At 59.1% G+C, this 230686-nt stretch carries 207 protein-coding genes, 6 tRNA genes and 3 pseudogenes (2 of these 216 cut by a window edge); 74 read left to right on the top strand and 142 right to left on the bottom strand.

Features of this window, described 5'->3' with window-relative positions; translation table 11 throughout:
* Positions 1-809, top strand: the 3' portion of a protein-coding gene (locus Q4B98_RS02660; protein ID WP_303195233.1) for a DUF349 domain-containing protein. It extends 490 nt beyond the left edge of the window; only the last 809 of its 1299 coding nucleotides appear in the window; its start codon lies off the left edge, out of view; its stop codon occupies positions 807-809.
* 63 nt (positions 810-872) lie between these two features.
* On the opposite strand, the gene Q4B98_RS02655 is transcribed toward Q4B98_RS02660, so the two are convergent.
* The 17 genes from Q4B98_RS02655 to dnaE form a co-directional block, all read right to left on the bottom strand.
* Positions 873-3194, bottom strand: a complete 2322-nt coding sequence (locus tag Q4B98_RS02655) for a bifunctional (p)ppGpp synthetase/guanosine-3',5'-bis(diphosphate) 3'-pyrophosphohydrolase (protein WP_303195232.1) — start codon at positions 3192-3194, stop codon at positions 873-875.
* A gap of 132 nt (positions 3195-3326) precedes the next feature.
* Positions 3327-4421, bottom strand: coding sequence for a TrkA family potassium uptake protein (locus Q4B98_RS02650; RefSeq protein ID WP_303195230.1), 1095 nt, complete (start codon positions 4419-4421; stop codon positions 3327-3329).
* A 2-nt stretch (positions 4422-4423) separates the two neighbouring features.
* Positions 4424-4957, bottom strand: a complete 534-nt coding sequence (locus Q4B98_RS02645; RefSeq protein ID WP_303195229.1) for an adenine phosphoribosyltransferase — start codon at positions 4955-4957, stop codon at positions 4424-4426.
* A complete protein-coding gene (gene secF, locus Q4B98_RS02640; protein ID WP_303195227.1) occupies positions 4954-6111 on the bottom strand; it encodes a protein translocase subunit SecF in 1158 nt (385 codons plus the stop codon). The genes Q4B98_RS02645 and secF overlap by 4 nt, the downstream gene beginning before the upstream one ends.
* A gap of 1 nt (position 6112) precedes the next feature.
* Positions 6113-7750 carry a protein translocase subunit SecD gene (gene secD, locus Q4B98_RS02635; protein WP_303195635.1) on the bottom strand — a complete coding sequence of 546 codons (1638 nt, stop codon included), beginning with the start codon at positions 7748-7750 and terminating at the stop codon, positions 6113-6115.
* 99 nt (positions 7751-7849) lie between these two features.
* Positions 7850-8317, bottom strand: coding sequence for a preprotein translocase subunit YajC (gene yajC / locus Q4B98_RS02630; RefSeq protein ID WP_303195226.1), 468 nt, complete (start codon positions 8315-8317; stop codon positions 7850-7852).
* Positions 8318-8341: 24 nt separating this feature from the next.
* Positions 8342-9364 carry a Holliday junction branch migration DNA helicase RuvB gene (gene ruvB / locus Q4B98_RS02625; RefSeq protein ID WP_303195225.1) on the bottom strand — a complete coding sequence of 341 codons (1023 nt, stop codon included), beginning with the start codon at positions 9362-9364 and terminating at the stop codon, positions 8342-8344.
* A gap of 53 nt (positions 9365-9417) precedes the next feature.
* On the bottom strand, positions 9418-10023 hold the full coding sequence (gene ruvA, locus Q4B98_RS02620) for a Holliday junction branch migration protein RuvA (protein ID WP_303195223.1): 606 nt from the start codon (positions 10021-10023) through the stop codon (positions 9418-9420).
* Entirely contained in the window at positions 10020-10565 is a 546-nt protein-coding gene (ruvC, locus tag Q4B98_RS02615; protein ID WP_303195634.1) for a crossover junction endodeoxyribonuclease RuvC, read from the bottom strand. The genes ruvA and ruvC overlap by 4 nt, the downstream gene beginning before the upstream one ends.
* A 35-nt stretch (positions 10566-10600) precedes the next feature.
* On the bottom strand, positions 10601-11395 hold the full coding sequence (locus Q4B98_RS02610; protein WP_303195222.1) for a YebC/PmpR family DNA-binding transcriptional regulator: 795 nt from the start codon (positions 11393-11395) through the stop codon (positions 10601-10603).
* 150 nt (positions 11396-11545) lie between these two features.
* Positions 11546-12313: a bifunctional 1-(5-phosphoribosyl)-5-((5-phosphoribosylamino)methylideneamino)imidazole-4-carboxamide isomerase/phosphoribosylanthranilate isomerase PriA gene (gene priA, locus Q4B98_RS02605; protein WP_303195221.1), complete on the bottom strand. Its 768-nt coding sequence runs from the start codon at positions 12311-12313 to the stop codon at positions 11546-11548.
* A 13-nt stretch (positions 12314-12326) separates the two neighbouring features.
* Positions 12327-12947, bottom strand: coding sequence for an imidazole glycerol phosphate synthase subunit HisH (hisH, locus tag Q4B98_RS02600; RefSeq protein ID WP_303195219.1), 621 nt, complete (start codon positions 12945-12947; stop codon positions 12327-12329).
* On the bottom strand, positions 12940-13560 hold the full coding sequence (gene hisB, locus Q4B98_RS02595; RefSeq protein WP_303195217.1) for an imidazoleglycerol-phosphate dehydratase HisB: 621 nt from the start codon (positions 13558-13560) through the stop codon (positions 12940-12942). Before hisB ends, hisH begins: the two co-directional genes overlap by 8 nt.
* Complete coding sequence (locus tag Q4B98_RS02590) at positions 13560-14687, bottom strand: histidinol-phosphate transaminase (RefSeq protein ID WP_303195633.1); 1128 nt, start codon at positions 14685-14687, stop codon at positions 13560-13562. The genes hisB and Q4B98_RS02590 overlap by 1 nt, the downstream gene beginning before the upstream one ends.
* 32 nt (positions 14688-14719) lie before the next feature.
* Positions 14720-16039 carry a histidinol dehydrogenase gene (gene hisD, locus Q4B98_RS02585; RefSeq protein ID WP_303195215.1) on the bottom strand — a complete coding sequence of 440 codons (1320 nt, stop codon included), beginning with the start codon at positions 16037-16039 and terminating at the stop codon, positions 14720-14722.
* A gap of 4 nt (positions 16040-16043) precedes the next feature.
* Positions 16044-16598 carry a hypothetical protein gene (locus Q4B98_RS02580; protein ID WP_303195213.1) on the bottom strand — a complete coding sequence of 185 codons (555 nt, stop codon included), beginning with the start codon at positions 16596-16598 and terminating at the stop codon, positions 16044-16046.
* The gene (dnaE, locus tag Q4B98_RS02575) at positions 16595-20167 is read right to left on the bottom strand and encodes a DNA polymerase III subunit alpha (RefSeq protein WP_303195212.1); all 3573 of its coding nucleotides are present in this window, start codon (positions 20165-20167) and stop codon (positions 16595-16597) included. The genes Q4B98_RS02580 and dnaE overlap by 4 nt, the downstream gene beginning before the upstream one ends.
* Positions 20168-20597: 430 nt before the next feature.
* Between dnaE and Q4B98_RS02570 the strand changes: the two genes are divergently transcribed.
* Both Q4B98_RS02570 and Q4B98_RS02565 read left to right on the top strand, forming a co-directional pair.
* The gene (locus Q4B98_RS02570; RefSeq protein WP_303195210.1) at positions 20598-21470 is read left to right on the top strand and encodes a MurR/RpiR family transcriptional regulator; all 873 of its coding nucleotides are present in this window, start codon (positions 20598-20600) and stop codon (positions 21468-21470) included.
* Between the two features lie 23 nt (positions 21471-21493).
* Positions 21494-22153, top strand: coding sequence for an HdeD family acid-resistance protein (locus Q4B98_RS02565; protein WP_303195209.1), 660 nt, complete (start codon positions 21494-21496; stop codon positions 22151-22153).
* Positions 22154-22300: 147 nt separating this feature from the next.
* On the opposite strand, the gene Q4B98_RS02560 is transcribed toward Q4B98_RS02565, so the two are convergent.
* The 9 genes from Q4B98_RS02560 to hisI all read right to left on the bottom strand — a co-directional run bounded on the left by Q4B98_RS02560 (position 22301) and on the right by hisI (position 29290).
* Positions 22301-22588 carry a hypothetical protein gene (locus tag Q4B98_RS02560; protein ID WP_303195207.1) on the bottom strand — a complete coding sequence of 96 codons (288 nt, stop codon included), beginning with the start codon at positions 22586-22588 and terminating at the stop codon, positions 22301-22303.
* A 78-nt stretch (positions 22589-22666) separates the two neighbouring features.
* Positions 22667-23506: a prolipoprotein diacylglyceryl transferase gene (lgt, locus tag Q4B98_RS02555; protein WP_303195631.1), complete on the bottom strand. Its 840-nt coding sequence runs from the start codon at positions 23504-23506 to the stop codon at positions 22667-22669.
* Positions 23503-24336, bottom strand: coding sequence for a tryptophan synthase subunit alpha (trpA, locus tag Q4B98_RS02550; protein WP_303195205.1), 834 nt, complete (start codon positions 24334-24336; stop codon positions 23503-23505). Before trpA ends, lgt begins: the two co-directional genes overlap by 4 nt.
* Positions 24333-25589 carry a tryptophan synthase subunit beta gene (trpB, locus tag Q4B98_RS02545; protein ID WP_303195203.1) on the bottom strand — a complete coding sequence of 419 codons (1257 nt, stop codon included), beginning with the start codon at positions 25587-25589 and terminating at the stop codon, positions 24333-24335. Before trpB ends, trpA begins: the two co-directional genes overlap by 4 nt.
* A 31-nt stretch (positions 25590-25620) precedes the next feature.
* Entirely contained in the window at positions 25621-26421 is an 801-nt protein-coding gene (gene trpC / locus Q4B98_RS02540; protein ID WP_303195202.1) for an indole-3-glycerol phosphate synthase TrpC, read from the bottom strand.
* A complete protein-coding gene (locus Q4B98_RS02535; protein WP_303195201.1) occupies positions 26422-26637 on the bottom strand; it encodes an HGxxPAAW family protein in 216 nt (71 codons plus the stop codon).
* A gap of 123 nt (positions 26638-26760) precedes the next feature.
* Positions 26761-27369, bottom strand: a complete 609-nt coding sequence (locus Q4B98_RS02530) for a Trp biosynthesis-associated membrane protein (RefSeq protein WP_303195629.1) — start codon at positions 27367-27369, stop codon at positions 26761-26763.
* 47 nt (positions 27370-27416) lie between these two features.
* Positions 27417-28916: an anthranilate synthase component I gene (locus Q4B98_RS02525; protein ID WP_303195200.1), complete on the bottom strand. Its 1500-nt coding sequence runs from the start codon at positions 28914-28916 to the stop codon at positions 27417-27419.
* Positions 28916-29290, bottom strand: a complete 375-nt coding sequence (gene hisI / locus Q4B98_RS02520) for a phosphoribosyl-AMP cyclohydrolase (protein ID WP_303195627.1) — start codon at positions 29288-29290, stop codon at positions 28916-28918. The genes Q4B98_RS02525 and hisI overlap by 1 nt, the downstream gene beginning before the upstream one ends.
* A gap of 89 nt (positions 29291-29379) precedes the next feature.
* Here hisI and Q4B98_RS02515 point away from each other — a divergent pair, with 89 nt between their 5' ends.
* Positions 29380-30015, top strand: a complete 636-nt coding sequence (locus Q4B98_RS02515; protein WP_303195199.1) for a TIGR03085 family metal-binding protein — start codon at positions 29380-29382, stop codon at positions 30013-30015.
* Positions 30016-30112: 97 nt separating this feature from the next.
* Here the strand turns inward: Q4B98_RS02515 and gatB are convergent, their stop codons facing one another.
* From gatB to gatC, 3 genes are read right to left on the bottom strand one after another with little or no spacing between them, the layout of a single operon-like run.
* The gene (gatB, locus tag Q4B98_RS02510; RefSeq protein WP_303195197.1) at positions 30113-31606 is read right to left on the bottom strand and encodes an Asp-tRNA(Asn)/Glu-tRNA(Gln) amidotransferase subunit GatB; all 1494 of its coding nucleotides are present in this window, start codon (positions 31604-31606) and stop codon (positions 30113-30115) included.
* Positions 31603-33111, bottom strand: a complete 1509-nt coding sequence (gene gatA / locus Q4B98_RS02505; RefSeq protein ID WP_303195194.1) for an Asp-tRNA(Asn)/Glu-tRNA(Gln) amidotransferase subunit GatA — start codon at positions 33109-33111, stop codon at positions 31603-31605. Before gatA ends, gatB begins: the two co-directional genes overlap by 4 nt.
* The gene (gene gatC / locus Q4B98_RS02500; protein WP_303195625.1) at positions 33108-33431 is read right to left on the bottom strand and encodes an Asp-tRNA(Asn)/Glu-tRNA(Gln) amidotransferase subunit GatC; all 324 of its coding nucleotides are present in this window, start codon (positions 33429-33431) and stop codon (positions 33108-33110) included. Before gatC ends, gatA begins: the two co-directional genes overlap by 4 nt.
* A 142-nt stretch (positions 33432-33573) precedes the next feature.
* On the opposite strand from gatC, the gene Q4B98_RS02495 reads away from it, so the two are divergent.
* A complete protein-coding gene (locus Q4B98_RS02495) occupies positions 33574-34185 on the top strand; it encodes an amino acid-binding protein (protein ID WP_303195192.1) in 612 nt (203 codons plus the stop codon).
* 6 nt (positions 34186-34191) lie between these two features.
* The gene (locus tag Q4B98_RS02490) at positions 34192-34704 is read left to right on the top strand and encodes a VTT domain-containing protein (RefSeq protein WP_303195190.1); all 513 of its coding nucleotides are present in this window, start codon (positions 34192-34194) and stop codon (positions 34702-34704) included.
* Positions 34705-34741: 37 nt separating this feature from the next.
* On the opposite strand, the gene Q4B98_RS02485 is transcribed toward Q4B98_RS02490, so the two are convergent.
* The 4 genes from Q4B98_RS02485 to Q4B98_RS02470 form a co-directional block, all read right to left on the bottom strand.
* Positions 34742-34954: a hypothetical protein gene (locus tag Q4B98_RS02485; protein ID WP_303195189.1), complete on the bottom strand. Its 213-nt coding sequence runs from the start codon at positions 34952-34954 to the stop codon at positions 34742-34744.
* Positions 34955-34972: 18 nt separating this feature from the next.
* Positions 34973-35992 (bottom strand): methionine synthase, encoded by a 1020-nt coding sequence (locus Q4B98_RS02480; protein ID WP_303195187.1) that lies wholly within the window; start codon positions 35990-35992, stop codon positions 34973-34975.
* Positions 35989-37089: a tRNA 2-thiouridine(34) synthase MnmA gene (gene mnmA / locus Q4B98_RS02475; protein WP_303195185.1), complete on the bottom strand. Its 1101-nt coding sequence runs from the start codon at positions 37087-37089 to the stop codon at positions 35989-35991. The genes Q4B98_RS02480 and mnmA overlap by 4 nt, the downstream gene beginning before the upstream one ends.
* 76 nt (positions 37090-37165) lie before the next feature.
* Entirely contained in the window at positions 37166-38311 is a 1146-nt protein-coding gene (locus Q4B98_RS02470) for a cysteine desulfurase family protein (RefSeq protein WP_368492279.1), read from the bottom strand.
* Between the two features lie 157 nt (positions 38312-38468).
* Between Q4B98_RS02470 and glgX the strand changes: the two genes are divergently transcribed.
* The 6 genes from glgX to Q4B98_RS02440 all read left to right on the top strand — a co-directional run bounded on the left by glgX (position 38469) and on the right by Q4B98_RS02440 (position 48546).
* On the top strand, positions 38469-40556 hold the full coding sequence (gene glgX / locus Q4B98_RS02465; RefSeq protein ID WP_303195184.1) for a glycogen debranching protein GlgX: 2088 nt from the start codon (positions 38469-38471) through the stop codon (positions 40554-40556).
* Positions 40557-40773: 217 nt separating this feature from the next.
* Complete coding sequence (locus tag Q4B98_RS02460) at positions 40774-42981, top strand: alpha-1,4-glucan--maltose-1-phosphate maltosyltransferase (RefSeq protein WP_303195183.1); 2208 nt, start codon at positions 40774-40776, stop codon at positions 42979-42981.
* Positions 42982-43046: 65 nt separating this feature from the next.
* A complete protein-coding gene (locus Q4B98_RS02455; protein WP_303195181.1) occupies positions 43047-44342 on the top strand; it encodes a phosphotransferase in 1296 nt (431 codons plus the stop codon).
* Between the two features lie 84 nt (positions 44343-44426).
* Positions 44427-46361, top strand: a complete 1935-nt coding sequence (gene glgB / locus Q4B98_RS02450) for a 1,4-alpha-glucan branching protein GlgB (RefSeq protein WP_303195179.1) — start codon at positions 44427-44429, stop codon at positions 46359-46361.
* Between the two features lie 21 nt (positions 46362-46382).
* A complete protein-coding gene (locus tag Q4B98_RS02445; RefSeq protein ID WP_303195177.1) occupies positions 46383-47177 on the top strand; it encodes an NUDIX hydrolase in 795 nt (264 codons plus the stop codon).
* A 433-nt stretch (positions 47178-47610) separates the two neighbouring features.
* Complete coding sequence (locus Q4B98_RS02440) at positions 47611-48546, top strand: Rib/alpha-like domain-containing protein (protein ID WP_303195175.1); 936 nt, start codon at positions 47611-47613, stop codon at positions 48544-48546.
* A 374-nt stretch (positions 48547-48920) separates the two neighbouring features.
* On the opposite strand, the gene Q4B98_RS02435 is transcribed toward Q4B98_RS02440, so the two are convergent.
* From Q4B98_RS02435 to Q4B98_RS02425, 3 genes are all read right to left on the bottom strand, one after another.
* The gene (locus Q4B98_RS02435; RefSeq protein ID WP_303195173.1) at positions 48921-51434 is read right to left on the bottom strand and encodes a glycoside hydrolase family 65 protein; all 2514 of its coding nucleotides are present in this window, start codon (positions 51432-51434) and stop codon (positions 48921-48923) included.
* The gene (locus Q4B98_RS02430) at positions 51431-52165 is read right to left on the bottom strand and encodes an HAD family phosphatase (RefSeq protein ID WP_303195172.1); all 735 of its coding nucleotides are present in this window, start codon (positions 52163-52165) and stop codon (positions 51431-51433) included. The genes Q4B98_RS02435 and Q4B98_RS02430 overlap by 4 nt, the downstream gene beginning before the upstream one ends.
* 118 nt (positions 52166-52283) lie before the next feature.
* Positions 52284-53222: a tetratricopeptide repeat protein gene (locus tag Q4B98_RS02425; protein ID WP_303195171.1), complete on the bottom strand. Its 939-nt coding sequence runs from the start codon at positions 53220-53222 to the stop codon at positions 52284-52286.
* Positions 53223-53353: 131 nt separating this feature from the next.
* Between Q4B98_RS02425 and pgm the strand changes: the two genes are divergently transcribed.
* Positions 53354-54985: a phosphoglucomutase (alpha-D-glucose-1,6-bisphosphate-dependent) gene (pgm, locus tag Q4B98_RS02420; RefSeq protein ID WP_303195169.1), complete on the top strand. Its 1632-nt coding sequence runs from the start codon at positions 53354-53356 to the stop codon at positions 54983-54985.
* Positions 54986-55090: 105 nt separating this feature from the next.
* On the opposite strand, the gene Q4B98_RS02415 is transcribed toward pgm, so the two are convergent.
* The gene (locus Q4B98_RS02415; RefSeq protein ID WP_303195167.1) at positions 55091-55618 is read right to left on the bottom strand and encodes a PH domain-containing protein; all 528 of its coding nucleotides are present in this window, start codon (positions 55616-55618) and stop codon (positions 55091-55093) included.
* Between the two features lie 2 nt (positions 55619-55620).
* Positions 55621-55773, bottom strand: coding sequence for a hypothetical protein (locus Q4B98_RS02410; RefSeq protein ID WP_303195165.1), 153 nt, complete (start codon positions 55771-55773; stop codon positions 55621-55623).
* Between the two features lie 224 nt (positions 55774-55997).
* Here Q4B98_RS02410 and mce point away from each other — a divergent pair, with 224 nt between their 5' ends.
* Positions 55998-56456, top strand: a complete 459-nt coding sequence (mce, locus tag Q4B98_RS02405; protein WP_303195163.1) for a methylmalonyl-CoA epimerase — start codon at positions 55998-56000, stop codon at positions 56454-56456.
* Between the two features lie 133 nt (positions 56457-56589).
* Positions 56590-57933 carry a DivIVA domain-containing protein gene (locus Q4B98_RS02400; protein WP_303195161.1) on the top strand — a complete coding sequence of 448 codons (1344 nt, stop codon included), beginning with the start codon at positions 56590-56592 and terminating at the stop codon, positions 57931-57933.
* Positions 57934-58017: 84 nt separating this feature from the next.
* Here the strand turns inward: Q4B98_RS02400 and nucS are convergent, their stop codons facing one another.
* The gene (gene nucS / locus Q4B98_RS02395) at positions 58018-58725 is read right to left on the bottom strand and encodes an endonuclease NucS (protein ID WP_303195623.1); all 708 of its coding nucleotides are present in this window, start codon (positions 58723-58725) and stop codon (positions 58018-58020) included.
* A gap of 90 nt (positions 58726-58815) precedes the next feature.
* On the opposite strand from nucS, the gene Q4B98_RS02390 reads away from it, so the two are divergent.
* Together Q4B98_RS02390 and Q4B98_RS02385 are read left to right on the top strand one after the other, a co-directional pair.
* Positions 58816-59106 (top strand): hypothetical protein, encoded by a 291-nt coding sequence (locus tag Q4B98_RS02390; protein WP_303195160.1) that lies wholly within the window; start codon positions 58816-58818, stop codon positions 59104-59106.
* Entirely contained in the window at positions 59103-59921 is an 819-nt protein-coding gene (locus tag Q4B98_RS02385) for an alpha/beta fold hydrolase (protein ID WP_303195158.1), read from the top strand. Before Q4B98_RS02390 ends, Q4B98_RS02385 begins: the two co-directional genes overlap by 4 nt.
* 3 nt (positions 59922-59924) lie before the next feature.
* Here Q4B98_RS02385 and Q4B98_RS02380 read toward each other — a convergent pair whose 3' ends face one another.
* The gene (locus Q4B98_RS02380) at positions 59925-60428 is read right to left on the bottom strand and encodes a peptidylprolyl isomerase (protein WP_303195622.1); all 504 of its coding nucleotides are present in this window, start codon (positions 60426-60428) and stop codon (positions 59925-59927) included.
* Between the two features lie 422 nt (positions 60429-60850).
* Here Q4B98_RS02380 and Q4B98_RS02375 point away from each other — a divergent pair, with 422 nt between their 5' ends.
* The 5 genes from Q4B98_RS02375 to Q4B98_RS02355 are packed head-to-tail and all read left to right on the top strand — an operon-like array spanning position 60851 to position 66786.
* Positions 60851-61870, top strand: coding sequence for a PAC2 family protein (locus tag Q4B98_RS02375; RefSeq protein WP_303195156.1), 1020 nt, complete (start codon positions 60851-60853; stop codon positions 61868-61870).
* A gap of 29 nt (positions 61871-61899) precedes the next feature.
* A complete protein-coding gene (locus tag Q4B98_RS02370) occupies positions 61900-63432 on the top strand; it encodes an Hsp70 family protein (RefSeq protein ID WP_303195154.1) in 1533 nt (510 codons plus the stop codon).
* Positions 63429-65183, top strand: coding sequence for an FUSC family protein (locus Q4B98_RS02365; RefSeq protein ID WP_303195152.1), 1755 nt, complete (start codon positions 63429-63431; stop codon positions 65181-65183). The genes Q4B98_RS02370 and Q4B98_RS02365 overlap by 4 nt, the downstream gene beginning before the upstream one ends.
* Entirely contained in the window at positions 65180-65830 is a 651-nt protein-coding gene (locus Q4B98_RS02360; RefSeq protein WP_303195150.1) for a YigZ family protein, read from the top strand. The genes Q4B98_RS02365 and Q4B98_RS02360 overlap by 4 nt, the downstream gene beginning before the upstream one ends.
* Before the next feature lie 44 nt (positions 65831-65874).
* A complete protein-coding gene (locus tag Q4B98_RS02355) occupies positions 65875-66786 on the top strand; it encodes a diacylglycerol kinase family protein (RefSeq protein ID WP_303195148.1) in 912 nt (303 codons plus the stop codon).
* A 10-nt stretch (positions 66787-66796) separates the two neighbouring features.
* On the opposite strand, the gene Q4B98_RS02350 is transcribed toward Q4B98_RS02355, so the two are convergent.
* From Q4B98_RS02350 to Q4B98_RS02340, 3 genes are read right to left on the bottom strand one after another with little or no spacing between them, the layout of a single operon-like run.
* Positions 66797-67471 (bottom strand): 5'-methylthioadenosine/adenosylhomocysteine nucleosidase, encoded by a 675-nt coding sequence (locus Q4B98_RS02350; protein ID WP_303195620.1) that lies wholly within the window; start codon positions 67469-67471, stop codon positions 66797-66799.
* A 55-nt stretch (positions 67472-67526) separates the two neighbouring features.
* Positions 67527-68147 (bottom strand): L-threonylcarbamoyladenylate synthase, encoded by a 621-nt coding sequence (locus tag Q4B98_RS02345; protein WP_303195146.1) that lies wholly within the window; start codon positions 68145-68147, stop codon positions 67527-67529.
* A gap of 37 nt (positions 68148-68184) precedes the next feature.
* Entirely contained in the window at positions 68185-68505 is a 321-nt protein-coding gene (locus tag Q4B98_RS02340; RefSeq protein ID WP_303195618.1) for a hypothetical protein, read from the bottom strand.
* Positions 68506-68774: 269 nt separating this feature from the next.
* Between Q4B98_RS02340 and Q4B98_RS02335 the strand changes: the two genes are divergently transcribed.
* Positions 68775-69977 carry a pyrophosphate--fructose-6-phosphate 1-phosphotransferase gene (locus tag Q4B98_RS02335; RefSeq protein WP_303195144.1) on the top strand — a complete coding sequence of 401 codons (1203 nt, stop codon included), beginning with the start codon at positions 68775-68777 and terminating at the stop codon, positions 69975-69977.
* Positions 69978-70052: 75 nt separating this feature from the next.
* Here Q4B98_RS02335 and Q4B98_RS02330 read toward each other — a convergent pair whose 3' ends face one another.
* From Q4B98_RS02330 to Q4B98_RS02260, 15 genes are all read right to left on the bottom strand, one after another.
* Complete coding sequence (locus tag Q4B98_RS02330; RefSeq protein ID WP_303195617.1) at positions 70053-71303, bottom strand: YhjD/YihY/BrkB family envelope integrity protein; 1251 nt, start codon at positions 71301-71303, stop codon at positions 70053-70055.
* Between the two features lie 134 nt (positions 71304-71437).
* Positions 71438-72025 carry a MerR family transcriptional regulator gene (locus Q4B98_RS02325; protein WP_303195142.1) on the bottom strand — a complete coding sequence of 196 codons (588 nt, stop codon included), beginning with the start codon at positions 72023-72025 and terminating at the stop codon, positions 71438-71440.
* Positions 72026-72208: 183 nt separating this feature from the next.
* The gene (locus Q4B98_RS02320) at positions 72209-72688 is read right to left on the bottom strand and encodes a bifunctional nuclease family protein (RefSeq protein ID WP_303195140.1); all 480 of its coding nucleotides are present in this window, start codon (positions 72686-72688) and stop codon (positions 72209-72211) included.
* A 63-nt stretch (positions 72689-72751) separates the two neighbouring features.
* Complete coding sequence (locus Q4B98_RS02315; RefSeq protein ID WP_303195139.1) at positions 72752-73462, bottom strand: MerR family transcriptional regulator; 711 nt, start codon at positions 73460-73462, stop codon at positions 72752-72754.
* A complete protein-coding gene (locus tag Q4B98_RS02310; protein WP_303195137.1) occupies positions 73462-74004 on the bottom strand; it encodes an FHA domain-containing protein in 543 nt (180 codons plus the stop codon). The genes Q4B98_RS02315 and Q4B98_RS02310 overlap by 1 nt, the downstream gene beginning before the upstream one ends.
* A 46-nt stretch (positions 74005-74050) precedes the next feature.
* Positions 74051-74443 carry a glycine cleavage system protein H gene (locus Q4B98_RS02305; protein ID WP_303195135.1) on the bottom strand — a complete coding sequence of 131 codons (393 nt, stop codon included), beginning with the start codon at positions 74441-74443 and terminating at the stop codon, positions 74051-74053.
* Positions 74444-74505: 62 nt separating this feature from the next.
* The gene (locus Q4B98_RS02300) at positions 74506-75258 is read right to left on the bottom strand and encodes a DUF881 domain-containing protein (RefSeq protein WP_303195134.1); all 753 of its coding nucleotides are present in this window, start codon (positions 75256-75258) and stop codon (positions 74506-74508) included.
* Positions 75251-75583 carry a small basic family protein gene (locus Q4B98_RS02295; protein ID WP_303195133.1) on the bottom strand — a complete coding sequence of 111 codons (333 nt, stop codon included), beginning with the start codon at positions 75581-75583 and terminating at the stop codon, positions 75251-75253. Before Q4B98_RS02295 ends, Q4B98_RS02300 begins: the two co-directional genes overlap by 8 nt.
* A gap of 42 nt (positions 75584-75625) precedes the next feature.
* The gene (locus Q4B98_RS02290; RefSeq protein ID WP_303195615.1) at positions 75626-76369 is read right to left on the bottom strand and encodes a DUF881 domain-containing protein; all 744 of its coding nucleotides are present in this window, start codon (positions 76367-76369) and stop codon (positions 75626-75628) included.
* 20 nt (positions 76370-76389) lie between these two features.
* On the bottom strand, positions 76390-77058 hold the full coding sequence (locus Q4B98_RS02285) for a CDP-alcohol phosphatidyltransferase family protein (RefSeq protein ID WP_303195132.1): 669 nt from the start codon (positions 77056-77058) through the stop codon (positions 76390-76392).
* 45 nt (positions 77059-77103) lie between these two features.
* Complete coding sequence (gene pgsA, locus Q4B98_RS02280) at positions 77104-77727, bottom strand: phosphatidylinositol phosphate synthase (RefSeq protein WP_303195130.1); 624 nt, start codon at positions 77725-77727, stop codon at positions 77104-77106.
* Positions 77720-78280 (bottom strand): HIT domain-containing protein, encoded by a 561-nt coding sequence (locus Q4B98_RS02275; RefSeq protein WP_303195128.1) that lies wholly within the window; start codon positions 78278-78280, stop codon positions 77720-77722. The genes pgsA (Q4B98_RS02280) and Q4B98_RS02275 overlap by 8 nt, the downstream gene beginning before the upstream one ends.
* Positions 78273-80342, bottom strand: coding sequence for a threonine--tRNA ligase (thrS, locus tag Q4B98_RS02270; RefSeq protein WP_303195127.1), 2070 nt, complete (start codon positions 80340-80342; stop codon positions 78273-78275). The genes Q4B98_RS02275 and thrS overlap by 8 nt, the downstream gene beginning before the upstream one ends.
* Before the next feature lie 207 nt (positions 80343-80549).
* The gene (locus Q4B98_RS02265) at positions 80550-81614 is read right to left on the bottom strand and encodes an NAD(P)-dependent alcohol dehydrogenase (protein WP_303195125.1); all 1065 of its coding nucleotides are present in this window, start codon (positions 81612-81614) and stop codon (positions 80550-80552) included.
* Positions 81615-81792: 178 nt separating this feature from the next.
* Positions 81793-81867, bottom strand: a tRNA-Val gene (locus tag Q4B98_RS02260).
* 506 nt (positions 81868-82373) lie between these two features.
* Between Q4B98_RS02260 and Q4B98_RS02255 the strand changes: the two genes are divergently transcribed.
* The 4 genes from Q4B98_RS02255 to Q4B98_RS02240 all read left to right on the top strand — a co-directional run bounded on the left by Q4B98_RS02255 (position 82374) and on the right by Q4B98_RS02240 (position 83617).
* Positions 82374-82446: transfer RNA gene (locus tag Q4B98_RS02255), tRNA-Gly, on the top strand.
* 28 nt (positions 82447-82474) lie between these two features.
* A tRNA-Cys gene (locus tag Q4B98_RS02250) sits at positions 82475-82545 on the top strand.
* A gap of 1 nt (position 82546) precedes the next feature.
* Positions 82547-82621 (top strand) — tRNA-Val (locus tag Q4B98_RS02245).
* Positions 82622-82858: 237 nt separating this feature from the next.
* Entirely contained in the window at positions 82859-83617 is a 759-nt protein-coding gene (locus Q4B98_RS02240; protein ID WP_303195124.1) for a sirohydrochlorin chelatase, read from the top strand.
* 90 nt (positions 83618-83707) lie between these two features.
* Here the strand turns inward: Q4B98_RS02240 and Q4B98_RS02235 are convergent, their stop codons facing one another.
* Positions 83708-84562, bottom strand: coding sequence for a PPK2 family polyphosphate kinase (locus Q4B98_RS02235; protein ID WP_303195123.1), 855 nt, complete (start codon positions 84560-84562; stop codon positions 83708-83710).
* A gap of 132 nt (positions 84563-84694) precedes the next feature.
* On the opposite strand from Q4B98_RS02235, the gene msrB reads away from it, so the two are divergent.
* The 7 genes from msrB (at position 84695) to Q4B98_RS02200 (ending at position 90725) form a co-directional block, all read left to right on the top strand.
* The gene (msrB, locus tag Q4B98_RS02230; RefSeq protein ID WP_303195121.1) at positions 84695-85159 is read left to right on the top strand and encodes a peptide-methionine (R)-S-oxide reductase MsrB; all 465 of its coding nucleotides are present in this window, start codon (positions 84695-84697) and stop codon (positions 85157-85159) included.
* Between the two features lie 884 nt (positions 85160-86043).
* Positions 86044-86226, top strand: coding sequence for a hypothetical protein (locus Q4B98_RS02225; RefSeq protein ID WP_303195119.1), 183 nt, complete (start codon positions 86044-86046; stop codon positions 86224-86226).
* Positions 86227-86287: 61 nt separating this feature from the next.
* Complete coding sequence (locus Q4B98_RS02220) at positions 86288-87199, top strand: ABC transporter ATP-binding protein (RefSeq protein ID WP_303195118.1); 912 nt, start codon at positions 86288-86290, stop codon at positions 87197-87199.
* Entirely contained in the window at positions 87196-87936 is a 741-nt protein-coding gene (locus tag Q4B98_RS02215; protein ID WP_303195117.1) for a hypothetical protein, read from the top strand. The genes Q4B98_RS02220 and Q4B98_RS02215 overlap by 4 nt, the downstream gene beginning before the upstream one ends.
* Positions 87933-88649 carry an ABC transporter permease gene (locus Q4B98_RS02210; protein WP_303195116.1) on the top strand — a complete coding sequence of 239 codons (717 nt, stop codon included), beginning with the start codon at positions 87933-87935 and terminating at the stop codon, positions 88647-88649. The genes Q4B98_RS02215 and Q4B98_RS02210 overlap by 4 nt, the downstream gene beginning before the upstream one ends.
* Before the next feature lie 277 nt (positions 88650-88926).
* Entirely contained in the window at positions 88927-89496 is a 570-nt protein-coding gene (locus Q4B98_RS02205) for a DUF3000 domain-containing protein (RefSeq protein WP_303195613.1), read from the top strand.
* Positions 89493-90725 (top strand): ribonuclease D, encoded by a 1233-nt coding sequence (locus Q4B98_RS02200; RefSeq protein WP_303195114.1) that lies wholly within the window; start codon positions 89493-89495, stop codon positions 90723-90725. Before Q4B98_RS02205 ends, Q4B98_RS02200 begins: the two co-directional genes overlap by 4 nt.
* 16 nt (positions 90726-90741) lie before the next feature.
* Here Q4B98_RS02200 and dxs read toward each other — a convergent pair whose 3' ends face one another.
* From dxs to Q4B98_RS02175, 5 genes are all read right to left on the bottom strand, one after another.
* The gene (gene dxs, locus Q4B98_RS02195) at positions 90742-92610 is read right to left on the bottom strand and encodes a 1-deoxy-D-xylulose-5-phosphate synthase (protein WP_303195113.1); all 1869 of its coding nucleotides are present in this window, start codon (positions 92608-92610) and stop codon (positions 90742-90744) included.
* A 165-nt stretch (positions 92611-92775) separates the two neighbouring features.
* Positions 92776-95445: an aconitate hydratase AcnA gene (gene acnA / locus Q4B98_RS02190; RefSeq protein ID WP_303195111.1), complete on the bottom strand. Its 2670-nt coding sequence runs from the start codon at positions 95443-95445 to the stop codon at positions 92776-92778.
* A gap of 161 nt (positions 95446-95606) precedes the next feature.
* The gene (locus Q4B98_RS02185) at positions 95607-95852 is read right to left on the bottom strand and encodes a DUF6767 domain-containing protein (RefSeq protein ID WP_303195680.1); all 246 of its coding nucleotides are present in this window, start codon (positions 95850-95852) and stop codon (positions 95607-95609) included.
* A 1-nt stretch (position 95853) separates the two neighbouring features.
* Complete coding sequence (locus Q4B98_RS02180; RefSeq protein ID WP_303195110.1) at positions 95854-97035, bottom strand: class I SAM-dependent RNA methyltransferase; 1182 nt, start codon at positions 97033-97035, stop codon at positions 95854-95856.
* 279 nt (positions 97036-97314) lie between these two features.
* Positions 97315-99339 (bottom strand): APC family permease, encoded by a 2025-nt coding sequence (locus tag Q4B98_RS02175; RefSeq protein WP_303195109.1) that lies wholly within the window; start codon positions 99337-99339, stop codon positions 97315-97317.
* Positions 99340-99474: 135 nt separating this feature from the next.
* Here Q4B98_RS02175 and Q4B98_RS02170 point away from each other — a divergent pair, with 135 nt between their 5' ends.
* Together Q4B98_RS02170 and Q4B98_RS02165 are read left to right on the top strand one after the other, a co-directional pair.
* A complete protein-coding gene (locus Q4B98_RS02170) occupies positions 99475-100170 on the top strand; it encodes a TrkA family potassium uptake protein (RefSeq protein WP_303195108.1) in 696 nt (231 codons plus the stop codon).
* Positions 100171-100209: 39 nt separating this feature from the next.
* Complete coding sequence (locus Q4B98_RS02165; RefSeq protein ID WP_303195107.1) at positions 100210-100869, top strand: TrkA family potassium uptake protein; 660 nt, start codon at positions 100210-100212, stop codon at positions 100867-100869.
* A 357-nt stretch (positions 100870-101226) separates the two neighbouring features.
* On the opposite strand, the gene Q4B98_RS02160 is transcribed toward Q4B98_RS02165, so the two are convergent.
* Genes Q4B98_RS02160 through Q4B98_RS02145 form a run of 4 tightly spaced genes read right to left on the bottom strand, consistent with a single transcriptional unit; the run spans position 101227 to position 103405 of the window.
* Positions 101227-101619, bottom strand: a complete 393-nt coding sequence (locus Q4B98_RS02160) for an OB-fold nucleic acid binding domain-containing protein (protein WP_303195106.1) — start codon at positions 101617-101619, stop codon at positions 101227-101229.
* Between the two features lie 2 nt (positions 101620-101621).
* Positions 101622-102353: a DUF3710 domain-containing protein gene (locus tag Q4B98_RS02155; protein WP_303195104.1), complete on the bottom strand. Its 732-nt coding sequence runs from the start codon at positions 102351-102353 to the stop codon at positions 101622-101624.
* Positions 102354-102396: 43 nt separating this feature from the next.
* A complete protein-coding gene (dut, locus tag Q4B98_RS02150) occupies positions 102397-102855 on the bottom strand; it encodes a dUTP diphosphatase (protein WP_303195102.1) in 459 nt (152 codons plus the stop codon).
* On the bottom strand, positions 102848-103405 hold the full coding sequence (locus Q4B98_RS02145) for a DUF3093 domain-containing protein (protein ID WP_303195100.1): 558 nt from the start codon (positions 103403-103405) through the stop codon (positions 102848-102850). Before Q4B98_RS02145 ends, dut begins: the two co-directional genes overlap by 8 nt.
* A 41-nt stretch (positions 103406-103446) precedes the next feature.
* Here Q4B98_RS02145 and Q4B98_RS02140 point away from each other — a divergent pair, with 41 nt between their 5' ends.
* Complete coding sequence (locus Q4B98_RS02140; protein ID WP_303195099.1) at positions 103447-103737, top strand: DUF4235 domain-containing protein; 291 nt, start codon at positions 103447-103449, stop codon at positions 103735-103737.
* Positions 103738-103838: 101 nt separating this feature from the next.
* On the opposite strand, the gene Q4B98_RS02135 is transcribed toward Q4B98_RS02140, so the two are convergent.
* Positions 103839-104135 carry a DUF4193 domain-containing protein gene (locus Q4B98_RS02135; protein ID WP_303195098.1) on the bottom strand — a complete coding sequence of 99 codons (297 nt, stop codon included), beginning with the start codon at positions 104133-104135 and terminating at the stop codon, positions 103839-103841.
* 179 nt (positions 104136-104314) lie between these two features.
* On the opposite strand from Q4B98_RS02135, the pseudogene sepH reads away from it, so the two are divergent.
* A pseudogene (gene sepH / locus Q4B98_RS02130) lies at positions 104315-105391 on the top strand (septation protein SepH); the annotation flags it as partial.
* 68 nt (positions 105392-105459) lie between these two features.
* Here the strand turns inward: sepH and Q4B98_RS02125 are convergent.
* The 3 genes from Q4B98_RS02125 to Q4B98_RS02115 are packed head-to-tail and all read right to left on the bottom strand — an operon-like array spanning position 105460 to position 107914.
* A complete protein-coding gene (locus Q4B98_RS02125; RefSeq protein WP_303195612.1) occupies positions 105460-106116 on the bottom strand; it encodes a thymidine kinase in 657 nt (218 codons plus the stop codon).
* Complete coding sequence (locus Q4B98_RS02120; protein WP_303195097.1) at positions 106113-107255, bottom strand: alkaline phosphatase family protein; 1143 nt, start codon at positions 107253-107255, stop codon at positions 106113-106115. The genes Q4B98_RS02125 and Q4B98_RS02120 overlap by 4 nt, the downstream gene beginning before the upstream one ends.
* Complete coding sequence (locus tag Q4B98_RS02115) at positions 107252-107914, bottom strand: DUF5998 family protein (protein WP_303195096.1); 663 nt, start codon at positions 107912-107914, stop codon at positions 107252-107254. The genes Q4B98_RS02120 and Q4B98_RS02115 overlap by 4 nt, the downstream gene beginning before the upstream one ends.
* On the opposite strand from Q4B98_RS02115, the gene Q4B98_RS02110 reads away from it, so the two are divergent.
* The 3 genes from Q4B98_RS02110 (at position 107895) to Q4B98_RS02100 (ending at position 112181) form a co-directional block, all read left to right on the top strand.
* The gene (locus Q4B98_RS02110; RefSeq protein ID WP_368492277.1) at positions 107895-108992 is read left to right on the top strand and encodes an App1 family protein; all 1098 of its coding nucleotides are present in this window, start codon (positions 107895-107897) and stop codon (positions 108990-108992) included. The two genes, Q4B98_RS02115 and Q4B98_RS02110, sit on opposite strands and share 20 nt — an antisense overlap.
* Positions 108993-109057: 65 nt before the next feature.
* The gene (locus tag Q4B98_RS02105) at positions 109058-111682 is read left to right on the top strand and encodes a DNA topoisomerase (ATP-hydrolyzing) subunit A (protein WP_303195095.1); all 2625 of its coding nucleotides are present in this window, start codon (positions 109058-109060) and stop codon (positions 111680-111682) included.
* Positions 111651-112181 carry a carbonic anhydrase gene (locus Q4B98_RS02100; RefSeq protein WP_303195093.1) on the top strand — a complete coding sequence of 177 codons (531 nt, stop codon included), beginning with the start codon at positions 111651-111653 and terminating at the stop codon, positions 112179-112181. Before Q4B98_RS02105 ends, Q4B98_RS02100 begins: the two co-directional genes overlap by 32 nt.
* 59 nt (positions 112182-112240) lie before the next feature.
* Here Q4B98_RS02100 and Q4B98_RS02095 read toward each other — a convergent pair whose 3' ends face one another.
* From Q4B98_RS02095 to Q4B98_RS02085, 3 genes are all read right to left on the bottom strand, one after another.
* A complete protein-coding gene (locus Q4B98_RS02095) occupies positions 112241-113566 on the bottom strand; it encodes an MFS transporter (RefSeq protein ID WP_303195092.1) in 1326 nt (441 codons plus the stop codon).
* Positions 113567-113619: 53 nt separating this feature from the next.
* Entirely contained in the window at positions 113620-114939 is a 1320-nt protein-coding gene (locus Q4B98_RS02090) for an anaerobic C4-dicarboxylate transporter family protein (RefSeq protein WP_303195609.1), read from the bottom strand.
* Between the two features lie 306 nt (positions 114940-115245).
* Positions 115246-117399, bottom strand: a complete 2154-nt coding sequence (locus Q4B98_RS02085; RefSeq protein WP_303195607.1) for a type IIA DNA topoisomerase subunit B — start codon at positions 117397-117399, stop codon at positions 115246-115248.
* Between the two features lie 127 nt (positions 117400-117526).
* Between Q4B98_RS02085 and Q4B98_RS02080 the strand changes: the two genes are divergently transcribed.
* On the top strand, positions 117527-117760 hold the full coding sequence (locus Q4B98_RS02080) for a hypothetical protein (protein WP_303195091.1): 234 nt from the start codon (positions 117527-117529) through the stop codon (positions 117758-117760).
* Positions 117761-117825: 65 nt separating this feature from the next.
* On the opposite strand, the gene Q4B98_RS02075 is transcribed toward Q4B98_RS02080, so the two are convergent.
* Together Q4B98_RS02075 and Q4B98_RS02070 are read right to left on the bottom strand one after the other, a co-directional pair.
* Positions 117826-118407: a GNAT family N-acetyltransferase gene (locus Q4B98_RS02075; RefSeq protein WP_303195089.1), complete on the bottom strand. Its 582-nt coding sequence runs from the start codon at positions 118405-118407 to the stop codon at positions 117826-117828.
* A gap of 83 nt (positions 118408-118490) precedes the next feature.
* Entirely contained in the window at positions 118491-118931 is a 441-nt protein-coding gene (locus tag Q4B98_RS02070) for a GNAT family N-acetyltransferase (RefSeq protein ID WP_368492295.1), read from the bottom strand.
* 249 nt (positions 118932-119180) lie between these two features.
* Here Q4B98_RS02070 and Q4B98_RS02065 point away from each other — a divergent pair.
* Positions 119181-120128, top strand: a pseudogene (locus Q4B98_RS02065) (hypothetical protein); the annotation flags it as partial.
* Positions 120129-120195: 67 nt separating this feature from the next.
* Here the strand turns inward: Q4B98_RS02065 and Q4B98_RS02060 are convergent.
* Positions 120196-121869 (bottom strand): RNA polymerase sigma factor, encoded by a 1674-nt coding sequence (locus Q4B98_RS02060; protein ID WP_303195088.1) that lies wholly within the window; start codon positions 121867-121869, stop codon positions 120196-120198.
* Between the two features lie 330 nt (positions 121870-122199).
* Between Q4B98_RS02060 and Q4B98_RS02055 the strand changes: the two genes are divergently transcribed.
* The 4 genes from Q4B98_RS02055 to Q4B98_RS02040 all read left to right on the top strand — a co-directional run bounded on the left by Q4B98_RS02055 (position 122200) and on the right by Q4B98_RS02040 (position 128629).
* On the top strand, positions 122200-123138 hold the full coding sequence (locus Q4B98_RS02055) for an RNA polymerase sigma factor RpoD/SigA (protein WP_303195086.1): 939 nt from the start codon (positions 122200-122202) through the stop codon (positions 123136-123138).
* A gap of 309 nt (positions 123139-123447) precedes the next feature.
* Positions 123448-126543 (top strand): type I restriction endonuclease subunit R, encoded by a 3096-nt coding sequence (locus tag Q4B98_RS02050; RefSeq protein ID WP_303195084.1) that lies wholly within the window; start codon positions 123448-123450, stop codon positions 126541-126543.
* A 9-nt stretch (positions 126544-126552) separates the two neighbouring features.
* Complete coding sequence (locus tag Q4B98_RS02045) at positions 126553-128064, top strand: class I SAM-dependent DNA methyltransferase (RefSeq protein WP_303195082.1); 1512 nt, start codon at positions 126553-126555, stop codon at positions 128062-128064.
* Positions 128054-128629 (top strand): restriction endonuclease subunit S, encoded by a 576-nt coding sequence (locus Q4B98_RS02040; protein WP_303195080.1) that lies wholly within the window; start codon positions 128054-128056, stop codon positions 128627-128629. Before Q4B98_RS02045 ends, Q4B98_RS02040 begins: the two co-directional genes overlap by 11 nt.
* On the opposite strand, the gene Q4B98_RS02035 is transcribed toward Q4B98_RS02040, so the two are convergent.
* The 10 genes from Q4B98_RS02035 to Q4B98_RS01990 all read right to left on the bottom strand — a co-directional run bounded on the left by Q4B98_RS02035 (position 128598) and on the right by Q4B98_RS01990 (position 145200).
* Entirely contained in the window at positions 128598-129800 is a 1203-nt protein-coding gene (locus Q4B98_RS02035; protein WP_303195078.1) for a restriction endonuclease subunit S, read from the bottom strand. The genes Q4B98_RS02040 and Q4B98_RS02035 overlap by 32 nt on opposite strands.
* Complete coding sequence (gene xerA, locus Q4B98_RS02030) at positions 129797-131503, bottom strand: site-specific tyrosine recombinase/integron integrase (RefSeq protein ID WP_303195076.1); 1707 nt, start codon at positions 131501-131503, stop codon at positions 129797-129799. The genes Q4B98_RS02035 and xerA overlap by 4 nt, the downstream gene beginning before the upstream one ends.
* Positions 131504-131678: 175 nt before the next feature.
* On the bottom strand, positions 131679-132569 hold the full coding sequence (locus tag Q4B98_RS02025) for an acyl-CoA thioesterase II (protein ID WP_303195074.1): 891 nt from the start codon (positions 132567-132569) through the stop codon (positions 131679-131681).
* 54 nt (positions 132570-132623) lie between these two features.
* Positions 132624-134798 carry a 1,3-beta-galactosyl-N-acetylhexosamine phosphorylase gene (gene gnpA / locus Q4B98_RS02020; protein ID WP_303195072.1) on the bottom strand — a complete coding sequence of 725 codons (2175 nt, stop codon included), beginning with the start codon at positions 134796-134798 and terminating at the stop codon, positions 132624-132626.
* 96 nt (positions 134799-134894) lie between these two features.
* Positions 134895-138986, bottom strand: coding sequence for an ATP-dependent RNA helicase HrpA (gene hrpA / locus Q4B98_RS02015; RefSeq protein ID WP_303195070.1), 4092 nt, complete (start codon positions 138984-138986; stop codon positions 134895-134897).
* Positions 138987-139131: 145 nt separating this feature from the next.
* On the bottom strand, positions 139132-139986 hold the full coding sequence (locus tag Q4B98_RS02010; protein ID WP_303195068.1) for a universal stress protein: 855 nt from the start codon (positions 139984-139986) through the stop codon (positions 139132-139134).
* 84 nt (positions 139987-140070) lie between these two features.
* Positions 140071-141003 (bottom strand): YbjN domain-containing protein, encoded by a 933-nt coding sequence (locus Q4B98_RS02005; RefSeq protein WP_303195066.1) that lies wholly within the window; start codon positions 141001-141003, stop codon positions 140071-140073.
* Positions 141004-141207: 204 nt separating this feature from the next.
* The gene (locus tag Q4B98_RS02000) at positions 141208-144063 is read right to left on the bottom strand and encodes a vitamin B12-dependent ribonucleotide reductase (protein WP_303195064.1); all 2856 of its coding nucleotides are present in this window, start codon (positions 144061-144063) and stop codon (positions 141208-141210) included.
* Between the two features lie 81 nt (positions 144064-144144).
* A complete protein-coding gene (gene nrdR, locus Q4B98_RS01995; protein ID WP_303195062.1) occupies positions 144145-144651 on the bottom strand; it encodes a transcriptional regulator NrdR in 507 nt (168 codons plus the stop codon).
* A gap of 198 nt (positions 144652-144849) precedes the next feature.
* Positions 144850-145200 carry a hypothetical protein gene (locus tag Q4B98_RS01990; protein WP_303195060.1) on the bottom strand — a complete coding sequence of 117 codons (351 nt, stop codon included), beginning with the start codon at positions 145198-145200 and terminating at the stop codon, positions 144850-144852.
* Between the two features lie 269 nt (positions 145201-145469).
* Between Q4B98_RS01990 and Q4B98_RS01985 the strand changes: the two genes are divergently transcribed.
* Positions 145470-146150: a LexA family transcriptional regulator gene (locus Q4B98_RS01985; RefSeq protein ID WP_303195057.1), complete on the top strand. Its 681-nt coding sequence runs from the start codon at positions 145470-145472 to the stop codon at positions 146148-146150.
* A gap of 4 nt (positions 146151-146154) precedes the next feature.
* Here the strand turns inward: Q4B98_RS01985 and Q4B98_RS01980 are convergent, their stop codons facing one another.
* From Q4B98_RS01980 to miaA, 4 genes are all read right to left on the bottom strand, one after another.
* Positions 146155-148197 (bottom strand): ATP-dependent DNA helicase, encoded by a 2043-nt coding sequence (locus Q4B98_RS01980; RefSeq protein ID WP_303195055.1) that lies wholly within the window; start codon positions 148195-148197, stop codon positions 146155-146157.
* Entirely contained in the window at positions 148187-149710 is a 1524-nt protein-coding gene (hflX, locus tag Q4B98_RS01975) for a GTPase HflX (RefSeq protein WP_303195604.1), read from the bottom strand. The genes Q4B98_RS01980 and hflX overlap by 11 nt, the downstream gene beginning before the upstream one ends.
* Positions 149711-149771: 61 nt before the next feature.
* Positions 149772-150596, bottom strand: coding sequence for a diaminopimelate epimerase (dapF, locus tag Q4B98_RS01970; protein WP_303195053.1), 825 nt, complete (start codon positions 150594-150596; stop codon positions 149772-149774).
* A 4-nt stretch (positions 150597-150600) separates the two neighbouring features.
* On the bottom strand, positions 150601-151560 hold the full coding sequence (miaA, locus tag Q4B98_RS01965) for a tRNA (adenosine(37)-N6)-dimethylallyltransferase MiaA (RefSeq protein WP_303195602.1): 960 nt from the start codon (positions 151558-151560) through the stop codon (positions 150601-150603).
* Positions 151561-151677: 117 nt separating this feature from the next.
* Here miaA and Q4B98_RS01960 point away from each other — a divergent pair, with 117 nt between their 5' ends.
* Positions 151678-151878 carry an antitoxin gene (locus Q4B98_RS01960; protein ID WP_303195052.1) on the top strand — a complete coding sequence of 67 codons (201 nt, stop codon included), beginning with the start codon at positions 151678-151680 and terminating at the stop codon, positions 151876-151878.
* Positions 151879-152237: 359 nt separating this feature from the next.
* Here Q4B98_RS01960 and Q4B98_RS01955 read toward each other — a convergent pair whose 3' ends face one another.
* Both Q4B98_RS01955 and Q4B98_RS01950 read right to left on the bottom strand, forming a co-directional pair.
* On the bottom strand, positions 152238-152669 hold the full coding sequence (locus Q4B98_RS01955) for a hypothetical protein (RefSeq protein ID WP_303195051.1): 432 nt from the start codon (positions 152667-152669) through the stop codon (positions 152238-152240).
* Positions 152670-152724: 55 nt separating this feature from the next.
* A complete protein-coding gene (locus tag Q4B98_RS01950; RefSeq protein WP_303195049.1) occupies positions 152725-154116 on the bottom strand; it encodes a glycoside hydrolase domain-containing protein in 1392 nt (463 codons plus the stop codon).
* A gap of 29 nt (positions 154117-154145) precedes the next feature.
* Here Q4B98_RS01950 and Q4B98_RS01945 point away from each other — a divergent pair, with 29 nt between their 5' ends.
* Positions 154146-155522, top strand: a complete 1377-nt coding sequence (locus Q4B98_RS01945; RefSeq protein WP_303195048.1) for a DUF2326 domain-containing protein — start codon at positions 154146-154148, stop codon at positions 155520-155522.
* Positions 155519-155725, top strand: coding sequence for a helix-turn-helix transcriptional regulator (locus Q4B98_RS01940; protein ID WP_303195046.1), 207 nt, complete (start codon positions 155519-155521; stop codon positions 155723-155725). Before Q4B98_RS01945 ends, Q4B98_RS01940 begins: the two co-directional genes overlap by 4 nt.
* Before the next feature lie 70 nt (positions 155726-155795).
* Here the strand turns inward: Q4B98_RS01940 and miaB are convergent, their stop codons facing one another.
* The 3 genes from miaB to Q4B98_RS01925 all read right to left on the bottom strand — a co-directional run bounded on the left by miaB (position 155796) and on the right by Q4B98_RS01925 (position 159372).
* Positions 155796-157280, bottom strand: coding sequence for a tRNA (N6-isopentenyl adenosine(37)-C2)-methylthiotransferase MiaB (miaB, locus tag Q4B98_RS01935; protein WP_303195044.1), 1485 nt, complete (start codon positions 157278-157280; stop codon positions 155796-155798).
* Between the two features lie 324 nt (positions 157281-157604).
* Complete coding sequence (locus Q4B98_RS01930) at positions 157605-158276, bottom strand: response regulator transcription factor (protein ID WP_303195042.1); 672 nt, start codon at positions 158274-158276, stop codon at positions 157605-157607.
* On the bottom strand, positions 158266-159372 hold the full coding sequence (locus tag Q4B98_RS01925) for a sensor histidine kinase (RefSeq protein WP_303195040.1): 1107 nt from the start codon (positions 159370-159372) through the stop codon (positions 158266-158268). The genes Q4B98_RS01930 and Q4B98_RS01925 overlap by 11 nt, the downstream gene beginning before the upstream one ends.
* Positions 159373-160753: 1381 nt before the next feature.
* Between Q4B98_RS01925 and Q4B98_RS01920 the strand changes: the two genes are divergently transcribed.
* Both Q4B98_RS01920 and Q4B98_RS01915 read left to right on the top strand, forming a co-directional pair.
* A complete protein-coding gene (locus Q4B98_RS01920; protein WP_303195038.1) occupies positions 160754-161707 on the top strand; it encodes a hypothetical protein in 954 nt (317 codons plus the stop codon).
* 272 nt (positions 161708-161979) lie between these two features.
* Complete coding sequence (locus tag Q4B98_RS01915; protein ID WP_303195036.1) at positions 161980-162879, top strand: aldose 1-epimerase family protein; 900 nt, start codon at positions 161980-161982, stop codon at positions 162877-162879.
* A gap of 36 nt (positions 162880-162915) precedes the next feature.
* Here the strand turns inward: Q4B98_RS01915 and rny are convergent, their stop codons facing one another.
* The 4 genes from rny to Q4B98_RS01895 all read right to left on the bottom strand — a co-directional run bounded on the left by rny (position 162916) and on the right by Q4B98_RS01895 (position 166732).
* Entirely contained in the window at positions 162916-164541 is a 1626-nt protein-coding gene (rny, locus tag Q4B98_RS01910) for a ribonuclease Y (protein ID WP_303195034.1), read from the bottom strand.
* Between the two features lie 99 nt (positions 164542-164640).
* Positions 164641-165192 carry a recombination regulator RecX gene (gene recX / locus Q4B98_RS01905; protein ID WP_303195601.1) on the bottom strand — a complete coding sequence of 184 codons (552 nt, stop codon included), beginning with the start codon at positions 165190-165192 and terminating at the stop codon, positions 164641-164643.
* Complete coding sequence (recA, locus tag Q4B98_RS01900; RefSeq protein ID WP_303195032.1) at positions 165189-166235, bottom strand: recombinase RecA; 1047 nt, start codon at positions 166233-166235, stop codon at positions 165189-165191. Before recA ends, recX begins: the two co-directional genes overlap by 4 nt.
* A gap of 302 nt (positions 166236-166537) precedes the next feature.
* Positions 166538-166732, bottom strand: a complete 195-nt coding sequence (locus Q4B98_RS01895; RefSeq protein ID WP_303195030.1) for a DUF3046 domain-containing protein — start codon at positions 166730-166732, stop codon at positions 166538-166540.
* 149 nt (positions 166733-166881) lie between these two features.
* Between Q4B98_RS01895 and Q4B98_RS01890 the strand changes: the two genes are divergently transcribed.
* Entirely contained in the window at positions 166882-167640 is a 759-nt protein-coding gene (locus Q4B98_RS01890; RefSeq protein ID WP_303195600.1) for a DeoR/GlpR family DNA-binding transcription regulator, read from the top strand.
* A gap of 119 nt (positions 167641-167759) precedes the next feature.
* Here the strand turns inward: Q4B98_RS01890 and Q4B98_RS01885 are convergent, their stop codons facing one another.
* The 4 genes from Q4B98_RS01885 to rimO form a co-directional block, all read right to left on the bottom strand.
* Positions 167760-168035 (bottom strand): helix-turn-helix domain-containing protein, encoded by a 276-nt coding sequence (locus tag Q4B98_RS01885; RefSeq protein ID WP_303195028.1) that lies wholly within the window; start codon positions 168033-168035, stop codon positions 167760-167762.
* Positions 168036-168135: 100 nt separating this feature from the next.
* Entirely contained in the window at positions 168136-168621 is a 486-nt protein-coding gene (locus tag Q4B98_RS01880; RefSeq protein WP_303195026.1) for a CinA family protein, read from the bottom strand.
* Positions 168618-169238, bottom strand: coding sequence for a CDP-diacylglycerol--glycerol-3-phosphate 3-phosphatidyltransferase (pgsA, locus tag Q4B98_RS01875; protein WP_303195598.1), 621 nt, complete (start codon positions 169236-169238; stop codon positions 168618-168620). The genes Q4B98_RS01880 and pgsA (Q4B98_RS01875) overlap by 4 nt, the downstream gene beginning before the upstream one ends.
* A gap of 120 nt (positions 169239-169358) precedes the next feature.
* Positions 169359-170774: a 30S ribosomal protein S12 methylthiotransferase RimO gene (rimO, locus tag Q4B98_RS01870; protein ID WP_303195024.1), complete on the bottom strand. Its 1416-nt coding sequence runs from the start codon at positions 170772-170774 to the stop codon at positions 169359-169361.
* Between the two features lie 83 nt (positions 170775-170857).
* On the opposite strand from rimO, the gene Q4B98_RS01865 reads away from it, so the two are divergent.
* Positions 170858-171616 carry a fructosamine kinase family protein gene (locus tag Q4B98_RS01865; RefSeq protein WP_303195597.1) on the top strand — a complete coding sequence of 253 codons (759 nt, stop codon included), beginning with the start codon at positions 170858-170860 and terminating at the stop codon, positions 171614-171616.
* A 186-nt stretch (positions 171617-171802) separates the two neighbouring features.
* On the opposite strand, the gene pyrE is transcribed toward Q4B98_RS01865, so the two are convergent.
* From pyrE to mgrA, 10 genes are all read right to left on the bottom strand, one after another.
* The gene (gene pyrE / locus Q4B98_RS01860) at positions 171803-172453 is read right to left on the bottom strand and encodes an orotate phosphoribosyltransferase (RefSeq protein WP_303195022.1); all 651 of its coding nucleotides are present in this window, start codon (positions 172451-172453) and stop codon (positions 171803-171805) included.
* 28 nt (positions 172454-172481) lie between these two features.
* Complete coding sequence (gene pyrF, locus Q4B98_RS01855) at positions 172482-173192, bottom strand: orotidine-5'-phosphate decarboxylase (protein ID WP_303195021.1); 711 nt, start codon at positions 173190-173192, stop codon at positions 172482-172484.
* A gap of 26 nt (positions 173193-173218) precedes the next feature.
* Positions 173219-174142: a dihydroorotate dehydrogenase gene (locus Q4B98_RS01850; protein WP_303195019.1), complete on the bottom strand. Its 924-nt coding sequence runs from the start codon at positions 174140-174142 to the stop codon at positions 173219-173221.
* Positions 174139-174933, bottom strand: a complete 795-nt coding sequence (locus Q4B98_RS01845) for a dihydroorotate dehydrogenase electron transfer subunit (RefSeq protein WP_303195018.1) — start codon at positions 174931-174933, stop codon at positions 174139-174141. Before Q4B98_RS01845 ends, Q4B98_RS01850 begins: the two co-directional genes overlap by 4 nt.
* Positions 174933-178139, bottom strand: a complete 3207-nt coding sequence (carB, locus tag Q4B98_RS01840; protein ID WP_303195016.1) for a carbamoyl-phosphate synthase large subunit — start codon at positions 178137-178139, stop codon at positions 174933-174935. The genes Q4B98_RS01845 and carB overlap by 1 nt, the downstream gene beginning before the upstream one ends.
* Entirely contained in the window at positions 178139-179227 is a 1089-nt protein-coding gene (locus tag Q4B98_RS01835; protein ID WP_303195014.1) for a carbamoyl phosphate synthase small subunit, read from the bottom strand. Before Q4B98_RS01835 ends, carB begins: the two co-directional genes overlap by 1 nt.
* Complete coding sequence (locus Q4B98_RS01830) at positions 179224-180561, bottom strand: dihydroorotase (RefSeq protein ID WP_303195013.1); 1338 nt, start codon at positions 180559-180561, stop codon at positions 179224-179226. Before Q4B98_RS01830 ends, Q4B98_RS01835 begins: the two co-directional genes overlap by 4 nt.
* A complete protein-coding gene (locus Q4B98_RS01825; protein ID WP_303195012.1) occupies positions 180558-181502 on the bottom strand; it encodes an aspartate carbamoyltransferase catalytic subunit in 945 nt (314 codons plus the stop codon). Before Q4B98_RS01825 ends, Q4B98_RS01830 begins: the two co-directional genes overlap by 4 nt.
* Positions 181499-182074, bottom strand: coding sequence for a bifunctional pyr operon transcriptional regulator/uracil phosphoribosyltransferase PyrR (gene pyrR, locus Q4B98_RS01820; RefSeq protein WP_303195011.1), 576 nt, complete (start codon positions 182072-182074; stop codon positions 181499-181501). The genes Q4B98_RS01825 and pyrR overlap by 4 nt, the downstream gene beginning before the upstream one ends.
* 156 nt (positions 182075-182230) lie before the next feature.
* A complete protein-coding gene (mgrA, locus tag Q4B98_RS01815) occupies positions 182231-183244 on the bottom strand; it encodes an L-glyceraldehyde 3-phosphate reductase (protein ID WP_303195009.1) in 1014 nt (337 codons plus the stop codon).
* Positions 183245-183288: 44 nt separating this feature from the next.
* Here mgrA and Q4B98_RS01810 point away from each other — a divergent pair, with 44 nt between their 5' ends.
* Positions 183289-183873, top strand: a complete 585-nt coding sequence (locus Q4B98_RS01810; RefSeq protein WP_303195007.1) for an isochorismatase family protein — start codon at positions 183289-183291, stop codon at positions 183871-183873.
* A 75-nt stretch (positions 183874-183948) separates the two neighbouring features.
* On the opposite strand, the gene Q4B98_RS01805 is transcribed toward Q4B98_RS01810, so the two are convergent.
* Together Q4B98_RS01805 and aceE are read right to left on the bottom strand one after the other, a co-directional pair.
* Positions 183949-184353, bottom strand: coding sequence for a DUF3052 domain-containing protein (locus Q4B98_RS01805; protein WP_303195005.1), 405 nt, complete (start codon positions 184351-184353; stop codon positions 183949-183951).
* 118 nt (positions 184354-184471) lie between these two features.
* Positions 184472-187225, bottom strand: coding sequence for a pyruvate dehydrogenase (acetyl-transferring), homodimeric type (gene aceE / locus Q4B98_RS01800; RefSeq protein ID WP_303195004.1), 2754 nt, complete (start codon positions 187223-187225; stop codon positions 184472-184474).
* A 305-nt stretch (positions 187226-187530) separates the two neighbouring features.
* Between aceE and Q4B98_RS01795 the strand changes: the two genes are divergently transcribed.
* Positions 187531-188703, top strand: a complete 1173-nt coding sequence (locus tag Q4B98_RS01795; protein ID WP_303195596.1) for a CdaR family transcriptional regulator — start codon at positions 187531-187533, stop codon at positions 188701-188703.
* 10 nt (positions 188704-188713) lie between these two features.
* On the opposite strand, the pseudogene Q4B98_RS01790 reads toward Q4B98_RS01795, so the two are convergent.
* Positions 188714-189072: pseudogene (locus Q4B98_RS01790) on the bottom strand (MFS transporter); the annotation flags it as partial.
* 267 nt (positions 189073-189339) lie between these two features.
* Here Q4B98_RS01790 and Q4B98_RS01785 point away from each other — a divergent pair.
* The 6 genes from Q4B98_RS01785 (at position 189340) to Q4B98_RS01760 (ending at position 194322) form a co-directional block, all read left to right on the top strand.
* Positions 189340-189705 (top strand): NifB/NifX family molybdenum-iron cluster-binding protein, encoded by a 366-nt coding sequence (locus Q4B98_RS01785; protein ID WP_303195003.1) that lies wholly within the window; start codon positions 189340-189342, stop codon positions 189703-189705.
* Entirely contained in the window at positions 189702-190631 is a 930-nt protein-coding gene (locus tag Q4B98_RS01780) for a 2-dehydropantoate 2-reductase (RefSeq protein WP_303195001.1), read from the top strand. The genes Q4B98_RS01785 and Q4B98_RS01780 overlap by 4 nt, the downstream gene beginning before the upstream one ends.
* A gap of 163 nt (positions 190632-190794) precedes the next feature.
* The gene (locus tag Q4B98_RS01775) at positions 190795-191667 is read left to right on the top strand and encodes an ACP S-malonyltransferase (protein ID WP_303195595.1); all 873 of its coding nucleotides are present in this window, start codon (positions 190795-190797) and stop codon (positions 191665-191667) included.
* Positions 191664-192671 carry a beta-ketoacyl-ACP synthase III gene (locus tag Q4B98_RS01770; RefSeq protein WP_303194999.1) on the top strand — a complete coding sequence of 336 codons (1008 nt, stop codon included), beginning with the start codon at positions 191664-191666 and terminating at the stop codon, positions 192669-192671. Before Q4B98_RS01775 ends, Q4B98_RS01770 begins: the two co-directional genes overlap by 4 nt.
* 65 nt (positions 192672-192736) lie before the next feature.
* Positions 192737-192982: an acyl carrier protein gene (locus Q4B98_RS01765; RefSeq protein ID WP_303194998.1), complete on the top strand. Its 246-nt coding sequence runs from the start codon at positions 192737-192739 to the stop codon at positions 192980-192982.
* Between the two features lie 65 nt (positions 192983-193047).
* A complete protein-coding gene (locus tag Q4B98_RS01760) occupies positions 193048-194322 on the top strand; it encodes a beta-ketoacyl synthase (protein ID WP_303194997.1) in 1275 nt (424 codons plus the stop codon).
* A 62-nt stretch (positions 194323-194384) separates the two neighbouring features.
* Here the strand turns inward: Q4B98_RS01760 and Q4B98_RS01755 are convergent, their stop codons facing one another.
* The 6 genes from Q4B98_RS01755 to Q4B98_RS01730 form a co-directional block, all read right to left on the bottom strand.
* The gene (locus Q4B98_RS01755; protein WP_303194996.1) at positions 194385-194888 is read right to left on the bottom strand and encodes a DUF3145 family protein; all 504 of its coding nucleotides are present in this window, start codon (positions 194886-194888) and stop codon (positions 194385-194387) included.
* A gap of 74 nt (positions 194889-194962) precedes the next feature.
* Positions 194963-195682 carry a YggS family pyridoxal phosphate-dependent enzyme gene (locus Q4B98_RS01750; RefSeq protein WP_303194994.1) on the bottom strand — a complete coding sequence of 240 codons (720 nt, stop codon included), beginning with the start codon at positions 195680-195682 and terminating at the stop codon, positions 194963-194965.
* A 34-nt stretch (positions 195683-195716) separates the two neighbouring features.
* A complete protein-coding gene (locus tag Q4B98_RS01745) occupies positions 195717-196679 on the bottom strand; it encodes a VWA domain-containing protein (protein WP_303194992.1) in 963 nt (320 codons plus the stop codon).
* Positions 196670-197644, bottom strand: a complete 975-nt coding sequence (locus Q4B98_RS01740; RefSeq protein WP_303194991.1) for a VWA domain-containing protein — start codon at positions 197642-197644, stop codon at positions 196670-196672. The genes Q4B98_RS01745 and Q4B98_RS01740 overlap by 10 nt, the downstream gene beginning before the upstream one ends.
* The gene (locus Q4B98_RS01735; RefSeq protein WP_303195593.1) at positions 197641-198645 is read right to left on the bottom strand and encodes a DUF58 domain-containing protein; all 1005 of its coding nucleotides are present in this window, start codon (positions 198643-198645) and stop codon (positions 197641-197643) included. Before Q4B98_RS01735 ends, Q4B98_RS01740 begins: the two co-directional genes overlap by 4 nt.
* A 48-nt stretch (positions 198646-198693) precedes the next feature.
* Positions 198694-199887, bottom strand: a complete 1194-nt coding sequence (locus Q4B98_RS01730; protein WP_303195591.1) for a MoxR family ATPase — start codon at positions 199885-199887, stop codon at positions 198694-198696.
* Between the two features lie 82 nt (positions 199888-199969).
* Here Q4B98_RS01730 and Q4B98_RS01725 point away from each other — a divergent pair, with 82 nt between their 5' ends.
* Positions 199970-200893, top strand: coding sequence for a hypothetical protein (locus tag Q4B98_RS01725; protein WP_303194989.1), 924 nt, complete (start codon positions 199970-199972; stop codon positions 200891-200893).
* On the top strand, positions 200893-201741 hold the full coding sequence (locus Q4B98_RS01720; RefSeq protein ID WP_303195590.1) for an HAD hydrolase family protein: 849 nt from the start codon (positions 200893-200895) through the stop codon (positions 201739-201741). Before Q4B98_RS01725 ends, Q4B98_RS01720 begins: the two co-directional genes overlap by 1 nt.
* Here Q4B98_RS01720 and Q4B98_RS01715 read toward each other — a convergent pair.
* Positions 201701-201774 (bottom strand) — tRNA-Ile (locus Q4B98_RS01715). The genes Q4B98_RS01720 and Q4B98_RS01715 overlap by 41 nt on opposite strands.
* Positions 201775-201918: 144 nt before the next feature.
* Here Q4B98_RS01715 and Q4B98_RS01710 point away from each other — a divergent pair.
* The gene (locus Q4B98_RS01710; RefSeq protein WP_303195588.1) at positions 201919-203199 is read left to right on the top strand and encodes an SLC13 family permease; all 1281 of its coding nucleotides are present in this window, start codon (positions 201919-201921) and stop codon (positions 203197-203199) included.
* Positions 203200-203365: 166 nt separating this feature from the next.
* Here Q4B98_RS01710 and pdxT read toward each other — a convergent pair whose 3' ends face one another.
* Positions 203366-204019: a pyridoxal 5'-phosphate synthase glutaminase subunit PdxT gene (pdxT, locus tag Q4B98_RS01705; protein WP_303194987.1), complete on the bottom strand. Its 654-nt coding sequence runs from the start codon at positions 204017-204019 to the stop codon at positions 203366-203368.
* A complete protein-coding gene (pdxS, locus tag Q4B98_RS01700) occupies positions 203970-204809 on the bottom strand; it encodes a pyridoxal 5'-phosphate synthase lyase subunit PdxS (RefSeq protein WP_303195587.1) in 840 nt (279 codons plus the stop codon). The genes pdxT and pdxS overlap by 50 nt, the downstream gene beginning before the upstream one ends.
* Positions 204810-204954: 145 nt before the next feature.
* Here pdxS and Q4B98_RS01690 point away from each other — a divergent pair, with 145 nt between their 5' ends.
* Complete coding sequence (locus Q4B98_RS01690; protein WP_368492294.1) at positions 204955-206394, top strand: PLP-dependent aminotransferase family protein; 1440 nt, start codon at positions 204955-204957, stop codon at positions 206392-206394.
* A 34-nt stretch (positions 206395-206428) separates the two neighbouring features.
* Here the strand turns inward: Q4B98_RS01690 and cysK are convergent, their stop codons facing one another.
* From cysK to otsB, 4 genes are all read right to left on the bottom strand, one after another.
* Positions 206429-207364, bottom strand: a complete 936-nt coding sequence (gene cysK / locus Q4B98_RS01685) for a cysteine synthase A (protein ID WP_303194985.1) — start codon at positions 207362-207364, stop codon at positions 206429-206431.
* A gap of 68 nt (positions 207365-207432) precedes the next feature.
* Positions 207433-207660, bottom strand: a complete 228-nt coding sequence (locus tag Q4B98_RS01680) for a sulfurtransferase TusA family protein (RefSeq protein WP_303194984.1) — start codon at positions 207658-207660, stop codon at positions 207433-207435.
* Positions 207657-208727, bottom strand: coding sequence for a YeeE/YedE family protein (locus Q4B98_RS01675; protein ID WP_303194983.1), 1071 nt, complete (start codon positions 208725-208727; stop codon positions 207657-207659). The genes Q4B98_RS01680 and Q4B98_RS01675 overlap by 4 nt, the downstream gene beginning before the upstream one ends.
* Positions 208728-209161: 434 nt before the next feature.
* On the bottom strand, positions 209162-210061 hold the full coding sequence (otsB, locus tag Q4B98_RS01670; RefSeq protein WP_303195583.1) for a trehalose-phosphatase: 900 nt from the start codon (positions 210059-210061) through the stop codon (positions 209162-209164).
* Between the two features lie 137 nt (positions 210062-210198).
* Between otsB and Q4B98_RS01665 the strand changes: the two genes are divergently transcribed.
* Both Q4B98_RS01665 and Q4B98_RS01660 read left to right on the top strand, forming a co-directional pair.
* Entirely contained in the window at positions 210199-211602 is a 1404-nt protein-coding gene (locus tag Q4B98_RS01665; RefSeq protein ID WP_303194981.1) for a trehalose-6-phosphate synthase, read from the top strand.
* Between the two features lie 42 nt (positions 211603-211644).
* Positions 211645-212625 carry an MsnO8 family LLM class oxidoreductase gene (locus Q4B98_RS01660; RefSeq protein ID WP_303194979.1) on the top strand — a complete coding sequence of 327 codons (981 nt, stop codon included), beginning with the start codon at positions 211645-211647 and terminating at the stop codon, positions 212623-212625.
* Between the two features lie 134 nt (positions 212626-212759).
* Here the strand turns inward: Q4B98_RS01660 and Q4B98_RS01655 are convergent.
* The 4 genes from Q4B98_RS01655 to dnaG form a co-directional block, all read right to left on the bottom strand.
* Positions 212760-212832 (bottom strand) — tRNA-Asn (locus Q4B98_RS01655).
* Between the two features lie 95 nt (positions 212833-212927).
* Positions 212928-213443 carry a hypothetical protein gene (locus Q4B98_RS01650; RefSeq protein ID WP_303194977.1) on the bottom strand — a complete coding sequence of 172 codons (516 nt, stop codon included), beginning with the start codon at positions 213441-213443 and terminating at the stop codon, positions 212928-212930.
* A 4-nt stretch (positions 213444-213447) separates the two neighbouring features.
* A complete protein-coding gene (locus Q4B98_RS01645) occupies positions 213448-214260 on the bottom strand; it encodes a sigma-70 family RNA polymerase sigma factor (protein WP_303194975.1) in 813 nt (270 codons plus the stop codon).
* A gap of 86 nt (positions 214261-214346) precedes the next feature.
* Positions 214347-216218, bottom strand: a complete 1872-nt coding sequence (dnaG, locus tag Q4B98_RS01640; RefSeq protein ID WP_303194974.1) for a DNA primase — start codon at positions 216216-216218, stop codon at positions 214347-214349.
* A 60-nt stretch (positions 216219-216278) separates the two neighbouring features.
* On the opposite strand from dnaG, the gene Q4B98_RS01635 reads away from it, so the two are divergent.
* Positions 216279-217037, top strand: coding sequence for an ABC transporter permease (locus Q4B98_RS01635; protein ID WP_303194973.1), 759 nt, complete (start codon positions 216279-216281; stop codon positions 217035-217037).
* Positions 217038-217051: 14 nt separating this feature from the next.
* Here Q4B98_RS01635 and Q4B98_RS01630 read toward each other — a convergent pair whose 3' ends face one another.
* Both Q4B98_RS01630 and dusB read right to left on the bottom strand, forming a co-directional pair.
* Positions 217052-218170 carry an HD domain-containing protein gene (locus tag Q4B98_RS01630; RefSeq protein ID WP_303194972.1) on the bottom strand — a complete coding sequence of 373 codons (1119 nt, stop codon included), beginning with the start codon at positions 218168-218170 and terminating at the stop codon, positions 217052-217054.
* 48 nt (positions 218171-218218) lie between these two features.
* Positions 218219-219313 (bottom strand): tRNA dihydrouridine synthase DusB, encoded by a 1095-nt coding sequence (gene dusB, locus Q4B98_RS01625; protein WP_303195581.1) that lies wholly within the window; start codon positions 219311-219313, stop codon positions 218219-218221.
* 188 nt (positions 219314-219501) lie between these two features.
* Between dusB and bluB the strand changes: the two genes are divergently transcribed.
* Positions 219502-221268 carry a 5,6-dimethylbenzimidazole synthase gene (gene bluB / locus Q4B98_RS01620; protein WP_303194970.1) on the top strand — a complete coding sequence of 589 codons (1767 nt, stop codon included), beginning with the start codon at positions 219502-219504 and terminating at the stop codon, positions 221266-221268.
* Positions 221269-221271: 3 nt separating this feature from the next.
* Here the strand turns inward: bluB and Q4B98_RS01615 are convergent, their stop codons facing one another.
* Entirely contained in the window at positions 221272-222051 is a 780-nt protein-coding gene (locus tag Q4B98_RS01615; RefSeq protein WP_303195580.1) for an NUDIX domain-containing protein, read from the bottom strand.
* 99 nt (positions 222052-222150) lie between these two features.
* Here Q4B98_RS01615 and nadA point away from each other — a divergent pair, with 99 nt between their 5' ends.
* From nadA to nadC, 3 genes are read left to right on the top strand one after another with little or no spacing between them, the layout of a single operon-like run.
* A complete protein-coding gene (nadA, locus tag Q4B98_RS01610; RefSeq protein WP_303194968.1) occupies positions 222151-223155 on the top strand; it encodes a quinolinate synthase NadA in 1005 nt (334 codons plus the stop codon).
* On the top strand, positions 223148-224728 hold the full coding sequence (gene nadB / locus Q4B98_RS01605; protein WP_303194966.1) for an L-aspartate oxidase: 1581 nt from the start codon (positions 223148-223150) through the stop codon (positions 224726-224728). The genes nadA and nadB overlap by 8 nt, the downstream gene beginning before the upstream one ends.
* Positions 224725-225615 (top strand): carboxylating nicotinate-nucleotide diphosphorylase, encoded by an 891-nt coding sequence (gene nadC, locus Q4B98_RS01600; protein WP_303194964.1) that lies wholly within the window; start codon positions 224725-224727, stop codon positions 225613-225615. The genes nadB and nadC overlap by 4 nt, the downstream gene beginning before the upstream one ends.
* A gap of 67 nt (positions 225616-225682) precedes the next feature.
* Here nadC and Q4B98_RS01595 read toward each other — a convergent pair whose 3' ends face one another.
* The 4 genes from Q4B98_RS01595 to Q4B98_RS01580 form a co-directional block, all read right to left on the bottom strand.
* Positions 225683-226441, bottom strand: coding sequence for a succinate dehydrogenase/fumarate reductase iron-sulfur subunit (locus Q4B98_RS01595; RefSeq protein WP_303194962.1), 759 nt, complete (start codon positions 226439-226441; stop codon positions 225683-225685).
* Positions 226438-228564, bottom strand: coding sequence for a fumarate reductase/succinate dehydrogenase flavoprotein subunit (locus Q4B98_RS01590; protein ID WP_303194960.1), 2127 nt, complete (start codon positions 228562-228564; stop codon positions 226438-226440). Before Q4B98_RS01590 ends, Q4B98_RS01595 begins: the two co-directional genes overlap by 4 nt.
* Positions 228561-229331 carry a succinate dehydrogenase cytochrome b subunit gene (locus Q4B98_RS01585; protein ID WP_303194958.1) on the bottom strand — a complete coding sequence of 257 codons (771 nt, stop codon included), beginning with the start codon at positions 229329-229331 and terminating at the stop codon, positions 228561-228563. Before Q4B98_RS01585 ends, Q4B98_RS01590 begins: the two co-directional genes overlap by 4 nt.
* A gap of 135 nt (positions 229332-229466) precedes the next feature.
* On the bottom strand, positions 229467-230686 hold the 3' portion of the coding sequence (locus tag Q4B98_RS01580; RefSeq protein WP_303194956.1) for a glycine--tRNA ligase. 199 nt of this gene lie beyond the right edge of the window; only the last 1220 of its 1419 coding nucleotides appear in the window; its start codon lies off the right edge, out of view — the gene reads right to left on this strand; its stop codon occupies positions 229467-229469.

Raw genomic sequence — 230686 nt, 5'->3', positions numbered from 1 at the left:
GCGGTGGCATTGGCAAGTTCCGCGATTTGCTCGAAGAGTGGCGTCATCTGCCCCGTATCGACAAAACCACCGATGATGAACTGTGGCACCGCTTCTCCGGGGCTCGCACTGCCTTCACCCGTCGTCGCAAGCAGCACATGGCCGAGCAGAATCGTTTGCGCGAAAAGGCCCGCGTGCTCAAGGAACAGATCATCAAGGAGGCTCGTCCCCTGGCCGATTCGACTGCCTGGGGAGAGACCTCCCGTCAGTTCCGCGATCTCATGAACCGTTGGAAGGCTGCCGGTTCAGCTCCGCGCGATATCGACGAGAAGCTGTGGAAGGAGTTCCGCGCCATTCAAGACAAGTTCTTCGACGCCCGCAATGCTGCTCAGAATCAGCAAGACGAGGAGTACCGCGGCAACCAAGAGGTCAAGGAGAAGCTTCTCGACGAGGCCGAAAAGGACATCCTGCCGATCACGGACATCGAGGAGGCCAAAGCCAAGTTCCGTTCCTTCTTGGAGAAGTTCAACGACGTCGGTCGGGTCCCTCGGGACGCCATGAAGCGCATCGACGCCCGCGTTCGTGACTTGGAACGACAGGTTCATTCGGCTGAAGAGGCGGAGTGGAAGCGCACTGATCCGCAGGCTCGCGAGCGTGCCCGCGCAACCGTGGATATGTTCACTGCCCAGATCGACAAGCTCAGCGCTCAGGCTGAGAAGGCTGAGAGCGCTGGTCGCACCAAGGATGCTGACAAAGTTCGCGAGTCAGTCAAGACCTACCAGACCTGGTTGGAGGAAGCTCAGAAAGCCCTCGACGAATTCAGCGCTTGATTGTCTCATGGCCTCGGTCTTCTGGACCGAGGCCATTTGTCACGTCCAGGGCTGGTCCGAACCTCACGACTTCACACGAAAGACGTCATAGACGCCCGAGATCCGCCGGATCGACTCAACCAGATGTTTGAGGTGAGTCGGGTCGGGAGCCTCAAAGGTGAGTCGAAGTCGAGCCAGATGGTTTTTGGAAGCACTCATATTGGCCGACAGGAGGCTAACCCCCTGCTCGGCGAGGACGCGCGAGGTGTCTAGCAGCAGCCCAGCACGATCGAGACCCTCGACCTGGATAGTGACCTGGTAGCCCTCTTGTTGATCTTCAGACCATGACACGGGCACGATCCGCTCAGGGTGCTCAAGGAGATTCTTGGCATTTGAGCAGTCTGTACGGTGTACCGACACACCGTCGTTGCGAGTGACAAAGCCCATGATGGGGTCCCCCGGCAGCGGGGTACAGCACCGAGCTAGTTTCACTAGCATGTCAGGGTCGCCGTCGACGATAACTCCCGTCTCGCTCGTGTGAAGGCGAGGGGCCTTGACCCCGACGGGAAGCTCCTCCTCGACGTCAGCCGTCGTCTCTTCCGGACCGCCACCGAGAGCGACGAGCTTCTCGACGACCGATTGGGCGCTGACGTTGTGCTCCCCCACTGCGGCGTACAAGGCGTTGATACCCGGTATCCGGAGATCATCCGCCACCGCAGTGAGATACTCCACCGTCAGTAAGGACTGCAGAGGCACACCGACCTGGCGCAGCTGTCTGGCTATCGCGTCTTTACCGGCCTCGATTGACTCCTCGCGTCGCTCCTTGGTGAAGTATGACTTGATCTTGGAGCGCGCACGCGGGGAAGAGATGAACTTCAGCCAATCCCGGCTTGGTCCAGCATCCGAGGCATTTGAGGTGAGGATGTCAACGACATCACCATTCGCCAGTTTGGTGTCGAGGGTGACGAGTTTGCCGTTGACACGGGCACCAATGCAGTGGTGGCCAACCTCGGTGTGGACCGCATAGGCGAAGTCGACAGGGGTGGCGTCCTGTGGAAGGGCCATGACGTCACCCTTGGGGGTAAAGACGTATACCTCCGAAGAGTTGATCTCGAAGCGCAGGGAATCCAAGAACTCGCCAGGGTCGGACTCCTCCTTGGACCACTGGTTGAGCGACTGCACCCAGGACAGGTCAGCCCCATCAGGCTGAAGTCCTTTGCCGACGGCATTCGGATTCTCTTTGTATTTCCAGTGGGCGGCAACACCATACTCGGCACGACGGTGCATCTCGTGAGTGCGAATCTGCAACTCGACCGGCTGGCCTCCGGGTCCAAGCACGGTGGTGTGCAAGGACTGGTACATATTGTATTTTGGCATGGCGATGTAGTCCTTGAACCGCCCGGGAAGGGGGTTCCAGCGCACGTGCATGACCCCAAGCGCGGCATAACAGTCGCGCGGAGTATCGACGAGAATGCGCAGACCAATGAGATCATAGATGTCGGAAAAGTCCCGACCGCGCACCACCATCTTCTGATAAATCGAGTAATAGTGTTTTGGACGCCCATAGACGGTTGCTTTGATGTCAGCGTCCGCGAGGTCTTGACGGACAATCTCGATCACATTCTTAAGCTGAGCCTCCCGCTGCGGGGCCCGCTCGGCAACCATGTGGACGATCTCGTCATAGAGCTTAGGATTGAGAGTAGAGAAGCACAGATCCTCAAGCTCCCACTTGATGGCATTCATACCGAGGCGATGAGCCAGCGGAGCGAAGATTTCAAGAGTTTCCTTGGCGATCCGGTTCTGCTTGTCCGGGCGAAGAAACCCCAAGGTCCTCATATTGTGCAGCCGGTCGGCGAGCTTGATGACCAGGACTCGGATGTCGCGGCTCATCGCGATCACCATCTTGCGGATAGTCTCAGCCTTGGCCGAATCGCCGTACTGCACTTTATCGAGTTTTGTCACTCCGTCGACGAGCAGCGCGATTTCTTCACCGAAATCGACCGTCAACTGTTCACGGGTATACGAGGTGTCTTCAACGGTGTCGTGGAGCAGCCCGGCGCATAAGGTCTGCTCATCCATTCCGAGTTCGGCAAGGATCATCGCCACCGCAAGCGGATGGGTGATGTAGGGATCACCAGACTTACGAGTCTGGCCACGATGGTAATGCTCAGCCGTGCGATATGCCCGCTCGATGGCGGCAGTATCAGCCTTCGGATGGTTGGCCAACACCACTGAGATGAGCGGTTCTGTGACGCTGTGAGTCGGCCCTGAGGATTTCGGGGTACCCCACCGGACGATGCGTTCGCGCATACTCATACGAGGCTGAGGACGCTTCTGGTCAGGTTTCGGCTTGCCCAATGTCGCCTTGCCCGATCGATAAGGACCATAGACGCTGTCGTCGGTCATTGGGGCACCTCCTGGCACGTTGGACGTTTTATTCTAGTGGTTTTTACCACCTCCATGCCGACTGCCCGCAACGATCATCGGTTAAGGCCGATACTGATTCCTCTATTACCTCTGCCGGAATTCTTGCTCTTCTCAGCGCACTAGATCAGCTTCTGCTTGAGAGCCTGAGGTGCGAGGGACAGCTTTGCGCACCACAACGATGACATCACCAGCCTGCAGCTTGCCGATCGACGAATCGTAGAAATTACGTAGCACGTCATTGCGAATGACCGCCAGAACCCGCTCGTTCTGAATATCGGCTGGGCGAGCACCAATTTCGGACTTGGAAACCATCCGCTGAACGACTTCCATACCTTTCGCACTGGACAGCAAGTCGTCGACGACAGTACCAACGTGCGGATTGACCGACGAAAGGCCAAGCAGACGCCCAACCGCATCCGCAGAGGTGACAACGGCGTCCGCGCCGGACTCGCGCAACAGCGGAAGATTCTCGTCCTCCCGGCCAGACACGACGATATGGCAGCGCGGATTGAGCTGCCGCACCGTCAGCGTGGTAAGAATGGCCGAATCGTCTCGGTTGAGGGTGATGACGACCTCCCGCGCCTTGCTGATCTCAGCTCGCCTCAGCAGGTCGCGCCTTGTCGCATCCCCTTCGAAGGCCGCCAGCCCAGAACGGTTCGCCTCGGCCACCGCAGAAGGACGATTGTCAATGACGACGATCTTTTCGACTGGCACGTCATGGTTGCGCAGGGTATTGACCGCGCTGCGTCCCTTCGTGCCGTACCCAATGACGACGGTGTGATTCCTCATGCGCTTCCTCCAAGCACTATCGAGCAGGCCGCGTCGCCCCTCGTTCGCCAACATCTCCAGAGTGGTACCGACCAACAACACCAGGAAGGTAATGCGTAACGGAGTGATGATGAAGGCGTTGATGAGTCGCGCATGTGTCGCGACCGGAGTGATGTCACCGTAACCGGTGGTGGTCACGGTGACCGTCGAATAGTAGAAGGCGTCGACGAGAGAAACACCGTCACCGGCGGTGGAATCGACGTAGGAGTCCCGATCTATCCACACGATCAACGTACTAGCCAGCAGCAGGATGGCCGACCACACCAGCCTCTTCACCAGCTCCCGAAAAGGCTTGGTGGTCTTAAAGGGCAGCTTGACCAGTGCCGCCTGCTCGAAGATGCTGCGCCGGCCTGATGACTCCGCCGATTCCGATACCAAGATCACACCGTAATCGCGGCGTTGACTGGGCCAATACCAGCTCCGTCGAGCTTTTCCCGACCACCAAGTGCCGAGAGCTCCATGAGTACCGACACACCGACAAGCTCGCCACCAAGTTTCTCGATCAGGGCACCCGTAGCACCGACCGTGCCTCCTGTGGCGAGGATGTCATCGACGATAAGGACTTTCGATCCGGGTTGAATGGCATCCTGATGAACCGTCAGGGTAGCCGAGCCATACTCCAGCACAAAGGACTGGGAGTAGACGTCGCCGGGAAGCTTTCCGGGCTTGCGAACCGGGACAAACCCTGCGCCTAAAGACAGGGCCACCGGTCCCGCGAACATGAACCCACGAGCCTCCACCCCGACAACGACATCGACCCCGCGCGGAGCGGTGTCCACGAGTTCAGAAATCGCTGCGGCATATCCATTGGCGTTGGCCAGCAAAGGGGTGATGTCTTTGAAGGTCACCCCCGGCTCCGGAAAGTCCGGAACATCCCGGATAAAACCGGCAATGAGATTAGTGCGTAAACTCATTTCTTCCTCTCAGAGCGAGTAGAACGACGCGGCTGACGACGCTCGCCTTGAGCAATGGACGTGACATCGACAGGTCCTTGCGCGGCCACAGTCTGAGCCACCACCTGCGGGCCTTTTTGAACTGCCCGCTCACGGCGACGCAGGACGCGCTCCGTGTGCTTTTTCACAGCCGACTCATTCTCACTCAATTGAACGAATACCGGGGTCGCAATGAAGATCGAAGAATATGCACCGACGATCATGCCGACGAAAAGGGCAAGCCCAAGGTCCTCCAGAGGCCCAGACCCCAGAACAAAGGCACCAGCGAAGAGCAGCGCCGCCACCGGCAGCACACCGACAATAGTGGTGTTGATAGAGCGCACCAGCACCTGGTTGACGGCTCGGTTGGCGCCCTCTGCGAAGGTGTAGTCGCGCTTATCAATGTCTTGGACGTTTTCGCGCACCTTGTCGAAGACAACGACCGTGTCATAGAGAGAGTAACCGAGAATCGTGAGGACACCGATCACGGTTGATGGTGAAACCGTGAAGCCGACCAGAGCATAGACGCCAACGGTGACGATCAGGTCGTGTATGAGGGCTATCACTGCGGCGATGGACATCTTCCAGTGCCGGAAATAGGCCCAAATCTGCAACATCACCAGGACCAGGAAGACGATCAAGGCCTTAACGGCCTTACCAGTGATTTGCTCGCCCCACTGGCTACCGACCTGGGAGTACGTCACGGTATCGGTCTTGGCACCAGTGGCCTTGGCAATAGCCTCCTGGACCTTGGTCGTCTCAGTGTTGTCGAGGGACCTCGTCTGAACCTGGACATTGTCCGAGCCGAGACTGACGACCTCGGTGGAGTCCATGTCGGGGATCCCTGAGGACAATACCGCCTTGCGAACATCGTCAACGGTCGAGGTAGCGACGTGGGCCGGAGAGCGGAATTGAACACCGCCCTTGAACTCGATACCGAGGTTCAGGCCGCGTACCAGCAGCCCGACAAGTGAGATTGCGATGACGATGATGGAGACGGTGTACCAGAGCTTGCGGCGCTGGATGAAGCCGTAGGAGATTTCACCGGTGTACAGGGCGTGGGTGAATCCGTGCTTCTGCTTCTTCCCCTCAGATCGCTCTGCTGTAAGGGACGAGGTCTTGTTGTCGTCAGTCATCTCAGGCCTCCTCCGTATCAATGCCTCGGCGGGCTCGTGGGGCAGATCGCCTGCTTCGTCGGCCGAGCAATTGCGCTTCCGTGACACCCATGTGCTCAGCCTCGAGACCGGAGCCGCGTCGTCCCTGTCCCCAGAACTTGGTACGTCCCAGCACACTGACGATGGGGTGAGTAAAGAAGAAACAAATGAAAAGGTCAATCGCGGTAGTCAGACCGAGCGTAAAGGCGAATCCCTTCACCTGGTCGACCGACAGCAGAAACAGCACGATAGCGGACAGCAGCGAAACGCCGTCGGCCATCAGGATGGTCCCACGCGCCTTCGTCCAGCCGGTCTGAAGGGCAGTGCGCAGGGTACGTCCCTCTCGAATCTCGTCTCGAATCCGTTCAAAGTAGACGATGAAGGAGTCGGCCGTCACACCGATAGCCACGATCGCACCAGCGATACCAGCCAAGGAAAGGGTGAATCCGACAGCCTCCCCGAGCAGCACCATGGCGGCGTAAGTCGTGATACCTGCGATCAGCAGTGAGCTGATGGCTACCAAGCCCAGGCCCCGGTAGTACAGCAGACAGTAAGCGGCGACCAAGATCAGGCCGATAATGCCAGCAATGATCCCAGCGCGCAGCTGCTCCCCACCAAGAGTTGGCGAGACATTGTCAACGCTGGAGATGTCGAAAGACAGCGGCAGGGCTCCGTACTTGAGGACGTTGGCCAGATCGGCCGCACTGTCCTGAGTGAAGTTACCGGAAATCTGTGCCTGTCCACCATTGATGGGGCAGGAACTTCCCTTGCTGCCATCCAGCTGCGGCGCAGAAATAACCTTGCCGTCCAGAACGACAGCAAACTGGTTCTGCGGGGCCTGGCGGGAGCACAAGAAAGTCGTCGCCTCACCGAAGGAAGTCGTGCCGATTGAGTTGAACTTCAGGTTCACCACGTATGACAGCTCGCCTGGGGGAATGTCCGAGTTGGCACTCTCAACCTGAGTTCCCGTGATAGCGACTGGAGAGAGCAAATACTTGGCCTTGCCCTCTCGGTCACAGGTCACCAAGGCCTTATTTGGCGGGGAATCGACAGACTTGGTGCACTTGAAGTTTTGGAAGGTTTGCATGTCCTCTGGGGAAGGCTCCCACTTCTCGGCATCCTTGACCATCTTGGCTGCCGATGCCGGATCTTTCTCGTTGTATTTCGGACCGCTGTCCTTGGCCTTGGGAGTTGAGCCAGCGGAAGCGCCCTCCGAGCTAGCGGAGGCACTAGGTGAAGCCTTGGCTTTCGGATCAGCCGTGGGCAGGGTAGAAGGCCTTGCCGCACCGGGGGTCGCACTATTCGTACCCAGCGGCTCCTCGGCATAAACCATCCGGAATCCGAGCTGGGCGGTCTGACCAACCATCTCGACGAGCTTGGAACTCTTGACGTTCGGTGCCGAGACGACGATGTTGCGATCCCCCATCGTCTTCACCGATGACTCACCTACGCCCAGCGAGTTAACGCGCTGCTGGATGATGAGACGCGCCTGCTCAAGGCTCGTTGCGGTAGGAGCCTTGCCATCCTCGGTCTGGGCCGTCAGGGTGACAGATGTGCCGCCCTTCAAGTCCAAGCCAAGCTTGGGTACCCACGCACGCATAACTCCCATAAGCACGTACATGACGATGATGACCACCAGGAAGATCGCCAGGGTTCTGCCTGGATGGTGTGTTCGCTTTTTCGTTGCCACGTCGAAAAGATTCCTTGGTCTTGGTAAATGTCAGGCCCGAGGCTGTTGGTCAGTCACAGCAGCGTCGGTCGATTCGGCAGTCGAGTTCTCAGTCGGATTGTCAACTACCGAATCGGCAGTGAGATCGTCAGCCGCAGCAGTCTGTGCCGGGGCGTCGTCAGCAAACGCGAATTCTTCCTCGTCACCGGCAGCTCGGACAATCGCCTGCTTGAGGACATTGACCTCGACGCCCGGGGCCAGCTCGACCACGGCCTGCTTGTCACCAAGATGGGTGACCGTCACAAACAGACCGCTGCTGAGCATAACGCGGCTGCCCTCCTGGAGGTTCGACTCAAGCTTGGCCCGCTCCTCCTGCTGTCTCTTGGCCTGTCTTTTGCCCTGCCACACGGTAAAGGCGATCAGGAGGATGAACAGAATCAGGAGCGGCATGAAACCGCCCATCTGGCTGGCGAGAAGAGGCATAGATAATTCCTTGTCTATGAGTGCGACCGGGGTCATGCTACCCCGGCGCGGCGAATATCGTCAGAACAGTCCGTCACCGGCACTGCTGGTAGGTGGTTCGAGGCCGAGGTGACGCCATGCTCTGTCGGTTGCAACACGCCCGCGCGGAGTACGCATTAGGAAACCCAACCGAACCAGGAAAGGTTCGGCAACTTCCTCGACGGTTTGAGGCTCCTCACCAATGCTGATGGCGAGGGTAGACAAGCCAACCGGTCCCCCGCCGAATTTGTGACAGACAGCATTGAGCACGGCACGGTCTAGGCGGTCAAGGCCAAGAGGATCGACCTCGTAGAGATCCAGAGCCGTCTCCGCTCCCTTCGGGGTCACCGGGGACTCGTCATTGACGTCAGCCCAGTCGCGCACCCGTCGTAACAGGCGGTTGGCGATACGGGGTGTTCCGCGCGAGCGGGAGGCAATGGTATGAGCAGTTCCTTCAGCCAGGTCAACGCCAATGACGCCAGCCGAGCGAGTGACGATCCTCTCCAGATCGGCGACGTCGTAGTAGTCGAGCTGGGCAGTAAAGCCAAATCGGTCGCGCAGTGGGCCGGGAAGCAGCCCAGCACGAGTTGTCGCACCGACAAGGGTGAATGGCGGAATATCTATCGGGATCGCGGTGGCCCCGGGTCCCTTACCGACGACGACGTCGACGCGGAAATCCTCCATTGCCAGGTAGAGCATTTCCTCTGCTGGCTTGGACATTCGGTGGATCTCGTCAAGGAAAAACACCTCACCGGGAACCAGAGATGACAGGATCGCAGCCAAATCTCCGGCGTGCTGGATAGCGGGTCCGGAGGAAATGCGAATCGGAGCCGACATCTCGGCGGCGATAATCATGGCCAAGGTAGTCTTCCCAAGCCCGGGAGGACCGGACAACAAGACATGGTCGGGAGTTGTGCCGCGTGACTTCGAGGCAGCCAAGACAAGACCGAGTTGCTCGGCAACACGCTGCTGCCCTCTGAACTCCGCCAGGGCACCAGGGCGCAGAGCAGCCTCTTCAGCCTTCTCAGGAGGCTCGGCCCACGGATCGACGGGCGAATGCTCCACCGAGGTTCTCCTTTCTGACGACACCTGTCAGTGTGCCAGGCCAGTCCGACAACTTATCGGGCCAAACTACGCAGGGCTGCCCGCATCAGGTTGCCGATCGTCATCGACGGATCAGCCTCCTTGAGGGCGGCCACCTCCTCAACAGCTTTTTCGGCATCCTTGGTCGACCATCCCAGACCGATGAGACCGTCAGCAACCTGTTCCCGCCACGCCGCCACGGGTTGGCTGGTGCCAACAGAGGCAGTTCCCCCCGGTACGAATGTTTCCATCTTGTCCTTGAGCTCAAGGATCATCTTCGCGGCCCCTTTGCGACCAATCCCAGGCACACGGCACAGCGTCGACTCATCCTCGCCACTGATCGCTGCCGCAAGCTGACTGGCGTCCAGGACACTCATGATGGCAGCGGCGAGTTTAGGGCCGACTCCAGAAGCCGTTTGAACGAGTTCGAAAGCGTCGCGGTCATCAGCCTCGACGAACCCGTAAAGGGTCAGTGAGTCCTCCCGAACGACCAGGGAGGTCTGTAGGGTCATCGGCTGGTCGATACGTGCGCTCGCAGCCGTAGCAGGAGGGCACAGCACCTTGATACCGATCCCATGGACGTCGAGTACGACCCAGGTCGGGCCGGCAGCGGTCACAGCACCGGAAAGATGAGAGATCACCGGGCATAATCCTTCCAAGAACGAGGTACCGGACGGCCGCGTCGCTGGGCAGCCACAGCGGCTTCGACGCGATGAGCGGCTCCGCCGCGCCACACATGACAAATCGCCAGGGCCACGGCGTCGGCAGCGTCAGCAGGTTTCGGAGGAGCCGACAGGCGAAGCACCCGTGCAACCATCAGACCTACCTGGGCTTTGTCGGCACGCCCCGATCCGGAAATCGCCGCCTTCACCTCGCTAGGGGTGTAGAGAGTGGCGGGCAAACCATGACGAGCAGCGATCATCATCGCGATACCGGCTGCCTGGGCAGTGCCCGTAACAGTGTTGCGGTTGTGCTGGGCGAATACCCGCTCAACGGCGATGGTGTCAGGACGAGTGTGATCTCGCCACTCCTCCAACCCATCGTGAATGCGTAACAGACGATGACCGCGATCCAAATCGGCAGGGGTACGAATGACGCCGACAGCAACTAACCTCAGTGGAGCTCCAAGGCCGCCTTCCACAACGCCTACCCCACACCGCGTCAAACCGGGGTCCACCCCCATGACACGGATTACCCGCGAGCTGGGGGCTGGAATGCTCACTCCTCCTCGTCAAGAGCCGCAGCAACCTCGGCGGGGATGTCTGCGTTGGAGAAGACGTTCTGAACGTCGTCAAGATCCTCCAGAGCGTCGAGGATCTTGTACAGCTTGCGAGCATCGTCGAGCTCCACAGGCTGAGTGAAGTCCGGCTTGAATGAAACCTCGGCGGAGTCGTAGTCAATGCCAGCGTTCTGCACGGCCTTGCGCACGTCAACGACGGCGTTGGGGTCAGAGATGATCTCGAAGACGTCGCCCTCATCAACGATGTCCTCGGGCTCGGCGTCGATGGTGGCCTCCATGAGTTGATCCTCGTCCACCTCACGAGTCTCAGTCTTACGGCCCTCTTCGACCTCATAGGTTTTCGAGACCACCACAACGCCCTTGCGCTGGAAGAGACGCTGCACCGAGCCACCATCGGCCATGGTGCCACCGTTACGGGTGACGGCGACACGAACGTCGGAGACGGCGCGGTTGCGGTTGTCAGTCAAACACTCGATGAGGATGGCGACACCAGCGGGGCCATAAGCCTCGTACATGATGGTCTCGTAGTTGACCGCGTCTGCCCCCTCGCCAGAGCCACGCTTGACGGCGCGGGTGATGTTGTCGTTGGGGACCGAACTCTTCTTCGCTTTCTGGATGGCGTCGTAGAGAGTCGGGTTACCTGACGGGTCTCCACCACCGAGGCGTGCCGCCACTTCGATGTTCTTGATAAGGCGGGCGAACAGCTTGCCACGCTTGGCGTCGATAGCCGCCTTCTTGTGCTTGGTGGTGGCCCACTTGGAGTGACCGCTCATAGACGGTGTCTCCCTTCCTCGAATGTCGCAGTTTTCGGCCCAGCGGGGCCAAGCATTCGGCGCAGGACGAACCCGCGCACACAATCGGGCATTCTACACTGCCCGCCGGACGCCACATTGGGTCGAAGCGCGCAGACGATGAGCCGACCGTCAGTCAGCGTTGGGAACCGGAGCAGAATCTGCCGGGATCGGAGCCCGGCACACCTCGAGAGCCTCCGGCAGGGTGAAGTTACCGACATAAAGGGCAGTACCCACGATGGCACCCTCCACCCCGATCGGAACCAGTCCGCGTAGCCGGCGCAGGTCCTCAAGGGTGGCAATACCTCCGGAGGCAACGACGGTCCCCTGAGTTCGGGCGCAGATTCGACCCAACAGTTCATAATTCGGCCCGGTCAACATACCATCGCTAGCGACATCGGTGACGACGTAGCGCTTGCACCCGGCGTCTTCCAGCCGGGCCAGGACGTCGAGCACTTTCCCGCCCTCACGGGTCCAACCGCGGGCGGCAAGTCGGTCCCCTTTGACATCCAGACCGATAGCGACCTGTTCGCCATAGCGAGTCACGACCTCGTCGCACCAGGTGGGATTCTCCAGAGCGGCGGTACCGATGTTGACCCGAGTAGCACCAGCGGAGAGAGCCGACTCCAGACTCTTTTGGTCACGGATACCGCCGGACACCTCAACGTTGATGTCCATCTGCTCGACGATATTGCTGATGATCTCGGTGTTGGCTCCGCGCCCGAAAGCGGCGTCAAGGTCGACCAGGTGAATCCACTGGGCTCCCAGGCCCCGCCACTTGAGAGCCACCTCCAGAGGGTCACCGAACACCCGCTCGGAACTAGCCACCCCCTGCTGCAACTGGACGGCTCGCCCGCCCTGGACGTCCACGGCTGGCAGTAGTGTGAGTTCTCTGGTCACGAGGTTTACTTTATCAACACACCCGAGCCAGCCACCGTTCGAGCAGGTCAAGGCCCGCACTTCCAGACTTCTCGGGATGAAACTGGGTTGATACCACCGGACCCACCTCGGCGGCCGCGACAAAGGTTGCACCTTGATGGGTTGCCGTTGTGAAGTGGTCGTCAGGACCGTCGACGAGTACCCCATAGGAGTGGACGAAGTAAAACCTCTCGCCATTCACGTGTTGGAACAAGGTTGTCTGGGTCGCCGGTTGGACGGTATTCCACCCCATGTGGGGCAGACGGTCAGCCGGCAATTCTTCAACGGCACCAGGTAGCACCCCAAGGCATTCAACATCGACACCCCGTTCCCTACCGCGCTCAAACAGCATTTGGTGGCCAACACAAATTCCAAGTAAGGGCCGTCCCTCATCAACCCAGCGACGCACCAACTGGTCGCCACCCATGGACCGCAATCCGGCCATACATGCTGCCAAGGCACCCACCCCGGGCAAGACGAGAGCGTCATTGTCGAGCAAGACTTCCGGGTCCTTCGAGACGGTCACGATCGCACCGACCTTACGCAGAGCACGTTCAGCCGAGTGCAGGTTTCCCGAACCGTGGTCGATGATTCCGACTCGCGCCGGTTCACACATCAAGAACCCCTTTGGTACTGGGTACACGACCGGCGTTACGTGGATCGGGAGCAATAGCCACCCGCAACGCCCGTGCCAACGCCTTGTACTGGGCCTCGCAGATGTGATGGGGATCTCGTCCTGCCAGCAGACGCAGGTGGACACACAGGCCAGCATTGAGGGCCAAGGACTGTACGACGTGGTAGGTCATGGATCCTTGATAGGGCACGCCGGAACCGCCAATGCGAGCATAGATCTGGCCCTCTGGCTCACCGCTGCACTCCACCCACGGGCGTCCAGCGACATCCACGACGCACTGGGCGAGGGCTTCGTCGAGCGGAACTAGAGCGTCACCGAAGCGGGTGATCCCGCGCTTGTCACCGAGGGCATGGGACAAGGCCTGCCCCAAGGCTATAGCAGTGTCCTCAACGCTGTGATGACCGTCGACGTCGATATCACCGCTCGTGGTGATCGTCATATCGATGCCTGAGTGCTTTGAGAGAGCTGTCAGCATGTGGTCGTAGAAACCGACCCCGGTGGAAATAGTTGATTCTCCACAACCGTCAAGGTCGATGGAAACGTCGACGTTGGACTCAGAGGTCTCACGGTGAATATGAGCGCAGCGATGAGTCATCAATCCTCCTCCGGGTCAAGCCGACGCGCAGTTGGAAGGACATCAAGTAGCGCAGCCCGGAAGGTGTCGGTCTCACGAGGCGTACCAGCGCACACCCGTAGGTAGCCCGTCGGCCCCACCTCTCGGACAAGAACACCATGATCGAGGAGCGCACGGAAGACCGCGTGCCGGTCGGCAAACCGTCCAAACAAAAGGAAGTTCGACTGAGAGGAAACAACGTCGAGTCCGTGCGTACGCAACCAGTCTTCAAGATTCGCGCGGGTCTCGCGCAGCTCGTCGACTCGAGCGAGCATTTCGGGAGCGTGTGCGAGCGCCACCCGCGCCACTACTTGGGACACCTCAGACAGGTGGTAGGGCAATCGAACGATTCGCAGAGCGTCCACCACGGCCGGGGCCGCGATGGCATATCCCAAACGTCCCCCGGCTAGGGCGAAAGCCTTGGATAGCGTGCGCACAACGATGAGCTTCCCGTGCTTGGGAAGCAGCGCAATCGCAGAGTCTTCCGGAGTATCAGTGAATTCTTGGTAAGCCTCATCGACAACGACGACCGCGTTGGTAGCTGAGCACACCTCATCGATGACCGCCACTGGGATGGTGGTGCCAGTCGGGTTGTTCGGAGTGGTCAGCAAAACGATGTCGGGATCAACCTCCTCCACAGCGCTCACGATCTCGTCGGTTGTCAAACCGTAGGAGGCGTTTCGGGGACGAGTGACGTAATCGGTGTGGGTGTTGCGAGCATACTCGGGGTACATCGAGTACGCCGGGGTGAATGTGAGCAAGGTACGCCCTGGCCCGCCGAAGGCCTGCAGGATGTGAGTCATGACCTCATTGGACCCATTAGCCGGCCAAATCTGATCGCTGCTGACCCCAAATCCGATGTACCTAGCCAGATCTTCACGCAGACCCGTGGCTTCCCGGTCCGGATATCGGTTCAGCCCCTTTGCGGCATGAGCAACGGCCTTGGCCATGTCCTTGCGTACCGCTTCAGACGGTGGGTATGGGTTCTCATTGACGTTGAGGCGCACCGGAACGTCAAGCTGTGGAGCACCGTAGGGTTCCTCTCCCACCAGTTCGGGGCGAAGCGGCAGGTCCGCCAACTGAATGGAGTTCGGCTTTGGCTTGACCACCGGGCGGGCCTGGGGAATGTGTCGACGCTGAGTCATCGTGGCCTCCTCACCGTGATGGCGTTGGCATGGCCAGGCAGGTTCTCCGCCAATGCGAAGTCCTCAACGAAATCAGCAAGATCGAGCAGAGCGTCTTCGGTGTAGTCAATGACGTGAACCGCTCGCATGAAGGAGCGCACCGACAGTCCCGAAGAGTGGCACGCAGCACCGGCAGTGGGCAACACATGGGTTGATCCGGCTGAGTAGTCTCCCAAAGAGACTGGGGACCATGGACCAACGAAAATGGCACCGGCGTTGTGGACCCGCGCCGCGACGGCGGCAGCGTTGGCGGTCTGAATCTCCAGGTGTTCAGCGGCGTAGGCATCGACGACCTCGAGACCTTGGTCGATGTCGCGCACCATGACGATTGCCGATTGTTTGGAGGTCAGCGAAGTGCGAATACGCTCGGAATGCAATGTGGCCTCGACCATCGGGGCCAGCTCCTTCTCCACCGCCTCGGCCAACTCGCTGGAATCGGTGACGAGCACAGCAGCGGCGAGGGTGTCATGTTCTGCTTGACTCATGAGATCAGCAGCGACGTGACGTGGATTGGCCGTCTTGTCAGCCAAGATGGCGATCTCAGTCGGACCAGCCTCGGAGTCAATACCGACGGTGCCGCGCAGATAACGCTTGGCGGCAACGACATAGATATTGCCCGGTCCGGTAACCATGTCAACCCTCGGGCAGGAGTCCGACTCGTCAGAACCCTCGACACCGTAGGCGAACATGGCGATGGCCTGAGCACCACCGACAGCGTAAACCTCATCAACCCCGAGAAGGTGGCATAGGGCAAGAATATTAGGGTGCGGCAGACCGCCGAACTCAGCTTGGGGCGGGGACGCCACGGCGATTGAGGACACGCCGGCTTCTTGGGCTGGGACGACGTTCATGATGACCGAGGAGGCCAGCGGGGCAAATCCGCCGGGAACATACAGACCGACCCGTCCAACCGGGACAATACGCTGACTCACGTGAGCTCCGGCAGCCACCTCGACCGGAGCGGAAGAGATTTCCGTCTCGGCCTCACGGCACACTTGACGGCGTCGACGAATCGACTCGGTGAAAGCTTGACGCAACGTGTCGTCGAGGTTGGCGGAAGCTTCAGCCAGCGCCTCGGCCGGAACCCTGAGATGGTCCGGAACCACATGATCGAACTTCTCGCTGTACGTACGCAGCGCTTCAGCGCCATGGTCTCTCACCGCAGTACAAACGGGGATGACGGCCGCCATCGCAGCATCGACATCAAAGTCTGCGCGCGGCACGACGCGACGCAAGTCGCCAGTGGTTTCACCGGTCAAATCGACGATTCTCAGCACACCGTCATTCTAATGAAGCCTTGGCAGCCGGCTCCGAGCGTCCAGCTCGCGGAGAGCGACGCCAGGCCATGACAAGAGATCCAATCAGAATGGGGATCATCGTCGCCAGTAACCAGACCAGTACCGACACCCAGGTATGGAGGGCAAAATCCACTGGGACGACTTCACCTTCCTTGGCTGAGGCAATGCGCTCAGCGAAAGAATCAGGCCCGATAAGCACACCGACCCACCAGCAAACCAGCGCCGAAAGACAGGACGACACCCCGGCAACAACTACTCCCCAAACTCCACGCCGACGCATCAGGACCCAGCTCAGACAGCCAATGATAAAGCCGACGATGACACCGATCAGGCTGTACATGGCGTCAGTGGCGAACACTTGAGTAAGGCCGGTCTCGGTTATCGATGCTGCACCGTCAGAACCCACCTTGTACGTCGGAAGGGTAACCGTGGCGTGCCATATCGGAGCTGCCAGCCCGCCCAGGACTACCCCACTGCACACGACAAATATGCTCGACCGCAGAGTCGCAAGGCTGCGGATACGAGTCGTCTCGTTCATGACTGCCTCCTGGGGATACACGAGGGGCCGAGCAATGCCTTGAGATCGGCCATCAGCGATTGGCCAGTGGTGACCTTGAACTCGTCTGCAAGCCGGAAGGTCGTTGTGGACTTACCGTCGATGAGTCGCAATCTCACCTCAGAGCTACCCGGGTGATTGTGCAGCACCTCACGCAGACTCTCGATGGTGCCGCGAGTGCAGCGTCCACGGCGAAGATCAATCGTCACTGGCGCATTGCCGGCATCGGTAAGGTCAAGAAGCCAGACGTCATTGGCCGACATCTCTACGGTCTCGTCACGTTCCCGGACGAATCCTCGCACCTTGATAATGCTGTCGACAGCCAGCAGCGGTTCAACTCGCTGATAGACCTTCGGGAAACACGCGATAGTGATGGAAGCGTCGAGGTCCTCCAGCGTGACAGAGGCCCAGATATCACCGTTCTTCGTGGTACGTCGAATGATCTGGGTGACCATACCCGCGATGGTGTAGCGCCCTTCATGGTGGCCTTCAGGGTTGACTAGTTCGGCCACCGAAATATCTGATTCGGCCTCCAACGCAGCTTCCAGACCTCGCAGCGGGTGATCGGACACGTACAGACCCAACATCTCGCGCTCAAAGGCGAGTTTTGTGCTGCGATCCCAGTCGTCCTCCGGAACCACTCGTTCCACACCCAACTGGGCGGGTTCTGAATCGTCCCCCATACCGAAGAGATCGTCCTGACCATTGGCTTGATTTCGCTTGATGTCGATGACAGCGTCCACGGCTTGTTCATAGACCGCCATCAGCCCGCGTCGGGAATGGCCCATGGAATCGAAGGCCCCGGCCTTAATAAGCGACTCGATAAGCCTCTTGTTGCACACCGTGAGGCTGACCTGATCGAGGAAGCTGAAGAAATCCGTGGCCGGACCATTCTCCTCACGGGCTCGGATAATCTCGGCAACGGCGTTGGCACCGACATTTCGGATAGCTCCAAGACCGAATCTGATGTCGTCGCCAACAGCAGTGAACTCCAGCGATGATGCATTGACATCAGGGGGCAAGACGTTGATGTGCTGGGACCTCATATCGGCCAGGTACATCGCCATTTTGTCTTTGTCATCACCGACGCTGGTCAGCAGGGCGGCACCATATTCGGCTGGGTAATTGGCTTTGAGGTAGGCCGTCCAGTAGGACACCAGTCCATAACCAGCAGCGTGCGACTTGTTGAATGCGTATCCGGCGAAGGGGACCATAACGTCCCACAAGGTCTGAATGGCGTCGTCGGAATAGCCATGCTCGCGCATACCCGCCTGGAATGGAATGAAGTTCTCCTCCAGGATGTGCTTCTTCTTCTTGCCCATGGCACGACGCAGGAGGTCAGCGCCACCCAGCGTGTAGCCAGCGAGCTTTCGCGCGATCGACATGATCTGCTCCTGGTACACGATGAGGTGATACGTCGGAGCCAAGATCTCGTCGAGGTCGTCCTTGAGCTCGGGATGGATTGGAATGATCGGTTCCCGGCCGTTTTTGCGTTGGGCATAGGAGATATGCGCATTGGCACCCATCGGGCCAGGTCGGTACAGGGCTAGGACGGCAACGATATCGTCGAAACACGTTGGACCCATGAGCCGCAGCAAAGACCGCATGGCTGTGCCGTCAAGCTGGAAAACACCCAGGGTGTCACCCCGGGCCAGCATCTCGTAAGTCTTTTTGTCATCGAGAGACAGGCTGTTGAGATCGACGTCGATCCCCCGATTCTCTTTGATGATCTTAATGCAGTGATCCATGATGCCGAGGTTTCGCAGGCCCAGGAAATCCATCTTCATGAGCCCCATCTCCTCGAGCTGGGGGTAGGCGAAACCGGCGATAATCATGCCGTCCTTGTCGCGCTTATGCATCGGCACGAGATCGAGCAGTGGGGCGCTGGACAGGATGAAAGCACACGCGTGTACACCGGTACCGCGAATCAGACCTTCAAGGCCTTTCGCGGTCTCAACGACCTTGGCGACGTCCGGGTTATCGGCAACCAGCTGGCGAAACTCTTGACCCTCCCCGTACCTCTCGTGCGTGGGGTCGAAGATCTTGCTTAGCGGCACTCCCTTGCCCATGACATCCGGGGGCATTGCCTTGGTGATCTTGTCGCCGAGGGAGAAGGGGTAACCAAGAATACGATTGGCATCCTTGACAGCAGCCTTGGCCTTAATCTTGCCGAAGGTGTTGACCTGGCTGGTGTACTCCGCCCCGTACTTGTGGGTCACATAGTCGATCACCTTGTCACGCTGACGATCGTCAAAGTCAAGGTCAATATCAGGCGGGTTGACGCGTTCTGGGTTGAGGAACCTCTCGAACAGCAATCCATGTTCCAACGGATTGATGGCAATGATCCCGGTCAAGTAGGCGACGAGGGAACCGGCAGCCGATCCACGACCCGGCCCGACTGGCACCCCCATAGAACGTGCGGCATTGCAGATATCGGAAACGACAAGAAAGTAGGAGGAGAATCCCAACGGCTCAATGACCGACAGCTCGGTCTCAAGACGGTCGAGAACCTCCTTCGGTGGATTCGGTCCGAATTTCTCGTCCAGGCCCTCCTGAAGCTTCTTGCGAAGCCAAGACTCCTGGGTCTCCCCTTCTGGGACGTCGAACTGGGGCATTCGGTCGACGTGCTTGAAGACCTCGTCGTAGGACCCAATCATCTCGGTCAGCAACAGAGTGTTGTCGCAGGCCTCAGGATGATCCGGAAACAGCGCCCTCATCTGGTCAGAAGACTTGATGTAGTAGCCCGACCCGTTGAACCGGAAACGATTCGGATCGTCCTTATTACGACCCACTCCAACACACAGCAGCGAGTCATGGGCGTCAGCCTGATCCTCAGTGACGTAGTGAGAGTCATTGGTGACAAGCAGCGGGATGTCCAGCCGCTTAGCCAACTTGAGCAGGTCAGAGCGCACCTGCTTTTCAATGGGGACTCCATGGTCCATCAACTCGCAGAAGTAGTTTTCCTTACCAAAGATGTCCTGGTAAGCGGCAGCGGTATGGCAGGCCTCCTCAAACTGCCCAAGGCGCAGTCGAGTCTGTACCTCGCCCGAAGGACATCCCGTCGACGCGATGATCCCCCCCGGATACTGAGACATCAGTTCACGGTCCATCCGAGGCTTCATGTAGTAGCCCTCGTAGGAGGCCAGCGATGACAGCCGGAACAAGTTGTGGAGTCCCTCGGGGTTTTTGGCCCACATGGTCATGTGGGTGTAGCGCCCACCTCCCGAGACGTCTTTACCGCCCTCGGCGTCCGGATCGCCCGCGTCACGCGAACTCCCCCAAAACTCTTGTACCCGCGACTTTCGACTGCTGGGAGCGACATAGGCTTCAATGCCGATGATCGGCTTGACCAACGGGTTCTGCTCTCCGTCATACTTCTTAGAGATCTGGAAGAACTCATAGGCACCGAACATATTACCGTGGTCAGTCATGGCGACCGCCGGCATTCCCTGACGAGCCACCTCGGCAAAAAGCTTCTCGTTGCTGGCAGCACCATCCAACATCGAGTACTCAGTGTGGGTATGCAGGTGGACGAAGTCGGATCGGGCCACGAACAGTCCTTTCACGAACCGACCGGAATGCAGGTCACTCCGGCCCTAAGTGATGATGACTCGGACAGACTAGTCCGCACATCCGACTACGGGCGACCCGACCACTCATGTCAACCGACGAACAGCGAAGTCAACCTGGGTTCCGTCAGGGCTGCAGGACGTTGATCTCCGTGGCGGCGGATCCCATGGTCTCCAGGCATCGTGGAATATCGCGTGCTGGCCGGATTCCTACCCTCTGTGGCGGTCAGTTTGGTGAGATTGTCCATAGAATCGCCCCCCCTATGCGATATCTCTTGGTTTCATGTGTTCTAATAACGCCGCCCTTGCAGCCGCGTGGGCTATGTGGACGACACCGGGCACAGTCCTCAGCGATCTGTACAGTTCAGACGGCGTGAAACGATGTTACGCACATATCCCCATTTTTGGAAGGATGTTTCATATGGACGGCGACCTGTTCTCCCGCATCGACATGGCAGCATCCACCATGCGTCCAGCAGAAGCACAGGTTGCCGATGTCGTACTTGCAAAACCTGACTGGACCCTCGCGGCCTCGACGAGCCAGCTTGCTCATGAGGCCAGCGTCTCTCCCGCCTCGGTGGTCCGTTTCTGTCGTGCCCTGGGTCTTAAGGGGTATCGAGAACTGCGTGCGGAACTCGCCCGTGAACTATCCCGACGCAGTATTGAGATGGAACGCTCGTCAGTGGCTGAAGGCAACATCTCCGCTGATGACACGATGCAGCAAACGATTTCCAAGATCGCCTTCCACGAAGCACGCACCATCGTGAACACCGCGCGAGCAGTGGACTCGCATGAGCTCGAAGCCGTGGCCAGTGCCATCTCCATTGCGCCCAGGACAGTCCTTTTCGGAGTTGGCTCCAGCGGACTTGTGGCCAATGATCTTTCCCAGAAACTGGAACGTATCGGACTATTCTGTCAACATCACGATGACACCCATGTCCAGCTCGTTCATGCCGCCCTTTGTGAGCATTCATGCGTTGCCTTGGGAATCTCTTTCAGTGGAAACACTCACGAAATTGCCGAGGCTCTTACGGTAGCTCGAGCCCACGGTGCAATCACCGTCGCCATGACGGGAGTGCCCAAGTCCCCGGTCGCGCAGCTAGCCGACCACATTCTTGTCACCCCGGCCCGCGAGACTCCGGTGCGGGCCGGTGCTATGTCCAGTCGAATATCCCAGCTGGCCGTCGTCGACTTCCTGTTCGCCAGGGTTGCCCAGCTATGCATGGAAGATCTCGAAACCTTCCTCACCAGCACCCGAACGGCAGTCAGCAGGCACCGGGCCTGAAACCCCTCACGTAGACTTGACTTATGTCGTCACAGACCCTGACAAAAACCTGGAAGTCGATTTGGTGGATTCCCCTCACCAAGGGAATCCTTGCGATTATCGCCGGAATAGTAGCTGTGGTCTGGTCTCACCAGACCATGGAAGTGCTGGTAGTCATCGTCGGTATCTACGCCATCGTCGACTCCATCATGACCCTCATCAATGCTCAGGCCTTGCGAGGGATGGCGGGCACCGGACTCATGAACGCCTGGGGCATCCTCGGCATCATCGCAGGCCTTGTCCTCACCATCCACCCTGGATTCTCGCTCCACATCATTGCCGTCCTCATTGGAGTCTGGCTGGTTCTCCTCGGCGTCACAGCTACTGGTTTTGCCCTTCCGCTGAGATTTGTCACGAAACGAGTCTGGGGTTGGATGCTTGGAGGCGGGATTGGACTCTTTGTGCTGGGCATCGTCATCCTGGTCCACCCGGGATTTGGCGTAGTAGCGATGAGCTGGCTACTGGCTATTGGAGTCCTGCTCTATGGCGCAGCCAACATCGCCATTGCGGTGGGGGTGAGAAAGATCACGGCCTCCATTTCTTCGACAGTGCGTCGCGACCCACGCAATACCGTTATTGAGGGAGAAGTTGTCGACTCCTCTGAAACCTCACAAGCCACCTCAGCCCATCGGGAACTCAAGTAAGCTATTTTTCGTTGGCTTTCAACTCGAACCCAGCCAATCTGTCGGTATTCGGAATACGACCCGAACGAGCCACTTGTCGGAAGGCAACAGTATCGGCGCTGAGACGCAATCTGCAGTTCGGTTATTGGAAACGCAACACAATGAGGCTCAGCGACGGTCGTCGTGCTTATCCTCCATGTCGAGTTCGTGGTCCAGCTGTTCATCCAGGCAATGAGCTTTACGTTGAGAGACCAAGTAGGCCCACCACACCCCCGAAGCGATCAGACCAAGGAAGGAGGCAGCTCCTCCGAAAGCTCCCACGACGAAACGCGGATCGCTCTGGCCCTTTGCAGTGACACCGACGACATCAAGCACTACGAAAAGCGCGACGCACACCCACGTCAGCGCCTTCGCATGGTGAATCGCCGAATCGAGATCCTGCTGACCATCGTTCATTCCAGCAGTTTCCTCCCTTCCACCTGTCGAACTCACACATGATTCCGTCTTCACAACGATCACACCATCATCTGACAATCATTCAGCTTGAGCAGCACGGCAATCAGTGTGTTCGTCGTCCTTACCGTGGCGCAGCTGCAAAATGATGAAAATGACGACAGCTGCAGTGAAAACGACCAAAGCGGTGACATCATTGAGGCGCCACTGCCCTACGTGGTGGGCCGGATCGATACGAAGCTGCTCTACCCAAAAACGGCCAAATGTGTAAACCGCAACGTACAGCGTGAACAAACGACCGTGGTCGAGTTTCCAGCGTCGATCCGCCCAGAGCAAGAATGCTGTCCCCGCCAGATTCCACACCAGCTCGTACAAGAAAGTTGGGTGGAAGGTGGAGTACTGCAGATACCCCGCAGGTCGATGGGCCACGTCTATTTCAAGTCCCCATGGCAGAGTGGTTGGGCCGCCAAACAACTCTTGATTGAACCAGTTTCCAAGCCGTCCGATCGCCTGAGCAGCCAAGATACCCGGCGCCAAAGAGTCCGCCAGTGGCGCGAACTTGATCTTCTTATGACGGCAATACAGCCAGACAGCCAGGCCTCCCAAGGTGATGGCACCCCAAATACCAAGGCCGCCTTCCCAGATGTAGAAGCAGCGGTACCAGACCCGTCCGGGACCGAAGTAGAGCTGATGGTCGGTGATGACGTGGTACAACCGCCCACCGATAATGCCAGCGATGACCGCGAGGGCAGACACTTCCTCGAAGTGCTCCTGCTTGCCATCCCGAGCAAGGTAGCGACGCACGCCGCTGATGTAAGCAATGACGATTCCGGCCAGAATACACAAGGCGTAAATGTGAATCGTCAGCGGTCCAAGGTGAAAGGCCTCAACCGATGGGCTGGGGATCGACAGCACGGTCACTGACACCGTGCCCGCCGCACTCCGGACGCCAGATCATCGACAATGGTCCGCATTCGGTCGATACCGATGTGTGCCGTTTCTCCCTGCTCCTCAGCCTCGACGAGAGCACGAAGGAGAGCGGATCCGACAATCACACCATCCGCGAAAGAACCGACCTCAGCCGCCTGGTCCCCATTAGAGACGCCCAGGCCAACACCGACTGGGATCTTCGAGTCGACTGTTTTGACACGAGCCACCAGTTCCGGGGCAGCCGATGAGGTATGGCTACGAGTCCCCGTCACACCCATCACGGACGTGGCGTATACCCAACCGCGACATGCAGCTACGGTGGACGCCAACCTCTCATCCGTCGAGGAAGGAGCTACCAGGAAGACACGGTCCAGTCCATGGGCCTCCGAAGCCGCAAACCACTCCTCCGCCTCGTCCGGGGTCAGGTCAGGGGTAATCAATCCCGAGCCACCAGCCGAGGCCAAATCACGGGCGTAGGCGTCAACACCGTAATGCTCGATGAGGTTCCAGTACGTCATGACAACGCACTGAGTCCCGGTATCGGCCACCGCCTCAGCTGCACGCAACGTGTCACGAGTGCGAACTCCCCGCTGGAGAGCCCTAGTGGTGGCATGTTGAATAACGGTTCCGTCCATCACGGGGTCGGAATAGGGCATCCCAATCTCGACGAGATCAACACCAACACCAGTCGTACCCGTCGTGAGAGCCTTCATGGCGTCGATGGAATCGGGAACCGATGGATACCCGACCGGCAGGTAACCGACCAGAGCCGGACGATTCTCTTCACGAGCCTTCAGATAGGCACTCGCACTGCTGGTCATTCCATACCTCCGGTGGTGGCGTCAACGCTGCCATCAATATCGAACCACTTCAGGGCGGTATTGACGTCCTTGTCCCCTCGTCCCGACACGGTCACCATGACAATGGGCGGTTCGCCGCCGTGATCGGGTAATTCCGCAGCAATCTGCAGCACACCTGCCACCGCATGTGCTGACTCGATGGCAGGCATGATCCCCTCAGTTTGGGTGAGAACGCGCAGAGCCTCCATGGCCTCACAGTCGTTGACTGGACGATAACTGGCCCGTTTGTTCGCAGCCAGCCAAGAGTGCTCTGGCCCGACCCCCGGATAATCCAGACCGGCCGATATGGAATGGGATTCCATCGTCTGGCCGTCCGCGTCTTGCAAGATGTAGGTACGAGTGCCGTGCAGCACACCGACTGAGCCGCCGTTGATCGACGCGGCATGACGGCCAGTCTCGATCCCGTCTCCGCCAGCCTCAAAGCCGTAAAGACGAACCTCGGGAGTGTCGATGAACTCGGCGAAGGAGCCGATGGCGTTCGATCCTCCGCCCACGCAGGCGCACACAGCGTCGGGAAGTCGCCCGGTGCGGTCGAGACACTGCTGACGCGACTCGGTGGAAATCACTCGCTGGAACTCGCGGACCAGCTTGGGGAATGGGTGCGGACCAGAGGCAGTACCAATGAGGTAGTGGGTGTGATCGACGTGAGCGACCCAGTCCCGCATGGCCTCGTTCATGGCGTCCTTGAGGGTGCGCGAGCCAGCTTCGACAGCGACTACCTCAGCGCCTAGAAGCTGCATACGAGCCACATTGAGAGCCTGACGCTCGGTGTCAACCTGGCCCATGTAGATTCGGCACTCCATACCCATCATCGCAGCCACAGTGGCCGTCGCGACGCCGTGCTGTCCCGCGCCGGTCTCAGCAATGAGACGATGCTTGCCCATTCTCCGGGCCAGCAGCGCCTGCCCCAACACGTTGTTGATTTTGTGCGAACCAGTGTGGTTGAGGTCCTCTCGTTTGAGCAGCACCCGTACCTTGCGACCCGTCTGCTGCGCCACGTAGTCAGAAAACCGGGGAGCCTCCGTCAGGGGGGAAGGCCGTCCTGCGTAATCGTGACGCAATGCGTCCAACTCGGCATGGAAGCCGGGGTCACCAAGGGCAGTCTCGAAGGTCTCCTCAAGCTGGTTGAGGGCAGCCTGAAGCGCCTCGGGGACGAAACGGCCACCGAAAATATCGAAGTGACCTTGGCGGTCAGGCAAGTCTCGTGCGGACATGGTCGTCCTTTCCGTTGAATGTCAAGCGTGGTTAGACGGTGGCTCGATGAATCTCGCGCAGCACTTGGGCCGGTTCCCCGTGACGAACCAGCATCTCCCCCACTAACACCGCATCAGCGCCGCATTCACGAGCCTCGACGGCGTCTTCCACGCAGAGGATTCCGGATTCCGCCACCTTGACGGCGCTATCAGGCAATTCGCCAAGAAGGGTCCCGAAGATGGCCCTGTCGACCTCGAGGGTCTTGAGGTTACGGGCATTCACTCCGATCAGACGTGCCCCGAGGGCCGCCGCCCGGGCAGCCTCCTCCGGGGTGTGCACCTCGACCAGCGGAGTCATGCCGAGTTCACTCGCAAGGTCATAGAGGTGTCGCAAGTCCTCATCGGACAACACTGCGACAATGAGGAGAACAAGATCAGCACCATGAGCACGAGCCTCAAGCACCTGATACTCGGTGACGACAAAATCCTTGCGAAGCACTGGGATCTCGACCTTGGCACGCACCGCGTCCAGATCGGCAAGGGAACCCTGGAAACGACGCTCTTCAGTGAGAACACTGATCGCGGCAGCACCACCAGCACGATACTGGTCAGCCAGCGCAGCTGGATCACTGATCGTCGCCAAATGACCCTTCGAGGGGCTAGACCTCTTGACCTCGGAGATAACCGACAGCCCTGGCGCAGTCAGCCGGGGAATGGGGTCAATAGCCGGTTTGACGAGTTCAATGGCGTCACGAAGGTTGTCCTCGGTGACCATGAGCTGACGCTCGTGAAGATCCTTGAGAACCCCGGCGATGATCTCGTCAAGAACTGTTCCGGTAACGGTCGGCGACATTCAGCGCGCTCCACCGAAACCCATGGCGCGCATCGCCAAGGTGACGATACCGCCAAGAACGACCACAGCAGCGCCAATGATGCAGGTAATCCAACTGGGGCCAGCCATGGCACCAACAGTGGCGACGATGAAGCCAATGAGGGCGATGATCGAACCTGCCCAGTTCGCGGGACTCCCGCCGTGCGTGTACTGACGAGTGGCGCGATCAACACTCATGGTGTTCCCTCCGGTGGTCAGGCGCGGACTCTTCCACGCAACTGGTCGATACTGCGGGCAGACTCCCCGACGTTGTTGGGGACGCCGTCACATACCCGCAACGCGGCGAATACGCTGATGATTCTACCCTGATTGACTCTCAACGCGGGCTTGCCGGCCATTGTTCGAACTATTGCCGACCTTGTGGACCGCCTGGTCAAAATCCGATTGTGCGGTGTCCGACGACTCAGGTTCTGCCGGTGTCAGCCTCCCAGCTTGACTCGGAGATTTGGTCACAGTGGGGTCCTCTCCTCGATCCAGAGCGTCCCATATCGATCGCGAATCCGCACCGGTATGACGGGCTGAACGGCTCGGCCACCGATCAGCGAAGACAACCAATCCGAGGCCGGTGAGAACCGCTAGAGCTCCCGCCACCAGGCACATCCATGGCCACGCGGTGACGGTCATCTGCGCCGCCCCGGCGTCAACCCCTTTCATGGCCCATTGATGGTCTGACGCAGTGCGGTGGGTGAGCACGACGCCGACAATCCCAGCCCCAACCAAGGCCTGCAGAATCCCGGTTACTCGGCGTCCGGCCGTCTTGACGACCAGGATAAGGGCCGCCGTAATGACCAACATGAGGGTGGTAACCGTAATCAACCCTCCTGTCACGTCAGTGCCTGTGAGGCCGATTCCGGCACGCTCCATCCAGGTTCGTCTAGAGGCGACACTGATGAAGATGGCGGCCACGATCGGGTAGCCACCAAGTATCACTCGCCACACGGTCGGAATCACAGCCCTCACTGTGTTTCCTTGGCTAGTGACTGCAAGGTTCCAGCATCCTGAATTGCCTGAATCACGGCTGCCGCCTTGTTCTGGCACTCCGCGTTCTCTTTGGACCCGACCGAGTCCAGCACGATTCCCGCTCCCGCTTGCACATGGGCGACCTCGTCTTTGAGAACGGCGGTCCGAATGGCGATGGCGCAGTCCGAGTTGCCGTGTAGATCGAAGTACCCGACAACGCCGCCGTAGACACCTCGCCGAGTGGTCTCCAACTCTTCGATGATTCGCATCGCAGAGATCTTCGGCGCCCCTGACAGGGTGCCCGCCGGGAAACACGACATTGTCACATCAACCGCGTCCAGGCCGTCAGCGATCTGGCCCGTCACCGCTGCCTCCAGGTGCATGACATGGGAATACCGCCCCACATGCATGAACTCAGTCACGTTGACCGTTCCAGGCACGCAGACGCGCCCCAGGTCGTTACGGCCCAGGTCGACCAGCATGGTGTGTTCGGAACGCTCCTTAGGGTCGGCCAGCAGCTCATCCTCCATGGCTCGGTCCTCGGCTGCAGTACGCCCTCGTGGGCGGGTTCCGGCAATGGGGTGGGTTGTTGCAACGCCGTCAACCACAGTCACCAACGCTTCCGGAGATGACCCAATGACGTCGAATCCGGGCAATCGCAACAGGTATAGGTAGGGGCTGGGATTGGTGCGACGCAGCTGACGATAGATGTCAAGGGCATCAGCCTTGGTATTGATGTCGAAACGCTGGCTCGGGACGACCTGGAAGATGTCACCGTCGCGAATACGCTCAATAGCGACATCGACCATTGTGCCGAACTCCTGTGGAGTCCGTTGCCGATGTACCTGTGCCGCAGCGCGATCAACGACACGAGCCGTCAATACCTCTCGTGGCTCGGCCAACCTTGCCACCATCGCGTCGAGGGCGGCGACCGCATTGTCATAAGCCTGATCGAGGCTGGTTCCGTCCACCACCTGATTGGAAATCAGCCACAACTCGCCCCGCTGATGGTCGAGGACTGCCATTTCTCCTACAAGCATCAGACATGCCACCGGAAGACCCAAGTCGTCGACAAGATCGTCGCCAATATCCTCTAGACGACGAACCATGTCATAGCCGATGTAGCCGACAAATCCGCTTGTCAAAGGGGGAAGTCCCGGCTCGGCGGGGGTGTTCAAGGTGGCTAGAGCCTCCTTGAGCGCCGCTAGTGGGTCATCACTCACCGTCACACCCGCAGGCGGCTCGCCAATCCACTCCACCGAGTTCCCATCGCTGGTGAGGGCACAGCGAGTATTGACGCCAATGAAGGACCATCGCGACCAAATACCCGACTCGGCGGACTCCAACAGAAAGGTCAGTCGTCGATTGCCGCACAAATGCTGATAGAGACCGATGGGAGTGTCGTCATCACACACCAGTTTGGTCCGCACTGAAACGACGGTGTGATCCTCTGCCAAGGCAGTGAATTCCTCGCGTGAGGGGATGACGTCGATCATCACTCGGCCTCCTCATCCAGCAGGACATCAGCGTCGAAACAGGTGTGATCTCCGGTGTGGCAAGCTCCACCAACCTGGTCCACACGCAGAAGCAGGGTGTCGCCGTCGCAGTCGAGCCGCACCGAGCGCACGTGTTGGGTGTGACCGGAAGTTTCACCTTTGACCCAATATTCTTGGCGCGACCGCGACCAATAGGTCGCTCGCCGGGTCTCCAATGTACGTGCCAAAGCGACATCATCCATCCAAGCCATCATGAGAACGTCCCCGGTCGAGGCGTCCTGGACCACCGCAGGTACCAGACCGGCGTCATTGTGTCGCAGGCGCGCTGCGATTTGCGGGTCGAGAGTGGATTCTTCGCTCAGCACGGCCTCCATTGAACACCGCGCCACCGACACCCGGAGTCCGTGCCGAGTGTCGGACTGGTACTGGCAAGATGGACTCCATAGCCCGAAGGAGGACCTGAATGTCCATTGCACGAGACGAACGAGCCGGCCTGGCTGCGGACCTGTCACGTCTTGGCCCCGACGCCCCGACTCTGTGCGAGGGCTGGACCGCCCGTGACCTGCTGACCCACATGTTGCTGCGTGAAAACGACCCGCTGGCTATCCCCGGCATGGCCGTCAGCATTTTCGATGTCGTCACCCACGCTCGTGCAGAGAAGATGGAAGCTTCGGGTTCTTTCGAAGATCTCGTGGCACGATTTGCCCACGGCCCAGGTCGTTTCTCGGTCTTCCGCATTCCCGGTCTCGACGCGGCCGCCAACTCGCTGGAGTACTTCATCCACCATGAGGATTTGCTTCGCGCCCAACCAGGTTGGCAGCCTCGGCACTTGGGTCAGCGCGTCGAGCTTCGACTGGCCGAGATCATCCGTAAGTACGGACGTGCTCTGACTCGTCGCTCCCCGGTGGGTGTGCGTGTCGAAATGACGGGATTGGCAGACCCTGTCACCTTGCACCCTGGTAACCGCATCGTCACCATCGTCGGCAAGCCCTCAGAGATCCTCTTACTGCTGACCGGGCGTCTCTCGGTTGCGCAGGTGGATGTGTTGGGCGAACCACAAACCATCACGACATTCATGCGCTCCGACCACTCGTTGTGAGGGTCGAAGCGCACGAAATCAGTTCGATTGAGTATCTAACGGATTGAATAGGGCTGGTAATAGGCCAGGGTGACCGCAGCCCCGGACCGTCACCAGGTCAGGAGAGCTTCTCCAAGATGAGTTCCCTGACCCGCTTGGCATCTGCCTGTCCTTTCATGGCCTTCATGACCTGACCGATAAGGGCACCCGCCGCCTGGATTTTGCCGCCACGAATCTTCTCAGCAATCTGCGGATTCGCCGCGATGACGTCGTCAACCGCCGCCCCAAGGGCAGCATCGTCTGAAACGACCGCCAGCCCTCGTCCGTCGACGACCTGCTGGGGATCCCCCTCTCCAGCGATGACACCGTCGATGACCTGACGAGCCAACTTATCGGTCAGGGTGCCGTCGTCAACAAGCTTCTGCAGCTGGGCCACCTGGGACGCACTCATACCGACCTCTGACAGCTCCACCCCTGCTTCATTGGCGCGACGTGACAGTTCAGTGAGCCACCACTTACGCGCAGCAGCAGGTTGGCATCCGGCGTTGACAGTCTCCTCAAGCAGGTCAAGGGCACCCGCATTGATGACAGCGGTCATCTCTCGTTCGGAGAACTGCCACTGAGAGGCTAGGCGAGCCTTCTTGGCCGCTGGCAACTCGGGCAGCCCGGCGCGCAGTTCTTCCACCCACTCCCGGGAAGGCGCGATGGGCACTAGGTCAGGCTCGGGGAAATAGCGGTAATCCTCAGCGTCGGACTTGTCACGCCCGGCGATGGTGTATTCGCCACTTTCCTGCCACATCCGGGTCTGCTGACGGACCTTGCGTCCCTCAGCAAGGACGAATCCCTGCCGTTGAATCTCGTAGGTCAAGGCTCCCTCGACCGAGCGCAGCGAGTTGACGTTCTTGGTCTCGGTGCGAGTGCCCAAGGTCGTGCTACCACGCGGCATGAGGGAGACGTTGGCGTCACACCGCAGGTTTCCCCGCTCCATCCTGGCCTCGGAGACTCCCAGAGCGATCATGATGTCGCGCAGCTGAGCCATATAGGCACGTGCCACTTGCGGCGCCTTGTCCCCCAGCCCGCGGATCGGCTTAGTGACGATCTCGATGAGTGGGACACCAGCCCGGTTGTAGTCCATGAGGGAGTAACTGGCACCGGAGATACGCCCGTCAGAACCACCGACGTGCAGAGACTTGCCGGCATCCTCTTCCATATGGGCACGCTCGATGTCGACGCGATACGTCTTGCCGTCGACCTCGACGTCGAGCCAGCCGTCATAGCAAATCGGCTCGTCGTACTGAGAGGTTTGGTAGTTCTTCGTCATGTCCGGATAGAAGTAGTTCTTGCGGGCCATGCGACACCACTCGGCGATTTTGCAGTTGAGGGCCAAGCCAATGCGAATGGCCGACTCGACAGCGTGGCCGTTGATGGCTGGCATGGATCCGGGAAGCCCCAAGCACACCGGACAAACGTTGGTATTGGGCTCCTTCTCGGTGTCAGTGGAGCATCCGCAGAACATCTTGGTCGCCGTCGACAACTCGACGTGAACCTCGAGCCCGATGACCGGCTCGTAATCGGCCATCACCTCGTCATAGGGCAGCAGCTCATCAGTCATCGTGCCTCTCCCCTCAGCTCGGGAGCCTGCGCAAGCAGCGGGGCACCCCACTTCTCGTCCAACAGTTGTTCCAGGGCCGCACCGACTCGGTAGACGCGCTCGTCAGCCATAATCGGGGCCATGACCTGCATACCAACCGGCATCCCGTCGGTCTCGGACAGACCAATGGGGAAGGCCCCTGCAGGACTACCAGCCATATTCGCCGGAATAGTGCACAGATCAGAGCGGTACATCGCCATGGGGTCAGCGGTGCGCTCCCCCAACCGGAAAGCCGTGGTCGGGGTCGCCGGAGAAACCAGCACGTCACAGCTGTGCCATGCATTCTCAAAATCACGCTGGATGAGGGTGCGAACCTTCTGGGCCGAACCGTAGTAGGCGTCGTAATACCCGGCTGACAGGGCGTAGGTGCCAAGGATGATACGTCGCTTGGCTTCGGCACCGAATCCGGCACCTCGGGTGGCCCGCATGACCTGTTCGGCAGAATGCTCACCATCGTCGTCAACGCGCAGTCCGTAGCGCATGGCGTCATAGCGAGCCAGGTTGCTGGAGACCTCGGCGGGCTGAATCAGATAGTAGGCAGGCAGGGCGAGGTCGAAGTTGGGACAGGAGACCTCGACAATATCGGCACCTGCCTTTGTCAAGATCTCAACAGCTTCGTTGAAGCGTGCTTCGACCTGAGGGTCGTATCCGTCACCGGCAAATTCGCTGACAACCCCGATCCGCATACCTGAGACATCTGGCTGATTGGCAGCCGCTACGACGTCCGGGGTGGGCTGGTCGATAGTCGTCTGGTCCATTGAGTCATGACCGGCCATTGCCTGGTGCAGTAAAGCTGCGTCCACGACAGTACGAGCACAGGGGCCAGGAGTGTCCAAGGAGGAGGCCATTGCGATGACGCCATACCGAGACGTCGACCCATAGGTCGGCTTGATACCAACGGTGCCAGTCACCGCGCCAGGCTGGCGGATGGATCCACCGGTGTCGGTACCGAGAGCCAACGGCGCTTCGAATGCAGCCAAGCTGGCGGCCGATCCACCACCCGAACCGCCGGGAACGCGGTCCAGGTCCCACGGATTGTGGGTAGGGCCGAAGGCGGACGTTTCGGTCGACGATCCCATGGCGAACTCGTCCAAGTTCGTCTTGCCCAAGATCACCATGCCGGCATCTCTACATCGGGTGACAATTGTGGAGTCATAGGGCGGAATCCACCCCTCCAGCATTCGAGAGGACGCCGTGGTAGCCAGCCCCTTGGTGCAAAAGAGGTCCTTGACGGCCAGCGGGACACCAGCCAGCGGGCCCAGCTTCTCGCCGGCTGCAATGCGAGAGTCAATACGGCGGGCAGCCTTCAAAGCACCGTCGTGATCGACCAGCAGGAAAGCATGAATGCTCCCGTCAACGTCGTCGATACGATCCAGATGGGCCTGGGTAACCTCTTCGCTGGAGACCTCGCGGGAGGCGATACGTGCACCGAGTTCGGCGGCGGTCAGGGTCAACAGCTCGTTCACTGCGCCTCCTCGTCCAAGATACGAGGCACGCGAAAGCGCTGATCCTCGCTGCGCGGAGCCATCGCCAGGGCGTCATCAGCCGACATTGACTCCTTGATGACGTCCTCACGAAAGACGTTAGACAACGGCAGAGCGTGCGAAGTAGGTGGCACGTCGTCGGTGGCGACGGCTGACACTGCGGCCACGGCGTCGAGAATCGCGTCAAGCTGAACAGCCAGATACGAGGTCTCGTCGTCAGTGAGGTCAATGCGTGCCAGGCCGGCCAGGCGAACGACGTCATCCGGCGTGAGGGCCACGATAAATCTCCTGGTTGACGGCATGGGGGCGGAAATACCCTCGGACCATCCTAGGACTACTGACTGACACGACCGCCAGATGAGCACATCCTCCCGATGATGACCCGCCGGAATACCCATCCAGTTTGGGATCATCGGATTAACCCGCAACAATGAGTAAGTGCTCATGATTCGTATTCAGCTGCCAGACACGCCAGGTTCGCTGGGCTTGGTGGCGACCGCCATGGGCACTGCCGATGCCGACATATCCGCAATTGAGATTGTCGAAACCGGTGACGGATACGTCGTCGATGATTTTATGCTGACTCTTCCCCCCACCACGATGCCTGACACTTTGGTATCCGCCTGCGACATGCTGGATGGTGTTCAAGTACTGTGGCTGAGTAGGTATCCGGAAAACTGGAGTATTGAATCCGATATTGCAGCGTTGAATCGGATGTCTGAGGATCCGGAGCATTCTGCTGAAATTCTGTGTGGAGCTGTTCCGGTCGTCTTCCACACCCAGTGGGCGGCACTCTTTGACGACAACGGACAGGTCATCATTTCCACTGCGTTATCTCCTGAATTCACTCCTGATGGAATCGCACGCCTGACGCCGATGAATCGTTCCCATGTCACCGAGCTTGAGGCAGGTTGGATGCCCGGCTGGGGTGATACCGTGATCGCGGTCGTCCCCCTGTCGAGAGGACGCTGTCTCGTCGCGGGACGCCAGGGCGGTCCGGGATTCCTGGCTTCCGAGCTCAACCGCCTACAACACATGGCTGCCCTAGCCAACTGAGGCCCAATGGAGGTCTATCTCACCTGGCAGTTTTGGTACCAGGTTCTGTCAGCTTTCGCCTTCGGCGTGGCTTCCAGTTTGGTGCCCGTGCTCAATTCCGAGTTGTTCATCGTTGGCGCCTTGGGATCCAAACTCCTGGGCCCTCTGGAAGTCGCCCTGGGACTTGCGCTAGGTCACGGCGTTGGCAAGCAGATCATGTTCATCGGTATCCGGCGGGGGTCGCAATCACGATGGATCAAACACAAGGAGCCCAAGCCGGTTCCAGAGGGCTCCTGGCGGTGGCGACTACGCCGATGGAATGACACGGCTGCCCACTTGGTGGAAACACCGCGCTGGGGAATGCCGCTGCTGTTCTTCTCGGCCATTACCGGTATTCCGCCTGTCTACCTCGTCGTCATCTATGCGGCAACGACCAAAATGAACTTCTGGTGGTTCTCGTTGTGGGTCACCGTCGGATTCTTCATCAGGTGTTACCTCTTGGCCCTGGCGACCCAGTACGGTTTTCACCTCATCATCTGACGCATAACGATCTGACAATGGCCCGCCGAAGCTTTCGTCATCCGCCCATGACGAGCATTCTGAAGAAGAAGTACCCCACCCCCACCAACGCCGCGAGAGCAATGACGAAGGCGATGGGTGCGAGAACTCGCTGCACCTTCTTGCGCTTCGTTGTCGGGACACCGGAGGGGGCCCATTGCTTCTCGCCTAAACGCGGCCGGGTACGTTCCGGCGTTTGGCCGTCCAGGTTGAGGTTGGTGAAGAAACCCACGCTCGGAACCCTACCCGCTCAACCCGCTTGATCCAGTTGCTCATCGACAAGGTCAGCTGCTCGTCTCAGCGTCCGACAGACCTCGGCGGCGGAACTGCGTGACCATCCGGCGAGTCCACACGCAGGTGTCATAACCCCTGAGCGCAGCAGTGTGGGGTCAACCTGAATGCGTCGTGCCAGCCACAACACGCGGTCGATAAGACGATCAACTGACGGCACTTGGTCGACTTTCATGGTGTCGATCACTCCCATGCCCAGGCGTCTTCCCGACTCCACCCACTGCGCAGCAGAATCAAGGTGCGCAGCAGAATCAAGGTGTGCAGCAGAATCAAAGGAGATAGCGTCAGTGATGTCACACCACATCGTCGAGAATCCAGCATTTCCTGCCAGCGTCCACGGGATCGGATCGCCACAACAGTGCATTCCCACCTCAAGATCGCCGCAACCACGAATAACTGTGTGCCACAGTCGGGTCGCGGTGGTGGCTTCCATCGCGGGGTGGCGATACAAACCCGATTGAGTGGGAATGGATCCTGCCAGCACGCCAGGTGCAGCAGGCTCGTCAATCTGTATCGCCCAGGTCACCTGTGACATCCGACGACGCAGCTCCGCCAGCAGCTGGCTGATCCCCTCCGCCAAGCTGGCCGTAACGTCGGCCAAGGCAGCCGAATCCGCGAGAATCGACTCCCCGGAACGCAGGTGCAGACCCGTCGCCAAGGTCAAAGGTCCGGTCACCGAGATCTTGACGGTGGCCTCCTCGTCTGCCAACACCTCCTCGAGGTCGTCAAGGTCGCTTCGCAACAAGGAACGCGCGGAACGAGCGGCATGATCGGTAGCATCGGCCAGCCGCCATCCGCCTGGTCCGTGATCGACAGGTAGGTCGACGAGGAAAGCTGTTGCTCGCCCAATCATGTGAGCGCCAACTCCACGAGCCGGCAACTCGGGCAGCGGAACGAGCTCATCGAAGATTTCCGTCATCGCGGCCACAGCGCCACGCATATCAGTGCCCGGTAAGGATCCGATCCCGCTAGCGATCATGCTGCTTGCTCCGCCGTCATTCCGGCTCGGTCGGTCCCGCAAATGGTTGCCGATCCGACGACAAGGTCGTCGTCGTAGAAGACCGCAGCCTGGCCGGGAGCGACTCCGCGCAGTGTTTCCTCAAGGTCGATTGCGACTCCGCCGGCAACCGTGGCAATGGTGGCGTCAACCGGGTTGCCATGGGCGCGCACCTGAACTTGACCGTTCCACCTTTGAGCAGGCTCGCCAGAACACCACACCGGGCGGATGGCTTCGATATGGCTGACGTTCAGCCCTTCTGCTCCACCGACGACCACCGTGTTGTTGACTGGTTCGATGTCGAGGACATAGCGGGGCTTACCGTCCGGGGCAGGAATACCTAGTCGCAGTCCACGGCGCTGTCCGATAGTGAAGTGGTGATACCCGTTGTGGTGACCGACGACGGCGCCGGACTCGTCGCGAATTTCTCCGTCGGCCGAGCCGATTTTCTCTGAGAGCCAACCGGGGGTGTCGCCGTCCGGGATAAAGCAGATGTCATTGGAATCGGGCTTATCAGCCACCGACAGACCGAGGTCGGCTGCTTCCTTCCGGACATCGGTCTTGAGGGAGTTCCCGAGTGGGAAGAGCGAATGGGACAGTTGGTCCTGGTTCAAGACCGCCAGCACATAGGACTGGTCCTTGCCTGGATCGACCGACCGATACAACCTTGTCACACCGTCGACGACCTCGGTACGGGCGTAATGGCCGGTGGCAACGGCGTCGTAGCCAAGGTCGAGTCCTCGTTCCAGCAGAGCGGCGAACTTGATCCTCTCGTTGCATCGCAAGCAGGGGTTAGGGGTTCGCCCTGCCTGGTATTCGGCGATAAAGGGGTCGATGACTTCCGCAGCAAAGCGGTCGGAGAAATCCCACACGTAGAACGGAATTCCCAGTCTGTCTGCAGCCCGCCTGGCGTCAAAGGAATCCTCCAGGGAGCAGCACCCTCGCGATCCTTCCCGGTGCGAGCGCGGGTTGCGCGACAACGCCAAATGCACACCCGTGACATCATGTCCTGCGACGACGAGGCGGGCTGCAGCGACAGCGGAGTCGACTCCTCCCGACATAGCAGCGAGAACCTTCACAGTGATTCCTCTCCATGGATGTGCAGTGGTGTGGATCGGTGCTGACTATGAGACGATGATAGGGAGTGACGACAACTCACCGCGCACCGCTGGCTTGGGAGATGGCTGCCGGCAAAACGGCGAGCAACCGGTCGACGTCAGCCTCAGTGGTGGTGTAACCCATCGAGATCCGAACCCCTGAGGCCGCTGTCTCGTCATCACGGCCCATCGCCAGCATTGTCGGTGAGGGTCGAGAAACTCCGGCATGGCAAGCCGATCCAGCTGACAGATCGACTCCGTGCCGATCAGCGAGCATGACGATATCGTTTCCTCGCGCCCCGGCAATGCTGAGGTGAATGATGGTAGGACTCGTCGCAGCAGACTGGTCCACACTGACCCCTGGGATTTGCTGGCACGATTGAACAATGCGCCGCCGCCAGTTCTGCCAGCGAGCCGTCATGACATCAAACTCATCACTACAAGCCCGCAGAGCAGCCGCGAACCCTCGAGCCAACGCCACCGGCTGAGTACCGGACCGAATCCCGTATTGCTGCCCACCTCCCGGCGAGACGGGGTGCAGCTCAACTCCCCTGCGAACCCACAGCGCCCCGATACCGACGGGACCACCGATCTTGTGGGCAGAAAAAGACGCCAAGTCCACTCCCCACTGGTCCAAGTTCACCGGGATATGACCGAGGGCTTGAACTGCGTCAGTGTGCATGAGAGCTCCGGCCTGATGGGCCTTCGCCGCGATGTCACTGACGGGTTGACATACCCCGGTTTCGTTGTTGACGGCCATCACCGAAACAACGTCGAGGTCATTGCCAGGCACAGCGGCAGCAAGCGAATCAGGATCGACGACCCCATTCCGATCGACTGGAAGCACCGTGACGCGCTCACCTAGCAGCCACGGAGAACTCACCGTGGAGACAGCGGGATGTTCGATCGCCGAGACAACCGCGTGGCCGTGCTGGGTCGCTCCCATCACCGCCAACATGTCCGCCTCGGTTCCTCCGCTAGTGAACACGATTTCCAGCGGACCCACGCCGAGCAGGCTGGCGATCTCCTCTCGGGCGTCTTCAAGCAAAGCGCGTGCGGCACGCCCTGATCCGTGGATTCCGCCAGGGTTTCCGGGCACCAGTTCGGCCATGGCATGCAGGGCTTCCGGACGTAGCGGGGAGGTCGCCGCGTGGTCGAAATAGGCACGAACGTGATGTACTGAGCCGAGCTGCGATTGCGACACGCCTTATCCTTCCTGACGACTCCTTGACGTTACTGCCGATTGGCGAAGTATGGAATTGTGCGCTGTCGCTGCTGCGGACCCAGCGGCCGACTGTGACTAAAGTTATTCGTCGTTCTGTTGACGTTCCGACCATTGTCCCCAACGAAAGGCCTCTATTGTGACCGACACCAACGCGGCGCCATTCGACACCAGCGCGCTCGGCTCTACCCTGGTTGACGGCGGCTGCCGTTTCGGCTTGTGGGCACCGCGCGCCGAGCGTGTCGAGCTGGCACTCGTGGCAGATGACAGGTCACAGGTCAATCACGACATGACCATGGACGAGCATGGTGTGTGGACCATTGAGGTCCCGGGCGTGACCGCCGGCCAACGCTACGGTTACCGAGTTCACGGTCCGTGGGACCCTGACCGTGGTATGAGGTTCAATCCGGCCAAGCTGCTTCTCGACCCTTACGCTAAGGCCATTACCGCCGGTGTCGATTACCACGGGCCGATCATGGACCACACCCCGGAATCGAACTACGAGCCGGACCCGACCGACGATGCGACTTCTGTCCCGTTGGCCGTGGTGATCGAGGATACCGAGCCACCAAAGCCCATCGCTCACCGTCGCGACATCAGCGAGTCAGTCATCTACGAAACCCACGTTAAGGGCTACACCCGCCTGCATCCCCTGGTGCCTGAACATCTGCGTGGCACCTATGCCGGTCTGGCCTACCCAGCGGTCATCGAACACCTCACCTCCATTGGTGTCACCGCCATTGAATTGTTGCCGGTCCAACAATTCGTCTCAGAACCCTTCGCTGTCGGACGTGGTTTGTCGAACTACTGGGGTTACAACACCTTGGGGTTCTTCGCTCCTCACGCCGCCTACTGTTCGGTCGGTTCCATGGGCGCCCAGGTGCGCGAATTCAAGGAGATGGTGACAGCCTTCCACGAAGCTGGGATCGAGGTCATCCTCGATGTGGTCTACAACCACACCGGTGAAGGCGGCCACGAGGGACCTACTCTGTCCTTCCGCGGTATCGACCACGAGTCCTATTACCGACTCACCAATGACCACCGCAACGACTACGACGTCACAGGTTGCGGTAACTCGGTCGACACCTCCCATCCTGAAGTCCTTGCTCTGGTTCTTGACTCCTTGCGGTATTGGGTCACCCAGATGGGGGTTGATGGGTTCCGATACGACTTGGCAACCACCCTCATCCGCGACGAGTCCCACGGGGTTGACCAGAACCATCCATTCAAGCAAGCCCTCGTCAACGATCCGGTGCTCAACAAAGTCAAGCACATCGCCGAACCGTGGGATCTTGGCCCTTACGGTTACCAGGTCGGCGCCTGGGGCCCACATTGGAGCGAATGGAATGACCACTTCCGCAATTACATTCGTGATTTCTGGCGCGGTGCCGTCTGCGGGGTCGAGGAACTAGCCACCCGGCTGTCCGGATCCCCAGATCTCTACGGTCAGCCAACCTCGAGCGTCAACTTCGTCACCGCCCATGATGGCTTCACTATGCGTGACCTTGTCACCTACAACATGAAGCACAATCACGACAACGGTGAGGGCAACCACGACGGGTCCAATGACAATCGGTCCTGGAATTGCGGCTGGGAGGGTGAGACCACCGATCAAGCCATTGTCACGCTGCGTCATCGTCAAGTCCGCAACTTCGTTGCTACTTTGCTGCTGGCTACCGGTGTCCCGATGATAACTGCCGGCGACGAGATGGGCCGTACTCAGCAAGGCAACAACAACGCCTACTGTCAGGACTCTCCTATTTCGTGGCTGGATTGGGACGACGCCGAGGACTGGTCCGACGTCACCGACCTTGTCCGCACCCTCACCGCTCTGCGCCGCGACCATCCTGTTCTTCGCCCGTCGATCTATCGTCACCATGACCCGGTGGGCCACTCGTCCGATGCCGGGCGCGTCGATCTTGCCTGGTTCTCCGGTCATGGCGGCGAGATGGTCACTGAGGACTGGCATGACGAGGGCCGTCGTACCTTGGGTATGTACACCAGCGACGACAACGAGGCCTTCCTCGTCTGGTTCCACGCTGGCGACCATCCCGTCGAGGTCATCCTGCCGAGTCCGCGTTGGGGCCAGTCCTGGCAGGTGGTTGCCTCGACGGTCCTGCCCGGCGAGATTCCAGACGAGCCCGTCCCTGCTGGTCTGTCGATCACCCTGCCGAGCAGGTGCGTGGTCGTCATGCAGGCCGCTTTGGCGGCTGACACCCATCAGTGAAGGTCTCACCGATCAGGTGCGCCCCAAGCGCACACGCGGCAGACCATGAGTGCAACATCGGCTCTGTTCCACGCCAATGACTGAGGTTGGCTGCTGAGATTCACTGCTCGGCAGACACCTTTCACACCTTCTTAGCAGCACGTGGCACATGAGTTTGCCCTCGAAAGGCGGCTGCGAACCATGACGAGTCGGAACTGGCCACGGTAGCCTATGCTCCGTGTGGAGGATCAACAGGCGAGATCGCCGTCAACACGATAATGACCCCAAGGACAAGAACGTTCAGGTGAACCTTCCCGGCCCGCAGGACTCACCCGAACCGGTCGATCCTGTCGCCTCTGCTGAGTCGCCGGAATCGGTTTTTCCCCCCAAGACGCCGTCACCGCGTCACGCCGCCGCACCCACCTCAGATGATGAGGCTCTCCTGGCGACCACCTCGGCCATCGACGTCCCTGGTCGTCCGCCGCTTCGTGGCTTCGGGCGGATCCCCGTCCACAATGTCCGTCCTGAGGTCGAAGGTGGCCAGCTGCCGATCTACTCCGTCGTCGACGAGGAGTTCGAGGTCACAGCCAATGTCTTTCGCGAAGGCCATGACGCAGTCGGTGCCAGCGTCGTGCTCACCGATCCGGACGGTAACCGTCACATCACCGATATGCACCAGGTCGAGCCTTGGGGCTTGGACATCTGGAAAGCCCGCGTCTCAGCCGGTGCCGAGGGTGACTGGACGATGCACGTCGAGGGATGGTCCGATACTTGGGGCACTTGGCACCACAATGCCGACGCCAAACTGGCCGCCGGTATCGACGTCGAGCTCGTCTGTGCCGAGGGCCACGCCCTCATCGACCAGGCCATCACGCACGCCGAACAGACCGGAGACGCAGCTGCCGTGGCAGTTCTCAGCGAAGCTGACTCTAGCCTGACCCCTGACCGTGCCCCGGACTCGCTGCGCCAGGTCATCAATACCTTCGTCTTCTGCGAGGCGATGCGCGCCCACGCCCCGCGTCCCCTCACTTCTCCCACCATCCCGACACCACTGCGAGTCGAGAGGCGTCGTGCCCTCTACAGCTCCTGGTATGAATTCTTCCCGCGCTCCCAGGGCGCCCATATGGGTGAGGACGGTCACTGGGTCTCCGGCACCTTCGATTCCTCCTGGGAGCGACTCGATGCCGCTGCTGCGATGGGATTCGACGTGGTCTACCTACCGCCCATTCATCCCATCGGAACCGCCTTTCGCAAGGGCAAGGACAACACCCTGACCCCAGGTCCAGACGATCCCGGTTCTCCATGGGCCATCGGTTCGTCGGCTGGCGGCCATGACGCCATCCACCCAGATCTGGGAACTTTTGAGGACTTCGATCGTTTCGTTGCTCGCGCCCATGACCTAGGCATGGAGGTAGCTCTGGACTTCGCCTTGCAAGCTTCGCCGGACCACCCGTGGGTACAAGAGCACCCAGAGTGGTTCACCACCCGAGTTGACGGCACCATCGCCTACGCGGAGAACCCACCGAAGAAGTACCAAGACATTTACCCGATCAACTTCGACAATGACCCGGACGGTATCTACCACGAATGCCTGCGGCTACTTGAACTGTGGATTTCCCACGGCGTGACGATCTTCCGAGTCGACAATCCGCACACCAAACCGGTCAGCTTTTGGGCCTGGCTGCTGGAGCAGGTACATCGTCGCCACCCAGAGGTCATTTTCCTCGCCGAGGCCTTCACCCGTCCTGAAATGATGGCCGCCTTGGCCAAGGTCGGCTTCCAGCAGGGTTACTCGTACTTCACGTGGCGAACCGCCAAGTGGGAGTTGGAGGAGTACCTCGATGAGGTCTCGCACCAGACCGCGCACTTCTACCGTCCGAATTTCTTCACCAACACCCCTGATATCAACCCGATCTATCTCAATGACGGCAACCCGGCCGGATTCGCCATTCGTGCCATCCTGGCGGCGACGATGAGTCCGTCGTGGGGTATGTACTCCGGGTTCGAGATCTGCGAACATGAACCGCTGCCCGGACGCGAGGAATACGCCCACTCCGAGAAGTACGAGTACCGTCCCCGCGACTTTGACTGTCAGCCAAACATCACGCTGCTCGTCACTCGTCTCAATGAGATCCGTCGGGCGCACCCGGCTTTGCAGCAGTTGCGTGACACCACGATTCACCATGCCCCACACGACAAAGTATTCGTTTTCTCCAAGAAGGCCGGGGACGACGTCGTGATTGTCGTCGTCTCGCTGGACCCGGTGTGGGGCGTGGAGTCGCAGGTCATGTTGGACATGGCTGCGCTTGGACTCAACAACGACGACACATTCGCAGTCCACGACGAACTCACGGGTGCCGATTTCACGTGGCAGCAGCAGGCTTTCGTCAGGCTCTACCCGGCCCAGCCGGCACACATCCTGCATATACGAAAGATCACCTCATGACCACCCGGTTGCAGCCGACGGGACACTGACAGCCGCGATACCGCCCGATGGCTGAAAGGAGACACATGACCGAGTGGGACAGCCCAGAGGTCCGTGACCGGCTCTGGGTCCATATCAGCACCGCCCGGTGGTTCTCCGGCAAAGGCAGAGACGGCACTTTGGCCAGACTGCTTCCGCTGGCTCCCGTCGTTGATGAGGACAATCTGTCGGTGGTGCCCGTCATTGCCCTCGTGTGTTATCCGCAATTCCCTCAGGAGTACTACCAGCTTCTGCTGGCCCTGCGACCCGCTACTCCTGGGGGACTCGCACAGATTCATCGTCATGGTCAGCCCGTCACCGTCACTGACGCCACCACTGATGAGGAAGCCCTCACCGCCTGGGCCAGGACCATCCTTGAACGCGATCCTCAGGCAGCTGACGGGTCCTGGCAGCTGCACCGGCTTGGGAATACTCCGGGACCGGTACCCACCGCCACGCGCTTCGCTGGCGAGCAGTCGAATACCTCGATCATCGTCGGCACCACCATCATCAAGATGTTTCGCCGCCTGGAAGCCGGTGACAATCTCGACATCACCATCCACCGCAGCCTCAATGACGCCCACGTTTCCTCAGTGGCCAAGCTTTACGGCTACATATCCGCACACATCCCGGGCGAGCAAGACGGTCACACCGATCTGGCCATGGTAATCGAAAGGTTCCCACAACCTCAGGACGGCTGGGAACTCATCACCTCGCAGGCCGCTGATCTGGCCGACGTCACTCATCTTGTCGCCGACTTGGGGCGATGCCTGAAAACCATTCACTGCGCTCTAGAACAGACCTTCGCGACAGCCGAGTTGGACGGCACTCAGATTGCCGACGCCATGGTGCGCCGCCTCGATGCCGCGACAGCGGCAGCCCCGGCCCTCCAACCGTACCGAAACCTCATCATCTCCCGCTACGACAAGCTGCGTGGACGCCACCTTGCCGCTCAGCAGGTACACGGGGATTTTCACCTCGGTCAGACCTTGTTGACTCCCGACGGTTGGCGGGTCATCGATTTTGAAGGTGAGCCGCTCAAGCCGCTGACAGAGCGTCGACTGCCCGATTCCCGGTGGCGTGATGTGGCAGGAATGATGCGCTCGCTGTCGTACGCCACTTCGGCTCATCCCCAGCCCACTGCACCGGAAACCTTGGCGTGGGCACGACGAGCCCGCGAGGCTTTCTTGGACGGCTATGGTCAGCCAAATAACGCTGAACGCGATGTGTTGGCCGCCTATGAAGCTGACAAGGCCGGCTACGAAGTCGTCTATGAAACCCTCAATCGGCCGACCTGGGTTGACATCCCGCTGACAGCCATACGAGTGATGGGGCAAAATTAGTGGTATTCACGCCCACCCATATAGCGGCGTCGGGTCACAGACCTGATGGCCATACCCACACCAATGACGTGCCAGGAGGACGACATGGCTCACGATGAGTTCGGAGGACTCACCGGTTGGGATCTCGAGGGATTCCATTCCGGTGGGGACACAGAGGTGTGGAAGAGGCTCGGGTCTCATGTGGTCACCATTGATGACGACGAACGTGGCCCCATCACCGGAACCCGTTTTGCTGTTTGGGCTCCCAACGCCCGGGCCGTCGAGGTGATTGCCGACTTCAACTGGTGGACCGGAGATCCTATGCGTCTCATCCCTGGATCTGGTGTCTGGGGCACCTTCATTGAGGGAGTCGGCGAAGGTACCCTCTACAAGTTTCGCATTCAGGATCAGTGGGGCAACTGGCACGAAAAAGTCGACCCGTTGGCCCGCTACTGCGAGCAGGCCCCGCACAACGCCTCCATTGTCACCGAGACCCACTACGAGTGGAATGATGACGCATGGATCTCCCACCGTGAGGCCTCCCACGCCCACGCTGAACCGATGAGTATCTACGAGGTCCACCTCGGCGGGTGGCGTCACGGGTTGAACTACCGCCAGTTGGCTGATGAGCTGGTCAGCTACGTGCTGTGGCAGGGCTACACCCACGTGGAGTTCATGCCGCTGGCAGAGCACCCCTTCGCTCCGTCGTGGGGTTACCAGGTCACCGGGTACTTTGCCCCGACGAGCCGCTACGGCTCCCCTGATGATCTGCGTTACCTCATTGACAAGCTGCACCAGGCCGGTATCGGCGTCATTGTGGACTGGGTTCCCGGCCACTTCCCCAAGGACGAGTGGGCCTTGGGCCGCTTCGACGGCACCGCCCTCTATGAGCACGCCGACCCGCGTCAGGGTGAGCACATGGACTGGGGCACCTACATCTTCAACTACGGCCGCAACGAGGTGAAGTCTTTCCTGGTCTCCAATGCGTTGTACTGGATCGACGAGTTTCACGTCGATGGACTGCGCGTCGATGCCGTCGCCTCCATGCTGTACCTGGACTATTCCCGCCCAGAGGGCCAGTGGGTGCCCAACAAGTATGGCGGTCGCGAGAACTTGGAAGCCATCGACTTCCTTCGCTACGTCAACTCTCACCTGTATTCGCGCTACCCCGGTATCCTCATGATTGCCGAGGAGTCGACGAGCTTTCCCGGTGTCACCAAGCCGGTCGATGACGGCGGCCTGGGGTTCGGATTCAAGTGGAACATGGGCTGGATGAACGACTCCCTGCGCTACATGGGGCTCAATCCTTTCCATCGTCAGTACCATCACAACGAGATGACGTTCGCGATGGTCTACCAATACTCGGAGAACTTCATCTTGCCGATCAGTCACGACGAGGTCGTGCACGGCAAAGGGTCCATGATAAGCAAGATCCAGGGTGACGATTGGCAGCAGTTTGCCTCCCTGCGAGCCTTTTACTCCTATATGTGGTCTTTCCCGGGCAAGCAGCTCATCTTCATGGGCCAAGAGTTCGGTCAACGTCACGAGTTCGATGAGTCGGTCAGTTTGGAGTGGTTCGTCGCTGATCTGTGGGGCCATGGCGGCCTCAAGCGGCTCTTCCGCGACCTCAACAAGATCTACAAGGAGAACCCCGCGCTGTGGCAGCTTGACAGTGATCCGCGCGGATTTGAGTGGATCAACGCAGACGACGCTGGAAACAATCTGTTCTCGTGGCTTCGCCGCAGTGAGGACGGATCGACAATCGCCTGCTTCACGAACTTCTCTCCCAACCCGCAGACTGACTACCGGGTTGGACTGCCGAAAGAAGGTGTGTGGTCAGAAATCCTCAACACCGACGCGTTGGAGTATGACGGGACAGGGGAATTCGGCAACCTCGGCCAAGTCATTGCCACACCTTTACCGGACGCTGATCGGTTCCCTGCCGTCGCCACCGTGTGCGTCCCACCGATGGGTTCGGTGTGGCTACGCCACGATCCGGTGGCAACTGCTGCGCTGCCTGGTGACGCGGGAATGCAGTGACATTGACAAGGAGGATGATTCGTGGTCGATGACCAGTCCGATCCCGACGACTTTCGGATCCAGGTCGAGGTGGTGGATGACTCGGGCCGTCTCCTACTCGACGATCCGCCATATCCAGAGGGTTTGACGCGAGCAATTTCACTAGCATCCGACGATGCCATCCTTGGACATGATGTGCGTCGCCTTGAGGCCCGCGTGGCCGTCGACGACAAAGAAGTCATCCATGCCCTGCACCGGGCCGGATATCGGCGGGAGGGACGACTGCGGCAGGCTCGCAGCGCAGACAACGGCTGGGTAGACGAATTCGTCTATTCCCGATTAGCCACTGATGAGATCTACACCCGCACCGGCCACACCGGGATGCTTGACTCGGTGCTGCCCACCAAACGCGTCATTTCTCACGTTCTGGTTCGCGATGAGAAAGGGCGTGTCCTGTTGTGCGAAACGACCTACAAACCGGACTGGGAACTTCCCGGCGGCGTCGTCGAGCCGGTGGAATCACCCCATGCTGGAGCTATTCGAGAGTGTCAGGAAGAATTGGGAGTCACCCTTGACATCCCCGCTACTCCCGTCCTCATCGACTGGATGCCGCCTGCCCTGGGATGGTCTGACGCCATCGAGTTCATCTATGACGCGGGTGTCGTCGATCCCTCCCACACTGCCGTCATGACTCCTGCCGACGGCGAAATCGGCCATCTGCACTGGGTGGATCCTGATGATGTCTCCGAGCACGTCACCGCACTATCGGCCCGCCGTATCGCAGCCATGCTGACAGACTCCACCCCACGCGCCACCGAAAATGGCTTTCCGCTGTAGCAGCACGTCTCGACAGGGAGACGATCAACGCTCTGGGTGTCTCGCGCCAACAGAGATATCCAAGTGTCGGCGGAACCAACCGTCGGGGTCCCAATCTAGGACTGGGGCGGCCATGCCACCCACCGCATGAAGGTGCAGGAAATCAAGCTGGTGTGATTACTAGATCACCCCATGCCAAGCCTGAAGCTCAGCACGTCTCCTTTTCGGAAGGAAAGAAAACGAGTGGTAGAATCCTGATCCTGGCGTAACCCACGGATCACGTTTGCGTACTTCCACTGGGCTAGCCGCAACCGGGCAGTGTGTACAGACCATATGACTTGGAAATTTTATTCGAAGACCAAGAGATCGAATGTGTAATACGACGTCACACTAAAAGTGCCGGTACCACATCGAGAATTAGATTAAGAAGTCAAATAATCATAAAGGAGTACTGATGAGTTCAAGTAAGCGTGCGCGTAAGTCCGTAGCAGGGTTATGCGCCTTGGCGGTCGGAGGGACATTAACTGTAACGGGCCTGTTGTACCCGTCTGCGTATGCGGCCGACCCCGATAATGCCAGCACTGTGGCTGCTGAGGAGACACCCCAGGCAACTGACAACAACCAGCCCAAGTGGGAAGACCTCGACGTCGTCGCCGGCCAGTCACAAACAGGCCCCGCCCCCACCGACACCGAAGGAAAAGACGGATTCCCCAAAGGCACCACCTTCAAATGGGTCCCCACCCCCCAATACGAACAAGTCCGTAAATGGATCACCGTCGACGAAACCACCGGCAAGATCACCGCTTCCCCAGCCGAAGACGTCACCCCCGGCCACTACACCGTCCGGGTTGACGTCTTCTACCCAGACGGCACCTTCGACACCGTCAACTCCCGCGTCAACGTCACCGCGCCCCAGGCGCCTGGTTCTGACTGGCCGGATACCCCGACGGTTCCTGGCGAGCCGGTTGACATCCCCAACACTGGTGGCGATGTTCCTGAAGGTACGACCGTCGAGACCGATGGCCCCGGTAAGGCTGAGATCGATCCGGAGACCGGTACGATCAAGGTGACTCCTGATGAGTCCGCCAAGCCTGGCGACGTCATTAAGGTGACTGTGCGTGACGGCGATGGCAAGGTCCTCGATGAGGTCACGGTTTCGGTGAAGGAGCCGGCTGCGTCACCGACGCCTACCCCGTCGCAGCCTGCTGCCGCGCCAAAGGCCCCGGCCCCGTCACAGTCTGCTCAGGTGACTGCTGTTCCGACCCAGCTCCCGCGTACGGGTGCTTCGGGCGAGACCCAGTCTCCGCTGACTGGATTGGCGGTAGGTGGAGTGACACTGCTGGTGGCCGGTAGCGCGGCTTACGCTGTGCGTCGCCGCTACAACCACTGAATCAACTAGCACCTGCTAGGACACGAAGTAAGGGTCGCCTCGTTACGAGGCGACCCTTACTGGTTCATGACTCTTCCAAGGTGCAGGAGGTGACAACATGGTGATCGGGGCCTCCCTCGTCATGCAGTTGCGCCAGTCTTGGACACCTGCGCCGTGCAAACTGGCGCAACTGCACAAAATTGACGCAAGTCACAACTGAGGTGCCCCGAAAGAGCAGCTGTTCATAAAGGAGGATGCCTACACAGCCTCGATGACCACACGACTGTTGTTGAGTCCCACGGCGTCACTACCCCAACACCGCCACGTCATCAACCGTCGACGCCCCAGCCCGCATTGTTGAGCGACGCCTCGGCAGATGTCGACAGGACTCCCCATCACTCCCGTGCTGGCAGAATCGGGGAGGAAACGATGGTCTCTGCGATGCCTCCAGGAACCTCCGCCGTCACGAGGGAACCGTCTGCACGCCGCAGTCCCGAAACCGGGTGCGTTCCGCGCAAGCTAGGACGAAGCGGCCCTTGGTCGCTCAGCGGAACCCGAACCGGCTCTACACCAATGTGGTAAAGCTCGCCACGCACCGTCACCTCGCGGTCATGTCCCGACAGAATCTGGAAGGTGATCGCGTCACGTTCCAGCTTTACGAGCATATGGGAATCCCCGATGAGCATGTGGTGCTTGATTGAAGTCCACTGTGCCGGCAGACGCGGATCAAAACGCAGGTTTTCCCGATCATTACGCATACCTACGAATCCATGGACCAAGCACCCCCACACACCAGCGGTAGAGGCAACATGAACGCCATCCGACGCATTGTGATGAGTATCAGCTAGGTCGCAGTAGAGAGCGTCAAGGAAGTACTCCATGGCCATTTCCTGATGACCCACCTCAGCTGCCATCACCGATTGAACCACTGCCGACAGGCTCGAATCACCTGTGGTGATCGGGTCGTAGTACTCGAAATCGGCAAGCTTCACCGCCTGGGTGAATTGGTCACCCTGCAGGAACAGGGCCAGAACAACGTCGGCCTGCTTGAGCACCTGGAACCGATAGATAACCAGCGGATGATAATGCAGCAACAGCGGACGTTTATTGTCGGGGGTGTTCTTGAGATCCCACAATTCCCGGGACAGGAATTGATCGTCCTGGGGATGAATACCGAAGGTGTCATCAAACGGGATGACCATTCCGGCGGCGCACTCTTCCCAACCACCGACCTCGTCCTCACAGAGGCCCAATTCGGAGCACAAATGCTCGTACCACAGTGGGTCTTCATCGCGCATACGCCTCATGACGCTAGCGGCGTCAATGAGATTCGCTCGAGCCATGACGTTGGTGTAGAGGTTGTTATTGACGACCGTGGTGTATTCATCGGGACCAGTCACTCCATGAATGTGGAATTCCCGGCCACCGTTAATCCGCCAGAAGCCCAGATCTGCCCACATTCGGGCCGTCTCCACCAGAACCGGAGCGGCATCACGGAAGAGGAAAGCCTTGTCCCCTGTCGCGCGGGCATGATTCATGATTGCGTGAGCTATGTCAGCATTGATGTGGTATTGAGCCGTACCTGCCGCGTAAAAGGCTGACGCTTCCTCACCGGTGATGGTCCGCCAGGGGAAGAGAGCTCCCCGCTCGGACAGTTCTTCGGCTCGTCGTCTGGCCTGGGGCAGGGTGTTGACGCGGAACCGCAGCGCATTCTCAGCGATCCTCGGATGGGTGTACGTCAACATTGGGATGACGTAGACCTCGGTGTCCCAGAAGTAATGGCCTTCATAGCCGGATCCGGTCACACCCTTGGCGGGGATACCGAGCTGGTCAGCACGGGCTGAAGCCTGAGCGATCTGGAAAAGGTTCCAGCGCACCGCCTGCTGAATGCCAGTCGGCGCGCCTTCGATCTCGACATCAGCCGTCGCCCAGTAACCGTCGAGCCAATGACGCTGCTCGTCGTAATAGATCTCATGGCCCTGCTCGCGCACCCGATCGAGACTGCGGCGGACACGGTCGAACAGCTCATGGACCGGAACTCCACGCGAAGAGTGGTAGGCCACTGCCTTGTTGACCCGGATGGGACGGCCCTGAGTGGCTTCAATCCGGTAAACCCGCTTGCCACACCCAGGCTCGGTGTCGATGAGGGAGACATACTCATTGTCGGTCGTAATCTCATGGTCAGCACCAACAGCCAGTGTCATCCCAGATCGGGCCGTGTGGAACCCCAGGATCATCCGGCGGTCTGAGTGCCAATCCTTGTCAGCAACGAGAACCTTGTCGGCAAATTTCCGGGACTGCCGAGGATCATCAGTCGTTTCTGAATCCTCAGGACGACCGTGATACTCATCCATACCGTCCTGACGGTTAAGGATCTGAGAACTGATGACAATGGGAGCGTCCCCCTCCAACATCGTCACCTCAATGGTCATGAAAGCCATGTGACGGTGGGTGAAGGAGACCATTCGAGAAGTCGCAACTCGCAACAGTTTGCCGGCTGGGGTACGCCACACCAGTTCGCGGCGGAGTACTCCTTCGCGAAAATCGATCCACCTCTTGTACGACTGGATCTCGTTGACGCTGAGCAGCAACGGCTCATCGTCAACATAGAGCTTCATAAGTTTCGCATCAGGGACGTTCACAATCGTCTGTCCGGTGCGCGCAAACCCGTAAGCGTTCTCAGCATGATGGATGTCCCAAATCTCATGGAACCCGTTGATGTAAGTGCCATGAGCGAAGGAATCTCGGCCTTCAGACGGATTACCACGCATCCCGAGATACCCGTTGCCGACCGAGAACAAGGTCTCCGTCTTTCCCAGATCATCGGTACTTGGCGAGGTCTCGACTATCGCCCAGGGATCGTCAGGGAAGCGCCATCGATCCATCGGGTCGGTACCCGTTCGCGTCATGCCATCTCCTCAGCCATCTCGTCAAGGTCATCAACCACTCGGTCAGCACCGGCCTCACGCAGCCGGTCTGTACCGACACCACGATTAACGCCAAGCACCATTCCAAAACCACCCGCTGCTCCGGCACGCACCCCCGAGACCGCGTCCTCGACGACAACGCACTGACCAGCGGGCACCCCGAGCAGCTCAGCTCCACGCAGGTAGGTGTCGGGGGCAGGTTTTCCGGGCAAGTTCTCCGCTTTCGACCGGTTACCATCAACCAGCACCGAAAAATCATCTCTCATTCCGGCTGCTTCGAGTACCTCGGCAGCGTTCCGTGACGACGACACCACAGCCATGTCGACTCTTCGGGTATGGAGCAGGTCCACCCACCGGCGGGACCCCGGGTAAGGCTGGATGCCGTCGCGAGCCAACACCGCGTTGAACAGCTCATTCTTTCGGTTACCCAGGCCACAAACAGTATGAACATCGGGACCATCGGAAGGCTCACCCTCCGGGAGTGTGATGCCGCGACTGGCAAGAAAGTCACGTACCCCGTCGTAGCGGGGTTTACCGTCGACGTAAGCGAAATAGTCCTCATCGGTGTAAGGGGCGCGGCCCTCGTGATGGGCCAATTCCTCGTTAAACATCTCACCCCAGGCACGCATGTGAATCAGCGCGGTAGGAGTGAGGACGCCATCAAGGTCAAACAAAACGGCATGGAACTTCTCGTCGAATGGGATCGAGACCATGGCTCCTATGCTATTGGTCGACGCCGACACGTCCAGCTCAGTTGAGACCACAGCGACTCCCATATGCTAACGGCCCGGGGGCATATTCCCGGGCCGCCACCACGTTTCCATGCGGTTGTCAGAATAATGCCGCTGCTAGCGAACGTCGCGCCGCTGCCACATCCGGATCGGACTGCCCCACCATGGCAAATAGCTCCAGTAGGCGAATACGAGCGGCTTCTCGCTCCTCGTCCTGCGTGGTGCGAACCACCTGGATGATCCGATTGAATCCATCAGCGGCCCTTCCACCCATGACCTCGACATCAGCTGCGGCCAGCTGAGCCTGAACATCGTGGGGATGTTGCTGGGCGGCAGTAAGCAGCGTGGCCGGGTCCTTGCCGTCTAGCCGACCCAACAAGGCCGCCCCATTGCGCCCGGCAATGAGGACTGCGTCATTGGGTTCCTTAGCCAACAACGCGTCATAAGCCGCAACGGCTTCGTCGAACTTCCCGGCGTCCAAGAGTTTTTCGGCCTCGACGGTACGCGGATCAGGACCGGCGGGCTTATCATTACTCGCCTCGACCGTCACCGGCTCGGCGCGACCAACCATCCCAGCGGCCGTTGCGGCCTGAGTCACCTGATCGGTGATCTGGCGGAACTGCTGTTCATCGATCGTGCCCTGTGCCAGCGGTGCCAGCTGTCCACCAATCACGGCGATAAGCATCGGGACGGCCTTCACGCCCAAGGTCTGGGCCAATCGCGGTTGAGCGTCTATGTCGATATGTACCAGCAACCATTTGCCAGCGGCCTCGTCGGTGACGCGACGAAGTATTGACGACATCTGTTGCGCCCCATGGGCCTTCGGCGTCGTCAGCTCCACAAGCACCGGGTACTGTACCGACTTCTGAAGCAACGAGTTGAAATTCTTCTCGGTGCCCTCGACCACCCAAGTCTTGGTGGTTCCTGAACCGGCAGGAGCAGGCCCGGCAGCAGAGTCCGGGGAACCGGCTGCGGCTGCCAGCCCCGACAGATCGACGGCATCATGACGATGAATCGAGTCAGAAGACATGTCATCCATTCAACCAGACCTCTCGTGATACTCCGTGACATCTGTGCCGAACGGTGACATTGGCGACAGCTGAGGGAGCCATCGACTTCAATCCTCGCGACGACTTACCCGGGCGCACCACTCGGTGAGACAATGGCCCCATGGCTCATGAACGTGCTGGGAAACCTGCCCAAGAATCCGATCTCATCGATGTCGATGCCCTCTTGTCGGCCTACTACGACATCACTCCCGATCCCTCCAACCCGGACCAGATGGTTGTCTTTGGCACCTCGGGTCACCGCGGATCCTCCTTGGACGGCGCCTTCAATGACGCCCATATCGCCGCGACGACCCAGGCAATCGTCGAGTATCGCGCCTCCCAGGGCATAGACGGTCCGCTGTTCATCGGTAAGGACACTCACGCCTTGTCCATGCCCGCATGGACCACTGCCATCGAGGTATTGCGTGCCAACGACGTCGAGGTCATTGCCGAGCATGACGACGAGTGGACCCCGACCCCGGCAGTCTCGCGAGCCATCATCGTCCACAACCGCCTGAGTGAGGGGCGCCAGGCTGACGGGATCGTCGTCACTCCCTCCCACAACCCGCCTCGCGACGGTGGCTTCAAGTACAACCCGCCGCACGGCGGCCCGGCCGACACTGACGCCACCGCCTGGATCGCTGACCGTGCCAACGACCTTCTCGCTGATCCTTCCAGTATCCGTCGCAAGCCCTACGAACAAGTACGCGATGAGGTCTCTCGCTTCGATTACCGCAGCGCCTACTGCGATGATCTGCGCAATGCCATCAACCTCGACGCCATTGAGGAGGCCGGGGTACACATCGGCGCTGACCCGCTGGGTGGAGCCTCGGTGCAATACTGGGAATACATTGCCGATCATCTCGGTATCGATCTGACGGTCGTCAACCCCAAGGTTGATCCGACCTGGCGGTTCATGACCCTCGACACCGACGGCAAGATCCGGATGGATTGTTCCTCCCCTGCCGCAATGGCCTCTCTCATCGCCAACAAAAATGCCTACGAGATCGCTACCGGTAATGACGCCGACTCCGACCGTCATGGCATTGTTACTCCCGACGCCGGACTCATGAACCCGAACGCCTATCTGGCAGTGGCAATCGGCTACCTCTTCGCCCATCGTCCCGGGTGGGGACCCGATGCCGGTGTCGGCAAAACCCTGGTGAGTTCTTCCTTGATCGACAAGGTGGCCACTGACCTCGGTCGTCGCCTCGTCGAGGTACCGGTCGGCTTCAAGTGGTTTGTCCCGGGCCTCATGCGCGGAGACCTTGGATTTGGCGGTGAGGAGTCTGCTGGAGCCTCTTTCCTTGATCTCGACGGCCAGACTTGGACCACCGATAAGGACGGAATCCTGCTTGCACTGCTCGCCAGCGAGATCAAGGCCGTTACCGGACGCTCCCCCTCTGAGCACTACGCCGATCTCGAAAGCCGCTTCGGCAAGTCCTACTACGCCCGCGTTGACGCCGATGCGAGTCGAGAGCAGAAGGCTCGCCTGAAGGCCCTCTCCCCTGATGACGTTTCTGCCGACACCATTGCAGGCGAGAAGATCGAGCAGATACTCACCAAGGCCCCCGGAAACGGTGCTCCCATCGGGGGTATCAAGGTCGTCACCGCAAATGCTTGGTTCGCGGCACGCCCGTCCGGCACAGAGGACAAATACAAGATCTACGCCGAATCCCTGCGTGACGCCGACCATCTGGCCGCTGTGCAGGCCGAGGCGCGCGACATCGTCGGCAAGGCTCTCAACAGCTAAATCGCGGCAACGACACCGTAGACATGGCTTCGCCCCGACCACCGGTGGTCGGGGCGAAGCCATGTCTGCCAGAGATCGGCTGTCAGAGAGCGATGGGGAACACGATCACTTGGGGTGAGCCAGGTTGGTCCGCAGCCCGGCCATCTGAATGACGCGTTGAATCGTCAGGTCGCGCTGTTCGGGGTGACCAACGTAGTCAATCTCACGCAGCCCCTGATCCTGGGCCGCAGACTCGAAGACGAAATGGCCATAACCGAGCAAACGGCCAAGGAAGGGCTGCTCAACGGAGATATCAAGAATACGGGTCATGGGCATCGTCGCCAGGTGCTGGTCGAAAATGCCATGCACACGGAACACGCGCATATTGGTGATGACGAAACGGTCCATATGGTCCAGGTGAAAGCGCAACGCTCCCCACGTTGCCAACGCGAGTCCCATCACGAAAGGTATGCCCCACCACCGCTGCGCAAAAACCATCGAGATGAACAGCAGAGCAGCCAACGCCATGGCGAAAGTCGGTGCCACCAAGACGATCCAGTGCTTGGGAACCTCGTCGATGACGTATTCCCCCTCGCTGACCAATAAGTGACGGTCAACGTCGGGGTCGATGAAACGCCGGATGACGTCGCGCAAGATTAGGACTGCCCGCCCAGCGCCCTGATGAATCCAAACAGGCCGCTGAAGAAGCCATGAATGACTCGGGCCGTGCCGTCTGGATCCGTGAAGACGTAGTACAGACAGAACACGACGAGGAATACAACGATTATCATGTGGATGGTCTTCTTCACTAAGGCTCCTTGCTCGGCACGTGGCCCGGGGAAGAGAACAGGGGCACTGCGAAACTATTGTCTCCCGAATGATCTGCTCTGCACCACTCGCAACGCCGAACAGGACTGACATCACCAGGACCGCTGCATGGACAGCACCACAACCGCATACGGTGCCAAAGATACTTGTGTCCGATTCTCACCCCGGCTAACCAAACATTGTCCGGCAGTGCAACAATCGAGATATGGAGAACTTCAACAACGATCCCTTTGCGTGTGTCGACCACGTTGGTTTCGCCGTCAAGGACATGGACGAGGCCATCAAGTACCACTGCGACGTCCTCGGCTTCCACGTCCTTCTTCGCGAGAAGAACGAAGGCCATGGTGTCGAGGAGGCCATGCTCGCCACCGGCAAGCGCGGCGAGGAGAGCACCGTCGTCCAGCTGCTTGCTCCTCTTAGCGAGGACAGCACCATCGGAAAGTACATTTCCAAGAACAAGAACATGATCCAGCAGGTGTGCTACCGCACCTACGACCTGGACAAGACCATCGCCACCCTCAAGGAGCGCGGCGCTGTGTTCATCGGTGAGCCTTCGACCGGAACCGCTGGATCCCGTGTCATCTTCCTTCACCCGAAGCACACCGGCGGCCTACTCATCGAGGTCACCGAGCCTCCGGCCGGTGGTATGCCCTACAAGGACTGACGCCACGCCGTCACAGTGAGAATCGAGCCCCGGGGACAATATCCCCGGGGTTCGTCTCGTCACGGTGAGTTGCACCGTTGTCATCCGGATCGAATTGGTACCGTTGAAGTCGCCTAATGGAAGGGGACCATCGGTGAGCACAAAAGACGTTTCTGACGGCCAGTTCGACGAGGACACCGGACTCAACCTCTTCGATGACACCGCCAGCGCGGCCGGAAGTTTCACCCATGCGATGTGGGGTTACGACCGCACCAGCGTCGACAACTATGTCCGGGAGATCGAACAACAGGTTTCAACTCTCAAACAACTCACCCGGCACCTACGCGGGCAAGTCTCTCAGGCCCAGGCTGAAGCCACTCAGAGCGACTTCAAGCGTCTGGGCGTTCACGCCACCGAAATCCTCACCGCTGCCGAAGCACAGGCCAAGGAGATCGTCGCCAACGCCGGCAACGAAGCCGAGCGAATCAAGGAGGAGGGCCGCCGGGTCGCTGCTGATATGCGTGCTGCTGCCCAGACCGAGGCCGACGACATTCGCGTTGCCGGGCTGGCTAATCAACGTGAGCTGCGTGACCAGGCTGCCAAGGATTCCCGAGCCGCCGTCGAGCAGGCGCGGCTACAAGCCCGAACCATCGTCGAACAGGCCGGGACCCATGCCGAGGCCATCGTTACCGAGGCCCGTACCAAGGCGTCGGTCATTGACCAAAACGCCCGCGCCCAGGTTGCGCAGATGATTGAGAAAGCCCAGTCCGAGGCTGCTGAAATCACTCAGTCCGCCCGCCATGAGGCTGCCGAGATTACCCAGAAGGCCCGGGAGGAGACCGCAGCCATTACCGCAGAGGCTCACACCAGCCACGACCAGGCCATGGCCAAGATCAATGAGCTGCTCAAACAGGCCAAGGCGCATCAGGAAGCCAGCAGCGAAGCCGTGGCCAAGAGCACCGAAGAGGCAGACTCCATCCGTCAAAGCGCACTCGAGGAGGCTGAGTCCACTCGCAACCAGGCCGCCCGCGACGCGGAGAACCGCATTGCCACGGCTCACCGTCAGGCAGCCATGATGAAGGAACGCCTGGAAGAGCAATACGCCTGGCGCAAGGAGCAGTTGGAACGCGAGACCGCTGCTCTACTTCAGCGCAAGAAGACCGTCATCGCCCAGCTCAGCAACCTCAAGGCACTGGCAGCTGAAGCCGAAAACGATTATCCAGATACTGATCCATTCGCTGAGCAATCGGAATCTGATGGCACCGAGAGCGCTACCGTCATCATCAATCCGGCTCACAAGACCAACACCAATCCCCCGACCGTCAACGATCAGGCCACTCAGGTGCTTCCAGCAGTTCGCGATGACGGGGCCAAGAACGGCGAGAGACACAATGGGGCTACCGCTGCTCAACAGCCTGGTTCTGATGACACGGAATCAGATAACACTGAGTCCGATGATGAAAGGACCCAGATTCTCGACGTCAAGTCCCAAAGCTGAGAGGTACGTTCCCGGAGTGTCGATGGTCCTCGGCCATCTGATCGAGGACCACACCTTTCAGCTGAAACCGGCAATGACCTGAACTCAGAACAACCGGTCTTCCGGGTGGTCCATGCCACGTAGGGCGTCATAGTCTACGGTGACGCACTCGATTCCGCGATCGGCGGCCAGAGTGCGCGCCTGCGGCTTGATCTTCTGAGCCGCGAATACTCCCCTCACCCGATCACCCAGCAGGTGGTCACGGTTCATCAGGTCGAGATAGCGGGTGAGCTGCTCTACCCCGTCGATCTCGCCGCGCCTTTTGACCTCGACGGCCACGTACACACCTTCGGCGTCACGACATAACAAGTCCACTGGACCAATAGGGGTCATGTACTCGCGTCGAACCAAGGACCAGCCTTCTCCGAAGGTGTCCGGATTCTCGGCAAGTAGCTGCTGAAGATGGGCCTCCACTCCATCCTTCTGCAAGCCAGGATCAACCCCCAGCTCTTCAGTCACGTCAAGAATCTTCGTACCCAGCAAGATTTGCAGGTGGTCTCCGGTAGGAGCGTCAACCTCCCAAACCTCCTCGATGTCGGCGTCAACACCAACAGCAGGCTCGTCAGATCGGCAAGGACGGATAGTCAAGGTACACGGGGAACTCATCCAGTTCAGCGGTTTGTATGCCCGATCGTCGGCATGGACACTTACCGAATTGTCTGACTTGACGACGATGAGCCGTTTCGCCCACGGCAGATGAGCGGTGAGACGGCCGGTGTAGTCGACCTGGCATGGGGCAATGACAAGGCGCACAATGTCGGACTCTACTGCACCGCTATCTCGAACCTCTAAAGCCTCATAGTTGTTGTCACCATCGTCGCCGCCGACCCCAGGTGCGGCACAATGGACCATATGGGTCGTCATCATGGTTCACGCAAGTGGCAGCGTCGGCCTCGACCCCTCAATGCGGCCAGTCATCCACATTCTGAACACAAGAGGGACGGTCAACACGTGGTACGCATGGTGCCTGCCGACCGTGCTCTTAAGGTTTACACGTGTCCTGGGTGTCTCCATCCCATCCAGCCGGGGACCCCACATGTCGTTGCCTGGCCGCACGAACCGTCGATGTTCTCTATGTCTCCGGTCGAGGAACGTCGTCACTGGCATACCGGGTGTTGGAGGTCGCGTCCATGAATGAGCTTCACCTGACCATCCTTGGTAACGGCGAACAGGACGTCTACTGGTGCCACGGGGTTTTCGGGCAGGGAAAGAACTTCACCCGAGTAGCTAAAGATCTCCTCGCCACCGATCCTGACGCCTACCGGTGCATCCTGGTCGACCTGCCCAACCATGGCCGTTCGCCGTGGACCCAGGAATTGTCATATCCCGCTATGGCCGAATCCCTCGCTGAGACGGTGACGACGACCAGCGGGGATCGCCCGGTACATCTGCTAGGTCATTCGATGGGTGGCAAGGTCGTCATGCGAACAGTGTTGGACTATCCGAGCCTGGCTCACAGCCTCACTGTTGTCGACATGGCGCCGGTAAGTTCTCCTCTCACCCGGTTGGCCCCCCTTGTCCACGCCATGAAGTCGGTAGATCTGAGCGGTCTGACCACCCGCAAACAGGCTGAAGAACAGATGTCCGACGAGGTTCCTTCCCCGACGATCCGCCAGTTTCTGTTGCAGAACTTACGCCATGAGACCGGTGAGAACGATCACTGGTACTGGCAAATGAACCTTGACCTGTTGGGAAACGGGCTGTCTGACATTGGCTCCTGGCCGCCAGTCAACGCAACCTGGGATGGACCGGTGTTGTGGATAACTGCCGAGGATTCTGCTTACGTTGGCCCAGATCATTCCCAGGCCATGCATGAGTTCTTTCCCCAGGTGAACCGGATTCGAGTAAAAAACTCTGGTCATTGGGTGCATTCGGACCAACCCGGAGTTTTCGTACAGGTCCTGGCTGCTTTTCTATCGCGCCACCGGAAAGGCTCAGCTTTCTGCTGAGACTCAGCCCATCACCACCGAACCGATACGGGTATCGACTTTGGGAGAACTCCCGTCTCCAGCGACCCCCTCATCAGCGATGTCAGAGATACTGTCGACGCCCTCGCGATCAATACTGCCGATGACGAGGAAGGAATCCGGCAGTGTGGAATCCCCGTAGACCAAGGCGAATTGCGATCCGAGACGGTGGTGGGAATCTGCCACCAAAACTAGAGTTCCCGCGCCGATTGATCCTCCGGTCTTGGCCCCCTTATCAACCGGATAGGAGTAACCAGGACCACCGTTACCGGTACCGGAGGGATCGCCGCACTGCAGGTACTTCGTGGCTCCGGTCGACAGCTTGTGACACGAGGTGTCGTTGTAAAACCCTTGCTCAGCCAGAGACACGAAGGAGTTCGCGGCACATGGGGCGGGGGCGCGATCTACTGTCAGCACCACCGGCGCATCATTGATCGTCAACGTCACGGTTGTCGATCCTGTTCTCTCGATCTGATCGGATCGAGGCATGTCAACCGGGCGAGCTGCTTTGCCGGTCACGGCGTAACCACACGGGCCACTGGCTGCCGCTGGGGTCGGTGTGGCAGCCGTCGTCGAAACAGGACCGGAAGCCTGCTTGTTTTCCGCAGCCTTGTTGTCTGAGGGCTTGACTTCCAGGGCGCTGGCAGGTTGGCTCGCCGCTGAGGGAGAAGCCGTCCACCAACGATCGGCGGAATCGCTGACCCCGGGCACTTCTCCGCCGGTTTGTGAACATGCTGCAAGCAGGGACAAGCCCGCGACGGCGGCAGCGCTGGCGGCCCGGCGCGTCATCCTCATGTAGTCCGTCCTTCTGTCGGTTGGCAACGCGGTCAGGCTACCCACCCTTGAGACGGAATAGAGTGAGGACTCACAGAGTTATACCAACTTGGGATTGCTCGGAAAGGAGGACGCCCATGGATCAGCAGAACGAGCGCTTCAGCTGGCATCCCGGAATCGTGGGTCCCGATCAGGAGGTGTCCGCCCTCATCACCCTGGTACAGTCTTTCGGTGACACCGGACGGGTACAAGCACGGGTACGCGACGCGATCTTCTCACAGCTCCCCCACCACGAGCTTGGTGAATTCGATATTGACTTCCTGCTAGATCATCGCGATTCCCGTCAGCCCATCATCTTTGATACGGACCATTTCGAGGGTTATGAACGTCCTCGTCTGGTCCTTCACGAGGTCACAGATCAACTCGGACAAGCCTTCCTGCTCCTCGACGGACCTGAACCGGCTCTAGGTTGGGAGTCCTTGGTGTCGTCGTTGACGAACCTCGTGGACTCCATAGGTATCCGTCTGACGGTCATCACTGATTCGATTCCGGTTCCGACCCCTCATACTCGGCCCGCCATGGTCACCCGATGGGCGTCACGTCCTGAACTCATTCTGGGATCTACCTCGCCGTTCGGCCGCATTCAGATGCCAGCGTCCTTCCCGGTTGTCTTGGGGCAACAGTTGGGTGACACCAACCACGCCGTCATCGGTCTGGCATCCCATGTGCCCCACTACTTGGCTGACCTCGACTACCCGGAATCATCCCGGGCCCTGGTTGAGGCTCTGCGTGGCGCAACTGGTCTGGCACTACCCATCAATGTTCTGGCGATGGCCGCCAAGACTGTCCGCGCCGAGATCGACGCCCAAGTCGACAAGTCCGAGGAACTCAAGGCCATGCTTCGAGCACTCGAGGAACAGTACGACTCGCGGATCGCCCAGCGCGAACTCGGGACCACTGAGGTCACCATTCCTGACGCTGACGACATCGGTGCCGAAATCGAGGATTACCTGCGCTCCATCGACGACATGGACGACCACAAGGACGATTCCGGCCCCGATAGCAATCCGTCTGGCCCGCGACATGGTAACGACGGTGACTCTGACGACGATACGAGCGACTACCGTCCCCGTCGCGGAGGAGAGCCAGACGAATAGTGTCGGTACCCAGCCATAGACTTGCGACCATGGATCTGGGAATCGACTTGGGTACCACCTACACTGCAGTGGCTGCTGTTGACAACGGAAACCACCCCCTGCTGCCTTTCTTCGACACCGAAGGCGATTCACACGACCACCTTCCTAGCGTGACCGCAGTCGTCGATGGATCCCTCGTTCACGGCTTTGAGGCCCGCCGGGCAATGGCTGATGGGGCTCCCGGTGTGCGCTCGGTGAAGCGGCTTTTGGCAGCCCCTGGTGCTGGCCCGTCAACCCGGGTACACATCGGGGAGATGGAAATCTCATTGGTCGATCTGTGGGCCGACTTCTTACGCCACGTCATCTCGTGCACAGACGTCCCTGGCCCCCACCGCGCTGTCCTCGGCGTCCCAGCTCACGCTCACACCGGGCAACGTCTGGTAACGATGGACGCTGCACGTCAGGCCGGTATTGAGGTACTCGGCCTTGTCAATGAGCCTTCCGCAGCAGGGCTGGAATTCGCCCTGCGTCAGGCTCGCAATCTCAATTCCAAACGCACCCGGGTCATCATCTATGACCTCGGCGGGGGCACCTTCGACGCGTCCTTGGTCAACATGGCCAGCCAGAGTCCTGAGGTTCTCGACTCGGTTGGGCTCAATGATCTCGGCGGAGACGATTTCGACGAGGTGCTGGCCGATCTGGCCGCCCGTCATCTTGACAAGACGTCTGTTGATCGCGATGAACTCGTCGAGTCATGCCGGGTCGCCAAGGAGGCTCTGCGTCCTCAGTCGCGCAACCTCCTGGTGGACCTCGACTCGACGACCCTGCGCATTCCGGTCTCCGAGGTGGCTGAAGTGTGCCAGCCACTGGTTGATCGCACCATCGAGACCATGGAGCCGCTGTCTTCGCTGCTCAACAACGCCGACTCAGATGTTGCCGGTATCCACCTGGTCGGAGGCGCCACCTCCCTGCCGATCGTTCCCCGCCGTCTACGCGAACTCTTCGGGCGACGAGTCCACCGCTCTCCCAACCCAACGTCTGCCACCGCGATCGGTCTGGCCATCGCCGCAGACGCGGACACGTTAGGTATTCGTGACCGTCTCTCCCGTGGTTTTGGGGTGTTTCGTGAGACCGAATCCGGAAAAGGCATCGGCTTTGACGTCCTCACCGACCAGAGCACTCGGCTCTCGGGGACAACAACTATCACGCGAACCTACCGCTGCCGTCACAATATTGGTGTCTTCCGCTTCGTGGAGTTCTCCCGAACTGACACTAATGGTGAACCAGTAGGAGATCTCGTTCCCTTCGCCACGGTCGTCTTCCCCTTCGATGAGGCCCTGCAACACTGCGACACCCAGCTCGACGCTGACCAGGTTGACGTCCACGAGGTCGACAACGGTCACCTCATTGAAGAGCTCTACACGATCTTCGAAACCGGTATGGTCACAGCAACCATCACCGATGTCGACACTGGGTGGTCGACTGCCGTCACTATGGGCCGCCCCACTACGACAAACACTGGTACGACAAGCAACGGTACGACACCCACTGGTATGGCAAGCACCAGCATGGTGCGTCGATGAGCCAGTCCGACAAGCCATCGTCAATACGACAGCTGCTGCACAGACTAGTCACGATTCGCCCGGCTCCAGGTCGAAACAAGCAGGCGGTCATCATCATCACTCCGATAGCAGTGTCTTTGGTGACGATGGCGCTCATCACCAACCCGACCCATGCAACCATGGGAATGTTGGGTGCCATGGGCGCGCTGGCAGGCAACACCAACGCTCCGCTGTCACGCGCTCGAATCCTGATAGGCGTGGGAATAGCGACGGTCTTGTCCCAGTATCTCGGCCTGTTGTCCATGAGGGTGGAGTGGTTCATGCCGCTCATCCTGGCTGCGTGGAGCCTCGTCATTATCTGGACTTGGCACGCTCTGCAGCTAGGTCCGCCGGGGCCCCTCAACATCCTCTTTGCCGGGGCGTTTGGTGCCTACATGGCCAGTCATGGGTGGTCCATCACAACAATCTTCACCTCGACCGGCCCATCTTTCCTCATCGCTGCCGTGGTGTCGATGATGATCTCCTTCATCTCGCCCCACCGGCCGGTACGGATCGCCGTCGAGAAGGCCGAGACAGCCGTCAACAATTATTGCGAGCCCGATGAGGACGCCGACAGCCACGACATCGCCCGGTTACGCTCGGCCGCACATGCTGCCATCCATCAGGCCTGGTGGGCTTACAACGACGGTCACTCATCCGGGGCTGACAATCCATCGGAGAAGTCCGAGCTGTCCGAACTGAGAGCCCGCCTGGTCACCGCCCATATGCGGTTGGAACACAAGCTGCGGTTGGAAGCGTTTCCGTCCGCCGATATGTCACTTCCAGACCATCTGGACCGGACCCCGCTGGGACGGCCGAAAACCAGTTACCTCCTCCGAACCGCGCTGGAGCGTGGCTCCCGACCGACCATGCTGGCACTTCGAGCAGCCACCGGCGTCTTCTTCGCTGCCTTGCTCATCATCCTGCTGCCCTCCAGCCATCCCTACTGGGCCATCCTCAGCGTGCTGATTCTCATGCACATGGACGCCACCCGATCCGATATGACTATCAAGGCACTTCACCGTGTACTCGGGACAAGCATTGGTCTGGCGCTCTATCTGGCTGTGGCGGCCTTGGGACCGTCAGGATGGGTCCAAATTGGCTTGATTATCATCTTCCTGTGGGTCATGCAGGCCCTAGTCACCCGCAATTACGGCATTGCCTGTATCTTCATCACCTGCTTCGCACTGCTCATGACCCCGCTCACCCAACCCGATGAGATGTACCAGCTGGCCCGGGACAGAATCCTTGAGACGGTCGTCGGTCTGGCCGTGGGGATCATCACGATTCACGTCGTTGGCCGAAGGGCACCTGTGCTGCTTGTACGCAGTCAATACCGTCGCACGTTGCGCTCGATGATGCCTGTATTGAGATCACTGGCAGATGGGCGTACCAGCACCCCAGAAGCCCAGGTGGAACGCAATCAGATGGTTCACGAGCTGGTCCGTGGATCTGCTCTACTCTCGGCCACCCGACCAGACGCGCCACAAGCTTTGCAGGACTGGTCCAAGGTTGACCGCACCGTCACCGAAACCGGTTATGACCTGCTCGCGGTGTGCTGGCACACGATCGACAAACCGGTACCATGGGTTCACCGGGTGCTGGCCGATATCGCCATCTTTATCACCGGACTGCCCCCGATCTCCAGCCATAACCTCGATGCGCATAACGTCGCCAAGGAGATGGAGAGAATCCGCCTCGACATGATTAGCTCCATCCCAGGAGTCTCGTGAACGAATACACCGTCCTATCAGCCCCAGCCGTAGCTGAACTCGACATCAAACGCTCGATCTTCCGAACCCGACTAGTCCGCGTCGAGACCGAGGAACAGGCTCGCGAGATCATTGCTCAAGCCAGACGAGAGGGCCACGACGCCCGCCACCACGTGTCCGCCTTCGTCCTTGGACCCGATCGTCACTCTCAGCGCTGCAGCGATGACGGCGAACCTGCTGGAACAGCTGGAATACCGACCTTGAATGCCCTGACAGCGTCACACACCGGCAATGAGTCTCGCCTTTCTGACGTGGTTGCAGTCACGAGTCGCTGGTTCGGCGGGATCAAGCTCGGAGCTGGCGGGCTGACCCGCGCCTATGGCAACGCGGTGACCAACGCTCTGGACTCGGCAAAGCTGCATAAACGGGTCCTCATGGACATTTTCACGACTCGCCTCGACCTACGCCAGGCAGGCCGCGAAGAAGGTGTCATCCGTGCTGCCGGACACCAGGTCACGTCGGTCGATTACACGCCAGAGGGGGCCATCCTTACGCTGGCGTGTCGAACCGGGCAAGCCGACCATATGGCAGTCGTGCTGGCCGAACTGCTCGGCCGTACCGTGGATCTGACCCCAAGCACGCAGCGATGGGTTGACCTCACGCATTGAGACGGCAAAGTCTGCGAACTGCGATGATGTCCTAGGCTGACGGGGTGCACACATCTCAGCCGCGCACCGTGGCGGTCATCCACAACTCGGTAAAGAGTGCCAACAATCCCCAGTGGCGCGCTCTCATTGAGAGTAAATGTCAGGAGCATGTGGGAGTTACTCCATATTTCCTTGCCACCACCGATGATGACTTCGGCCAGGGTTTGGCCGAGCAGGCAGCCAATGACGGAGCCGATCTCGTCTTGGCTTTGGGCGGCGACGGGACGATTCGTCAGGTAGCGGCTGGTCTGGCAGGTACCGGAGTCCCGATGGGAATCTTGGGCATGGGGACGGGCAACCTGTTGGCTCGCAATCTCGGCTTGCCCCACACCGATCTAGGCGCTTCCCTCGATGCCGCGCTGACTCGCCCCGTGCGAGCCATCGACCTCGGTTACGTCCGTTTCGACGAGTCCGAGGAAATATGCTTCACCGTCATCATTGGCATGGGCATGGATGCTCAAACGATGGCCGGCACCGATGACCGTCTGAAAGACAAGATCGGCTGGCTGGCTTATGTGGCCTCAGGAGCCCAGACCCTCATTCAGCGTGGATTCCAGGCTCGTGTCAGCGTCAATGGTCGTAAACCGGTGGTCACAAGGGCTCGCACGGTGTTGGTGTGTAACTGCTCCGTCCTGCCCGGTGGGGTCGACCTCGTACCCGACGGTCGCATCGATGACGGCAACCTAGATGTGCTCACCCTGTCTCCCCACGGGATCGTCGGGTGGGTCGCCGTTTTCAACCACTTCGTCACCCGGCACCGCCACGGACACCGTCTCGTGCGTCACGCCACCTCGCGAACAGCGCTGGTGAAGTCCGGTTCCGGGCCGATCCTTGCCGAGGTTGATGGTGATCCGGTGGGCAAGGTAATGACGATGAGGACACGGGTGGCCCCCGGTGCCCTGCTGGTGCGAGCCTGACAGCAGCCGATCAAGCCCGAGCCAAGGCGTGAGCAAAGTCGCGTCCGCGATGAGCGGCGTCATTGAGAAAGGCCGGGAAGTCGGAGACAGCCTCACCGTCAGCGGAATCGGACAGGATTCGAACGACGGCGAAAGGCACCCCGAGGTGGCTGGCAGCCTGCGCCAGGGCTGCCCCCTCCATCTCGACCGCGCTGGCGTTGAAGGTCGTGCGTAACCACGCGACCTTCTCGGCCTGAGCAATGAACTGATCCCCACTGACGATGGTGCCGGCCACAACCTGGTGGCCGCGTGGCTCCTCCAAAGATCGCAGGGTCTGAAAGACCTTGGCGAAAAGCTGCGGATCTGGCTTCCAGAACGCCGGCTCCCCGGGGACGGTGCCAATGGGGTCTCCAAAGGCTGTGTCGTCGGCGTCGTGTTGCTGGAATTTGTCCCCGACAACGACGTCACCAATTCCCAGACCGGGAGCCACGGCACCAGCAACACCGGTAAACACAATGCTGGTAGCACCAGCTTGGACCATGGCCGAGGCCGCCAGAGCTGCATTCACCTTGCCAATACCGCACTTGGCCAGCACTACCGCTGTTGCGTCCAAGTGGCCGCGCAGCAGTTCGCACGGACCATCCACTTCGACAACACCGTCAAGGTCCTCACGAATAAGGCGAACCTCATCCTCCATTGCCCCCATCAGGCCAAGCACGTCAAACCCTTCGTCAGTCAGCTATCACAATTCCAGGAACCGATCACTCGAAGGGGGTCGGATCACCGGCCCCGCGGCGCGTAATAACTGCCTCCCCCGAGGTGAAATCAACCACCGTCGTCGGTTCGATACCACAGTCACCAGAATCAATAACGGCATCCAGATAGTCACCGATGGTGTCCTGGACCTGCCACCCGTCAGTCATGGGGTCCTCTTGTCCCGGCAGAATAAGGGTCGACGACACAATGGGTTCATCGAGAGTCTGCAACAGCGACAAGGCCGTCACGTGCTGGGGCACCCTGACACCCACAGTTTTCTTGCGTGGATGCAACATGACCTTCGGCACGTCTCGGGTTGCCTTGAGGATAAAGGTGTATCGCCCGGGAACTGCCGCTTTGACAGCTCGGAACACCCAGTTATCCATCTGAACGTACTGGCCGACGTGGGCGAACTCGCTCATCACCATGGTGAAATGGTGCTTGTCAGACAACTCACGAAGCTTGCGTATCCGGTCCAGAGCGTCCTTGTTTCCCAGTCGTGCCCCGAATGCGTAACCAGAATCGGTCGGGTATGCAATCAGCCCGCCGTCGCGCAGGATATCGACGACCTGATTGAGGGAGCGCTGCTGCGGATTCTCCGGGTGCACCGGGAAGTACGTGGACACCCTGCCATCGTATCGCCGCAGCGGCACCGCGTAGCAGTTAGCGAGGAACCAAGGTGCATAATTCGTGAGCCTGCCCATGAACCTCCGTCACACCGATAAGCGACAGCAGGCGAGTTGGTCTCGTAACTTCAGTTGCGACACTGACGGCGTCTCCCCTGACCTCAATCACCAGCTGACTCATTCTCTCGGCTCCAGCGCTTCGGGCCGACTCTTGCGCAGCCTGGCGAGCGAGACCCGAACCATCCTGTCCCACCAGTTGAGCAGCTGATCCCGCCTCACATCCAGCCCGAGCTGCCTCTGCCGCCACAGTGTGCGCTATACGAGCTGCTCTCGCTTGTTCTGCCCCGTCCACAGCCACTCCGGCAGCAATAAGAAGGACCGGAAGCACGATGGTGACGACGACGGACAAGCTCACGCCGCGCTCTCTGTGTCGGCGAGAAGTGCCCGTCGCTGTGACGCTGACCAGAGGCAATAACCCAAGACGCGATAACCCATGACTCGTCATGCTCACAGACCAGCACGACTTTGTGCTTGCTGAAAAGGGTTGACTTTTAGTCCCCTGGTGTGTCGTCTCGACTCGTGCCATAGGCTTAATAGCGTCATCGCACGTCGAATGAAAGGTTCCCCATGACCGTCAAGAAAGTCGCCCTCCTCACCGCTGGTGGATTTGCACCTTGCCTGTCCACGGCAATCAGTGGTTTGATCCAGCGCTACACCGAGGTCGCCCCCGAAGTCGAGATCATCGCCTACAAGCATGGCTACGAGGGCCTGCTCAAGGGAGACTTCCTCGAGGTCACTGATACGGTTCGCAAGAATGCCGAAATTCTCAAGCGTTTCGGTGGTTCCCCGATCGGCAACTCCCGCGTCAAGCTCACCAACGCAGCTGACCTGGTCAAGCGAGGTCTCGTTGACGAGGGTGACGATCCCCTCAAGGTTGCCGCCGATCGTCTGGTCGCCGACGGAGTAGACGTCCTGCACACCATCGGAGGTGACGACACCAACACCACCGCCGCTGATCTGGCCGCCTACCTGGCCGAACACGACTACGGATTGACCGTCGTCGGTCTGCCCAAGACCATCGACAACGACGTCATCCCGATCCGCCAGTCTCTTGGTGCCTGGACCGCCGCCGAGCAAGGCTCCCGCTTCGCCCAGAACATCGTTGGTGAACACAATTCGGGTTCTCGTATGCTCATCGTCCACGAAGTCATGGGACGTAACTGTGGCTGGCTGACCGCTGCGACGGCTGCCAAGTACCGCGAATGGCTGGATAGCCAGCAGTGGCTGCCCGAAATCGGCCTGTCCAAGGAAGCCTGGGACGTCCACGCCGTCTACGTCCCGGAGGCCCACATCGACCTCGAGGCTGAGGCTGCACGACTCAATAAAGTCATGGACGAAATCGGTAACGTCACCATCTTCCTGTCCGAAGGTGCTGGTCTCGACGCCATCATCGAGGAGATGGAAAAGGCCGGACAAGAGGTTCCGCGAGATCCCTTTGGCCACGTCAAACTCGACAAAGTCAACCCGGGTGCCTGGTTCGGCAAGCAGTTCGCCGAGAAGCTGGGTGCCGAGAAGGTCATGGTCCAGAAGTCGGGTTATTTCTCTCGTTCGGCTGCGTCCAATGAGGCCGACCTTGAACTCATCGGTCGCTGCACCGATCTGGCCGTCGACTGCGCTCTCGCCGGCAAACCCGGCGTCATCGGCCAGGACGAGGAGAATGGCGACGAACTCACCAACATCGCCTTCGACCGCATTAAGGGCGGCAAGCCCTTCGACACCAAGACGGATTGGTTCGTCACGATGCTCGACGAAATCGGCCAGGCCCACTGAGGTGAGTGCAGTAATCATCCTTTGATTCACGAAGGGTGGGAGCGAACAACGTCTCGCCCCCACCCTTCGACCAGTTCAGCCCTGACGTCTACCCAGGAAGAAGGCACCCACGGCCAGACCAGCCGTCACAACGAAGTGAATGGTCCGCTGAATAATCCTGGTATCCCGCTGTGGCTCCGGTGCCCGATGGACGACTCCCGGAAGCTGAGTGTTTTGGTGGCCGGTCAAGGTCGCTGACATCAAATCAGCAACGCCTCTGGCAGGAGTCCCCTCTTCATCATCGACCTGCCGAGGGGCACCCTCGACGACCCGGTACCTGCCGACCTGCTGAGGGACCTCCTTACCGTCCTTTTCGTCCTTCTCGGCCTGCTTGCGGGCACGGTCGACCAAAGCGGCTTCCCAGTGCCCGTCAACAGTCCTGCAGTCGTCACTGCCGAGCAGAGGTTCATCACAGGCGTTCCACTCCTTGGCAACCGCTGGCTGGTTGGCAGTCGCGATCCACGACGCGATGAAGAGAATCAAGCGAGCAACGAGGTCGAAAACCAGCATGATGATGATGACCGACCCGAAAGCCTGCACAGCCTTGTTGGAGCTGAATGCCTGAACAAGATATCCAGCACCAACCTGCAGGAGAGCCAGAGCTAAACCTGCAACCACAGACCCCTTCAGAATCGGACGCCACACCGGCTTGCCATGCGGCATAACGGTGTACAAGAAAATGAAGAGCAACCAACCGGAAATCGTCGTGGCCAGCAGACCTGCCAAAGTCAGCAACAGGCCATGACCAGGAACGGTGTCGAGACCAGTCCACCTGGCCAGCAGACCGGCCATCGAGGAGCCAACCTGGGATGTGATGATCGTCAGCAGGCTCACCAGAAGCAGCCCCAGGAATGCCAACATATCGGACAGCTTGGCGCGCAAAAACCCACGGTCATCGGCCACCATGTCAAAGTCGGGAGCCCATTCCGCCTGAATTCCTTTACGGATATTTCCGACCCAGCCGATTCCAGCCCACAGCGCGGTGAGGATGGAGACGATGAAAGCCCAAATCGATCCGCCGACCTTCATCGCGTTCTCGATAATGCCGCGAATGTGATCCTTGTCGGCCTGCTGCGTAGCCAAATCCACGACTGAATCAACCACCTGGTTGAGCAGATACGGACTCAACCGGCTCAGAACCAATCCCAGCATGGCAAACGCGAATGCGATGACCGGGACAATCGCCAACATCGTGAAATAGGTGATCGACGCAGCGAAATGGTTGCCGAGGCGTCGGGTAAACCGGGTGTGGGCTCGCAGCAGATGAGCGATGCCGGGCCGCTTCATGATCGCGGCGATCGTGTCCTTCACAAGGGGCCTCCTCATCGCGAATCATTCCATGGAAGACACCCTCGCTGCACACCTAACGACCACGCACATCAGGAATTCCGGGGACAACCTCCCCTCAATTCCCCGCCAGTTCAGGAGGCGTGCTTGGCGATTCTTCTGGCAGTGAACTCGTCGAGCTGCTCGTCGTCAGTCGGGTTGAGACGCTCGCTCGGTAGCTCAGCGAGACTTCCCTGGACGTCTCGCCAGACTCCTCCCAGAGCAATGGCGAACATTCCCTGACCGCCATGCAACAGATCAATGACCTCATTGTCGCTCGTGCACTCGTAGACGGATACTCCGTCGCTCATCAGGGTGACCCGAGAGAGGTCCTCGACGCCATTGCTGCGCAGATGGTCAATGGCAACCCGGATCTGCTGCAAGGAGACACCGGCATCGAGCAGACGTTTGACGACCTTGAGCATGAGGATGTCACGGAAGGAATACAGCCGCTGACTACCCGAACCGCGCGCAGCTCGAATCTCCGGACGAACCAACCCAGTTCGGGCCCAGTAGTCGAGCTGACGATACGTTATGCCAGCTGCGCCGGACGCGACAGGCCCTCGGAATCCGATGTCATCTGGCATGGGAGCGAAGTCACCCTCGAAGAGGGCGTCTTGGCCACGACGCGCGGGGCCGCTGAGGGGAGTTTCAACACTCGACTGCTCATCGGCCGTTGCCATCTCGTCACCCTTCACCAGTTCTGTTCACGGTCTTAGCGGCGGAGTCTGATTGCCCCGTCGAACGCCCTCGACGCTACGGCGCGAGCCTCGATCGCGCTCCCAGCCACGCCGAGAGCTTCGCAGCGCCCTCACACTTCAGCTACGAAAACTCGATTGACTAGGGGTCTTACCTTGGTCTCAAGGTTAACCAGAGGTCGAGGGTCCAGGTCCGAAGTCGTCCGGGCTGACTTCATCGAGGAAGTGTCGGAACTCCTCTACAGCGTCTTCCGGGCCAGCGTCAAGAAGAATTCCAGCCGAGGAGATAACCTCGTCGGTACACCAGATCGGTACCGGAAGACGCAGGGCCAGAGCGACCAAGTCTGAGGGCCGAGCATCAATCCTCATCTCCCCCAGCACCAACTCGCCATACCAGATACCGTCTTCAACCTTTGTGATGATGCACTGTGGTTCCTCCTCACACAGCACCGCAATCACCCGCGCAAGTAGGTCATGGGTGTAAGGCCGAATCGGCTCCTTCTCCTCGAGGGCATCGGTGATGGCCAACTTCTCTGGCTCTGCGATCCACAACGCAAGATGACGGCGACCCTCGACCTCACGCAACAGCAGCACCGCCGCCCCGGAAACAGGCTCGGTCCGGATCTCGGCAACCTCGAGCAAGACCATACGGCCAGCCTAGCGCGGGCAGTGCGTCGATCCGTTGGTCCAACAACACTGAAGGATCAGTACCTAGTTGGCAGACCAATGCTCCAACATGTCGTAGACCATTGCCGTATGGGCGTGCATCATCACCTTGGTCGTCTCGGCAGCGATCTTGGAAGCCTGCTCGGGGTGACGAGCATGAGGGATGAGGGCCTGCTCGATGAGACCGGCCTCATGCTCAGCGGCCTGCCGAATGGCACGCATATGACGGGTATCCATGCCATAGACAGAAAGCCGTCGGGCTGCAACACAGATAACAAGAGCCTCCTGCCCAAAATATGAGGTTCCTCTCTTGGGACGCACCAGCTGGTGACGCTCTAGCTCGATGAGCAAGGCCTCAGTGATACCCGAGGCCCGGATCAGCTCACGCCGATTCATCTTGATGGGGCCACGAGTCTGGACGATTCCCGGACCTGTCGGAGCCTTCGGAGCCGATGTCCCCTCGCTCTCGGTCGGCAACGGCGGTGCTTCGGCCACCGGAGGCTCTTCGCCCCGGTCCATCATCTCCAGATGATCGCGAATGACACGCAGCGGCTGAAAATGATCACGCTGACACGTCAAGATGTACCGCAATCTCTCGACGTCAGAGTCAGAGTACTTACGGTATCCCGACGGTGCCCTTTCAGGGGACAGCAGGCCCTCAGACTCTAGGAATCGGATCTTGGAAATGCTCAGATCGGGGAAATCCGGTTTGAGAGTCTTCATCACCTGCCCGATAGTGCGGACAGATCGTGACATCAGACGCGACCAGCCCCGCTGCCAGCAGACGCTGTTCCACCGGTGTGGTACGTCATTCGGAACTTACCAATTTGCACCTCGTCACCATCTCGCAGCACCGCAGAACCATCGACCAGAGTGCGGTTGACGTAGGTGCCGTTGAGACTGCCTTGGTCCTCAATAATCATGCGGCCATCAGGCTGACGAATGAACTTCACATGGTGGCGAGAAACCGTAATGTCATCGAGAAAGATGTCGGAGCGGGTGGATCGTCCGGCGGTCGTCTCATCCTGATCGAGCAGGAACTGCGCGCCAAGGTTCGGTCCGCGTCGTACCACCAGCATGGCGTTCTCAGCCGGCAAGGAGGCGATGTCCTGCAACACATCAGCAGGCAGATCGAGATTAGGAGAGGTCTCCTCAACCGCCGATGAATCGGTAATGGCCGGAATGACACCGGTGTTATCCCCAGGAGTGTCGATGGGCACTCCAAGCCGAGTCCCGCACCGGGAGCAGAAGTTTGCGCCATCTTCATTGACGTGGCCGCACATGGGGCACTTATTCATGTTCGCGTCCTCGCTCTCGGGGTCTCGGGAATAGCCATTTTAGGGGTCACTCCCCCATGCTCGCGAAGTATTCGTCCGGGTCAAGCAACTTGTCGAGCTCTTCGGGGTCGGACAATCTCATATCAAAGAGCCATCCGTCACCCCACGGGTCTGCCTCAAGCACGTCGACGTCAACTGACTCGTTGACCAAGACAACCTCCCCAGCGACCGGAGAAACAAGCTCCCAGCTACGAGACGAGAATTCCAGACTGCCGCACATATCCCCAGCAACGACCTCCTGTCCGTCGTCGGGAAGGGACACCGACTCCACCGGCCCAAACTGGTCAAGGAGGAGCGCCGTGACTCCGACGCGCACCCTGTCACCATTACCGGGTCTAATCCACAGGTGGTCCGAGGTGCACAGCACATCATCGGGAATCTCGGTCATCGTCACCTCCATGACACGGCCGACGGAAATCCTCGTATTGGCAGACTACCGCTCTCAGCGCCTCAATGCCTGGGTCATCTCACCGGTGTGGCGTGGGTCATCGCGCGCGGATGGGCAACCGCCGAAATGGTGAGGTCCTGCGAGGTCGTGATCTCGACAGACGCTCCCACCTTGTCTGACTCCATCTGAGAGACCAAACCGCCTCGAAAACGCGCCCCTTCCTGCAAGGCATGAGGCTCCCCGATAACAGTCAGAGTATAAGGGCGGCTGATCGTTGTTTCACTGACCTGTAGGCCGTCGGGACTGGCGGCAAACCACGTGTTGGCAACGATCCGAACTGTGTTATTGAGAACCATGGCTTCAGCTCCAGCGTCGCGCATCTCCTCAACAGCGTCGAGCATCATGTCTGAAGTCACTTTCTCATCCGGGTCGTCGATGGTGATCGTGATTCCAGGGCCATGAACTGGCACCGTACCGGCCAAAACCTGTGCCCCGGCCAGTTGGTCCTGAGCCTCCTGCTGCGCGACCTTGCGTGAATTCGCTCCCGACTGAAGTTCCCTCATCGTGGCACGCAGATCAGCGATTTCGGAATCCAGCTGACGGGACGATTCCGAGAGGGTGTCCAGCATGGTCACCAAATCCGCTCTGCTCATGGTGGAGTAAGCGTCCTGGTTGTGGTGGGAACGCACCTGGGTGACGACCATGAATGAACACAGACACAAGATAACGGCAACGACGATTTGCCCGGTCGACACCGAGGTCAGATCCTTGCCAATTTTGCGCCAGTGCCGCTTGGTCCGCACTCTCGGGTCGTGGTGCTCAGGCATGAAGCACCTCGCGCCGAATAGCAGCGGCATTGGTGAAAATCCGGATCCCGAGCACGACGACGACCGCAGTCGACAACTGCGAACCCACACCAATCTGGTCACCCACCCAGACGATGAGGGCCGCAATGGCGACATTCGAGAGGAAGGAGACGACGAAGACGCGATCGGAGAAAGTGTGGGCCAAATAGGCGCGCACCGCCCCGAAAATGGCGTCAAGGGCAGCGACGATCATAATCGGCAGGTACGGCTGCAGGCCGGGAGGCAGAGTCGGGTTCACCAGGATGCCGATAATGATTCCTACGACCAAACCGATCAGCGCAATCATGGGTGTCCTTCCTGTCTGCCGACGCCGTTCATCGTCTCACCGTCATCGGTGCGGGCTCGCATGACTCACCGACGCTTTCGACCCCGGCACCGAAACCCGATCCATCGTGGCCACCGTATAGGTAATCGATGAATTATCCCTCAGATAGGCCATCCAACGACCTCCAGAGGTGTCAGCCAGTTTCGCCGGGATTGTCTGAGGAGAACCAATAACCTCAATGATGTAAGGCTGAGAAAGAGAAACGTAGTCGACGGTAATTGCTGATCCAGCCGATCGGATCGCTGTGCGTGGCCCAATCCGGTGACCGTTGATGGCCACAGCTTCTGCTCCGGATTGCCACAACGCGTTGACAAGTTTACGCAGGTCGGCGTCACCGAGTTCATCCTCCGGAGCAGCATCGGTGTCGTTGAGGACGACCTTTACCCCTGGGCCCGTCATCGGAATCATCGCGGAGTCCTGACCCGCTTTGTCGTCAATGGGTGTCGAAGCAGCAGCTTTCATAGCGTCCACTGAGGCCCGCAACTTGGCCAACTCACCATGTTGAGCTGATTCATGGGCCTGAGCTGATTGCACATGGGACACCAAATTCTTACGTTCTCGCGCATCCAGTGGTGCCCGGGCAGCTGTTGAGCGCCATGCGATCCCAATGAGCACTCCGGTAACAAGCAAGATGACGACGGAGGCAACCCCGATGGGACGCCGTTTCCTGCTGGCAGGATGGCGGTCCTGATACTCCTGATATCCCTGGTCCAAAGCCTGGGAACGGACCTCCCGCAGCAGATCCATCGACGCGTCAGGGCGCTGTTTCACGACAGTTCACCCCGGTGTTCGACACCCCGAGGTTCGACACGAGGCAAAGTGCGCACGATCTGAACGGTCTGGACGAAGTAGAGCAAGAAGGCCCACCAGTACAACGCCGTCCCCCAGATTGCGAAGGCCCACCCCAGGACCCGGCACACCGTCCACCCTCCGGTCCCGAAGTGTCCCAGCAGCACCAGCGGGAAGGAGTACAGCAGACAGAAGGTGGCCGCCTTACCGACAAAGTGCACCGGCAGCGAGGTAAAACCTCGAGTCCGCAAAGCCGGAACCAGGCCTGCCATACATACGTCGCGTGCAACAAGCACAACAACCAACCACAGCGGGATGACGTCACGCAGAGTCAGCGCAATGACCGTGGCAAAGATGTAGAGACGATCGGCGACGGGGTCAAGCATTTGGCCGATCCGCGAAATCTGGTGCCACCGACGAGCGATCTTGCCATCCAGCCAGTCAGTGACACCTGCAATAGCAAGCACCGCGACAGCCCAGCCATCCTCGCGTGGCCCCAGTGCGAGCCACAAGAAGACTGGCACACCGATGAGACGGATCACCGACAAGACGTTGGGAACCGTCCAGAAGCGATCGGTGTCCCACGGATTGGCCTTAGACACTTCGTCAGGCGGCAGAGTGCGCGTCACGAACTCCACCCTAGCCATTCAACCTAGTCATTCGAGAGCCTGGCCACGCCATGGTCCTAGGTATCAGGACTGGCATTGTCTGCGTACCGCCACCATCCGCTGCACCACAGTGATGGCTCCAGCCACTGTCAGGTAGCACAACGCAAGCGGTAGAACCACAAGACACCAGTGGGGGAAGACACCCACTCTGGCCAACCCGGTAATCTCAATCGCCACCAAGCTCACGAGCAGACGATCCGCTCGAGTAGCTATACCAACTTTGGCCTCGAGTCCCAAGGACTCGGCCTTGGCACGCACATATGAGGTGGCCATTCCGAAGACGAGAGCGGCGAGGGACATCGAGGACCACAACAGGCTGTTTCCCGGTCCGGCGTAATACAACGCCACACCGGCAAAGATGGCGGCGTCACCAAAACGATCCAAAGTGGAATCAAGGAAAGATCCCCACTGGGAGTGACGTCCGATTTTTCGGGCCATGTTGCCGTCAAGAGAATCGGAAAAGATGAACAGGGTGACGAACCACGGCCCCTGCCACAGCCATCCTTGTGGAAAACATATCAGAGCCGCCGCGACTGCGCCGATTGTGCCAACCCAGGTCACCATGTCGGGGGTGACGTGGACCCGCAACAAAGCGTCTGCGATGGGACTCATGACTTTCGCCCAGGCAGTCCGGAAGTGTTCAAGCATGAGCCACCCACGCATCGGCCAATAGTTGACGACCATCTCCCAAAAGCTGCGGGACAGCCCGGACCCCTGCCACGATGGGCAGAAAATTGGTGTCCCCTGTCCAGCGCGGAATGACGTGCTGGTGCAGGTGGGCAGCCACCCCAGCCCCGCCGGTGGCACCTTGGTTCATGCCGACGTTGAAACCCTGCGGGTGAGAAACCTCCTGGAGGGTTCGGATGGCGGACTGGGTGAGGTGGGCCATCTCCACGACCTCTTCTTCGGTGGCATCAACGTACCCGGCAACGTGGCGATAAGGGCATACCAGCATGTGCCCCGGACCGTACGGGTAGAGGTTCATGATGACGTAACACGTATCGCCACGGTGAACGATGAGGGCGTCCTCGTCGCTGCGCTGCGGGGCGGCGCAGAACGGGCATCCGTCCTCTGGACGATCACCCCGAGGCTTGTTCTCACCACCGATGTATGCCATCCGGTAGGGAGTCCAGAACCTCTGGAAGGGGTCCGGGATCCCGACCATATCCTCAGCGAACTCGAGGCGGTAGTCCTCAGTCATCTACTACCCCACGCAAGGTATCGGCGGTCGGGTCATCGTTGCGCCGGAGTGCGTTCCACGCAGCAATAATGCGCGCAGCCTCCCCTTGGTTAATACCGTTGACCTGGGAACTGTCCCGCAATCGGAAAGAGACCGCTCCGGCCTCGGCGTCCTCCCCACCCGCGATGAGGGTGAAGGGCACCTTCTCCTTGGAGGCATTGCGAATCTTCTTGCCGAAGCGATCGGACGAGAGGTCTGTCTCAACCCGGATACCCTGCGAGCGCAGCACCTCGGCAAAGGTAGTGACGTACTCATTAAAGGCCTCAGCCACCGGGACCAGGCGCACCTGAACAGGCGCCAGCCAGACCGGAAAAGCACCGGCGTAGTGCTCAGTAAGCACCCCGATGAACCGCTCGACACTGCCCAGCTTGGCTGAGTGCAGCATGATGGGGCGCTGATGGGTTCCGTCAGCCGCAGCGTATTCGAGGTCAAATCGTTCCGGCTGGTTGAAGTCGTACTGAATCGTCGACATCTGCCAGGTACGACCAATCGCATCCTTGACCTGGACTGAAACCTTCGGGCCATAAAAGGCGGCACCACCCGGATCCGGGACAAGCTGCAACCCGGTGCTGCGGCAGACCTCTTCGAGGGTATCGGTGGCGGCCTGCCAATCCTCGTCGGAGCCGATGAACTTCTCCTTCTTTGCGCCATCCTCTTCGCGGGTGGACAGCTCGAGATAGAAGTCGTTCAGGCCAAAGTCGGCCAAGATCGACAGGAAGAACTCGATCTGCTTCTTGATTTCACCGGGGGCCTGCTCACGGGTGCAGTAGGTGTGCGAGTCATCCTGGGCAAAACCACGCATACGCGTCAGACCGTGCACGACACCCGACTTCTCGTAACGGTAGTCGTGGCCCATTTCGAAGAACCGCAAAGGCAGTTCCCGGTACGAACGACCACGCGAACGGAAGATGAGGTTGTGCATCGGGCAGTTCATGGCCTTGAGGTAATACTCCTGACCTGCCTTGGTGACGTTGCCATCCTCATCACGTTCCTCATCAACAAGCATCGGCGGAAACATGGTGTCGGCGTAGTAAGGCAGGTGGCCCGACGTGTGGAACAGTCCACCCTTGGTGATCTCCGGGGTGTGAACAAAGGAGAATCCCGCCTCCATGTGACGCGCGATGACGTGCTCCTCGATGAGGTGACGCAGCATCGCACCCTTGGGATGGAAGACCACCAAGCCAGGCCCGATCTCCTCGGGGAAGGAATACAGATCGAGCTCGACCCCGAGCTTGCGGTGGTCGCGACGTTCGGCCTCCTTCATCCGCTCCTGGTATGCCACGAGATCCTCATGACTAGCCCATGCGGTGCCGTAAATGCGCTGCAACTGGTCGTTGGCCTGGTCGCCCTTCCAATAGGCGGCCGAGAACTTCGTCAAGGCAAAAACGTTGGCCAAGTACTTGGTCGACGGAACGTGCGGACCACGGCAGAGATCCTTCCAGGCGACCTCACCGTTGCGGCGCACATTGTCGTAAATCGTCAGCTCGGTGCCACCAACTTCAACCGAAGCCCCTTCAGCTCCCCTGCCCTTGGTGCCAATGAGCTCCAACTTGTATGGCTGGTCAGCAAGCTCCTCGCGGGCCGATTCCTCGCTGGTGACTCGGCGTACGAAACGCTGGTTCTCTTTGACAATTCGCTTCATCCTCTTCTGAAGCTCGGTGAGCACCTCAGGAGTGACGGGGGCAATATTGCCGAAGTCGTAGTAGAAGCCGTCAGTAATGAACGGGCCAATGCCGAGGTTTACCTCCGGGTACAGCTGTTGGACGGCCTGCGCCATGACGTGGGTACACGAGTGCCGAATGATATTGAGCCCGTCCTGGCTCGTCGCCTCAACAGGTTCAACCTCGGCACCATCATGGAGTTCGCGCTGCAAATCGACGAGAGTGCCATCGACCCTCATGGCAACGATGTCACGCTCGGAGCCGAAAAGATCAAGGCCGGTAGTAGTGGTGTCCACCTGCTCGGTTCTGGAGGTACCTGAACGGTGCACGGTGATGCTGATGGACACGATTGACTTCCTCACTCGGTTGGGATCCGACGGATGCCGGACACGATCCAATAATGCCGTACCGGGGTGGGTTGCTTCGAGTCGCAGGTCAGCGAATGAGACCACAACCTCGTTCGCGAGCCACTGTTGCCTGTGTGGAGCCGCCCCGACCTTGGTGCGCATATGCGCCATACAAGCGCCACTGAGAAACCGGAGTGTGTCGTGACGGTATCGGCGCGCGGCTCAGACAGCTGGGGCTGCGTCCTCAAAAGTCGCCGTGTCGATGACGAAGCGAAACCTGACGTCTCCGGAGACGACACGATCGTAGGCTGAGTCAACCTCGTCGACGCCGATCTTTTCAACCCAGGCACCCAGATGATGTTCGGCACAAAAGTCGAGCATCTCCTGAGTTTGCGGGATCCCGCCGATATTGGATCCGGCGAGCACTTTGGAACCATTGATGAGAGAGCCGATCGGCAGTCCCAGCTTTTCTGGCGGAAGTCCGACGCACGCCATCACGCCGCGCGGTTTGAGTAACGCAAGATATGACTTCAGATCGACTGGGGCGCTGATGGTATTGAGGATGAAGTCAAACTCCCTGCCGTGACGACGAAAGAAGTTGTCGTCGCTGGTGGCAAGAGTCCGCGTCGCTCCAAGCTTCTCGGCAAGTTCGGCCTTTCGCAGGCTGCGAGACAGGACCGTGACATCAGCCCCCTTCGCGGCTGCGATCTGCACGCCCATGTGCCCCAAGCCACCAAGGCCCAGAATGGCGACCTTGCTCCCAGGGCCGACTCCCCAGGTAGCAATGGGCGAGTATGTGGTGATTCCGGCACACAGCAGCGGCGCTGCCGTCATGAAGTCCAGCGAATCAGGAATGCGGCAGACGAACCTCTCATTGACGACGATCTTCTGGCTGTACCCACCTTGGGTGATTGTGCCGTCGACGTCGACCGAGTCGTACGTTCCCACGCTCCCGTTGAGGCAAGCTTGTTCCTCGCCTGCTTCGCACTGTTCACAGTGGCCGCAGGAATTGACCAGGCATCCAACACCAACCCGATCGCCGGGCCGGTACCTCCTCACCTCGGAACCGACGGCTTCGACAACCCCAGCGATCTCGTGACCGACAGCAAGGGGGAAATGGGCCTGCCCCCACTCATTACGAATGGTGTGAATGTCAGAGTGGCAGATTCCTGCCGCTTTGATAGCGATGACGACGTCATCAGGACGTGGATCTCGTCTGTCGATCTCGACGACTCTGAATGGTTTGTCCGGACCTTCCTTTTGAAGGGCTTTGACGGTGATGGGCATAAGTGTGTCTCCTCAGTGATCCCCCAGTACCGATCCCTGGCACCTCACACCGCCAGATTATTGCCTGGAAGCCAGCTCAGCGGCACGATCAGCCTCACCGAAGACGCACGATCTCATGAAGGAAGAAAGCGATGAACGAAGAAAGCAATGACCGCACAGCTTCCTGCGCGGTCATCGATGGTGGGCGATGCGGGGTTCGAACCCGCGACCCCTTCGGTGTGAACGAAGTGCGCTACCACTGCGCCAACCGCCCATGCTGGAGAAACTATGCCAGAACCGGGAGGACTTGTCCAAGTCAGCCCGTCGACAGACCACCTCAGCTAACAGAATCACTCAGCTGCGAGCGCGGGTAGACCAGCACATGGATAGACGCTCATGGATGAACATTGTGGTTCTGGCTTTTCCTCGCGCCGCATACGGTGGCACAGACCGTGATGATCGACACCTCAACCGATTCCCCTTCTGCGCACACCTGCCAACCACATCCATGACATCGAGATCCATCACGTCGAGGCCGAATGTCACGTACCCTTCCTTCACGTGCCTGTCCCGCCACCGCAGATCGTCGCGCCACCGCAGATCATCGCGCACTGCGGGGCCACAGTGATGACACCCGACATGACTAGGAAAAACGCCAGGATCTAGGACGAGGTTCTCACTCGATTTGCATTGCCTGTGAATCATCCTCTAGAGTTTCTGCTCGTCGCCCGGCAGGAACGACAAGAGGTAAGCCCCTCTAACAAAACCACCGGACAACATGCGGACGTGGCTCAGTTGGTAGAGCATCACCTTGCCAAGGTGAGGGTCGCGGGTTCGAGTCCCGTCGTCCGCTCGGAGAGGTCTTTCGGACCTATCCACGTGGTGGAGTGGCCGAGAGGCGAGGCAACGGACTGCAAATCCGTGTACACGGGTTCAAATCCCGTCTCCACCTCGGGCGGTTGGCGCAGCGGTAGCGCGCTTCCCTGACACGGAAGAGGTCGCCAGTTCAAACCTGGCATCGCCCACCAAAAAGGTCGGTCGACGAAAGTCGGTCGACCTTTTTAATACACGCCGCCGTTGAGTCCGCAGCACTCACAGCCATCGCCTATGTGCCCCATATCGCGTCTGGCTGAGTGCACACCGGTTTACCGAGACATTTTCGTCAATCTGACGGACTTACTTCGCAAGCCGACGGATTCACTCCGATAAAGTGAACGCGACGTCTCAGACGTGTTGTCCTGATAGCTGGGGAAGGGAGTGCTCATATGGCTGCGCCGGTACTTGACCTCGTCCTTCCCGCAATGAACGAAGCCTCCGCGAACCTCACTGGCCAAAGGTTGCGACAGCGGATGTCTCACCTCCATCCACATATTGAGTCGACGGTTAGCTTCGTTCCAGAAAAAGGCCGTTGCAAGGCCCCTCGTATCAAGCCCTCATGGAAAGAGCTGGTTCTGGTACCCATCAATGCCACTCATCTGCATTCCAGCCCACCCCAGCTGGCCCGCCATGCTGAGGACATCCGTCGCAATCATCCGAAACTGGCCATCCGTGTAGCCCGCCCCACTGGGCCTGCCCCAGCCCTGCTCAATCTCGTTGATACCCGGCTTCGGCTTGCCACTCACCGGGTACACGCCCAGGAATTAGACGCCCTCATCCTCTCGGCACCCGACAGCGGCGATCCGCGTGGTGCTGCCATGCTGTCCAAGCTGACACGCCTGTGGTACCAGCATCACCACCTCCCGGTTCACATCGCCACCAACAGTGGCGGTGCCACTGATATCGAGGAGGTCGTCACCCACCTGCGCCGAGAAGGCCGTCGTCACATTGCGGTGGGAAGCCTGTGGATCTGTGACGACGAAACCTTCCGTGCCCATACCCACAAGGCCCTTCATGCCGGTGCCGAGGTCGTCTCAGCGCCGCTAGGTGACGATCCGATTCTGGCAGCCCTCGCCTTTGAACGGTACTGCTCGGCCGCCATGGGTTTGGTGTCCGAACCGACTGACGACGAGACCGCCCCCCAGTAACACCTCCATCGGTCAATGTGACACTGGCAGTCACTGTGGCACCGGATCAGAGGATCGTCGCCAGAAGACCATCTACTCCGGTGCCTTTCATCACGCGTTACTGAGACGTTCCTTCTCTTCTGCAACGTCGAAGCCAGCGGGCGGCCAGGTCAGCCTCATCGAGCGCATTGTTTCCAGCAGGATACGTCCCACCGCCCAGTTGCGGTACCACTTGTGATCCGATGGGACGATGTACCAAGGAGCGACATCTGGATTGCACCTGCTGAGCAGATCATTGTAGGCAGCCAGGTAGTCAGGCCACTTCGAACGAGTATCCAGATCTGACGGATCGTATTTCCAGTACTTGGCGGGGCTGTCCAGACGAGCCTGCAGCCTCTCCTTCTGAATATCGGGTGAGATGTGCAAGAAACATTTGATGATGTTGTACCCCTCGGCAGCCAGTTCGAGTTCGAACTCGTTGATGAGACCGTAGCGTTCCTTCCAGACTTTCTTCTCGACGAGGTTATCGACCCTGGCCACCAGGACGTCCTCATAGTGGGAACGATCGAAGACCCCCAACATTCCGGGTCCCGGCAGTGCCTTGCGCACGCGCCATAGAAAGTCGTGCTTGAGTTCCTCGTCGGTCGGAGCTTTGAAGCTGTGATGGTGGATTCCCTGCGGATCGACAAGTCCGAAAACATGGCGAACTACTCCGCCCTTACCAGCGGTGTCGAGACCTTGGAGGATGACGAGCACACGGCGAGCCTCGTCAGGGTTGGTACAGCCGCGAGCAAACAATCTTTCCTGCAGTTCCGAAAGCTCTTCGGCCATCGGCGCGAACTCTTTGAGGGTCTTCTCCTTGTCGCCAGGTGCCTGCGGAGTTGCGCCGGTGTTGATGTTGTTGAGGTCGACCGGGGCCTGCGGGCAGCGCAGCACGTCGGACAGCTGAGGGGAGTCTTTAGCCATGAGTGTTCGTCCTTCCTCGCTTTCCCTCCCCATCCTGCCGTGTCCCGGCGAACTCAGCGCGGGAATGATGACAACCTCACAAACGTTTCACTTAACACAGAACCGGCGAGACGCGCCGGGTTAGAGGAGATCATGACCGACGAGCACACGACGTCACCGGACCTACAGCCGCGCCTCGAGCTGACCCCCGACCAGTGGCGTCAGCGTCTCAGCAACGAGGAGTACCACGTGCTGCGAGAGGCCGGCACCGAGGCTCCTTTCGTGGGGGAATACACCGATACCACCACCGAGGGTGTGTACTGTTGCCGGGCTTGTGGGGCTGAGTTGTTTCGGTCCACCCACAAATTCCATTCCGCTTGTGGTTGGCCGTCTTTCTACGCACCGTTGGCCGAGGACCGGGTGCGCTACCTCACCGACGACTCCCTTCCGGGACGCCCACGTACCGAGGTCAGGTGCGCCCGATGTGATTCCCACCTCGGACACGTTTTCGCCGGGGAGGGCTTCGATACCCCGACTGACTTGAGATATTGCATCAACTCGATCTGTCTCAACCTGGAACCGGCAGACGGGCCAGAACCGACACACGAGGTTCGGTAAGCACTTTCCTCTAGGTGTAGTTGCGCATGACGTTGTTTACGCCTGTGGGGAGTAGCGAGGTGGCTGGTCTGGTGAGGCGGTGTGGGGTCGATGATAGGTGTCGGGGATGTTGCCTACACCGATGGTGTGGACTGGTTCAGCTTCCCAACGGTAGGGGCGGGCGTCAAGAAGCTCCTCAGGGCTTGATCTAGTTATATCGTTCGATGGTGCCGTTTCGACTGTGGCGTGTATGGGCGAATCTGTGAGTGTGGCCTCCATCGGCGAGCACGGATGTGACCATGTGCCTGTCACGGGCCGTTATCAGTGATTGTGGTGATGGTGTCGATACCGTGGACGGCACAAGAAAACCGTCGCACGACGCCACAACCCCTCCCAGCATGAAAGCCTTCTGGTCGGCACAGGGTTCGGTGTAGGCCAGCCGGGACAACCCGTCGATTGCTGAATGTAGATAGGTGTAGCCGACCTTCCGGTGACTCGGTGTGGTGCCTCTGCCGTGGAGACGCCATCGCCCACCCTCACGAATTCGGCCACCTTTTTTAATGTCGGGATGGATCATGCGTCCCCGATACCGGGGGGTGCTCCGGGCCGGTGTGCCAGAACCGTGGAGGACACGTCGACGGTTCAACCCAAGTCGGTGCCCACCATGAGCGATCAGGCAGGTGTTAGCAACACTCAACCAGACGTCCGGTCAAAGGTGCGTTAGCGTGAGTACTCACCGGCAAGCTCCTAACTCAGACGATAAACTTGCAACTCCTATCCTGACGGGGCCTACCCCCTCCCTCACCCCAACAGCGTCAACCCATCACCCCAACAGCGTCAACAACCCCATGAACCGCAACACCTAGCGTCAAATACCTTCATTTCATGGAAACGAGGTGAACAGAATGTCCACTGATACGCAATTTGAGAACGAGCTTCTTGAGGAGCTACAGAAGAAACTCCAGGAAAACCAGGTCGATCTTGATGACCGGGATCCAGAAGTGAGCCATCTGAACATGAGCGCCGAGGATCTTAAGGTCTTCATGGGCACCTGCCACTGTAGTTTGGCTCAGCCTACACCTAAGTGATTACAGCGAGGGGTGCTGACCCTTAGCACCCCTCCGCTTTTCCCGTCTCCAGGAGACATGTATGTCCGAAATAACTGTCAGCATCCGGAACCTCGTGAAGAACTTCGGAGATCGAACCGCGGTTCAGATTGACGCTCTTGACCTGCGAAGAGATTGTTTTACCGGTATCATTGGCCCAAATGGTGCTGGCAAGACAACTCTGGTGAAGATTATCGCTGGACTATTGAAGCCGACCAGCATAGGTAGACTCCGTGTTTTAGACGAAGAATCTCCTTTAAGAGATCGGAGGCGTGATATTGGTCTGGTCACCGATGCTTCTCAACTGTACGGAACGTTGACCGTCGCGGAGAACCTCAATTACATGGCCAGGTTGTATCATGTACCAAAGCGCGAGCGAGCTCATGTCATTGAAGAGGCCTTGGAAGCATGTGCCTTGGTAGATCGCAGAAATGACCGCGTTGCTACCCTTTCAACTGGACTCAAGCAGCGTGTTAACATCGCGCGCGCAATCGCAGGAAAGCCGCAGCTGCTTTTACTAGATGAGCCAACGAGCGGGCTTGATCCTTCCGCATCTCAACGGGTCTATGACGCATTGCTAAAGCTACAGGCTACGGGGATTACGATGATTCTCTGCTCTCATCTGATGAGCGAGGTTGAAGACTTATGTGACCGAGTCCTTTTCATGAATAGCAGCAAGATAGTTTCGGACGCGACACCTGAACGTATGAAGGAAATTGCCGGCGAGCGCGTGTATACAATCTCTGTTGAAACCGAAAGAGAGGCAGTTGAACTGCGCCGTAAACTCGAAGCTCTAGAGTTACGAAGAACTGCCCTGCGGCGTTCAAACGGTCAGTTTCTAGTTAGCGTTTACGGATTTGTCGACCCATCGGTCATAGATCGTCTTGGTGTCGATTATCAGCGGACAGGCGCCAGCCTAAGCGATGCTTTTGTTCTCCTAGCAGAGGGTCAATGATGAATCTATTCATCCACTTCATCTATGGGGTGCGACAATTACTGAGGCAGCCTAGTGCCAAAGTACGTCTCCTGCTACTCATTCCGATGGCACAGATCCTACCGTTCATGCTTATGGGGAGCGCCTTTCTGTCGCGGGAAAACACAGAATGGTTCCTCTATACCAATCTTGCGTGGGGATTCATGTCATCTTGCGCCTTGCAAGCTCTTATCTGGACCCAGACGGTCATCAACACGGGTCGCCTCAACATGATTCTCCTCGTTGACGGAGGCCTGATTGGATGGATGGTCGGCTTCACGGCGGGCCTCAATGCGCTCTACATCATGTCTACGTGTTTAAGCACGATCCTCATCGCCTATATCCTTGGCTTTCCCGTCCAGGCGATTCTAGTTCTGATAACTTTGGCAGCTAGTGTTCCAGTTTCGTTGGGATCCATCGCGTTCATCCTGGGGTGCGAGATCCGCTGGGGTCGTGTACTTCATGTCGTCAATACCGGACTAGACCTGCTGATGATTTTATCCGGAGTGCTATATCCAATCATGGCCTTAGGTGCTGTCGCTGGTGCTCTATCGCTGGTTTTCCCTACTTCGCACCTCAATGAGTTCCTACGGGGCGGAGCCTCGTGGCATATATTAGCAGCGTTCGGACTCGCCGGAGTCTACGCTGGAATTGGGGCGTTTTGGGTGCGTACGTCAGTGGCCCGTTACCGCGTGACTGGTCTGATTGGTTCTCGATGATGCTCTCCGCCTTCTTTTACCGCTATTCCCGCGTGCTTCTACGCAACCCCGGGGATACCATCGCTATGTTCCTACGACCGTTGCTGAGCGGCGTGATGCTACTCATTTTCGCTCAGACGATTAATAGGGCTCACGTGCTGCCTGAATTCATGGTTGCCTCCGTAATGCTCTCCAATGTCATCACAAATACTGTTCTTGGCGCCGCCTACGAATCCCGCATGGACCTGACTGACGGCAAGCGTGAGTTGATGGAGCTTTCTCCGGGAGGCTTGCATGGATACAGCCTTGTTCAAGCCGTTACGCAAGGCGGCATCGCTACCGTTCAGAGCCTTTTCATCGCAATTGTATTGCTACCTTTGACCGGTGCCACCTTCACCCCCGGTCCAGTGTTTTGGGTAGCACTTCTGCTTCTGACCCTGTCCGTGATCTCGGCTGGAGCACTGGCCGCGAAATACAGTGCTCTACGGGGAGCTTACGTCGGGGTCTCGTTTACCGTGGGTATCATCCTCACATTCTCGGGCATTTTCTACCCAATCGAGACACTGCCACAATGGGCACGAACTGTCTCGTTCGTTAACCCTGTTACCTATGTCGTGGGGGGCGTTCGTTTCGCATTTGGGTCTTTAGGAACCAGCAGTTGTCTCGGGTTGGCTTACGCCGGTGTTTGGACGGTGGTGGCGGCGGCTGCTGCCCTTTGGCGGATACGCCGCTGACAAGTAAGATCAAATCAAGGTGAGCCGCGTCGCCAAACATGCCCGCACCAGGTGCAACGGTAGCGATGTAACCGGACGTGCACGATTGTCGGGCACCATGCCAACGGTACGTGGGCAAGTTCCCGGATCGTCGTGTTCCCCACATACACCCTCGTTTGCGATGAGGCCCCCAAACCCTCAACCTGAACCCTACGGAACGCAGATATCCACCGTGTGCGGCGCGTCGAAAGAGCACCAAATATGCCAATCCCCATAACCTGAAGGGGTGATTCGGCAGATGTATCCGGTGGATTGCGAGGAGCTGCGTTCCCGAATCGTCACGTACTCGTGGTCGAGCATGCTTGAGGTTCGCGAAATACCCGCTCCTACCCGTATCTCGCCATTCTCGGTGGCGATCGAAGGATCCGTCGTCGTCAACGGTGACGATCTTGGCAGCGGGCGTCTCATCCTGCTTCACAATCCCGCCGGTTCGGAGGCGTGGCAGGGAACGAGCAGATTCGTCGCCATGGTCCGTGCCGAGGTTGATCCATCGATGGCTTCTGACCCGCTCGTCGGTAATGTCGCGTGGTCTTGGCTGATCGACTCCCTCAACACCCACCACGCGAGTTACCATGCTGAGGCTGGCACCGTCACGTCAGTTGTCAGCCGACCATTTGGCCAGCTGGGAGCCGACCCCGAGTCGAATCACATTGAGGTGCGAGCCTCGTGGACACCCAACCTCTCGAGTGCCGAGGACATTGATTCACACTTGGAATCGTGGAGTGACCTCTGCCTGTTCTCATGCGGAATCTCCCCGATTCCCGACGAGATCGCCCCGCTCCCACCACGGCGGGCGAACCTCGGGTGAGTGATTTCCCCGTTCTTGCACAGCCTCGAGAGGCGGTACCGCCGGTCGTTGCTTCTCCCGAAGCTCTCCGGCTCACCTGTCAGGCACTCCAGAATGGCCACGGCCCGGTAGCCATCGACACTGAGCGAGCCCACGGCTTCCGTTACATTCCACGCGCCTACCTCATCCAACTGCGTCGTGAGGGATCAGGTACTCATCTGATCGATCCTCTCGCTTTAGGTGAGAAGGACGGTTTGCGGCCGCTGGCCGACACTCTTGCCGGGACACAGTGGATTCTTCATGCCGCCACTCAAGATATGCCATGTCTGGCGATGGACGGTCTTCGTCCTGACGACTTGTTCGACACCGAGTTGGCTGGACGTCTTCTCAACCTTCCTCGAGTTGGCCTGGGGCCGATGGTCGAGCATTACTGCAAAGTGACTCTTCTCAAGGAGCATTCCGCCTCGGATTGGTCACGACGTCCACTCCCCCGTGACTGGCTCATCTACGCCGCATTGGACGTCGAGCTGCTCAATGACGTACGGGAAAAGATCATCGCCGATCTCCATGACACTGGAAAGGACGAGTGGGCTCGGCAGGAATTCGCCCATCTCGTCGATATGGCCGCTGAATTACCCAGCGAACCACCGGGTGTTGATCCTTCCCGATGGCGAACGATCCATCACATTGGTGACATTCGCAGCAGAGCCGGGTTACAACTCGCACACGATCTGTGGCTGGCCCGCGAAAACGTGGCCCACGACCTCGATCGCGCACCGGGCAAAATCCTCCGTGACGAAGCCATCGTCGCAGCGGCACAATACTGCGACCGCACCGTCAACGTCAGCGCCAAGAGAATCTTGTCCATCAAGGGATTTCATCGCGGGCAGGCCAAGAAGCATCGCCAGACCTGGGTCGACGCCATCAACCACGCCCGAGGCGTTTCACCCAAGAAATACCCGCCACTTCGAAAACACTCCGCAGCGATACCCCATCCGCGATCGTGGGAGCGCCATCACCCTCAGCAGGCTGCCCGGTGGGCGGTCCTGAGGCCAGCTGTCAACCAGGTGGCCACTGACTATGACGTCCCACCCGAAATCCTCTGCAGCCCGGCGTGGTTGCGACAGTTTGCGTGGCAGCCGCCGCGCGACCTTTCCACCGCCGGGGTAGACACCTTCTTGGCAGATTGTGGGGCGCGCCCCTGGCAGCGAGAGATCCTCGCGAGCTTGCTCAGCGAGGTCATGCTCTAGGCCGTGACGAATCGACTCACTGAGCGTCGAGTGCGGAGGCCATCTGAGCGACCGCCTCAGCTATCCCTTCAGCATTCAGACCCAGCTCGGCCATGATCGCCGACCGCGAGTCATGATCGAGATAGCGCTGCGGTATCCCAAGATGACGCATGGGGTGCCAGATACCACGCTCGGACAAGGCGTGGGCCAGATGGGACCCGAGCCCGGAGATGGCCAGCCCGTCCTCCACACTGACGATCGCTCGGGCCCGAGAGGCCTCGTCAAGGAGACCTTCACAGATTGGCAGGGACCAGCGAGGGCTTACCACTCGCACCGGGAAGTCAAGGTCGCTTACCGCCTTCACAGCATCCGTACACAACTGACCGTGGGCGACCAGGAGGATACCGTCCTGCGGACCGTCGCACAGGACATCCAGTCCGTCGTGGGAAGAGACCACTGGGATGTCATCAGGCATTGGATCCTTCGAATAGCGGATGACGGTGGGACGATCGTCAATATCAACGGCTTCGTCAAGGACCGAGAGCAGATGTTGCCGGTCCCGGGGCGCCGAAAGCATGAGACCAGGCACGATCCCACAGATCGCCATGTCCCACATCCCGTTGTGCGAGGCCCCGTCCGTTCCGGTGATTCCCGCCCGATCAAGCGCGATCGTCACGCCCGCATGGTGCAGACCAACATCCATCAGGAGCTGGTCGAAAGCTCGGTTGAGGAAGGTCGAGTACAAGGCGACGACCGGATGAAGACCGGCAGCAGCCATACCAGCTGCCACGGTCACGGCGTGCTGCTCAGCGATACCGACGTCGAGAACCCGCTCCGGGTGGCGGGCAGCAAAGGGAGCTAAGCCGACCGGGTGAAGCATGGCGGCTGTCACCCCGACGACATCGGGACGCCTCTCCCCCAGCTCGACCATGGCACCGGCAAAGGCCTGGGTCCACGAGGCACCCCCAGAAGTCTTGAGGGATTTGCCGGTCTTGGGATCAATCTGACCGACGGCGTGGAAGTGATCCTCCTCATTGGCTTCGGCGGCAGCGAATCCCTTGCCCTTCGTCGTCATGACATGGACGATGACGGGATGCTCGTAGCGCTTGGCCAGCTCAAGGGCACGTTCGACCGACGCGACATTATGGCCGTCGACGGGGCCAAGATACTTGATTCCCAGATCCGAAAAGATCCCGTTACCGATAAGAGCATCCTTGACGCCGGCCTTCGCCGCGTGCATAAGACCGAAGACCTGCTTACCCAACGGCTTCTCGGTAACGTGCCGCTTCATACGCTCGAGGGCTTCCTCGTAGTGAGGATCAGTGCGAATGATGGCAAGCTGGTTGGCCAGCCCTCCCACCGTCGGGGTGTACGAGCGGCCATTGTCATTGACGACGATGACCAGACGCAGGTTCTGCTGATCTGCAATCGAGTCGAGGGCCTCCCAGGCCATGCCGCCGGTAAGAGCACCATCGCCAATGACGGCAACGACAGTGCGTTTCTCGCCGCGTGAAAAGAATCCCTTCGCCATACCCTCAGCCCAGGACAATGAGGTGGAGGCATGGGAGTTCTCAACCCAGTCATGGGGTGATTCGGACCGGCTCGGGTATCCAGACAATCCGCCACCCTGACGCAGCGTCTCAAACCCGGCAGCACGTCCCGTCAGGATCTTGTGAACGTAACTCTGGTGACCAGTGTCAAAGATGATCGGGTCGTGGGGTGAATCGAAAACCCGGTGAAGAGCGATCGTCAGTTCAACAACACCAAGGTTCGGGCCGAGATGACCGCCCGTACGCGACACTTTGTCGATGAGAAAGCTACGAATCTCGTCGGCGAGTCTCTCGACCTGCTGAGTAGTGAGTTTCTTCACGTCTTCGGGGCAGCCAATGTCGTCGAGAAGAGCCATACGTGCCATCTTATGACCTGTCACCAGGCCACCGGGTCCCCTTCGGGACCCGTTTTGCCTCACGTTCGCTTATCGGGCGTCTTTCAAGCACGCAAATGCCCCCACTTCATCGACAGACGACAATCGGGGGTAGCAACCGTCTGGTTCCTACCCCCGATCAATATGTCAGTTACGAGCCATGTTTCTCAGCACGTACTGCAAGATACCGCCGTTAAGGTAGTACGAACGCTCCCCTGGAGTGTCAATGCGAACAACAGCATCGAACTCAACAGCTTTGTCCCCGTTGACAGCCTTGACATGGACTGTCTCAGGAATAGTCTCATTGATTTTGTCGACACCGGTGATCTCGTAGACCTCTTCGCCAGTCAAGCCGAGGGAATCCGCCGACTGGCCCTCCGGGAACTGCAACGGCAGGACGCCCATACCGATGAGGTTTGAACGATGGATCCGCTCATAGCTTTCGGTAATAACGGCCTTGACCCCTAACAGCTGTGTGCCCTTGGCAGCCCAGTCACGCGAGGATCCGGAACCGTACTCCTTGCCACCCAGAACGACCAGCGGGACCCCCTGCTTGCGGTAGCTCACAGAAGCGTCGTACACCGTGGTGACAGGGCCGCCCACCTTCGTGAAATCGCGAGTAAATCCACCCTCAGTGCCGGGAGCAAGCTGGTTACGCAGGCGGATGTTGGCGAAGGTGCCGCGCATCATGACCTCATGGTTGCCACGGCGAGAGCCGTAGGAGTTAAAGTCGCGCCGCTCGACACCGTTGCTAGCCAGCCACTGCCCCGCCGGGGAGTCTGTCTTGATGTTGCCGGCTGGGGAGATGTGGTCGGTGGTGACCGAATCACCGAGTTTGAGCAAGACACGAGCGCCGGTAATGTCACCGACCGGATCGGGTTCAGCCTTCATGCCGTCGAAGATCGGCAGCTTGCGGACGTAGGTGGAATCAGGGTCCCAAGCGAAGGTCTCGCCCTCGGGAGTCTCCAGCTCCTTCCAACGCGGGCCACCGTCAAAAACATCAGCGTAGCGCTCGGAGTACATCTCGGCTGAGATGGACGATCCGACGATCTCCTCGATCTCTGCAGTGGAGGGCCAGAGATCTGCCAGCCGTACCTCGCGGCCATCCGGGGTGGTGGCCAAGACGTCGTTGTTAAGGTCGATGTCCATGGTGCCGGCAATGGAGTAGATGACGACCAGCGGCGGGCTGGCCAGGTAATTCATCTTGACGTCGGGGCTAATACGTCCCTCGAAATTACGGTTGCCAGACAGGACCGCCGTGACGGCCAGGTCATTGTCGTTGATGGCGGCCGAGACCTCAGGAATCAGCGGTCCGGTGTTACCGATACAGGTGGTACAGCCATAGCCAACTAGGTCAAAGCCCATGGCGGCGAGATGTTCAGAGAGTCCGGCACGCTCGAAGTAGTCAGTGACGACCTGTGAGCCAGGGGCTAGGGAGGTCTTGACCCACGGCTTGGGTGCCAACCCCAGCTCATGGGCCTTCTTCGCGACCAAGCCGGCAGCGATCATAACGCTCGGGTTCGAGGTGTTCGTGCATGAGGTGATAGCAGCAACCGTCACGGCACCATTGCGCAGCTCGAAGGAACGTCCGTCAGACAAGGTGACCGGAATGGCGGCATCTGGATTGGTGGTGTAGTCCCCGACGGTCTTTTCGAAGGTGTCCTTGGCCTCGGATACGAGGATACGATCCTGCGGGCGCTTCGGACCAGCGATGGAAGGCTTGACGGTGGACAGGTCCAGCTCCAAGTATTCGGAGTAGCGGGGCTCGCGATCCGGGTCGTGCCACATGCCCTGGGCCTTGGCGTAAGACTCAACAAGCTTGACCTGGGACTCGTCACGCCCGGTGAGCCGCAGGTAGTCCAACGTTACGTCGTCGATTGGGAACACGGCGATCGTCGATCCGTACTCAGGACTCATGTTGCCTAAAGTGGCCCGGTTGGCAAGCGGAACAGCGGCAACACCGGGACCATAGAATTCGACAAACTTGCCGACGACCTTGTGCTCACGCAACATCTGGGTGATCGTCAAAACGAGATCGGTAGCGGTGACGCCGTCGGGCAGTTCACCGGAGAGTTTGAAGCCGACGACACGTGGAACCAGCATCGAAACCGGCTGACCGAGCATGGCAGCCTCAGCCTCAATACCGCCGACCCCCCAGCCGACGACGCCGAGACCGTTGACCATGGTGGTGTGAGAGTCGGTGCCGACGCAGGTATCCGGGTAGGCGACCTTCTTGCCATCCTCATCACGAACGAAGGTCACACGGGCGAGGTGCTCGATGTTGACCTGATGGACAATGCCGGTACCCGGCGGGACGACGCGGAAGTTCTCGAAGGCGGTCTGTCCCCAACGGAGGAATTGGTAACGCTCGCGGTTGCGCTGATACTCGATGTCCTTGTTCTGCTCAAAAGCCTCCGGAGTCCCGAAACGCTCAACAATGACGGAGTGGTCGATAACCATTTCGGCGGGCGACAACGGGTTGACCTTACTGGGATCACCACCGAGATCGGCAACAGCCTCGCGCATGGTGGCCAGGTCGACGATACAGGGCACCCCTGTGAAGTCCTGCATGATGACACGGGCCGGGGTGAACTGAATCTCCTTGGATGGCTGAGCCTCGGCGTCCCAATGTCCCAGATCGGTGATGTGCTCGGCCGTGATGTTGGCACCATCCTCGGTGCGCAGTAGGTTCTCGAGCAAAACCTTGAGGCTGTACGGCAGGTTCTCAGAACCGTCAACCTTGGTGATGTCGTAGATCTCATAAGACTGGCCGTCAACGTCGAGGGTTCGCCTCGCGTCGAAGCTGTTGACACTCATGTGGACTCCTGACTAGTCGATGCCGACCTCATCATCTCGCGTCGAGTTCCGCCACCGTGACAGAACAAGATATCTTGACATCAAGATAACTTGTTTCAGAGCCATTTCGAAAGTTAGGGTGAGCTTATTTATCTGGAGCGCCTCAGGTTTACCAGTTCAGGTCAGTCCAGCCCTTCGAGCCGAGGGTCAGGCCCCAACTCGTCACCGTCAACGGTGTCGACCAATCGCGTCGAGCTGACCTGCTTCTCCTTTTCGCGCGCTGCTTTCCGAGACTTCACCAGTTCGTCACGCAAAGCATCGTCACCCATCACGAGGTAGACCAGCCCACAGTCCTGGGGTCCAGTGACGTACAGCTGGCACAGGCTGCATGGATCACCTGGGCGCAACGGACACTTCGGAACTACCATCTCAGATCTTCGGCTCCAGGACTGCTACCGCCTCGACATGATGGGTCATCGGAAAGACGTCAAAAGCGCGAATCGAACGTGGCACATATCCGTTGATTTCAAACAGGTGCACATCTCGAGCCAGAGCAGCCGGGTCACACGCGACGTGAGCGATCACCCGTGGCGAGGTACGCGCCACGGCTTGGACGACAGCTTTACCTGCTCCCTTGCGCGGCGGGTCCAGCACGACAAGATTGGCCTTGGCCTTCATCCGGGGCAAGACCCGCTCCACCCGACCGGCAGTGAAACGTCCGCCAGGTACATTGCGCCGTGCCAATGTCACCGCCTGGCGAGAGACCTCAATGCCACGGACGCGAACACCACGATCAGCGAGCACACCTGCGAAGAGACCGACCCCGCAGTAGAGGTCCAACGCCTCGTCTCCTTGGTGGGGATCCAGACCGCTCACGACGGCCTCAGCCAAAGCCTCAGCTGCTCCGGGATGAACCTGCCAGAAGCCACCAGCACCGACTTTCCACCGCCGCTCACCCACCTGAGCCGTCATCGTCTCACCGCCAGCTACCAGCTGACCATCAGCGATGACGCTCACCTCTGGATCCTCAGTGCGGCAACTGGTCACCATAACAATCGCCTGTTCGGCAGCACGACAGGCAGACTCACCGGCCAATCGGCCCGCCGGATGGGCGATGGGACAACCACCTTCGGGCACTTCCACCAAGTCATGACTGCGATGGCGTCGCAGCGCCGGACGCCCATTGAGACTGCGATATTGCATACGGGTCCGCCAGCCCAGACCATCGGAAGACCCGTCAACGGTCTCCACGGATCCGGTCCACGTGATACCGGCAACATGACTGAGTTGTTCGGTAATAACCCGACGCTTCAGCTCGCGCTGGAAATTGACGTCAACGTGCTGGAAATCGCAGCCACCGCAGACTCCCGCGACTGGGCACGGCGGATCGACGCGGTGCGGATCAGCCGAAATAACCTTGACGACTTGGCCGAACCAGTGTGAAGTCTTAGAAGTATCGGTCAGCCGAACCCGAACCTTTTCTCCTGGCAACGCACCGCGAACGAAAACAACCCTGCCATCCAGACGCGCCACGCAGTATCCACCATGGGCAACCTTGCCCATGACGAGGTCGAATTCCTCGGCAGGGGACGCATCAACAGACTCATGCACCCGCCCAAGTTTAAGACCCTCAGTGGCACCATTTCCTTGCGACTAGGGCATTGACGGGCTAAAAACCTCGTTATGGCTGGTGACGTTCGCAGCAAGCGGACGGTCTGGCCGTGCTTCACACGTGAGGGTGTAGTTGACGACGTGATTGACCGGATACAAACTGCGGACGCCGGCACACTCATACCCGTCTACACCCTCACTTATGTGCAGTCACTCTCCCCCAGCACTTCAGTTGCGCCAACTTTGCGCAGACGTGGCGCAACTGCAGACCCCCGACCGTCAGTGACGCGGGGTGATCGTTGCGCCCGGATCGCGCCAGGAACGCGGGTCATTGCGCTTCCACCGTTTCTCGCGAATCTCCGAACTGCGCAATTGGTACGGCACCGAAGAGATGAGCACACCCGGCATGAAGTGCAGGCGGGCTCGCACCACCAAGGCCGTCTGATTGTGAAGGAGATGTTCCCACCAGTGCCCAACAACGTACTCAGGGATGAACACCTCAACCATGTCTCGCGGGTTCTCGCTGCGGATACGACGAACATGGTCAATGAAGGGGTTGGTGATCTCACGATACGGAGAGGCGATGATCCGCAGAGGGATGTCAATGTCCTCTTCATCCCAGCGCTCCAGCAGACGTTCTGTAGCGTCAGGGTCGACGTCAACGATGACCGCTTCCAGGAAGGTCGGCACGGTGACTTTGGCGAATTGAATCGCCCTCATTGTCGGCTTGTTGAGGTCTGAGATCATGATGACCGCGTGCACACGCGAGGGCAGGGCACGATCGGATGGCCCGTTGAGTTCCAATTCTTGAGCCACCGAATCGTAGTGCTTCTTGATACCCGTCATCAACATGTAGACCACGGCCATGGCGATCAGCGCGAGGTAAGCACCGTGGATGAATTTCGACGCCAGGATGATGATAAGGACGACGCCAGTTCCCACCAGGCCGATACCGTTGATAATCCTGGAGTGCTTCCACTTGCGACGCTCCTTGGCCGAGGCCGAAGAGTCGGTGCGCAGCAAGCGGGTCCAGTGGCGCATCATGCCCGCCTGACTCACCGTAAAAGAAATGAAGACGCCGACGACGTACAACTGAATCAATGCCGACACTGAGGCATTGAAGACCAACACCAGGATGATGGCACCGATGGCCAGCGTCAGAATGCCGTTGGAGTATGCCAGACGGTCACCACGAGTGTGCAGACGCCGGGGCAGGAAACCGTCACGAGCAAGGATCGAACCCAACACCGGGAAACCGTTGAAAGCAGTATTGGCGGCCAAAAACAGGATTACCATCGTGCAGACGATCATGATGTAGAAGCCCGGCTTGAAGGAATCGTAGAAAACGGTGCGAGCCAACTGGCCGACCACCGTCACTTGTTCAGTGACGACATTTCCTTCGGTGTCAACGAGGTGGGACTCCCCTGTCGTGTCAAACATCTTGACACCGGTGACGTTGGCCAGGACGAGAATGCTCATGAGCATGGAGACGGCGATTCCTCCGAGCATTGCTAGGGTGGTAGCGGCGTTTTTCGACTTCGGTTTACGGAAAGACGGCACCCCGTTGGAGATGGCCTCGACGCCAGTTAGTGCGGCACAGCCTGAGGAGAAGGTACGCGCCATGAGGATCACAAAAGCGACGCCAACCAGTTCGCTGTACTTCGGAGCTCCGACAACGGTGTAATCGGCTGTCGGAGCGCGTAGATTGTCCCCAAGGACGAATACCCTGGTCAAACCCCAAATAACCATGCATATCACGGAGATCATGAAGGCATAGGTGGGTACCGCAAAGAAGGTTCCCGACTCTCTGACGCCCCGCAAGTTCATTCCGGTCAGAATCGCGATAACGACGGCCGCTGCCACACCTTCGTGCCCCGCTAGGCCAGGGATCATCGCCTCGGCATTCTGAATGCCCGACGACACCGACACGGCCACCGTTAAGACGTAGTCAACAAGAAGGGCACTGGCGACAACCAGCCCGAACTGCGGACTGAGGTTGTCTGTCGCGACCTCGTAATCACCGCCGCCAGATGGGTACGCATGAACCGTCTGACGGTAGCTCATCACGACGATGAGCATGACGAGGGCGACGGCGATACCAATCTTCCAGGAAAACGCAAACCCGGCAGCACCTGCCAACGACAGGGTAATGAGGATCTCGTCAGGGGCGTACGCCACGCTGGACAAAGCGTCAGAGGCGAACACCGGCAATGCAATCCGTTTCGGCAGGAGAGTCTCACCGAGAGCACTGCTCTCAAGTTTGCGCCCAATGAGCACCCTCTTGACGGTTTGGAAAACCTTCACGGCGGGCAACTCTACTTACCGAAGGCATCATTGGCACCTTGTCGCTGACCGCAATGATCGTCAGGGCAACGATTGCCCGCGAATGAGACATAAAGACCAGAACGCGGCACAATAGCAACGACAACCATGACACGGATGGGTGTCACTACCACCCAGGAGAGGGGTCACGTGCACATCGTCATTATGGGATGTGGCCGAGTTGGATCGAGCTTGGCCATCCTGTTGGAAAAGCGTGGCCACGACGTGTCGGTCATCGACACTGACGACAACGCTTTCCGCCGACTTGGGCCCAGTTTCAAGGGCAAGACGGTCAAGGGAGTTGGATTCGACCGCTCGGTACTTGAGAAAGCTGGTATTCGTGACGCTGACGGATTCGCTGCCGTCTCTAGCGGTGACAACGCCAACGTGCTGGCAGCGCGGGTCGTACGCGAAGAGTTCGGCCTGGATAACGTCGTAGCGCGCATTTACGACCAGGGACGAGCGGAGGTATTTGAGCGGTTGGGAATCCCCACAGTGGCAACCGTACGGTGGACTGCCGACCAAGTACTGCGAAGCCTCATGCCGGAAGGCTCCGAGCCAGCGTGGCGTGACCCTTCCGGTCAGGTCCGCCTCATTCGTGTCAACACCCACACAGACTGGGTCGGGATGAAGATCTCCGCCATCGAGGACCGCATCCACACCCCACTACCTTTCCTGCTGCGGTTTGGCCAAGGCATGGTTCCCGACAGCGCCACCCTGCTGCAGGACGGCGACGTTGTCTATGCGGCGGTCGAGGTGGAACGCGTCACCGAAATCGAAGACTTGCTGGCCAAACCACCGGTCAAGCGTTGATCGCTATCGCAGCGCCGATCACCTGAGGCAAGGAGAACCGTGAGAATCGTCATCGTTGGAGCCGGTAACGTCGGCCGGTCCATTGCCCGTGAGCTCACCGCCCATGGGCATCACATCTTACTTATCGACAAGAACCCCAAGGCCATCGAACCAGACACCGTCCCGGAGGCTGAGTGGCTTTGCGCCGACGCCTGTGAGCTGTCTGCCCTCGAGGAGGCCCACCTCGACAACTGCGACATCGCCATTTCAGCTAGCGGAGATGACAAGGTCAATCTGGTCCACTCACTGCTCGCCAAGACGGAATTCGGTGTACCGAGAACTGTGGCTCGAGTGAATCATCCAGGTAACGAGTGGATGTTCGACCAGGTATGGGGAGTCGACGTTGCTGTGTCGACTCCGCGACTGATAGCGGCTTTGGTTGAGGAGGCTGTGACCGTCGGCGAGTTGGTCCACCTGTTCACCTTCCAAAAGGGTCGGGCAAACCTCGTCGAACTCACCCTGCCCGACAGCTCTCCGCGTGTTGGTGAGCGAATCCGCGACATTTCGATGCCTGGAGACGCAGTTCTCGTTGCCATCATTCGTGACGGCCAGGGTCGTGCCCCAGAGCGTGAGGCCGCTCTGGAGGCTGGCGACGAGCTGCTGTTCATGGTCTCGCCAAACTACGAGCCTGATCTGGTCGATTTGCTGGCACCTCGCTGATCCGGATTCTCATACCCCGCGTCCCCGGAGTGTGCTGAACGACCCCAGACTGCGCTGACTGCGGGGGTGGATTGCGTCACCACCTATCTTCCATCCCCTCATTCTCTTCACACCCGCTTCGGTAATCGCCGCTGTTGCCACGTGTGACAGCGGGACAGCCAGCCATCCACCGAACGACCGCGATGGTGATTGTCGAGTGCATCCTGACGTTGGCGTAGGGATGAGGGGAAGGGGTCGTCTCCTATACGAAATATGCTCCTCCGGAATCACACAACCTCACCACGAGGCAGGCCGCAAACTCCACCATCTTTCTGAGATAGCTCGTCGACAATTCCGACTCGCCCAGGAAGGTTCGACTCACTCAGGAAGGATGGTGTACCTCGGGTTGTAGATCACCCGACGCCCATTAGCCTCGGTTATCATCCCCTCAACCTTGATCCTTCGTCCAGCACGCAGCCCGGGAATCCTGCGTCGCCCCATCCAAATCAACGTCACCGCACCGGTGCCGTCGCGCAGCTCTGCTTCAAGCCAGCGGTTTGTGCCACGCGGGTTAAGGGTCAGCACGTCAATTCGCCCTTGGAGGGACGCACGGGTACGCAACTTGGCTGCGCCGATCGTCGAAACCCCAGCATTAATACTGGAACGTTGCAGGTCGTCATCGGCAAGGTCCTCGTTGGACGCCGTAACCCGGTGCAGGACCCGCCGAAGCATCGACTCGCGAGGGGCGCGAGGGTCGGTGCCTTCGACCATAATCAGGACTCCTCCGGGCGCAAATCCTCAGGGACCTTCAGCGGGATGACATCGCCAGGAACGCGCGGGCTGTTGTCCCGACGCACCACGAGGTTGCAGAAGAACTCCAGCAGCAATTGACCGGTGGCGTCGAGCTTTTCGCCAATAGCCGATTCCCCCATGAGCACACCGCGCAGCAGCCAGCGAGGGCCTTGGGCCAGCCAGGTGCGAGAGACGTGGTAGCCGTCCTCGCCGTTGGGCCCCTTCATGGGGACAATGCGACGTAGTTCGGCACCCATCGGGCCGTTGCCGACATTGGCCTCGCCACCCTGGGCAGCGGTGCCACGAACCATCTCCTCGTGAACCTCGTCAATCATGAGGGTCGAGGCTGGGGCTGCAAAGAGAGCCACCTCAATAGCGGAGTTGCCCTGGACAACGAGAAGACTCTGCACCGCACCAGAAGTTTGATCCAATTGGATCTGCATTTGCATGTTCTTGAACGGGGTGACAATGAGGGAGCCGAAATCCAAGCGGTCGACATCGTCGGCATCAAGGTCAACCTCTTCGATGTCAAAAGGTCCGTCCTCGCGGTCGAGGTTGATCTGGTAGGCGGAGGCGTCTTTCTCCTCGCTAGGCTCTTCCTGCTTAGTGGTCTCCTCGGCCTCGGGGGCGTCGGGAACTATCTGGGTGGTCTCGAGCTTCTCGTCGATGGCCTCGTCCGTCTCGACGGCCTTGCGCTTTTTGCGACCGAACATTGTGTCCTTCCTCGACCGACACTGTGGTGTCAACGAATGCAGTCTATCCGTCTGCGGGAGGCGTACCAGAAACGCCAGTCGACCCATACCCGCTCTGCCCACGTTCAGTCTCGTCCAAATCATCGACCGGTTGGAATACTGCATGTGCCACGGGGACGACGACCAGCTGCGCTATCCGGGACCCTGCGTCCAGATGAACCGATTGCTCGGGATCGGTATTGACCAGTAGCACCCTCAGCTGGCCACGGTACCCAGAATCGATGATTCCTGGAGTGTTGACGATCGACAACCCGTAACGAACGGCCAGGCCAGAGCGTGGGTTCACCAGCCCGACATAGCCATCTGGCAACGCAATACGCACTCCCGTATCGACCATGGCCCGCTCCCCCGGAGCGAGGTCAACATCGTGGCGGCAGGTGAGATCGGCCCCCGCGTCTCCAGGCATGGCATAGCGGGGCACAGCCTCAGGCTCCGCCACAGTTGGCACGATGATGTCAGCCACGGTTGTCCTCCTCGTCACGAGAATCACCACGAGAGTCGTACGGAACACGCTCGGAGGACGCAGGAGCCAGATCCGGCGCCGTTACGTACTCGGACACGATAGCGGCCAATGTGTCGGGGTGACGAGTACTGACGATCCAAGCTTGATGGGGGTCAGCCGGATCGGCAAGTCTCAACACCAGCCCAGACTTGATCCAAGGCCGCGTGAGGAGGAAACACCCGACCTGATGGCTGGAGTGCATCACGGAAGCCATCGTCTCGGGGTCCATACCGCGTACTCGGTCGATCCACCGCCACTCGATAAAGGAGCGTCCTGCCCCAAACCCATCCTCCGTAACGACGATGCGTGCCTTTCCAGCTATGGCGAAAGCGGCCACGATCAGCGACACGATGATGACTGCCACGATGATCCCGATAGTCGGACTCGTCCACGCGCCGATCGCGACGATGAGCGAGAGGGCTAAGGCAGCGCCGATGAGCCACCACGACAACGATGCCCAAAGTCTTTCGGAGTAGACGATGGATCCGGAGGGGCGGGGGGAATTCACCATCACAGCCTAGTCGACGGCTCGGCACGCAATATGATGACATCATGATCCCAGAAAAGATCCTGTGGAAGATTTACGCGGCAGCTCTCGGCACTGTCACCACCATCGTCAGCCAGAAAGTTGTCGAAGGCGTGTGGAAGTTCGTGACTGGCGACGATGACACTCCCCAGCCCGATGACCCTGAGGTGTCGACCACGAAAGCGCTCTCGTGGGCGTTGGCCAGCGGCATAGGGATCGCTGGGTCTCAGCTGCTCATGCACCGCTTCGTCAACAAGCGTTGGATGAAGTTCAGCTCGGTCAACCCCATCACCGGCAAGAACCTCAAGGACGACTGAGAGTCTCACCCGTTCACAAGACAACGGCGCGCTAAGACACCCCAATGACAACGGACCTTCGTCTTCATCAAGACGAAGGTCCGTTCATGTCAGCGGGAGAATCAGACGCAATCGACGCAGTAGTACTGACCGTCACGCTCCTCAGCCAGCTGGGAGCGTCCCTTCACGAGGAAGCAGGACGCGCAGGTGAACTCGCCGGACTGGCGAGGCAGCACCCGAACAGTCAGCTCCTCGTGAGACAGGTCGGCACCAGGGAGTTCAAAAGCCTCAGCGGCTTCGACCTCGTCCTCGTCGACCTTTCCGGAGTTCTTATCGTTGCGCTGATTCTTGAGCTCCTCAATGGAGTCCTCACTGACGTCCTCATCAGTCTTGCGCGGAGCGTCGTAATCGGTAGCCATAGTCACCTTCCAGTAAGGACTCGAAACGTCGACAACTCGCATACCGCAAGCTGCGACGGCATAACATTCGCCCCCTTGTGTATCACACCTGTCAAACTGAGAAACAGCAGACCTGGTCATCAGGGCGGTACCATCACGCCCGAAGGCGGTAAGTTGGTACTCCAAGTCGGGAGGAAAGGTGGACGATGGACAGCGCTCTGAGCCCGCGCGAGATTCAGTCGCGGATTCGTTCCGGGGCCACTGTCGAGGAGGTGGCCGCTGAGGCGGGCGTCGGCGTCGATCAGGTGGAGCCCTTCGCCATACCAGTCCTCGCAGAGTTGGACCACATCATCGAGGTTGCCATGACGTGCCCGGTCCGCCGCGCCGGTGCGCCCGGGTCGCATCGCTCTCTGGGGGCCGTCATTTCCCGAGTTGCCAAGGCTAATTCGATTCCCGACGAGAAGATCTCCTGGCGGTCGTGGCGTCACGAAGACCGCACTTGGGCTCTCGAGGCTACGTGGCCCGAAACTGAGGAGGGCGCGCCAAGCGAGGCCACGTTCCGCTTCGACCTCAAAGGCCGCCACACCTCCCCTGAGGACGCCGGCGCACGCTGGCTCGTCAACGATCGCTCTCCTGCCCCAGCCGAACCATTGCCTGCCGGCGTGCCCGATCCCGATCAGGAGCCCACGCTGGATCTCAACGATGAGTTGGCCATCGTCCGCGCAGTGAGTAATCGGCCGCAGCGTCCCGCTGACCCGGACGCCGTCGCAGGGATGACCAAGCACGACGGGGTCTACGACTTCATCCCCTCCTCCCCCGACGACATGGATATGCTCTACGAAATGCTGGCTGGATTCCAGGAAGATTCGGTCAACATTTACGAGGGCCTGGACACGCCAGTTGTCGACCCAAGCTCCTCCCCGGAAGCTCAAACCCCCGATGGGTCTCAGGACGACCAAACCGACCCCCAGCCCAACGAGAACGAGCGCACCCCCGAGACTTCCCTTTCCCCTACGCCTAAACCAGAAACCGAGAAGGACACCACCGCTAAGAAGAAGACCTCTCGCACATCGAAGTCCACGAATACCTCGAAATCCTCCGGCACCTCGAAATCCAAGAGGGCTGGACACCAGGACAACAACGACGAGCCTCAGCAGGACGCCCTTGTTGAGGAGAACGAGCAGCCACGTAAGAAGCGCAAGCCTCGCAAGTCCAAGCGTGCGTCGATCCCGTCGTGGGACGAGATTATGTTCGGAGGCCCCACCCCACACGCATGAGAGGTCCCACAGATTGGAGATGTGCAAAACACCCGAGTCCGGCTACCCCCGGCTGGATTCGTGAGGGATCAGGACTCCTCACTGTCGAAGGGCAGGGTTTGCTCTGAAAGGGTCGCCTTGGACATTTCTCCGGTAATCCCCTGACGGTGGTGCCGACGACACAGCACCTCGTAGTGAATCTCCGAGGCACCGCCGATGTCTCCGACGCCGACTTGATCTCCCTCGCGCACCATGACCCCGCCGACGATACGGGCATTGTGTGTGGCTGGGCGTCCGCACCAACACAGCGGCGAAACGGGTGACTGGACGACGCGGTCAGCGAGTTCAACAAGCCGTTTGGACCCCGGAAAGAGCTCAGTGCGAAAATCAGCGAGGATTCCGAAACAGTAGACGTCAATGTCGAGGTCGTCGACGACTCGGGCGAGCTGGTCAATTTGTTCGGGACGGTAAAACTGCGCCTCGTCACAGATGAGGTAGTCAATCCGTCCCCCGCAGCTCAGCCGCGCCACGACATCGTGGTAGAGGTCCAGGGAATCCGTCACCTCGACAGCTTCAACGCTCAACCCAATCCGGGAGGTGATTCGAGCGCCTCCGGAACGATCGTGCATGGCGTACCTGACTCCTTGACGGTCATGGGCCGACTGGGCGTGGTCCATTTGCAGCGCAAGCGTGGATTTTCCGGAATCCATCGGCCCGGTGTGGAAGACAAGCTCAGCCATCTTCAGCCCTCGCAAACCTGGGCCAACAACGGAATCCTCATCTCTTGCGGCGTCAGCGAACCGTGCATACCGACCAACGTCAGTTCCTTCGGCGTGGCACGGCTCATGATGGCCCAGTCATCACGGGTGATCGCCAACACGTCGCCGAACCGGGAGCGAGTGGAGTCATCGACGTGTCCGAAGAGTCCCTGCTCGATGGCGTCATTACCCACGACGATCTGAGCACGATCGCCGAGTACCCGCTGCCAGCGTTGTGCGACCTCGCCGGGCCGTCGCGTGTAAATGTGGCGGAATCGAGGCTCTCCTGCCAGCAAATCGACCTCAGCGAGCAGTCCTGCCTCATCCTCCACCATGACGCGGTGGTCTTGCGGCACATCGACCATGCCGTGATCTGCGGTGACGACCAGGACGGTGCCGGCATCCAGCTCGTCAAGAAGAGCTCCAACAAGGTTGTCAACCCACATCAGACGCGATCTCCACGCGGAAGACTGCCACCCCTCGCCATGGCCAACGTGGTCAAGGGAGCGCTCGTAGACGTAGGTTAGGGAAAGGTCGCCAGCTCGAGAGGCAGCCAGAGTCTTGCGGACCCGTTCGTCAACGTCTCCCTCGTCACGAATGGCCACGAATCGCGGACCGCGCAGACTCGCTCGTGTCAGGCCGGACCTCTCGAATCGAGCTGGGCCGACACTGCTTACTGCCACCCCAGCTGCCGCCACGTCTTCGAAGGCCGTCAGATGGGGCTGAATGACCTCGGGGTCGTCCCCGTTGGCCCAACTCAAGGCATTCATGGCGCGTCCAGAAGGGGCACGAAAGGTGTATCCGACGACGCCGTGACGACCGGGTGTAGCGCCAGTACCGATACAACTCAGTGAGGTGGCCGTCGTCGAAGGCACCTGGCAGGTCAGGTCGTGGCACATGTGCATGTCCGACAAGGTAGGGGCCAGATGTCGGGACTGTTCAAGGTTCTCTCTGCCCATGCCGTCTACCAGCAGGAAGACATAGCGCTGCGCCTCTGGCAGGCCGAGTCCCGCCGGTCTCTGACCTTTCAGAGCCTGTCCCATGGCCGGCACAAGGTCAGAAAGAGTCTGCGCACCCGGCACCATCAAGCCTGGCGCCATGAGGTCAGGGGCAAGCAGCGAACTCATCGTGCTCCTCCAACGGCGACCTGCATCCGGGTGGCAAATTCCATCATGCGCTCAACCTGATCGGGGCCATCGGCGGCAGGACTCATCCGGATGATGATATCGTCCCCGCTCACGGCACCGGTGTACCCATGGTCAGCGGTACACGCCGGATTACCACAGCTGGCGGGCTCAAGGTCGATTCGCGACACCGCGCCCCACGTCATCTGAAGCCAGGTCTCCACAGTTGTCGCCAAAGGGTCCTTGCCGAACCTGTCGGGATGCTGGACTACCCGCGTCAGCACCACAGAATTCACCGCCGACAGCGGGATCGATTCACTTGAGGTGACAGCCTGCAACCTTCCTGCCTCAGTGCCTTCATCAGTGTGCCCGATGAGCATACGAGTGGCCGTGCGCAAAATGACGGTGAGATGGCGGTAAACCTCGTCGTTGGCGAAGTTTGCCTCTAGATGAAGCAAATGGTCAAGGACTTTCTCTCCCGCCAACGAGGTTTCCGCGACGTCGATGACCAGTTCTGGAAAGAATCCGCAAGACTGGATCTCGGCGGCTAGGGCCGGCGGAAGAGGAGTTCGGGCTTGATCGACAGACTCACTCACCGGCCCATCGTCCCACGATGAAGCCCGATCCAGTAATCTCCGAGATATGTCGAACCGGCCGTTCATCGGAGCCCGAGTCGAAGATGCCTTTCACAGGTGCCTGAGCACCGCCTTGCGTCGACGCGGATGGAAACCGCGAGTCATCGGATATCGCAGTTACGGGTCGGCCACCCATGTGCGCGTTCTGGGCAGAGTCGTCCTCACCAGTCCGCCTGGTACCGATGTGGGGAATGAACGTCATGCTAGCCATTCGCCGCTCACCCAGCGCAATATGTTGTCCATTGATCTGCTGTCCCAGCGAGGATGGCGCAATTTCCTTGGCCTGCCGGCCCCGGACACACAAGTCGTCGTCGATGTCAACGGGGAGAAGATCACCGTGAAGGCAGATCGGGCGGGATATGTCGACGTGCGCGTCAAGAACCATGGGCTGCAACCTGGCTGGCACGACGTAACTCTCTCCGCTGCCGAGGACACAACCACAGCGAAAGTCCTTGTCGTCTCGCGCAATACCCGTTTCGGCATCGTTTCCGACATCGACGACACTGTGATTGCAACCTCCCTGCCACGATCCCTGATCGCTGCGTGGAATTCCTTCGTGCGCACCGAGCAGGCGCGCAAATCGATTCCGGGCATGGCCCGGATGTACCAGAAGCTGCTGGAGCGTCACCCCGACGCACCCGTGGTCTACGTGTCCACCGGCGCGTGGAATACCTACCCGTTCCTCGTCCGATTCCTGGCCCGTCACGGCTACCCACAAGGACCGTTGCTGCTGACCGATTGGGGACCGACGAATACCGGCTGGTTCCGTTCCGGCGTCGATCATAAACGGACGGCCCTGCGTGAATTGGCCCGCGATTTCCCCAATATCGAGTGGGTGCTGGTCGGCGATGACGGCCAGCACGACATCCGGATCTACTCTGAATTCGACGAGCTGCAGCCTGGCCACACCCGTGCGATCGCCATCCGGGAGCTTTCGACCACTCAGCAAATGTTGGCCCACGGCACGACGACGGTGTTGGAAGACCATCACCGAGTGCATTGGACGCCTGAATCAGCCCCGCTGGTACGTGCTCCTGACGGCGATCAGTTAGCTCCTCTCCTAGACAAGGTTCTCAACCGCGAGCATTCCTCAGAGCGACCCTAATATGCGGATTTCGCGGCAATCGACCAAAATAGGTCGTTAGCGCGCGCTGCTAGGGAGGTACCGAGATGGCAGGAACGACGGTGGACGACGACTTCACCGAGAACATCATCGACGTCGATGTCTCCCGCGAAATGGAGAACAGCTTCCTCGAATACGCCTACTCCGTCATCTACTCTCGCGCCCTTCCTGATGCCCGCGACGGCCTCAAACCGGTTCAACGCCGTATCCTTTACACCATGGGTGACATGGGGGTTCGCCCCGATCGTGCCCATGTGAAATCGGCCCGTGTGGTTGGCCAAGTGATGGGCCAGCTTCACCCCCACGGCGACGCCGCCATCTACGATGCCCTCGTCCGCACCGCCCAGCCTTGGGCCATGCGTCTGCCTCTGGTCGACGGACACGGTAACTTCGGATCCTTGGATGCCGGCCCAGCTGCCATGCGCTACACCGAGTGCCGCATGGCTCCAGCAGCCTTGGCCATGATTGACGGACTCGACGAGGACACCGTCGATTTCGAACCCAACTATGACGGCAAGGAGACCGAGCCGTCAGTGTTACCGGCCGCCTTCCCGAACCTGCTCGTGAACGGAGCTTCTGGCATCGCGGTGGGTATGGCCACCAACATTCCGCCGCACAACCTCGTCGAGGTTGTCGCTGCCCTTCGTCACATGCTTGACCATCCGGACGCCGATTTGGAAGAAATCATGCGTTTCATCCCAGGACCGGATCTGCCCACCGGCGGACGGATTATCGGCCTTGACGGAATCACGAACGCCTACCGCACCGGCAAAGGCTCCTTCAAGATCCGCGCCACGGCACGCATAGAAAAGGTCTCTCCACGACGCCGCGGAATTGTCGTCACCGAATTGCCGTACATGGTTGGCCCGGAGCGGATCATCGACCAGATCAAGACCCTGGTGCAGGCCAAGAAACTTACTGGTATCTCCGATGTCAAGGACCTCACCGACCTCACCAAGGGCACCCGCTTGGTCATCGAGGTCAAGAACGGTATCAATCCGGAAGCGCTGCTGGAGCGGCTCTATAAGCTCACCAAGCTGGAAGACTCCTTCGCCATCAACGCCGTCAGCCTCGTCGAGGGACAGCCACGCACCCTCGGTCTGCAGGACATGCTGCAGGTCTACCTCGACCATCGCCTCGACGTCACCTTGCGACGCACCACATTCCAGCTCAACAAGGCCAAGGACCGCCTCCACCTTGTCGAGGGGCTACTGCTGGCCATCGTCGACATCGACGACGTTATCGCCATCATTCGATCTTCTGAGGACGCAGCAACAGCACGCACCCGACTCATGGAGGCCTTCACCCTTGACGAGGTGCAAGCCAATTACATCCTCGACATGCAGCTTCGTCGCCTAACCAAGTTCTCCACGATCGAGTTGGAGTCTGAGCGTGATGAGCTGCGAGAGCGTATTGAAGGCCTGACCCTTATCGTCAACGACGATGCCGAACTGCGTCGGGTCGTCTCGCAGGACCTGGCCGAGGTGTCGGCTAAGTACGGGACCCCGCGACGCACCGTCCTGCTCGGGGCAGCTCCTGCCGTTGCTGCCGCGTCGGCTCCCCTGGAGGTTCCCGATAACCCCTGCTGGGTGCTGCTGTCGGCCACTGGTCTGTTGGCCCGTATCGACACCGAGGACGCCCTCCCCGGTGATGGGGACCGGACCAGTCACGACGTCATTATCTCTCGTGCCCGGGCCACGGCCCGTGGTGATTTCACGATTATCACCAGTACGGGTCGTCTCGTCAGGGCACACGCCATCGAGCTGCCCAGCCTGCCAGTGACTGCCACCGCCCCATCAGTGGCCGGTGGTATACCGCTGGCAGACCTCGTTGGGCTGAAGAAAGACGAGAAGGCCCTAGCGGTGACGAGCCTGTCCGGGGAAGGCCCATCCCTGGCTCTGGGAACCCGCAACGGCATTGTCAAACGGGTCAATCCGGCACTACTCGGCAAGGATTTCTGGGAGGTCATCAGCCTCAAAGATGGTGACGAGGTTGTCGGCGCGGTCGAACTGGACGACGAGAATCTCGAACTGTGCTTCGTCACCGCCGGAGCCTCCCTGCTCCACTTCCCTGCCTCCTCGGTGCGTCCGCAGGGCCGCTCAGGCGGCGGTGTGACCGGTATCAAAGCCAAGGACCCGGTGATCTTCTTTGGTGCAGCTCCCCGCCATGGTTCGTCGGTCGTGACGGTGGCGGCTTCATCCCCTGCTGCCGCTGGCAAAGAACCCGGCTCGGTCAAGGTGACCCCCTTCGACCAGTACCCCGCCAAGGGCCGCGCGACTGGTGGTATGAGGTGCCAGCGCTTCCTCAAGGGAGAAACAGCGCTGGTACTCGCCTGGATTGGCCCTGATCCTGCGGTCGCATGTGCAGCATCTGGTGTTCCGGTCGAACTACCAGAGCCAAATATGCGCCGCGACGGTTCCGGAGATCAGGGACGCCAGCCCATCCTCGCCATAAGCACCCGAAGTCATGACACCGATAATGACGGCTCAGCCCCATCCGCCGGCACTGTCGATCCGGGCAACCACAAGAGCGATGGTGACACCCCGGATGGAGCTCTCATCCCTGCACCGCAGTCAGCGCCTGCGGAAGACTCACAGGAATCGCCGCACCGACGTCATCGCCGTGCCAATAATCACCACAATGACGAACCAGAACCAGATCTGTTCAGTTAATCAGGAGGCTGTGACCATGTTCGACGACCTGATGGATGGCAATGCCCGATATGCGGAGTCCTTCAGCCTGGCAGAACTGCCTGGGCAAGCAGCTCGAGGACTTGGGATCGTCTGTTGCATGGATTGTCGGCTCGACCCCCTTGCGATCTTTGATCTCAAGGTCGGTGACGCCAAGGTGCTGCGCACTCCCGGTGGCCGATTGACCCCCGACGCCCATATCGGGCTAGTGGTGGGTTCTCATGCTCTCGGGATTGATCGGATCGTCATCCTAGGCCACACCAAGTGTGCGATGGCCAGTGGTGACGACGCCTCCGTCATCGAGAAGGTGCGTCAGGCCGACGACACGGACCTGTCGGGCATGCGTATCGGGTCAACCCCAGATCAAATGGCCGGACTGCGCTACGACGTCGAGGTCCTGCGGCAGGACCCGAAAGTGGCTGCTGAAGTGTGCGGGATGATCTATGACGTCAGCACCGGACGGGTCAACCGAGTCTGTTGATTCTCCCCTCCTTGGCTGTGAATCAGCTGCCGCGAATTATCCGCGCCAGGCTACCTGAATCAGTGAGACTCGGCGGTGCTGACCGGAATCATCGCTACCAGGCCGACGACGAGCACCAGAACAATGCCGATGATCCCCCAGTACTGGTTGTTGTCGCCGCCGGTGACAGCGTGTCCCATCGTGACGAAAAGACCGAACAGGGCCGGGGTCAGGAAAGACACTGCTTTTCCAGTGGTGGCGTAGAGACCAAAGACCTCTCCCTGACATCCTGGCGGGCAGATTCGAGTGAGCAGACTTCGTGAGGCCGACTGAGCCGGACCGACAAAGGCGCACATGATGAGTCCAAGCACCCAGAACACCATGGCCGAACCGGTGTGGCCGATGAACACACCAATGCCACAAACTGACAGCACGACCAATGAGAAGATGATGAGGTGTTTGGGGCCGACCCGGTCGTCGAGACGTCCCAGGAAGATGGTCGAGATACCGGCGACCAGATTGGCCACGATGCCGAAGATGAGGACATCGGCAGAACTGAAGTCGAAGGTCTGGCTAGCGATCGGGCCGCCAAATTGGAAGACGCCATTGAGCCCGTCGCGGAACAGTGCTGAAGCGATCAGGAAGACGATGGTATTGCGGCTGATATGCCATATTCGCACCACACTGCGCCACAGCTCGGCATAGGCGTGTCCTAGAGCCCGAAATCCACGCAGCTTGGGTTCGGACTGGTTTGTCGGGCGCGGGCTGTCACGCAAAATGAGGAAAGTCGGCAGGGTCAACACCAGGACCCATATGGCGCAAAACAGCATTGCCACACGGATATTCATGCCCTCGTCGCTCGTCACCCCGAACCAGCCGACGTCCGGCTTGATCCAGGCGATGTAGATGACCAGCAGGGCGACGATTCCGCCCAGATACCCCATCCCCCATCCCAATCCAGAGATACGGCCAATCTTGCCAGGCTCAGCTACGTCATCGAGCATGCCGTTGTAGAGAGAACTGCCGACGTCCGAGATGACTGTGCCGACTCCCAACAACACCAGTCCCAAAACGAGGTAAGAGGGGTGGGGTTTGATGAAGAACAGCAATCCGGACATCACGGCAAGCATCCAGGTGAGCCACTTCAGGACCCTGACCTGGCATCCTCGCCTGTCCGCCCACTGCCCAACGACCGGTGCCAGCAAAGCGATGAGCAAACCGGCCAGACTCATCGTCCACGACAGGGCCGTCGTCGTGGTGTCCTGCGACCCGAAGTCGTCACCAACAATGTAAACAGCAAAGACAAAAGTGGTGATGACCGACGCGAAAGGCTGAGTGCCCGGGTCCCACATGGCCCAGGCAAACACCCGTTTACGTCGATCAGCCGACACGTCGGTTTGGCTCATGCTTGTGGAGTGTAGCGACCCGACATGAACACGTGCCTATGTCTCGTCAGGCCTCATCCCAGCACAACGGGTGCCCAGAAAGCCCCCAGAAGGATCGTCACCCCAATCGATACGGTGCCCGGAAGAACGAAGGGATGGTTAAGGACGATTCGCCCGACTCGCGTCGATCCAGTGTCGTCCATCTCCATAGCTGCAACCGTCGTCGGGTAATTCGGCAGCAGGTAGTAATTGGCCACCGCCGGGTAGCAGGCCAACATCACGATTGGAGACACACCTATTTTGGCCACCACTGGCATGAACGCGACCGTCGTCGCAGCGTGAGAGAACATCAGTGGCGCAGCAAGATACAGGATCACCGAGAGGAACCATGGGGCGGAGTGCAGGACCGAAGCCCCGGCATGGGTGAGGACATCCATGTAGTTGTTGACGAACATATTGCCCAGCCACGCTAATCCTAAAATGCAGATTGCGGCAGACATACCGGCACGAAATGTGCCTTGGGTCGTGATCTGTTTAACATCCTCGCGTGAAATCCAGCAGACGATCATTGCCGTCGTCAGCATGATGAGCATGATCGCCGCAGAGGACGTCATCGGAGGTTTGGCAAGGACACCTACTTCCTCTGATGAGACGGTGGCGTAACCGACCACCACGATAAGAGCGACGAGGAAAGCAACGAGGCTGGGAATGGCAGCCCGTTTCGGCTTCCACTCGGTATTGGAGACAGCAGCATTGTGGCTCACCAAGCCCTTGGCTTCACGTTCCTGATAGATCGGATCATCGACCAGATCCTTGCCTTGATGCGATGCGACAACGGCACCGACAGCGCACCCGATGAAGGTGGTGGGAATCGTCACTGCAAGGATCTTGAGATAGCCCACTCCCAACGGTTCGAGAACTCCGACTAATGCCAAAGTCGCCGCCGAGATCGGCGAAGAGGCCACCGCAACCTGGGATGCCACAACGGCTATGGAAAGCGGTCTCGATGGCCGGATCTTATGCTCCTTGGCCACTTCCACGATGACAGGAAGCACGGAATAGGCGGTATGGCCCGTTCCACACAGCAGAGACAGCAGGAAGGTCGCCAGTGGTGCCAGGTAGTTGATCTGGTTCGGGTGTTTGCGCAGCATGACCTCAGTCAGGTGCACAAGATAGTCCATAGCACCCGCGAGTTGGAGGGCGGCGATAGCGCAGATCACGGTCATGATGATGCCGATGACCGACCAGGGAATATCCTCGGCCACGTCGGTATGAAGGCCAGTGGCCGCGAGGACAATGCACCCCGCCCCTCCAGCAAGTCCGACGCCGACCCCGCCTAGCCGCGAGCCAATGACGATGAAGACGATGGCAACCGCCAAATGAAACCAGATCATCGTTGCAGCCCCCTCGGTGAGGACTCCCTGTCGATTTTGCCCATGTCGTTGCGCACGCCACCAGACTGTCGTCACACCATACACGCTCGCCTGCTTCTATCCATTCAGGACCATGACTTGTCTCCACGGCCTCTCGAAGAGAACCTTGGTGGACTACATTCTATCGCCGAAGCGGTTCACTGTAATTTTTCATACACGCGGTCTTGCGACGAGCGTTTGCGCACATCACGGCCTTGCAGAACCACCTCCGACAAGGCGACGGAAGGTCTTCGCGAGACATGGGCCGATTGGGAGCGGAGAGCCTGCTCAGGCGTCGATTTGTTCAGCGTCGAGACGGTAGGCCCCTTCGACGATGAATTGCTTGCGCGGGGCAACGTCGTTGCCCATGAGAATCTCGAACGTCCTCTCAGCCTCAGCAGCATCGTCAACAGTGATACGCCGCAAGGTGCGATGGCGTGGGTCCATGGTCGTCTCCTTGAGCTGCGATGCGTCCATTTCACCAAGACCCTTGTACCGTTGCGGTTCTTTGAACCGCACCCCCTTCTTGGTCAGCTGGGCGGCGGTGCGCTGGTACTCGGCGTCGGTATAGGTATAGAGATACTTGTCCATCCCGCGCTTGGGGTTGATAAGTTCAAAGCGGTGCAATGGCGGCACCGCAGAAAACACCCGGCCCGCTTCTACCATCGGTCGCATGTAGCGGAAAAAGAGGGTAGCCAACAGACAGCGGATGTGGGCGCCATCGGAGTCAGCGTCGGCCATGAAGATGACCTTGCCGTAACGGGCCTGGTCAAGGTCGAAGGTTTTTCCCGAACCAGCCCCGACGACTTGGATGATTGACGCGCACTCGAGGTTTTTGAGCATGGCACCCAGATCGGCCTTCTGAACGTTAAGGATCTTGCCTCGAATCGGGAGCAAGGCTTGGTGCTCAGAGTTGCGCGCCACATTGGCCGTCCCCAAGGCTGAATCACCCTCGACGATAAACAGCTCTGTGACGTCGGGGTCCGAGGAGCGGCAGTCCTTGAGCTTGGGAGGCAGATGGGAAGACTCCAAGGCGTTCTTGCGACGCTGATTCTCCTTGTGGGCGCGGGCTGCGACACGGGCCCTCGACGCATTGACGACCTTCTCCATAAGAGCGCGGGCCACTGGTTTGTCGGCACTCTTGGAGGAGGTCAGGAAGGCCGTCATCTTCTCCTCGACGATGCGTGCGACTAACCGACGCACAGGTGGGGTGCCCAGGACCTCTTTGGTCTGCCCCTCGAACTGAGGCTCAGCCAGACTCACCGTCACGACGGCGGTCAGCCCCTCCAGGACATCATCCTTGACGATCTCCTCGGACGACTTGAGAATGCGGGTCCCCTCCAAACCCGCATTGAAAGCCCGCAGCAGCCCTTGCTCGAACCCCTGGACATGGGTGCCGCCTTTCGGGGTAGCGATGATATTGACGAAGGAACGGACCGTGGTGTCGTAGCCGGTCCCCCACCGCAAGGCGATGTCCACCTCGAGATCGCGATCGACGTCCGTTGGTGTCATGCCACCGTTTTCGTCGAGCATGGGAACGGTCTCAGTGAACGAGGCCTCGCCCTGCAACCTCATGACATCATTGACGGGCTGATCGTTGGCAAGGTATTCGGCGAACTCTGAAATACCGCCGTCGAAACGCATCGTCTCGGAGACGGTCTCGAGGACATCGCCGGTCTCCGGATCCGTCTGGATACCCCGCTCATCGCTTATCACAACCTCTAGTCCCGGAACGAGGAAGGCTGTCTGACGAGCGCGATCAGCAAGTTTGGACCACGATAGTGTGGCGTCGGGCAGGAAAATCTGGCGATCCGGCCAGTAGCGCACCCGGGTACCGGTGGCACCCCTCTTGGCCTTACCGATCTTGCGCACCCCAGACTGCGGGGTGAAGCCAGCATCCGGGCCGTCCCCGTCGAAAATGCCGGGAACACCGTGTCGGAAGCTCATTCCCCACACTGTGGACTTGCGATCCACCTCGACGTCCAAACGAGACGAAACGGCATTGACGACCGACGCCCCCACCCCGTGCAGGCCGCCGGAGACGTTGTAGGCCCCACCACCAAACTTTCCGCCGGCATGGAGTTTCGTGTAGACCACCTCGACACCGCTCAACCCCGTTCTGGGCTCGATGTCAACCGGGATACCGCGTCCCTGGTCGGTGACGAGGATCGACCCGCCCTTCTCGAGAGTGACGGTAATACGGCGTCCGAAACCGGCGAGAGCCTCATCAACACTGTTGTCGAAAATCTCCCACAGACAGTGCATGAGACCGCGGGTGTCCGTTGACCCGATGTACATGGCGGGACGCTTTCGAACCGCCTCAAGACCTTCGAGCACCAGGAGATTCTTGGCACCATACTCGCGGCTCGTCGACGCCGTGCGCACCGTGCTTCCCGCACTGAGCAAGGTCTCAGCAGCGCCGGATAATGAGGTCTTGTCCATGGTCACGCAGACACCTTATCGGCAGGCTCGGACACGGCTGTGAAGTCAATGATCGACTCCAGCAGTGTTTATTACCCGATACAGCTGGGAACATTGCCGCGATGACGTACGTTGTTCAGTACGCTGAATGAATACGGAACCGGAGGAGGTTGTCATGAGCACCACGATGATCGAGCACCGCGACCTCACCACTGCGGATCGTTGTGATCGTTGCGGCGCACAAGCCTATGTGCGTATCACTTTGTACAACGGCGGCGAGCTCCTCTTCTGTGCCCACCACGCTCGGGCACACGAAGACAAGCTGAAACAGGTGGCCTTACACATTCAAGACGACACCACGAAGCTGTCCTCACGTGCCTGAGAGACCTACTGCCTGCAACACCGACGGTGTGGTCGATGTAACGGTGGTCCATCCAGGTGTGATCGTCACTCGGTTTCGATTTCGTCCTCACGAATGAGCCGCTGGAGTTCCAATCCGCCGAGGGAATCATCGACCGCACCGTCGGTGTCGTCGAGGCGGAATCCGTGACGCTGGTAGAACCTGATCGCGCGGGCATTGTTGGCGAAGACCCACACATAGGCTGGGCGGCCTCCGAGACAGGACCTGAGAAGCTCGTCCGAAGCCCCACAACTGCGAGCTTCAGGCAGAACGTGAAGAGTCGCAACCTCCCATGGCGTAGGAGCGTCTGGACTGGTAGATGTGCGCACCATCGCCACTCCAACGATTTTCATGTCGAGGCGGTCGACAAGAATCTTAAAGATCGCCCCCTCATCCATGAACTGTTGCCATTGTTCAACAGTGGTGTGGACAATACCGGGACCGGTGACTTCGCTGAGGATGTCTTTGGGGATCACCCCCTGACCAATTTCCCGGAAGCACACCACTTGAACACCCACAGCCTCAGGCAGGTCTTCGCGGTGTGCATCCCTGACGACGAAACGACCGGGAGCCGTGGCCGGATCGTGCGCCGTTCTTGACGATGTGTCGACATTGACTGACGTATCCATGACCTGATCCTACCGGTCTGAAGCCTCACGCAGGCGCGGTTTGCACGGCCAATGGGGGGTTCGACACCAAGGGGACAGCGGATTCAACGAATCCAGCGCTCCAAAACGTAGGCCGGATCTTCATCTCGGTGATCGTCAAGATAGCCGTCAGGTGAAAAGCCGTTACGCCGATAGAACGCTTTAGCGCGGGCATTGTCTGGATAAACCATGACGTAGGCCGGCGAATCACCGATGGCGGTCTTCATGAGGGCTTGTCCCAGCCCTGTGCCATGCAGGCGGGAACGGACATAGAGGCTCTCGAGTTCCAACGGAGTGGGGGCATCGAGGTGGACTCCTGCCCACGCGAATCCGACGAGATCGAGAAGTCCATCGGTGGTCGATTCGGTATCGACAGCCAACCAGACATATTCGCCGTGAGACATTCGGTCATCGAGAGTCGGCCCCAGATCTGAACGGTGGGAGTCAAACCATGTCAGACACCATGGCGAGTAACTGAGAAAGGACTCCTCCCAGCACGTCCTCATACACGCCGCAACAGCCTGGCCATCGCCGACGGCCGCCTGTCTGATTCTGATAGCCATGATCCCTCCTGTGCCGTGATCGTACCTATCACGGCCCCTGAGTACCGTGGACACGTACCAGACACGCAAACCCTTCGTCATCTCCACTATCGCCCTTCTCTTTGCCCTTCTGGGGAGAGGCGCTGTTCGAGTGGTGGCCGTTGTCGTCTCAGCGATGGCCCTCATCATTCCGACCGCCCTCACTGTGTCGACGACATGGGTGAGCCATCCCTATATCGTGTCGAGATCAGCGTCCACGGTAAGGACGCCGCCACCATAGCCACAGATTCCGGAATGACCGGAATTCGCACCATCGAAGTTGACCACTCCCCCGATCTCGTGACCGCTTGCCGCAACGGCGGAATGACGATGGTGCGAGTCTGGGGAGACGGGGTCTACGCTTCCGACGCTTTTATGGATGCCTGCGACGAGAACGGAATCCTCGTGTGGCACGATTTCATGCTCGCCTGTATTGACTACCCCGGTGACGATCGGGAATTCATGTCCGAAATACGTACCGAAGCCGATTATCAGACCCGTCGTCTGGCCAACCATCCGAGCCTTGCGCTGTGGGCTGGCGGCAATGAGGTGCAGGCCATGCACCAGGCGGTATGGCGCAATCTGGACCCAGGGGCGTGGGGATCGGAAATCTTTGACGAAATCTTGCCTGAAGCCGTCGGTCGCAATAGTCCCACCGTGGATTACTGAGCCAACAGCCCTGCCACTGACATCGACACCGATCCGCGCATCAATGGCACCGGTTCCGGCGATCGCCATGCCTGGGAGGTCTGGCACGGAGCAGACATCGGTGGCCCCACTGCGCCGGAACCTTGGTCTGGCAGCTCAATGAACCCTGGCCCAGAATGACGTGGTCCTTACTCGATCATAACCTCGGAGCCAAGCCTGGCTATTACGCAGCAGCTCACGCCTTCGCGCCGACCCTGCCCATCCTACGGCTGACAAACGAGGCCTTGGAACTATGGATTAGCAATGCCCGACCAGCCCGTGTCACTGACACCGTGACCCGGAGTCCGGGCCGACGTTTCAGCCCTCGACGTGCGACCCGGCAGCAGCGTCATCATGAACCTGGAAGGGTTACCTGATGGGTTCAACCCTGACGAGATCACCGTCCGACACTTCCTTGACGACGTGAAACGATGATGTCATCACTCGAACATGACAGAAGGGGGCACCCGTACGGGTGCCCCACATTCGTCGCGGTGAGTCCTCAGTCGAGGTAATCGCGCAGCACCTGAGAACGACTCGGGTGGCGCAGTTTCGACATCGTCTTGGACTCAATCTGACGAATACGCTCACGGGTGACGCCGTAAACCTTGCCAATCTCGTCGAGGGTCTTCGGCTGACCATCGGTCAATCCGAATCGCATCGACACCACCCCGGCCTCGCGCTCGGACAAGGTATCCAGAACGTCGTGCAACTGCTCCTGCAACAAGGTGAAGTTGACGGCATCTGCCGGCACGATGGCCTCGGAATCCTCAATAAGGTCGCCGAACTCTGAGTCACCATCTTCACCCAGCGGGGTGTGCAGAGATATCGGCTCGCGACCGTACTTCTGCACTTCGATGACCTTCTCGGCAGTCATGTCGAGTTCTTTGGCCAGCTCCTCAGGAGTAGGTTCACGTCCCAGGTCCTGAAGCATCTGACGCTGGACGCGGGCCAGTTTGTTAATGACCTCGACCATATGCACCGGGATACGGATGGTGCGCGCTTGGTCAGCCATGGCACGGGTGATGGCCTGCTTAATCCACCATGTGGCGTAGGTCGAGAACTTATAGCCCTTGGTGTAGTCGAACTTTTCGACGGCGCGGATGAGACCGAGGTTGCCCTCCTGAATGAGGTCGAGGAAGAGCATGCCGCGACCGGTGTAGCGCTTGGCCAACGACACCACCAGGCGGAGGTTGGCCTCCAGTAGATGGTTCTTAGCCGCCTTGCCATCCTCGGCGATCCACTCGTAATCCTCGCGATCCTTCTCCGGGATCTTGGCATCCGGGTCAGCCAACTGCTCACCGGCGAACAAGCCGGCCTCAATACGCTTAGCGAGGTCAACTTCCTCGACAGCGTTGAGCAGGGCCACCTTGCCGATCTGCTTGAGGTAGTCCTTGACGGGATCGGCGGTGGCACCAGCAACCATGACGGTCTGCTCGGGTTCATCGGCGTCATCGTTGTCGGACAGGGAGAAAGCCTCGGTCTCCTTATTAATCTGCTGCTCGTCCTTGGCAGCCTCAGCCGGGTCATAATCACGCTCGTCGACGTCATCGAGCGAACGCTTCTTACCGCCAACGGTCAGCACAACGTCGTCGCCGTCGCGCTCTACCGTCACATCAACCTTGCCGGAAGCCGCCTCGGCAATGGTGGTTTCCTTCTTGGCTTTCAATCGAGTGGTCGACTTCTTGCCTGTGGACTTCTTCGTTCTGGTCGACTTTGTTGCAGAGGCTTTCGTCCCGGACGACTTCGTGGTCGTCGACTTAGCCCCAGAGGCCTTCGTGCCCGAGGCTTTCGAGGCACTCGAAGCTTTCTTAGCACTCGAGGTTTTCGTCGTACCTGAAGCCTTCGTCGCTTTCGCTGCTGCAGTCTTGGTGGATTGTGCAGCGGTCTTCGTACCGGCAGACTTTGTCGTGGACTTCTTACTAGAGGTCTTCGTGGCTGCGGAGGCCTTGGTCGCGCCAGCCGACTTTTTGGTCGACGCCTTCGCAGTCTTGCTCGACGCCTTCTCGGCGGATGACAAATTCGTCTTCGTCGTGGTCTTCTTGGCCCGGCCGGTAGTACCGGTCTTGGCAGAGGTGGAACGTGTGCGCTTCCTCGTGGTGGCTGTCTTCGCCTCCTCGTCTGCTGCGGTTTTTGCAGTGCTGGACGTGGTGGTCGACACGGGTATCCTCTCCAAGGACTGACTAGTCCTTCAGTGCTGTCCCCTCCAAAATGGGTCCAAGAGAACCGGCGAACAACCGCCTAGCAGACCCAAGGGCATACGACGCCCGGGAGGCGTCAAGACCCTGGAGCAATTGTGGCACCACCCGACCAATGACACAAACTGAGGTGTCCTACTGCGCTCTCCTGCCATGGAATGGCTGCACCATACAACCAGGTACGACCACAGTCTGATCCTCCGCTTTCGGCCACGACTGCAGGCGCTCTTCCACCGATGAGGGATGACAACCGACCCTTCTCGCGTTGATATAGGCAACAGCTAGTCAGACGGAGAAAGGCGAAGTACATGGACACCAAGTCCCGGGTTCGTACCACCGATGGCATTGATGGAAAGGACGCCGTCGGCCTCTACTTGGACGGAATCGCCCGCACCCCGCTGCTCAATGCTGCGGAGGAGGTCGCATTAGCCCGACGGATCGAAGCGGGTGTGTATGCCCGCGCCATTCTCGAAGGCCATGCTGAGACCACCTCAGATGCCACCAAGGAGGAACTGCATATCATCGCGGCTGACGGTGACGAGGCCATGGCCCACTTCGTGCGCGCCAACCTGCGCCTGGTCGTCTCGGTAGCCCGCAAGTACGGTCGGTCTCAGATGCCACTTCTCGACCTGGTTCAGGAAGGCAACACCGGCCTCATCCGCGCCGTCGAAAAATTCGACTACGCCAAGGGATTCAAATTCTCGACTTACGCGACCTGGTGGGTGCGTCAGGCCATCAGCCGCGGCATTGCTCAGCAGGGACGCATTGTCCGTCTCCCGGTCCATGTCGCCGAACAGGTGAATCAGGTTTCAGCCGCCCGCCGCAACCTCGAACGTCAGTTGGGCCGTGAGCCGGAAACCTCCGAGATCGCTGAAGAGCTGGAAATCACCGAAGAGCGCGTCATAGAACTCATCCGTTTCGGGCGCGACCACGTCTCCCTCGACGCCCCGGTCGAGGACGACGGCGACACCAGCTTGGGTGACCTCATTGCCCGTGAGACCTCCCCCGGCCCCGACGATATTGTCCTAGACGCCGAGGATCGCGGTCGTCTCGAAGGGCTACTCGACGATCTCGATGAGCGCTCCGCAGACATCGTGCGTAGGCGCTACGGACTCGTTGACGGTCGCCAAGCCAAGCTTGCCGACATTGGCAAGGTCTGGGGAATCACTGCCGAGCGAGTCCGTCAGATCGAGCGTGCCGCCCTGGCCACAATGCGTCAGCGAAACCTGGCCACCATGGCCGCCTGACCAAGGCAATCCTCTGGAGGTGGGAGTCAACTTTGATTGACTCCCACCTCTTGTCATATTCGAACTGCAACACACCAACACTGCGCGGTCGGGTTCAAGCCCTTGGGCGGTACTCTCCAAGGCGATGTCATTCAGGCGAATAACAGTGGTTAGGTGTTAGGCATCTCGAGGTCTACCTCATAGGCGGTGTGACAACTCCTATCCACTCAAGGCCACGCGCCTTACCCCACCGCTGCTGGGCCAATGTCTCTATACTCTCAATGGTGAAAAGCCGCCTCCAGTTCCTCACCATAACAAGCAGGTAGCGCCATGGTTGACGTCACCTATCCCTCCGAGCGCATGGCTGTCCGGGGACTGATTAACGAGCACGCCTACGAACAGGCTCTCATCGAACATCTTCGTGATGACCTGGGCTATGAGTATCTTCACGGGCCCGATGTTGCGCGTAGTACGAAGGATTACCATGACGTGTTCCTTCCGAAGATACTTCCCAGCAGCCTTCGCCGCATTAACCCTGGGCTGCCGCAGCCGGCCATCGAGCAAGCCATCCTCAAGATATCGAGTATCGACGCGGGTTCGCTCTACCAGAAAAACGAGGTATTCAATGGCTACCTTCAATCGGGCGTGGAGGTCCACTTCTACGACGGCAAGGAGGAGCGCGACGACATCGTCTACCTGCTGGACTATAAGAATCCGCTAAACAATGTGTTCCACGTTGTGGATCAGTGGACGTGTGTGGAGTACTCCAAGAAGCGGGCCGACCTCATCGTCTTCGTCAACGGTATGCCCCTCGTGTTATTTGAGCTGAAGAGCCCCTCGCGTGAGGAAACCGACGCATCCGACGCGTACAAGCAGCTGCGCACCTATATGAACCACATTCCGAGTATGTTCGTGCCGAATGCCTTCTGTGTGATGAGCGATCTCACCGAGACGCGGGTAGGCACGATCACTGCCAACGAGGACCGCTATGTCGCCTGGAAGACTGTCAACGGCGACTACACCGGTACGGCATACGCGGACTGGAAGACGATGCTCGACGGCATGCTCGCCAAAGAGCACCTCATTGACATTGTGCACAACTTCATCTGTTTCAATGACTCGTCCGAGAATGTCGTGAAGATTCTGGCCGGCTACCACCAGTACTTCGCCGTTCGTAAGGCAGTAGAGCGGGCTGTGGAGGCCGTGGAGGGTAACGGCAAGATCGGCGTTTTTTGGCACACACAAGGCTCAGGCAAGTCGCTGTCAATGGTGTTCTTCGCGCACCTTTTACAGGAGCGCCTCGACAGCCCAACCATCGTGGTTATCACAGACCGTAATGACTTAGACGATCAACTCTTCGGACAATTCAGCCGCTGCAAGACGTTCCTACGGCAGGAGCCGGTGAAAGCCAAGAGTCGTCAGGACCTGAAGGATCTGCTGGTGGGACGAGAGGCGAACGGCATCGTCTTCACCACCATGCAGAAGTTCATGGACGACGACGAGCCGCTGTGCGACCGCAGCAACGTCGTGGTGATGGTAGACGAGGCCCATCGAGGCCAGTACGGACTCACCGAGCGCATGGACGCCGAGGGTAATGTCTCCATCGGCGCGGCCCGCATGGTGCGTCAGGCGCTGCCCAACGCCAGCTACATCGGCTTCACAGGCACCCCTATTGCCACTGGGGATAAGAACACCCGCGAGATCTTCGGTGACTACATTGACGTGTACGACATGACGCAGGCTGTGGAGGATAACGCGACCCGGCCGGTCTTCTACGAAAGCCGCGTTGTTGCGCTGCATCTGGACGAGGACGTTCTTACACAGCTTGACTCCGTATACGCTGAATATGCCGAACATGCCGATGCGGAGAGCATCGAGTGCAGTAAACACGAGCTAGGTCGCATGGATGCCATCTTCGGCACCCCTGAAACCATCAATGCGCTGTGCACCGACATCGTGGAACACTACGAGACTAACCGAGCTGACGTGCTCACGGGCAAAGCCATGATCGTGGCCTATAGCCGCCCTATAGCGATGAAAATCTACGACAAGCTCATGGAGTTGCGACCCGAGTGGCGAGACAAGGTCGGCGTCGTGATGACCATGAGCAACCAGGACCCCGAGGAGTGGTTCGACGTCTGCGGCGGCACTACTCATAAGAAGGAGATGGAACGCAAGTTCAAGAGCGACGATAACCCGATGAAGATCGCCATCGTGGTGGACATGTGGCTCACAGGCTTCGACGTACCAAGCCTGGCGACCATGTACGTGTTCAAGCCAATGCGTGGCCACAACCTGATACAGGCCATCGCGCGAGTGAACCGCGTGTACCCCGGCAAAGAGGGCGGCCTGATTGTCGATTACATTGGCATCGCGGGTGCCCTCAAGCAGGCCATGAAGGATTACACAGCGCGCGACAAATCCAACTACGGCGACATGGATGTCGCGAAGACCGCATACCCGAAGTTCCGCGAGAAACTTGAGGTGTGCCGCGATCTGCTCTACGGCTTCAACTACCACGACCGGATATTTGGCGGCAGCAACCAAGAGCTAGCCAGCTGTATCACCGACGGCGTCAACTGGTTGCTCGACCCCACCCGCACCCACCAGACTGAGGACCTGCTCAAACAGGCGCAGCTTATGAACCAAGCGCTCTCCCTGTGTAAGAGCCTCGTATCTGAGCAGGACCAGCACGAGGCGGCTTTCATATCTGTGCTACGCGTGCAGGTGCTACGCATCCAAGGCAGGAGCGGAAGCGGCGGAGGCGGTATGAGTTATGCCGAGCTAAACCACCGTGTGACCGCAATACTGCAACATGCAGTCAAGAGTGACGGCGTCATCGACCTGTTTGAGCACAATAGTGTCGAAGTATCGCTATTCGATAAGAGGTTTCTCGACGAACTCGCCACTATGCAAGAGAAGAACATCGCTTTCGAGACCCTTAAGCGGCTCATCAAGGAGCAGGTGCGCTGTTATCAGCGCACCAGCGTTGTGAAATCGCAAAAGTTCAGCGAGATACTACAGAAGGCCATCAACAGCTACCTCAATGGCATGCTCACCAACGCCCAGGTCATCGATGAGTTACTCAAGATGGCCAAAGAGATGATGACAGAGCGCGGCGAGGCCGAAGCATTGGGGCTGACGCAAGAGGAACTGGCCTTCTACGACGCGCTAACCAAACCGCAAGCCGTGAAGGACATTTACACCAACGACCAGCTGGTCGAGATCACCCACGAACTGACCGAAGCGCTGCGGAAGAATTGTACGATAGATTGGCAGCATAAGAAGAACACACAGGCCGGCATGCGCAGCATCATCAAACGGCTGCTGAAGAGCCATAAATACCCACCCGAGGGGGCCGAAGAAGCCTTGGAGACCGTCATGGCCCAGTGCGAGCTGTGGGCGGACACACAGGACTACGAATAGGAACGAACTATGGCACGCAGGAAGACCGACAACACTGCCGAGATCGGTTTTGAGCAGCAAATATGGACGGCAGCCGACAAGCTACGGGGCAACATTGATGCCTCTGAATACAAGAACGTGGTACTCGGCCTCATCTTCCTGAAATACGTTTCGGACAAGTTCAACGCCCGTCATGAGGAACTCGTTGACGAAGGCGAGGGCTTCGAAGAGGACCGCGACGAGTACGCCTATAAGAACATCTTTTGGGTGCCGAAGGAGGCTCGTTGGGATGTCATCGGTGGTGCCGCCCATACCCCCGAAATCGGCAAGGTTATTGACAACGCTATGCGGCTTATCGAAGCCGAGAACGACACCCTGAAGGGCATTCTGCCTAAGACCTTCGCCCGCCAAGAGCTGGACAAGCGGCGACTCGGCGAGGTGGTGGACATCTTTACAAACGTGCACATGGCGGACAAGGGCGACACCCGTGACATCCTGGGGCGCACCTACGAATACTGCCTGTCGCGTTTCGCCGAGGCCGAGGGAAAGAACGCCGGCGAGTTCTACACACCGGCCTGCGTGGTGAAAACGCTAGTCGAGATCATCCAGCCATACCATGGGCGCGTCTACGACCCGTGCTGTGGGTCCGGCGGCATGTTCGTGCAGTCAGCGGATTTCGTGCAACGCCACCAAGGCAGAATCAACGACCTGTCAGTGTTTGGTCAGGAATCCAACCCGACGACCTGGAAGATGGCGATGATGAACCTCGCGATCCGGGGCATCGAGGCCGACCTAGGAGGTTTTAACGCTGACACGTTCTTCAACGACCTACACAAGGACAAGCGTTTCAACTTCGTGCTTGCCAATCCGCCGTTCAACATGAGTGATTGGGGCGGCCAGCAGCTGGCCGAAGACCCGAGGTGGGAATACGGGACACCGCCCGCAGGTAACGCGAACTTCGCCTGGATGCAGCACATGATCCACCATCTGAGCGCATCTGGCCGGATGGGCATGGTGCTTGCTAACGGTTCCCTCAGCTCACAAACGAACAATGAGGGAGCTATTCGCCAAGCAATCGTGGAGGCTGGACTGGTAGAGGGAATCGTGGCCATGCCGGACCGCCTCTTCTACAGCACCGGCATCCCGGTGAGCCTGTGGATCATCAGCAAGGACCCGACAAGGGAACGCAAGACACTGTTCGTCGACGCCCGCGAGATGGGCACGATGGTCAGCCGTCGGCTACGCGAGTTTACCGACGAGGACATAGCCAAAGTAGCAGCAGCGTTCGACGCTTTCCGTAATGGCAATCTGGAGGACGAGAAGGGTTTCTGCGCTGCCGTAGACCTCGAGGACATCGCCAAGCAGGACTACATACTCACCCCCGGCCGCTACGTGGGCATCAAAGACGAAGAAGACGACGGCGAACCATTCGAAGACAAGATGAAACGCCTGACTGGCGAGCTTGCCAAATGCTTCGAGGAGTCCAACCGGCTGCAGGAGCAGATAAAGAAGAATCTGGAGGCTATCGGCTATGGGTTCTAAGAAGCTAGGCGAACTCTGCTCATTCAGCCGCGGTGCCAGTGTCCCACGCACACGTATGTACGAGACTGGGGACTACCTCTACATTCACTATGGGGATCTTTATAAAGGGTTTAACCTACGCATTGATGTAAATAACCCACAGAAACCTATCCCCTACATTCTCGGTAATGAGCGCATTAAAGAAGAGCAATGGCTACACGACCAAGACATAGTATATGTACTAACTTCAGAGACCGTGGAAGACTTGGGCCGCTCTTTTCTTTTCAACAACCCACTCGACCTTCCGACGGTAGCCGGGACTGAGACCACCATCGTTCACGTCAACCGCAAAGATCTCCTGGTTCCTGCATACCTCAACTACTTGATGCACTTGCCGCGATTTAAACTGCTCCTTAGACAGTACGTGAGAGGAATGAAGGTCTTCCGCGTACATCCGGACGACCTTTCGCGTATCGAAATAGATTTACCAACAATTCAACAGCAACAAAAAACCGTTTTCTTGCTTGATCTGCTATTTAAAAAACAGATGGCAATCAGCCGTACAAATGATTATTTAGCTGCATAGGAAGCTCAATCTGGGAAACATCAATCTCACCCGACATAAGCTTCGGAAGTAGCGAATCTCTCAGTTCTCCAAGTTTGCGCGACTGAACCTTAAGCCCAATCATTTCATCAACAATGGGCTGAATATGGGCAGTGAGATCCTCCATCCTACTAGGCGGAGGAATAAGAACCTTGGACTCTCGTAACTCATTACGCTTGATATGCCCCATTGTAGTCGCGCGGTTTTTGGCTAGAGAGATAAACCGCCGCATATGCTGCTTAGTCCACATGTAGTAGAACCAACTTGGATAGGTATCAGATGTTACCTTGAATAAATGCTGATTGAGCCCGGAATCTCCGCCAGTCCAGAAATCAAGGAGAAGAGTGCCAGACCAGGAGAAGATAAGATCGCCGTCATGAATGGTGACCGATTCGTCAATATCGCTACGACATCTTTCCGCATCCGCTCCGCAATAACCTTGCCTAAGCTCACGAATCTTGATAACGGGAAGCCCTTTATCGCCTCCGACTGGCCTGAAGCGTTGCATAGCTAGGCCGTTTTTGTAATTGGCTATATCAAGCAACGACATGGCTGTCCAGTCATGTGGCCGACCCGCAATTATCTCATTAAAAAGCACATCCAGAATATTGGCTAAATAATCATTTGTCCGCTCGTTAAATTCAATCTTATCGTCAATGGAAGATAGAACACTTGCTATACAAGACTGCTCTTCAAATGAAGGCAACGACACTGGCACTTCGCCGAGCAAACTCGTATTAATTGATGGCATTGTTGCGCCTACGGCAACATTGCGAATATACCTGCCAACAGGCTTGGATGACAGATAATAGTAGAGGTACAGGCCATTAATTTTTGACGTCGGCCTTACTCGCAAACAGCGACCAGAAAAGAGCCACCCATTCTCTTTAGATGAGACATATGAACAACGATCGACTGATCCGACACGGCTAAAGATTATATCGCCTTCCAGCATGGCGTATTTGCTCAGGCGTTTCTTATCTTTCTCGGAAACGAAGGGCAGGTTTTGGGAAGTAAAGCGCCTACTGCCAAGATGCTCGACTGTAACAATGGGCGTCCCCTCTTTGACATAATCTTTATTGTGAAGCTGACTTCCAAAAGGGCCTGTCTGAATATCAGCAACTTCAGAGAGCAAGACACTATCTATAGTCATTCCAAGTATTTTCTGTGTGAAGCCTTCACATTGTTCTGGTTCACCATCGCGTAGTGCATGGTAGTGTCTATTCTCGCATGGCCAAGCAACTTTTGCACCTGTTCGATCGGCATCCCCTTGTCAATGGCATGAGTCGCCAAGGTACGACGGAACTTGTGAGGATAGACCCGGCCCACCCCACATGCCTTGCCAAGCTCACGAAGACGAGACTCGACCCCTCCAATACTCAAACGTGAAGCCGAGGCACCCAAAGATACGAATAACGCGGAGCTGTCGTCGTCGCGGCTCTTGAGATATGCCTGCAGGTGCAGCTTGGCACGAGCATCAAAGTAGACAGGACGCTGCTTGTTGCCCTTGCCTGTGACGACGCACTCACGCTCCTGAAGGTCGATGTCTGCGATATCAAGGTCGACCAGCTCACCGACACGCATACCTGTGGTGGCGAGCATGTCAACGATGGCGAGATCTCGAGCATTCGTGCAGCTGTCGCGTAAGGTTTCGAGGTCCTCATCAGACAAGACCTCCTTGGCTACCGTGGCGGTCTTCACTTTATGGATGCGCCGCACAGGACTCTTCACGATATAGTCTTCATCTTCAAGCCACGAGAAAAAGCTCGACAAAATACGGCGAATATTGTCGATAGTCACCTTACCGGCTCGGCGGGTAGCCTCGTAATCGGAAAGATACTTGCGCAGATCGTCACTTTCGACTTGGGTATACGGCTTGTCAATAGTATTGACCATATGTCGGATCGTGCTCTCGTAATAAGAAATAGTGCGGGGCGAGCAGCCCTCCACTTCCTTTGCCGTAAGAAACAGGTGAAGCAAATCTATTGACGGTTCTTGACGCGGTGACAATGCGAACCTGAGCACTTCTCTGAGCCGTTTAAGCTGGACACAACTCAGGACTGACTGCATCTGACCAAGAACAAAGTTTATTGTTGTCTCCATCGCAAACCCTTTCAATAGGAACGATGAAGTGATTTTACTATAGCAGGATACAGCACGCGACAAATGATTATTTGGTTGCATAGGCAGATGGATCTCGGAGACATCAATCTCTCCAGACATAAGCTTCGGAAGCAACGAATCTCGCATCTGTTCTAGTGTGAAAATCTCCCTTGTATTGCTTAACAGGAGATCGAAAATAGGTTTTGTCTGCTCATAATAAACATCGAGTACGTCTTCGCCGGGAACCTGAATTGGCATAGCTTTGATCATTTTTGAATTAACTGCGGTTGCAATCGAAGAAGTACTCCCCATCGATGCATAGTCGTATGTGAGCAACAGTGGATAGAGATAAGCCAGCCTTCGGTCGTCGTCAGACGCAAAGCAGGCAATGGCTTCGTTCGTAACCATTTCATTAGCAGCAATGCCGACTCGTCCGATCGTTAGCTTGAAACTTAGAAGGATTGATCCTGGATTACACTTACGTATATTGAACTTTTCTACTGCTTGATTGGTCAGATATTCGGAACTATCAATCAGATACACACCAGCATTACCCATATCCTTTATTGACATCCATATGACGTTATCTGCATGGTCGAAGGAAAACCATTCTTGTTGTTTGCGAGGTGGCGTCTTGCCGATATGAATCGAAAACACTTCATCAGCGCGGTATTCCCTTGTTGATTCCGTCTCAGATACTTTCCTTTGAAGAGAAACGAGCGTCTCAGCTAAATAATCATTTAGCTTCGCCACTTCATCGACCCTGTGCGTGGGATGAAGCTGCGTTGACAGGGCTTCCCTGGTTGGGTTCGACGATGATGCTGTATCTGCGGGTGACGGTAGCGCAGATGATTCTGCGATATGTTTTTATTAAGATTGAATTGGAGTATTCACGTTGCACTGGCGTCCGCTGACTGACCGCTCATAGTCACCTGCCTATCGGGAACGTCACCGAGGCGTCGACATCGTTGACGTCCACTAATTTCATAACACCCTCTTGACAACACGAAGCGATGAGTTTGCCGTCTTGCATTAAGCGGCCCATGGAGAACCCGAGCAGGCCCGAGGCACTCGGGGAAACCTGGTCATAAAGCATCCACTGATCTGCTTTGGCCGTGCGGTGAAACCACATAGCATGATCTAGGGATGCCGGATTGACGACCATACCCGGTGGGATCGAACCCACGTGAGGCAAAACAGCACCGGCCATCAAACTGATGTCGGAAATGTAAGCCAGAATGGCCCGCTGCACTACACGGTCGTCGGGCAGACCGGACGTGGTACGCACCCACAGACTCAGATGAGTGGCGTGGTTGGGGTCGACGAGGTTCGAACCATCGCTGGCCAACCGGACGTCAAGGGCATCCCATTCTTTGACAGCTGGCATTTCCCTACCGAACATCTGCTCAAGGGCTTGGGCCAGCGTCAGGCACTTGTCTGGGCTGGGCAGGTAATCGGGCATCGGATCAGAATGCTCCGGCCCATTCTCACGATTCTTAAACGACAGCTCCGCAGTGAAAATTGTCCTGCCATGCTGGCGAGCATTAACCCGACGAGTACTGAAGGTGCGCCCATCCCGGATCCGCTCAACGTCGAAGATCATCGGTAGATCAGTGCGCCCAGCGTGAAGGAACAGAGCATGCATGGAGTGAGCGGTACGCTCAGGAACCGTGCGAGCACCAGCCACTAAGGCCTGGGCAAGCACCTGACCACCAAACGTTCGCTGCCACGTCGTGCGCGGTTGTTTGCCTCGAAACAAATCAAGATCAAGGTCTTCAAGGTCGAGCAGGTCAAGCAGTTCAGCAGTCGTTGATGGCACCTATCCACTGTGCCAGATTCATGAGTCTGGCACAGTGGATTCGGATTCTCATCGTTAGGCAGGAATGTCAATCCACGCAGACCCGGCTGGAGCCAGGGTTACCTCCCGGTTCAGCCCAGTGATAGTCGTCGTCACCTCATCGAAACTGACATTGGTCACCAGCAATACGCCAGCCTCGTCGTAGCACGCCGTCTCGACGCGAGGATCAGCGGCAACGTATTGGCCATCGAACTCGTCGTCACGACCAGCGGCCCACCAGATTGCCCGGTGCAGCAAACGCGAATTGTCGACGGTGTACGGAAGACCAGCCAGGTAAACTGCCCGACCTTTGCCGAGGGTGTGGACAGCAGCTTGGATTGAATCGTCCTCAAGCTTCAACACCTCTGTGTCGTCACACACCGGGACGATCTCGGGAGCGACCGGCCCAACCTCCAGGGTCAAACCATCGGTGATGAAGTGAGAATCGACAACATTCGGGTACCGGTCAGTCGACAGGCTCCAACCGATCTCGCGGTCCACACCGAAAACGTCAGACAGCTGGAGGACCGCACCATTGTCAGGCCAGTAGGTAGGCTCACCGACTCCGATGAAACCGCCGCCACGAGCCACGAAAGCACGCACCGCTTCCTGAACCTTGACATCGGCCCATTCTTGAGCTCCGGAGAAGGCAGTTCCGCCAGCTCCAGCGTTGATGAGCACCCCGATCCCCTCGGGAACCCCGTCGCGGATGTCGTCGAAATCGAGCCAGTCGATGTCGAAAGGCAGACCAGCCAACGACTCGATGACACCCAGATACGGTTCAGCCTGCTTGTAGTACAAGGCGTGGGCAACCATGTGGGTCATCCACGTGCGACGAGCTCCCCAACAGTTGAGAATGCCGATCCGGAACGGCGCAACCCTCGGGGTCTTGCCGCCGCTACGCTCCCAAATGTCACGGAACTCCTGGCAGATCTGGCTGATCCGCGCCATAAACTCGGGGTACTTATTGGCCAAAGAGAGGTATCCGCCGTAGCCAATACGGTCCAAAGGCTTGCGGACGATGGCGCGACGAGCCTGCACCCAGGAGGTGTTCGCCTCCCCCACCGGGTCTCCCTCGTCATTGAAAACGTCAGGGAAGAAGTAGGGCAGGAATCGTCCCTCGGTGTAGCGGACCCCCGGAATATCCGAAATCATCCGACAGGTAGCGGCAGATCCCACAGAACCAACCACGGCGTCCAAACCCGTGGTGGCGAACAGTTCACCGTAGGGTTCGGTGCCAATCCAGTTATCCCCGAGGAACATCATCGCCTCGCGGCCCTTGTCATGACAGATCTCGACAAGTCGTCGCACCCGATCGGTCACGAAGCGGTTGAGGAAGGCAATCCACGCCTTGAAGAACGGGGAAGGAGGACGGAAGGAGGAGTTGTGGTAGCCGGCGTCGATGAAGTCCTCCGGGTCGATCTTCCATCCGGTCTCAGCCTCAAAGGCCTCCATCAGCGGCACCGACACCGAGGCGGAGTAGCCGAACCAGTCGACGAACTTCTCCTTGGCCTTGTCGTTGAAGTAGAGAGTGAAGTGGTAGAAGAACGTCGTGAACCGGACCACGTTGATCTCTGGGTGCGCATCGAGCCATTCGGCCAACGCTTCCTGAACATGGTTCCAGGTGGCGGGATAGGCGACGTCGAAGGGGTGCTCCTTGGTGCGGGTGGGGTCGTTTTCCCAGTGATTCGTCGTGTAGTTGTACATCTGGGTGGTATCCCAGATCTGGGCTCCCAGGAATGCCACGGTGTAGACGTGGCCAGCCTTCGCGGGCACCGTCACCACGCAATCGGCACCCTCGCCGCTGACCGTCCAGTCATCAATGACCTCGCCGGTGGTACGGTCTCGCACCTGCCACCAGCGTTTGACGTCGACGTCGGTGTCCGGTCGAAGCTGCTCGGCGAAGAACCCACGCATGATATGGATGTCAAGCGGGCCGTCTTCGAGAGCTGGGACCCGGTCTGAGCACAGGTACATACTGACGTGCTCGTCGAGGTGGTCCAGTGCCCAGGCCTCATCTCCGCGAGCACAGAAACGGGTTGAATAAACCTTCGTCCCCAAGTCAGAGACGATCTTCGGCAACCACGTGCCATCGCTGTTACGGACCGCATCGGCACCGAGACGCTCGATGATCGCGGCCAGCTCGTCGTCCATTCCCTCCTCAACTGGCAGGGTGACTCGTCCCGAGGTATGGGAATCAGGCGCGGTCATAGGGCATTCCTCCTTGAGTGCGGTTGGGCTTTGATCTTACCGGCAGTAACGCGGCGAATTTGGCCTCTTGCTCACTATCTGTGAACGTGTTCATGGTTAAGATACCTTGTTCATGGCGCTACGAATCCGTTTCGGCGACACCGTGACCCGAGTGCCCAGGCGCTGGGCGAAGTACTGGACCCGGAGTTCCTCTAACATGAACCCAATCTCCTCGACCTCTGCGGGGAGTTTTCCGGCTGGTTGTTCTTCGCACAGATCGTCGTACTCGGCCAACAGTGGTTCTAGCTGGGCCATCTGACGCGGATCTCGCGACGGATTCGTCATGAGCGATTCGATACGTACGCTGACACCCTGTATCCAGCGCGCCATGTCGTCGTACCAGGGGTCCGGGGTAGCCGAGATGAAGTTCTCGAAGATGAGATCGTCAATCTGGGCGGTAATGTCAGCGCGGATTACCGGGTCTGAGACTGTTGCCAGGGCCTGACGGGCCTCGACAAGTCGAGTGAGAATTGTGCCTGCGGTGCGCACCACTCGAGCCATTCGATCAGCCTGGCCCTGACGGACAGCCAGGGCAAGATCATCGAAGCTCTCCTTAGTACGAATCCCAGACAGGTCCCCAGCTTTCTCATGGGCAACCGAATCGACCGCCTTATGACGAGCATCGGCCAGCAGGGCCGGGACGGTGGGATAGGGCGAGGTCGACAGGGCCAGCTTGGTGCCATTGTCCATATGGGAGACGACCCATTTCGTTGGGTCGGGCAGGGTGAGCACGAGCAGCCTCACAACGCCTGCGGCGTGGCTGGTTCGTTGAGCCCGCGATGTGTCGAGAACGGTGGTGCCAACCCCGGTGCCCTCGTCAACCAGGCAGGGGTAGCCAACGGCGTCAGCACCCTTACGCGATAGATCAACCCGTTGCGGGATCGGATCGAAAACCCACCGGGTCGCCCCATGAATCTGGGGCCGTCCGGCGGCCTTCGTCAAGGATTGCGAGACCTTGGGGGCCAAATCGGCTTGCAATGATTCGAGATCCTCGGATCTGGCGACATACGTGGGCCGAGAGAAGGCCGACTTGTTCTTGCCGCCTTTCTTAGACTTCTTGCCCACCGCACGCCCTTCGGTGTCGACAATGTCGAAGCCGACCCGCAGATGAGCTGGGATAGCGCCGGTGTCCCAGTCGTCCGTCTCGACGACAACTCCGGTGAGACCCCGCAATGCCCGCCCGAGTTCCTCGGTAAAGGGAGCCTGCCGGTCAGCGCCATTGTCCTCCAGCCAGGTCAGCGCAGCTCGAGCGCGATCAGGAGCGGGAACAAGTTGTGTCCGAATGCGCTTGGGGAGGGCGCGGATAAGTTCAGTCGCCAGTTCAGTGCGCAAGCCCGGAACCTGCCAACTGAAGGGCGCAGTTGGAACCTGGTTAAGCAGGGCCAGCGGGATGGTGACGGTAACACCGTCATGGCCGGACCCCGGCTCAAAAACGTATCGGACGGGAAGATCAAGATTGCCAACCTGCCAGTGATCGGGGAAGGCGTCGGCATCAACAGAGTCGGAGTCAACAAGGTCGTCGAGGGACAAGTCGAGCTGGTGACGGTCCTGGACCCGTCGCCACCAGGCGTCGAAATGAGAACCAGAGACAATGCCTTCTGGAACACGGCGATCATAGAAAGCGAAGATCGCGTCATCATCGGCAACCAGACCGCGTTGCCGACTGCGCTCCTCAAGATCGGCCGCCTCGTCTCGTACCCGATCATTATGTTTGAGAAAGCCGTGGTGAGATCGCCAGTCTCGTTCCACCAAGGCGGAACGAATGAAGATCTGCCGGGAAACTACCGGGTCGATACGTCCGTAATTGACGCGACGATCCGCCCATAGTGGCACCCCAAAGAGAGTTGCCCGCTCTGTGGCAACGACGGAAGCTGTCGAGGCTGCCCAGTGAGGAGCCTCCCACGAGCGTTTAATGAGGGGTCCGGCGACTTCCTCCACCCACTCGGGGCGAATCGCTGCCACCGTCCTGGCCCACAGCCTGGTTGTCTCCACCAGTTCGACAGCGACGACGAGTTCCGGAGACTTGCGCGCCAACAAGGAACCAGGATTGATAGCAAATTTGGTGCCACGAGCCCCGATGTACTCCTGAGGGCCAGGACGACGACCGCGCCGCTTCGACGACTCCCGGATCTGTACCAGGCCGATATGGGACAGCAAACCTGACAACAGCGCGACAAGCACTCGGTCAGTGGGGGCCGGAGTGCGGTTGATCTCCAAGTGCAGTTCTTTGGCAATCTGGCACAATTGACCGTGCAGGTCATCCCATTCACGCACGCGTAAGTAGTTGATGTATTCGTCACGACACATTCGCCGGAAGGCTGAGGACCCCATGTGCCGACGCTGATGACGCAGATAGCGCCACAGCCGGTGAATAGCCATGATGTCGCCGCCCTCATCAATACCACCTGGCTGAGGCTGACGAGTCCGTCTTTCGGCAGGGGTATGCGGGGTACGGCGCACCGGTTGTGGTTCCGAAGTGTTGGCCGACTGCTGGTGAACCTGCTGACGAACGTGGGACCAATCACCTGCCCGGTTGTTGTCGGCGTTGTCGGCCGCCTGGAGAGTCTGCAGCAAGTTCGCCTCAGTGGCGAAACGTCGGTGAAAGCTGTCAGCCTCTTCGCGTTTCTCGACCGGACGCTCCCGAACGTCTCGAATGGACAGTGCAGCGACGATGACGAGGACCTCGGCAAGGCTGCCCTGTTGTGCCCCTTCCAACAACATACGTCCCAGGCGCGGATCCAGTGGAACGCGGGCGAGCTGATGGCCGATCTTAGTCAATCGAGGAGCGTCGCGATGGCCGGTTTTGAGAGCCCCCAGCTCGTCAAGCAGCCGGATACCGTCATTAATCCGGGAGCGGTCTGGGGCTTCGACAAAGGGGAAATCGGTGATGGCACCGAGTCGGGCTTGGGCCATCTGCAGGATGACCGCCGCCAGATTGGTGCGTAGGATCTCTGGCTCGGTGAACTCGGGACGCGATTCGAAGTCGGCCTCGGAATAGAGCCGAATGCAGATACCCGGGGCCACGCGACCGCATCGTCCGGCCCGCTGGTTGGCACTGGCTTGGGAGATGGGTTCAATGGGAAGACGTTGCACCTTGGTTCGCACCGAATAGCGCGAGATACGGGCGGTTCCCGGATCGATGACGTAGCGAATGCCTGGCACTGTCAGGGAGGTTTCGGCGACATTGGTGGCAAGCACGATGCGACGACCGCTATGCGGGGTGAAGACGCGGTGCTGTTCGGCGGCAGACAGCCGGGCAAACAGCGGCAAGATCTCAGTATTGGACAATGCGAGGTCAGACAACGCGTCGGCGGTCTCGCGGATCTCCTGCTCACCGGCCAGAAAAATGAGGATGTCACCGTCCCCTTCTTGCGTAAGTTCCTCGACAGCTCGGCAAATACCGGTAACTTGGTCAAGAACCTCGTCATTGGCAGTGGTCGGGTCAGGAGAAGACGGAAGCTCTAGGAAATCCTCATCGTCATCATCGTTGGTGCTCGACAGCTCGGAGTCTGTGCGGATCTGCTCAGAAGGGTCCAGCGGGCGGTACCGGACCTCCACCGGATAGGTTCGTCCAGAGACCTCGATAACGGGGGCGTCATCAAAATGGGCCGCGAATCTCGCTGTGTCGATGGTGGCCGATGTGATGATGACCTTGAGATCGGGACGCCGTGGCAACAGCTGCTTGAGGTAGCCCAGAAGGAAATCAATGTTGAGGCTACGCTCGTGGGCCTCGTCGATGATGATGGTGTCATGGGCACGTAGGTCACGGTCGTGCGAGATCTCAGCCAACAGCACACCGTCAGTCATAACCGTGAGCGCCGTGTCGGACGTGGCGCGACGAGTGAATCGCACCTGGTAGCCGACTTGCTCCCCCAGATCGACCCCCATTTCTTCCGCGACGCGCTCGGCGACACTGCGAGCAGCAATCCTGCGAGGCTGGGTATGAGCGATGTGACGACGTCCTAGAGCCAGGCAGATTTTGGGCAACTGGGTGGTCTTTCCCGATCCAGTTTCACCAGCCACCACCACGACTTGATGGCTCTGGATGAGGTCAGCAATCTCGTCGGCGTGTGCCGCGATGGGAAGCTCGGTGTCGAAAGCAACAACTCCCCCGCCGGGCAGCTCACCTTCTAGTCGTGAATCAGGCATGACCGGCTCAGTCTATGTGCAATGTCTGACACTCAGCGACAAGCTCTTGTGGATCTTCCCGGGGCTGAAATCAAAAACCCTCGTTACGCAACCAGAAACTCACCCGCCCCGAAGGTAACCGTGATGCAGCTGAGCTGGGCACCTGTCAGTGGCAGATGGCCAGCGGAGACTGGGCGTGGGCCATAATGCCGCGGCTGACTCCGCCAGCGGTCCACCCCAGGATCGGGTGCTTCTTCATGCCTATCACGAGAAGGTCGACGTCCCCAGACAGATCGACCAAGGCGTTCACCGGCTCCCCGGAGAGCACCCGAGTCTCGACCTCAACGTCGGGATGGTCGTGAGCGACGGACTTGACAACCTCGTTGAGCCGTTTGAGGGCCTCGTCGTGAACCTTCTGAGAATCCTGTGCCGGAACGGTCACTGCCACCAGCTTGCCACCGCGCAGCTCGGCCTCAGTGAATCCGAATCCAAGGGCGGCAGTTCCTGCGCTCTGAGGGCCGACGGCGACGGCAACACGCTTCTTGTCACCGGTCGGATCAGGGTTGGACGCGCGGGAGATGACGACGACGGGTGCAGCCGACATACCAGCCACTGCCACAGAGGTCGACCCGACGAACATTCGCTCCAGACCCGAGCTGGCACGACGACCGACAACGACCAGCTGGGCGTCGGCGCTGCGGTCGGCGATAATAGCTGCCGGATTACCCAGAACCACCTCGCCAGAAATGCGATTAGGGTCCATACCGCGTCCCTTGGCGACATTGATCGCGTCTGCGACGACGACCTGGCCGGCGTCTTGCAAAGCGGTCGGGTCATAGACAACACCCCAGGCACCAGCGACAGCGGCGTCGTCAACAGCGTGAAGGACGATGAGATCGGCGTCTCTCCTGATTGCGGACCCTGCAGCATACCGGGCGGCGCGCAGACCGTCCTGCGAGCCGTCGACTCCAACGATGACGGTGGCGCGGGAAGCCTTCGATGAGGTTCGGTCGTCAGTCATGGTGGTCCTCCTCAGTGAGACGTCAGGAGCACTGGCTCCATGTCACATTCTCCCACCACTGAGCTTGGAGTAAAAGGACTCAGGTCACGATCCGTCTTCAAAAGTGGTTCTCCCCCGCAGCTTGCGAGCTAGTTCATTGTCCAATCCATCAGCCAGCCTCGACATGATGGAGACTGCCTGGTGCAGGTGCGCAGCAACAAAGGGACGCGCCATCACCGACATCGTGACGAAGACTCGGTCTTGGTGCAGTGCGAAGCGCCCATACCGGGATTGGACATTGAGATCGTTAAGCACCTCAACGGCGCGAGATCGTCCCTCAATGTCGTGGACGAGGACTGCGAAAAGCAGCAATTCTGAGGCGTCTGGGGTGGTGCGCACGAACACCATGGACGTGCCGACTCGAATGGCAAAGTCACCTTCACTATCACGAATCGCGGGATAGCCGAACATTTGCGACAACTCATCGGCAACGAGGCGATCAAGGTGGTCCTTGTCAACCGGCATGATGGCGGGGACGCTGGCCGTCTCGGTGGGAGACAACGGTGGCTCAGGCTGCAAAATCTCTGCCAGCTGGTCAGGGGCCAAAAACACCGGGTGGGGGACACCGAAAATGTCACGAAGGGTCGCCACGGCCAGTTCAGCAAGCTGCTCGCTGTCTTCCTGACTTCGGTAAACCCAATAATTCTCAGTCTTATGAGACACACAGGTCCCAGGGGCCTGCCATCCCAGCGCCCTCAACCCGTCAAGCTGACCGGAAGTGAGCTGGGACCTGTCTGGCAGGCAGCTATTGCTGGAGGCCTCGGCCAGGATCATCGCAGTGTCATTGCTGAGACCGGGGTCGTCCTGCACAAAGCGAATGAAAGGCGTGGGGTCGTTGTGCGCTGACAAGGTCGAAATCGTCAACTCGCCATCGTCGTCAATGACGGAGACGACCTCAGCCAGACGCTCGGTGAACTGACCCCAGGCCTGTGCTGTGCTGCGGTCCGGATCGAACGCGAAGTCTGGTTGCTCTTCCATGCTTGCAACCTAGTCGGTCAGGAGGCATATGTGCAGCTGGAACTTCTCGTGTCACCCCGGCAGTGTCAACAACCTCATGAACCGCAACAGCTCGGCACCCTCATGAATCCAGTGTTGGACAAACGCGCCGGGGCAACGACCCTGATATGACGGCGGGTGGGGGGCACAGCATTCCGGCTGTACCCCCAACCACACACCATCAGATCAGCTGCAGCCGCTGGTAGACCCGCAGCCCTCACAGACATAGCAGGAACCTGACGGACGCATCTTTGTTCCGCAGGTCATGCACAACGGCGCATCGACCTCGCGGCCCATCTGATCTTCGAGCAGCTCAGCACTGGTATGGGCACCACCGACTCGCTCCACGGTCTCCTGGGCTGCGAAGAGCCCAGGCTGATTGGCACCGTCCTCATGTACCCTGACGCGATCGGCCGCAGTGTCCTTGAGGGTCTCGGAGTCGATGAGCTCACTTTCCTCCTCATCGGACAGGTAGGAGCCGGTCTCGACATACCGGGCCCGTTCAGCTGCGGTGTAAATGCCCAGCTCGGCGCGCTCGTCGAAGTCCAAGTAGTCCAAGGCCAGACGACGGAACACGTAGTCAATGATCGACGACGCAATGCGAATGTCCGGGTCATCCGTCATCCCTGCTGGCTCAAACTTGAGGTTGGAGAATTTCTGGACGAAGGACTCCAGCGGCACACCATACTGCAGACCGATGGACACCGCGATGGAGAAAGCGTCCATGACACCGGCGAGAGTCGACCCCTGTTTGCCGAGCTTGAGGAAGATCTCACCCAGGCGACCGGAATCATAAGCACCTGTCGTGAGGTAACCGCCAGCTCCCGAGACCTGGAAGCTCGTGGTACGGCCCATGCGCGACTTCGGTAGGCGCTGACGGCGCGGACGGTACTCGATACGAACTTCCGGCTCGGCCTTCTTCTCCTCGTCCTTCTTCTTGACCTCAGACAGAGGCTGCCCAACCTTGCAGTTGTCCCGGTACACAGCCAAGGCCTTGAGACCGAGCTTCCAACCCTCCATATAGACATTTGCGATGTCCTCGACGGTGGAGGACTCCGGTAGATTGACAGTCTTGGAGATGGCACCGGACAGGAAAGGCTGAACGGCAGCCATCATCCGCACGTGACCCATCGGGGCGATGAAGCGAGTACCCATAGCGCAGTCAAAGACCTCGTAATGGGCCTCGTCGAGTTCTGGGGCTCCCACGACCGTGCCGTTGTCGGAGATGTACGCCACGATCTTCTCAGACTGCTCCGGGGTGTAACCGAGATTCTTGAGAGCTCGCGGCACAGTCTGATTGACGATCTGCATGGAACCGCCGCCAACCATCTTCTTGAATTTCACCAGTGAGAAGTCCGGCTCAATGCCAGTGGTGTCGCAGTCCATCATGAAGCCGATGGTGCCGGTCGGGGCCAGCACCGATGCCTGAGCGTTACGAAAACCGTTGGAGCGCCCCAGTTCGACAACCTTGTCCCATTCGGCCTTGGCAGCCGCCAGCACGGCGGTGTCGTTGTCGTGTAGCGGATGGACCTGACGGTTGGCGTCGCGATGCTTGGCCATGACGGCTTGGTGCGGCTCGGCGTTCTCGGCATACCCAGCGTAAGGACCGACAATGGCCGCCAACTCGGCGGAGCGTCGGTAGGAAACACCGGTCATGAGGGAAGTGATGGCAGCGGCCAACGCACGACCGCCGTCAGAGTCATATCCCAGGCCCAAGGCCATGAGAAGGGCACCCAGGTTGGCATATCCGATTCCAAGCTGCCGGAACTTACGGGTGGTTTCTCCGATGGCCTCGGTCGGGAAGTCTGCAAAGCAGACAGAAATGTCCATCGCAGTGATGACCAACTCAACAGCCTTGGTGAACCTCTCGACGTCGAAGTGATCGTCCTGGTCGAGGAACTTCAGCAGGTTGAGGCTGGCCAGGTTACACGAGGAATTGTCCAGACTCATGTACTCCGAACATGGGTTGGAGGCGTTGATTCGGCCACTGTTCGGGGTCGTGTGCCAAGCATTGATGGTGTCGTCATATTGCAGACCCGGGTCGGCGCACTCCCATGCGGCCTGGGCAATCTTGCCGAACAATTCCCTGGCGTCAACGGTCTCGAGCACCTTGCCTGGCTCAGTGCGAGAAGTCAGTCCGAAAGGCTTGCCCTGCTCGACAGCTGTCATGAAGGCATCCGAAACACGTACCGAGTTATTGGCGTTCTGGTACTGGACGCTGACGATGTCTCGACCACCCAGATCCATGTCGAACCCGGCGTCGCGCAAAGCACGAATCTTGTCCTCTTCACGCGCCTTAGTCTCAATGAACTCCTCAACATCGGGGTGATCGATGTCGAGGACGACCATCTTGGCAGCGCGGCGGGTTGCGCCTCCGGACTTGATGGTTCCCGCCGAGGCGTCGGCACCACGCATGAAGGACACCGGACCGGAAGCGGTACCTCCGGAGCTCAACAACTCCTTAGAAGAACGAATACGGGAGATATTGAGCCCGGCCCCAGAACCACCTTTAAAGATGAATCCCTCTTCCCGGTACCAGTTGAGGATCGACTCCATGGAATCATCCACCGAGAGGATAAAGCAGGCGCTGACCTGCTGAGGACTCGTCGTACCGACGTTGAACCACACCGGGGAGTTAAAGCTGAAGTACTGGTGAACCAACAGCCAGGTCAGCTCCTCACCGAAGACCTTGGCGTCCTCATCGGATGCGAAATATCCGTTTTCACGTCCGGACGTCACGTAAGCGTTGACGACACGGTTGATGAGGGTCTTCAGACTGTCCTCACGGGCGGGGGTACCAAGGGCGCCGCGGAAGTACTTATTCGTGACGATCGTCGAGGCGTTGACGCTCCAAAAGTCGGGAAACTCAACCCCATCCTGTTCGAAGACCACATCACCGGTGCGCCAGTTCGTCTGAACGACATCGCGGCGCTCCCACGTCACCTCGTCATAGGGATGGACGCCCTCGGTGCTGAAAATGCGCTCGACGTGCAGCCCTTTGGGGCGGCTGGTCCTGCTTGGTGCGGACTTGCTCTCGGTCATGGCTCCCTCTAGATATTCGTCTTTTAATCGTCTTTAGTTTCGGTAGTCGCTGTGAACTCAGGCGCACCTGGCTGCAGCTCGTCAGAACAGCGGTTCGTCCTGCTTCGAAGGCTGCTTGTGGCCCGAGGACCGCGTTTTTTCAGGGGACTCGTCGCGCAACCGATCGATCTCAGCGGCAAAGTCATCAATAGTGTCGTAGTTCAGATACACACTCGCGAATCGCAGATACGCGATGGGGTCCAGCTCTCGAAGTGGACCCAGAATCGCCAGCCCAATCTCGTCACTGGGAATCTCCGCGACTCCCCTGGCCCGAAGACCATCCTCGACGCGTTGTCCCAGCAAGGCCAGATCCGCATCCGTGACTGGGCGTCCCTTGCACGCATTGCGCACCCCACGAATCACTTTGTCTCGGGAAAAAGGTTCTTCGATGCCATTGCGTTTGTGAACCGTCATCTGCATGCGTTCGATGGTGGTGAACCGTCGTTCACACACCGGACACTGCCGTCTCCTACGGATCGCAGTGCCGTCTTCACACACTCGGGAGTCCAGGACTCGGGAGTCGTCATGGTGACAGAACGGGCAGCGCATCGTCGCCTCCTTCCCTGACCTCTGTACGGCTCATGTGCCGTCGATCCAGAAGACTACTCCAACTTTGGACCAAAAACACAACTTGTAGGGATAGCAAGATCACCTACCACAACATCTGGTGTCGATGGGAATCATCGAGGATGTGGTTTGCTCTTCCGTCAAGCCGCCACGCGAGACATGCTGCAGATCACTTCACCATCAGGACTTCACATCGGACAGATCACCCGACTGATGTCCAGCAGTCTGAACGACGGCAGTCGTATCGGAGTGATCGCTCTCAAGGTTGCCCTGCCACACCTGACCAAGGCGCGCCAGGGACAAAATCACACCAACAACCATCACGGCGACGGTAGCTATCACAGCGACATCCCAGAACCGATCACGCACCCACTCACGGCTCGCAACAGCGCCAGGGCACCCCGCCATCAACTTCCGACGATCTATGACGACCACCGGTTCGGCCAGTTCATCCTGCCATGGCCCGACGATCAGGTCACCTTGCCGACTGGTCGTCGTGTCAACATCCCACTCATACGCTTGAGTACTCATCGGATCACCTCTCTGCCGACGAGAGCCATCCGCTCCCGTCAGCGGCCTCGGAACAGATCCCGAAACGGGCCGACGGCACAACCTCCGTCGGCGTCATCAATGACATCCGGTCCGACCGACAAATTCGCCGCCACCAGAGTGGAACACCAAGAGAACACCCTAGTCACACGCACTCTTCAGGTCTATCGACAACACATATCGACGCCGCCTTGACCTCACGGAACAGCACCGGCCGAGCACTGTCGTACCCGACCTATAGCGTGACCTTTGTGACCACCGATACGCCTGGAGCTGACACCTCGGACCCAGCCGCCGTTTCGTCAGCCGTCCCGTCCACCCCTACCCGTGAGCCTTCCGCCAAGGAACGCGAGATCCTTGCCGCCGTCAAGGAGGCGCGGCATGACGGTCGGGTGCCGACTGTTCGTGCCCTAGCCGCCATGACAGGAGCAGCTAGTACGTCGACTATTCAAAGACGTATCTCAGCTCTCATCGACCTGGGCTTGCTACGGCGGGTTAACGGCGTCCTTGAGGTCGTGGAGGATGCCGTCACTGTCGACAATTCGCACGGACTCCAGGCCTTACAGATTAAGGTTTTCAACCCGAGTGAAAGCGACGACGATGAGCGTCACGACACTGCCATTGCGGTGCCTTCCCAACTACTCGGTCATGGCGATCACGTGGTGGTTGTCGTTCGCGACGATGGGATGACACCCGATTTCCGTCTTGGGGACCTTGTCCTCGTTCAACAGCTGTCCGCAGCAGACCTTCCTGACGATCCGCCCGAAACCTATTTCGTGGCGGCCACGGTGGGAGGTACGACGATCGTCCGCACCTTGGCCAAGATTGGAGGGAAACCGTGGCTGATGGCCTCAAACCCTGCTCACTCGCCGATCAACCTCGATGATGCTTTTCTCGTGGGTCGCGCCGTCTCGGTTATGAGACACCTTTAATCGTTCACTCCCCCAACCTACGCAACGCCCCGATGGCCATATTGCGATCTGTCGTTATCCAAAATGACGGCATTGACGCCCTTAGAAAACCTCCATATCGCGCTGTCACCAACCGAGGGTCCAACACGGCGACCACACCTCGGTCGTCAGAACGTCGAATGAGCCGACCCGCCCCTTGGGCCAACAAGAGCGCCGCGTGCCCAGCCGACACCGTCATGAAGCCATTACCGCCCGCATCCTGAACTGCTTCACTCCGTGCCGCCATAAGTGGATCATCTGGGCGTGGAAAGGGGATCCGGTCAATGATGACCAACCGGCAGGTATCGCCAGGAACGTCCACCCCCTGCCACAGTGACAAGGTCCCAAACAGACACGTCGACGGGTCACCTGTGAATCGGCGGGTGAGATCAGCCAAATGCCCCTCCCCCTGGCACAGCACCGGAATGCCCGGCATGACCGTGCGCATATGTTCAGCTGCGGCCATTGCATTACGTTGAGAGGAAAACAGTCCGAGGCTACGTCCGCCAGCGGCCCGGACCAGCTCAACGAGATCGTCCAGGGCTTGTGCCGAAATGCCGTCTCGTCCTGGGCGCGGGAGGGATCTGGCGACATATAGAATCCCCTGCTTCGAATAGTCGAACGGTGAACCGACGTCAACTCCTCGCCACCCCATCTGAGTGTCGAGAACCTCCGGGGTATCCCCTTTGATCTGCTCGTGTGGCGGCAACCCGACGTTGCGCGCGGTGGTCAGGAAATTACCGCCAATACACAAGGTGGCCGAAGTCAAGATGGTGGTCGCCGCCGCAAAGACGTTCTCGCGCAGCGGGCCTGACACGCTCAATGGCGCCACGTGAATGCTGCGATACCCCTTCTCTGATTCCGAGACCCACACCACGTCAGCAGCCGCCATCGACACCATGCGATCAGCAGTCTCAAAAACCTCACGCATGGCGGCCTGAGCTTGTACTCTCTCGGCGTCGACTGATTCTCGGGACTCCTCGTCTCGTCGCCCCAGTTGGCTTACCGCTTCCCTGGCCAAATTCCGCACCAGCGTGCAGGCCTGTATGACCTGGGTATCGGGGCTGGTCACCTGCCCCGGCGCGGTCGCCTCCAGAGCATTGGCCAACACGTCGGCCTCATGAAGCAAGTCCGCACTGACGTCATCGTCCAGCCATGTCGTCGCCCGTTTCGCCGTCATCGTCACGAGTGAAGAGGACAGATCTTTGGACGCAGCCCGGGTGAACCGATCCACCAACTCGTGAGCCTCGTCAATAATCACGGCGTCGTGCTCTGGCAGCACATTGTTTCCATTCAGCGCGTCGATTGCGAGCATGGCGTGATTGGTGACAATGAGGTCAGCGTTTCGAGCCTTCTCGCGAGCCGCTTCGGACAGACACTCACTGCCGAAAGGGCAACGCTGAGCCCCCAAACACTCGTTGGCTGGCACACTCACTTGGGCCCAAGCCAAGGGGGTGTGCGCAGGCGCATCATCACGATCACCGAGTTCGGACGCCTCGACCTGCTCCTCAGCCCATTCGCGCAACATGACGACCTCGGCTCCTAAGGCAGAAGCAGGGGTAGCGCGTCGGGCTTCCTCATCCTCAGCGGCCAGATCAGCCCCCGGGACCAGGGCGTCCTGCCCTTTGAGTGCTGTGGAACCACCACGCACCTTGTGCAAACAGATGTGGTTGTTGCGCCCCTTAAGAACCGCCACTTTTGGCCGACGAGACAAGATTTTGTCCGATGCGGCCAGGATTGCCGGAATGTCCTTGTGAGCAAGCTGGGCCTGCAAGGCAAGGGTGGCAGTGGTGACGATCACCCGAGCCCCATCCTCAATGCAGTGAACCAGGGCTGGTGCCAGGTATCCCAGAGATTTGCCGGTACCGGTCCCGGCCTGAACCAGAAGGTGTAGCTCCTCACGTATCGCCTGGTCGACAGCCTCGACCATCCGCACCTGACCGGCCCTCTCCTGGCCTCCCATCTGCGAAACGGTCATGGTGAGAAGGTCGCGGCACATCTTGGTGACTTCAGCCGCCTCACGAGCCATGGCACGCCTCCTCGACCTCGGCTGCCAAAGCCGGGTGGAGATGAGCGATGACATGGGTGCCATCGGCGGTGTGATCGATGAGTTCGATCGTCCCGTTGTGGTGAATCTTGTCTATCAGGTCTCCGCGCGCGTAAGGCACGATGACGTCGACCTTCTGGGAGGGTACTGGCAGCTCGGCCTCGATCGCCGTGACAAGCTCGTCAATCCCCTCACCGGTATGCGCGGAGATGAAATAAGCGCCAGGGAAGGTCGATCGCAACGTCACAATGGTGTCGTCGTCGAGACGATCAATCTTGTTGAGCACCAGGATTTCCGGAATCTTGCTCGCGCCGATTCCCGCCAGAACGCCACGTACAGCATCGACCTGCCCGACTGGGTCAGGGTCAGATGTGTCGACAACGTGCACCAGCACGTCGGCCATGGCTGTTTCCTCGAGGGTGGAGGAAAAAGCCTCGACTAAATCGTGCGGAAGATGTCTCACGAAGCCGACGGTGTCGGTGAGGGTGTAGACGCGACCATCTGAGGTGGCAGTACGACGGGTGGTCGGATCGAGGGTGGCAAAGAGGGCATTCTCCACGAGCACTCCGGCACGAGTCAGCCGGTTGAGCAGCGAGGACTTACCTGCATTGGTGTATCCGACGATGGCAACAGAAGGCACCTTGCTGCGAACGCGATCTGCTCGTTTGGAGGCACGGGTGGATTCGATGTGCTTGAGACGACGACGCAGCACGGCAATGCGATGGCCAATACGCCGTCTGTCAGTCTCAATGCGAGTCTCGCCAGGGCCACGACCACCGATACCGGCACCACCAGCCGCTCGGCCACCAGTCTGGCGAGAGAGGTTTCCGCCCCAACCACGCAGTCGCTGCTTGAGGTAAGTGAGTTGAGCCAATTCGACCTGAGTACGACCCTCCACGCTGTGAGCGTGCTGGGCAAAGATGTCGAGGATTAATGCTGTCCGGTCGACCACCTTGACCTTGACGCGATCCTCTAGATTGCGAAGCTGGGCAGCGTCGAGTTCACCATCACAGATAACCGTGTCGGCACCTGTAGCTCGAACCACCTCGGCCAGCTCAGCCACCTTGCCAGAACCGATATACGTCGCCGGATCGGGAGTCGTTCGTCGTTGCATTAGGGCCTCGAGGACTTGTGAACCCGCTGTTTCAGCCAAGGCCTTGAGCTCTGCCATGGCATTCTCGGCATCGGCAGCCGACCCTTGAGTCCATACCGAACAGAGCACCACTCGCTCGAGGCGCAACTGACGGTACTCGACCTCCGAGATGTCGGACAGGTCGGTCGACATACCCGGTACACGAGTCAGGGATAACCGTGCATCCAGGTCAAACTGGTCACCGTCATATTCATTCTGATCGTCAGCGACATCCTCCGCGAAGTCGAGTGCATTCTCGCGCTCGTCGTCGAGTCGCGCGGTGTCTCTTGCGGTGTCGCTCACCCGGTCCCCGTCCTGTTGGCCCACTACTTTGCGCCCCGATGCCTGGTGATTCCAAGTCATCGTCATCGCGCCAAGTGTACGAGCACAGGCCGACAGGTGAACAGCCCGACTTCGCTGTTGCTCACTTCTCGGGAAGGCTGACCTTCCCGGTTGCAAGAATGACCGCAGGTCCCCTCAGCACTGCGGCATATCCGTTATCTGCAGGGCTGAGGGTGACAATGACGTGACCGCCAGGTACATGGACCGTCCAGGGACCACGGTGACCAGTACGGGTTGCCATCGTCGCTGCCACTGCCACGGTTCCAGTTCCGCACGACATCGTTTCCCCCGAGCCACGCTCGTGAACCCTCATCGAGACAGAATGACCATCCAGCTGCTCAACAAATTCCACATTGGCCCCGTGCGGGAAAACCGACCGGGGACGCCACGTCGGCGATTCGTCGAGATTGAGCGAGGTGATGGTGGTGTGATCGGTCACCACAACGGCATGAGGATTACCAACGTCGATCTTGCACGCCGGCCACCACCTCTCTTGATGCTCGATGGTCACCTCGTCGTTCTCAACACGAACCGTCCCCATCGTCACCGAGACATCGCCATTGTCATGCAGGGTGATGTGCCGTACCCCAGCGCGCGTCGCGACATCGGCTTCGTCACCCGTGATCCGCCCGGTTTGCGCCAGATAGCGCGCAAAAACCCGCAGTCCGTTGCCACACATCTCGGCGATGGTGCCATCGGCGTTCCGGTAATCCATAAACCACAGATCGGGATCACCATCCCAGTCCGCGACTTCACCAGCCCGCAAAGCCTGCAAGGTACCGTCAGCGCCAATACCGAATCGACGATGGCACAGCCATCGCACCTGCTCACTGGTCAGGGGGGCCGGGCGATCGACAATCACGAAGTCATTGCCGGTCCCGTGTCCCTTCCAGAACGTCGTCGTCATGTCGTCAATCCTCCTTGTCGGCGGAAAGGGCGGTCAACACCCGTGCCACAACCTTGTCATCAAGATCAGAATCGAGTGCATTGAACCATTCAATACGATCGTCTCGGCGGTACCACATGAGCTGTTTTCGGGCGAAACGACGAGTACCGGAGACGGTGCGACGACGGGCCTCGTCCTCGTCGTATTCGCCGTCGAGAAACTCCAGCACTTGCCGGTACCCGAGAGCTCGGCTGGCCGTGAGACCGTCTCTCAACCCGTCATCGGCTAAGGCTCGAACCTCGTCGACCAGCCCTTCCTGCCACATCTGGTCAACCCGATCAGCGATACGTCGATCCATGTCCTCGCGAGGAAGCTCCAGACCGATTTGCACCGTGTTAGGCCAGTGGAAAGTCCCGTCGGGAATGGTCGCAGTAAATGATCCGGTCAGCTCGACGACTTCAAGAGCCCGGACAATCCTCCTACCGTTTCGAGGCAAGATTGATGTAGCCGCCTTCGGATCTCGTCGTGCAAGTTCTTCATGCAAGGCCTCAGGACCTTCAGTATTCAATCTCTCCTGCCACTTCGCCCGGACTTTCGGATCAGTGGGAGGAACGGTCATTTCGTCGATGATCGCCTTGGTATAGAGGGCTGAACCGCCAACCAACACGGGGATAACACCTCGAGACAGGCAATCTTCCGTGGCTGCCCGGGCCAGTGTCTGTATGAGAACGATCGAGGATGGTTCGGTGACGTCGAGAATCGACACCAGGTGGTGCTTCACAGCGCGTTGCTCGGAAACCGTGGGGGTGGCGGTACCGATGTCCATCCCCCGATACACCACCATTGAATCGGTATTGATGATCTCGGCAGGGTGACCATCACGCGCCAGACGTAAACAGACCCGTACCGCCAGCCCTGATTTGCCGCTGGCTGTGGGCCCAAGAAAACACATGACCGGCAGATTCACATCCTTATCATTGCGCACCATTCCGACATCCTGAGATCAACGCGGAGAGCGAAAACCCTCACGGGAGTGGACCATCTCGTAGGTAGCCTGGAGTGGTCATCCCCGAGAGGGGGAAACCTCCCGAAAGGAGATCACATGGGACTCTTTGACAAGGCCAAAGAAGCCGTCAGCGATCATCAGGACGACATCAAGGACAAGGCCAGCCAGCACAGCGACAAGGTCGAGCAGGGTATCGACAAAGCTGGCGAAGCTGTCAACGACAAGACGAACGGCAAGTTCTCCGATCAGGTTGACAAGGGCCAGGATGCCCTCAAAGACAAGCTTGGCGACCTGTGAGTCGTCCACGACATGACGTGGCCTGTCCCTATGGGACCCGCTTCGGATGGGAGCGGATGAGCTGCGACACGAGGGGTGATGCTCCACCGAGCGTCGCCCCTCGTTACATCTCTAAAGCTTTCTAGGTGTAGCTGCGCATGACGTTGCTTACACCTGTGGGCAGTAACGACGCGGGTGGCTGGTCTGGTCAGGCGGTGTTGGACCACACGTCTTCGCCCAGCCCCGATCGCAGCAACGCCATCGAGGCGGGATGGATCGTTGATCAGTAGGTGGCAGCCGATGGCCGTTGACGGTGTTCCAGGCCACCGCCTCAGCACCGCCACACCATCCACACCCTCGTTTGTGATGAGCCTGTTTAATTAAGCATTTTCAATAAAGGACTCGAGATGGTCGAATATAACGACCCCATCAACCTTGATGACAATGCGAGCAGAAAGCGTGTTTAGATTGAATTTATCCTTTTTTGGTTTTTTACCGTATTCATCGGAATACCATGTGATCTTAATATCCTCTAATTGAATCCGGCGGCTAGCGGCAACCCTATATGCGTGCGGCTCATCCGATTTAACAGTATCCTTAGTTACAGTATAAATATAAACGTCATTGTCATCGTCATCTTGGCGAATTTTAATTGAGTCATACATTGAATCCTCTATCATTATCAAGGTGCCTCGAGCCGGCTCGTCCCATGATATCTGATGCGGATCTGTTGATGATGTAGAACACGAGGTGAGGAGGCCACCAACGAGGGCCGCGACCAGTACCACCTGGCCACATTTTGCCTTCACCATGATGACCTCCTCACGTTACTGTCTTAGACGCGTGTTCCTACGTCTACGATGCTACTCATCCTAGCACTCCAAGGATGCGTAGCCCCTTCAGGGCAGCGGCACCTGCCACCCCGATTTCATCAACTGGAGTTACAACAAATAGTGCGATGACTGCGACAACGCCAACCCCAACTAGCACTGTTTCAGGGCTCATTTCCGGCATCTGAAAAGAGACACCCGTGCCTCGCGGTGTCAAAATGTAGGAAACCGTAACACTCAGCCTCGTTTCCAAACCGCTACTTCCTGGCGCGAGATTGTCGGACTCAGCCTTAATGTCAAGAATCAGCTGACCTGATTCAGTACTTGCGATCCGGTAGGAAATCGTCCCAGATTTAACAGATGCCGCAATTAACATTAACCGCTGTTCAAAATCAAGGCTGCTACCTAGATGTTCAAAATCGAAAGTGGCGCTACTACCACTAATTTGATTTTTCGTTTCCACAGTCAGATCGCCACTATTATCCACGGCAATATTTATAGTGCCGAACCATCCAGATGTCATACCCACCGTTTCAGACACGGTAATGTCAACATCCACATCAAAAGCTCCACTTGAAACATGATTAACCCGTACAGATCGATCGTGCTCCAACTCATAGTTTACAAAATTCCCATAGAAACCAAGAGGTTCGAGAACATAACGAATGAACGCCTGCTTCGCAGCTTCTACTCGAGTCTTAAGATTAAGACGTTCTAGATCGTCAGGAGTATACTCTCGCACATTATCAAAGTGACTCGCCGCCTTATCGAGACCAGAGTATGCGTCCTTGTCTAGAGGAAATGACGGTGAAGAGTCAAAGGTGAACTCATGAAACTGATCAAATGCCCAGTTCTTCGGAATAGGATACCCAAGATTACCGGAAAATCCAGTCGACATATCGGCAACAAAAGAAGTCGATGCGTATCCCCTACTACTCACCTCTTTACACACCAACCGTGGACCATAGACTCCTACTTTAAACTTTGATTCATTTTTTTGGCTATGAAAGACCCCAGAAATCTGTTGAAAATAGGGCACTACGAGGTCATCGATTTGAAATCCATAAGCATCGAAATCAACAGCAAAGTAGATAGTCGTCCCACTGGGGAACCCCAGGAGATCAGCTGCATTGATAGCGGTGAGCGCATCCACAATTCCTTGTCGCGGCGAAGCGAAATAATCTGAATAGTATCCCCCATCCTGATAGATTGGGAACACCGATAAACCAGCATTCTCCATATATCTAACTTCTTGCAAGGTCATGGCTTTCGACACATGATTTGCGCCGACGGTGCCAGTAAGATACCGTCCCACATGTGTGTATCCAGCTGCGCGAAGATCATGCGCTTGCTGTTGATTCAACACTGTCGCACAGTCACAAGCCCGAGCTGTTCTATCTGGATCACCTTTGGATGTAAAAAGACTCATCCACGTTGTAGGGTCGATCACCCCTGACCGTGGAAGAGCTAAATCTTTTTGAAACTCTTGTATCGCGGCTGAAAACCCTTGATCTCAAGGAGTTCACCGACTGGTTGGCCGGACAGTACGTCATGCAGTTGCCAGGTGCGTCGTTCCGGCAAATGATCAGTAGGTTCTTCCGGATCTACGGCAAGAACAACCACAACGAACTCAAACCACTCCAGACCCGTGGCGGCGAGGAATCCCAGAAGGATGCCATCGCGACCCTGATCGCTTTGTTCCAGTACTACAGCTCCATCGAGGACTTCAAGCACCAGCTCCAAAGCGCTGAGGACATGATTGCAGCGTTCAGAGCTGCCAGACGCTACGAGTTCATCCCCTCGGCAGTTGACGGGCTGACCAAGTACAAGCAGAACGTCGTCGAGATCGCCTCCCTGGAGCAGGAACGTGCTCAACTGGCCGAATCTGATGAAGCGACAGTCGATCCGAACGACGTCGAACACGCCAACGCCCGCAACGAACTCAACCGCCAACTCGGCGACGTTCGACGCCTCATCAAAGACAGACGCGACGAGCTACATCTGCTCGATTTGAACCTACGCCACGGCGCATACCCCACCGAGGCCGACCTCAAGAGCCTGCAAGAATTCTTCCCTGAAGCGAACCTGGCCAAGCTTGTCGAGGTCGAGAAGTTCCACACCAAGATCCAGACGATCCTTGCTGAAGAACTCACCCAAGCCCGCGAGCGCGTCCAACGCGAGGTAACCGAGCTTCAAGAACACCACGACCGCATCCTTTCCCAGATGGATGCGATCCCCACATCCAAAGCGTTCACGCCAGAATTCCTCGACGCCTACACCAACTTGGATCGACGGATCACCAAGCTCAAAGAGCAGAACGAAGCGTTCGACCAAAACAACAAGCTCCAGACCGCGAAACGAGAAGCCAATACGCGCTACCAAAACCAACTCGAAAGCGTGCTGGCACAAATCGAAATCGCCATCAACACGCAGATGGACGCCATCAACGACGAGGTCACCGGCGGGGAGTACAACGCGCCACGACTGACCATCAAGGCCTTCAATTCCTATTACTTCGAAACCCCGAAGGACAAAGGTACCGGCACAAATCATCGCAGCATGATCATGTACGACCTGGCCGTGCTGCAGAACACCGTGCTCCCTGCGCTGGCACACGACTCGATCATGTTCGACTCCATGCCGAGACCGGACCTTAGCAACCTCATCCGCGTCTACGCGAATCAAGCGGAGAAGCAAATCTTCATCGCCGTCGATAAGACAAGTGAATGCACTCGCGAGGCCCAAACAATCCTACAAGAAACCACCGTCCTCAAATTGGACAACAACGAGAAGGCGCTCTTTGGAGAGAAGTGGAGCCGGAAGGAACGTCCATGAAGATCCAATACAACAAGCTCTGGAAACTCCTCATCGACAAGAACATGAACAAGGTCCAGCTGCGAGACAAGGCGAGCATCAGTAGTAACTCCCTAGCTAAGCTTGGCAAGAACGAACCCGTACACATGGACGTGCTCATGAAGATCGCGACAGCACTCGACTGCAAGGTCGAGGACCTGTTCGAAACGCATCAAGAAAACTAAGTGTCGTTGCGCATGACCGCTTGTACAACCTGGCTTGGAGGTCAGACTCGCTGCCTATGCCGTCCTCTGTTCAGGACCGTGGCGCACCAATAGACGGAATACCAAGCATGGTGACATCGGGCTGAGAGGACGATTCCTGGCGAATCTGCCATGCATCTCCACCACGGGTACGACGCATATTTACCAAACCACCGTCGGCAACCAGATGGTGGGGATGGCCAGACGTGATGACGACCTCGCCGATGTCCCCTGGACGCGGGACCTCATCGCCTGGGGCCACACTGACATGAACCAAGCGGTTGTCCCGAGCCCTTCCAGTGACGCGATGAGTAACCCCATCTTTACGCCCCTCCCCCTCGGCGAACATCACTTCAACGGTGCGGCCCACCTGAGCCTTGTTCTCCTGCCATGCAATGTCGTCGACAAGAGCGACGAGGCGTTCGTAACGCTCCTGGACAATCGGTTTAGGAACTTGGTCCGCCATGACTCCAGCTGGGGTATTGGGGCGGATGGAGTACTGGAAAGTGAAGGCCGCAGAGAATCTCGACTCTTTGACGACGCGCATGGTCTCGTCGAAATCCTCGTCGGTCTCCCCCGGGAATCCCACAATGATGTCAGTCGTGATGGCGGCGTCCGGAATGGCCTCACGTACCCGATCGAGAATGCCAAGGAACTTCTTAGAACGGTAGGACCGTCGCATTCGACGCAGCACATCGTCAGATCCAGACTGCAAAGGCATATGCAGGCTGGGCATGACATTGGGCGTCTCCGCCATTGCTTCGATGACGTCATCAGTAAAAGCAGCCGGATGTGGTGACGTGAATCGTACCCTCTCCAAACCGTCGATCTCTCCGCAGGCACGCAACAGTTTGGCAAAAGCGCCACGATCCCCGAACTGAACCCCATAAGAGTTCACGTTCTGACCGAGCAGGGTAATCTCCTGGACCCCTTCACCGACAAGAGCTCTGATCTCCGAAAGGATTTCACCTGGTCGCCGGTCAGTCTCTTTGCCGCGCAGCTGCGGAACGATGCAGAAGGTGCAGGTGTTGTTGCACCCCACTGAGATGGACACCCACGCCGAATAGGCCGAATCGCGTCGAGTTGGCAGGTTGGAGGGGAAGGTAACCAAAGACTCCTCGATCTCCACCTGGGCCGTGGCATTGTGACGAGCCCTCTTCAAAAGAGTCGGCAGAGAACCGACATTGTTCGTACCGAACACGACGTCGACCCATGGTGCCCTAGCGACAACGGTGTCTTTGTCCTTCTGGGCCATGCAGCCGCCAACAGCAAGCTGCATTCCAGGATGAGCAGCCTTCACCGAAGCCATGTGGCCAAGGGTGCCGTAGAGACGATTATCGGCATTCTCTCGGACCGCGCAGGTATTGAAGACAACGACGTCAGCCGGAGCCAACGTATCGGTTCTGGGGTCGGGAACGTAACCGGCCTCCTCGAGAAGACCGGCGATGCGCTCGGAGTCGTGGACATTCATCTGGCACCCGTAAGTCACGACCCGGTAGGTCGGAGCCTCGGCGTGCGGCAAGGTGTTATCGGGCATGGCTCGAACACTCTACGTCATCGGACCACTCTGTTTCTCCTACCACCTTGTGTACCCCCTGCCATATGGGCTAGCTGTCGCAGTTCATGAGGTAGAGCCAAACTATCCAGGCTCTTCGTCATCAAGGATGTCGGGGTGACGGCGTGGCGGTTGGGGCCTCCCTGTCATGCAGTTGCGCAACGTTCGCACAGCTGCGCCGGTTCCGTGCACTTGCGCCATGTTTGTACACCTGCGCCGTGCAAACATGGCACCACTGCGAAGAGCCCCTACCCACGTAGCGCCAGTCGTAGTGCCCATTTACACCTGCACCTGACAAGAGCCTATTTATTCTACGATCCCTGCTTTTATGGCAGTGATGGCGAGTTCACCCCTCGTGGCACACCCACAGTGGGCAAGAATATCCGACACATACGATCTGACTGTTGCCTCGGTGAGTCCGGTTTTGCGAGAAATACTTTTGTTTGCAAGAGCTTTAAGAAGTAACCGGAAGGTCGGACGCAAGTATTCTGGCAAAGTATGTACAGCGGCAATAAACTCGGCGTATTGTTCTCGGTTATATCGGTTCCGCACGTATGATTCGGTGAGAATCTCAATAGGGCGAGTCGCCATGACCTGTTCACCCGCATAGGCTTTACGGATCAGCTGAGCCAGCTCAGAAGCGGGAGTGTCCTTTGTGAGAAATCCGCGCACACCCGCTCCGATAGCTTGCCCGAGCGACTCCTCGTGCTCGAATGCGGTAAGCATAATAATCGTAACTCCCGGATTCTCACTGCTAATCTTGCGAGCAACTTCAATCCCGCTCATTAACGGCATATCCACATCAAGCAGAGCCACGTCCACTCGGTGCGCCGCGAGTTGATCCAACGCCTCCGCCCCATTTATAGCTGTTCCAACCACTCGAAAGCCGTCTTGGGCGTTCAGCAGACTGGCGAGCCCATCACAAATGATCCGGTCATCGTCAGCGATCAGGATACAAATGTCTTCTTCATCGCTCATTACCAAACTCCGTTGTCTCGCGATTGTCGACGGGGATAGTAATGTAGATTAACCACTGACCTCCAACATTACTTACCTCCATCGTGCCACCTTCGCTCCGAATCCTGTCTCCAAGGTTCGATAGCCCATATCCGCCGCTCATTTCTAAGACTGGAGGCGCGCCAGAGATTTCGTTGCTCAGTGAAATTGTCAGTATCCCAGACCCCGCCTGCACATCGACCACTAGATTCGCTTCCGATTCTACAGGGGCATACTTAAAAACATTCGAAGCGCACTCACGAATAGCTAACGCACCCGTCAGTTGCTGCTGGCGAGTCAGACCATTATCAACACCTTCAGGAGCAACAACATCAAGTGTGATACTGCGAGTGTTCAGCATCTGTTTCACCTGCTGTATAACTTGGGATAATGACGGTTGGGTAGCTGAGGTGTCGATAGACAGAATCATCGGACGAATACGACGTGAGGCTTGGATAGCAGATTTCACAAGCGGCGCAAGGTCGTCCGAAAGCTCCGGGTGACGGGTAGCTAAATCTTGCGCGAGTACAGCCAATTGCGCGAGATCCTTCGCTGTCGTATCATGCAGCTGTCGAGCCAATTCCCTGCGGTTTTTAACGAGACTTAACGATGCGCGTTCTTTTTCCTGCTCTGCTAACATTAGCCGTCTATTTTGCCAACGAAACGCCAAACCTATCGTAAACACCAAAAAAATATCCAATGCGGAACTAACGACTTGTACATCTGGAATATCGCTCAATGCTACTGACAGTACGCTATCCACCAAGAAAACCACTGCGACGGGGACTATCCATGAACGCATCAGCCAGAAAACCATCAAAAAGCTTATACCGAAGCCTACCAACTCATAGCACTGAATCAAGCCCAATAGATTAAAGATAATGTATGATGCGATAAAAACAAACTCGAATACTTCAAGCCAAGCACTAGCTACAAAAGCAGCTATAAGGGCAAGCGGGAATATGATGCCCACCAGCGAAGGCTTTTCCAAGCCAACCGCAACCTCGACTGTACCAGAAACAAGACAAAATACAGAAAATATGACAACCACCAGAGGCTGCGCCACTCTAGAACGCATATAGCAAGGGAACAGAAAATGAACCATTGGCGACTCTATCCGTAAATCGAGCAAAATCCATGTTTATTACATCCAGGAAACCTGGGATAAACTCTACAGATTCTCGGCTTCAGCCATTGCGCAGGACACTCCATCACGATAGACCTTACCTGGGCTATCGCTATCCCTTCGAAAGGCGTGTCTTGTGACATTGGCGACATACTGGCGGACATGACACATCCAAGGGTCATGTACTGCTGCGATACTATTCGTTACGCTCATGCCTCTTCCCGCTGGGATATAATCTGTTTTAAGGTCGATGCGTACACCACGCCGTTCACTACTGATGTGGCCCATGGTTGTTTTCAGTACCGGGTCATGTGGGCACCTTTCTAGCCATTGATTGAGGTACTCGCTCGACGGGATGAATCCAACTGCCAGATAGTGTAGCGCTTCGTCGACAAACGTCGGCAGCAGCCGCCCACCGTGGCCTGACACTCCCCGTAGCGACATCGCCCGCCGCCCCGCCTTCTCAAGAGCGCCGCGTACCCGACGAATGTCGGTACAACTCACCGACATTCGTCGGTATCGACCTGCATAGCACGGCGGCTAACTTGAGAGAGTCCGATTAGGCGCACCCGGGCAAAGAAGGAGAAAACATCATGTTCAACCGATTCGTAATAAATGACGCGAATAGCAACACGACGATTACTTGCGACACCTTTGTTATCCGTCAGTAAGCAAGTTATTAAAAGCGTTTACCCCTGTCCAAAAGTGTCTCCACAGCTCTACGTTCATCCGGTTAATATAGGTTTATTGGGCTGTCAGACGCCTTGAAATAGATTTGAAGACAAACATGTAATTCAATGAAACATTGCATCGAGAATTATATATGGAGTTTCGCATTCATATAGACGGTCATCATTTCTCCATTGATTATATAGGGATCATGGGGCGATATTAAAGATACCGAATACACTTTGATTCGCATCATCCTGTGTGTTGCGCTTATCGGCGTTACCCTATATCGGAGGGGGATTATTATTTATGTGGAACAGGTGGACGCAACGCAAGTACCACGAGAAAGGGGCCATACAGTAACCGAATTATATAGAAACCATAATTATCTTATCTTTATCGACTCTTCAAAGAATGAGAGTTTAGGCAGGCTGCTAATACTCCACCATTCTAAGGCTGATCCTGGCTACATAGGTCGTGAGATGGCAGTGCCACAAACAGGACTAAAGCTAAACTGATGACACCACATGATAACAACTTCTACGTCTTGCCTCGCCACACGAGTAGGCAACTACTCCCCTAATTATGAAAAGCCGCGTTCCATGAACGCTACCTGCAGCTACACCACCATTCATAAAAAACAGTGTTATACCAAGGACTCAAAATGAGAATGAGACACATAGTATCAGTCACCGTTTCAACAGTGTTGTTATTAACACTGTCCGGGGTAGCCCACGCTGATTATTCTGCGAGCCCTCCCGAAACAGAAATACCTGAAACCATCACGCAAGCTTCTATATCTGAAGGGATTAACACCTCGCTGAACGTTAAGTTAGCAACCTTAGATGACGATATTGCGACTTCACCAAAGGGGCAGCAAATTCTCATTTCAGATAGTAACGGCAAGGCAGTAGTATCAGGCAACTCGAGCTCTCTAGTCATCGAAGATTCAGACGGGCCAACGATAGATACGGATAACCAGCGGGTAGCGACGGTAGACTCAGCAGAATCAAGTAATGTTGACTACGCCATAACGGCAACTGCCGCAGGAAATGTGCGAGTATACAGCGTCATTGGCGACCGCCAGTCACCAGAACGATATTCTTATACTTTTCCGGGAGTAGAGTCCATCGTTCTCGATTCCGAGACTGGCATTGCATTTCTATTCTCGTATGTCAACGGAAATCCCCAACTTGTTGGCGGGGTGGACGCTCCGTGGGCTAGAGATGCAAATGGACTGGAAGTTCCCACACACTTTGAAGCCCACGGAAACACTTTAATCCAAGTCATCGAACATAAGTCGGGACATTATGCTTACCCCATCACCGCTGACCCATCGTGGTGGGATAATGTAAAGAATTGGTTTAAAGGCGCAGGATCATGGGTCGCAAACAAGGCGAAATCAGCCGCTAAATGGCTTGGCCCAAAGGCGAAGTGGCTCAGCGGTAAAACTTGGTCTGGAACCAAACGGATTGTAGGGAAGGGCAGAGTTGTCGCAAAAAAGGTCGGACCTGCGGGAATTGTATTATGTGCCGTAGGAAGTGGATGGGCCTGGTACAGATCTGACGCTTCCGGTTGGGTCCGGGTTGGCGATGCGGTAGTAGGGTGCTTTGTATAATGAAATGGCTTAGTTTCATCAAAGATCTGATTATCGTTTCCTTCGTTTCACTATGGCTAACAACGAAAATATCTCAGAGTTTTGCCTATTGGTGGATCGCTGCGGCGGTTACGGGTTTCCTCATGCTACCAGATTTCATTGTTCTGCTAAGAACGAGAGCGACGACAAAGACCGAAGCCTGCGATGATGGAAGCTCGCACACTACCTCTCCGAACGACACCGCTGCCACCCGCGATCTGACTGCCTACACCCTCCCAGATAGACTTGCCAGCATGATCGATGACGTCATCCTCCCCACTGGTACCCAATACGAGATCTCCCACGGTCCTTGGCAGGCCGTTGTAACCGAACAGGGGGCAACGCTTCGCCGCCTTCGCTACCAAGGAGACGACGTCATCAAGACCTTTGACGCTGACCAGGCCCCCATTGCATCTCAGGGTCAGCAGCTCCTCCCTTGGCCGAACCGTATCCGTGATGGCCACTACTCGTTCAATGGTGTTGACCAGCAGCTGGCAATTAGCGAGGTCGATCGCAACAATGCCATTCACGGACTAGCGGCATGGGTGCCGTGGTCTCTCGTTGAGCACAGTGAATCGTCGGTGACCCAGGAAGTCAGGATCATGTCTCAACCTGGCTGGCCGGGGACGATCGATGTTTGGCTCACCCACAGTCTGGATGACCACGGACTGACCGTTACCGTGAAGGCTCGTAACGTTGGGGCTACTGAAGTGCCCTTCGGCTATGCTGCCCATCCCTATTTCTGCTTAGGTGGGTCCATCGATGAGTGGCAGGTTGAGGCCCCATTCGCATCATGGCTTCAGGTCGACGACCGGCTGCTGCCAGTGCAAATGCGCGACATGGACGAGGTCCATACGCTGAATGGGCAACCGGTCAACGGACGCACCTTTGACACCGCCTACACCTTGGATGGTGGGAAATCGGTTGGAGAGCCGGCATGGCGAGTCAAAGTCACCGCCGGTCAAAGAAGCCATGAGTTGTGGGGAGACTCGACAATGGGCTGGGTTCAGATTTACACCCCTGATGATCGTCTGAGTCTCGCCGTGGAGCCAATGACCTGTGGGCCAAACGCCTTTAACGAAGGTCCCACGCATAACGACGTGATTCGCCTGGCCTCCGGGGACGAAGTCGTCCTCACCTGGGGAATTTGCTGAGCACCTATCTGGGGGTCCTGAGCGAAAGGCTTCAGCTCAGGACTCCCCCACCGTCTCCACCGCTTGAAACGATCGAATGACGGTGACCCTGGTGCGTCCTGGAACGGTGACCTGCTCTCCTATCTCCAATGCAATCTGGCGAGCCAGCCGAGACGCGCGGAGATCGTCGACTGCACCCGGATCAACGAGAACCTGAACCTCACGTCCGGCCTGTAGCGCAAAGGCCCTTTCGACCCCGGGGAAGCTGGTAGCAATCTCCTCGATAGTGGTCATCCGACGAACGTGACCTTCCAAGGAGTCTCGACGAGCTCCTGGACGGGCAGCAGAGATCGCATCAGCAGCCTTGACGATGAGATCCGTGACCCCCACCGGCTCAACTTCATCATGATGAGCTGCAATGGCATGTACGACCTCATCGGTTTCGCCATACCGTCGCGCCAATTCCGCGCCGATAGCCGCGTGGGTGCCCTCGACACCCGGGGTAAGGGACTTACCGAGATCATGGAGAAAGGCCGCACGACGGCACATCTCGACATCGGCCCCAATTTCGGCCGCCAGGGTGGCTGCAAGCTGAGCACACTCAACGCAGTGATCGAGCACTTGCTGGCCGTAGGACGTCCGGAAACGCAGGGACCCGAGGATAGGCAAAAGCCGCTCGTTGATCTCGTCGATCCCGGCTTCAGACACCGCCTCGGACGCTGCGTCCAGGCACATCTGTTCGATATGGCCGACGGCGCGCTGATAAGCCTTCTCAATGCTGATGGGGTGGATACGACCGTCTTGAACCAGGTCGCTGAGTGCCCGGCGAGCCACCTCGCGCCGCATTGGGTCGAAGCAGCTCAGCAGTACTATCCCCGGGGTGTCATCGATGATGACGGTGACTCCCGTCACCTGTTCGAACATGCGGATGTTGCGACCTTCTCGCCCAATGATGCGGCCTTTCATCTCATCGCTGGGAAGTGGCACGACGCTGACAACAGTATCTGCGACCATCTCAGAGGAACACCTCTGAATGGCGTCGGCCACAAGGTAACGAGCCTTGCCCTCGGCGTTCGCTGTTGCCTCGGCGATGATTGCGCGAGCATCATTTTCGGCCAACATACGGGCCTCTCGACCAAGGTGATCCGCGAGCTCATCGCGGGCCTGGTCGAGGGACATCCCAGCGACTCGTTCCAGCTCCGCGACGATGTGCCGGTCACGTCGATCCAGCTCGGCATCCCTCTCATCGAGATGAGAGCTGCGCTCAGCCAGCTCCAAGCGATCTGCCTGGAGCTTGTCATAGCCTTCATCCAAGTGGCGCCGGGCTTCGCGTAGCTGACGATCTCGCTCTGTCAGCTCTTCTGCCGAGCGTCGGTTAATTTCAAGCAAAGCCTCAGCGGTGTGGCGAGCCTGCTCGGCATGATTGGCTCGACGTTCCTCATCCGCAGCCCGCATTCGGCTGGACTCAAGCTCAGCACGAGCTGACGTGATTTCGGCTCTTCTGTCTGCAAGGTCCTGAGTTGCTCGCTTCAGCCGCTCTTCACTGCGGGACAGTTCCAGGGCCTTCGCATCGCGTTCGGACTCTGCTCGTTCCGCCCTCTTGCCAATGGCTCGACGGTCTGCCAACCAGCCAATAATGATTGCCACTGCGAGCACCGCCACCACGACGAGTGCGATGAGCATGACCTCTGCCCTTCCTCACATCCTGACTCGGACCTGCATCGTCGCCCCTGATATCGGTGCCAGGACATCAAACCCGAGATGAGAGGCAGCGATATGACCTTAGTCGAAAAGACCAGTCGTCGGAGCTTCGGGGGGTTCCTCGCCAAGTTCTTCGCGAGCGGCACGAATAGCAGCCCAAGCAACCTGTGGCCCATAGCCTTTGCGGGCCAAAGCCCCCAGCACACGGCGAGTCAGGCGGGCCTCTTCGACACCGCGACCTGCCCGCAACTTGTTGACCGCCAGTTCGGTGGCCGCATCCAACTCGTCAGCATCCGTGATCTGAGAGGTTGCGTCCTCGATGATGTGGGAGTCAATCCCCTTGCGCGACAGCTCGGCTGCCACCGCTCTGCGAGACAGTCCCCTCATACCATGGCGGGATGCGGTCCATCGATTCGCGAAGTCTGCGTCGTCGATGAGCCCCACCTCGGTGAGGCGGTTCAGGACTGCCTCACGCACCTGCTCGGGAACGCCTTTGGAGTCGAGAGCCGTAGCGAGTTCGCTTCGGGTGTTGGCCCGGCGATCTAGCCGCTTGAGGCAGATCTCGCGAGCTTCCTCGTACCACTGGTCGTCAGTCAGCCCCTCAGGAACACCCTGCTGCTGCCGCCGGCTCAGAATTCCACCTCACCGGTTTCAGGATCAACCCCCTCGGGAACCTCCGACTCACGCAGACCCAGGTGGGTGAGAATCTTGTCCTCGATTTCGTTCGCGACGTCGGGATTACCTTTAAGGAAGTTGCGGACGTTCTCCTTACCTTGGCCCAGCTGCTCATTGTTGTAGCTGAACCACGATCCGGACTTGGTGATGATTCCGCAGTCCACGCCCATGTCGATGAGACTTCCCTCGCGAGAAATACCCTGGCCGTAGAGAATGTCGAATTCAGCCTGCTTGAACGGCGGGGCGACCTTATTCTTGACGACTTTGACGCGGGTGCGGTTACCGACCATCTCCGAACCGTCTTTGAGGGTCTCGATACGACGTACGTCGAGGCGCACCGAAGAGTAGAACTTCAACGCGCGACCGCCGGTGGTTGTTTCCGGGGAGCCAAACATCACGCCGATCTTCTCGCGCAGCTGATTAATGAAGATGGCTGTCGTCCCGGCTGCGTTGAGGGCGCCGGTCATCTTACGCAGCGCCTGACTCATGAGACGGGCCTGCAGTCCGACGTGAGAATCACCCATCTCTCCTTCGATCTCAGCTTTCGGCGTCAGGGCTGCAACGGAGTCAATGACGATGAGCTCAAGGGCACCCGAACGCACCAGGGTGTCGGCGATCTCGAGGGCCTGCTCACCATTGTCCGGCTGGCTCACCAGCAGGGAATCAGTGTCGACACCAAGTTTGCGAGCGTACTCCGGGTCGAGGGCGTGTTCGGCGTCGATGAAGGCACAAATACCCCCTTCGGCCTGAGCGTTCGCAATGACGTGCAGGGCTACCGTCGTCTTGCCTGAAGACTCCGGGCCGTAGATCTCGACGATTCTGCCGCGCGGGAGACCTCCTACGCCCAGGGCGACGTCAAGAGCCACCGACCCGGTTGGGATCGCGGCAACCTTCACGGTCCCCTTCTCACCAAGACGCATGATAGAACCCTTGCCGTGCTGTTTCTCGATCTGCTGCAAGGCCGTGGCAAGAGCCTTTTCGCGGTCTGCGGTCGCTGCCATGTCGTTCCTTCCTTGAAGGCGGTCACCCGCCTCATTTACCGCGCGGCATTGCCGCAGCGTTGGTCATATGTCGTGATGAGGGAGACTCATCAGGTTCCCCGCGCCATCACCCAAACTGTAGGAGCGAGATAGGACAATCCGTCAGGCAATCTCGTTCCTGTGGATAAGTGCGGTCACGATCGCCCGCTCACTTGTGGACAACCCTTCCAGATATTACCGACGACTTTGCAGCGCCTCGTGTTCCAGTTTTGTTCCGCCTTGTTCCACATCCACTCCCCATAACACATCCCATGTCCCCATGGTCAGCGCAGCGAATCGGGTAGCTCAAGTGCCTTCCAGCAAGCCCGCCAAATCGTCTTGGTGTCGACGCCATCAGCCAAGGCTTCCTGTACCGTCCGTGAATCCAGACCCGGTACAGCTTGCTGCGCAGCCCAGATTCGGCAGTAGTCGTCGCCCAGAGCCTCAGCCAGTCGCGTCCACAATTGGGTCTCTGTCATAAACACCAGCCTAAGGGCAGATAAGATTCAGCCCAGATGTGCGAGCGCTCACTACACGGCTCCCCCCACGAGCCGTGGGTCGTGCGAAAGGAGAAGCGATGACGATGCCGTCGGATGCCCACTCATCATCCTCACGACGAAACGACAGGATGGTTGCCATTCTCGCCATGTTGCGTGACCGCGACGAGGTTCCCCTGCGGGATATGGCAGCTGCCTTAGGAGCAAGCGCTGCGACGATCCGACGCGATGTCGCCTCACTCGCTGAACAGGGCCTGCTCATTCGTTCCCACGGAACAGCTCGGCGTGCTGGGACAGGTGCCGAGTTGCCTGTCAATCTACGAGATGGCCGACGTCGACGCGCCAAAGAAGCCATCGCACACGCCGTTGCTTCTGAGCTTCCGGCAGGACGTCACGCTATTGGACTCACAGGCGGCACAACGACCACCGAGATCGTCCGAACATTGCATCATCGTCACGACCTGACCCTCATCACGAATTCCATCAGCATCGCTCTTGAGGCCGCCAGCCAAGGCCAGCAACGAGTTCTTATCACGGGCGGGGTGCTGCGTCCCTCGTCCTTGGAGCTGGTCGGTTCCCTGGCCGAGTCCACCTTCAGACAGGTCAATGTCGGCACCGCCATCGTCGGATGTGACGGAATGAGCGCCGAGGGTGGATTGACGACTCACGACAGCATTGAGGCTGCCGCAAACCACACCATGATTAAGAGGGCAGCTCGGATCATCGCAGCTGTCGATGGTTCCAAGATTGGCCGGATCACTGAAGCGAAGCTAGCTGACGCCAAGGACGTCAACCTTCTCGTTACCGACGATTCCGCTGATCCTGACGAGCTTGCCCGACTGCGCGCCCTCGGTATTGCGATTCGTACCGTCCACGCGCCGGCGGACTGACCCGCACCGTTCGAGGTTCGGAGCACATCGACGAATCAAGGCGTTGACATCACAGCCAGCCCCGTAAAGCAGAAGTTCCCGGCCCGCCAGGACCGGGAACGCCAGAAGCTCAGGGGGTTTCATGCCGCAACAGTCATGCGGTACTCCGAGGGGCCTTCACTCTTGAGCATCTTGTCGCTAACGATGCGCATCAATTCGGACTGCGGGAGATCCAGGGCGGTACAAATGGCCAAGATGAGTTCGCTGGAAGCTTCCTTCTGGCCCCGCTCGACCTCCGACAGGTATCCGAGGGATACGCGTGCGGCGGAAGACACCTCACGCAGGGTGCGACCCTGTGCGAACCTCTGTTCACGCAACGACTCTCCGAGTGCTTCACGCAGCAGAGCTGATTTCATGTGCGTCTCCTCCTAGGTGATTCACCCATGACAACGCCCCCAGCGGATGAATCATTCCCCACACGGCGAAATTCCTCACACTTTTTTGCAAAGATCGCCGTCAGCTCTGTGAACCGCGTAAAACCTCACGTCCAAGATCTAGAAGTGCTGTGACCGTCGCGTGCCGTATCTCCTCACGCGACCCTTCCAGGTCGAGCCGTTTGACAACGGGAGCGTCCTGGTACGCCACAGCAATGAACACCGTTCCGACCTTTTCGCCGTCCTGAGGGTCGGGCCCAGCAACCCCGGTGCATGACATACCAATATCAGCCCGGCACGCTTTACGGCACCCCATCGCCATCTGAGCCGCAGTGATCGCATTGATGGCCCCGTTCTCAGCGAGCCAGCCAGCGTCGACTCCAGCAAGTTTGGTCTTCAAGTCACTGGCATAGGTCACCAGACCGCCGCGAAAGACCGCCGAGGCCCCCGGAACAGTCGTCATGGTCGCCGCAACCAGCCCAGCCGTCAGCGATTCGCAGGTTGCCGCCGTCAGATCGCGTTCAGACAGCTCAGCAATAAGACGACGCGCTCCTTCGTCTCCAGTCACCTGAGGTTCCTCCTCCGCGACATCGCCGACTTGGTTCCAGCGCTCTTGGCACGGTTACGAATCTGGATGGCGTCGCGAATGTACACCAGCCCAGTCACCACAGTCAGCACGAATGCAATAATCATGACGGCCCAGGCAATGACGTCGACGACGATCGGGGTGCGCCACAGACCGAGGCAAAACAGCGTGATTCCCAGGGACTGCGTGGCTGTCTTGAGCTTGCCGCCCTTGTTGGCAGCCATCACCTCATATTTGAGCATCGTCATCCGCATGACGGTGATACCCCACTCGCGCAGCAGGATGATAATCGTCATCCACCAGGGCAGCTCACCGAGAATCGACAATCCGATGAAGGCCATACCGGTAAGGGCCTTGTCAGCAATGGAATCACCGATCTTGCCGAAGTTGGTGACGAGGCTGTACTTGCGCGCGATCTTGCCGTCAACGAAATCGGTCAAGATCGCCAGCATGAAGACGATTGTCGTCGCTGTCCGCCAACCGCCCTCATAAGCATGAGCTAACAACATCCATCCGAAGACGGGAACCGCAATGACTCTCAGCAGGGTCAGCGCATTCGGAACGTTGATATTGCTGGAACGGTCCTTCTTCGTGGCCATAGGCTCAGTATGTCGCGTCATGACGCCTCATGCGACTCGCCGTCCCGAAATAGCCTCGGATTGATCAGCCATTGTCAGCGCCGCAAGACTGCGGTGGTAGCGATACCAGCGCGATGACGGTCAGGCCTGCACCAACCGTGCGAGAAGATCGACGCCGTCTGAACCAACGAACTCGACATCAACGATGTCCCCGACGTTGACATCAGCACAATCGAGAAGCGTCACCACCCCATCGACCTCCGGCCCCTGGTGCTCCGCCCGTCCAATGACAGCTTCGCCAGTCTCCTCAATCATGACCCGCCCTCGGGTGCCAATCCGATCTTCAGCCCGCTGGGAGACGAGTTCGTCAACAAGATCGGCGAGATTTTCACGCCGTGCAGAAATGACATCCTCATCGAGGTGGCCGTCGAGGGTGGCTGCTTCGGTGCCTTCCTCATCGGAATAGGCAAAGATACCGGCGACGTCAAGACGGGCCCGCTGTAGGAAATCAGCGAGAATCTCGACATCGGCCTCGGTCTCACCAGGGAAACCGGTGATGAAGTTCGACCTGAAGCCAGCTTCCGGACAGCGGGAGCGGATGGAGTCGATGATGTTGAGGAAAGACTCGGCGTCTCCGAAGCGACGCATTCTGCGCAGTAACGGCCCCGATGCGTGCTGGAAGGACAGGTCGAAGTACGGCACGACCTTGTCGGTGGCCAGCATGGTGTCAATAAGTCCCGGTCGAAGCTCGGCAGGCTGCAGATACGACACCCGGATCCACTCCAGCCCGTCGACCTTGTTCAAGTCGACAAGCAATTTCTCCAACGCGCGTAGATCCCCTAAATCTTTACCGTATGAGGAGGAGTTCTCGCTCACGAGAAAGACCTCTTTAACGTCATGATCGACCAGCCATCGCGCCTCCTCGACGATCTCAGCGGCTGGTCGGGACAGGTAGGAACCTCGGAAACGCGGGATAGCGCAAAAAGCACAGCGCCGATCACAACCTGAGGCCATCTTGAGCGGGGAACTGGGTCCTGAGCCGAGGCGGCGTCGGGTGGCTCGTGGACCCGACGCCGGACCCGACACATCAGGCGCGGTGCCGTGGCCGGGAACCGAGACATGAGAGCTGACTGACCCACGATCGACCGGGCTGATCGGCAGCAGGGTGCGACGATCACGGGGAACATGAGCTTCGATCGATCCACCGTCAAGGATGGTTCTCAGCCGTTCCGCTATGTCGTCATAGTCATCAAACCCCAGTACGGCGTCAGCTTCGGGAAGAGATTCAGCCAGTTCACGTCCGTAACGTTCAGCCATGCACCCCACAGCCACGACTGACTGAGTTGGTCCCTCACCTTTAAGGTCTGCGGCAGCGAGCAAGGTATCGACGGAATCCTTCTTGGCCTGCTCAATGAATCCACAGGTGTTGACGACGATGGTTTCAGCCTCACTGGGGTCGTCAACGAGACGAAATCCGCCAGCCTCCATGCGTGCTGCAAGCTCTTCGGAGTCGACATCATTGCGGGCACAACCCATCGACACGAGATGGACTGTCATGAGGTGATTACCGACGGACACGGCACTCCGTTCTGAGAGGAGAGGTGGCTTCGGATGAATACTACGCGTCTACCGTGGGGTATATGCCCTTCCGTAAGACCGATCACCGCATGAACGCCATCGATTACGAGGTTGCCGGGTTGGGGTGGCTCGCCGCTGCTCAACCAGCTGGAGCTCAAATCGTCGAGGTCTTGGACCATGGCGACGACTGGCTCACAGAACCCGAGCTCTCCTCCGTTCGCCCCACCCGTCAGGCAGCCGAAGACTTTGGCCGCCGCCTGGCTCACACCCACGCTGCAGGAGCCTCGCACCTGGGAGCGCCTCCCAACGGGTTCCGCCCTGATGGCGGTTACATCGGCCGCGCTCCCCTACCCCTGCCCGCCGAGCACATCAGCTCGTGGGGAGAGTTTTATGCCCGCTACCGCATTGAACCGTACCTCGACAGCCTCGACGCCGACGCCCGTGCCATCATGTCCACGCTTGTCGATCGGTTGGCCAGTGGGGTGTTTGACCACGACCAGCCAGCTCTGGTGACCGAACCTGCCTCGCGTATCCATGGTGATATGTGGTCCGGGAACCTCATCTGGACCTCCAACGGAGTCGTCCTCATTGATCCTGCCGCCCAGGGCGGTCACGCCGAGGAAGATCTTGCTTCCTTGTCGGTCTTCGGTGCTCCCTTCACCTCTGAGATTCGTGCCGCTTACAACGAAGAGTCCCCGCTGGCCGACGGCTGGCAAGATCGCATCGGGCTGCACCAGCTCCACATGCTCATGGTTCACTGCTTCCTCTTCGGCGGCGGGTATGTCGGCGAGACCGTGCAGGTGGCGCGCCGCTACCTCTGATTCACCAACACGGGCGCACCGATAGGCGGACCATCCCAGCCGACGCCATCTACCTGTCCCCTCGTCATCCCAAACAGCGCCAGCACCCTCGTGAACCGCGACACTTTCCGCTCTGGACGTCATCGGTGGTGCCTAGAGAACATGCGGATTCGAAAGGCGGCATTGTTACCGCCCTGGACCCACTCATCAGTGAGCGTCCGACCAGGCCTGAGGATCCGAAGACCACGTCTGCAGGGTGGCCAGCTGCTCCGAGGTGATTCGTCCAGATTGCGCAGCTACCTCGATGAGGGTCGGGTAGTTCGACAGCGTGAGAAGCGGCAGACCAGCCTCTGCGAAGGCGTGATGTCCCTTCTCCAACTCGTAGGAAAACAGCGCAAGGACGCCGACTACGGTCGATCCTTCTCGCTCGACGGCCTGGGCAGCCTTGAGGACCGAGCCGCCGGTGGAAATGAGATCCTCAACCATGACGACCTTCGACCCTGCCGGGATACGTCCTTCGATCTGATTGCCTCGTCCGTGGTCCTTGGGAGCGGAACGGACATAGGCCATTGGGGCACCGAGACGATCAGCGGCCAGGGCGGCATGGGCAATACCTGCGGTGGCGGTACCGGCTACGACGTCCACCTCGTCAAAATTCTCACGCACCAACTCCGCCAGCCCGGTGGCGATGAGGTCGCGGGTCTGCGGATCAGACAGGGTCACGCGATTGTCGCAGTAGATCGGTGAGTGCAGACCTGACGCCCAGGTGAACGGGGCATCCGGAGACAATGAAACAGCTTCGATAGCGAGCAGACGCTCAGCAAACTGCTGGGCGATCTCCTTATTGGTGACGGTCATGACGGTCTTCCTCCAAGTGATGTTGTCGTCAGGCTGCCGTGCGTCCGGCATTCCATTCATCGCGGATGGCGTGATAGGCGGCGACCGGATCATCAGCCTTAGTGATAGGTCGACCTACCACGATGGCTGAGGACCCCATCGACGCCGCATTTCCGGGAGTGGCGACCCGGGATTGGTCCCCGACTGCGGCACCAGCCGGACGGATTCCCGGGGTGACGCGCAGGAAGTCTGGGCCAGTCACTGAGGCGATGTCGGCGGCCTCGTGGGCTGAGCAGACAACACCGGCCAGCCCAGCCGACTCGGCAAGTTTGGCGTAGTTGCGTACTGATTCAGCCAGCGGCACCTCAATGAGTTGCTCAGTTTTCAATGCCTCTGGCGAAGTGGAGGTGAGCTGGGTGATCGCGACCACACGGGTGGTCTCAACCGCCTCTCCCAGTCCCTCCAGGGCAGCCTCCATCATGGCCTTTCCGCCAGCAGCATGGACAGTCAGCAGATCTGCTCCCAACCGAGACAAGCTCGCAGCAGCGCCTTTGACGGTGTTAGGTATGTCGTGAAGTTTGAGGTCGCAGAAGACATCGTGTCCGGCCTCTTTGAGACTGGTGATGATGCTCGGGCCTGCCGCGTAGAACAGTTCCATCCCTACTTTGACAAACAGGCTCTCGTCGAACTTGCTCACGAAGTCGAGGGCGATCTCCGCGTTTGGGAGATCGAGGGCAATGATCGGGCGGCTGGTGTCCATATCTACTCCTTGGTGGTGGTCGATAATCAGCGAGACTGCCGGACCTGGGCGCGAAGGTCCTCGAGGCTGGAGATGTGCAGATCGTCCATGAGCGGTTCGAGACCGTCAATAATCTTGGGACATGCCAGCGGATCAGTGAAGTTCGCAGTACCGACGCCGATGGCCGAGGCCCCGGCCATCATGAGTTCCAGAGCGTCGGCGCTGGTCCTCACACCACCCATTCCGATGACCGGGATGTCAACAACCCGAGTGACGGCATCGATCATGCGCACTGCAATGGGAAGGACAGCCGGACCGGAGAGTCCGCCCGTACCGTTGGCGATGACGGGTTTCTGCTGTCCCAGATCGATCCTCATGCCGGTAAGGGTGTTGATGAGGGTCAGACCGTCGGCTCCGGCGTCGGCAACCGCTCGGGCGATCTCGGTGATGTCGGTGACATTGGGAGACAGCTTGACGTAGACCGGCACGCTGGCGGCCGCAACGACGGCGGTCGTGAGGTCGTGGGCTGCGGTCGCATTGGTACCGAAGGTTATTCCGCCGCGTTTGACGTTGGGGCAGGAGATGTTGACCTCCAGGGCTGCCACATTGGGGGCAGTCGAGATGACCTCGGAAACCTTGACGTAATCCTCGGTGGTGTACCCCGCGACGTTGGCGATAATCGGCAGATCTGGAAAATGCTCGGCCAACCACGGCAGTTTTTCGGCCATGACGACATTGAGACCCGGATTTTGCAAACCGATAGCGTTGAGCATTCCACCGGGGGTCTCGGCGACCCTGGGCACCGGATTGCCGCGACGTGGCTCGACGGTCGTCGCCTTTATCATGATCGAACCAAGCACCGACAGGTCGTAGTACTGGGCGTACTCAGCACCGAAGCCGAAACACCCACTCGCGGGCATGATCGGATTCTTGAGTTCCAAGCCAGGCAGACAGACGGCCAACCTGTTCACAGCACGACCTCCTCAGCCTGAAACACCGGTCCGTCGTAACACACTCGGAACTGGTGATCGGGATTCTTCGCGTCCCCGATAACACAGGCATAACAGGCACCCACCCCACAAGCCATCCTCTCCTCCAATGACAGCTGGGTAGGCACCGTCGGAGCGAAGGCCGATTTCACCCACTTCAACATCGGGATCGGCCCACAGGCCTGCACAATGTCAGGGACGAAATGTCGCGCCTCATCGGTCTCGGCGATTTGAGCGACGGTACCCTTCGTTCCTACCGATCCGTCGTCGGTGGACACGAGCACCTCTCCGAGTTGGGAGAACTCATCAGCCCAAAAGATGTCGTGGCGATCGCGGAATCCCAATCGAAACTGCACCTGAACACCACGCTCCGCCAGACGACGACCCAGCAGGTAAAGAGGCGGAATTCCCACTCCCCCTCCCACCAACAGAGCACGCTGACCAGAGCGGGCCGCGTCCAGGTCAAATCCGTGTCCCAACGGACCAAGAGCATCCACCCTTGCCCCACATGGCATCCGAGACAGTTCGTAGGTTCCTTGCCCGACTACTCGAAAGATGAGAGTGTATCCCTCCTCGTCAGCGTCGGCGATGGACAGCGGTCGGCGCAGCACGTGCAACCCGCCGGGCAGCAGGTCAAGGAAGGTTCCAGGGGCGACCTGCGGCATCGGCTGGCTGGGGACAAGGCGCACCGAATACACCCCAGCAGCAATCTCTTGCCGAGCGGCCAGTTCCATCGCCTGAGGGGCCGGACGCAGACCCGTCGTTTGACTCATCAGATCGTCTCCGTCGAGAAGACGCGCGACTCCATCACCCGACAGATCGCCGCAGCGGTATCCAGAGAGGTAAACAACGGAATGCCTCGGGCAATGGCCTCGCGACGGATCTGTTTTCCGTCAATGATGGTGTCCTGGCCATTGCCCATGACATTGATAACGGCGTCGCAGCCATTGCGGCTGATGAGGTCCAGGACGGATTCAGTGGACCCGGCTTCTCCCGACCCAATCTTCTCGGCCACGTCGATACGCAACCCATCTTCGTCGAAGAACCGCGCGGTGCCCTTGGTACCGATGAGCTGGAAGCCGATTCGGTCGAAGCGTCGGGCCAAGGCGAGGGCCTCAGGCTTGGCATCGTCGGCCACCGTGATGAGGATCTTGCCGTACTCGGGGACGTGCAGGTTCGCGGCCTCGAAGACTTTGTAAAGAGCCTTCTCTATCGTGTCGTCAGACCCCATGACCTCACCGGTGGACTTCATTTCCGGGCCCAAGTGCGAATCGACCAGATCGAGCTTGGAGAAGCTGAAGACTGGAGACTTGACGTGAATACGCGTGGAAAACGGCAGCAGGCCAGGCTTCAAACCGAGGTCGGATAGCTTCTCCCCGAGGATGATCCGGGTAGCCACCTGAGCCATCGACACGCCCGTAATCTTGGACAGGAAAGGCACGGTGCGCGAGGCACGCGGGTTGGCCTCGATGACGTAGACGGTGTCCTCACCGGTGGCAGGGTCCTTGGCGATAACGAACTGGATGTTGAGAATGCCCTTGGTGTTGAGGCCCAAGGCCAGCTTCGTCGTCACCTCGACGATACGATCAATGACCTTCTGATTCATCCGCTGCGGCGGGTAGACAGCCATCGAGTCGCCCGAGTGAACGCCTGCGCGCTCAATGTGCTCCATGATTCCGGGGATGAGCACGTCGGTGCCATCACAGATCGCATCGACCTCACACTCCAGACCGTTGAGGTAGCGATCCACAAGTATCGGCTTGTCAGGACTGGCATGAACAGCGTCGCGCATATAACGCTTGAGCTCCTCAGCGCTCGTGACGATAGCCATCGCGCGACCACCAATGACGTAGGAAGGTCGCACCAAGACCGGATACCCGAGTTCCTGCGCAACAGCGAGGGCTTCCTCGGACGAGCGAGCCGTACCACCCGGAGCCTGCGGAATCTGCAGCTCAGCCAGCAGGGATTCGAATCCCTCGCGATCTTCAGCGCGATCAAGGTCAGCCAGCTGAGTGCCAAGGATTGGCACCCCAGCAGCGTCCAGCGGACCGGCCAGGTTGATGGCTGTCTGGCCACCGAATTGGACAATAACCCCCTCAGGCTGTTCGAGGTCGATGACGTTCATGACGTCCTCGATCGTGAGCGGCTCGAAGTACAGCTTGTCCGAGATGGAGAAATCGGTCGAGACCGTCTCCGGGTTGGAGTTCATGATGATGGCCTCATACCCGGCAGCTTGGATGGCCTTGACTGAGTGGACCGTGGCGTAATCGAACTCAATGCCCTGACCGATACGGATCGGGCCGGAACCTAGCACCAGGACGCTGGGGCGATCCGACTTCACCGACTCGTTCTCCATTTCATAGGTCGAGTAGAAGTACGGAGTTGAAGACTCGAACTCGCCAGCACAGGTGTCGACCATCTTGTAGACCGGCTTGATACCAGCCTCAAGTCGACGGGTTCGCACCTCATCTGCGGTCTTGCCCCACAAACGTCCAATCGCCGGGTCGCAGAAACCATTGCGTTTCGCGATCCAGAGAGCCTCAGGATCGTCGGGGCAGGCGCGCAGTCTCTCCTCGATCTCGAGGATGTGGGCGATCTTGTCGAGGAAGAAGACGTCAATCTTCGTCTGCTCGTGGAGTTCGTGTACCGTGCGGCCTCGCCTGATTGCCTCTGCCAGGCAGAAAAGACGGTCGTCGCGGGCGTGCAGCAGGCGCTCCTCAAGGATGTCGTCGGGAAGGTCTGCAACCTCGCGCAGGCAGATATGGTCGACGCCAATTTCCAAGGAGCGCACCGCCTTGAGCAGGGATTCCTCAATCGTGCGTCCCAACGCCATCACTTCACCGGTGGCTTTCATCTGGGTGCCCAAGCGACGATCAGCCCGGGCAAACTTGTCGAAGGGCCAGCGCGGAATCTTGGCGACGACATAATCAAGCATCGGCTCGAACATCGACCAGGTCGTCCCGGTAACAGGATTGCGAATCTCATCGAGGGTCATGCCGACAGCGATCTTCGCGGCGATCTTGGCGATCGGGTAGCCGGTGGCCTTAGACGCCAAAGCCGAGGACCGCGAAACGCGCGGATTGACCTCGATGACGTAGTACTGGAAGGACTCCGGGTCCAGGGCGAGCTGAACGTTACAGCCACCCTCAATCCCCAGCGCCCGGACAATTTCGATCGACGCGTCGCGCAACATTTCGTGTTCGACGTCAGTCAGAGTCTGGGTGGGGGCGAAAACGATGGAGTCGCCGGTGTGGACGCCGACCGGGTCAAAGTTCTCCATGGTGCATACGACCATGGTGTTGTCGGCGCTGTCGCGCATCATCTCGTACTCGATTTCCTTGTACCCGGCGATCGACTGCTCGACCAGGCACTCGGTCACCGGGGAGAGCTCAAGGCCCTTTCCGACGATGCGAACCAGTTCAGCCTCATCCTGGCAAATACCGCCTCCGGTTCCCCCCAAGGTGTAGGCAGGACGAACGATGAGCGGGTAACCAATCGTGTTGCCCACCTCGACCGCCTCGTCGACGGTGTGGACGATCTCAGAAGCTGGCACCGGCTGGCCCAGCTCGTCCATGAGCTGTTTAAACAGGTCACGGTCTTCGGCCCTTTCGATAGCCGAAAGCTTGGTACCCAGCAGCTCGATACCCAGCTCATCGAGGATCCCGGACTTGGCTAGCTCAGTGGCCATGTTAAGTCCGGTCTGGCCACCCAAAGTGGGGACGATGGCGTCAGGACGTTCTCGGCGCAGAATCGAGGAGACGAACTCTAAGGTGATGGGCTCGATGTAGACCTTGTCGGCGATGTCACGGTCGGTCATGATCGTGGCTGGGTTGGAGTTGACGAGGATGACCTCGTACCCCTCCTCTTTGAGAGCCAGACAGGCCTGGGTGCCGGCGTAGTCGAACTCGGCGGCCTGACCGATGATGATCGGACCGGATCCAATGACGAGAATGCGATGCAGGTCGGTACGGCGGGGCATCAGTTCTGGCCTCCAGTGTGGTGGGCGTCCATGAGCGCCACGAAGTCGTCGAAAACGTGCGCAGCGTCGTGCGGTCCAGCGGCCGCGTCAGGGTGGTATTGCACCGAAAACGATCCCAGGCGAGTGTGACGTACCCCCATGACCGTCTCGTCATTGATCTCGATGTGAGTGATCTCCAGCTCGGTTCCAGCCACCGATTCGGGATCTACCGCATATCCGTGGTTCTGACTCGTGAAGTCGATCCGTCCAGTCGCTAGATCGCGCACCGGATGGTTGAAACCACGGTGGCCGAAGGGCAACTTGTAGGTGTCGGCACCATTGGCCAGGGCGAAGATCTGGTGACCCATACAGATACCGAAAATCGGGTACTCCTCCTGGAGCTCACGCACCACATCCTGAACCTGCGGGATCGACTTCGGGTCGCCCGGGCCGTTGGACAACATGATCCCATCGGGGGCCAAGGCACGCACCCGATCTGCCGAAATGTCCCACGGCACCACCGTGACGGCACAGCCGCGTTTGCTGAGCTCGCGCAGGATGGAGTGTTTGAGACCAAAATCGAAGAGCACCACACTGCGTCCTCCCAACGGGGACGGGTAGGCGGTGCGAGTGGAAACCTGGGCAATCTGGTCGGTAGGCAGCTCGGTGTTGCGCAGCTTCTCCAGCTCGGCGTCAAGGTCGGCGTCCGGACCCAGCAAGACCCCCTTCATGACCCCCTCATTGCGTAGTCGTCGTACCAGAGCACGAGTGTCGATACCAGCCAGACCAGGAATGCCATGGGTGGTAAGGAATTCATCGAGGCTGAGACGGTTGCGCCAGTTGCTGGCAAGTCGCGGCACCTCTCGACAGATGACCCCGGCGGTTGTCGGGAAGAGGGATTCCATGTCATCGCGGTTGATACCGCAGTTGCCGATGAGGGGGTAAGTGAAGGTGACGATCTGTCCGTTGTAGGACTGGTCTGTAAGGGTTTCTTGGTACCCGGTCATACCGGTGGTGAAAACGACCTCGGCACTCACCTCATGGTCTGCCCCAAAGGCCTCCCCCTGGTAACTCGTCCCATCGGCCAACAACAGGGTGCGTCTGCTCATTGCGGGTCTCCCATCTCGTGGTCGTCAGTCTTGCCGATGTGCTGTCGCCGACGGTGAACTGTCCGCCCACCGACCATCGTCAGCACGCAGTCGCCGAAGACACAGCGTCCGGCAAACGGGGTATTGCGCCCCATGCCAGCACCCTCCTCAGGAATGATCGTCGTCTGGTTTTGCAAGTCGAAGGCCGCGAGGTCGGCAGGTCCCCCCACTCGCAGCCGACCAGCATCAGTTAGCCCAAAGGTGTCGGCAGGTCCGACGGTGAGCCAGTTGACAAGCTGATCGAGGCGGAATCGACGCTCCAGCACGAAGTTCGTGTAGAGCAGAGCGAAAGTGTGCTCGTTAGTAATCACCCCGAAAGCAGCATTACGGAAGGAACAATCCTTCTCAGCGGCAGCATGAGGTGCATTGTCGGTGGCGATACAGGTCAAGGTACCGTCACATAGTCCTTCGACCATGGCGTCAACGTCATCTCGGGTGCGCAGCGGTGGATTCATCTTGTAAAAACCGTCATCACTGGGAATGTCGTCATCAGCGAGCAACAGGTGATGAGGTGCCGCTTCTCCGGTAACATTCGCGCCGTCTTCACGACCGCGCCGCAGGGTGCGAATCGACTGTCTGGTCGAGGCGTGGCACAGATGGTAGTGCGCTCCGGTGGCCTCGGCGATCATGACGTCTCGGGCCACGTGGACGGTCTCAGCAAGACGTGTCATCGGAGGCAACCCAAGTTCACGCGCGCGTCGCCCGTCATTGATGACCCCGCCGCGCACCAAGGATTCATCCTCGGCGTGGGCAGCGATGGGACGATCTGCGGCTGCGGCAGCACGCATAGCGTCGTACATCGTTCCGGCCAGTTGAACTCCCTTGCCGTCATTGGAGAAAGCGACGGCCCCGGCGCGAGTCAAGGCATCGACATCAACCAGATGAGTACTCGTCAGTCCAACGGTGATTGGGGCGATGGGACGCACCCGCACCACTGCGGACTCATCAATCCTGCGCTTAAGGTCGGCCATCAGCTCGGGAGTGTGCGGGTCGGGCACGGTATTCGGCATAGCGCAAATAGTCGTCCAACCGCCACGAGCAGCGGCAGCAGTACCCGAGGCAATGGTCTCCTTGTGCTCCTGGCCCGGTTCGCGCAGATGAACGTGCAAATCCACCATGCCGGGAGTCACCAGGGCACCACCCAGGTCGATGACCTGCGCGTCAGCTCCGTCGAGAGCATTGCGCCTGCCCCGTGACATGGCTTCTATCCGACCATCACGCACGAGGAGCTGGGAAGGGACCGGGGTAGCTCCCTCCAACATGGTCACCCCGGTGAGGAGGACCCTTCGACTCACTTCGACTCCCTCGCTTGCAGTACCTGTTCCAGAATGGCCATTCGCACCATGACTCCATTCCCCATCTGCTCAAAAATACGAGATGAGGGAGCCTCCACGAGGTGACCAGAGATCTCACATCCTCGGTTTACCGGAGCCGGGTGCATGATGATCGCGTTGGGCTTCATCCGCTCCGCCCGCTCGTCGGTGAGCCCGAAAGCCTGCAGGTAGTCGGTGGCAGAAAAGTCTGGGCCGGCGTCGAATCTCTCGTGCTGAACGCGCAGCATCATCGCGACGTCAACGTCAGCAATGATTTCGTCAAGGGTGGCCATCGATCCAAGACGGGTGACTTCGTGGTCCATCCACTCACGCGGGCCAGTGAACACGACGTTGGCGCCCAACCGAGTGAGGATCTGAGCGTCGGAACGCGCCACTCGTGAGTGAGCGATGTCGCCACTGATGGCAACTGTGAGACCGTCGATGTGACCGAATTCTTCGGCGATGGTCATGAGGTCGAGCATGCATTGACTGGGGTGCTGACCGGAGCCGTCACCGCCATTAACGACGGACAGACCGAGAGTCCCGGTCGACAACAGGTAGTCGTAGTAGTGGTTGGTGGAGTGGCGAATAACAGCCACCTCAGCACCGATGGCGTCCACTGTGCGCACTGAATCGTAAAGACTCTCGCCCTTGGTAACGCTCGAGTGTCCCGGATCGAAATCAAGGATCTTCATGCCCAGGCGGTGCTCGGCCATCTGGAAGCTGGTCATGGTTCGGGTGGAATTCTCGAAGAACATATTGATGGCAACATGGCCAGGTTCGACGCGGGGGGTATCACCGGCCTTGAACTGACGTCCGCGATTGATGATCCTCATCACGTCGTCATTGGATATGTCCTCCACCGACAGAAAGTGACGTCCGGAATGGTCGACGTCGAACTCCTCAACAACCTCAGAGCTCACCGGGAGACCACCTTTCGAATGGTGACCGCGTCCTCGCCATCAACCTCAGCGACGTGCACGTCAACCGCCTCACCCAGCGAGGTAGGGATGTTCTTTCCAACGAAATCGGCGCGAATCGGCAGCTCACGGTGACCCCGATCAACCATGACAGCCAACAGAACGCGATCGGGACGACCGGTGTCAAGCACGGCGTCGAGGGCAGCTCGCACCGTCCGACCGGTGAACAGGACATCGTCGACCAGGACGACGGTCTTGCCGGCCAGATTCGTCGGAACGTTATTGCCAGAAAGCACCGGATTCTGAGGCCGCTCACGGTGTTCGTTGGGATCAAGATCATCCCGATACAAGGTGATGTCCAGTTCGCTGACGGGAACATCTGCATCGCTTAAGGCCGAGAGCTTGGCAGCCATACGCTGTGCCAGGTACACCCCACGAGTGCGAATACCGACGATGACGAGCTGGTCAAGCCCTTCATTGCGCTCGACGATTTCGTAACAGATTCTTGTTAATGCTCGCTCCAATGCCTTGGAGTCGAGGACAGTGACTGGGCCGGATGACTGGGTCAGTTGCATAACAGGCTCCTACCGCTGGACACCGCAGGTGCAAGGGTGGAGCACACCGGACGACGCGCATATGCGCTGTCGCCTGTCCGCACGACCTTCGCGACCTCACGGGATCGCCATTAAAGGGCGTCGTTAGGAGCGTAGCACTATCCCGGCTGAGTTATCTCAGCAGGCATGATCGGCCAGCACCGACTCGATATTGACCCTCTCCTCGTCAGTGAAGGGCGTCGCCCTCAGGGCGTCGATGTCAGAGTCCAGCTGCGGCACCGACGAGGCACCGACGAGGACACTGGTGATACGGGAATCCCGCAGAATCCACGACAAAGCCATCTGAGCGAGAGTCTGGTCTCGGTCCTTAGCGATCTCGTTAAGAGCGGAAACAGCGGCCCGGGTGGCGTCATCAATCTGCTCGGGGCGCAGCGAGATCGCTCCCATCCCAGCTCGCGACCGGGCCGGAATGCCGTTGAGATACTTGTCAGTGAGGATTCCCTGAGCCAACGGGGAGAAGCAGATGATTCCCATCCCTTCCTGCTCACAGGTGTCAACGAGACCATCTTCGATCCAGCGATCGAACATGTTGTAGCGCGGCTGGTGGATGAGCAGCGGGGTCCCAAGGTCGCGTGCAATAGCGGCAGCCTTCTCGGTCTGCTCAGGGTCATATGAGGAAATGCCTGCATAGAGAGCCCGTCCCGAGCGAACGATACGGTCCAAGGCTCCCATCGTCTCTTCAAGTGGGGTGTCCGGGTCGAAACGATGGGAATAGAAGATATCGACGTAGTCCAGACCCATACGCTTGAGAGACTGATCGCAGGAGGCAATGAGGTACTTACGAGAGCCTCCTCCCTGTCCGTAAGGCCCGGGCCACATGTCGTAACCCGCCTTGGAGCTGATGATGAGTTCATCACGGTAGGGATTGAAGTCGGTGGCCATGATCCGACCGAAATTGATCTCGGCCTGGCCGTAAGGCGGGCCATAGTTGTTAGCCAGGTCGAAGTGGGTGATCCCACAGTCGAAGGCGCGACGCAACACGGCACGTTGAGTAGAACCTGGGTGCAAGTCCCCAAAATTGTGCCACAGGCCCAACGAGATTGCCGGCAGCAGCAAGCCGCTGGTTCCACACCGTCGATACTCCATGGTGTCGTAGCGATCCTGGGCTGCCACATAGGTGCTCACTGCCATAGCGCCAGCGTACCGAGGATCAGCCGTAGTGACAGGATGTGTCCATGGCCACATCATCACATCGCGCGCTCATCGTCGTCGACGTCCAACCGACTTTCTGTGAGGGAGGCGCCCTCGCCGTTGCGGGCGGCAACGCCTGCGCACAACGCATTGCGTCCTACATTGCTGCTCATCGAGACCGCTACGACATGGTAGTCACGACCCAGGATTGGCATATCGATCCTGGCGATCACTTCGCTAGCAACCCTGACTTCGTGGATTCCTGGCCTCCCCATGGGGTAGCCGGCACCAAAGAGGCTGAAATACACCCAGCCGTTGCTGGCATTGTGGTCGACGCGCGGGTGAAGAAGGGCCAGTATGCTGCGGCCTACTCCGGCTTTGAGGGCACGACCACCGATGGCCTGACGCTGGAGACGGTACTGCGCAACGGTGGCATAGAGTCCGTCGACGTCATCGGGCTCGCGCTGTCTCACTGTGTCAAAGACACCAGCTTGGACGCTCAGAAGCTGGGATTTGCGACCCGTTGCCTGACTGATCTGAGTGAGCCGGTCAGCCCTGAACTGGGCGAGGCCGCCGTGGCAGCGATGACCAATGCCGGGGTGACGGTTACCACGAGTTCGCAGATTTGACCGTCAGTGATGAGTCTTCACTTGACTGCCAACGATGATCCGGCGATCATGCCGTCCGAGGGCGGGAACCAGGCTTCAGCGACGCCCGCCGCGGGGACGTACGACCTTGTGGGCCTGCCAATCCTCGCCGGCGTCATAACTGGTCGTCAGCACCATGCCAGCCGTGGCGGCCCCATCGGAAAGATCCGCCGGATCAATAGTGCCGGGCCGTCCCACCTTCGGGGTGACGAGCACGATAAAACCATCGTCAGACAGGTCTCGCATAGCGTCAACCAACCCATCGGCCACATCACCATCGTCGGCACGTAACCACAACCAGACGATGTCAACGGCGTCAATCGAATCCTCGATCATGTCACCGTCGATGATGTCCATGACCTCCTGGCGGAGATCCTCGTCAACATCATCGTCCCAACCGAGCTCCTGGACCACCTGCCCGGCCTCAAGACCGAGCTTGTCCAAATCGCTGCCGCTTCCCACGAATCCTCAGCTTCCTCAAGTATGTGCGTCTGGCGCGAAAGACACCTTGACACAAGCGTGCCAGATACGAGATACGGAGGCCACCTCAGGGGGGTGACCTCCGCATGGTGAGATTCGATCAGGCGTCTCCGCCAGCGTTACCGGACTCCCCCGCGTTGACGTTGAGAAGATCGTACTTCTCGGCAGCTTTAGCAGGCCAATCCTGCGGAATCTCACCGCGTTCGGCGAGCATTTGAAGGGCGCGGACGGCCATGGAAGGTCCGTCAATGTGGAAGAATCGACGAGCCGCAGCACGGGTGTCGGAGAATCCGAATCCGTCAGTTCCCAAGGATGCGTAATCTCCCGGAACCCACTGGGCAATCTGGTCGGGGACTTGACGCATGTAGTCGGTTGCCGCGACGACTGGTCCAGGAGCGCCGGCCAGGCGCTCCACGAGATACGGAGTACGCTTACCCTGCTCAGGATGCAGGAAAGCCTGTTCCTCAGCCTCCATGGCGTCACGACGCAGGTTGTTCCACGACGTGACTGACCACACATCAGCGACGACACCGAAATCGTTCTTGAGGAGTTTTTGAGCTTCAAGGGCCCACGGCACTGCAACGCCAGAGGCAAGCAGCTGGACTCGGCGGGCATCCTCACCAACGCCGTCAAAGGACCCCTGCGACAGCAAGTACATGCCCTTGACGATGCCTTCGGCGTCGACATCCTCCGGCTCGGCGGGCTGAATCATCGGCTCGTTGTAGACCGTCAGGTAGTACATGACGTCTTCGGCATTCTCGCCATACATCTGCTTAAGACCGGCCTGGACAATGTGGGAGATCTCGTAGGAATAGGCCGGATCGTAGGAGATGACAGCCGGGTTGGTGGCAGCCAAGATCGGCGAATGGCCGTCCATGTGCTGGGTGCCTTCGCCGGTCAGAGTGGTTCGTCCGGCGGTGGCCCCAATGATGAATCCCTTGGCCATCTGGTCACCGGCAGCCCAGAAGGAATCGCCGGTGCGCTGGAATCCGAACATTGAGTAGAACAGGTAGATCGGCACCATCGGCACGCCCTGGGTGGAGTAGGTGGTGCCAGCGGCGATAAAGGCAGCGGTCGACCCGGCTTCGTTGATACCGGTGTGCAAGATCTGACCGTTCTTGGCCTCGCGGTAACTGAGCATGAGCTCGTGGTCCACCGGGGTGTAGTTCTGACCGTGCGGGTTGTAAATCTTGATCGTCGGGAAGAACGAGTCCATACCGAAGGTACGAGCCTCGTCAGGGATAATCGGGACGACATGTGGGGCAAAGTTCTTGTCGCGCATGAGGTCCTTGAGCAAACGAACAAAGGCCATGGTGGTGGCGACTTCCTGCTTGCCCGATCCACGCTTAACTCCGTCGAAGGCCTTTTGCTCAGGAATCGGCAAGGAGGTGAACTTCGAGCGACGCTCCGGTACGAAGCCGCCCAAAGCGCGACGACGCTCCATGAGATATTGAATACGTTCGTCATCGGCACCCGGATGGAAGTACGGAGCGCGATACGGGTCGGCCTCCAAGACCTTGTCGGAGATCGGGATCTCCAGGCGATCGCGGAACTGCTTGAGGTCGTCAAGGGCCAGCTTCTTCATCTGATGGGTCGCATTGCGCCCCGCGAAATGGGTCCCGAGGTCATAGCCCTTGATGGTGCAGGCGAGTACAACGGTCGGGGCCCCCTTAAACTCGGTGGCGGCCTTGTACGCGTTGTAGATCTTTCGGTAGTCGTGTCCGCCACGACGCAGCGCCCAGATTTGGTCGTCGGTCCAGTTCTCAACCATCTTCGCGGTGCGGGGATCACGGCCGAAGAAATGTTTACGGACGTAGGCCCCATCGTTGGCCTTGAACGTCTGGTAATCGCCGTCGCGGGTGTTGTTCATGAGGTCGACAAGGGCACCGTCGCGGTCAGCCTGCAACAGCGGGTCCCAGCCAGACCCCCAGATCACCTTGATGACGTTCCAGCCGGCTCCACGGAAGACGGCCTCCAGCTCCTGGACGATCTTGCCATTGCCACGCACCGGCCCGTCAAGACGCTGCAAGTTGCAGTTGATGACGAAGGTCAGGTTGTCGAGCTCCTCGTTGGCAGCAACCTGCAGGAAGCCGCGCGATTCTGGCTCGTCCATCTCGCCGTCGCCCAAGAAAGCCCATACATGCTGGTCCGAGCAATCCTTGACGCCACGGTTGGTGAGGTACTTGTTCAGGGACGCCTGGTAGATAGAGTCCATCGGACCCAGGCCCATCGACACGGTGGGGAACTGCCAGAAGTCAGGCAGCATACGCGGATGAGGATATGAGGGCAGGCCATGACCAGCCTTCGACTTCTCCTGACGGAAACCGTCAAGGTCCTCCTCGGTGAGACGTCCCTCCAGGAACGCGCGGGCGTACATACCGGGAGCCGCATGGCCCTGGAAGAAGACCTGGTCTCCGCCGCCGGGGGCGTCCTGTCCACGCCAGAAGTGGTTCTGGCCGACCTCGTACAAGGTGACTGCAGAGGCATACGTAGAGATGTGGCCACCGACGCCGATACCGGGACGCTGAGCGCGATGCACGGTGATGGCAGAGTTCCACCGCAGTAGACGACGGATGTTCCGTTCGATCTCCGCGTCACCGGGATACTCTTCCTCATCCTCGGCGGCAATGGTGTTGATGTAATCAGTGGAGGTGAGAGCCGACAGCCCGAGACGGCCGTGGCTACGAGCCCGCTCCAACATCTTCAGCAACACAATCCGGGCTCGGTTGGGACCGTCGGCCTCGACCATGTTGTCAAGGGATTCGATCCACTCCTGGGTTTCCTCGGGATCGATGTCAGGCAGGGTTGTCGGTAGTCCGTTGAGGACTGGTCCACGTTCTTCGCGCGGGATCACACTGAGTCCTTTCTCATCAACATTGACGCGCTACCGGCGTCGCCACCGGTGACGATTCGCGGCGGCAGCCCGAGGGCCCACCACCAATCTATTGTGGCGCGTAATACGAAAAAAGTCACTTGCAAATGTCGTAAATCGACTCAGCGCGAAACTCCCTGCCTTGATGACAGACGACCGGGGCCGTCGTGACCTCCGTCAGAACCCAACTACACTGTTCGAAGTCTCGCCAAAGGGAGGCTCAGGTGACCAAGAACGACATCACGACGACGTCCACTCGGCAAACGTCGCGTACCGGTCGTACTGTTATGTCCTCTGATCGCACTCGCCGGGCCATTGCCAAGCGTCTGACCGCACGTACCTCCGCCATGACGACTGCCACCCTCGAGGAGATGAGCCGACGACACTCCTGGTTCCGGGACCTCTCAGCCGAGGAGAGGTCGTGGATTTCGATCGTGGCCCGATCCGGAATCGATGGTTTCGTGCGGTGGTTCGCCGATGATGACGCCGAACCGTACTCCCCCATCGACGTCTTCGACGTGGCTCCGCGATCCATGACTCGCAAGATTTCCCTGCACCAGACCGTTGAGCTTGTCCGCACCACCCTCGATGTCGTCGAGGATCGGATTGAGACCGAGATGCCACGCGGAGACCGCCAAGTGCTGCGTACCGCAATAGCCCATTACTCCCGCGAGGTCGCCTTCGCGGCCGCCGAAGTGTACGCACGAGCCGCGGAACGTCGCGGCACCTGGGATGAACGACTGGAATCCCTCGTTGTCGACGCCGTCGTTCGTGCCGACGCCGACGAGCAACTCGTCTCCCGCGCCTCCACCCTAGGATGGCGTCCCGGTGTCAATCTGTGCGTCGTGGTGGGCCGAGCTCCGACCATCGAGCACGAACTCCACGAACTCAATGTGCTGCGTCGGGACGGGGAGAGAATGCAGATCACGGTCCTGGCAGCCCTGCAATCTGATCGTCTGGTGGTCATTCTCTCCAGTCATAAACTTGTCGACGACACCGCGACCGTGGCTACCACCGAGGCCTTGGCCGGGCATTTTGGACCCGGGCCCATCGTCGTCGGGCCGGTCGTCGCTGACCTCACCTTGGCTCCGATCTCCGCCCGCGCCGCGCTGTCGGGGGCTCGGGCTGCCCGTGCCTGGCCCGAAGGACCACGGGTGATGGCTGCCGTCGATCTTCTTCCTGAACGGGTTCTCTCTGGTGATGAGGAAGCCCGCGCATGGCTCGTCGAAGAGGTCTACAACCCATTGGCTGCTGCCAGCGGGGACCTCATGGACACCACCGTTTCCTTTCTTGACCACGGTTGTTCGGTGGAGGGAACCGGGCGATCAATGTTCATTCACCCGAACACGGTGCGCTATCGACTCAAGCGAATCCAAGACATCACTGGGTATTCCCCCTCCGACCCGCGCGAGGCTTATGTCCTCAGGCTGGCCATCACCCTAGGTCGACTGAAGAAATGACGTCTCGGACTCACCTCGCTGCAGCCGAATCGTCCTCGGGCCACCGCGCACCGTTGTTCCAGTAGTCCTGGATCTCCTCGAGAGTACGACCGGAGGTTTCCGGGGCGTAACGCAGCAGGAACAGTAGTGCCAGTACCAACAGCCCCACCCTGGGACCCGCTCACCATATAGGTCACGATGAGGATGATGGTGGCCACGATCATTGTGGATATTCCCGTCCGGGGTCTCCTGAGTACGTAGGAGCATGAGAAAGACGATGAATGCCGGGATCGCCGCGACGCCAAGAATCCAACGCCAAGTGTCAGTGGGCAGAAGGGCATAACCGATCAGATAGCCCAGGATAATTCCGATGACGCACGTCACCTGATATAGCGCAGCAGCCGTCACCGCGATGAACACAGCACGCTGAATCTAACGATGCCCCAGCGTGTCAGCAGATGGGTGACCCTCAGATTTCGTCCCCATCGACGCCATGAAAACCACCTTCTCAAAGAGAAACTTCGGGAACCAATCAGCACCGATTGCCCGATCCGAGGCTTAACGATATGCCTCATACGTCGCAGTTATGACCTGACAGAGACAAAACCTGAACTCCGACGCCAGCTCTTGAGGATTCTGCCGGGTTAGGCTCATGGTATGAACGTCATGATTCCGGTTCGCCCGGACGGCTCTGTGGAGCCTCGCTTCGGCAAAGCACCCATGGTGGCCGTCGCACACGTTGATGACAACGGCCACATCACGAAATGGCAGACCTTCGACGTCGAATGGGACCGTCTCCACGACGAGGGTACCGAGGGCAGTCATCACGCTCGAATCGTCCGTTTCTTGCGCGACCAGAAGGTCGCAGCGTGTGTGGCCACTCACGCTGGGATGGGAATGCAGCGTACCCTGGCAGCGATGAAGATTCCGCTGCTGGCGGCCACTCTCCCTGACGCCCGTGAGTCGGTCGAACAGGCCATGGTGGTCGCATTATCGGCCACCAAGGATGGTGAGAAATCATGAGAATAGCCGTGATCGGCGCCGGAGCCATCGGCGCTTTCTACGGTGGGGTGCTGGCTGACGCGGGAGTCGATGTTTCTTTCATTGCCCGAGGCCAGACCTTAGAAGCGATCCGCAACCATGGGCTGCGAATCGTTGGCAATACCGAGCTGACCCTCACCGTTCCCGCCACCGACAATGCTGCCGAGATCGGACAGGTTGACGTTGTGCTCATCTGCACCAAGACCTTCCAGTTAGCCGATGCCGCTCGCGCTCATCTCCCAGCCCTCATGGGATCTGACACCCTCGTCGTCACGACTCAGAATGGCGTCATTGCGCCACAGATTCTGTCCGAGATTGTCGGCGCCGAGCACGTAGCACCCGGTGTTTGTCGGGAGTGGGTCAAGATCCTTGAGCCGGGTCTCATCATGGATTTGGGTGGGCCTCGCATGTTGGAGGTCTCGACCATGGATGACTCCCCCAATCCGATCATTGACGAGGTGCGGGCCACCTGCGAGAAGGCCGGTATCGTTTCCCCCATCACCGACGACATCACCACCACGCTGTGGGTCAAGATGTGTTCGGTCGTTCCTCAAGGAGCGTGCGGGGCCGTCCTTGACGTCGCCCTCGGTGACCTGCTCAGCACCTACCGCGACATCTTCGCCCGGTGTATCGCCGAGACAGTTCAGGTCGCTCGAGGACACGGGGCCAAGATCGCCGATGACTTCGTCACGAAAAACCTCACATTCCTCGCCGGGCAGGACCCCGCGTCGACGACCTCCTTCCAGCGTGACATCCTTGCTGGACGACCCAGCGAGTATGCGGCCCAAGTCGGGGCTGTTCCCGAACTGGGGGACGAGGTGGGTGTCGATACTCCCGTCAATGACGTCATTGCCGCCGTATTGGGACGTCGGGAAGCCGAAAATCGCGGGTACACATCCGGTTTTTAGAGGAACCCCCCTGCCTCTTTGTGAGAACCCTACAAGGTGAGCCTCTAGTGCTTCGTCGGTTCCACGTCTCGCGTGAAAGCCAACCACAAGGCAAAGTGGAGACGTGCTCGCAATAGTCGCTCCAGGCCAGGGTGCCCAGAAACCAGGATTCCTATCCGACTGGATGTCTGACCCCACATTTGCAGACCACCTCGCATGGCTGTCTGCGGTGGCCGACATCGATCTGGTGACTCACGGCACGGTCTCCGACGAGGCCACCATCAAGGACACCGCCGTCGCCCAGCCCCTGCTTGTCGCCGCTGCTCTCGCGACCGCATGGTCAGTCGATCCGGAGATCTTCTCCAAAGCAGATCTGCTGGCGGGCCACTCTGTCGGCGAGATTGCAGCCGGCGCTGCCGCCGGGGCTTTCTCCACCGAGGCTGCGATGGTGCTCGTTCGTGAGCGCGGACGCGCCATGGCGGAGGCCGCCACCGGTACCACAACCTCGATGACTGCCGTCATCGGCGGCAACCCTGACGATGTCCTGGCTGCTATCAAGGCTGCAGGCCTCACCCCCGCTAATCACAATGGCAAAGGCCAGATCGTCGCCGCCGGCACCGTCGAGCAGCTCGAGGCCTTCGCTGCTGCACCTCCCGCTCGCACCCGACTCTTCCCACTGTCGGTTGCTGGCGCCTTCCATACTGTTCACATGGAGCCAGCAGTCGATCACCTGCGCAAAATCGTCGCTGCCATGCCAACGACCACCCCATCGGTGACTCTGCTGTCGAACCGCGACGGCGCTGTCATCACGGATGGACGCGAGTTCGCTCATCGTCTCGTTCATCAGGTTGCTCACCCGGTGCGCTGGGATCTCTGCATGGAGACCATGGCCGAGCGCGGTATTACCGGCTTGCTGGAGCTGGCTCCCGCTGGCACCCTGACGGGTATCGCCAAGCGCAACCTCAAAGGGGTTGAGCTGTTCAATCTCAACACTCCTGACCAGATTCCGGCTGCCCGCGAGTTCATCGCGGCCCATGCTGGTAAGGAGAACGCATGACAGCCATCACAGCCCGCCCAATTGACAGGTACTCCAAGTTCTTGTCGGTAGGTTCTGCCCGTGGATCACGTGTGGTTACCAACGAGGAAATGTGCACCATGATCGACTCCACCCCGGAGTGGATCGAGCAGCGCACCGGTATTACCGAGCGGCGCTGGGGCACCGACTCTGAAACCGTATTATCGATGGGTACTGAGGCTGCTCGCACTGCCCTGGAACGTGCTGGGCTTAACACCTCACAGATTGACGCCATCATCGTCGCAACTGTCTCCCACCACCACCCTTCCCCAAGCTTGGCTACCTACATTGCCCGCGAACTTGGCCTAGGGAACGCTGCCGCCTTTGACCTCAATGGTGCTTGTGCAGGGTTCTGTTACTCGGTTGCTGTGGCCGATTCCATGATCCGCACCGGGTCCGCAAGCTACGTGCTCGTCATCGGCGTCGAGAAGCTTTCCGAAATGACCAATCTTGACGATCGCTCCACTGCCTTCCTCTTCTCTGACGGAGCCGGCGCTGCGGTCATCGGCCCCAGCGACGAACCGGGAATCGGCCCGGTCGTCTGGGGATCACGCTCCGACAAACTCAACACCATCGAGATCGAGGACTGGTCCGTTGCCAGCGCCGATCGCAAGAAAACTCATCCGCTCATCCACATGGAAGGGCGTGCGGTCTTCAAGTGGGCCATGACCGATGTCGCCAAGCGTGCCGCCGAGGCGGTGGCTCAAGCCGGAATCACCCCCGCAGACCTCGACGTTTTCATCCCTCACCAGGCCAACGACCGAATCACCGAGGTGATATGCCGTCACCTCAAGCTGCCTGAATCAGTGACCGTCTGCCACGATATCGCCGACATGGGAAATACCTCCGCAGCGTCCGTGCCGATCGCCATTGACCGTATGCTTCGCCGTGGCGAAGCCCACAGCGGTGACCTCGCTCTCATCATCGGTTTTGGGGCCGGACTGGTGTACGCCGGTCAGGTCGTCCGACTGCCCTCATCTGCATAGTCGGAATACGCCCACAGACTTCGGGTCGACGGCCCGAGGAAAACACGAGAAAAGGAACAACCATCATGGCCGACAAAGACCAGATCCTCGCCGACATGGCTGACATCGTCAACGACATCACCGGTGTTGACCAGTCCGAGGTCGCCCTTGAAAAGTCCTTCGTCGATGACCTCGACGTCGATTCCCTCTCCATGGTCGAGATCATTTATGCCTGTGAGGAGAAATTCGGCGTTGAGATTCCTGACGAGGAGTCCAAGAACATCAAGACTGTTGGCGACGCCGTTAACTACATCATCGAGCACAAGGGCTGATTCTGGGGTGCCCGGGGCGCACCTACCCCGGGCACTAACCACCCACCATCGATACTGGAGAACTTATGAGCGACGTCGTCATTACTGGTTTCGGGGCTACCACACCGTTGGGGCCTGACGCCCCCACCACGTGGCAGGGACTGCTGGAGGGTCGGAATGGAGTGCGTGACCTCGATTTCGACTGGGCTGACGACGTGCCTGTCACGTTTGCCGCCACAGCGGTAGACGACCCAACAAATCACATTCCGCGCCCGCAAGCTCGTCGCCTGGACCGGTCCAGCCAACTGGCCCTCGTTGCCGCCAAGGAAGCCTGGGCCGACGCCGGCCTGGACCTTCCCGATCCCGACGACGAAACCGGTGACTCCAACGGTATCGATCCTGAGCGTCTCGTCGTCTGCTGTGCCACTGGTATCGGTGGTCTGCACTCCTTGCTAGGCCAGTGGGACATCCAAAAGGACAAAGGATTCAAACGGGTCAGCCCGTTCACTGTCCCAATGCTCATGGCAAACGCTCCGGCCGCCAACGTTGGTCTGTTGGTACATGCCAAGGCTGGCGTCCACGCCCCGGTGTCGGCCTGCGCCTCCTCCTCCGAGGCCATCTCTCTCGGACTCGACCAGGTCCGCCTGGGACGAGCCGATATTGCCGTCGTCGGTGGGGCCGAGGCCGTCATCCACCCGCTGCCGATAGCCGCCTTTGCTCAAATGAAGGCGTTGTCGACACGCAATGACGACCCGGAGCACGCTTCCCGCCCGTGGGATGTCGACCGTGACGGTTTTGTCCTCGGCGAAGGTGCAGCAATCATGGTGATCGAAACCGAGGAGCACGCCAAGGCCCGCGGTGCAAAGATCTACGGCACCCTCGCAGGATCAGGTATTTCCGCCGACTCCCACGACATCGTTCAGCCAGATCCAACGGGTTCAGGCCAGGCCTCTGCGATGCGCAAAGCACTTCACTCGGCAGGTCTTGTCCCCCACGACGTCAACCATGTCAATGCCCATGCCACCTCAACTCCACTCGGTGACACCGCTGAGGCCCACTCCATCGCGTTAGTACTGGGAGACGCCACCGACCATGTGCTTGTCACGGGTACGAAGTCGATGACCGGCCACCTGCTCGGTGGGGCCGGTGCCCTCGAATCGTTCGCCTCGGTCATGGCTCTGCTGGATCGCAAGGTTCCCGGAACCATCAACATCAATCAGCTCGAGGAGGACCTCAAGGTCAACATCGCCACGCAGACTACTGACCTGCCCTCCGGCGACCTCGTCGCCCTCAACAACTCATTTGGGTTCGGCGGGCACAACGTCACTCTGGTGTTCACCAACGCGAACGCCAACCGCTGAGAGAAGTACCAAGGCGAGAGAAGCACCTGGGTCCCTGCATGATTACATGATCGGGTGCGATGTCACCCGACCTCGCGGGAAAGCCATGAGACGTCCAGAGAAGGGTCGCACGCCCGGTAAGCCTCCAGTTCAACATCCCAGGGTTCACCGAGCAGGTCACAGATCTCGTCCTCAAGGCGCAGCCCTGTTCTTCGGGACGCCGTGATGGCGGCACGTAGCCTCATCTCATCGACGACAACCGATCCGGCCTCGTCGGTATGGGCAGAAAAGATTCCCAGCCTTGGGGTGACGCTCCACCGGCGCGGAACGGCGCCGGTTTCTACTGTCATTTCGACCCGAACCCGCTGCCATGCCGCCAGGGTGGAGATGAACTTGCCAGCAGCAACAACATCACCACGCCACGGTGTTTCTGTCCGCCAGCTTCCGGGTTCCACCGGCTGTATGGTCCAGCGCAGCGGCGCAGGCATGGCAAATGCGACATCGGCAGCCCATTCAATGTGGCTGCGCAATGCCGTCGGTGCCGAGTGGATGAAAAGGGTTCCACTGGCCAACTGTGTTGTTTCCACGATCGTCCTCCCGGTACCACGTGCCTTCCCCTGCAGTGGTGCGGTACGGACGTTTTAACGATAGACGACCAGACTCAAGGACGCCAGATCTCCTCAGGATTGGTTCTGGCTCCAAAAATGTCTGTGCCAATGCGGACCTGGGTAGATCCGTGTGCGACCGCGATCTCCAGGTCACCCGACATTCCCATGGATAGTTCATCCCAGTTGGAGACCTCGTTGACCTCTTGACGCAATTTCTCCTGCACTCCAACGACAACGTCGAAGCACTCGGCGACCGCCTTAGGATCAGGGCTGTTGAGGGCCACTGTCATGAGGCCTCGCACCTCGAAGGAGTCAAAAGCGGCCAGCTCCTTGGCGAAAGTGACGGCCTCCTCGGGAGAAATCCCAGACTTTTGAGGCTCAGCCGAGGAGTTCACCTGCACCAGGACCCGAAGTTGGCGTCCTTCTTTTTGCAGTCTCTTGTCCAGCTCGCGAGCCACCTTGAGAGAGTCAAGGGCCTGGAACTCGCTGGCGAATCGGGCCACATATTTGGCCTTGTTGGTCTGCAAACCGCCAATAATCGCCCACTCCAGCCCGGGGTGATCGGCATCCATGAGTTCCGACTTGGCCAAGGCGTCCTGCACCTTGTTCTCGCCGAAGAGACGATATCCCGCGCGATAGGCCTCCTCAACCATGCTCGGCGGCTTGGTCTTGGACACCGGCAGCAGAGACACCTCACTCGGGTCGCGATCACAGGCGCGGCATGCCTGGTCAATGCGATGACGTACCGCCGTCAGTTTGTCGGCCACACTCATAAGAACTCCTTTTGTGAAGACGTCGAGCAACGGATCAGGGCCAACGGGCGCATAAGGTGACGACGGAGACCGCCGTCAACACCATGAGTGCCAAGGCAACACCAACATATTTGTCAGTGACCTCCCCAAAAACCTTGTCATAGCCAACCGATTCAGCAATTGACTTGTAGACATCGGAGAGCTGTCCGAGAGATTCCGCAGAGAACTTCTCTCCTCCAGAAGCCTTCGCCACCGCAGCCAGCTCATAGTGATTAACCGGAACGGGCTGACGCTGACCACCTTCGACGACATACCCGCTCGCCGTGCCATAGGCGATGGTGTAGACCGGCACGTGTTCGTGTCCGGAATCCTTGGCAGCCTGAAGGGAGGTTCGCCCCACGTTGGTGGCTCCGTCCGACAACAGCACGATTGCCGCAGGAGGTTTCTGTCCCGGGTGCTTCGGATCGTCCGGCACCAGTTTCAAGGCGTTGAGGGAGGAGTAAATCCCTTCACCAATAGCGGTGGATGGCAACACTTGAAGGTTCGAGATCGCTGTCGACACCGCAGCCCGGTCAGTAGTGGGCGGCACCACGATCTGGGCCGACGCCGCAAACTTCACCAGCGAGACATTGAACCGAGGCGGCAGATCACCAAGAAAATCCTTGGCAGCGGTCTTGGCAGCAGACAGCCGGGACGGCTCGACATCGGTGGCCACCATGGATTTCGAGACGTCTATCGCGACAACGATCGTGGCCCTATCCCGTGGCACATCGTGGTAGGCCTTCGGCTGGGCGAATGCAAGCACCATCGCAACCATCGACACCACCGACAACCCCATCGCCAGGTGCTGCTTCCATGGTCGAGAGCTGGGCAACAGACTCTTGAGTTCGTTGCGGCTTTGACGAGGCTGACGACGCCAGATGACAACGATCAGGTAGACGACAAGGAATGCAAGCGGAACCAACAGCCACCACAGTCGTCCCGGACGTCCGAATGCAATCAGGGTCATCATGGCCATCTCACCGCCACCGACAGTGTCGCCAAGCCTGAAATGATGGCAAAGCAGAAGGCATAGAAGGCCCACGTTGCCGTCACTTCTTTCTTGACAGGTTCGTAACCCACCGACGAGTGCACCTGCTTGTAAACCTCCTGAAGCTTGTCAGCCGAGTCCGCAGTCCAAGACTGGCCGTCAGTCCGGTCGGCTATGGCGGACAACACCTTGGTATCGGGAGCGACCCTTTCCCGATTCCCGTCGAGGTCGACGTATCCGGTCTCGGTTCCGAAAGCGATGGTGTACACCGGCACTTTGGCGGCTGCGGCCCGGTTGGCCGACACCAGGGGGGAACCTCCTTGGGTGTTGCCTCCGTCACTGAGCATGACGATTGCTGCCGGTATGGGTTCCTGAGAGTCCTTGGCGCCGGGAGCCATCTTGACCGCCTCGAGACACTTATCGATCGCCCCTCCTAGAGCGGTGCCGTCCTGCAGGTTGATACCGTCGACGGCGCGTAGGACAGTGGAGCGATCGGTTGACGGTGGCATCCGGATCTCGGGATGCTCAGCAATACTGACAACCGCCACGTTGAACCCGGACGGCAGGCTGTTAATGAAGTCCTTCGCCTTGGCCTTCGCAGCTGCGAGACGATTGGGCGCGACGTCATCAGCCTTCATGGACAAGGAGGCGTCAACAGCGACAACGATGGTGGCACGATCGCGGGGTACCTTCTCAATACCCATTGGGCGAGCCCACGCGAAGGTGGTCGTCGCCAGGCACGCCAATGCGGCACCGACAGCGACATGCCTCTTCCACTGTGGCTGCCTGCTCATAACCGAGCCGAGAATTGCAGTGTTGGTGAACCGCATGGCGGTTGATCGACTGCGGTGCAACGCCACGATGTACAAGACCAACAACACTGGGACGATGAGCAGCAGCCACAACACTGACGGGGTCTTGACCTCGGGCAGCCCTAGAAACAACGGCGTCACTTCGTCACCCCCTGTGGAGGCTGGTGCAGAATCGCTGCAGTACGGCGATACCCAAGCACGAAGCGGGCTATATCGGTCACCCAGTCGGAGTCTGTGCGCAGCTGGAGATGGCCGGCTCCGGCTCGGCGGATGGCAGCTGCGACCCGCTCACGTTGGGCCCGCGAGGCAGCATTCATACGCTCTCGAGTGGCCTTGTCAGCCGTATTGACGTAGTGGGCGAAGGACGTTTCTGGGTCACGTACCATGACGTCACCTACATCGGGAAAGTCAACCTCGGCAGCGTCAACGACCTCAATGCACAACACCTGATTGCGAACTGACAGCCGACGCAAGGAACGCTCCCACTCGGGATGGTCATTGGGGTCCAGGGTGTTGTCTCCCGGGGTAAGGAAGTCTGAAACAATGACTTTCATACCACGACGTCGGCCTGAGGATGCCACATTTTCGATTCCTTTAGCGAGTGTCATGTCTCCAGCGGCATTGTCAGCGACGATGGGCTCAGTCAACATCGCGCGTAACAAACCGTACAGGGCGGTTCTGCCGGCGCGAGCGGGCAGCCGACGCACTGAGTCTGGCCTCATGATGAGTCCACCGAAGCGGTCCCCCATGCGCTGGGACAGAAAACCAACGGTGGCAATCGCCGCGATACCCAAATCCCGTTTCGTCATGGACACGGTGCCCCAGTTCATCGAGCCGGTGACGTCCAGCAGGGCCCATACTTCGAGTTCGCGGTCAGCGATAGTCTCTCGCACATGGGGAACGGTGGTTCGCGCCGTAACAGCCCAATCCATCATGCGCACATCATCTTGACCAGGCTCGTAGGGACGCGCGTCACTGACATCCGCACCAGCGCCAGGGAGCAAACCGAGATGATCGCCGTGCAGAAAACCCTCCAGACGGCGCACAATCGTCAGCTCCAAGCGGCGCAGCGCAGCCTCGGGGGCGAGCTGGTTGAGCTGCACAGTCGCCCCGGTGGGCGGGTTCACCAAGGTCTGCGCCACCGAAGGTGGCTGCGGATCACGGAATGTCGGTCGCGTCATGGGGCCGCCTTACAACTGAGCAGGCGGAGTCGTCGGCGCGGGGTATTGGTCCAGATTCTCGGAGTAACTGTGCTGCTGGTGGGAGGTCTGGCGCTGCTCCTCGTTCCACACCGGGGTAGGCGGCGGGACCATGGCCACGACCCGCTCAATAACATCGGAGGCCGAAACATTGTCGGCGATGGCGTCGAAGCTCAGCACCAGACGATGAGCCATGACGTCAACGGCAATGGCCTGGACGTCAGTAGGAAGAACGTAGTCCCGGCCATGAACAAGAGCCAGGGCGCGAGCAGCAGCAACCAGGCCAAGGGTGGCTCGCGGGGAGCAGCCGATCTGGATGACATTAGCGAGATCCGGCATTCCAAAATCGCCAGGATTTCGAGTGGCCAGCACCAACCGAACCACGTATTCAGCGACCAGATTGTGAACAAAGACGTCGGAGGCCATGTCTTGCAGAGTTATCACAGTCTCGGGAGTGAGCACCTGCTGAGGCTCAGGTGCCTTGACACTCATTCGACGCAGGATCTCGAATTCCTCATTGCCGCGCGGGTAGGGAACGTCGATCTTGAGCAGGAAACGGTCTCGCTGAGCTTCCGGGAGCGGGTAGACGCCCTCAGACTCCACCGGGTTTTGGGTGGCGATAACGCTAAAGGGGTGCGGGGCGGGGAAGGTCTGTCCGGCAATGGACACCTGCTTTTCCGCCATGAGCTCAAGCATGGCTGACTGCACCTTGGCAGGGGCTCGGTTGATCTCATCGGCAAGCACGAAGTTGACGAAGACCGGGCCGAGCTCGATGTCGAAGGTCTCCTTGGACGCTGAGTAGATCCGAGTACCAACGATGTCGGAGGGGACAAGGTCGGGGGTGAACTGCACGCGAGCGAAATCACCGCCGAGAACCGTCGCGAAAGATCGCACCGCCAAAGTCTTGGCCACACCAGGGACACCTTCAAGAAGGATGTGGCCCTTGGCCAGCACACCGACCATGAGCTGTTCGACCATGCGTTCTTGACCAACGATGACCCGCTGAACCTGCCCGATGGCCTGGCCGATGAGGCGGGCTGCCTCGTCATTGGACATTGGGGCATCCTGATTGCCCTTGCCAATGTCTTGGCCATCCGAGTAATGCTGGGTGCTCACTAACGTCTCCTGCCTGGCTTGCGCTAGACCCGTGACGGGCCCGCACTCACGATACCGTGACCGTGCCACAGCCCAAGAACGAGGCGAAATCACCAGGCGCGAATGCTCATGGTTCGGAGGTCATGCCTGGAATGTGGTGAGATGGTGGACGATGTCGAGTAATCCGTGGCCCATCGGGGCCCTGCCGCTGGAACCGTGTGACCCGCCGAGGGTCGACGAGTTCTGGCTCGACGTCCGTGTTCTCACGATGCCCTCGGGAACGGTGTTCCGGGCTCACGATGACCAGGGACAGGCTGTCCTGGTCATTCTGTTGTCTCACGGGGCTGCCAGCGATCCGGCTTCCTGGGATCGTTTGGCCGGAGAGGTCAACCACCTGCACTCAGAGACCGTCATAGCCAGGGGTGGAGCCGGGCAGGATTCTGGACGGTTGGGACGGTTGTACCGCCCGGTGACGGGGCCAGGCCAAGGCCCCCGTGAGTCGCAGGCTCCCTGGGTGGCGTTGGTCTACGATGGCTCCGCCGCAGCGGTGGCTGAGGCACGACGCATCTTGCAGGTCGTCGACATGTCAGCCCTGTCGGGATCGTCGGTAGCGGGTCCGAATTATCGGCTGCACTGGGTAGACGACACCCTCCCCGGTCGGGTGAGAGCTTGGCCCCTGCCCTGGCCAGGTCGCCGCGACAAGGCCGGCTGGTCGACCACTGTGGTCGCATGGCTACTCACGATTTTCATCGCTCTGACCGGTCTGCTCATCGCAGTGCTGTTATTCCAGAACGTGCCGCCCACTCCCCCGCCACCTCCGGTTCCGACCTCGGCTTCGTCGAGCAGTTCCGCCAACAGTTCATCGAGCAGTTCTTCAAGCCCAGGGCAAAGCTCGGCCTCGACCTCGTCGTCAAGCAGCGGATCTGGCAGCCCCTCGCCATCTGCCTCCCGGTCCCCCTCAACGGGTAATGATTCGTCGCCAAGTACGTCGAACAATCCCTCAGGGCCTCCGTCTCGCACCCCGTCTATGCACCCGTCCGGCAACGGCGGCTCTGGCACAGCGTCGGCGTCTCCTACTGGTCGAGGAAGGTTGTGATGGTCTCACTCATAGCCACTGATTTGGACGGCACTTTTCTGGGTGCCGACAGTATGCCCAGCGCCGAGAACACCGAGGCAGTGCTCGCCGCAGCCGACGCTGGGGTCCATATTGTCTTCGCTACTGGTCGGCCCTACCGCTGGCTGGCAGTTCTGGACCCGTTCCGCCCGGTTCATCCGACTCTGCTGGCCTCTAATGGAGCGGTAAGCGTGAATGCCGCAACCGGTGAAATCCTCCATGACATTGCCATGAGTCCCACCACTGTTGCCGGAATCATTACCGATGTCCGCAACGTTCTGCCTCAAGCTCTGTTCTGCACTGAAGAGGCCACCCAATGGTTTGCAGATGAGGGGTTTGATCGCTGGAAAATTGGCGGCCCACCGGACGGTGAAGGACCGATTGAGAACTTCCTGGGAGCCGATCGTCGCATCGTCAAGCTGCTGGTGCGGGTTTTCGACTTCCCTAGTGACAAGCTTTTCAATGTGGTCAATCCGATTGTGGGAGACCGCGGAACAACGACTTTCTCCGCCATCATGACCGACGGACTCGTGGAGATCTCCGCCCCCGGTGTCTCAAAAGGAATGGCGTTGGCTCAGGTCTGCCAAGATCACGGTATTGACCCTTCTGACGCGGCAGCCTTCGGAGATATGCCCAATGACCTCACCATGCTGGAATTGGTGGGTCATCCCTATATCGTGTCGGGGGCCCATCCGACGCTACGCGACTGCGGTTTCCCGATAATCGGCAACCACGATGACTCTGCGGTCGGACGCCAAATACAGGCTCTATTGACGCCATCGACGACGGTGGGGCGTGCGGGGCTCGAACCCGCGACCCAGGGATTATGAGTCCCCTGCTCTGACCGGCTGAGCTAACGCCCCGAGACGAGTGATAACCCTACCGTGTAATGCTGTCTTAGGCATCTTTCTTGACCCCGTCATGGCGGGTCGCTGGTGGCGCGTACCAGCCGTGGTGAATATCGTTCACCACTCGTCGTCACAGCCCTCCGATAGCATTCAGAGGTGATGACGTGGTTGGCCGAGACGCTGAGTGTGGCAGTCCTCGTCATCGTGATGGTGCTCGCCCTCCTCCGCCCCCGAGGCTTGCCGGAAGCCACCGCCGCAGTGCCAGGAACTCTACTGTTGTGCCTTGTTGGGGCCATCAGCTGGTCCAATGCCGGCGAGCAGATCGTAACCATGGGACCTACTGTCATCTTTTTGGCAGCGGTCCTTGCCCTGTCCGAGCTTGCCCGTGCCGAAGGCGTCTTCCGTTACTCGGGTCAGCTCATGGCCACTCGGGCGAAGTCCTCGTCAAGGCGACTTTTATGGTGGGTTTTCATTATCGCGTCGGTGACGACGGCGGTTCTGAGTCTCGACGCCACCATCGTCCTACTGACACCCATCATCCTGACGACGACAAGACGGCTCAACGCTCGGCCAGAACCGCACTTGTACGCCACTGCCCACCTGGCAAACACCGCGTCCCTGCTACTGCCGGTTTCCAATCTTACGAACCTGCTCGCTGTGGCTGCCGTGCCCGAGCTCACCTTCGCACGCTTCACAACCGTCATGGCGCTGCCGTGGCTTTTGACTATCGGCATTGAATGGTTGGCAATGCGGATCGAGTTTCGCGATGAACTGTCCCGGGCGACCACAGCAAATACCGACCGGCGTCAGCAAGCTCCTATCGCGGCACTGATCATTCTTGGACTTACCCTGGCAGGTTTCGCGGTGTGCTCCCTGTTGGGGGCTGAGCCCTTCTGGGCTGCTCTGGCAGGAGTCGTCGCCTTCGCGGTATTGAGGTTCATCCATCACAACGAGAGCTTTGGCATCGAGGCTGGACGTGCGTTGCGAGCCACCAAGCCCCTCTTTTTGGCCTTCGTCCTATGTCTGGGAATCATCGTCGAGGCTGTCGTCAAAAATGGTCTGGGAAGCCTCATCGATCGCCTTGTTCCCTCAGGTCAAACCTTGGTCAGTCTGCTGGCCGTCGCCGTCATCGCGGCCCTGCTATCGAACCTCATCAACAACCTGCCAGCAGTGTTGGTCCTCCTGCCGTTCGTCGCCCCTGCTGGGTGGATGGCGGTACTAACCATGCTGGTCGGGGTCAACATCGGGCCGAACCTGAGCTACGCTGGGTCTCTGGCGACCCTGCTGTGGCGTCGAATCATTGGCGAACATGACCTCCCAGCTCATATCGGCAGATTCACACGCCTAGGTCTTCTCACCGTTCCTGCAAATATCCTCGTCTCGGTATGCGCAATATGGGCGATGAGCGGCTTGTTTGGGATGGAACTGCAACTGATCTGACTCTTCGAAACTAACTCGACCTGCAGGCCAGCGGGCGCGCCAATAACCAGACAGCTGAGACCCACACTCCGGCGACAACGTCCACGACGTGACGCCAGCTACCGCGGCGATCCAGGTAGATATCATCCCTGCCACACCCGCACAACGACCTGTCGCGACTGCCCGCTCAGACAGCGGACAGCTCGTCCAGCCACCTGCTGTGAACCCGATCGTCACTCGTCTCCTCGGGATGGAAGGACAACGCGGTAATGGTTCCCTGTCTGACCCCGACGATCGCCCCACTGGCCTCACCGGCCTCATCGGGCAGTCTTGAGATGATCTTCACCTCAGGTCCGGTACGGGTAACGATCGGAGCGCGAATAAACGTGGCGGGTATCTTTTCGCCCACCCCGTCGATGTCCAACTGCCCCTCGAAGGAGTCAAGCTGGGAGCCGAAGGCATTACGGCGCACGGTGACATCAAGCAAGCCAAGGGTCTGCTGATCCTTTGCAGCGTCTTCCAGCTCTTTCGCCACAACGACAAGACCGGCGCAGGTCGCCAGCACCGGCAAGCCGTCGCTCACGGCTTCGCGCAGCGGATCGGCGAGGCCGAAGGAACGCATCAACTTGTCGATGACCGTCGACTCTCCACCGGGTAGGACAATCCCGTCGAGTCCGTCAAGATCAGCTTCTCGACGGACTCGGCGGGTCGTCGCACCGAGGGATTCGAGAACCTCAATGTGCTCAGCAAATCCACCTTGCAGGGCGACGACCCCGATGATCGGAGCCACCTCACCAGCCCCGTTCCGCCAAACGATGTGGTGCCGGGACGTCGGCCACATTGATACCAACCATGGCCTCACCCAGACCACGAGAAACCTCGGCGATGGTGTCCGGATCGTCATAGGCGGTGGTGGCCTTGACGATGGCGGCTGCACGAGCAGCAGGATTGCCAGACTTAAAGATCCCCGAACCGACGAAGACACCCTGGGCACCCATCTGCATGACGAGGGCGGCGTCCGCTGGGGTGGCCACACCACCCGCAACGAAAAGCACTACTGGCAACTCACCGGTGCGGGCCACCTCGGCGACAAGATCGTAGGGTGCCTGCAGTTCCTTGGCGGCGACGTAAACCTCGTCAGGAGACATGCTGCTCAACCGTGCCATCTCGGAGCGAATGGTGCGCAAGTGACGGACGGCCTCGGAGACATCACCGGTCCCGGCCTCTCCTTTGGAACGAATCATGGCAGCGCCTTCGTTGATACGGCGCAGCGCCTCACCCAGGTTCGTAGCACCACACACGAAGGGGACGTCAAAAGCCCACTTGTCGATGTGATTGGCGTAGTCAGCTGGACTGAGCACCTCGGACTCGTCGATGAAATCCACCTTGAGGGACTCCAGCACCTGGGCCTCAACAAAATGACCGATACGGGCCTTGGCCATCACGGGGATGGATACGGCGTCAATGATCCCCTCGATGAGATCAGGATCACTCATTCGAGCCACTCCGCCCTGAGCCCGAATGTCGGCGGGAACTCGTTCCAGGGCCATGACGGCGCAAGCTCCGGCATCCTCGGCAATCTTGGCCTGTTCCGGGGTGACGACGTCCATGATGACGCCGCCTTTGAGCATGTCAGCCAGTCCGCGCTTGACCCGCGTCGTGCCAGTGGTGGTTTCAGTGTCTTTCTGAGTCATGACCCCATCACATCGATACTTGTGGTCCATGGCAAGATCCATATATGACCACTTTTATTGGACCACTTTTTGGGCGAATGAGATGAGACCCGACCTCGTCGTTGATGTCCCGCTAGATCTACCCCAGGATTCCCGTCCGCTACCGGTACGGATCTGTGAAGGGATGCGCAGCCTCATCATGGATGGGGTGCTCGCTCCTGGCGACCACCTGCCGAGCACCAGAGCCTTATCCGCACAACTCGGGGTGTCCCGGGGCACCATCGTCGCTTCCTACGAACAGTTGGAGGCCGAGGGATATCTCATTGCGGCAAGTGGATCGGGGACCCAGGTGAATCCTGATTTGCGAGGTCTCCATCGGCGTTCCACGACGCCATCTCCTCCCCCCTCTCCTCCCCATCGCTATGCCATCGACCTCACCCCTGGAGCACCTGACACCGCCGGATTGGCGACTTCGGCCTGGCGGTCGGCCTGGCAGCGAGCCTGTGTCAAACCGCGCAAAGTGACTGATCCGTTGGGGTCTCCTCAACTCCGTCATGAAATCGCTGAGCACCTGCGTCAAATGCGTAGTCTGCTGGCAGACCCACGGCAAGTTGTCGTCACCGGGGGTGCCCGCGCAGGACTAGCCGAACTCATTCAGGTACTCTGCGGTGGGTCGCAGCGCTTAACGATTGGTGTCGAGAGCCCTGGGTATCCCAGCTTGAGGAAGGTACCGCCGGCACTCGGTCATCACATCGTCGGGTTGCCAACGGATAATCAAGGGCTCGACCCCGCAGGTCTTCCCTCCGGACGTGACGCGAGAAATCTAGACGCGGTGCTCATCACACCGAGCCACCAGTACCCCTGGGGAGGATCCCTGTCAGCAAGTCGTCGTGTCGCCGTCATCGAATGGGCCGAGAAAGCTGGATGCTGGATTGTCGAGGACGATTTCGATTCCGAGCTTCGTCACGTCGGCGCTCCTCTTCCGGCGCTGGCTTCCCTGGATGAGAAACGCACCATCTTGTTGGGCACCTTCTCATCGGTCCTCACCCCCGCCTTGGGATGTGGTTATCTGGTCATCCCGCCCGAGTTAATACACCTTTTCGCTGAGCACCGCCGGGCGACTGGCCAACCCGTTCCTGCCATCGTCCAGGGAGCCGTTGCTGACTACCTATCAACCGGGTCGCTGCGACGTCGTACCCAGAAGATGCGCCGAGTGTACCGACGCCGCCGCCACACCGTCATCGAAATTCTCGGGTCAATACCGGGGGCGACCCTACAGCCCATTGACGGAGGGCTTCACGCCGTGTTGCTTTTTGACGGTTCCGAGGGCGAGGTCGTTCGTCGATGTCGTCAGAAAGGAGTCGGCGTCACGCCACTGTCGACGTACTGGGGATCGACCGATGCCCACGCTGCTGGGATCGTGCTCGGTTTTGGCAGCCACGACGACGACACGTTGGCAACCGCCTTGACAACGATTGCCCGGGTCGTCGCCGACCACACCAGGAACACCGGCTTGTCACACAATTCGGCCGGCACCCCGTAAGGTACCGGCCGAAAAGATGTCTGCGAATCAGTCGTCAGTCGACAAGACCCTCGAAGAGAGCAGTCGACAAGTAACGCTCACCAGTGTCGGCGATGACGACGACGATCGTCTTTCCGGCGAACTCCGGGCGAGCGGCAATCTGGCCAGCAGCCTGCAGAGCGCCGCCACCAGAGATACCGGTAACGATGCCCTCCTCGGCAGCGGCACGGCGGGCGAATGCGATGGCCTCGTCACCAGGCACCAACAGGATTTCGTCGACGATGGACTTGTCGAGGTTTTCCGGCACAAAGCCCGGACCCCAACCCTGGATCTTGTGCGCACCCTTCTGGCCCTTGGTGATGACCGGAGACTCAGCAGGCTCGGCACCGAAGGCCTTCACCTCGGGGTTCTTCTCCTTGAGGTACTTGCCGGCGCCGGAGATGGTGCCACCGGTACCAATGCCGGCGACGATCGCGTCGACCTTGCCGTCGGTGTCGTCCCAGATCTCCTTACCAGTGGTGTCGTGGTGGATCTCCGGGTTAGCCGGGTTGTCGAACTGGCTGGCCAGGATGGCACCAGGGGTGTTCTTGACGATCTCAGCGGCCTTGGCGTTAGCTCCCGGAACACCGTCAGCCCCTGGAGTGAGGACGAGTTCGGCACCCAGCAAGCGGATGATGGCGCGACGCTCCTTGGACATCGTTTCAGGAAGGGTGATGATGACCTTGTAGCCACGGGCTGCGCCGACAAGGGCCAGGCCGACTCCAGTGTTGCCAGAAGTGGCCTCGACGATGGTTCCGCCGGGCTTGAGCTGCCCGGAAGCCTCAGCAGCGTCGATGATCGACTTGGCGATACGGTCCTTGACGCTGGAAGCGGGGTTGTAGAACTCAAGCTTGGCCAACACGGTGGCCTTCGAGTCTGGGAAAAGCTTGTTGATCTTGACTAGCGGGGTGTTGCCAATGAGTTCGGTAACGTCGTTAGCGATTTTCGCCATGATGAATCCTTTCGTTTCTGATTCGTACGTTCGTTCTTGCGGTTCTTGTTATGCGTAGGTCGTGCGGGTCATGCCTTTTCGACGGTTATCGTCCAGCCGGCATCACCCACCTTTCGATAATCGGTGACCGGGTAGCCAGCCGAGGCAGCCCATTCCGGGATGGACTCGGTAGCCTGGGTGCAGTCGAAGTTAATCTTCAGACGGTCTCCGACAGGCAGCTTGGCGATAGCCTTTTGGGCTTCGACTAGTGGGAACGGGCAGACCTGCCCACCAGTTTCAAGAACATGGGTGGTCATGACACTCCTTTAGCAATGGTGGTGGTTGGCAGCGTCCCCAGCTGGGGAGCAGGTCGGGTGAAGCCGAGCACGAAGACCTTCGTGCCAAGACCCACACCCAGGAACATGAAGAGGAAAGCTATCCACCCCTGAAAACTAAACTGGGCGGTTTCAACCATCGCGTTTCCGATGGTGCATCCGCCAGCCCAGCTGGCCCCGATCCCCATTCCGAGTCCTCCGGCGACCGATCGGACGGCTTGAGTAGCGTCAGGGACACGAACTCGGAACTCACCAGATGCCTTCGCGGCGATGAAAGATCCGACGAGTATGCCAACCACGAGCAGCACTCCCCAGTCCACATAGGAGATATCTCCTGTCAGCGTCCACTGCAGCAAGTTGCCAGTCGGGGTGGTTATGCCAAGACCCGCATGACGACCGGTAGCCTCGCTGAGCGGATAGGTGACGATCGCGATCACCGAGATGAGAGCTGCCGTGAGGAACGGATGCCACTTGGCCTCGAAGAGCCAATGCGCAAGACCGGTCTTCTCAGGCGGAAGGGTAGCGACCTTTCGGGCGGGCTTACGCAGCTGGTACCACACCAGTGCGCCGACGAGGAGAGCCAACACAATGGTTGGAACCCAGGGCGATATTCCCAGGCCAGGAATCGTCGTCACCGGTGCGGTAACGGATCGCACCGACTGATTGAGTCCTGACAGGACGCCATACTTCATTGCCGCCGCGCTGATCGCATAGAAAACGAGGGCAATCCATGAGCCAACCAGGCCCTCGCCACTACGAAACCAAGTCCCAGTGGCGCACCCACCGGCCAGCACGATTGAGACACCGAAAAGCAATCCTCCGACGATGACACCGAGCCAGGGCAACGGCTTCCATGACAGATGGATGAGGCCAAGTTGGGTCAACGTCGTAACACCGATGGCCTGAATGGCGATCACGAGCAAGAAAGCCGTGATCCAGGTAGTGCTCCTGGCAACCCACACCTGACGAAAGGCGTTGGTCACACAGAAACGACCACGTTGCAAAACAAAGCCGAAAGCAATTCCGACAAGTAGGCCGGTAAGGAGCATTGGGAGTTCCGTTCAGGATAATCCGACAACACCACCGCGAGTTTTACAACAAACAACAGATGGGAGCGGATTCAAGGATGGACATGGTGCGTATTTAGATACGCTGATATGAGCACGAAGTCAGCGTGACTTCTGACGGGCAGTGCGCAACCAATCAAGCTGCGATCAGCAACACTGGCGACACATCGAACACATCATCATGGTGGAGCTCATGACCGATCGATCGGCACGATTACCCCAGACACGGTGTGCGTTCACCTTTTCGTCCTTCCATTCACAAACCATGATCGATGATTTCATCGTGGCATTCGCCGGCTTTCCTGAAACCTTTCAGGTGCCGCACCACAACGTTCATCAATGGCGTCTGATGTCATATAAGCACAGTTGACTTGAGGTATCAAGAATCACGAGATTCTGTCTCGCATTCTGATACGTCATCTTACCTGATGGATGCTGACGTGGTCCGCGAGAGCTTCCAGGAAGGCAGCAACCCCCTCGGTTTGGTCACAGATGATGTCGGCATACCCAGCCATTGACGGCTGCTCGTCGGAGTAGCTCACGACGCGAGCACCGGGGCGGCCCTGCCCAATCCACTCCGAGACGACCTCGAAGGCTGGAACATCACCCAGATCGTCACCGCCCATGATGACGATCTGCGGTTTCACCTCGTCGATAAGTTCGCGCAGGGCCTGGGCCTTGGTAGTGACGGCAGATTTTAGTTCGATGATATTGCGACCGTCCTCGCAGTGAAGAGCCAGTTCCTTGGCGATTTCACGGACCCTCGGCGCCGCAGCAGCCAAAGCATGAGCCGGATCAACGGCACGACGGGTATGAAGAGCGACGGCCCGACCCTTGTCCTCAATCCGGCAGCCAATGTCCCGAGGGTCTTGCTGACCAAGCTCTGTAACGAGGTCGTCAAGGCGACCCTTGGCAATACGCACTGATTCGGGCACCTCAGGGTCGCGCAGCGCCCCAGAGGCAGCGTCATAGCGCTCCACCCCATACTGACCCAAGATCACCAAGTGTTCCAGGCCGGGGACCTTGTCGACAGCCGTCATCCGTCGTACCGCAGCCACCTCACGTCCGGTAACGATAGCCATCGCCGCGAGCTTCCCGTCCATCCGAACCATGGCCTTTCTGGACGGCTCTGCCATGACAGAGTCAGCAGGGTCCTCGACGATAGGGGCCAAGGTGCCGTCAAAATCCAAGGCAAGCAACACTGAACCCGGATCGGTGGCAACAGCGTCGACGATCCCCATTCCGGCCTCAGTGAGAGGAGTCCATGACTTTTCGGCTGGAGCAGAACAGTCTGTCATGGGTCCATCGTCACACATGGCAGCCACACGGCGCGCAGTCAGCCTACATATAGCGCCGATCATTCTCGACGGGAACAACAAATGAGAACAACAGGTTGATAGCGTGAAAGAGGGCCTGCCATCTGGCAAGGCCTCCATGAGAGGTGTGATTAAAGATGACGGAGACCGTCCAGGACAAGGTTGATTTCCTTGTCATCGCGAATCGCCTGCCCGTGGACCACAAGGTCGACGATGAAGGCAACGTCAGCTGGCAGTCCTCCCCCGGTGGTCTGGTAACGGCGCTCGAACCAGTCATGCAGCGCAAGGGTGGCGCATGGATTGGATGGCACGGCGCCCCGGACGAGGTCGTCAAACCTTTTCACCATGATGGCTATGACATCCATCCAGTACCACTCAGCGCCCAAGAGGTCGAGGAGTACTACGAGGGCTTCTCCAACGCCACTTTGTGGCCGCTGTACCACGATTGCGTCGTAGAGCCGGTTTTCCACCGCGAGTGGTGGGACGCTTATCAGAAAGTCAATAAGAGGTTCGCTGACCAGGCTGCCGAACAGGCCGCCGACGGCGCCACCGTGTGGGTCCAGGATTACCAGCTCAACCTCGTCCCGAGGTACCTGCGCGAGATGCGCCCCGACCTGCGAATCGGGTTCTTCCTCCATATCCCGTTCCCGCCGATTGAGCTCTACAGTCGGCTGCCGTGGCGTGAGGAGCTCATCGAGGGTCTGCTGGGGGCTGACCTCGTCGGCTTTCAGACTCCAGGCGCTGCGGCCAACTTTCTGCGTCTAGCTAAGCGCCGCCCCGGCGTTACGGCTGCTCGCGGCCGGGCGCACACCCGTGACGGGCGCGACGTCATTGTCCGCGACTTCCCAATCTCCATCGACTCACGTGGATTCCACGAACTGGCCACCTCAGAGAAAGTTCAAGCCGAAGCCGCCAAGCTGCGCGAGGACTTGGGTAACCCGGAGACGATCATCTTCGGTGTCGATCGTCTGGATTACACCAAGGGCCTGCGTCAGCGTATTCGCGCCGTTGGAGAGCTGTTCAAGGAGGGCAAGCTCGATCCTCATGAGGTTGTCTTCCTGCAACTGGCCACGCCGTCCCGCGAACGTGTCGAAGAGTACAAGATCCTGCGTGACGACATTAACCAGCTCGTCGGCCAGATCAACTCGAAGGTGGGAACGATTGCCAATCGGGCGCTGGTCTACCGCAACGAATCGGTGCCCCGCGAGGTTCTCGCCGCCATGTATCAGGTGGCAGATCTCATGCTTGTCACCCCGGTACGCGACGGCATGAACCTTGTCGCCAAGGAGTACATCGCTTGCCGATCCAACGATGATTCTGCCTTGGTGCTCTCGGAATTCGCCGGAGCTGCTCGAGAGCTCAAGCAGGCATACATGGTCAACCCCTATGACATCGACGGCATGAAGGCCACGATCATGAAGGCCCTCACGGATTCTCCCAAGGTCAAAGCCCGGAAGATGCGTTCAATGCGTCGTCAGGTCTTCGACAAGACGATCGATGTTTGGGCAGACAACTTCCTCACCGCGCTAGAAGGTCAGTGAGGACTACACACTGAGCCACTAGATGGAGAAAGCACGAGAGAGTTGAAACTGAGCGCGTTAGAACAGATTCCGCTGTTTGTCGGTCATGACATCACTCAAACCCTCGACGAAACCATCACCTTGGCGCAAAAACTTGAGGAGATTGGTTTTCACCGTTTCTGGTTTGCCGAGCACCACAACACTGACCACTTCCTGTCGAGTGCGCCAGATCTACTCATGGCCCGCGTTGCGGCAGCCACACAGTCAATCCGGCTTGGCTCCGGCGGGGTGATGGCCATGCACTACGGGTCTTTACAGATGGCGGAGCGATTCTCGACCCTCACGGCGCTTTTTGGTGATCGTATCGACATGGGGCTGGGCCGAGCTCCCGGCGGTGACATGCTTTCCGCCCATGCTCTCAATCAGGGCCAGGTCATCCACCCTGAGGCCATCAATACCCTCATCGCCGAGACGATCGGGTTCGTGCGCGGAACGCTGCCACCGAAGCATCCGTACGCCAAGGTCGTTGTGACCCCGGCAAGTCAGGTCCAGCCACAGACCTGGCTGCTGGGATCGTCGGGCCAGTCAGCGGCGTGGGCTGGAGAGCACGGCATGGACTACGCCTACGCCCAGTTTTTCACTGGGCACCAGGACACCGGGATCATGAACCACTACCGTGCACACCTGGCCGAAGGGTTCCCCGGTAGGACTCTCTCAGCGGTGTGTGTATCGGCTGCTCCGACACACCAGGAAGCCCTGGAACAATCACTCATGGCGGCGAATTTCCGAGTAAGTCTAGGGACAGGACGACCGGTAACCTTTGTCCCGACTTCTCAGATGGACGCAGAAAACCGCTCGCTATTAACGAGCTACGTGCTATCGAACGAGGACACGATTATCGTCGGGGATTACGACGAGGTAGCTGACAAACTCACCGCATTCCAGGATGCCCACCATGTTGACGAGCTCATGCTCATTAGTTACATCGACGATGTGCAAGCCAAGGTGGAGCAGTATCGTCAGCTCGCACAACGGCTGATTTAACGGTAGCGGTGATTCCAATCACCTAACTGCAACCGAGGCCCTTCAAGAAACTTAAGCGTTCTTTGAAGGGCCTTTCACATCGCACAGTCACGTCCCAATCAGAGGATTGACCTTGCCAAGCTGTAATATCTGCGCTCCCCCGACTGGACTCGAACCAGTAACCCTCTGATTAACAGTCAGATGCTCTGCCAATTGAGCTACAGGGGATCAGCGCCCTGGGCGCGAGATAAGACACTAGCAGCATACGCTGAGGGATACCAAATCAACCATGTGTCCGCCTCCACCCACCAGCAAGACCCCTGTCAGCCCCACTCCTTCTTGAGGGCGTCGGTGGCCTCCACCACCTTTTGGCGAGTCTCGGGATCGTTAAGGTCGGCGGACTCCCTGGCCATTGCAGTCCACGTGATCGATCTCTCAGGATCCGCCAAATGGCCAGCCGGAATACGTCCAGCGATGAGGACATCTCCCCCATGCACCGGGACGCTACGAGTCGCAGCAATCGACTCGGTGACTCGAGCTTTGAAGACCTCCGGAATCTTCCCAGGCTTCTGCAGCATCACCGAGGCGCCAGATCCGTCCAAGAAGTCCCACGTCAAGGTCGAGGTGTTCCCGTTCCAACCGCCGTGCACGATCTCATGCCAAGCGACAGCAGAGTCTGTCTCGTCTGTCAAGACGACGAGTCCTTCTGTCACCGCGATAACGGTGACGTTCTCTCCTCGCCCACACGTAATCACCTTAACGTCGTCAAACCCGAGCACCGCTCGCGCCCGAGTCATCTCCTCAGAACTGGGTCCTTTCGTCCACCACATGGCGTCCATCCTGTCACGCCGCCCTAGCCTGCTCTAGGTGACGACGCAGACGGTTGAAAGCACGCTGCTCAATCCGCCTGACACTGGAGGCTGACATCCCGAGTTTTTCCCCAACCGCTTCGAAGCTCATGGGGTTTCCTTGGAACCCGTGTCGCAGAGCCACGACTCGCCGTTCCTGACCGGGCAGAGCCGCGAGCAAGGGGACGTCAAGGCCCACTGGCTGATCTTGCGATGTCGGCACATATTCCAAGCCGTTGCTATCGGTTTCCCAGTTCTCGGCACGTCGCTGCTGAACCCACACGGTGTTCTTGCCCATGTGCTTTGCGATTGCCTCACTCCTTGGCACCTGTTGAGATTGCACCATAAGCTCCTCCTCAACCCGGGCAACCTCCGCTGACTCCCTCATCACTGCCCGCGACCTCGCACCCCGAAGTCGCACCACCTCCTCACCAATACGGCGCCGAATCCAGGTCCAGGCCACCGTAGAGAAGCGGGCCCCGCGACGCTCGTCGTACCTCTCGATGGCCTCTCCCAACCCCACGCAGCCGGCCTGGACGAGATCTTCAAAGCTGCATCGGTGATTTGCGGCACTCTGGCGGGCCTGGGTGAGCACCATCGCGAGCATTTGTCGCCAAAGCGTGCGCCTGGCTGCTGCTCCCTCGGTAGAGATTGTGGTCAACTCGGTGACAGAAACTGGCGTCGTGGCCAGAAATCGTCCAGAGAGGATGGCGTCAGCGATGACCCCTGCGTCAAGCCTGCGAAACAGCTCGCGCTCATCAGCTGGGTCCAAAGCGACGACGCCGTCGATAAAATCCGCGTATCTCATGGTCCGACGATGACTCACATTGGATTGTGGCAAAACCCCTCTTCACTAATCTGTGGACAGCACGAAAGTTGTCCACAGATGTCACATCAAGCTGTTGTGGCTCCACCGGCGATAATGAGGCTCTTACGTAATGTCTCCAAGCTCACCAGGTCGGCGAACATCGCGTTGTAGAGCTTGCGATCCTGGTTTGGATTGGTGCGCTGCAAACGGGACTTGAGATTGGCAATGTCATCATTGATGGCCAATAACCGTACCCGCGCTGCGTACGCGGCTGCATAACTCTGGTCTGGCTCCTCACGCAGCACAGACTCGACGAGAAGAGCCACCTCAAGCTGTTTCACCTGCGGGTCACTGGTCGCCTCGCTAACCTTTTCAGCCCACTTCTGTTGGCCACGAGGCACCGCTAGTATCGCCTCGAAGACCGCCCGATAGGCGGGATGTCGCAGGTCCTCGACCTCGACCTGGTCCCAGTCGGCGTCAAAAAGCTCAGGGTATTGCAGGGCTAGTTTGAGGAACCCTCTCTCCGCCGACAGTGAGATGTCGGCTGGATCGGGCCACGGGAGACCGGCGGGTTGCTGAGACTGAGCCTGAGGCACCACCGTCAGCGCCGGGGTGGAGTGACGCTGCTTGCCAGCACGAGACACCTCCCGACGTACTACGTCAATGTCGGCACCTACCACCTGGGACAGCTCGCGCAGATAGCCGTCGACTAACGACTGGTCGCGGATGCTCGTGACAAGTGGGGCAGCCGCCCTGATCGCGGCGATACGCCCGTCCGCCCGGTCGAGGTCGAACTGACCGACGGTGTTTTCCATGACATAGCGGTAAAGCGGAATCCGCCGAGCCACCAATTCTCTGACCGCCGCCGGGCCGCGCTTCATGAGCAGATCGCACGGGTCGAGGCCAGTAGGCTCAATGGCAACATAGGTCTGGGCAGAGAATTGCTTGTCCCCGCGAAACACCTTGAGGGCCGCCTTCTGGCCCGCCACGTCACCGTCAAAAGTAAAGATGACCTCGCCGTTGAGGGAGCCGCTGTTGCCCATCAACCGCTGGATGAGTCGGGCATGGTCCTCACCGAAAGCGGTTCCACAAGCCGCCACTGCCGTGTCAATACCGGACAGGTGTGCTGCCATGACGTCGGTATATCCCTCGACAATGACAGCCTGGCTCTTCTTGCCGATGTTGGACCGAGCCATATCCAAGCCGTAGAGGACGTGGGACTTCTTGTAAACCGGGGTCTCGGGGGTATTGACGTACTTGGCCGGCAGGCGGTCGTCGTCGTAGACACGTCGGGCCCCGAAACCCAGCACGGACTTGCCGGAGTCCTTGATCGGCCACAACACCCGCCCCTGGAAGAAGTCCCAGCCTTGGGAACGCACGAGGCCAGACTCAATGAGGGCCTTGGGGGTGAACCCCTTGGCCAGTAGATGGTCACGCAGCACGTGGCCCCCGCGCGGGGCATACCCCATCCCGAACTGCATTGCAGCCTCCTGGGAGAATCCCCGACCAGCGACGAAGTCACGAGCGACCTGACCCTCCTTCGTCGACATCTGGGCCTGGAAGAACTCTGCGGCTGCCTCGTTGGCAGCCAGAATCTGCATACGGAGACCTGGTTCCAGCCCGGGACGACCGTCGTCGACGATACGCAGTTGAACGCCGACTTTGTCAGCGAGACGCTGAACAGCCTCAACAAAAGTAAGGTTATCGATCTTCTGGATGAAGGAGATGGTGTCTCCGCCCTCGCCACAGCCAAAGCAGTAAAACAGTCCGCGCGAAGGGGTCACTTGGAAACTAGGCGTTTTCTCGTCGTGGAAGGGACACAACCCCTTCAGGGAACCACCCCCAGCATTACGCAGGGCGACGTACTCACCAACAACCTCGTCGATCCGCGCCCGTTCCCGGACCAGCGCGATGTCCTCCTCGTTGATCCGGCCAGCCATGACCTCGATCCTACCCATCTGTCTTGCTCACGCTAACCATGCATACCCGAGGGCCCGAGTGGTGCCACACTGGCCATCGTGACCGTAAGCCCCACTTGGCAACTCGCCCTGGCGATGATCCTGCTCATCACGGCAGCCGTCGTCGCCTCACTTATCGGACGCCTGGGCATCGCCAAGGCCTCCGTTATTGCGTCAATTCGCGCCGTCGTGCAACTCGGCGTCGTCTCCGTCATCCTCGTCTATGCCCTTGCCCATCTGTGGGCTGCCTGTCTGTTCACCTTGTTGATGTTTGCCATCGCAGTTCACACCACGGCGAAGCGTTCCGGAATCGGTGGGAACTGGATCTGGGCTGCGGTGGCCATGCTCGCTGGGGTAACTCCGGTCCTTCTCATCATCTTCGCGACAGGTTGTGCGCCTTTTAGCCCGGCCTCTCTCATCCCGGTAGCAGGCATCATCATTGGCAACATGATGAACGGTCATACCTTGGCCTGCCGTCGTTTCTTCGCTGATCTGCGCGGGGGAATCGGCATCTTCGAGGCTGGTCTGGCCGTTGGCCTTCCGCGCCGCGACGCCATCGCCCTGGTCACTGAACCCAGCGTCACGGAATCGGTGCTGCCTACTGTGGACAGCACCGCGACCGTCGGTCTGGTGACTTTGCCAGGAACCTTTGTCGGTGTACTGCTTGGGGGCGGCTCGGCCCTTCAGGCTGGCGCGGCCCAGGCCCTCGTCCTCATCGGCATTCTTGCTGGCCAGGCCGTCACCGTGGTGGTAGCACATGAACTGGTCAAGCAGGCCAAACTGCTCCCTGCCGACCTAGCAGGCAAGCTTCATCCGTGACACAGGTGTGAGTTTCAGAATCCCCTCCCCATGCCTTTGGGCAGTCGCGCTCTATCCCAGCCCAACAATTCGGCTGCCTGGGAGAAAGCGAACTGATCGGTCATCCCGCCCACGTATGCCACGACCTGGTGGATTTGGTCGGCGTCAGTCTCAAGGAATTCAACTGGCACCAAGTCGATGTGACTTTGGTAGTAAGCAACGAGGCCGTGCAGCACCTCGATGACGGCCTCCGCCTGTCCCAGTGACTCTGGTCGGGTGTAGATCCGCTCGTAGTTGAAGGCCCTGAGAGCTGCCAAAGCCTCAGCGACATCGGCTGACATCCCCACCTGCCCGGTGGCACAGGTGGTGTTAATCACCGACCGGATGAATACTGATAGTTGAGTGCGCCGATCTGTCCCAGCCACCTCGACGACGACCTGGGGGAGATCAGAAACGGCGACGATCCCGGCCTTGATCGCGTCCTCAAGATCATGGGCACAATAAGCGATCCGGTCGGCAAAGGAGACGATTTCCCCCTCGACCGTGCTCGGGGCGGGACGTGACCAGGAGTGATTACGGATACCGTCGAGGGTCTCAGCGCACAGGTTGAGGCTGGCCAGGCTGACGTCGGCTCCCCACGGACCATGATCGAAACCCTCTGGGATGAAAGCGTCAAAGGCCTGCTCCGAGGCGTGTCCACCCGGGCCGTGACCACAGTCATGCCCCAGCGCCATGGCGTCGGCAAGGGTGATGTTGGCTCCGACGCCAGCCGCGATCGACCGGGCCACCTGAGCCACCTCAAGGGCGTGGGTCAACCGGGTGCGCTGATGGTCGGTCGGGTGAACGACAACCTGGGTCTTGCCCGCCAATCGCCGGAAAGAGGTCGAGTGAACGATCCGGTCCCGATCCCGTTCGAAGCAAGTCCGCTCGGGATCTGGCTCCTCCTCAGTGGCGCGATTGCCTGCCCCGTGAGCATGGGTAGCTCCCTCTCGCAGCAGGAGATTCTCCCTTTCCTCCCGTATCTCCCGTCCGACGACCCCTCCAGTCTCGATTCGGGCACCACCTGACGGGTGAGCGTGAACGACGTCATCAACGCCGCGATGACCGGACATTGTCATAGCCCAGGCTCGGGCGCGTTCTCCCACTTCGGACATGGTCCCATCCTGTCCCACCTCGGCTCAGAGAACCAGACCCGGGCAGCGTCAGCCGCCGGAAGCGTCAATCTCGGCAGCTGACAGATCGTCGTCGTCAAGGGTGCGCGAGTCCAGCCACCCGTGAGGCATGACGACCTTCCGGCGCGGAGCACCCTGCCGGCCACGGGCCTTACCAAGTTCCTTGACGGGAAACGGCGCGTTGTGGTCGAGGGTTGCCAGCAACCCGTCGAGCTCCTCGAAGCTGGAGATCTGCCCCAACGCGTGACGAGTCTCCCCGCCCACCGGGAAACCCTTGAGATACCAGGCCATGTGCTTGCGCATATCGACCAGCCCGTGGATTCCCTGATACTTCACGAGCAATTCGGCATGGCGTCGGATCATTCGGCACACTTCACCCAAGGTCGGCAAAGTAGTCGTGTCGCGCCCTGCGAAAGCGTCAGCCAGGTCGCGGAAAAGCCAAGGACGACCAAGACAGCCACGTCCTACCTCGACTCCGGCGCACCCGGTCTGCTTGACCATGGCCACAGCGTCGCTGGCCTCCCAAATGTCACCATTTCCAATGACGGGGACCCCGACGGCCTCAACAAGGTCACCAATGGCTTCCCAGTGAGAATGACCCGCATACGCCTCTGCGACGGTACGCGCGTGCAGGCACACTGCAGCAGCCCCCGAATCAACGGCAGCGCGGGCAGAGTCAAGGTAGGTGATGTGGTCGGAGTCGATGCCAATACGAGTCTTGACAGTAACGGGAACCCCGTGAGGATCGGCGGCCTGGACAGCAGCTGCAACGACGGCAGCGAACCGGTCCAGCTTCCAAGGCAAAACTCCCCCGCCACCCTTGCGGGTGACCTTGGGTACTGGACAGCCAAAATTGAGATCGACGTGGCTGACCCCGTATTCCTCACACAGAATTGACGTCGCCTCACCGACCATTCCGGGGTCAACTCCGTAGAGCTGGACCGAACGCACGTCTTCACAGTCGGCAAAGGCAAGCATGTCGTGAGTCTTGCGATCGCCATAGACCAGCCCGCGCGAGGTTATCATCTCACACACATAGAGTCCTGCCCCCTGTTCGGCGCACAGTTGACGGAAAGCAGCATTGGTGACGCCGGCCATCGGTGCCAACACCACTGGGGTGTCCACCGAAACAGTGCCGCCTGAAGGAGCGATCAAGGTCAAAGGGCTGGAAAGCACCAGCCCATGCTAGACGTGGCATACCGGCTCAACCGAAACCGTCATGCCATCTCAGCTGGCACCGCAAGCCATCTCACCCCACATTGCCACGCCATCCCGACGACTCCTCGCGACAAGCTGCCCACTACCCTCATCTTGTGAGCACCCCTGATAAGACCCCATCCACCAGCAAGCGTTGGGCCCGTCCGATCCCCACGATTGGCGACACCACCTCCTCGGCCACTCGTGCCGCCGATCCTGCTGGGTGGTCCTTGGGCGACCAGGTGCAACACGACCTCGATGCTGCTATCGATGCGCGACGCGACATCCGTCGCTACCGCAACGAGGACATCCCCCACGATCTGGTCGACATCATCCTGTGGGCTGGCCATCGTGCTCCCAGCGTTGGGCACAGCCAACCGTGGCGGTTCATCGTGGTGCGCGACCCTGATATTCGCGACCGGGCCGCCATCATGGCCGACCGGGAGCGACTGCGCCAGGCCAATTTACTGACCCCAGACCGTCGCGCCAGGCTTCTCGACCTCCAGCTTGAGGGGATTCGCGAAGCCCCGGTTGGCGTGGTTGTGGCCTGCGATCGTCGTACCCCCGCCTCCGGAGTGCTGGGGCGCAACACCTTCACCGACGCTGATATGTGGAGCTGCGCCTGCGCCGTGGAGAATATGTGGCTGACGGCTCGTGCTCACGGCCTCGGAATGGGATGGGTAACCCTCTTCCAGCCGGAAGAACTCGCCGCATTGCTTCATCTGCCCGAGGGAGTCGAGACACTTGGGTGGCTCTGTTTGGGGTGGCCAGATGAGCGTCCCCCCGCTCCCGGGTTAGAGCGACGGGGCTGGTCGCGGCGGCTCCCGCTAGCCGAGGTCGTTCTGACCGATCGCTGGCCCGACGATGGCCAGCCCGAGGCCCCCGTCTCCGCTCTGCGGCAGACTTTGCACTCCCCGAGCCGTGACCGCGTGGTGGCTGCCCATGATAATGCTGACCAACTTCTCACCCCGCCTGGCTCTCTCGGCCTGCTCGACCAGACCCTTGACCGCGTAGAGGCAGCTGGTGGAACCGAGATCACCGGCGGCACCCTCATCCTTGTCGGGGCCGATCACCCAGTCTCCGCTCTGGGTGTGACGGCCTTCGATCCCACCGTGACTCATGACGTGATGGCTGCCTCAGTTGCCGGGACGGGACTCGGCGTCTCGACAGCTGCTGCCGCCGGGCTTTCCCATCTTGTCGTCGACGCCGGGGTCGCACAACCGGTGCAGGGTGCCCGCTCCATGCGCGTTCCCGGAAGACGCGGTGATCTCCTGCATACCGACGCCATGGCCCGGTCGCAGGTAGAGACCCTGCTGCGTAACGGACAGACATTGGGCGAGGAAGTTGCTGAGGCCGGCTTGGTTTGTCTAGGAGAAGTCGGCGTCGGAAACACCACCGTAGCGTCCGCTCTGGCTAGTGTCCTCACGCGCCTGGATCCCCACAAAGCCGTCGGTCTGGGGGCCGGCAGCGACACCGCAATGGTCGAGCGCAAGGCTGAGGTCATCACGGCTGCATTGGCTCGCACTCATGCACGGCCCAGCGACCCTGAACATCTACTGGCAGCCCTCGGTGGACCTGAGTTCGCGGTTCTCGCCGGAATATGCCTGGGAGCGGCTCAGGCTGGGTCACCCATCGTCCTCGACGGACTGGCCACGAGCGTGGCTGCCCTCCTTGCCACCAAGCTCTCCCCGGGCCTCCAAGGCTGGTTGGTGGCTTCCCATGCTTCTCGGGAATACGCCCATCAGGCTGTGCTTGCCGAATTGGGTTTGGAACCGCTCATGGAGCTGCGAATGCGCGCTGGCGAAGGGGTGGGGGCGTGCCTGGGTGCCCAAATGATTCTCACCGGTCTTCACGTGCGACGGACTGCCGCGCGCACCCGTTGAGCCTCACAGAACCTCGCAGCCAAGTCCCCGCGATGTCCGCGATTGCTTGTCTCGTGACGCCGGACGCAGAACCGCGAAGGGGTCGGTGACCTCGTAGTCGTGACGGGTGAAGGTCCAGGTCGCAGGCGGACGGCCGCCTCGTTGCCCCGACTCCGCGAGGTGACCGGTTTTGACGATCTGGCCACGCCGACGCAGCACCCGCGACAAGTTCGTGACGTCGACGTCGTAGCCCAGACATGCACAATAGATATCTCGCAGCTGGGCCAAGGTGAATTCTGCCGGGGCCAAGGCATGGGCGATGTTGGTGTATGAAACCTTGCCACACAGTCTGACGACGGCTTCCTCCACAGCGTGAGCGTGGTCGAAGGCCATTGGTCCGGACTCACGCACCGGCAGCCAGCGCGCTCCCCCGTTGGCCTGGACATCGGGGGCTACCAAACCCAGGTAGGTGGTCGCAACGGTCCTTTCAAAAGGGTCACGTCCCGGCTCGGAAAGAGTCGACAACTGTTCGCGATGGCCCAGTAGAGAGACGTCCAGGAAGTCCCTGAGGTGACGGACAACCGCCTGCTCCATGGTCTCGTTCACCTCGAGTGGGCCTCCGGGCAGAGCAGGCATTCCGGTGAAGGGTTCTCGACATCGATCCTTGACGAGCACCTCAAGTTGAGTCCCTGAGGCCCTGACGACAACAGCCAGTACCTCGTGACGGTATTTCGCCACCCCGCGCTGGTCTCGATAAGTCGGACGCGGGCCAGCACCTGCTGCGTCAGTGTGATCGGTTGTCACCACGAGGTCAGCTTATCGGGCCAGCCTCGCCTTTCGGTTTTCGCCTATCAGGCGATTAGTTCTAGACTGTGCGTCGATTATTTGAAAGGAGCCGTTCTCGTGACCACCGACTGCGCCACCCCCCACGTGCCCCCAACCTGGGCCGACGATGTCCGCCGCCTGGCACAAGAGCGAGACGCGATCATCCTCGCCCACAACTACCAGGCACCCGAGATCCAAGACGTGGCCGACCACGTTGGCGACTCCTTGGCCCTCGCACGCCTGGCCGCCAAGAGTTCGGCACACACCATCGTGCTGGCCGGAGTCCACTTCATGGCGGAAACCGCTGCTCTACTGTGCCCCGACAAGACCATCCTCATCCCTGACGCCAACGCCGGCTGTTCCTTGGCCGATTCCCTCACTGTCGATCAGCTGCGGGCCTGGAAGGCCGAACACCCACATGCCGCCGTTGTCACCTACGTCAACACCACTGCCGAGGTTAAGGCCGAGTCCGATATCTGCTGCACTAGCTCAAACGCCGTCGACGTGGTCAATTCCCTCCCGGCTGACCAGGAAATCCTCTTCGGCCCCGACCAGTTTCTTGGTGCTCACGTACGCCGTATGACCGGACGTCACAATATCCATGTCTGGATGGGCGAATGCCATGTGCACGCTGACATCTCCCCCACCGAGCTGTGCGACCAGGTCAAGGCCAACCCAGAAGCCGACCTCTACATTCACCCTGAGTGCGGCTGCACCACCAGTGCCCTGTGGCTGACTAGTAATGGCGACCTTCCCAGGGAGCGAACCCACGTGTTGTCGACTGGTGGAATGCTCGACGCTGCCCGCGCCACGCACAACCGCCAAGTCCTGGTTGCTACCGAGACCGGGATGTTGCACCAGCTGCGCCAGGCCAACCCCAGCACTACTTTTACCCCGGTTAACCCGGACGCCGTATGCCCCTTCATGAAGATGATTACTCCCGAGAAGTTGCTGCACTGCCTACAGACCAGCACCGAGGTCGTCACCGTCGACCCTGCCCTGGCCGAGAAAGCTCGCACCGCCGTTGAACGCATGATCGCCATCGGCGGGACGACCACTACCAAGGAGCCAGCACATGCCTGAGCCTCAGTGCGATGTCCTCGTCGTCGGCAGCGGAGCTGCAGGTCTGTCATGCGCCCTGGCCGCCGCCAAGGCCGGGCACTCCGTAACGATCATGACCCGCGAGGACATCAACGATTCCTCCACCGATTTGGCCCAGGGCGGCCTAGCTGCGGTCTGGGGAAAAGACGATTCCTTCTCTCTTCATCTTGACGACACCCTCGCCGCAGGTGCGGGCCTGTGCCACCGCAGCAACGTCGACGATCTGGTACATCACGCCCCACAAACCCTGCGTCACCTCATGGATCTGGGTGCCCACTTCGATACCGGGGCCGACGGCGAGCCTGATCTGCACCTCGAGGGAGGTCACCACGCCCGCCGGGTTCTCCACGCCGAATGCGACCGATCCGGACACGAAGTCCATCAATGCCTCAGCGCTCAGCTGGAAGGAACTGGAATCACGGTTCTGACAAACACCCGCCTGATCGACCTCATCATTGGCCCGAGCGGGACGGCACGCGGGGTGACCGCCCTGTCAGGCGGCACGACGGTTACGATCCCAGCGGGCTGCGTCGTACTGGCCACCGGCGGAGTCGGAGCGCTATGGTCGGCCACCTCGAATCCCTCAGTATGTACTGGTGACGGGATGGCCGCCGCGCTGCGCGCCGGACTGACGATCCGTGACCCCGAATTCATGCAATTCCACCCCACCGTCCTCTTTCTTCCGGGACAACAAGGCCGTTCTCCTCTCATCTCGGAGGCGGTGCGCGGCGAGGGTGCCGTCCTACTCGACGTCAACGGTCGCCGTATCATGACCGGCGTCCACCCGCTGCAAGACCTCGCTCCTCGCGACGTCGTTTCGGCAGCCGAGTACCAGGCCATGATCGCAACCGAATCTGACCATGTACTCCTCGACGCCACTGGATTCGGCGAGAACACGTGGCAACGTCGTTTCCCCACAATTCTGGCCAGTTGCCGCGAACACGGAATCGACCCTTGTACCCAGCCAATCCCCGTCACCCCTGGAGCCCACTACCATTGCGGCGGCATCGCTGCCGGCATGGATGGGCGCACCTCGGTTCCCGGTCTGCTGGCCGTCGGTGAGGCCGCCTGCACTGGAGTTCACGGTGCCAATCGGTTAGCGTCCAATTCCTTGACTGAAGCCCTCATCACTGGGGAACGCAGCGGGCGCTGCTCCACCAACCCCTCAGGCCCCGTCGCGTCAACCTCTCAGATCAGCGAGTATCCGCGACACCGACGCTGGTTGTCTGGTGACCAGTTGGAAGGTGTACGCACCATCATGGACCGCGACATCTTTATCAGTCGCCATGCCAACGGTCTCCAGCGAGCCATCCACGACCTTGACCACATGACCCCCACCGAGGATCTCGACAACGCCACCCTCACCGCAACCAACGCTGCGCTGGTAGCAACAGCCCTGGCTACCGCAGCTCTGTGGCGCAGGGAATCACGTGGAGCACACCGCCGCAGCGACCACCCACGACAAGATCCGTCCTTCCAGGTACATACCGATCTGCGTCTAGTCGAGGGACGTCCTACTGTCATCACGCACCACCAGGAGAGGAAAACCGCATGAGGGCACTCCCCGACACTTTGGCTCACACCCTCTCAGATCGCGGCCTCAACCCTGATCTAGTCGTCAAGACGATCACCATCTGTCTGGACGAAGACCTGAGGGGAGGCACCGACGTCACCACTGAGTCCATCTTCGGCGACTACGTGGGGCGAGCCGCCATCAGAGCTCGTCAGCACGGTTGTTTGGCCGGTATTCCTGTCGCCACAGCTGTGCTGCACACTCTCGCCAAGCGCACTGGAACCCACGTCGAGTCCGCCGTTCACCTCGACGACGGCGCTCGAGTCCGCCCCGGGGACACCATCGTCACCGTCACGGGGGCGCTGCGGACCCTGTTAGTGGCAGAGCGAACCATGCTCAACTTGGCCAGCCACCTCTCCGGTGTGGCGACGGCAACCTCCCAATGGGTTGACGCCCTCGACGGCACGAGAACCAAGGTCCGCGACACCCGCAAAACCATCCCCGGCCTGCGTGACCTCGACAAGTACGCGGTGCGCTGCGGCGGTGGGCTCAATCATCGCATGGGCCTGTCAGACGCGGCCCTCATCAAGGACAATCACATTGCTGCGGCAGGGTCCCTCACGGCTGCTGTCCAGGCGGTGCGAACCCGGCAGCCCGGCATTATTTGCGAGGTGGAATGCGACACCGTCGACCAAGTGCGCGAGGCTGTTGAAGCGGGAGTCACAACGATTCTGCTCGACAACATGGACGACACAGATATGACGGAAGCGGTTAGTATCTGTCGGCCCCACGGTGTCGTCACCGAAGCCTCCGGCGGCCTAACCGTCGATCGTGCCAAGGACGTGGCCGCAACCGGAGTCGATTACATCGCGGTCGGTGCCATTACCCATTCAGCCCCCGCCCTCGACCTAGGCCTGGACTTCGACTAACCACTCATCGAACTCGCAGAGGGCTGGTACCACAGGTGCCAGCCCTCCGATCGTCTCCCCGCGCCGATCAGTTGTCCTTGCTGCGCGCTCCTCGGAACCCGGCACGCCAACGCTCCCGGTTCACCCGGGCGACGGCGACCAGCGGAATACTCACTGGGCAGGCTTCGACGCACTCCCCGTAGAGGGAGCAAGGACCGAAGTTCTCGTCTAGGGCGTTGACCATGCGACGAGCTCGCTTCGAGCGCTCATGGCGGCCCTGCGGCATCATCGCCAAGTGCGAAAGCTTTGCGCCGGCAAAGAGCATGGCTGCGCCGTTCGGGCAAGCCGCCACACAGGCTCCACATCCAATGCAGGAGGCAAAGTCGAGGGCTTGCTCAGCCTCGGCATGAGGTTGGGGCACCGAATCGGCGTCGGGGGCAGTTCCCGTCATGACGTCGACAGTTCCACCAGCCTGCACCAGGCGATCCAGGCTGGACCGGTCGATGGCCAGGTCACGAATAACTGGGAAGGCCGCCGAGCGGAACGGCTCGATCTTGAAGTGGGTGATCTCTGGGAACGCTCGCAAGTGTTGACGACACGCCGGGGTGTTCGGCAGAGGCCCGTGGGGCTTGCCGTTGACGACAAATCCGCAGCATCCGCACACTCCCTCACGACAGTCGGACTCGAAGACGATCGGATCGCCACCATTCTCGACGATCTGGTCGTTGAGCCGGTCGAGCAACTCGAGAATGCTCCACTCCGGCTCCGCATCCTCCACAACGTGGTGCTCGAAATATCCCTTGGCGTTCGGGCCGTCCTGACGCCAAATGTCCAGTGTCACCCTCATCGGTAATCCCTCACCTGCAGATCGATCAACGAGAACGTCAGCGGTTCGCTGTGACGAACATGGGTGCCGTCCGGTCGGGTCTCCCAAGCCGAAACCGCACACCAGTCGTCGTCGTTACGTTTGGCCTCGCCAGTCTCAGTGGCGTATTCGGTACGGAAGTGCGCACCAGCTGATTCCCGACGATCCAAGGCGTCGAGGATCATGACTTCGCCAAGCTCAATGAAATCAGCGACTCGACCGGCCTTCTCAAGCTCCTGATTGAGTCGATCCCCACGTCCGACGACCTTGACGTCGCGCCAGAATTCCTCCCGCAGCGCACGTACTTTGGACAGGCCTTCGAGCAGGCCCGCCTCATCACGGGAGACTCCGCAATGCTCATAAAGAATGTCTCCGAGCTTGCGATGGAACCACTCCGGACGATGGGTCCCGCCACAGTTAAGGAGGGCGTCGGTACGTTTCTGAACCCGCTCGATGGCTGCGGTGACTTCGGGGGCATCCAGCGGAAGGACCGGCTTGCCGACGAATCCCGCCAAGTAATTTGGCACCGACAACGGCAGAGTGAACCACCCATCAACGCTGGCAGACAACAGAGAGTTAGCTCCCAGCCGGTTCGCACCGTGGTAGTTATTTGAGGCCTCGCCGCCGACGAACAAGCCCGGGATCGTGCTCATCTGGTCATAGTCAACCCACAAACCACCCATCGTGAAGTGGGCTCCTGGAGCGATTCGCATTGGCACCTCGTAGGGGTCCTCCCCAGTCGCGTCGAGGTACATGTCGAAGAGGTTGCCGTAGCGCTCCGCAATGGTCTTCTTGCCCAGCCGCTGAATCGCGTCACGGAAGTCCAAGTACACCGAGTTCTTCAGCGGGCCGACTCCGTGGCCACTGTCGATCTGAGTCCGAGCGTTACGGGAGGCGACATCACGCGGCGTCAAGTTGCCAAAGGCTGGATACTTGCGCTCCAAGTAGTAGTCGCGTTCCTCCTCGGGGATGTCATTGGCAGCACGGTCGTCACCGGCCTTCTTCGGCACCCAAATCCGACCGTCATTGCGCAACGACTCGCTCATGAGGGTGGTCTTGGACTGCCAGTACGAACTGACGGGCAAGGCCGTCGGATGGAACTGAACGAAACAAGGACTGGCGAAATAGGCCCCCTGACGGTGAGCCCGCCATGTCGCGGTGGCGTTGGATCCCTTGGCGAGGGTGGACCAGTGATAGACCGATCCGTATCCGCCGGTACACAGGATGACGACGTGAGCCGTCCATGCCTTGATGTCGCCGGTGAGCAGGTCACGAGTGACAATGCCTTGAGCCTTGCCGTCGGCGACAATGAGGTCGAGCATCTCGGTGCGGTTGTGCATCGTCACCGAGCCGGCGTCAATTTGGGCCTGCAGGGCCTGAGAACAGGCGACCTCGAGCTGCTGGCCGGTCTCACCACGGGTGTAATAGGTACGAGAAACCTGGACGCCGCCGAAGGACCGGGTGGCCAGCTGACCGCCATATTCGCGGGCGAACGGGGCGCCGATCGCATACATGTGGTCGATAACCCGAACCGACTCGGTGCCAAGCCGGACCACGTCGGCCTCGCGTCCGCGATAGTCGCCTCCCTTGACCGTGTCCTTAACGAACCTCTTGAGGGAGTCACCGTCAACTTTGCGAGCCCGAGCTGCGTTAATGCCGCCCTGGGCGGCTACCGAATGGGCTCGGCGTGGCGAGTCGTGAAAACAGAAGGCATCCACGTGATAGCCGAGCTGCCCCAAGGTCGCAGCGACACCGGAACCCGACAGGCCGGTTCCTACCACAATGACGTTCATCTTGCGACGATTGGCGGGGTTGACCAGCTTGTACTCACTTTGACGTCGAGTCCACGAGGTCAGCGGATCTCCCTCAGGGACGTTGCCGTCCAGCTCATCACCGACGAGGTATCCGGCCTTCTTTTGAGCGACCCCCAACGTGTCGCGTGCCTCCGCTGCCTTGCAAACCGCTCGCTTCGGCTCACTCGCTTCGGCTCGCCGCGGCTGGGGCTGCTCGGACAACTCGTTGACCGGCTCGCCCACGGTCTCCTCACCGTGGCGACCGGCAATCTTCCCGAGAGGCTTGATGATGGCATCGATGACGTTTTTCATGAGATCACCCCGGCAAGAATGAGCATGGGAAGTGCGCCGTTACACACCACAATGGCCAACGCGATGAGCAGGCCGATCACTGTCCAGACAGTACGGAGACGACGACCGGTTCCGCCGAAGTCATTGATGGTGTTGCGCACGCCCTGGCAGATATGCAACCCGATGATGACCATCACGACGGTGTAGAAGATCGCCATCCCCGGACGCGACAGACTGGCGATGAGGTTCTGGTAGGCGGTGATCTGGATGTCAGGGGTTCCTTCGTTGACAGGTCCCCGGAACGATGACGAAGCGACGCCCTTACCCAAGGTCAGATCGAGAATATGCACCACGACAAAGGCAAGGATGACGATGCCTGACAGCACCATAGTGCGGGCTCCCCACCCCAACGCTTTCATGTGGTGTCGAGAGAACTTCCCCCGGGCACGTCGTCCCCGAACCCAGATCGTCAGACCAGCCCACACGTGCAGAACCAGACAGACGAGCAGAACGATCCGGAAACACCACAACACCCCACCTATGGGGAACAGCGGATACAAAACCGTGCGGAGAAACTCCGCGTAGGCGTTGTAATCATCTGGGCCCATGAAGGCCTTCAGGTTTCCGACCATATGGACGAAGACGAACAACGCGAAGATCGTCCCCGTAATAGCCATCACCAATTTCAGTGTGACGTTAGAGGGACGTGGGGCGCTACGCGCACGAATGGTCACGGCATCCCCCCGGTGTTCAAGTTCGCGGCGCTCTCGAACGGCAGGCACGCTCATGGGGTCATCATCCTTTCACTGCTGTCCCAACAGACTAAAAGATGACGTATACGCCGGATGAAGTGGGGTCGGGATAACCGCATTGGATACCCCGACCCCAATGTGACCAGTCGCCAGATTGGTCCGACCTAACGACTAGCAGCCGAGCAGCTTGCCGGCGAGGAACTCCTCAACCTTGTCAATGGCGATACGCTCCTGGGCCATCGTGTCGCGCTCGCGGACCGTCACGGCGTCATCGTCAAGAGAATCAAAGTCGACGGTGACACAGAACGGAGTACCAATCTCGTCCTGGCGCCGATACCGCTTGCCGATGGCCTGGGAGTCATCGAAATCGACATTCCAATGCTGACGTAGGCGGGCGGCAAGGTCGCGGGCCTTCGGCGACAGGTCGGAATTACGGCTCAGCGGCAACACAGCAGCCTTGACCGGTGAGAGGCGCGGATCCAACTTCAAGACGGTGCGCTTATCGACTCCACCCTTAGCATTCGGGGCCTCGTCCTCGGTGTAGGCGTCGACCATGAAAGCCATCAGGGAGCGGGTGAGACCGGCCGCTGGTTCAATCACGTATGGCAGGTAACGCTTGTTGTTGGCCTGGTCGTAATACGACAGGTCTTTACCTGAATGCTTCGTGTGGGTCCCCAGGTCGAAGTCGGTGCGATTGGCAATACCCTCGAGTTCTCCCCAGTCAGAACCGGCGAACCCGAACTTGTACTCGATGTCGACGGTGCGCTTGGAGTAGTGAGAGAGCTTCTCCTTGGGGTGCTCGTAGTGACGCAGGTTGTCTGGATCAATACCAAGGTCGGTGTACCACGCGGTGCGGTTGTCGATCCAGTATTGGTGCCATTCCTCATCTGTTCCGGGTTCTACAAAGAACTCCATCTCCATCTGCTCGAATTCACGAGTCCGGAAGATGAAGTTCCCCGGGGTGATCTCGTTGCGGAAAGATTTACCTGTCTGGGCAATGCCGAACGGTGGCTTCTTGCGCGCGCTGGTTAGCACATTCTGGAAGTTGATGAAGATCCCCTGAGCGGTCTCGGGGCGCAGGTAATGCAGACCGGATTCATCCTCGACCGGACCGAGGTACGTCTTGAGCATCATGTTGAAGTCGCGAGGTTCGGTCCACTGCCCCTTGTTGCCACAGTTGGGGCAGTTAATCTCCTCCAGCGGAACCGAGTCCGGATTGTCGATCCCGTGCTTGGCAGCATGAGCCTCCTGCAGATGGTCGGCGCGCATACGCTTGTGGCAGGACAGGCACTCGGTCAGCGGATCATTGAAGACGCCAACATGACCGGACGCAACCCACACCTCACGAGGCAGGATCACCGAGGAATCAAGTCCGACGACATCGTCACGAC

Source organism: Cutibacterium sp., from assembly GCF_030525615.1.
Taxonomy (GTDB): Bacteria; Actinomycetota; Actinomycetes; order Propionibacteriales; family Propionibacteriaceae; genus Cutibacterium.
The sequence above is the reverse complement of the archived record's forward strand: the minus strand, read 5'-3'. Positions and strand labels throughout refer to the sequence as shown.

Coding starts and splice junctions, on each gene's coding strand:
- Q4B98_RS02655 (WP_303195232.1), bottom strand. CDS start 3,194: ATGACCGACGACAGCGTCTATGGTCCTTATCGATCGGGCAAGGCGACA.
- Q4B98_RS02645 (WP_303195229.1), bottom strand. CDS start 4,957: ATGAGTTTACGCACTAATCTCATTGCCGGTTTTATCCGGGATGTTCCG.
- secF (WP_303195227.1), bottom strand. CDS start 6,111: ATGACTGACGACAACAAGACCTCGTCCCTTACAGCAGAGCGATCTGAG.
- secD (WP_303195635.1), bottom strand. CDS start 7,750: ATGTACGTGCTTATGGGAGTTATGCGTGCGTGGGTACCCAAGCTTGGC.
- yajC (WP_303195226.1), bottom strand. CDS start 8,317: ATGACCCCGGTCGCACTCATAGACAAGGAATTATCTATGCCTCTTCTC.
- ruvC (WP_303195634.1), bottom strand. CDS start 10,565: ATGGGGGTGGACCCCGGTTTGACGCGGTGTGGGGTAGGCGTTGTGGAA.
- Q4B98_RS02610 (WP_303195222.1), bottom strand. CDS start 11,395: ATGAGCGGTCACTCCAAGTGGGCCACCACCAAGCACAAGAAGGCGGCT.
- hisH (WP_303195219.1), bottom strand. CDS start 12,947: ATGTGTGAACCGGCGCGAGTCGGAATCATCGACCACGGTTCGGGAAAC.
- hisB (WP_303195217.1), bottom strand. CDS start 13,560: ATGACTCATCGCTGCGCTCATATTCACCGTGAGACCTCTGAGTCCAAC.
- Q4B98_RS02580 (WP_303195213.1), bottom strand. CDS start 16,598: ATGAACGAGACGACTCGTATCCGCAGCCTTGCGACTCTGCGGTCGAGC.
- Q4B98_RS02570 (WP_303195210.1), top strand. CDS start 20,598: ATGTTTCATATGGACGGCGACCTGTTCTCCCGCATCGACATGGCAGCA.
- Q4B98_RS02565 (WP_303195209.1), top strand. CDS start 21,494: ATGTCGTCACAGACCCTGACAAAAACCTGGAAGTCGATTTGGTGGATT.
- Q4B98_RS02560 (WP_303195207.1), bottom strand. CDS start 22,588: ATGAACGATGGTCAGCAGGATCTCGATTCGGCGATTCACCATGCGAAG.
- trpA (WP_303195205.1), bottom strand. CDS start 24,336: ATGACCAGCAGTGCGAGTGCCTATCTGAAGGCTCGTGAAGAGAATCGT.
- trpB (WP_303195203.1), bottom strand. CDS start 25,589: ATGTCCGCACGAGACTTGCCTGACCGCCAAGGTCACTTCGATATTTTC.
- trpC (WP_303195202.1), bottom strand. CDS start 26,421: ATGTCGCCGACCGTTACCGGAACAGTTCTTGACGAGATCATCGCCGGG.
- Q4B98_RS02535 (WP_303195201.1), bottom strand. CDS start 26,637: ATGAGTGTTGATCGCGCCACTCGTCAGTACACGCACGGCGGGAGTCCC.
- Q4B98_RS02525 (WP_303195200.1), bottom strand. CDS start 28,916: ATGATCGACGTCATCCCCTCACGCGAGGAATTCACTGCCTTGGCAGAG.
- hisI (WP_303195627.1), bottom strand. CDS start 29,290: ATGGAGGCCGTGCTGAGCGAAGAATCCACTCTCGACCCGCAAATCGCA.
- Q4B98_RS02515 (WP_303195199.1), top strand. CDS start 29,380: ATGTCCATTGCACGAGACGAACGAGCCGGCCTGGCTGCGGACCTGTCA.
- gatB (WP_303195197.1), bottom strand. CDS start 31,606: ATGACTGATGAGCTGCTGCCCTATGACGAGGTGATGGCCGATTACGAG.
- gatC (WP_303195625.1), bottom strand. CDS start 33,431: ATGCCGTCAACCAGGAGATTTATCGTGGCCCTCACGCCGGATGACGTC.
- Q4B98_RS02495 (WP_303195192.1), top strand. CDS start 33,574: ATGATTCGTATTCAGCTGCCAGACACGCCAGGTTCGCTGGGCTTGGTG.
- Q4B98_RS02490 (WP_303195190.1), top strand. CDS start 34,192: ATGGAGGTCTATCTCACCTGGCAGTTTTGGTACCAGGTTCTGTCAGCT.
- Q4B98_RS02480 (WP_303195187.1), bottom strand. CDS start 35,992: ATGATCGCTAGCGGGATCGGATCCTTACCGGGCACTGATATGCGTGGC.
- Q4B98_RS02455 (WP_303195181.1), top strand. CDS start 43,047: ATGACCGAGTGGGACAGCCCAGAGGTCCGTGACCGGCTCTGGGTCCAT.
- glgB (WP_303195179.1), top strand. CDS start 44,427: ATGGCTCACGATGAGTTCGGAGGACTCACCGGTTGGGATCTCGAGGGA.
- Q4B98_RS02440 (WP_303195175.1), top strand. CDS start 47,611: ATGAGTTCAAGTAAGCGTGCGCGTAAGTCCGTAGCAGGGTTATGCGCC.
- Q4B98_RS02435 (WP_303195173.1), bottom strand. CDS start 51,434: ATGACGCGAACGGGTACCGACCCGATGGATCGATGGCGCTTCCCTGAC.
- Q4B98_RS02430 (WP_303195172.1), bottom strand. CDS start 52,165: ATGGTCTCGATCCCATTCGACGAGAAGTTCCATGCCGTTTTGTTTGAC.
- Q4B98_RS02425 (WP_303195171.1), bottom strand. CDS start 53,222: ATGGATGACATGTCTTCTGACTCGATTCATCGTCATGATGCCGTCGAT.
- pgm (WP_303195169.1), top strand. CDS start 53,354: ATGGCTCATGAACGTGCTGGGAAACCTGCCCAAGAATCCGATCTCATC.
- mce (WP_303195163.1), top strand. CDS start 55,998: ATGGAGAACTTCAACAACGATCCCTTTGCGTGTGTCGACCACGTTGGT.
- Q4B98_RS02390 (WP_303195160.1), top strand. CDS start 58,816: ATGGACCATATGGGTCGTCATCATGGTTCACGCAAGTGGCAGCGTCGG.
- Q4B98_RS02385 (WP_303195158.1), top strand. CDS start 59,103: ATGAATGAGCTTCACCTGACCATCCTTGGTAACGGCGAACAGGACGTC.
- Q4B98_RS02380 (WP_303195622.1), bottom strand. CDS start 60,428: ATGCCTCGATCCGATCAGATCGAGAGAACAGGATCGACAACCGTGACG.
- Q4B98_RS02375 (WP_303195156.1), top strand. CDS start 60,851: ATGGATCAGCAGAACGAGCGCTTCAGCTGGCATCCCGGAATCGTGGGT.
- Q4B98_RS02370 (WP_303195154.1), top strand. CDS start 61,900: ATGGATCTGGGAATCGACTTGGGTACCACCTACACTGCAGTGGCTGCT.
- Q4B98_RS02365 (WP_303195152.1), top strand. CDS start 63,429: ATGAGCCAGTCCGACAAGCCATCGTCAATACGACAGCTGCTGCACAGA.
- Q4B98_RS02350 (WP_303195620.1), bottom strand. CDS start 67,471: ATGGGGGCAATGGAGGATGAGGTTCGCCTTATTCGTGAGGACCTTGAC.
- Q4B98_RS02335 (WP_303195144.1), top strand. CDS start 68,775: ATGACCGTCAAGAAAGTCGCCCTCCTCACCGCTGGTGGATTTGCACCT.
- Q4B98_RS02330 (WP_303195617.1), bottom strand. CDS start 71,303: ATGAAGCGGCCCGGCATCGCTCATCTGCTGCGAGCCCACACCCGGTTT.
- Q4B98_RS02325 (WP_303195142.1), bottom strand. CDS start 72,025: ATGGCAACGGCCGATGAGCAGTCGAGTGTTGAAACTCCCCTCAGCGGC.
- Q4B98_RS02320 (WP_303195140.1), bottom strand. CDS start 72,688: ATGGTCTTGCTCGAGGTTGCCGAGATCCGGACCGAGCCTGTTTCCGGG.
- Q4B98_RS02315 (WP_303195139.1), bottom strand. CDS start 73,462: ATGTCACGATCTGTCCGCACTATCGGGCAGGTGATGAAGACTCTCAAA.
- Q4B98_RS02310 (WP_303195137.1), bottom strand. CDS start 74,004: ATGAATAAGTGCCCCATGTGCGGCCACGTCAATGAAGATGGCGCAAAC.
- Q4B98_RS02305 (WP_303195135.1), bottom strand. CDS start 74,443: ATGGAGGTGACGATGACCGAGATTCCCGATGATGTGCTGTGCACCTCG.
- Q4B98_RS02300 (WP_303195134.1), bottom strand. CDS start 75,258: ATGCCTGAGCACCACGACCCGAGAGTGCGGACCAAGCGGCACTGGCGC.
- Q4B98_RS02295 (WP_303195133.1), bottom strand. CDS start 75,583: ATGATTGCGCTGATCGGTTTGGTCGTAGGAATCATTATCGGCATCCTG.
- Q4B98_RS02290 (WP_303195615.1), bottom strand. CDS start 76,369: ATGGATCTGCTGCGGGAGGTCCGTTCCCAGGCTTTGGACCAGGGATAT.
- Q4B98_RS02285 (WP_303195132.1), bottom strand. CDS start 77,058: ATGGCTAGGGTGGAGTTCGTGACGCGCACTCTGCCGCCTGACGAAGTG.
- pgsA (WP_303195130.1), bottom strand. CDS start 77,727: ATGCTTGAACACTTCCGGACTGCCTGGGCGAAAGTCATGAGTCCCATC.
- Q4B98_RS02275 (WP_303195128.1), bottom strand. CDS start 78,280: ATGACTGAGGACTACCGCCTCGAGTTCGCTGAGGATATGGTCGGGATC.
- Q4B98_RS02265 (WP_303195125.1), bottom strand. CDS start 81,614: ATGCCCATCACCGTCAAAGCCCTTCAAAAGGAAGGTCCGGACAAACCA.
- Q4B98_RS02240 (WP_303195124.1), top strand. CDS start 82,859: ATGGCTGCGCCGGTACTTGACCTCGTCCTTCCCGCAATGAACGAAGCC.
- Q4B98_RS02235 (WP_303195123.1), bottom strand. CDS start 84,562: ATGGCTAAAGACTCCCCTCAGCTGTCCGACGTGCTGCGCTGCCCGCAG.
- msrB (WP_303195121.1), top strand. CDS start 84,695: ATGACCGACGAGCACACGACGTCACCGGACCTACAGCCGCGCCTCGAG.
- Q4B98_RS02225 (WP_303195119.1), top strand. CDS start 86,044: ATGTCCACTGATACGCAATTTGAGAACGAGCTTCTTGAGGAGCTACAG.
- Q4B98_RS02220 (WP_303195118.1), top strand. CDS start 86,288: ATGTCCGAAATAACTGTCAGCATCCGGAACCTCGTGAAGAACTTCGGA.
- Q4B98_RS02215 (WP_303195117.1), top strand. CDS start 87,196: ATGATGAATCTATTCATCCACTTCATCTATGGGGTGCGACAATTACTG.
- Q4B98_RS02210 (WP_303195116.1), top strand. CDS start 87,933: ATGATGCTCTCCGCCTTCTTTTACCGCTATTCCCGCGTGCTTCTACGC.
- Q4B98_RS02205 (WP_303195613.1), top strand. CDS start 88,927: ATGTATCCGGTGGATTGCGAGGAGCTGCGTTCCCGAATCGTCACGTAC.
- dxs (WP_303195113.1), bottom strand. CDS start 92,610: ATGGCTCTTCTCGACGACATTGGCTGCCCCGAAGACGTGAAGAAACTC.
- acnA (WP_303195111.1), bottom strand. CDS start 95,445: ATGAGTGTCAACAGCTTCGACGCGAGGCGAACCCTCGACGTTGACGGC.
- Q4B98_RS02185 (WP_303195680.1), bottom strand. CDS start 95,852: ATGGTAGTTCCGAAGTGTCCGTTGCGCCCAGGTGATCCATGCAGCCTG.
- Q4B98_RS02170 (WP_303195108.1), top strand. CDS start 99,475: ATGGGTGTCACTACCACCCAGGAGAGGGGTCACGTGCACATCGTCATT.
- Q4B98_RS02160 (WP_303195106.1), bottom strand. CDS start 101,619: ATGGTCGAAGGCACCGACCCTCGCGCCCCTCGCGAGTCGATGCTTCGG.
- Q4B98_RS02155 (WP_303195104.1), bottom strand. CDS start 102,353: ATGTTCGGTCGCAAAAAGCGCAAGGCCGTCGAGACGGACGAGGCCATC.
- Q4B98_RS02145 (WP_303195100.1), bottom strand. CDS start 103,405: ATGGTGAATTCCCCCCGCCCCTCCGGATCCATCGTCTACTCCGAAAGA.
- Q4B98_RS02140 (WP_303195099.1), top strand. CDS start 103,447: ATGATCCCAGAAAAGATCCTGTGGAAGATTTACGCGGCAGCTCTCGGC.
- Q4B98_RS02135 (WP_303195098.1), bottom strand. CDS start 104,135: ATGGCTACCGATTACGACGCTCCGCGCAAGACTGATGAGGACGTCAGT.
- Q4B98_RS02120 (WP_303195097.1), bottom strand. CDS start 107,255: ATGAGTTCGCTGCTTGCCCCTGACCTCATGGCGCCAGGCTTGATGGTG.
- Q4B98_RS02110 (WP_368492277.1), top strand. CDS start 107,895: ATGTCGAACCGGCCGTTCATCGGAGCCCGAGTCGAAGATGCCTTTCAC.
- Q4B98_RS02115 (WP_303195096.1), bottom strand. CDS start 107,914: ATGAACGGCCGGTTCGACATATCTCGGAGATTACTGGATCGGGCTTCA.
- Q4B98_RS02105 (WP_303195095.1), top strand. CDS start 109,058: ATGGCAGGAACGACGGTGGACGACGACTTCACCGAGAACATCATCGAC.
- Q4B98_RS02100 (WP_303195093.1), top strand. CDS start 111,651: ATGACGAACCAGAACCAGATCTGTTCAGTTAATCAGGAGGCTGTGACC.
- Q4B98_RS02095 (WP_303195092.1), bottom strand. CDS start 113,566: ATGAGCCAAACCGACGTGTCGGCTGATCGACGTAAACGGGTGTTTGCC.
- Q4B98_RS02090 (WP_303195609.1), bottom strand. CDS start 114,939: ATGATCTGGTTTCATTTGGCGGTTGCCATCGTCTTCATCGTCATTGGC.
- Q4B98_RS02085 (WP_303195607.1), bottom strand. CDS start 117,399: ATGGACAAGACCTCATTATCCGGCGCTGCTGAGACCTTGCTCAGTGCG.
- Q4B98_RS02080 (WP_303195091.1), top strand. CDS start 117,527: ATGAATACGGAACCGGAGGAGGTTGTCATGAGCACCACGATGATCGAG.
- Q4B98_RS02075 (WP_303195089.1), bottom strand. CDS start 118,407: ATGGATACGTCAGTCAATGTCGACACATCGTCAAGAACGGCGCACGAT.
- Q4B98_RS02070 (WP_368492295.1), bottom strand. CDS start 118,931: ATGAGGACGTGCTGGGAGGAGTCCTTTCTCAGTTACTCGCCATGGTGT.
- Q4B98_RS02055 (WP_303195086.1), top strand. CDS start 122,200: ATGGACACCAAGTCCCGGGTTCGTACCACCGATGGCATTGATGGAAAG.
- Q4B98_RS02050 (WP_303195084.1), top strand. CDS start 123,448: ATGGTTGACGTCACCTATCCCTCCGAGCGCATGGCTGTCCGGGGACTG.
- Q4B98_RS02045 (WP_303195082.1), top strand. CDS start 126,553: ATGGCACGCAGGAAGACCGACAACACTGCCGAGATCGGTTTTGAGCAG.
- Q4B98_RS02040 (WP_303195080.1), top strand. CDS start 128,054: ATGGGTTCTAAGAAGCTAGGCGAACTCTGCTCATTCAGCCGCGGTGCC.
- Q4B98_RS02035 (WP_303195078.1), bottom strand. CDS start 129,800: ATGACTATAGATAGTGTCTTGCTCTCTGAAGTTGCTGATATTCAGACA.
- gnpA (WP_303195072.1), bottom strand. CDS start 134,798: ATGACCGCGCCTGATTCCCATACCTCGGGACGAGTCACCCTGCCAGTT.
- hrpA (WP_303195070.1), bottom strand. CDS start 138,986: ATGCCTGATTCACGACTAGAAGGTGAGCTGCCCGGCGGGGGAGTTGTT.
- Q4B98_RS02010 (WP_303195068.1), bottom strand. CDS start 139,986: ATGACTGACGACCGAACCTCATCGAAGGCTTCCCGCGCCACCGTCATC.
- Q4B98_RS02005 (WP_303195066.1), bottom strand. CDS start 141,003: ATGGAAGAGCAACCAGACTTCGCGTTCGATCCGGACCGCAGCACAGCA.
- Q4B98_RS02000 (WP_303195064.1), bottom strand. CDS start 144,063: ATGACCGAGAGCAAGTCCGCACCAAGCAGGACCAGCCGCCCCAAAGGG.
- nrdR (WP_303195062.1), bottom strand. CDS start 144,651: ATGCGCTGCCCGTTCTGTCACCATGACGACTCCCGAGTCCTGGACTCC.
- Q4B98_RS01990 (WP_303195060.1), bottom strand. CDS start 145,200: ATGAGTACTCAAGCGTATGAGTGGGATGTTGACACGACGACCAGTCGG.
- Q4B98_RS01980 (WP_303195055.1), bottom strand. CDS start 148,197: ATGGCTCGTGAGGCGGCTGAAGTCACCAAGATGTGCCGCGACCTTCTC.
- hflX (WP_303195604.1), bottom strand. CDS start 149,710: ATGACTTGGAATCACCAGGCATCGGGGCGCAAAGTAGTGGGCCAACAG.
- dapF (WP_303195053.1), bottom strand. CDS start 150,596: ATGACGACGACGTTCTGGAAGGGACACGGGACCGGCAATGACTTCGTG.
- Q4B98_RS01960 (WP_303195052.1), top strand. CDS start 151,678: ATGGGACTCTTTGACAAGGCCAAAGAAGCCGTCAGCGATCATCAGGAC.
- Q4B98_RS01955 (WP_303195051.1), bottom strand. CDS start 152,669: ATGGTGAAGGCAAAATGTGGCCAGGTGGTACTGGTCGCGGCCCTCGTT.
- Q4B98_RS01950 (WP_303195049.1), bottom strand. CDS start 154,116: ATGAGTCTTTTTACATCCAAAGGTGATCCAGATAGAACAGCTCGGGCT.
- Q4B98_RS01940 (WP_303195046.1), top strand. CDS start 155,519: ATGAAGATCCAATACAACAAGCTCTGGAAACTCCTCATCGACAAGAAC.
- miaB (WP_303195044.1), bottom strand. CDS start 157,280: ATGCCCGATAACACCTTGCCGCACGCCGAGGCTCCGACCTACCGGGTC.
- Q4B98_RS01930 (WP_303195042.1), bottom strand. CDS start 158,276: ATGAGCGATGAAGAAGACATTTGTATCCTGATCGCTGACGATGACCGG.
- Q4B98_RS01925 (WP_303195040.1), bottom strand. CDS start 159,372: ATGCGTTCTAGAGTGGCGCAGCCTCTGGTGGTTGTCATATTTTCTGTA.
- Q4B98_RS01920 (WP_303195038.1), top strand. CDS start 160,754: ATGAGAATGAGACACATAGTATCAGTCACCGTTTCAACAGTGTTGTTA.
- Q4B98_RS01915 (WP_303195036.1), top strand. CDS start 161,980: ATGATCGATGACGTCATCCTCCCCACTGGTACCCAATACGAGATCTCC.
- rny (WP_303195034.1), bottom strand. CDS start 164,541: ATGCTCATCGCACTCGTCGTGGTGGCGGTGCTCGCAGTGGCAATCATT.
- recA (WP_303195032.1), bottom strand. CDS start 166,235: ATGGCAGCGACCGCAGACCGCGAAAAGGCTCTTGCCACGGCCTTGCAG.
- Q4B98_RS01895 (WP_303195030.1), bottom strand. CDS start 166,732: ATGACAGAGACCCAATTGTGGACGCGACTGGCTGAGGCTCTGGGCGAC.
- Q4B98_RS01890 (WP_303195600.1), top strand. CDS start 166,882: ATGGTTGCCATTCTCGCCATGTTGCGTGACCGCGACGAGGTTCCCCTG.
- Q4B98_RS01885 (WP_303195028.1), bottom strand. CDS start 168,035: ATGAAATCAGCTCTGCTGCGTGAAGCACTCGGAGAGTCGTTGCGTGAA.
- pgsA (WP_303195598.1), bottom strand. CDS start 169,238: ATGGCCACGAAGAAGGACCGTTCCAGCAATATCAACGTTCCGAATGCG.
- rimO (WP_303195024.1), bottom strand. CDS start 170,774: ATGACAGTCCATCTCGTGTCGATGGGTTGTGCCCGCAATGATGTCGAC.
- Q4B98_RS01865 (WP_303195597.1), top strand. CDS start 170,858: ATGCCCTTCCGTAAGACCGATCACCGCATGAACGCCATCGATTACGAG.
- pyrE (WP_303195022.1), bottom strand. CDS start 172,453: ATGACCGTCACCAATAAGGAGATCGCCCAGCAGTTTGCTGAGCGTCTG.
- pyrF (WP_303195021.1), bottom strand. CDS start 173,192: ATGGACACCAGCCGCCCGATCATTGCCCTCGATCTCCCAAACGCGGAG.
- Q4B98_RS01845 (WP_303195018.1), bottom strand. CDS start 174,933: ATGAGTCAAACGACGGGTCTGCGTCCGGCCCCTCAGGCGATGGAACTG.
- carB (WP_303195016.1), bottom strand. CDS start 178,139: ATGCCCCGCCGTACCGACCTGCATCGCATTCTCGTCATTGGATCCGGT.
- Q4B98_RS01835 (WP_303195014.1), bottom strand. CDS start 179,227: ATGAGCAGACGCACCCTGTTGTTGGCCGATGGGACGAGTTACCAGGGG.
- pyrR (WP_303195011.1), bottom strand. CDS start 182,074: ATGCAACTGACCCAGTCATCCGGCCCAGTCACTGTCCTCGACTCCAAG.
- mgrA (WP_303195009.1), bottom strand. CDS start 183,244: ATGGCAGTGAGCACCTATGTGGCAGCCCAGGATCGCTACGACACCATG.
- Q4B98_RS01810 (WP_303195007.1), top strand. CDS start 183,289: ATGGCCACATCATCACATCGCGCGCTCATCGTCGTCGACGTCCAACCG.
- Q4B98_RS01795 (WP_303195596.1), top strand. CDS start 187,531: ATGTCCTCTGATCGCACTCGCCGGGCCATTGCCAAGCGTCTGACCGCA.
- Q4B98_RS01785 (WP_303195003.1), top strand. CDS start 189,340: ATGAACGTCATGATTCCGGTTCGCCCGGACGGCTCTGTGGAGCCTCGC.
- Q4B98_RS01780 (WP_303195001.1), top strand. CDS start 189,702: ATGAGAATAGCCGTGATCGGCGCCGGAGCCATCGGCGCTTTCTACGGT.
- Q4B98_RS01775 (WP_303195595.1), top strand. CDS start 190,795: ATGTCTGACCCCACATTTGCAGACCACCTCGCATGGCTGTCTGCGGTG.
- Q4B98_RS01770 (WP_303194999.1), top strand. CDS start 191,664: ATGACAGCCATCACAGCCCGCCCAATTGACAGGTACTCCAAGTTCTTG.
- Q4B98_RS01765 (WP_303194998.1), top strand. CDS start 192,737: ATGGCCGACAAAGACCAGATCCTCGCCGACATGGCTGACATCGTCAAC.
- Q4B98_RS01760 (WP_303194997.1), top strand. CDS start 193,048: ATGAGCGACGTCGTCATTACTGGTTTCGGGGCTACCACACCGTTGGGG.
- Q4B98_RS01750 (WP_303194994.1), bottom strand. CDS start 195,682: ATGAGTGTGGCCGACAAACTGACGGCGGTACGTCATCGCATTGACCAG.
- Q4B98_RS01745 (WP_303194992.1), bottom strand. CDS start 196,679: ATGGCCATGATGACCCTGATTGCATTCGGACGTCCGGGACGACTGTGG.
- Q4B98_RS01725 (WP_303194989.1), top strand. CDS start 199,970: ATGTCGAGTAATCCGTGGCCCATCGGGGCCCTGCCGCTGGAACCGTGT.
- Q4B98_RS01720 (WP_303195590.1), top strand. CDS start 200,893: ATGGTCTCACTCATAGCCACTGATTTGGACGGCACTTTTCTGGGTGCC.
- Q4B98_RS01710 (WP_303195588.1), top strand. CDS start 201,919: ATGACGTGGTTGGCCGAGACGCTGAGTGTGGCAGTCCTCGTCATCGTG.
- pdxT (WP_303194987.1), bottom strand. CDS start 204,019: ATGTGGCCGACGTCCCGGCACCACATCGTTTGGCGGAACGGGGCTGGT.
- pdxS (WP_303195587.1), bottom strand. CDS start 204,809: ATGCTCAAAGGCGGCGTCATCATGGACGTCGTCACCCCGGAACAGGCC.
- Q4B98_RS01690 (WP_368492294.1), top strand. CDS start 204,955: ATGAGACCCGACCTCGTCGTTGATGTCCCGCTAGATCTACCCCAGGAT.
- cysK (WP_303194985.1), bottom strand. CDS start 207,364: ATGGCGAAAATCGCTAACGACGTTACCGAACTCATTGGCAACACCCCG.
- Q4B98_RS01680 (WP_303194984.1), bottom strand. CDS start 207,660: ATGACCACCCATGTTCTTGAAACTGGTGGGCAGGTCTGCCCGTTCCCA.
- Q4B98_RS01675 (WP_303194983.1), bottom strand. CDS start 208,727: ATGCTCCTTACCGGCCTACTTGTCGGAATTGCTTTCGGCTTTGTTTTG.
- otsB (WP_303195583.1), bottom strand. CDS start 210,061: ATGTGTGACGATGGACCCATGACAGACTGTTCTGCTCCAGCCGAAAAG.
- Q4B98_RS01665 (WP_303194981.1), top strand. CDS start 210,199: ATGACGGAGACCGTCCAGGACAAGGTTGATTTCCTTGTCATCGCGAAT.
- Q4B98_RS01650 (WP_303194977.1), bottom strand. CDS start 213,443: ATGGACGCCATGTGGTGGACGAAAGGACCCAGTTCTGAGGAGATGACT.
- Q4B98_RS01645 (WP_303194975.1), bottom strand. CDS start 214,260: ATGAGATACGCGGATTTTATCGACGGCGTCGTCGCTTTGGACCCAGCT.
- dnaG (WP_303194974.1), bottom strand. CDS start 216,218: ATGGGTAGGATCGAGGTCATGGCTGGCCGGATCAACGAGGAGGACATC.
- Q4B98_RS01630 (WP_303194972.1), bottom strand. CDS start 218,170: ATGTCCGAAGTGGGAGAACGCGCCCGAGCCTGGGCTATGACAATGTCC.
- nadB (WP_303194966.1), top strand. CDS start 223,148: ATGCCTGAGCCTCAGTGCGATGTCCTCGTCGTCGGCAGCGGAGCTGCA.
- nadC (WP_303194964.1), top strand. CDS start 224,725: ATGAGGGCACTCCCCGACACTTTGGCTCACACCCTCTCAGATCGCGGC.
- Q4B98_RS01595 (WP_303194962.1), bottom strand. CDS start 226,441: ATGAGGGTGACACTGGACATTTGGCGTCAGGACGGCCCGAACGCCAAG.
- Q4B98_RS01590 (WP_303194960.1), bottom strand. CDS start 228,564: ATGAAAAACGTCATCGATGCCATCATCAAGCCTCTCGGGAAGATTGCC.
- Q4B98_RS01585 (WP_303194958.1), bottom strand. CDS start 229,331: ATGAGCGTGCCTGCCGTTCGAGAGCGCCGCGAACTTGAACACCGGGGG.